Origin of the sequence: Alcaligenes faecalis (assembly GCF_002443155.1) — a bacterium.
GTDB lineage: Bacteria > Pseudomonadota > Gammaproteobacteria > Burkholderiales > Burkholderiaceae_B > Alcaligenes > Alcaligenes faecalis.
In genome coordinates this window covers 2,288,922-2,515,973 of the sequence record NZ_CP023667.1, presented here as the reverse complement: position 1 = coordinate 2,515,973, position 227,052 = coordinate 2,288,922, and the positions used below count along the sequence as shown (strand labels likewise).

Here is a 227,052-nt window from a genome sequence, read left to right as displayed (position 1 = left end):
TGCGCTGGGTGCTGGGCGAGAGCAAAGCCTCCGAGCTGCGTGGCGAGTCCATGCAGGACGTGATTTTCAATGGCTCCTCGCAACGCAAACCGGCGGGGCGGGCATCGGTTGAGCTGGTTTTCGATAATTCTGAGGGGCGGGCCTCGGGCCAGTGGAGCACCTATGCCGAGATCTCGGTACGGCGTGTCCTGAGCCGGGACGGAACCAGCAGCTATTTTCTGAACAATCAGGCCGTTCGTCGGCGTGACATTCACGACATCTTTCTGGGGACGGGCCTGGGGGCGCGTGGCTACGCCATCATCGGGCAGGGCATGATCAACCGCCTGATCGAAGCCAAGCCCGAAGAGTTGCGCGTGTTTCTGGAAGAAGCTGCGGGTGTATCGCGCTACAAGGAGCGTCGCCGCGAAACAGAAAGCCGCTTGCGTGATACCCGCGAAAACCTGCTGCGTGTGGAAGATATCCAAAGGGAACTGGATGCGCAGCTGGAGAAATTGCAGGCGCAGGCCGAAGTGGCGCGCCAGTATCGTGACTTGCAGCAAGATGGCGAACTCAAGCAAAACCTGCTGTGGTTATTGAAAGAGTCCAATGCGCAGGGCGATCAGAAAGCCCGTTTCCTGGCGATTGAGCAAGCTCAGACCAAACTGGAAGAATCAATTGCCGGCTTGCGGCATACCGAGTCTGCGTTGGAGTCACAGCGACAGGCTCATTTGCAGGCCGGTGACGCCTTGCATCTGGCGCAAAGCCAGTTGTATGAGGCGGGCTCTCAAGTATCCAGCCTGGAAGCGGAAATCCGTCATGTGCTGGATTCGCGCAGCCGCATGGCGCAGCGCCGTGAGCAACTGGAACAACAGCAGCATGACTGGATTGAACAACAAGAACATTGCCAGCAAGAACTGGAAAACAGTGAGCAGCAGCGCGAAGAAGCCGCGGTAAAGCTGGAAGAATTACAGATTCTGCTGGAGGAGGCGCAAGGCGCCTTGCCCGATCTGGAGCTGCGCGTACGCGAACAAGCCCAGCGTCGGGACGAAATGCGCATGGCGTTGGCTCGTCTGGAGCAGAATCTGGCGTTGGCTGCGCAATCGCAGCGTGATGCCGACCGCCAGATTCAAGGCGTGGAGCAGCGTCAGGAGCGCTTGAAGCAGGAACTGCGCGAACTCAATGCCCCGGACCCGGACAATCTGGAACGGCTGCAAGGCGATCTGAACATGCTGCAAAATCAATTGCAGCAAGCTCAGGAGCATATGCAGCATCTGGAAGCCCAGCTTCCCCGACTGGAAGAAGAGCGCAAGAAAGCGCAGGAACAAGCTGTGCAAGGCGGGCAGGACATGGCCCGTCTGGAAGCGCGTCATTTGGCCTTGAGCCGTTTGCAGGAAGACGTGGCCCGCAAGGGAACGCTGGAACCCTGGCTGGCCAAGCACGGGCTGGAGAGCATGAAACGTCTTTGGCAAAGCCTGGACGTGGAAAAAGGGTGGGAAACCGCGCTGGAAGCCGTGCTGCGCGAGCGCATGACGGCTTTGGAGCTGCGTCGCCTGGATATGGCGGCTGCTTTCGCCAGTGATGCGCCACCTGCTCGTTTAAGTTTTTACCAGTTGCCCGAAGCGGGGGCGCCGGCCAAGCCTGCTCTGGATCTGCCTTTGCTGACCTCGGTACTGCGGCAGCAGGAAGGCGGCTTGCGCAGCTTGCTGGATAACTGGTTGCACCAGGTCTATGTCTGTCAGGATTTGAAGCAGGCCCTGAGCTTGCGCGAGCAGTTGACGGATCAAATGGCCATTGTGGTGCGTGACGGTCATTTGGTGGATAAGCACAGCATTCGCTTTTACGCACCAGACTCCGAACAAGCCGGGATGCTGGCACGTCAGCAGGAAATTGCGCATCTGGAGCGGGAGCTGCGTGGCGCCCAACTGATTGTGGACGAGTTGGGCCATACCAGCACCCAGGCCGAAATGGCCCTGCAGCAAGTGCGTAACGGTCTGGTTCCGGCCCGAGCCCGTGTCGGCGAGCTGACAGCCCGTATGCACGATGTGCAGCTGGAGCACTCCAAGCTGGCACAACAGGCGCAGCAATCGCAAGAGCGCGGTGGTCGTATCAACGAAGAGCTGGAAGAGCTGGCGGTACAGCGCGAAGAGTTGCAGGCGAACCGCGAGGAGTTCGAGGCCCGTTTTGAAGCGCTGGACGAAGAGCTGGCCGAGCATCAAGGCGTGTTTGCGGAAGCGCAGATGGAAGGCGAGAAGGGCGCGGAACTGGCCGAACAGGCCCGCCGTACCGTACACGAGCGCGAACGCGCTGTGCATGATGCCCAGTTTGCCGAGCGCACGTTGGTACAGCGTATGGCTGAACTGGAGCGCAACTTGGCCCTGGCGCAGGAGCAGGCACAACGCACGGCCGGTCAACTGGAAGGTTTGCAAGGCGAATTGCTGGATCTGGACGCCTCTGCTGCACAAGCTGGTTTGCAGGACGCGCTGGAATTGCGCGCGGAGCGTGAAGAAGCCGTTCGCCTGGCAAAAATTCAGCTCGATACCTTGGCTGCTCAATTGCGTGAGCATGAGCAGGCCCGTGCCGAGAATGAAAAGAATCTGGGGCCCTTGCGCGAGCAAGTTACCGAATTGCAGTTGCAGGAACAAGCCTCGCGTCTGGCGGTCGAACAGTTTGCTGAACAGCTGGACAGCAGAAAGGTGAACCGTTCCGAACTGTGGAGCTTGTTACAGGAAAAGACACCAGAATGGCAGCGTGTGGGCTGGTTGCAGTCTGAAGTGCAGCGTATCTCGCGCCAGATTGAAGGCCTGGGCCCGGTGAACCTGGCGGCCCTTGAAGAGCTGACTACAGCGCAAGAACGCAAGACCTACCTGGATGCCCAGCATAAGGATTTGAGTGATGCCATCGAGACTCTGGAAGACGCGATTCGCAAGATTGACCGCGAGACGCGCCAGTTGCTCATGGAAACATTCAACATCGTTAATCAGCACTTTGGCGAGCTTTTCCCAAGGCTATTTGGTGGTGGAGAGGCTAAACTGACAATGGTGGGCGATGAAGTGCTGGAGGCTGGGGTGCAGGTCATGGCCCAACCGCCGGGCAAGCGCAATAGCACGATTCATTTGCTCTCGGGTGGTGAAAAGGCATTGACCGCGACTGCACTGGTTTTTGCCTTCTTCAAGCTGAACCCTGCCCCGTTTTGTTTGCTGGACGAGGTGGATGCGCCGCTGGATGATGCGAATACCGAACGCTATGCCAATCTGGTGGCCAGCATGAGCGACCAAACCCAGTTTTTATTTATTTCTCACAATAAAATTGCCATGCAAATGGCCAAACAACTGATCGGGGTCACGATGCAAGAGCAGGGTGTATCCCGAATTGTGGCAGTGGACGTAGACGCTGCCATGCAAATGAGCAGCGTGTAAGCCTGTTTTTTTTAATCCGCTAGTGTTGATTCGACGGAACTGACAATGAGTGATTTGCAAATCGCACTGATTTTATTGGGCATTTTGCTCATCTTGCTCGTGGTGGTCTTTAACTGGTGGCAAGACCGCCGAGTGCGCCAGCAGATGCAAAGCCAATTCCCGGATGGGGACACCGATCCCCTGATGAGCCAGCTTACCGAGCTGGAACGCCGCGAGCCCAGCATGACGCGTGGCGGGGATGTTGCGTCTGCTGATGGTGAGCACGATGCGGCCGAGGCCGACTGCACGACCGAGGCCGTCATCGACATCAGTTTCAGCCAACCCGTAGATGCGCAGGATCTGGCCCAAGCCCTGCAGTCGGTCTCGCGTACGGGTGCCAAGCCTGTGCGTTATTTTGCTGAATGCGAAGGGGGCGGTCACCGTGCTCGTTTGCGTTCGGGCGAGTCCTACGCCAGCATGCAGATTGCCGTTTTGCTGGCCAATCGCAGCGGTCCCTTGTCGGCGATTGAGTGGTCGCAGGTCTGGATGGCTGCGCAAGCGCTGGCCCAGCAGTTTGATGGCGCGGTAGAAGGGCCCGAGCAAGATGACGTGTTGCGTCGTGCCGCTGCCCTGGATAATACCTGCGCTGACCTGGATGCTCTGGTGGGTGTGTCGGTGCGCTTGCCCGGCCCCATGCCTGCTTCGTCCGTGATTCAGATGGTCAAGGATGCGGGCTTTCTGCCCTTTGGCCAGCAGCTGGCCTGGCTGGCGGATTCGGGTCAGCCCCGTTTTACCGCCATGTTCGATGGCGCCCAGCCCAAGGATATTCAGTCGGCCAGCATCGAGCGTATCGACTTGCTGCTGGATTTGCCCAACAGCCCGGCGGACGATCATGCCTTCAGCCGCATGGCTACCGTGGCCCGCGATCTGGCCAGCCGTCTGGATGGCGTGGTGCTGGATGATCAAGGTCGTCCCTTGCCTGAGAGCACCGATCAAAACATTGATGAACAACTAAGTAATCTGTACGAACGCCTGGAGCAGGCTGGCTTTACAGCAGGCCAGGAACGTACAGGCAGGATTTTTTCGTGAGCTTGAAGCGAGTACAGCAGTTACATGAAGAACTGGCCCAGCATAACTGGGCCTATTACGTTCAGGATGCACCCAGCATTTCGGACGCGCAATACGACGCATTGATGAACGAGCTGCTGGCGCTGGAAGCCGAGCACCCGGAATGGATTACTCCGGACTCACCCACGCAGCGCGTGGGTGCAGCGCCGCTGGACGGCTTTGACACGGTTCAGCACGCTGTTCCCATGCTGTCTCTGGGTAATGCCTTTGATGACGAGGAAGTGCAGGCTTTCGACAAACGTGTCGCCGATACCTTGGTCGACGCAGGTGTGGTCGGCTTGGATCGTCGGGTAGATTATCTGGCTGAATACAAGTTTGACGGCCTGGCGATCAGCCTGCGCTATGAACAAGGTCTGTTGGTGCAGGCATCGACTCGCGGTGATGGCACCACGGGCGAGGACGTCACCAGCAATATTCGTACTATCAAATCCATTCCTCTGCGCTTGCTCGGCGATGCGGCACAATTGCCCGCCGTGCTGGAAGTGCGAGGCGAGGTTCTGATGAACCGGGCGGACTTTGAGCGCCTGAACGAGAACCAGACCAAGCGTGGCGAGAAAGTATTTGTGAATCCGCGCAATGCGGCCGCAGGTAGTTTGCGTCAACTGGACCCCAAGATTACAGCCAAACGGCCTTTGCGTTTTTTTGCCTATGGTTGGGGTGAGGTCAGCCCTATGCCTGCCGCAAATCAGCCGCAAAATGCCTTGTTTGCAGAGCCTGCGGGCGAGGCACTGCCCCGTGATACCCAATCGGGCATGATGGACTGGCTGGAAAGCCTGGGCATGCCGTTGAGCCGCGACCGTAAAGTCGTGCAGGGCGTGCAGGGTCTGCTGGATTTCTATGGTGAAACTCAGCAGCGCCGTCCCGGTTTGCCCTTTGAAATTGACGGTGTGGTCTACAAGGTCAACTCCCTGGCTGCGCAGCGTGTTCTGGGCTATGTGGCCCGTGCGCCGCGCTTTGCCGTTGCTCATAAATTCCCCGCGCAAGAAGAAATGACGCGTGTGGAGAGCATTGAGTTTCAAGTCGGCCGCACGGGTGTGGTCACGCCGGTTGCGCGCTTGAAGCCGGTTTTCGTGGGCGGTGTCACGGTTACCAATGCCACGCTGCATAACGAAGACGAAGTGCGTCGCAAAGATGTGCGTGCTGGAGATACCGTCGTGGTGCGCCGTGCCGGTGATGTGATCCCCGAAGTAGTTGCTGTGGTGCTGGAACAGCGCCCTGAAAGCAGCGTGCCTTTCGAGATGGTCAAGGAGTGCCCCGCTTGTCAGTCGGCTCTGGAGCGTCTGGAAGGAGAGTCCGCCTGGCGGTGTACCGGCGGCCTGATTTGTCCCGCCCAGCGCAAGCAAACCCTGATTCATGCAGCCAGCCGTAAAGCGCTGGACATTGAAGGCTTGGGTGAAAAGCTGGTGGACCAACTGGTGGAAACAGGTCTGGTCCATACCTTGGCTGATATTTTCAAGCTGAAAGTTGAAAAGCTGGTGCTGCTGGAGCGCATGGGCCGCAAGTCGGCCGAGAACCTGATTGAGGCGATCGACAAAGTGCGTGAGCCGGCCTTGAATCGCCTGGTTTACGCCTTGGGTATCCGCCATGTGGGCGAGACCACGGCGCGCGATCTGGCACAGCATTTTGGCTCCTTGCAGGCTTTGGAGCAGGCTGATGAAGAGGCGCTGCTGCAAGTCAACGAAGTTGGCCCGGTCGTCGCGGCTTCCGTGCGGCACTTCTTCCAGGAACCACATAATCGTGAGGCTCTGGATGATTTGCTGGCGGCTGGGGTGATACCTCAACAGGCACAAGCCCGCGCCAATAGCGCTAATCTGCCGCTGGCGGGTAAAACGGTGGTCATTACAGGTACGCTCCCCAGCATGAGCCGTGACGAAGCCACGCGCCGCGTATTGGAGGCAGGGGGCAAGGCCAGCGGCTCGGTCTCCAAAAAGACTGCTTATGTGCTGGCGGGGGCAGAGGCCGGTTCCAAGCTGACCAAGGCGCAGGAATTAGGCGTGACCATTTTGGACGAAGCCCAGTTTCTGGCTTTATTGGCGGGTGAGTAAAGCACCCCCATGAACAACATTCAGTGAACGATCTTCACCACAAACAAATATGGCGCCCTTGGGGCGCCATATTTGTTTTTCCTGCAAGCCGCTTTATCGAGAAGACAAAGCGGCCGTCAAAGTCCTTACTTGATGTTGGCTTCTTTCAGGATTTTCTGCTGGTACTCGGCCAGCTTGCGCTGACGCATCATTTCTTCCAGCTGAGGCTTGACTTCAGCCATGGCCGGGAAGGTCACAGGGCGAGCATCGTCCACCTGGATGATGTGCCAGCCAAACTGCGACTGCACAGGCGCAGCGCTCAGCTCGCCTTTTTTCATCTTCTCTACAGCCTGAGCGAACTCGGGCACGTAGGTGGAGCTAGGAGCCCAGCCCAGATCGCCGCCTTGCTGGCCGCTACCGGTGTCGATGGAGTCTTTCTTGGCCGCATCAGCAAAGCTGACTTTCTTGGACTTGATCTTTGCCAGCAGGTCTTTGGCAACTGCCTCGTCCTTGACCAGAATGTGGCGTACCTTGTATTCCTGCTGACCTTCTTCCATCGCCTTGATGGTGTTGTATTCCTTGGTCAGATCGGCGTCGGTGACGGGATTCTTTTTCAGGTAATCGGCCATCAAGGCACGGACCAGAATGCTCTGGCGGGCCAGTTCCAGCTCTTGCTGAACCTGGTTGGTCTTGTCGATACCGGCTTTTTCAGCGGCTTGCACCACGGCCAGACGGTTGACCATTTCCTGTTTGACTTGCTCACGCAACTCGGGCGAGTCCTTGGCGCCTTGCTCGACCAGAACGGCGACGAACTGATCCAGGTCTTTTTGCGTGAGGTTTTTGCCGTTTACGGTGGCAATCGTCTGTGCATAGACGGGAGCAGCCATAGCGCAGGTCAGGGCAAATGCGGCAATACGTTTCATGAGCATCCTTAAGCGGTGGTTTTGGCTTGAATAGCCAATGCGTGAATCGGGAAAGGCATTAGATCGTGGACGCGATCATACACAAGTCTGTGTCGTGCCAGTGTTGAAATTCCATCAAATTGTTTCGAGGCGATGATCACCCGAAAGTGGCTTGCACCACCTTGTGCACCGGCGTGGCCAGCGTGCAGATGGGACTCATTGATGATGTCCAGTTCCGACGGTTCCAGTGCCTGGAGCCGTTCGTGAATCAGGGAAGCAAGTGCGTCTGTCATGGCGAAATCAAGATTTGGGGGGAGTGGAGTTGTCGGAAGAGTCTTGCAGGTAGCGGCCCAGCCACAAGGATTGGGCAACGACAAACACCAGCATCAAACCGAGCAGGCCAAAGGCCTTGAAGTTGACCCATTGGGATTCGGTAAAGTGGCCCGAGAAGGCAACGTACAGATTGACCAGGCCCATGGCGACAAAAAAGCTCGCCCAGACCAGGTTTAATTTGTCCCAGACATGGCCGGGCAACACCAGGTGGGTGCCCATGAATTTTTGCATCAGGTTGCGATGCATCAGGTAACGTCCGCCCAGCAGCACCAGCGCGAAGATCCAGTACAGCACCGTGGGCTTCCAGCGGATGAAGACATCGTTGTGGAAGAACAGGGTGGCACCGCCAAAGACCACAATGACGGCCAGATTGATCCAGTGCGAGGTCTCGATCGCCTTGCTGGTGAGCTTTAGCCAGAGTATCTGCAGGACCGAGGCAGCCATGGCCACGCCGGTTGCCACGTAGATGTCGGAGAAGCGAAATGCCAGAAAGAACAGAACCAGCGGGAACAGATCAAATAAAAGCTTCTTCATGCTTCGGGTTCAAAAGTCATGGATAGAGAGTTAATGCAATATCGTAGCCCAGTGGGTGGGGGACCGTCTTCAAAGACGTGGCCCAAATGAGCATCGCAGACATTGCACAGCACTTCGGTGCGCCGCATGCCGTGGCTGGTATCCAGCTCCTCGCGCACATTGTCCGGGTTCAGGGGGGTGAAGTAGCTGGGCCAGCCGCAACCGGCATCAAACTTGGTGTCCGAAGCAAACAGGGGCGTGCCGCAGCCCACGCAGCGGTAAATGCCGGACGTGGTGGTGTCCCAGTAGCGGCCGGTAAAGGCACGTTCCGTCCCTTTCTGACGGGTGACATAGAATTCTTCGGGGCTGAGCTGGGCGCGCCACTCGGCCTCGGTTTTACGTACTTTTTCCACGTGTGCTGCCTTATGAAAAACAGATCAATGCCTACAGGAGGCGCAGTCCTACATAGTAATCGACAATTAGAGTGCGTTTGGAACAGAGGGTTCCAAAGTGCAGATCTTCCTGACTCCCAAGCGGGCTCCCCGTTAAAGAAAATGGCAGGGCAGGGCACTTAATTCGTGAGCTATCACTTTAGTTAGTGCACTATTTAAACTTTTAATATTTAAGGTAAACACCAATATCTGAAATCCGCGTGACTTGATACGTTTCTGGTATCTGCTGGTGATTATCTGTATTACGATTTTTTGACCGTTAAATCGGTCCACAACAATGAACAAAATTTGGGAGAAAAGGATGAACTGCATTACTACTGGTCGCCTGACGACATTGGCTGCAGCCCTGGCCTTGAGCCTGCCCGTGGCCGTGTCCGCGCAGATCAAGGTAGGTGTGACGGTGGCAGCGACAGGACCGGCGGCCTCGCTGGGCATTCCCGAGCGCAATACAGTCAGCCTGCTGCCTACCGAAGTGGCCGGCCAGAAAATCGAGTACATCGTTCTGGACGATGCCACCGATACCACCGTGGCCGTACGCAATATGCGCAAGCTGATTACCGACGACAAGGTCGACGTGGTGATCGGTACTTCCGTGACGCCCGGCTCCCTGGCCATGGTGGACGTTGCTGGCGAAACCAAGACTCCCATGATCAGTGTGGCCGCCAACGCCAAGATTGTTGATCCTGTGGAAGGCGCCCGTACCTGGGTGTTCAAGACTCCTCAGAATGACCAGCTGATGGCTGGCGCCCTGGCTGATGCCATGGTCAAGCAAAACGTCAAAACCCTGGGCTTTATCGGCTACAACGATGCCTACGGAGATGGCTGGCTGAACGTGATTACCGAAGCCGCTCAAGCCAAAGGCATCAAAGTGCTGGGCGCCGAGCGCTACGGTCGTAACGACACCAGCGTGACCGGCCAGGTTCTGAAGCTGCTGGGCACCAAGCCTGATGCTATTTTGATTGCCGGTTCCGGCACGCCTGTTGCCTTGCCACAGCGTGAACTGAAAGGCCGTGGCTACGCTGGCATCATTTACCAGACACACGGTGCGGCCAACAGCGACGTGCTGCGTGTGTGCGGCAAAGACTGTAACGACATGATCTTGCCAGCCGGTCCTTTGCTGGTTGCCGAACAGCTGCCTGACAGCAGCTCGGTGAAAAAGACCGCCATGGAGTACAAGGAAAAATACGAAGCCAAATACGGCGCTGGCTCCATCAACACGTTTGGTGGCCACATGTGGGATGCCGGTTTGCTGGTGACCGAAGCCATTCCGGAAGCCTTGAAGTCCGGTGCCAAGCCAGGTACCCCGGAGTTCCGCGCAGCCTTGCGTGACGCTCTGGAGCAGACCAAAGAGCTGGCCGCGTCCCAAGGTGTGTTCAATATGTCCGCCACGGACCACGCAGGCCTGGACAAACGTGCCCACGTGATCGTGAAAGTGGTCGACGGTAAATGGACATATCAGCCTGATCTGTAATATCTGACAGGCAAAAACCGGCTCTCCAGCCGGTTTTTTCCGAGGCGGGTGCTGGCTGATCCTGGCACCCGTTCCCGCTACAGGCCTGCGTTTGCCGTAAGCCCTTTGCCCTTTTTGTTGTACAGGATGTTGTCCGACATGGATACCACCATCGCTTTAATTTTGTTGCAGGATGGCATATTGAATGGCGCCATCTATGCCTTGCTCGGGCTCGCCCTGGTTCTGGTTTTCCTGGTTACCCGCGTCATCTTTATCCCGCAAGGTGAATTTGTCACCTTTGGCGCCCTGACCCTGGCCTTTGTGGTCAATGGCCGCATGCCGGGAACCGTTATTTTGTTATTGATCGCCGGTGCGCTGGTGTTCTTGCTGGAGTTGCTCTCTGCCTTGCGCAGCCGCAGCCTGGTGGGCATGCCCCGCAAGTTCCTGGTCAATATCGTGATCCCTGTCGCGGTTTACTTTGCCGCTCCCGCCATTGTCAGCTCGGAGCTGCCTTTGTGGGTGGCCGTGCTGTTTTCGCTGGCGGTCGTGATCCCTCTGGGCCCCATGGTGTATCGACTGGTGTACCAGCCTATTGCCGAAGCCAGTGTGCTGGTGCTGCTGATCACCTCGGTGGCGGTGCACTTTGCGCTGACGGGCCTGGGTCTGGTGTTCTTCGGTCCGGAAGGCTGGCGTACGCCTCCCTTCATGGAAGGGGAAGTGTCCCTGGGCGCAGTAAGCTGGTCCGCACAGACCTTCTTCGTGATGGGCGCTTGCGTGCTGCTGATTCTGGCCTTGTGGGGCTTTTTCGGTAAGACCCTGTATGGTCGCGCCTTGCGTGCAACAGCGGTGAACCGCCGTGGTGCCCGTCTGGTGGGTATCAGCACCAATATGTCCGGTTCCCTGACCTTCACCCTGGCTGCGGCCATTGGTGCCTTGTCCGGCATGCTGATCGCTCCTGTGACGACCATCTACTACGACACGGGCTTTTTGATTGGTCTCAAGGGTTTTGTGGCGGCGATTTTTGGCGGCCTGATCAGCTACCCCGTCACCCTCTTGGGTGCCTTGTTCCTGGGGGTTCTGGAAGCGTTTTCCTCTTTCTGGGCCAGTGCCTACAAAGAAGTTATTGTATTTACCATGGTGATACCGGTGTTGTTGTGGCGCTCCTTCGGTAGCAAGCACGTGGATGATGAGGAGTAAATCACATGAGACACTGGCTGACGCTACTATTTATTGCGGTTCTATTGGTTTTGCCGCAGCTGGGCGCAACGCCCGAATTCTGGATTACCCAGCTTAACTATATTGGCTTGACCAGCTTGGTCGTGCTGGGTCTGGTGCTGTTGACGGGCGTGGGCGGTCTGACTTCTTTTGGTCAGGCTGCGTTTGTGGGCCTGGGTGCGTACACCACGGCTTATCTGACCGCTCGCTTGGGCTGGTCGCCCTGGTTCAATCTGCTCATTGGCATGGCTATTACCATGATGGTGGCCTACATTCTGGGCGCGATCACACTGCGCTTGTCCGGCCACTTCCTGCCCCTGTGTACCCTGGCGTGGGGTCTGGCCTTGTACTACCTGTTCGGCAACCTGGAATTCCTGGGTCAGTACGACGGTATTTCCGGGATTGCTCCTTTGGAGTTCTTCGGTATTTCCCTGTCCTCGGGCCGGGATATTTACTACCTGATCTGGGCTTTTGCCTTGCTGGCCATGTGGGGTACACGCAACCTGCTGAACTCACGTCCTGGGCGTGCCATTCGCGCTCTGAAGCACGGCAGCGGCATGGCCGAGTCCTTTGGCGTGAACATGGCCAACTACAAGGTCATTGTGTTCGTTTACGCCGCCTTGCTGGCTTGCATATCCGGCTGGCTCTACGCGCACTACCAGCGCGCGGTGTCGCCCAGCCCCTTCGGTTTGAACTACGGTATTGAATACCTGTTCATGGCTGTATTGGGTGGTGCAGGCAGTGTTTGGGGCGCGGTTCTGGGCTCGGCCCTGGTACTGAGCCTGAAAGACCAGTTGCAGAACTGGCTGCCCAAGCTGCTCAATACCGACATCAACTTCGAGCTGATCGTTTTCGGTATCTTGATGGTGCTGATTTTGCAGTACGCTCGCGACGGTCTGTGGCCTATCCTGCACAAGGCCTGGGAACAGGTTTTCGGTGCACAGAAGCGCAAACAGGCGCCTCCTCCACAAGCCGAGGCCCTGCCTCAACGTGAGCGTCCCCAGGCGGGTTCGCTGGTTCTGGAAGTGAACAAGATCCGCAAGGAGTTCGGTGGTCTGGTCGCTGTGAACGATATCAGCTTCACCTTGAATGCGGGTCAGATCATGGGCCTGATCGGTCCTAATGGCGCAGGCAAGAGCACGACCTTTAACCTGATTACCGGCGTGCTGTCGGCTACCAGCGGTCAGGTCAGTTTCCTGGGGCAGCGGATTGATGGCAAGCCCGCACGCGAGATTTCTCGCCTGGGCGTAGGCCGTACCTTCCAGCACGTGCAATTGCTGCCTACCATGACAGTTCTGGAAAACGTGGCGTTGGGCGCTCACTTGCGTCGTAATGTCGGTGTGGTCTCCGCCGTCCTGCATACCGAACGTCGTAGCGAAGCCGAGTTGCTGCATGAAGCTGCTGTTCAACTGGAGCGCGTGGGTCTGGGGGACTACCTGTACGAAGAGGCTGGCAATCTGGCTCTGGGTCAGCAGCGTATTCTGGAAATTGCCCGTGCCCTGGCTTCTGATCCATTGCTCTTGCTGCTGGACGAGCCGGCGGCTGGCTTGCGCTACAAGGAAAAGCAGGAACTGGCCAAAGTGCTGGATCAGCTGCGTAGCGAAGGCATGAGCATTTTGCTGGTTGAGCATGACATGGACTTTGTCATGAATTTGACGGACAAGCTGGTTGTCATGGATTTTGGCACCAAGCTGGCCGAAGGTTTGCCCAAGGAGATTCAGGAAAATCCAGCGGTGCTGGAAGCCTACCTGGGTGGTATTGATGACGACCTGGATCTGGATCAGGTCAATGAGCCCGCCTCGGCAGGAGCAGCGCTATGAGTTCGGCACAATCGAAAGACATTATCCTGAAGGTAGACAATCTGGCGGCTCAGTACGGCAAAGTCAGTGCTGTGATGGGTGCCAGCCTGGACGTGCGTGCCGGCAGCATTGTGACCGTGATTGGTGCCAACGGTGCTGGTAAATCCACCTTGCTGAACTCCATGATGGGCTCTTTGCCCAGCGTGGGCCGCAGCACCGGCTCGGTGCAGTACGAAGGGCAGGAGATCAGCCATTGGGAAGTGGAGCGTCGCGTGGCGGCTGGCATTTCCCTGGTGCCGGAACGCCGCGAGCTGTTTGGCAGCATGACGGTGGAAGACAATCTTCTGCTGGGCGGCTTTCGCCTGTATCGCGCCCGCCATCCTGGCTGGCGCGACACCATGGACAAGGTTTACACCTTGTTCCCACGCTTGAAAGAGCGTCGTACTCAGCTGGCAGGGACTTTGTCAGGCGGGGAGCGGCAGATGCTGGCCGTAGGCCGTGCCTTGATGGCGCAACCCAAAGTGCTGATGCTGGATGAACCCAGCCTGGGCCTGGCGCCGCGTGTGGTGCGGGAGATCTTCATGATCATCGCCCGACTGCGCAGTACCGGCGTGGCCATCTTGCTGGTCGAGCAAAATGCTCGTGCCGCTTTGCAAGTGGCTGACTACGGTTATGTACTGGAGACGGGCGATGTGGTACTGCAAGGGCCCGCGTCTGACCTGGCTCATAATCCCCGAGTGATAGAAAGCTATCTGGGCTTGGGGCAGGGCAAACGCGAGCAGGAAGAAGCCAGCGCTTAGAAGCGGTAGCCGACCCCGATGGTGGCAACCACGGGGTCCAGCTTGGCTTTGCCAATGGACTGACCGTTCAGTTTCACGTCTGGACGGATGCTGATGTAGCGTACATCAGCGTTCAGGAACCAGTTCTTGTCCAGCTTGTAATCCACACCGACCTGGGCTGCAAAACCCCAGCTGTTTTTCAGTTTCAGGTCGGAGCCTGCCAGAGCACCGCGCGATTCGGTGTCAAAGAACATGGTGTAGTTCACGCCCACGCCGACATAGGGCTGGAAGTCGCTGTCAGGCAGGAAGTGGTATTGCAGGCTCAGGGTCGGGGGCAAGTGCTTGGTCTTGCCGATACGGCCCAGATTGCTGTCGATATTGTGCTGGAAGGGGAAAGCGCCCAGCAGCTCAATACCAATATTGCGGGTGGCCATGTAGGTCAGCGAGAAGCTGGGGCGAGCATTATTGCCTACGTCCAGCTTGACAGTGCCGTCAGCCACAGAGCCGTTATTGGATTTTGGGGATACCCAGGTCACGCCACCTTTGAGCAAGAAATCACCCGCTTCGTGTGTTTGGCCTTGAGGCGCGTACAAAACAGCGGCCAGTCCAACAGCAAGCAAGGACAGGTGCAGACCTGGAATCAAGTGGCGGGATTTCATAGGAGCTCCGTAGGTGTGTGTAAAGCCTACAGAGTGCATGAGGGCTGGGCCCGCAGATTTGATTCAAAGCAAGCCTCAGAGGTAGTTGGCCGCCTGACCTTGTTGTAGATCAAGCAAGCAGACTTCATGCCGAGTGAATTTTGGCACTATGTCTGTTTTTCGCATCACTTGGTAACAACCCGGAAATGGAAAGCCTTGGAGCTTGTCCGGTTATTCCGGGGCGGTATGGCTTAATTCGCTACGGCCGAATCGCTCGATAATTTGCCCTTGCTCGAGCACATGAAACTGATCGCTGAATTCTGCCGAGAACTGCGGGCATTGTTCGGCCAGCACAATGGTGTAGCCTTCGTTGCGCAGTGTGCAGATCAACTTGCTCAGTGTCTGGGCCTGCACCGGGGCCAGACCCTCGGATACCTTGTCCAGAAGCAGCAGATTCACACCCGTGCGCAGCAAGCGTGCAATCGCCAGTATTTTCTGCTCGCCAGTGGAAAGCTGCGTGGCCATGTGGTGACGCCGTTGCTCCAGGCTGGGCAGCAGCTCGTAGATTTGCACCAGCGACATACCGCCACCCAGGGCGGTGCCTATGGCGGGTGGCAGCAGAAGGTTTTCCTCGCAGCTCAGGCCGGTAAAGATGCTTTGTTCGTAGGGGCTGTAGCCCACGCCCAAATCTGCCAGCTGATGCTGGTTCAGATGAATGGCTTCGGTGCCTTGAATACGGATGGAGCCGCGGCGGCTATCCGTCAAACCCACGATGGCGCGTAGCATGGCACTGCGGCCGGCACGGTTGCGGCTCAGTACGGTGCAGATTTCGCCTGCAGCAACCTGCAAATTCAATCCGCGCAAGAGCGGAAACTCTCGGTGCCAGGCGTACAGATTCTCAATATCCAGGGCAGCCCGTGTCATGAGAACGCTCCTTGTCGTGAGTCGTCAATATGGGCCTGTACGTTGGCTGGTTGGCGCAGGAACCCGTTACGCGTCCTTTGCCTCTTACCGCGGTGATTCCATCGCCAGCAAACTATAGGCAGAGTCCTTCATGCGTTTCAGTATGGAAGCGCCGACGAAGCAAAACTATGCGGGTTTGTCATAGGATGGTCCGGTTTAATGCACTGTTTGGTAAACAAATGTTGTTAAACCGGGTATGTGTTACTTAAGTGTTAACAGTTTTCGGTTTGAAGTCGCACAAATCCGAGATGCCGCACTGGGGACACTTGGGCTTGCGGGCCACACAAATGTAGCGACCATGCAAAATCAGCCAGTGGTGGGCATCCAGTAAAAAGGGCTTGGGTATCACTTTTTCCAGCTTCTTTTCCACTTCAACCACGTTTTTGCCTGGGGCAATGCCGGTACGGTTTGCAACGCGGAAGATATGGGTATCCACCGCAATGGTGGGCAGACCAAAAGCGGTGTTCAAAACGACATTGGCGGTTTTGCGTCCTACGCCTGGAAGGGCCTCCAGTGCTGCGCGGTCACAGGGGACCTGGCCTTGATGCTGTTCCAGCAAAATCCGGCAAGTCTTGATGACGTTGGCCGCTTTGGTTTTATACAGACCTATGGTCTTGATGGCGTCTCGCAGACCTTCCTCACCCATGGCCAGAATCCCTTCCGGCGTGCCATGTTCCGGGAAGAAACGGGCGGTGGCCAGGTTCACGGAACGGTCTGTGGCCTGGGCCGACAGGATCACGGCAATCAGCAGTTGAAAGGTGTCGGCATATTCCAGCTCGGTGGTGGGCTTGGGGTTGGCGGCCTGAAAACGGCTGAAAATCTCGTGGCGCTTGGCAGCGTTCATGACGTGGTTTCGCTTGCAGTCTTGCCGGCGCGTCGCGCACGGGCGCGGGCCAGGGCAGAGGCAATGGATGCCTCGCGTTTATCGGCCTGATCGGCCGAGTTGGCCAGGACGGGTTTATTAGCCAGTGTGCGGGCAGCCAGGTCCGAGCTTTCCTTGTGGCGGGCCAGCAGACGGTCGCGGCGCTGTTCCGTATCCAGGCGCGCCTGCATGGCTTGCTCGCTGCTCCATTCGTCGGTAGGCACCATGCTGATGCAATCCACCGGACAGTGCGGTACACAGAGCTCGCAGCCGGTGCAGCGGTCGGCCAGTACGGTGTGCATCAGCTTGTTGGCACCAATAATGGCATCCACCGGACAGGCCTGAATACAGAGTGTGCAACCAATACAGTGTTCTTCAATGATTACTGCGCGGCTGGGGCCGGTAAATTCCCCACAGGACGGGTCCAGGGGCAGGGCCTCACGACCCAGCAGTTCGGCCAGGGCCTGTACGCCTTCCTGACCGCCGGGCGGGCAGCGGTTGATCGCCTCGCCTTCAAGCGCAATGGCTTGGGCGTAGGGCAGACAGGCATCGTAACCACAGCGGGTGCACTGGGTTTGAGGGAGCAGGGCGTCAATGCGCCGTATTAAGGTGTCGGACATGAATGCAAAAACGGGGCCATCTGGCCCCGTCAGAAACGGCATAAGCCAAATATCAGCTGTGCTGACGGATGAAGTCCCTGATTTTAGGACAGATCAGCGTGCGCCAGCGGCTTCCGGAGAAAATCCCGTAATGGCCACAGTTGGGTGCAGTGAATTGCTGCTTGAGTTCAGGCGCGATTTTCGAGCACAGCCCTTGCGCCGAATGGGTCTGACCCTGGCCGGAAATATCGTCCAGTTCGCCTTCAATGGTAAACAGAGCTACGCCATCAATATCCTGGGGGCGGACTTGTTCGCCATGCACGTGCCATTGGCCTTTGGGCAAGCGGTGTTCCTGGAACACGATGCGGATGGTGTCCAGATAGAACTCGGCAGGCATGTCCAGCACGGCATTGTATTCGTCGTAAAAACGGCGATGTGCTTGGGCGTCGTCATCATCACCCTTGATCAGGTGCTGATAAAAGTCGTAGTGCGAGCTGACGTGACGATCCGGATTCATGGCTACAAAACCAGCGTGCTGCAAAAAGCCGGGGTACACACGACGGTGAGCACCGGGGTACTTGGTTGGCACGCGATGAATCAGATTGTTCTCAAACCAGGAATAGGACTTGGTGGTGGCCAGACGGTTCACCTCGGTAGGTGACTGACGGGTGTCGATGGGGCCACCCATCATGATCATGCTGCGTGGCATCACGGCCGAGCGACGGCTTGCCATCAGCGATACGGCAGCCAATACCGGCACCGTGGGCTGACAAACCGACATCACGTGCACATTCGGGCCCAGTGTCTGGATGAACTCCTGCACATACAGGACGTAATCGTCCAGATGGAAGGGGCCGGCCGAGCGGGGCACCATGCGGGCATCAATCCAGTCAGTGACATAGACCGAGTGATCGGGCAGCAGCGCACGTACGGTTTCACGCAGCAAGGTGGCGTGGTGGCCGGACAGGGGGGCAACCAGCAAAATCGTGGGGTCCTGATCGGCTTTGGGGTGATCGCGCTCGAAGTGGATCAGCCTGCAGAAGGGCTTGCTCAGACGTTCGACCTCGCGCACGGCGACGGTTTGGCCGTCAATCTGGGTTTCATTCAGCCCCCAGGCCGGTTTTTCGTAATCCTTGCCGATTCGGTGTACCAGTTCAGAGGCGGCCGCCAGTTGGCGCGACAGGGGCGTATAGGCCAGTGGACTGTAGGGGTTGGAAAACCATTGGGAGCTGGTGCCGGTAAAGGCAGCGAGCGGGGCCAGAAAGGACCGCTGAAGTTCGTGCAGATCGTAAAGCATAGTGTGCGCCTTGGTGTTGCCTAATTTGATACAGAGGAATGTATATGCTTATTTCCTTGTGGGAAACAATACGACGTTTACCGTTCCTCTGGTCTTGGGATTTTCCCTTGCTGCGGTGCGGCAAGTTTTTTTATCAAAAGGCGAGATTGGGCGCAAGGGTGGCTGGATGCAAACGCAGCCACCGGGGCGAGCCTGTATAGAGCGAGCTAAGGGCTTAGCGCTCCAGATACTGTAGTTTGTTCTCCACACCATTCCAGTCGTCCGCATCTTCCAGCGGTTTTTTGGAGCGGTTGATGCTGCCAAAGACAGGGGTCAGTTCAGCATTCAGTTCGATGAAGTGAACTTGATCCTGCGGTACATCTTCTTCGGCAAAAATGGCATTGGCCGGGCATTCGGGAATACAGACAGCGCAGTCAATGCACTCGTCCGGGTCAATCACCAGAAAGTTCGGGCCTTCACGAAAACAGTCGACGGGGCACACATCCACACAATCGGTGAATTTGCACTTGATACAGTTTTCGGTGACGACGTGGGTCATTTCAGTAACACTCCTGCGGTATCGCTAAGGCGGTCAGTCACGGCAAAGGGCCGTGGATGGGGTGCGCGACAACGCACAGGGCCTGAACGATAAAAATGGGATTTAAATCGAATCTTTCGATTTTAACGAATATTCAGCTTCTTGCTTATTGAGATGGCGCAATAGCTCACCTGCTAGATAGCTGTACGCAAGAACTGGCGCCCGTGCTATGGTTGCGCAATCAAAATCGGTAGGTTTGTGATGATCATTACCTCTTTACTTGATACAGACCTGTACAAGTTTTCCATGATGCAGGTTGTTTTGCATCATTTCCCGGCTGCGCATGTGGAGTACCGCTATAAATGCCGTACTCCCCATATTAATTTGAGTCAGTACCTGGACGAGATCCGGGCGGAAATTCATGCGCTGTGCCAGTTGCGTTTTTCAGACGCCGAGCTGGATTATCTGCGCAGCCTGCGCTTTATCAAAAGCGACTTTGTCGATTTTCTGGGGCTGTTCCATCTGCCTGAGCGCTGCATTCAGGTGCAGGCCGGGAATGTGCCTGGCGAGATCGAAATTTCGGTTCAGGGTCCCTGGCTGCACACGATTCTGTTCGAGATCCCGGTGCTGGCCATTGTGAACGAGGTTTACTTTCGCAACGAATGTCCACAACCCCCGTGGGCAGAAGGGCGTGAGCGTCTGCAGTCCAAAATGCGTCTGGTGGTCGATGATCCGGCCCTGAGTGACTTTCGCGTGGCGGATTACGGCACGCGCCGTCGCTTTTCCAAGCAGTGGCACGAAGAAGTGGTCACCACCATGATCGAGCAGATGAAGCCGCACTTTGCGGGCACCAGCAACGTCTGGCTGGCCATGAAGTATGGGGTGACGCCCCTGGGCACCATGGGACACGAATACTTGCAGGCTTGTCAGGCCTTAGGCCCTCGTTTGCGTGATTCGCAGATTTTTGCTCTGGAAGTGTGGGCCAAAGAATATCGCGGTGATTTGGGCATTGCCTTGTCGGATGTTTATGGCATGGATGCCTTCCTGCGCGACTTTGACATGTACTTCTGCAAGCTGTTTGACGGTGCCCGTCACGACTCGGGCGATCCCTTCATCTGGGGCGAACGCTTGTTGGCGCACTATCAGGCCAACCGTACCGATCCGCGTACCAAGACCTTGGTGTTCTCTGATGGTTTGACCATTCCCAAAGCCATTGAACTGGCCTTGCGTTTTGCAGGCCGCTGCAAGGTGTCTTTCGGGATTGGCACCAACCTGACCAACGACCTGGGCCATGAACCCTTGCAGATTGTCATGAAGATGGTGCGTTGCAATGGCCAGCCCGTGGCGAAAGTCTCGGATGCGCCTGAAAAAACCATGTGTGATGATCCGGCGTATCTGGCTTACTTGCGGCAGGTTTTTCAGCTGCCTCCGGCTTAGAGATTGAGGCTTCCCTTCTTGAGGTCCTTGCTGCTTGAGGCAAATGCAGCTTGGGTAGGGGAGCTAAAGGCATCGTAGTCAGTGATGCTCGTGATTTCAGGCGGGCGGCATCGTTTTAAAGCGATAAAGCCATAGCACTAAAAGTTTGAATCAAAGCCTTTTGCACACGCAAAGGGCTTTTTCATAGACACAGCAGTGCCGCCAGATGCCCACCGGCTTCCCGAGCCTGGGCAATTTGTTCTTCACTCAAGGTCTTGGGGGCCAGAATGCTTTCTGGCGTCTGGGCGTGGAAGTTGAAGATACGGGTGGGGGCGGCCAGCTCCAGCCGCCAGCCGGTACAAATCCGCTCCAGTTGTCGTTGTGCACCTTGCCCATCGCTGCCCGCGCTGATCAGGGCGGAATAGGGACGCCCATTCAACTGATCCAGTACTTCGTAGTAGTTCCGGTCCAGGCACTCTTTCATGGCCCCGCTCAGGCTGGCCAGATTCTCGGGTGCGCAGAATAAATAGGCGTGGGAGTCGCGCAAATCCTGTGCATTCACCTGGTCACAATGCAAACGTTTGATACAGACCTGCTCTGTCTCGCCCAGTTCCTTGAGCACGTGCAGCGCTTCCTCCTCGGCCTGTTCGGCCAGTTGACGGGCCGCGCCGGTACGGGAGTGCCAAATCAACAGAAGCTGGCGGCATGTGTTCAGACTCATAAGCTCTTACTCGCGGTGATAGACTAGCGTCTACAGTATAGAGAGCCACTTCAGCGCTGAGTGGCCACATCAACGTAATTCACATGAATCACACCGCTTCTCCCCCTATGGCCGAGTCGGCCTTCAATCCTCAATGGTTCGCGCAAGCCAGCCACGGACTGGATGAAGCAGGGCGTACGCTATTGCAGGCGGCTGCCGACTGGGCGGGGCCTATTTTGCTGGATCTGGCCGGAAGTACCGGCGAACCCTTGGACAGCCATTGCGCTCAGGTAGCGCTTATCTTGGCTGGTTTGGGCGTGGACGCTCAAACCCGTGCCAGCGCCTTGCTGGCCGTCACTCCCGCTCCTGGGCCGGAGGTCAAGCAGGACCCGGTTCAGAAAGCCTTTGGTGCCGAAGTCATGACGCTGGTGCGTGGCTCGCGGGCCTTGTATCGGCTGGGCTCGCTGACCGGCCAGGCCAAGGAGCAGACGGGCGGGGGCGATCAAAAAGAAATGAAGCGCAAAATGCTGCTGGCGATGGCCGCCGACTTGCGCATTGTGTTGATGCGCCTGGCCTCGCGCTTGCAATCCTTGCGCTGGTATCGGCAGTCCAAGACCGTGTGCCCGGTAGCATTCGCGCGGGAAACGCTGGAGCTGTATACGCCCTTGGCCAACCGTCTGGGGATTTGGCAGATCAAGTGGGAAATGGAAGATCTGGCCTTTCGCTTTCTGAACCCGGACGTTTACAAGAATATTGCCAGTCAGCTGGAAGACAAGCGCGTGGAGCGCGAAACCCTGATCAGCCAGGTGCGTGACCAGTTGCTGGCGGCCTTGAAGCGCGAACATATCGTGGCCGAGGTCTCGGGTCGGCCCAAGCATATCTTCAGTATCTGGAACAAGATGCGTAACAAGCATCTGGACTTCGAGCAGCTGTTTGATCTGCGGGCTTTGCGCGTCATTGTGGATGACGAGCGCAGTTGCTATCACACGCTGGCTGTGGTGCATTCGTTGTGGACACCTGTGCCCGAGGAGTTTGACGACTATATTTCCCGCCCCAAGCCCAATGGCTACCGCTCCCTGCATACTGTCATTGCGGATGCGCAGGGGCGTTGCTTTGAAATCCAGATCCGTACGCGGGATATGCATCAGTTTGCGGAGTACGGGATGGCGGCCCACTGGCGCTACAAGGAAGCCGGTGCTCAAGGTGGACAGCAGACAGCCGATGGTGAGGACGATAGAAAGATTGCCTGGATGCGTCAGTTGCTGGCCTGGGACAGGGAGGCGTCCACCTCGAATGCGACTGACTCCGGCCCGCAAGCAGACAGCAGCAAGGATACCGCCTCGCAAGCGGTAGCGGAGGCTGTTGTCAGCAAAAAGCCGTCTGTTGCTCGCCCTTTGAAGGCTCAGGAAGACGAGCATATTTATGTGCTGACGCCGCAGGCCCGGGTTATTGAACTGCCTGTGGGGGCGACGCCCGTAGACTTTGCTTACTACCTGCATACCGATCTGGGCCACCGTTGCCGTGGTGCGCGGGTTGATGGGCAGATGGTGCCTTTGTCCACGCGCTTGTCGACCGGCCAGACGGTAGAGATTGTGGCGGCCAAATCCGGCGGCCCGTCGCGTGACTGGCTGAACGTGCAGCTGGGCTTTCTGGCCAGTCCACGCTCGCGCTCCAAAGTGCGCGCCTGGTTCAACGCGATTGAATTGCAGCAGCGCATCTCCCAGGGCCAGAGCATGGTCGAAAAAGAGCTGCAACGCTTGGGCCGCACGGCCGTGAACCTGGAGCAGATGGCGCAACAGCTGGGCTTTGCCAAGGCGGACGACTTGTACGTTGCCGTGGCCAAGGATGAGTTCAGCCTGCGCCAGGTCGATGCCCTGTTCCGCGAGGACGTTCAGGAAGAGGAACCCGTACAGCGCGTGTTTGATGCGGCCCGGGAAAGTGTTTCCAAGACCGGGAAAAGCGGCGTGCTGGTGGTGGGCGTGGATTCGCTCATGACACAGCTGGCCCGCTGCTGTCGTCCCGCACCGCCTGATCTGATTGCCGGTTTTGTGACTCGTGGCCGAGGGGTGTCCATACACCGTGCCGACTGCAAGTCTTACCAGGAATTGGCTGATCGACAACCTGAAAGGGCTATTAGCGTCGATTGGGGCGATACGGGGGATACTCAGTATCCCGTGGATCTGGCCATTGAGGCGCAGGAGCATCCCAGCCTCCTGCGTGATCTTTCGGAAGTGTTTGCCCGCCTGCGTTTGAACGTAACGGGTATCAACACCTTGAGTCGCCGCTCGCTGACGCGCATGATCTTTACCATTGAAGTGCGCGATGGCGAGCAAATTCAAAAGGCTTTAGCGGCCTTGAACGAGTTATCGGGCGTTAGCGCCCGCCGCTACTCGTCCTGAACTGCTAAAATCGGTAAACCTAAACCTCGCGGGCGCTGTGCCCGCGATTGTTCTTGTCAATCAAGAGAGCGAGCTTTGAAAACCTATACCTTGCCCGACCCGGATGGACATTTTGGTCAGTTTGGTGGTTCGTTTGTCGCTGAAACGCTGGTCCACGCCCTGGACGAGTTGAAAGCAGCCTACGAACAGTATCGGAACGATCCTGAATTTCTGCGTGAGTTTCACTACGAACTCAAGCATTTTGTCGGTCGTCCCAGCCCCGTGTACCATGCCCGTCGATGGTCGGAGCAACTAGGTGGAGCTCAGATCTGGTTCAAGCGCGAAGATCTCAATCACACTGGCGCACACAAGATCAACAACTGTATCGGTCAGATTCTGCTGGCTCGCCGCATGGGCAAGCCACGCATCATAGCTGAAACCGGCGCAGGCCAGCACGGCGTGGCAACGGCAACCGTTGCCGCCCGCTACGGTCTGGAATGTGTGGTCTACATGGGTAGCGAAGACGTGCGCCGTCAGGCTTCCAATGTGTACCGCATGAAGTTGCTGGGTGCGACGGTCGTTCCTGTGGAGTCTGGTTCGCGTACCCTGAAAGACGCGCTGAACGAAGCCATGCGTGACTGGGTCACCAATATCAGCAATACCTTCTACATTATTGGTACGGTGGCTGGCCCTCATCCTTACCCGATGATGGTGCGCGATTTCCAATGCGTGATCGGTGATGAGTGCGTGGAGCAAATGCCTCAGGACGCTGGTCGTCAGCCTGATTACGTCTTGGCGTCGGTGGGCGGTGGCTCCAATGCCATGGGTATTTTTTACCCATACATCGAGCATAAGGATGTAGAGCTGATTGGTGTGGAAGCGGCTGGACGCGGTCTGGACACGCTGGAGCACTCGGCCTCCTTGAACAAGGGCATGGTGGGTGTGCTGCACGGTAACCGTACCTATGTGCTGCAGGACGATGACGGCAACGTCATGCCTACGCATTCGGTGTCGGCTGGTCTGGATTACCCGGGCGTTGGACCCGAGCACGCCTGGCTGAAGGATTGTGGCCGCGCTCAATATGCTACCTGCACCGATGAAGACGCCCTGAAAGCGTTTCACGATTGCTGCCGTATTGAAGGCATCATGCCTGCGCTGGAGTCCTCGCACGCGCTGGCGCATGCGGCTCGCATTGCCCCGACCTTGCCCAAGGATAAAATTATCTTGGTCAGCTTGTCCGGTCGTGGCGATAAGGACATGCATACGGTCGCCGAGTACGGCGGCTTGACTCTGTAAGCAATCGGGAACTGATATGTCGAGTAATGTGCGTCTGAAAAAGACGTTTGAAGGTTTGAACGGGCGCTGCGCCCTGGTGCCTTATATTACGGCCGGAGACCCTTCGGTGCCCGCTACCGTGGCCTTGATGCATGCCTTGCGTCAGGCCGGGGCAGATGTCATTGAATTGGGTGTGCCGTTTTCTGATCCTACGGCCGATGGTCCTGTGATTCAGCAAGCGGCTGAACGTGCCATCAGCCGTGGTGTCGGCTTGCGTAAAGTGCTGGAGATTGTGCAGCAGTTTCGCCTGATCGACGAGGAAACGCCGGTTGTCCTGATGGGTTACGCCAATCCTATTGAACGTATCGGTCAGGCCGAATTTGCCGTGATGGCTGGCAAGGCGGGTGTGGACGGCGTGCTGACGGTAGATTACCCACCTGAGGAGTCCGAGGATTTCACTCGTTTGCTGACCGAGCAGGGCGTGGATACTATTTTCCTGCTCTCGCCCACGTCCACGGACGAGCGCATTGCCAAGGTCGCCGCTCTGGCCCAAGGCTATGTGTATTATGTGTCCCTGAAAGGTGTGACTGGTTCGGCCCAGATTGATGTGGTGGATGTGGAACACCACTTGCAGCGTATTCGTCAGCACGTCAAAATTCCGGTCGGTGTGGGTTTCGGGATTCGTGATGCGCAAAGCGCCAAAGCCATTTCCCGTAGTGCGGATGCAGTTGTCATCGGCTCCAAGCTGATCCAGACCATGGAACAGGCTGTGCAGGAGAACGCTGGCAAAGAGCAAAAGGATATCGATGCAGCTGCGGTTGCAGCAGCCAGCCAATGGCTCGCGCAGATACGTCAGGCGCTGGATAATTAGCCTAAATACCTATTCCGCGTATAGAATCATCTGCCTGTTCTTGATGAACAGGCGCTTTTTTTCAGAATAAAGAGCTTGGTGGGCCGGGTGCCGGCCAGGCGAAAACAGGATCTAACAATGAGCTGGATCGAGAAAATACTCCCGCCGCGAATCAACCGTAACCCCGAAAGCAGCCGTCGCGTTCCCGAAGGGCTGTGGGTGAAATGTCCGTCGTGTGAGTCTGTGCTCTACAAGGAAGATCTCCAGGCAACCTTGAATGTCTGCCCCAAGTGCAGCCATCACATGCGTATTGGTGCTCGTGCCCGGATCAAATCCTTGCTGGACCCCGAAGGCCAGACCGAGATTGGTTCCAACACCCGTCCTATGGACCCCTTGAAGTTCCGCGATTCGCGCAAGTACACCGAACGTGTTTCCGAGGCGACCAAGCAAACGGGTGAAACTGAAGCCATGGTGGTCATGAGTGGCACGATTTTGTCTGTGCCTGCTGTGGTTGCCTGCTTTGAATTCGAATACATGGGTGGTTCCATGGGTTCGGTGGTGGGCGAGCGTTTCACACGTGGCGTGCAGGCGGCTATTGCCAACCGCAGTCCTTTTATTTGTGTGGCGGCTTCGGGTGGTGCGCGTATGCAGGAGAGCTTGTTCTCTCTGATGCAGATGGCCAAGACCACGGCTATTTTGGCGGAGTTGTCCGAGGCGGGTTTGCCGTTTATCAGTATTCTGACTGATCCAACCATGGGCGGTGTGTCGGCCAGTTTCGCTTTTATGGGCGATGTGGTGATTGCCGAGCCTAATGCCTTGATCGGTTTTGCCGGTCCTCGTGTGATTGAGCAGACTGTGCGCGAGAAGCTGCCTGAAGGTTTCCAGCGTGCTGAGTTCTTGCTGGAGAAGGGGGCGATCGATATGGTGGTGGATCGTCGCGAGTTGCAGCGTGAACTGGCGGAGTTGCTGGCTTTGTTGACTCGTCAACCGGCTGAGGCTGTGTCGCGTCATCCTTGATTGCCAAGGATTCGCTAAAGAAGAACGCCACCTGGGTTTAGGTGGCGTTTTTTTATTGCCTGCTGTGTTTTTGTTTTTTGCAAAGAGGTTTTTGGTATTGAGGCGTTGGCTTTTGAGTGGAAGCTTCAGGGCGAGATTGGCTTGGTTTTCTTGGTGTGGGGAGTACGGCTCTGGGGCGGGGCCCTGGCCCGTGCTGCGCACGGGTACCCTTGGCTATTGAACAATCCAGGCGCCCAGTGAACTCGCCAGGTACTTGGTCCCCCGGACCAAGTACAAGCGCCTGGCTCAAACAGCACTGGGCTTGCACCCTGGATTGTTCAATAGCCCGCGGCCAAGTCCTTGACTCGCCCCAGGGCCGTACTCCCCACACCAAGAAAAAAGGAATATCGCAGAGGGCTCAAGGAGAAGGAGACGGAGAAGGAGCCCAGATGGCTGCTCTTTACGGATACGAGAGGCAAAAAAACGCCGCCCTTTGGGGCGGCGTTTTTAGTCTAGCTGTTTACTGCGTTTCGACCTGTTGCAGCGGTTCGCTGTTCTCGGTTTCTGCAGCACGTTGCTTGCGTGGGCGACCCAGGCGCACTGGTGCAGGCTGGTAGTCGTCCTGTGTTGCCGAGCGAGCGGTTTCTACCAGTTCGATGCCTGCGGCGTTCAGCACGGCTTCCAGAGGAGCAGCAGCAGGCTTCTGTGCTTGTTCAGTAGCAGGAGCTTGTGCAGCAGCGGCTTGAGTCTCTACGCGAGTCTCTACGGCTGCGGTTTCCACTGGAGTGGCTTCAATGGCTGGGGCTTCAGCTGCGGGCTGAGCTTCTGCAGGAGTAGCAACGGTTTCTACGGCTTCGGCTTGCGCTTCTACGGCTTCGGCTTTGACTGGTTCGGCAGCGGCTTCTGCTTGTGCAGGAGCAACGGCTTCTTCGGCTGCAGGAGCTTCTGGAGCAACTTCGGCGGCTGGAGCTGTTTCTTCCTGGGCAGCCGCGGTTTCGACAGCTGCAGTTTTCACTGGAGCAGTTTCAACGGCTGGGGCTTCAGCTTGAGCTTCAACGACTTCTGCTTTTGCAGGTTCGGCAGCGGCTTCTGTTTGTACAGGAGCAACGGTTTCTTCTGCGGCAGGAGCTTCTGGAGCAGCTTCGGCCTGAACGGCTGGAGCGGCTACTTCTTCCTGGGCTGGAGCGGTTTCAACGGCAACTGCTTGGGTCGTGGCGACTTCTTCAGCTTGTTGGGCAGCTTCGGTAGCGGCTGGAGCTTCCTGAGCGACCTCTACGGCGACAGGAGTGGCCTCTTGGGCTGCTGGTGCCTCTACGGCTGCTTTGGGCTGTTCAGGCTCGGCTGCTGCGGTTTGGGCAGCGGCTTGTTCCTGGGCATCCAAGGCCGCGGGGTTGAAGCTAGGCGTTTCGTGAGCAACGTAGGCGTTGGTATTGCCTTCTTCGTTGTTCTCTTCGTTCTCGGCTACGGCGTTGGCGTCCGTGTTGCGACGACCACGACGGCTACGACGACGGCGACGTTTGCGTTCTGGATCCAGAGCGCCGTTCTCGCTGTTTTCGTCGGTTTCGGCATCCGAGTTGTCGCTGGTATCAGTGCTGTCGGCCTCAGCCAGCTGTTCGGCGCGATTTTGCGCTTCTTGCTTGGTGGCGGCTACGGCAGCGGCTGCGGCGACGCCGGCAACAGCGGCAGCAGCCTGTTCTGGCTGAGCTTCTGTGCTATTGACGTCTTTGTTCAGCTCGACATTTTCTGCGCTGCCTTCTTCACGGCGTTGACGGCCACGGCCACGACGGTTGCGTGGATTGCGGCTGTTGCTGCTGCCTTCGTCGGCCGTGGCGGGCGTTGCATTGGCGCTGGGGCTTTGTGCGGTTTCCAGAGCGGATTCGTTACCGGCCGAGGCGTTGCGGCGGCGACCGCGCGTATTACCGCCGGTGCTTTCCGGGCTGGCTTTCTCTTCCTGGGCGGCTTCCGGGCGGTTGGACTGGCGACGGCCCCGTCCACCTTGACCACGGCCACCGTTGGATTGGCCTGGGCGGCCCTGGCGGCGACCGGAGGAGGATTTGCTGCCTTCGGTTTTGGTGGTTTCGGCAACGGGCTCGGCCGGTGCGCCGGACAACCAGTTCAGCAAACGCTTGAGCAGGCCGGGCTTGTTGTCGCTGGCAGCGGCGCTGGCGGCGGCCGCAGCGGCAGGCTTGCTCATGGGGGCAGGCTGGGCCGGTGTGGTGCTCTTGACCAGGGCTTCTGGACGAGGCTTGATTTCGTGGCTGCGGTGCGGCACCAGGCTGTCTTGCTGTTCAGGTTGCTGAACCAGCTCGTAGCTGCTGCGCAGTTCGTCCAGACGAGGATCGTCGTGGCGCAGGCGCTCGATGATGTGGTGCGGAGTTTCCAGATTCTTGTTGGGAATCAGGATCAGGGCAATGTTCAGGCGCGATTCGATCTTGGTGATGTCGGCGCGTTTTTCGTTCAGCAGGAAGGTAGCCACATCCACCGGCACTTGAGCGTGCAGGGCGGCAGTGCCTTCTTTCATGGCTTCTTCTTGCAGCAGACGCAGTACGTGCAGGGCGCTGGATTCGGCATCGCGAATCACGCCAGTGCCGGTGCATCGTGGGCAAGTGATGTGGGAGCCTTCGTTCAGGGCAGGGCGCAGGCGTTGACGGGACAGTTCCATCAGACCAAAGCGCGAGATCTTGCCCATCTGGACGCGGGCGCGGTCCAGGTGCAGGGCATCACGCAGGCGTTGTTCGACAGCACGCTGGTTCTTGCTGTCTTCCATATCGATGAAGTCGATAACAATCAGGCCACCCAAGTCACGCAGACGCAACTGGCGGGCCACTTCGTCGGCGGCTTCCTGGTTGGTGCGCAGGGCGGTTTCTTCAATGTCGGCACCACGCGTGGAGCGGGCCGAGTTCACGTCGATAGCAACCAGAGCTTCGGTGTGGTCGATAACGACAGCACCGCCCGAAGGCAATTGCACGGTACGCGAGTAGGCGGTTTCGATCTGGTGTTCGATCTGAAAGCGCGAGAACAGGGGGATGTCATCGCGGTACATCTTCACGCGATGCAGATTGTCGGGCATGACCACGCTCATGAAAGCGGCGGCCTGCTCGTGAATTTCGTCCGTGTCGATCAGGATCTCGCCAATATCGGGCGAGAAGTAATCGCGGATGGCCCGGATAACCAGGCTGGATTCCAGATAAATCAGGATAGGGGCAGCATTGTCGCGGGCCGCGCCATCAATGGCGGTCCACAGCTGCATCAGGTAGTTCAGGTCCCACTGCAGTTCTTCGACGCTGCGGCCGATGCCTGCGGTGCGGGCGATGATGCTCATGCCCTGCGGAATGTCCAGCTGGTCCATGGCTTCGCGCAGTTCCTGGCGGTCTTCGCCTTCAACGCGGCGCGATACGCCACCCCCACGGGGGTTGTTGGGCATCAGGACCAGATAGCGGCCTGCCAGGGAAATGAAGGTGGTCAGGGCGGCGCCCTTGTTGCCACGCTCTTCTTTTTCAACCTGGATAATCAGTTCCTGGCCTTCAACCAGGGCATCCTGAATGCGGGCGCTGCGTACATCAACCCCTTCCTTGAAGTAGCTGCGAGCCACTTCCTTGAAAGGCAGAAAGCCGTGACGCTCTTCACCGTAGCTGACGAAGCAGGCTTCCAGGCCGGGTTCGATGCGGGTGATGACCCCTTTGTAGATATTGCCTTTGCGCTGTTCGCGCCCGGCTGTTTCGATGTCGAGGTCAATCAGTTTTTGACCGTCGACAATGGCGACGCGTAGTTCTTCTTGATGCGTCGCATTGAACAACATGCGTTTCATGAGTGTGGATCTCCGTTGTCATGGAGCACCGAAATATCGGCGCACGACCGCGGGTCACAGGTGTGTAGCGCTATAGCTGCATCAGTTTGGAGCAGGCAGGCAATATCGGCCTACCGGCTTATAGTCTGGGAGGCACGAATCGCGCCAAAGCGCGAAGTTCAATCAGCAGGGGGGTCAGAGTCACGATGTGTGTTTGACGAATATAAAATTGCTGGGGAACGGCAGTCGCATAAATCATGCGGCTGGTGCAAAAGAGCGGGACAATCTGTGCAGGAATTCAGCGCCGCACGCGGGAGGAAAACATCTCTTGGAAAGCGGGCCTTCTTGCCACACGACTTTCGCTATTTCGGACTCACCCCGGCGACCTTATGACCCGGAAGCTGGAACTCAAGGATACAATTATCAGTCCTTGGTCATCCAACGGAGACGCACCCTTTGCATCTCTACGCTGGACCCAGTCTCAGCTTCCATAGGCTGAAGCGATTATATGCCCCTTTTTGTTATGTGCAAACCTCATGAATCACAAAGATCAGCCCCTCAAGTGCGAATACTGCGCATTGATGAAACGCGGGCGGGTCAGCGTATAGATAATTTTTTGTTACGCGAATGTAAAGGGGTGCCAAAAAGCCACATTTACAAAGCGATCCGCGGCGGTCAGGTGCGCGTGAACAAAGGCCGTATCAGCAGCGACTATCGTTTGCAAGATGGCGATATGGTGCGAATTCCTCCTCTGCGTCTGCCTGAGCCCGAGCAAGCCCGTCCCGTCCCCGCTGCCGTTTTCCCGGTAGTGTTCGAGGACGAACACATGATGGTGATCGACAAGCCCGCAGGTGTTGCTGTGCACGGCGGCAGTGGCGTGTCCTTTGGTGTCATCGAACAGTTGCGCGCCGCGCGGCCTCAGGAATCCTTTCTGGAACTGGCCCACCGTCTGGATCGTGATACCTCCGGTTTGCTGATTATTGCCAAACGTCGTGCGGCTTTGGTCGGCTTGCACGATATGTTCCGTGAAATCCGTGCCCGCAAGTTTTACTGGGCGCTGGTGCAGGGCGATTGGGTAAACGACCGTCAGCACATCCGTTTTCCCTTGCTGCGCTGGCTGACCGAAAGCGGCGAGCGACGTGTCAAGGTTGACCCGGCTGGCAAGCCTGCGCATACCATCATCACCATGCAGCGTCGCTTTGGTCGCTTTACCTTGGTGCAGGCAGAGCTGAAAACCGGCCGCACCCACCAGATTCGGGTTCATTTGGCCCATTCGGGCTTTCCGATTGTGGGCGACGACAAGTATGGCGATGATGCCATTCGTGATCAGTTCGCCCGCCAGGGCTTCAAGCGCATGTTCCTGCATTCGGGGCGCCTGGAGTTCAATCACCCTGTCACCGGACAGCCTCTGGTTCTGGAGGCCGCCTTGCCGGCTGCCTGTCAGATCCTTCTTGAGCGTTTGGAGAAGTAGTTATGACGCGTTATGCCGCCGTTCTGTTTGATTGGGACGGCACAGTGATGGATTCGACGTACTCAATTGCCAGTTCTATTCAGTTGGCCAGTGCGGATCTGGAATTGCCTGTGCCTTCGATTCAGCAAGCCAGCTGGGTGATCGGTTTGTCGCTGGAAAGCGCCTTATATCGCGCGGTGCCGGATCTGACCGCCGAGCAGATGCCGCTGTTTCTGGAGCGTTATCGTTATCACTTTATGCAGCGTGACCCGCATATCAAGCTGTTTGATGGAATTTTGCCTTTCATGGGTGAACTTCGTGGCCGCCAGATTGCCTTAGGAGTGGCAACGGGAAAAAGTCGTCAAGGTTTGGATAGGGTGCTGCAGCAAGTCAATCTCAGCACTTTTTTTGATGCCACCCGTTGCGCGGATGAAACCCGCAGCAAGCCGGACCCGGAAATGCTGCATCAATTGCTGGCTGAGTTGATGCTGGAGCCCGAGCAGGTCTTGATGGTGGGCGATACCGTGCACGATATTCATATGGCGGCCAACGCGGGCATGGATAGTGTCGCTGTCACGTACGGCGCGCATGATCCTCAAACCCTGGCCAAGGCAGAGCCCACGGTCATGGTTGATAATGTGGCGCAAATGCGCGATTGGGTATTGGCACGTATTTAATAAGCGGCAAGCGGGTTTGACGGCCATCTTGCCAGACAGGTTCAGGAGATGGAGATGTTCAAATCACGCTCGCAGCCCATACGTCCCTCTGAAATTACCGATGAGTCGGTCTGGCGGGCTCGCCGTCGTCTGCTGTTACAGGCTCCGGGGGCTTTGGCTTTGGCGGCCAGCTTGCCTGGCCCGGCGCAAGCGGTCCCGGTGGGGCAGGCCTTGCCATTCACGCCTTCCCAGCGCTGGAAGCTGGACGATACGCCCACCAGCGAGTCCGACATCACTTCCTACAATAATTTCTACGAATTTGGCACGGGCAAGGAAGATCCTGCCCGTCATTCGGGGCAATTCAAGACTGAACCCTGGACCTTGCAGATCGACGGTCTGGTGCACAAGCCCTTGACCCTGGATATGGACCAGATATTGAAGCTGGCCCCCTTGGAAGAGCGGATTTACCGTCTGCGTTGTGTGGAAGCCTGGTCCATGGTGGTGCCTTGGGTGGGGTATTCCTTGTCTGCCTTGTTGAAACAGGCCGAGCCTCAGGGCTCGGCGCGCTTTGTCCGATTTGAAACGGCGGCAGACCCGGAAACCATGCCGGGCCTGCGCTCTCGTATTCTGAACTGGCCTTATGTCGAGGCGCTGCGACTGGATGAGGCCATGCACCCTTTGACCTTGCTGGCTACCGGCCTGTACGGGAAAAGGCTGCCTGTTCAGAATGGCGCGCCCGTGCGGCTGATCGTGCCGTGGAAGTATGGTTTCAAGTCGGCCAAGTCCTTGGTGCGCATTACCTTGACGGATACCATGCCCGAGTCCAGCTGGATGAAGGTAGCCCCCCATGAATATGGTTTTTACGCCAATGTGAACCCTGAAGTGCCTCATCCCCGATGGAGTCAGGCGACTGAACGTGTCATCGGGTCGGGGTTTTTCGCCACCAAAAAGCCGACCTTGCCTTTTAACGGCTATGCGGAAGATGTGGCTGGCTTGTATGCCGATATGGATTTAAGGCGTAATTACTAATGAGTACCTGGAAGGCTGCGCAAGTAGACAGGCTCAAGCCCCTGGTGTTTTTGCTGGGCTTGTTTCCTTTGGGGCGCTGGGTGTGGCTGGGTTTCAACAATGGTCTGAGCGCGAATCCCGCCGAGTTCCTGACGCGCTCCAGCGGGGTTTGGGCCTTGGTACTGTTATTGCTGACGCTTGCCTTGAGTCCTGTGCGGCGTCTGCTGGCTCAGCCCGCGTTGGTGCGCTGGCGGCGTATGTTGGGTTTGTTCAGTTTCTTTTATGCCGCCTTGCACACGCTGGCCTGGGCCTGGTGGGATCGCTCGGGTGATTGGCTGTCCATGTGGCAGGACGTGGTGCAGCGTCCCCTGATTACGATCGGGGTGGTGGCCGTGCTGATTTTATTGGTGCTGACCTTGACCTCTACGAATGGCTGGCAGAAACGTTTGGGGCGTGGCTGGAGTCGCTTGCACCAAACCATCTATCTGGCGGCAGTGCTATCCATCTTGCATTTTTACCTGATTCGTATTGGTAAAAATGATGTGGTGGAGGTCTATGTGTATGGTTTGGTGCTGGCAGGCTTGTTGGCCTTGCGCCGCTGGCCTGCGTTGAACAAGACAGCGCACTAGGAAAAACAGGTAATGAGCATTCGCCCATTACCTGTTTTTTTATCAATCCAGACTTTGCAGGATGGCGGCTGTTTCGGCATCCAGAATGCCGTCATAGCGGGCGGGGCGGTAGTGCATCTGGAAGGCGGCGATCACATTTTGTGTCGCCTTGTCGAAAGTCCCGCTGTCCGGAGTCTCGTAGCCTGCTTTTCGCAACAGAGCCTGGGTTTGAGCGGCAGAGGGCAGGGGACGGGTGGCGTATTGCGCTTGCAGCGCGCGAGCCTGTGATTCCTTGTACCAGCGGCCTATGCCCGCTTGAGCCAGTTCCTTCCAGGGGAAATGGGGGCCGGGGTCCAGCTTGCGCTGTGGGGCAACGTCGCTGTGGCCAATAATATTGCGTGGAGACACGCCATGGCGTTGAGCCAGGTCTTTCAGCAACGCTTTGATTGCTTCAATCTGCCCGGATGTGTACGGGGCCCAGCGGCCATCTGCCAAGCGACCCATGTTTACGATTTCGATGCCAATGGAGCCGGTGTTCAGGTCTGTGAAACCGTACCAGGAACCCAGGCCGGCGTGCCAGGCGCGGCGCTCTTCTGGAACCAGGCGGTAGACCGTGGGGCGACGCTCGTCGCTGACCAGGTAATGGGCGCTGACATCACGCTGCGTTAGCACCTTCAAAGAGGTGGCGTGGTCGCCTGCGGTGTAGTGCATGACCAAATAGCGGACTCGGCTGTTTTGGCCCTGCGCGTTATAGCTGTCATCAAGTTTGAAGGGGCCGCTACTGCCACAGGCCGCCAATAAGGCCGTCAGGCTGAGCACGCCAATCTGAAAGCCGCGTTTCAAGGCGGGGGTAAAGCAGGACAGGAGTTTCATCTTAACGGCCAGCCAGAAACAGGAAAATGCAGGGGGTTTTGTCCAGGGCAGGTGCTTGGCGTTCGCGCCATTGTTCTACCGTGGCGGTCTGGATCAGCTCACGCGAGCCGGTCAGGTCACGAGCCAGGCACAAGCGCGTTGTGGGCTTCAGGGACTGCAGCAGGGCGCTGTACATGGCCTGGTTGCGATACGGCGTTTCGATCAGGATCTGAGTTTGTTTCAGGGCCTGGGACTGGCTTTCCCATTGCTTGAGCTGCTTGGCGCGTGCGCCGCCATCGACGGGCGCATAACCGTGAAATACAAATTGCTGTCCGTCCAGGCCGCTGGCCATCAGGCTGAGCAAAATGGAAGAGGGGCCAACGTGCGGGCGCACGGGGATTTTCATCTCGTGGGCCATGGCGACCACCAAGGCGCCGGGGTCGGCCACGGCGGGGCAGCCTGCTTCCGACACCAGGCCAATCCCCTGGCCTTGCAGGGCGGCTTTCAACCACTCACGCATTTCACCAGGTTTGTTGCCGCGCTTGTCCAAGGTATGAATGGTGATTTCTTGCAGAGGCACCACCGGCTCAACCTGTTTCAGGAAAGCCCGGGCGGTTTTGGCGTTCTCGGCAATAAAGATGGTCAGTTCACGCGTCAACGCTTTGACGTCGGCGGGCAGCCAGCCGCTGATCGGGCTCTCGCTTAAGCCTACAGGGATCAGATGCAAGGGGGCGGCTTGGGGCATGGCGTATCGGTCCTAAACGGAAGGGGTAAGAAGGTTGGGGCGCAAGGGGTTCAAGCCAAAGTGCCGCAGCATGGTGCACAACTCGATCAGGGGCAGGCCGATAATGGCGGTGGGATCGTCCGAGCGCATGGACTCCATCAAGGCAATGCCCAGGCTTTCGGCCTTGGCGCTGCCGGCGGTGTCATAAGGCTTTTCCTGCAGCAAATAGTGCTCGATTTCCTCATCGCTCAATGCACGAAAACGACAATTGGTAACAATATCGCTGCTCAGAAATTTCTGGCCATTTGTCACGCATAAAGCGCTGTGAAAGTCGATGCTTTGACCGCTCAGGCGACGCAGTTGTTTCTGTGCGCCGGCATGGTCGCCAGGCTTGCCAATGGCGTCTTTGCCAGACGTGGCGACCTGATCGGAGCCAATCACGAGTGCGCCTGGGTTCAACTGGCTGATACGGGCGGCTTTTTCACGCGCCAGACGCAGGCTGAGCTCGGCCGGAGCCTCTCCGGGACGTGGGGTTTCGTCAATGTCAGGCGACTGACAGGTGAAAGGCAAGCCCAAACGCGCTAACATAGCGCGGCGATAGACTGAGCTTGATGCAAGGATGAGACGCATGGTGTGTTTTAGCTGTGCTTTGGTTTGACTGCCTTGTGCTTAGCACGGTATTATCTAATGTTTTCTTCGTTATTGAAATGGTTGTGGGCTAGCTTGGCGGTTTGCCGGCTGTGTTTTACATGCTTCAATACCGAGGGGCAGGAAAAAAGCGGTACAAGAAAAAATGGTAGAGCAACCCAAGCGATACCAAGGCAGTGAAACAAGTAAACAGCAAGCAAGCAGCAAACAAGCGACAAATAAAGCAAAACAAACAAGCGGTACCCAGATCCCTGGCAAGACCGTGGTTTGATGCCCTAAGCATACTTATGACGACACAGTATATCGACACCTTGAATCTAGCCCGTGCCCCTCAGGAAATGTCGGGTCAGGTGCTGGTGGAAGATCTGTCTCGTCTGGTATCCGATTTGCCCGATCAAGGCGATTTGCGCATTGACTGGAGTGTTTCGGGTCGGGAAGATTCTGCCCGGCGTCGTTTTGTGCATGTGCAGGCCAAAGGTAGCGTCATTTTGGAATGCCAGCGCTGTGTGAAGCCTTTTGAGTGGCCCATCGATATTTCCAACGAAGTACAGATTGTGGCAACCGAGGAAGAACTGGAGCTGGATGATGACGATACGGAAGGTCCTGATCGCATCTTGTGTGAAGGCCAGCTGGATGTCCTGGGACTGGTCGAGGATGAACTGATTCTCAGCGTGCCTTATGTGCCGCGCCATGAGGTTTGCCCCGACGCTCAGTCGCTGTCCATGGAAGCCAAGTCAGACGACCTGGATGAATCCGCCTTTGAGCGGCCGTCCCCGTTTGCTGTGCTGGGTTCGCTCAAGAAGTCTTGATTGTTTGTTACTAATTCGTTAATTTTTTCGGGCTGCACCCATTTATTCGGGGTTGTCCATCTACAGGAGTCATCATGGCTGTTCAGCAGAATAAAAAGAGCCCGTCCCGGCGTAACATGCGTCGTTCGCACGACGCGCTTACTGGTCCTTCGACGGCTATCGAGCCTACGACTGGCGAGCTGCACCTGCGTCACCACATCAGCCCTAACGGCATCTACCGTGGCCGTAAAGTGCTGAAAACAAAGAACGACGAGTAATAGTCTCTTTGTCGTTGCAAGCAACATAGGTTGCATGCTTGATGTCTAACAAAAAAATACGTATTGCCATCGATTGCATGGGCGGCGATATCGGTTTATCCGTCACTGTCCCTGCAGCGCTGCTTTTTGCCAAGCGCTATCCGGATGTGCACTGCTTATTGGTTGGCGAGCCTCAGGCCATCGAGCAAACATTGCGTGCGCAAGGTAATGTCGATACCTCCTGGTACGACATTCTTCCCGCATCCGAAGTTGTCACCATGGCCGATTCGGTCGAGGTGGCCCTGCGCCGCAAAAAAGACTCCTCCATGCGAGTGGCTGCCCAGTCCGTCAAGGACGGGATAGCTGATGCCTGCATTTCTGCGGGCAATACCGGCGCATGGATGGCAATTTCGCGCTACATACTCAAAACTCTGGATGGGATTGATCGCCCAGCCATTGCCACGTCCATCCCGAACCAAAAGGGCGGGGCCACAATCATGCTGGACCTGGGTGCCAATGTGGATTGTTCCGCAGAACACCTGTTGCAGTTCGCCATTATGGGATCTGCCCTGGCCAGTATCGTGGATCGCCATGAGCGTCCCACCGTGGGCTTGCTCAATATTGGGGAAGAGGTCATCAAAGGCAACGAGGTCGTCAAAAAGGCGGCTGAACTGTTGCGCTCCAGCGGACTGAATTTTTACGGCAACGTAGAAGGCGACGATATCTGCAAAGGTACTGTCAACGTGGTCGTGTGTGACGGTTTCGTGGGCAATGTGGTCCTCAAGTCCATTGAGGGCCTGGCCAAGATGGTCGGCAGTATGCTGCGCGACGAATTTACCCGTGACCCTTTAAGCAAAGTCTCCGCTTTGCTGGCTCGTCCTGTCTTGAATCGTTTCCGCGACAGGGTGGATAATCGCCGTCATAACGGTGCGGCCCTTTTGGGTTTACGCGGTATTGTTATCAAGAGTCATGGTTCTGCCGATGCCTACGCTTTCGGTTATGCTTTGCAACGGGCCCGCGGTGCGGTGCTCAATGGTCTGCTCAGCGGTACCAGCCAGGCAGTCGAACGCATCATGCAAAGTGTGAACTTGCATGAAGAGCAAAGCGGCGAACCAGATACACGCCATACTTCAGAGCCCTCGTCCTCATAAGAACGGGCTTGATCGGGAACATAAAATGACGATATTTGCCAAGATTATCGGTACAGGCGGCTACCTGCCTCCTCGGATTGTGTCTAACGATGATCTAGCGCTTGAGCTGGCTCAAAAGGGTATCGAAACCTCCGATCAGTGGATTGTCGAGCGTACCGGTATTCATCAGCGCCATCTTGCCGATCCCGGTGTTCGTACCAGTCATTTGGCAACACAAGCCGCGCGTCAGGCGCTGGAAGATGCGGGCGTTGCTGCCCAGGATCTGGACCTGATTGTGGTGGCTACTTCCACTCCCGATTACGTTTTCCCCAGCACGGCGTGCCTGGTGCAAGCCGAATTGGGCAACAAGGGCGCGGCCGCGTACGACGTACAAGCGGTGTGCAGCGGCTTTGTCTATGCACTGACAACCGCCGACGCCATGATCAAGGCAGGCCGTGCGCGCAATGCGCTGGTTATCGGCGCCGAAGTGTTCTCCAGCATCCTGGACTGGAACGACCGCTCTACCTGCGTCCTGTTTGGCGATGGTGCGGGCGCTGTGGTTCTGCAAGCCAGTGATGAGCCCGGTATTTTGGCCGCCCAGCTCAATGCGGATGGCAGCCAAATGGGTATTTTGTGTGCGGCAGGCAATGTCTCGCACGGCCAGGTCGTGGGCGATCCCTTCCTGCGCATGGACGGTCAGGCTGTGTTCAAGCTGGCTGTTACCTCTCTGGCCGCTTCGGCCAATCAAGTCTGCGAACAGGCTGGCGTTTCCCTGTCGGATATCAATTGGCTGGTCCCGCACCAGGCCAACGTTCGCATCATCAATTTTCTAGGTCGTAAGCTGGGTATCCCCTCCGAGAAGGTGGTTATCACGGTTGATCAACATGCCAACACCTCGGCAGCCAGTGTGCCCTTGGCCCTGAATGCCGCTCGCCGGGATGGTCGTATCCGTGCCGGTGATCTGGCGCTGTTGCAAGGCGTGGGTGGCGGCTTTACCTGGGGCTCGGTGCTGGTCCGCTGCTAAGTAGCGCGATCCGGATTACCGCCTCATCTCTTTGGGTTTTTCTACCATGAAAATTGCGTTTGTCTTTCCAGGACAAGGCTCGCAGTCCGTGGGCATGCTCGATGCCTGGGGCGAGTCTGCTGTCGTACAGCAAGCCATTGCACAAGCCAGCCAGTCGCTGGGCCAGGACCTGGCTCAGTTGATGGCGCACGGGCCTGCCGAGGCTCTGAACCTGACTACCAATACTCAACCTGTCATGCTGGCTAGCGCCGTGGCCATGTACCAGGCCTGGATTCAGGCTGGTGGCCCTGCTCCTGCCGTGATGGCCGGTCACAGCCTGGGTGAGTACTCGGCCCTGACTGCTGCCGGTGCTCTGAGCCTGGAACAAGCGGTTCCGCTGGTTCGCATCCGTGCCGACGCCATGCAAGCTGCCGTCCCTGTGGGTGTGGGTACCATGGCCGCTGTGCTGGGTCTGGATGACGATCAGGTACGTGATGTATGTGCCCGTGCCTCCGAGGGGCAGCAGATTGTTCAGGCTGTTAACTACAATGCGCCTGCCCAGGTGGTGATTGCCGGGAATGTGGAAGCGGTAGATCGTGCATGTGCTCTGGCCAAAGAGGCCGGTGCCAAGCGTGCTTTGGTGTTGCCTGTATCGGCTCCTTTCCACTCCAGCCTGCTGGAACCGGCAGCTGCTGTGCTGGCCCAGGCTCTGGCTTCGGTGCAAGTGCAAACGCCTGCTATTTCCGTGATCAATAACGTGGACGTAGCCGCGCCTACCGACCCCGAACAGATTAAAGATGCGCTGGTCCGTCAGGCCTGGCATCCCGTACGCTGGGTGGAGACCATCCAGGCCATGAAGGCCCAGGGTGTCACCCACGTGGTCGAGTGTGGACCAGGCAAAGTGCTGACAGGTCTGATCAAGCGTATTGATCGCGATCTGGTCGCCTTGTCGATCAGTGACCCTGCATCCTTGCAGGCCACCTTGGAAGCCCTGGAGGGAGCATAAATGCAAGAATTGGATTTAAGCGGCAAGACCGCCCTGGTAACCGGCGCATCGCGCGGTATCGGTCAGGCGATTGCCAAAGAATTGATGGCACGCGGTGCCAAGGTGATTGGTACCGCCACTTCCGAGTCCGGTGCACAGGCGATTTCCGCTGTGCTGGATCAGAACGGCAGTTACGGCCATGTATTGAACGTGGACGACCCGGCTGCTTGCGAAGCACTGATCTCTGCCTTGAGCAAAGAAGACGGTGGCCCGCACATTCTGGTCAATAATGCCGGTATTACGCGTGACAACCTGGCCATGCGCTTGAAAGATGAGGACTGGGATGCGGTTATCCAGACCAATCTGAGCGCCGTGTTCCGCCTGTCACGTGCCGTCATCCGCCCCATGATGAAAGCCCGCTGGGGCCGCATCATCAGCATCACCTCGGTGGTGGGCGAGAGCGGCAACCCCGGTCAAGCCAACTACGCGGCTGCCAAAGCAGGCGTGGCTGGCATGAGCCGCGCCTTGGCGCGCGAGCTCGGTAGCCGTAACATTACAGTTAATTGTGTCGCTCCGGGCTTTATTGATACGGACATGACACGCTCTTTGACTCCTGAGCAGTCGGCGGCAATTTTGTCGCAAATCCCCCTGGGACGACTGGGTGCTGCTGAAGATATCGCCAACGCGGTAGCCTTCCTGGCCGGGTCGCAAGCGCAATATATTACGGGCAGCACCATCCATGTGAATGGTGGTATGCACATGTAAGGCTTGGCATCGCGCCCGGCTGAGGTAAAATTGCGGGATTATTTGGGGCCTATTGCTTGAGCCGGCGTTGTACGAATAACGTTGGGCCTCATACAAGAACGCCGTTTTTTGTCATAGCTTATCCCTCTTAGCAGTATGGATTGGCTATAATTTGCGGGAATTTTTCCCAACTTGGAGAATCTGCATGGAAAGCATCGAACAGCGCGTCAAGAAGATCGTCGCTGAACAACTTGGCGTTAACGAAGCCGAGATCAAAAACGAATCTTCTTTTCTCGACGACCTCGGTGCCGACTCGCTCGACATGGTCGAGCTCGTGATGGCGCTCGAAGACGAATTCGAAACCGAAATACCAGACGAAGAAGCTGAGAAAATCACGACGGTCCAGCAAGCTGTGGACTACATCAATTCTCACAGCAAGCAGTAAGTTCAATTAAGAGGGTGGGCGGCATTGTGCACGCCCTCGCTCCAGAGCGGTTTCCAGAGAGTAGCCTGTGCCCGGCGGCTTTAGCTTGCAAGACGCAGTTATTCCCTTTAAACCGCTTTTTTTGTGTTTAGGAGTCATCCGTGAAACGACGTGTCGTGATTACCGGGCTGGGTATTGTTTCCCCGGTCGGCAACGATATTCCTACCGCGTGGGATAACATCGTCAATGGGCGTTCGGGCATCGGGCGTATTACCCGTTTCGATCCTTCGGCCCTAACAGCCCAGATAGCGGGTGAGGTCAAGGATTTTGATTTAACACCATACATTTCGTCCAAAGAAGCCAAGCAGATGGATACCTTTATCCATTACGGCGTGGTGGCAGGTATGCAAGCCTGGAAGGACTGCGGCCTGGACATCAACAGCATCAATGCTGAGCGTGTGGGCGTTATCGTAGGTTCGGGGATTGGTGGTTTGCCCCGCATTGAAGAAACCCAAAAAGATTATCTGGAACGGGGTCCACGTCGGATTTCCCCGTTCTTTGTACCCGGCTCCTTGGTCAACCTGGTGTCCGGCCAGTTGTCCATCGGCCTGGGCCTGAAAGGCCCTAGCTACGCAGTCGTGTCGGCATGTACAACCGGCCTGCACTCGATTGGTGACGCTGCTCGCTTGATCGAGTATGGCGACGCCGATGTGATGATTGCCGGCGGTGCCGAGTCCACCGTGTCCCCGCTGGGCATTGGCGGTTTTGCTGCCATGCGTGCTCTGTCCACCCGTAACGACGATCCTGAAACGGCATCGCGTCCCTGGGATATGGACCGCGACGGCTTTGTGCTGGGTGAGGGCGCTGGTGTGCTGGTGCTGGAAGAGTACGAACACGCCAAAAAACGTGGCGCTCGCATTTACGGCGAATTCTCCGGCTACGGCATGAGCTCGGATGCTCACCACATCACATCGCCAGACCGTGACGGTCCGCGTCGTGGCGTGATGAACGCCTTGCGCAATGGTGGCATCAACGCTGATGAAGTTCAGTACGTCAACGCACACGGTACTTCCACGCCATTGGGTGATGTGAACGAGTCCGAAGCATTGAAACTGGCTTTTGGCGATCACGCTTACAAGCTGGTGGTCAACTCCACCAAATCCATGACGGGTCACCTGCTGGGTGCTGCCGGTGGTATTGAAGCGGTGTTCACCACCTTGGCGGTGTACAACCAGATCTCGCCTCCAACCATCAATATCTTCAACCAGGATCCTGCTTGCGACCTGGATTACTGCGCCAATCAGGCGCGTGACATGAAGATTGATGTGGCTCTGTCCAACTCCTTCGGGTTTGGTGGCACCAACGGTTCGATGGTGGTGCGCCGTCTTCGCTAAGCTGGACTGCCCCACTCGTAACGCCCAGTCCTGGTCGATCGGAGCTCCGGCTCCGGTGCGCCGACTGGGCGTTTTTGTCTATGTTTTACTCGCCTCAAGCCTGGCCTGGACGATATATAGCTGGCAATGGCCCTGGGCCCCGGCTTTGTTAGCAGGTGCTTTGTGGGCTTATTTTTTGTATGCTCGCAGTCGTCGAGTATGGAATGAGCGCGCTACACTAGCTCATCGTGCAGGGCTATACTCCTTGCAGTGCGAGGGGACAGCAAAGGAGTCCGTGCAAATAGAGCAAATCTGGCGTTGCGCCTGGTTCATGACCTTGCGTTTGCGTTTTGATTCTGCTGGCAAGGCTTGTCGTACCATCACTGTATGGCGCCATACTCAGCCGCCGCAGGGCTGGTGGGCCTTGTGTCTATGTGCCAACCGACTGTCCCATCAGGTCCGTGCTCAGAATAAGGATTCTTAATGAGTGAACGCGATACCGATGCCGAACTAGTTGCACGTGTTCAGCGTGGGGATAAGCGAGCCTTTGACCTGCTGGTACTGAAGTACCAGCGCAAGATCATGCGTCTGCTCAGCCGCATGGTGCGTGACCCGTCCGAAGTCGAGGACGTGGCTCAGGAAACCTTCATCAAAGCGTACCGAGCTCTTCCCCAGTTCCGGGGCGAGAGTGCTTTTTACACCTGGCTGTACCGCATTGCGATCAATACAGCCCGTAATTGGCAAGCCTCGGCCGCGCGACGTCCCAACACATTACAGAACGTCGAAACCGAAGAAGGTGAAACTTTTGACCGAATCGACAACCTAAGCGATATAAGCACGCCGGAATCCATGATGGTCAGCCGCCAGATTGCAGAAACTGTAAATACAGCAATACAGGCGCTGCCAGAAGAGTTGCGGACGGCTATTGTGTTACGTGAAATTGAAGGTATGAGCTACGAAGATATTGCTCAGACCATGGACTGCCCTATAGGAACTGTGCGCTCACGCATCTTTCGGGCCCGGGACGCCATTGCAGCGCAATTGCGTCCCATCCTGGATGGTGAAGATAGTGAACGACGGTGGTAAGGATTGATGATGCAAGCCCTGAAATCCCATTCCGATGAAGATCAACTGAATGCCTGGGAGGCCGCCGTGTCCTCTTGGGTGGATGGCGAGGCTGAAATACGCCCCGAAGAACTGGACTCCCCCTACGGGCGTCAAGTCTGGGATACCTACCATTTGATTGGTGACGTCATGCGTACCGACGCATTGGCGATCCGCACCTCGGATCGCTTTTACGCGCGTCTGTCCAAAGCGATTGACGAAGAGCCGACGGTGCTCGCCCCCAATGCCATGAAGCGGCCCTTGGTGCAGCGCTACGGCGTCAGCGGACTGGCCGTGGTGGCCGCCGTGGCGGCCGCCTTGTGGGTGGGTTTGCCGTACATGGGCGTGACTTCGGTTCCTGGCACGCTGGTGGCCAGCGCCCAGGACGATCAGCTCTGGAATGATTACGCGGATTTGCACCGCGACTTTGTTGGTACCGGTCCGGTACGCCATGTTTCCTTTGAAAGTGGAGCCCTGGGTCAATGAGGTCTGTACGTATGCCGTCGCAGGTGGGCTTGGCGCGTCTCTATAAGGGTTTGTTTGCCTTTTCGCTGGCGATGCTGTGTACACCTGTACTGGCTCAGGATGCCAGCGGGCTGGAGCCGCTGGATCTTCCCTGGCTGCAGAAAGTCCATAAAGCGGCGCGTGACCTGGATTACTCCGGGGTCATTATTTACACCCAGGATCAGGCCAGCCAGTCCATGAAGCTGGTCCATATTATTGACGGCACTGGCGAGCGCGAGCGTCTGGAGATTCTGGACGGCGAGCCACGAGAATTCTTGCGTCAGAATGAAGTGACGCAATGCCTGATTCCCGAAAAGAAAATGGTGGTGATCGAGCGTCGTGAAAACGAGCGCTTTCCCAGTTTTCTGGTTGGTGATGTCAGTCAATTACCCAATTTTTACGATATGCGCCGTTTGCCATCGCGTGAGCGAGTGGCAGGCCGCCCATGCGATCTGATCGAACTGGTACCCAAGGACGATCAGCGCTACGGCTACCGTGTATGTGCCGATACCGATCACCATCTGCTGTTGAAAATGCAGACTCTGGACCCACAACAAGCGGTAGTGGACCAGATTGCCTTTGCCTCGGTCGCCTTTGGTGAGCAGGTGGATCTGCAAGAGTTGCGCACCAGCTGGAACCCCAGCAAGTGGGAAGTGGTCGAGCCCGAAGTGCAGAAAATTGATTTGAGCGAGCAGGGCTGGCACCTGGCCCTGCCTGCCGGTTTTACCTTGCGTTCCGAAATGCTTAGACCCATGCGTGCGGGTCGTCAGGTCACGCATTTGATGGTGTCTGACGGTCTGGCGGCCATTTCCGTGTTTCTGGAAAAGGTAGGGACCCCTGAAGCTGAAGAAAACAGTTTGGGAGCCTTTCACCGTGGCTCCATGAATATGTACCGCAGTCGCATCAACGATTATGTTTTGACCAGCACCGGCGCCGTTCCTGTACAGACCTTGCGCGCGTTGCTGGAAGGCACACAGTTCACCCCTCTATCCCGGACACATTGACTATCGTCCACCAGGAGTATTTGAATGGAAAAATCGAGTCAAAAAATGCGTATTCCTGTTCTCTCGGCTTTGACGGCTGCCGTGATGCTGGCAGCGGCTGCGCCCATGGCCCAGGCTCAGGCTCAGCCCGTCGCGCCTGCCGAGCAAGTCCAGAGCACGACGCTGGGGCTGCCCGACTTTACTGGCGTTGTTGCCAAGACCGAGGATGGGGTGGTCAATATCCGTACTACCGAGGCTGTGCGGGTACGTTCGCCCGCCATGGGCCCCGGTTCGGACCCTTACGATATGTTCCGCTGGTTTTTTGGGCCAGATTTCATGCCACCAGGCATGGCTCCTCAGCGTCCTCGTGGTGGCAATGAAGGCCAGCAACCCCAGGAACGCACCGTTCCTCGTGGAGTAGGCTCGGGCTTCATTATTTCTGCTGACGGCTACATCCTGACCAATAATCATGTGGTGGCGGATTCCAACGGTATTTTCGTCACCTTGAGCAATGGCAAGGAATATCCTGCCAAGATCATCGGTACAGACGAGCGCACCGACGTGGCCCTGATCAAGATCGAGGCCAAAGACCTGAAGCCCATGGTCATCGGTGACTCCAAGCAGCTCAAGAAAGGGCAGTGGGTCCTGGCCATTGGTTCGCCGTTTGGTCTGGAGTCCACCGTGACCTCCGGGATCGTCAGCGCCATCAACCGTGAAACCGGCGACTACCTGCCTTTCATTCAGACCGACGTGGCTGTGAACCCCGGTAACTCCGGTGGTCCGCTGATCAACCTGAATGGTGAAGTGGTGGGTGTGAACTCCCAGATCATTTCGCGCAGTGGTGGCTTCATGGGTATTTCCCTGGCCATTCCTATTGACGAAGCCATGAATGTGGTCGAGCAACTCAAGTCCGACGGCAAGGTGACTCGTGGCCGTATTGGTGTGCAAATCACGCCGGTGGCCGATGACGTGGCGACCGCCCTGGGCCTGAAGGACAGCAAGGGTGCCTTGGTCAGCAGCGTGGAAGAGGGCGGCCCTGCCGCCAAGGCCGGTATCCAGTCTGGTGACGTGATCCTGAAGTTCAACGGTCGCACCATTGAGCAAATGACAGACCTGCCCCGTATTGTGGGTGGCACCAAGCCAGGCCAAAGCTCCACGCTGGAAATCTGGCGCAAGGGCAAGTTGCAGACCATCAAGATTGATGTCGAAGAAATGCCTTCCAGCAGCCCTGCCGCGGCCGCCAAGAACGAGAAAGACAGTCCTGCCGCCAGCACGGCTGATGCCTTCGGCTTGAAAGTGACGGCTGTTCCTGCCGCGGATCTGAAGCGTTTGGGTGTGGAAAGTGCGGTTCAGGTGACAGAGGCTACGGCCCCTGCCAGCGAAGCTGGCCTGCAACCAGGCGATCTTATTTTGCGCGTCAACGATAAAGACGTAGGGACGCCGGATCAATACGCTAAAATGGTCGCTTCCTTGGATAAATCCAAAGCAGCCGCCTTGCTGGTTTTGCGTCAAGGCCAGTCGCAGTGGGTATTGATTACGCCATCGAAATAAAAATTCTGTAAAACGGCTAAAATGGTAGCTATTGATGAACTCCGGCCTGGGGCCGGAGTTTTTCCGCCGCTATTCGCAGGGGCAGTTTGCCCTGAATGGATACTGGTTCCACGTGCGCCCGTCTGACAGGACGGGTCTTGCGTTTTCGGCGCGTGGACTGAAAAGGGGCGTCATGGGCGCCCCTTTCTTGTGCCGTCTCTCTGGCATTGCGCCTCAACATTTTCTTTGTTTTTTAACGGGTTTATGGATCACATCCGCAATTTCTCTATTATTGCCCACATCGATCATGGCAAATCGACCTTGGCTGACCGCCTGATCCAACGCTGTGGTGGCCTGGCCGACCGCGAGATGTCGACCCAGGTTCTGGATTCGATGGACATCGAGAAAGAGCGTGGCATTACGATTAAGGCCCAGACCGCTGCTTTGCACTACAAGGCTCAGGATGGCAAGGTATACAACCTGAACCTGATCGACACCCCCGGCCACGTCGACTTCTCCTACGAGGTCAGCCGCTCCTTGTCGGCCTGTGAAGGTGCCTTGCTGGTCGTGGATGCTTCCCAAGGTGTGGAAGCGCAAACCGTGGCCAACTGCTACACCGCTTTGGATCAGGGCGTGGAAGTGATTCCAGTGCTCAATAAAATGGACTTGCCTTCGGCTGACCCGGATGCGGCCCGCCAGGAAGTGGAAGACGTTATCGGTATTGATGCCAGCGAGGCGATTGCCGCCAGTGCAAAAACCGGCCTGGGTATCGACGAAATCCTGGAAACCATTGTGGCCCGTGTGCCCGCGCCGGTGGGCGATCCAACGGCTCCCTTGCAAGCCTTGATCATTGACTCCTGGTTTGATAACTACGTGGGCGTGGTCATGCTGGTGCGCATCGTCAACGGTGTGCTCAAGCCCAAGGAAAAGATCCTGTTGATGGCCACCCGCGCCACGCATCTGGTCGAGCACATTGGTGTGTTCACCCCCAAATCGGAAAACCGTCCTCACCTGTCTGCAGGCGAGGTGGGTTTCATCATTGCCGGCATTAAAGAGCTGGAACACGCCAAGGTGGGTGACACCATCACTCTGGCTGGCAAACCGGCTGAAAAAGCCTTGCCTGGCTTCAAGGAAGTGAAGCCCCAGGTGTTTGCCGGTTTGTACCCGGTGGAAAGCAGCGAGTACGATCAACTGCGCGATTCCCTGGAAAAGCTCAAGCTGAACGATTCCTCCCTGATGTTCGAGCCCGAAGTGTCTCAGGCGCTGGGCTTCGGTTTCCGTTGCGGCTTCCTGGGCCTGCTGCACATGGAAATCGTCCAGGAGCGTCTGGAACGTGAATTTGACATGGACATCATCACCACCGCGCCGTCGGTGGTGTACGAGGTCGAACGTCGTGACGGCGAAGTCCTGATGATTGAAAGCCCCTCCCGCATGCCGGAGGTGTCCCATATCGAAGACGTGCGCGAGCCTATTGTTGTGGTTTCGCTGCTAATGCCGCAGGAATACGTGGGCCCGGTCATGACACTGTGTACAGCCAAGCGCGGTTTGCAGTTAAATATGACCTATCATGGCCGTCAGGTGAATCTGGTCTATGAAATGCCCCTGGCCGAGATCGTGCTGGACTTCTTTGATCGACTCAAGTCCGTATCGCGCGGCTATGCATCCATGGACTACGAGTTCAAGGAATACCGTTCGGCCGACGTGGTCAAGGTAGATATTCTGATCAACGGTGATCGGGTTGATGCCCTGTCCATGATTGTGCACCGTAGCAACGCCCGTTACCGTGGACGCGAAGTGGTCGCCAAGATGCGCTCCTTGATCCCGCGTCAGATGTTTGATATTGCGATTCAGGCCGCCATTGGCGCCGAAGTGATCTCGCGCGAAAACGTCAAGGCACTGCGCAAGAACGTGTTGGCCAAGTGTTATGGCGGTGACATCTCTCGCAAGAAGAAACTGCTTGAGAAGCAAAAAGCCGGTAAGAAGCGGATGAAACAAGTTGGAAACGTGGAAATTCCGCAGGAAGCCTTTTTGGCAATTTTGCAGGTCGAGGATAAGTAATGTTGTGGTCGGCGACCCGAGCCGACCACAACCAGGACTGCTTTAATTTCTTTAAAGGAAACCGATGAGCTGGGATTTTGCTCTGATTTTGTTTGTACTGCTGATACTGACCGGCGCAATCTGGTTTTTGGATCGTTTCTCCCTGCGTTCCCGCCGACTGGCGCGTGCGCAGGCCGCGATGCAGGCGGTACCGGAAACGGCAGCTCAAGACCCCGAGCACTTGCAGCAATTGCGCCAGGAAGCGTATGACCAGGCCAACCGCATGCCGTGGTGGATTGAGTATGGCGTCAGTTTCTTCCCAGTCATTTTGTTTGTGTTCGTCTTGCGCTCGTTCATCATCGAACCATTTCGCATTCCGTCGGGCTCCATGCTGCCCACACTGAAAAATGGCGACCTGATTCTGGTGAACAAATACGAATACGGCATTCGCCTGCCCGTTAGTGGTACCAAGGTTGTGCCCTTGGGGCATCCTGAGCGTGGCGATGTGATTGTGTTCCGTTACCCCGTCGATACCAGCGTGGACTACATCAAGCGTGTGGTTGGCGTGCCGGGCGACCGCGTGGAATACCGTGACAAGGTGCTGTCGGTCAATGGCCAGGTCATTACTCAAGTGCGCAGTGGCGATTACTACGAACCGGATCGCTCCGCTTACATTGGGCGTTATCTGGAAGAGCTGGGCAAGGTGCAGCACAACATCTTGCTGAACAAAACTGCGCCTCAGGGCTTGATGCCCATCGTGGCCTTCCCCAATCGTGACTCCTGTGAGTATTTCTCCAATGGCATCTCGTGTGTGGTGCCGGAAGGCAATTACTTCGTCATGGGAGACAATCGCGACAATAGTCTGGACAGTCGTTATTGGGGCTTTGTGCCCGATGAGAATATTGTGGGACGCGCCTTCTTTATCTGGATGAATTTCCGCGAACTTAGCCGTATAGGTCGCTTCCATTAATGAAACGTCTTGCTCTGCTTGAAGCCGCTATCGGCTACTCCTTTAAAGACACAGGCCTGCTTGAGCAGGCCTTGACCCATCGTAGCCACAGCGCGCGTCATAACGAGCGGCTGGAGTTCCTGGGGGATTCGGTCTTGAACTTCACGGTTGCGGCCTTGTTGTTCGACCGCTTTCAACGCATTGATGAAGGTGACTTGTCGCGCCTGCGGGCGAATCTGGTCAAACAGGCTGCTCTGGCTGAAATCGCAACCCGTCTGGGTTTGTCGGATTATTTGCGTCTGGGGGAAGGGGAGCTGAAAAGCGGTGGTTTCCGCCGTCCTTCCATTCTGGCGGATGCGCTGGAAGCGATTTTTGGCGCTGTCTTTCTGGACGCGGGCTTTACGCAAGCCCAAACCGTCATCACCCAGCTGTATGAACCCATGCTGGTGGATGTGGACCCCAAGACATTGGGGAAAGATCCCAAAACCTTGCTGCAGGAGCTGCTGCAAGGTCGCAAGCTGGATTTGCCGGTGTACACCGTGGTGGCCACACATGGCGCAGCCCACGATCAGCTCTTCGATATCGAATGCACGATCGCCAAGCTCAATATCCATGTCCGTGCCAGTGGCAGCAGCCGTCGTGCTGCTGAGCAAGCCGCCGCAACGCAGGCCATTGCTATTTTAGAAGCTGAATTTCCAGCCAAGACGACGCGCGCCAGTCGCCATCGTCGCCCCTCACAATTGACATTGCCCGTGGCCGTGTCGCAGGAAACAGAATGACAGAGACCCCTTTTCGTTGCGGCTTCGTGGCTATTGTCGGACGACCGAACGTCGGCAAGTCCACGCTGGCCAATGCCCTGATCGGCAGCAAGATTTCGATCGTATCGCGCAAGGCGCAGACCACGCGCCACCGCATCAACAGCGTGCTGACGCGTGACCACGATCAAATGGTATTTGTGGACACTCCTGGCTTTCAGACCAAGCACGGTGGGGCCATGAACCGCATGATGAACCGTGTCGTGACTCAGGCCCTGGCCGACGTGGACGTGGTGGTGCACGTGGTCGAAGCCGGCAAGTGGTCCGCTTCGGACGCCGAGCTGCTGCCCATGCTGCCTAAAGGTGGCAAGACCATTCTGGTCATCAACAAGGTTGATGCCTTAAAGAGCAAGAACGACTTGCTGCCCTATATCGCCCGCCTGTCGCAGGAATTCGACTATGGTGCCGTGATTCCGGTCAGTGCAGCCAAGCGCCTGCAGCTGGATCCTTTGCTGAACGAGATTGCCTCCCGCCTGCCTGAAGGTGAGGCCATGTTCGACGCAGACACCATTACCGACCGCTCGGTGCGCTTCATTACCTCGGAGCTGCTGCGCGAGAAGATCTTCCGCCTGGTCGGTGACGAACTGCCTTACGGTTGTACCGTGGTCATCGAGCAGTGGGACGAGAACGAGCAGGGCGCCCGTATTTCGGCCTGCGTGGTCGTAGAACGTGAAAGCCACCGTCCGATTCTGTTGGGAGCGGGTGGCATGCACATGAAGCGCATTGCTACGGAAGCTCGCCAAGATATTGCCAAGCTGATCGACAAGCCCGTGTTCCTGGATGTGTACATCAAGGTGCGCAAGGGCTGGTCCGATCGTGAAGCGGTCCTGCGCGACCTGGGGTATGAGTAATCCCCGTCATCGCTTTCAGGACGAAGCGGGCTATATCCTGCACACCAGTGCCTGGCGTGAAACGTCCCTGATCTGTCATGCCTTTACGCGTAACCACGGGCTGGTGCCCCTGGTCGCGAAAGGCGCCAAAAGGCCGCATTCCATTTTGCGGCCTGCTTTGTCTGTGTTTCAACCTTTGTTATTGGCCTGGTCGGGCAAGAATGAAGTCAAGACGCTGACGCGGGCGGACTGCGCCGGGATTCGCCCCTTGAAAGGTCGTGCCCTGATGTCGGCCTGGTACATGAACGAATTATTGATTCGTTTGTTGCCGCGTGAAGACCCGCACCCTGTTCTGTTCGATGCCTACGAAGAAGCTCTGGTGCACTTGGCACAGATTCCTCGTCCACCCGTGGCGGGGGCCTTGCGGCGCTTTGAGTGGGTGCTGCTGACCGAAACCGGCTATGGCTTTGATGAAGCCACGCCGGACTTTGACGATCCTGTCGGCGAGCCGGAGTTGCGCATACGCTTGCGCGAACGCCTGAACAGCTTGCTGGGTCGCCCCTTGCATACCCGCTCTGTTCTCATCCAGCTGCAACGCTATTGATATGGCCGTCCCTCTTCCTTCCGTGCTGGTATTGGATACCTGCGTACTGATTTCCAACGTACTGCGCCGCTTGCTCCTGGCCCTGGCTGACGAGCAGGTGTTCAAACCTGTCTGGAGTCCGGTGATTGGGGACGAGTGGCGTCGCAATGCGGGCAGGTTGTGGAAGGTCATGCCCACCTCTATCGAGGAGCAGTGGGAGGCGCTGCAACAGCGTTACCCCGACGCCGATTTAGGCGATAGCAGCGAGTTCAAGAAGAATTTGCGCTACTCCGATGCCAAGGACTGGCATGTGATCGCCACCGCCCGATTGGCACAGCAGCGTTATCCTGATCAGCCAGTCGGCATCCTGACCCGCAATCTGAAAGACTTCAATCGTTCCGAGCTGCGTCGCCTGGGGATCAGCCTGTGGGAGCCGGATCAGCTTTTGGGTTCGTACATGGCCGCGCACCCGGACTTGATGCAGCGTTTGCTGGATGGTTTGCCCGCTTTGATGCTGACGCCCGAAGCGCAGGCACTGGATACACATACCTTGTTAAAGCGTGATCGTCTGTTCAGTGTGGGGCAGGCTTATTTGCGGCGTCAGAAAATGGACGAGGCGCACTCATGAAGCAAGGTGTTTTGCTGTCGGTTCTGGCCTCAGCGTTATTCGCTTGCCTGTACTACTACGCCACCGTCTTGCACCCGCTCAGTGGTGAGCAGATTTTTGCCTGGCGCATTGTGCTGGGCTTGCCTGCCTTGGCTTTGGTGATCACTCGCGCACGACGCTGGCGGGAGGTACGTTGGGTTCTACGCCACTGGCCCGGTAATTGGCGCTATTTTGCCTTGCTCCTGCTGGCTGCGGCGCTGGTGGGGGTGCAGCTCTGGATTTTTGTCTGGGCACCTTTGCACCAGATGGCGCTGGACGTGTCCTTGGGCTACTTCCTGTTGCCGTTGATGATGGTGCTGGTCGGTCGGGTGATCTACAAAGACAGATTGAGCACCATTCAGTGGATCGCTGTGGCATTGGCCGGCTTGGGTGTGTTGCACGAGCTATTCCGCGTGGGCAGCGTGTCCTGGGCGACAGCGGTGGTGGTTGTGGGCTATCCGCCTTATTTCATGCTGCGCCGTTACCTGCGTCTGGGTTCGCTGGCCTCACTCTGGTTTGATCTGAGCTTCTTGTTCCTGCCTGCTTGCTGGCTGCTCTTTGTTCAAGATACGCAGATGTGGGGCCTGTTCGCGGATCAGCCTCGCTTGATTTGGCAGGTCCCGGTCTTGGGCCTGATCAGCTCGGTTGCGCTGGTCAGCTATCTGTCTGCCAGCCGTCAGCTGCCTTTGGCCTTGTTTGGTATCTTGGGCTATGTGGAGCCGGTGCTCCTGTTCTGGGTGGCGTATTTGCTGCTGGACGAGCCCATGAGTGCGAGTCAGTGGTGGACCTATATTCCGATCTGGATTGCCATTGCCTTGATGGCTTTGGAAGGTTTTATCAAGATGTGGCGGCCGGGACCGCCTGTGCCGCCTCCCAAGGCGTAAATTCTGCTTGTCAGTACCTGTCAGTGCCAAAGCGCAGCTTGCATCTGCAAAGACATTCTGGGAGCGTCTTGAGAGAAGCAGAGCTCCAATGGAAAACGACTCCTGTCATGCCCCCAAGAGCTTGGATGGTTATCCAATTTTCGAGAGGGTATATCAGGAGTCGTTGTTTTTACTACGGAGAACCGCTGGAGGAGAGAGTCCGGGCGTTACCGGACTTGGTCCCGCGTGATACAAGCAGACTGCTTAGCGCAGTTTTTCCGGGCAGTCGGGTTGATTGCGCAACAAATTTGCCTGGGTCACCGAACAACCTGCTGGTACGTCTTCCGTAATCCAGACATTCCCGCCAATCGTGGAGCCGGCACCCAGCGTGACGCGGCCCAGAATTGTGGCGCCAGCGTAAATGACCACATCGTCTTCCACAATCGGGTGACGGGCCTGGCCCTTGAGCAGCAAGCCTTTCTCGTCCTTGCTGAAGCGCTTGGCGCCCAGGGTGACAGCCTGATAAATACGAACCCGCTTGCCGATGATGGCGGTCTCGCCAATCACAACGCCGGTGCCGTGGTCGATGAAACAGGAATGATCAATCTGCGCGCCGGGGTGAATATCAATACCGGTCTGGCTATGGGCCAGTTCCGCAATGATGCGCGCTGTCAGTGGCAGGCCCAGATTGGTCAGGGCGTGGGCGATGCGGTGGTGAATCATGGCCAGCAGGCCTGGATAGCACAAGAGCACTTCGTCGACGTTGCGGGCTGCCGGATCGCCTTGATAGGCAGCAACCACGTCCAGATCCAGGGTGCGGCGCAAGTCAGGCAGCTTGTTGGCAAAGGCCTGAATGGCTTTGTGGGCCTGCTCTTCAATGGTTTCACGGTCGTGCTTGTCGCCACGCAGCAAAGCGGCGCGTTGCAGCTCGATACGGGCTTGTTGCAGCAGAGTGTTCAGCGCCTGGCCCAGGTGGTGGCCGACAAAGTGATCTTCGTACTCGCGACGCAGTTCCGGGCTGCCCAGGCGCATCGGAAACAAGATGCCTTTGAGCTGCTCGGTGACTTGAATCAAGGCTTGTACTGACGGAAATTCCTGACCTTCAAGCTCGTTCAAGCGTTGATGCGCCTGTCGCCATTCTTCGCGGGCCCCGCGCAGATTATCGACAATATGTTGAGTTTCAAAGACTGCCACCAGTGTTCTCCAGAGGGGAAATTTTTCTATAAGGTTTACTATACCCGCGCGTCTGATCCTGGACACGAAAAACAGGGCGCTTCGTCAGGGTGATTCATCCAACCTTTAGCCAGGTCTGACAGGGTCGCTTCAAAGCTCCCTAAGCGTAAGGGCAAGATCAAGCAGATGAGGGGCATGAGCGGGTTTTCAAGCCAATGTGCTTGAACGTGTGGGCAATAAAAAAAGCCCCCTTCGAAAAGGGGGCTTGGGGAGTGCGGGGTCGCGATCTTATTCGCGGTTACCGCCCAGCACGCCCAAAAGCATCAGCAGGTTGCTGAAAATGTTGTAGACGTCCAGGTAGATTGCCAGGGTGGCCGACACGTAGTTGGTTTCACCGCCGTTGATGACGCGCTGCAGGTCAACCAGCAAGAAGGCCGAGAAGATACCGATAGCCATCACGGAGATGGTCAGCATCAGCGCAGGCAGCTGCAGGAAGATGTTGGCCAGGGCCGCAACCAGCAAGATGACGGCGCCGACAAACAGGAATTTCTGCATGCCGGAGAAATCACGTTTGGTGGTGCTGGCAATGGTTGCCATCGCGCCAAAGACCGCGGCGGTACCGCCAAAGGCCAGCATGATCAGTTGTGCGCCATTACCCATGCCCAGGACAAAGCCCAGCAGGCGGGACAACATGATGCCCATGAAGAAGGTGAAAGCCATCAGCAGGGCGACACCCAGCGAGCTGTTCTTGTTCTTTTCGACCAGGAACATCAGGCCAAAGGCACCGACCAGGAAAACAATGGCGCTCAGGCCTGGGCTGGCGCCCATAACCCGGTTAATGCCGGAGGACAGGCCCAGCAAGGCTCCCAACACGGTGGGAATCATGGACAGGGCCAGCAGCCAGTAGGTGTTGCGCAGGACGCGATTGCGAGCAATCAGCGACTGGGCGCCCAGGGTGCCGTTATGCTCAGGCAAGCTTGATTGACGAAATTCGCTCATGATGAGTCCTTAGAATACAGAGAGATCAGTGGTCAAGAATAACTGACAACTACCTGAATAATCAAGAATCTTCTTTATTATTCAAGCACCCAGTTTATGGGCATGCACCTGACAGCCCTGTGTCTGGTACACACGCCAGCGTTCGCGAGCCTGGGTACGGTCGGCTTCCCGTTCGGACACAATTTCCAAGATACGCGGGAATTGTTCAAAACCGGGCGGGCATTGGGCATCCAGATTCAATAGCCAGCTTTGCTCACCAGAGGGCACGGGGGCGGCACTGGTCAACAAGACGGGGGTGGTGGCCGCCAGGGGGTCTTCCACACCCACATGCGGCACAAACGCCGTGGATTCAAACCCCCAGAGCAGACGGTCGAAACGAGCCAGCTGGCGGGCATCGGAAAGATACACCACCACCTGACGGCCCGCCTCGTAGTGCTTGCGCACGACCTCGCAGGCCATGCGCAAGCGATCTGGCGCGCCGAAAGCGAAATCGACGCGTGTCATGCTTAGCGACACTGATTGAGCAGGTACTGAACCAGCAAAGGCACGGGACGGCCTGTGGCGCCTTTGTCCTTGCCACTGCGCCAGGCGGTGCCAGCGATGTCCAGGTGAGCCCAGCGGTACGCTTTGGTAAAGCGGGACAGGAAGCAAGCGGCGGTTACCGAACCGGCTGGTGGGCCACCAATATTGGCCATGTCAGCAAAGTTCGAGCGCAGTTGCTCCTGGTAGGCGTCGTCCATGGGCATGCGCCAGGCAGTGTCACCTGTCTGCTTGCCAGCTTGCATCAGCTCGTCGGCCAGGTCGTCGTCAGTCGAGAACAGACCGGTGTTGACGTGGCCCAGAGCGACCACGCAAGCGCCGGTCAGGGTGGCCATATCGATGACGGCAGCGGGTTTGAAGCGTTCGACGTAGGTCAGAGCATCGCACAGAACCAGACGGCCTTCGGCATCCGTGTTCAGGATTTCGATAGTCTGGCCGGACATGCTGGTTACGACGTCGCCCGGTTTGTTGGCGCGCCCGCTAGGCATGTTTTCGCAAGAAGCCACCACAGCGATCACTTCGCGATCGATGTTCAGTTCGGCAATGGCGCGCATGGTGCCCAGAACGCTGGCAGCACCGCCCATGTCGTACTTCATCTCGTCCATATTGCCGGCTGGCTTGATGGAGATACCGCCCGAGTCAAACGTCAGGCCTTTACCCACCAGGACGATAGGGCCGTCCTCGTGCTTGGTCTTGGTGCTGGGAGTGTGGCGCAGCACGATGAACGCTGGGGGTTCATCCGAGCCTTTGGCCACCGACAGGAACGAGCCCATCTTCAAGGCTTCAATCTGCTTGCGCTCCAGCACTTCGGCTTTCAGCGTCTTGAATTCCTTGGCCAACTGTTTTGCCGTCTTGCCCAAATAGGTGGGGGTGCAGATATTGCCGGGCAGGTCAGCCAGCAAGCGGGTCAGGTTCACACCGTTACCAATGGCCTGACCTTGCTCCAGACCGGCCTTGGCTTCGCTGGCCTGAGTGCGGGCCGTCCACAGCAGGAACTGGCTCAGCTGGGGAGCAGGTTCGGGCTTGCTGAACGTGGCGGTGTAGCGGTAGCTGGCGCGGCAAACAGCCACGGCAGCATCCTGAGCGCGGCTGCGCAAGGTGGTGCCTTTGCAATCGATGCTGGACAGCGCCGAAACGGCTTCTTTCAGGTCTGCTTTCAGGCAGTAAGAAGCAAGGCAGGCCTGGGCTTGCGTATGAGTTGCTGCTTTGTATTCCTCTTGAGCGCCTAAGCCGACTAAAATAACGCGTTCGGCCTTGACGCCAGGCAGATTGCGCAGCACCAGGTGGGTATTGGGCTTGCCTTTAAACTCGGCTTTGACAGCAGCGCTCACAGCTCCGTTGCTGGCGCGGTCGATAAGTTCCGCTGCGGGGCTTAGAATGCCCTCGGCAAAGACGCCTACGCCTAGCGCGGCTGTCTTAATTTGGTGCAAAGAAGCGGATGTCTGTGTGCTAAATTCCATTCAACTATCCTCAGTGTGTCGCAAATCGTACCTGCGATTATCTCGCAAATTCTCATATGTCTCTATTTAAACGCTCTGCGGTATCCGAAATCTTAAGTCACAGTGGCGTGGTACTGTCCACTTTGCTGATTGTGTGGCTTAGTGTACTTCTGGTGCGTTTGTTAGGCGAAGCGGCCAATGGCACGATTGGTCCTGACGTGGTGCTGGGTCTGGCCGCCTTTTCCAGTATTACCGCCTTGCCAATTATTCTGGCCGTGTCCCTGTTCATCGCCGTGCTCACCACGGTGACGCGCAGCTTTCGGGAATCCGAAATGGTGGTCTGGTTTGCCAGCGGCCTGTCCTTGAAAAACTGGATAACCCCAGTGTTGCAGTGTGCGGTGCCGACTGCCCTCCTGATTGCCGTGCTGACCTTGCAGGCCTCGCCTTGGGCCTATCGCCAGATTGCCGAGTACCGCCAGCGTTTCGAGCAGCGCTCGGACCTGAGCAAGGTCACCGCCGGGCAGTTTATTGAGTCCGACGATGGTGCCCGCGTGTTTTACGCAGATTCCCCGGAAAAAGAAGGGGACGAGCTGGGTAATGTGATTGCTCGCGTGATCGACCCGCAGTGGCTCAGCATTGTGACTGCACAGAGCGCTCGCATGGAAGAGCAGCCCAATGGCGACCGCTTTCTGGTTTTGAGCGAAGGCCATCGCTACGACCTGAAGCCGGGTCAGGCCGAGTTCCGCATGGTGGACTTTGAAAGTTATGGCATGCGCCTGGAAAGCCGTGATGCGGGCAATACTGCTGAAACTATCCGCGCTCGGGCCGAGCAGCAAATCAAGGCTCGCCAAACCACCTTGTTATTCAGTGATGACAATGCCGAGTCGCGCTCGCAGATCATGTGGCGTTTGGCCTTGCCCTTGGCTGCCTTGAATCTGGCCTTGCTGGCGATCCCCTTGGGGGCGGTGAATCCCCGTATGGGGCGCTCCGGCAATATTCTGGTGGCGGGCTTGGTGGGTCTGCTCTACATGAACCTGATCAATCTGTCGCGTGGCTGGATACGCAATGAGCAACTGGGCTTTGAGGTTGGTCTGTGGCTGGTCCACGCAATCTTCCTGCTGGTCATGGTCTTCATGATGTGGCGTAAATTGCGTATCAAGGCACCTAAACCGCCAGCAACAAGCTGATCGGCAAAAGGGGGCGTCCAGCCCCTTTTTTGTGCCTGTCGAATGACTTGTTGATCGGTTTGGCGGCTCAAGCCCCATCCAGCAAGTCCTGCCGCTCTTCCACTGACTGCTTCAGAAAGTGCCACAGCCGGGTCAGGCTGGGGTTCTGGCGTTGCTCTTCATGGCAGAACATCCAGAAGCGACGACGCAACTCCACCTGATCGGGCAAGACACAGCGCAGGCGTGGATCGGTTTTCGCCAGAAAGCAGGGCAGGACGGCAATTCCTTGTCCCTGCAAGGTGGCCTGATACTGCGCAATTACGCTGGTACTGCGAAAGCGCACGGCAGCGGATCTGACGATTTCTTCCAGATAGCGCAGGCTGTCGCTGAACACCAGATCATCCACATAGGCAATAAAGCGATGCTGGGACAGATCTTGCACGCTTTCTATAGGTGGGTGGCTGTTCAAATAATCCTGATGGGCATAGAGCCGCAAGCTGTAGTCAGCCAGGCGAGTACACCAGTAAGGACCACGTTGGGGGCGTTCCAGTGCAATCGCCAGGTCGGCATCCCGGCGCGACAGGCTGATAGGGCGGGGGACGGGCAGCAGCTCCAGAGTCAACTCCGGATACTGGGTCTGGAAAATGCTGAGCAAGGGCGTCAGCACATAGCTGCCAAAGGCTTCGGTGCAGCCCAGCCGCAGTTTGCCCGTCAAGGGCCGGGCCTTGCCAGTGATTGCCTCCCGAGCCGCCAGCAAGCGGCTTTCTACCGGCTCCATGCGTTGCTGCAAATTTTGCCCTTCGCTCGTCAAACTGTAGCCGCTGACGGTGGACTTGTGGAACAGACGCAAGCCCAGTTCCTGCTCCAGCGCCTGGATACGGCGGGCCACGGTGCTGTGTTGTACCCCCAGCCGTTGGGCGGCAACGCTGATACGTTGGCAGCGGGCCACTTCCAGAAAATAACGCAGATTATCCCAGTCCATCGTGACGAGCCCGCCTTGAAAAAGACTTGTGCATAAATGCCCAGCTCCTGTGCATTTTTCAACATGGTAAACGGGTCTTGAGGCTTCTACACTCAATGAGAACCCTCATACAAGTGGGATAACAAATAAGGCTTAGCCGCCTGAGCAATTCATTGGAGACATGCTATGACGGAAGTGGTTCGTGTACCTTTGCTGATCGATGGACAACATGTTCAATCCAAGAGCACCCGTTGGGACGACGTGCTCAATCCAGCCACCCAGGAGGTCGTGGCCCAAGTGCCTTACGCCACGATGGAAGAGCTGGAAACCATTATTGCCAGCTCGGCCAAAGCCTATGAAAGCTGGCGTCATTCCAGCCAGGGCGCTCGCATGCGTGTGATGCTGAATCTGCAGCGTCTGGTGCGTGAAAACAGTGCCAAGCTGGCTGAAGCGATTTCGCGCGAACACGGCAAGACCATGCCTGATGCTGAAGGCGAAGTAGGTCGCGGCCTGGAAGTGATCGAATACGCGTGTTCCATTGCTTCGATGCAATTGGGTGAGTACGCGGAAAATGCGGCGGGCGGGATTGACGTCTACACCCTGATCCAGCCCTTGGGCGTGTGTGCAGGCGTGACGGCATTCAACTTCCCTGTGATGCTGCCTTGCTTCATGTTCCCGCTGGCCGTGGCTTGCGGTAATACCTTCGTGCTCAAGCCTTCCGAGCAGGATCCCAGCGCCAGCCTGATGCTGGCCGAGCTGGCTCTGGAAGCGGGTCTGCCTCCAGGCGTGCTGAACGTGGTTCATGGTGGTGCCGATATTGCCAATGCGCTGGTGACTCATCCTGAGGTCAAGGCTGTGTCCTTCATTGGCTCGACAGCCGTTGGTACCGAAATTCACCGCCGTGCCACCGAAGCGGGCAAGCGCTCGCAAGCCATGATGGGTGCCAAGAATCACTGCATCGTGATGCCTGATGCGGATCGTGACGTGGCGATCAACCAGTTGCTGGGTGCTGCCTTTGGCGCGGCCGGTCAGCGTTGCATGGCGATCTCGGTGGCCGTGATGGTGGGTGAAAGCGGCGAGTGGGTCGATGAGCTGGTCAAGCGTGCGGTCACCATGAAGGTCAATGTCGGTACAGACCGTCAGGCCGACCTGGGGCCACTGGTTTCGCCACGTGCTCGTCAGCGTGTGGAATCCCTGATTGAAGCCGGTGTGCAGGAAGGCGCCAGCCTCTTGCTGGATGGGCGTGGCGTGAAGGTGCCTGGTTATGAAAGCGGCAACTTTGTGGGCCCAACCATTTTCAATGACGTGAAAGCCGACATGCGCATTTACGAAGAAGAAATCTTCGGTCCTGTGCTGTGCATTGTGCGCGTCAACACCCTGGAAGAGGCGGTGCAGTTCATCAACCGCAACCCCAACGGCAATGGCGTGTCCATCTTCACTCAGGATGGTGGACATGCGCGCTACTTCCAGAACCGTATCGACGTAGGCCAGATCGGTATCAATATCCCTATCCCTGTGCCTGTAGCCTGGTTCAGCTTTACTGGTTCGCGTGCGTCCAAACTGGGCGACCTGGGCCCGAACGGCAAACAAGCCGTTCAGTTCTGGACACAGACCAAAACTGTCACGGCTCGTTGGCAGGCTCATGCCAATACGATGAATACAACAATCAGCATGACGTAATTGTTGAATCTATATATATAACTTAATGCAATAAGCGAGCTGTTCCTTATTACATATAATAGCCCTGTACCTGGGGCTATTAACATATGAATATTCAACAATTCCGCTTTGTCCGAGAGACCATTCGACGTAACTTCAATCTGACTGAAGCCGCTCGCTCGCTCTATACCTCCCAGCCGGGGGTGTCCAAGGCGATCATCGAGTTCGAAGATGAACTGGGCATCAAGATTTTTGAACGTCATGGGAAACGCATTAAGGGTCTGACCCGACCGGGCGAAGCCGTCGCCGAGGTGATTGATCGCATCATGCGCGAAATCGACAACCTCAAGCGTGTGAGCGACGACTTCGCCCGCCGCGATGAAGGCACCTTGGTGATCGCTTGTACCCACGCCCAGGCACGATATTTGCTGCCCAAGGTGATCCCTGAATTCCGTCGTCGCTTCCCCAAGGTGCATATGTCCTTGGCCGAAGGCAGCCCGCCTGTGCTGGCCCAGATGGTGATCCATGAGCAGGCTGACGTGGCCATCGCTACTGAAACTCTGGCGCTGACGCCGGGCCTGGTGGCCTTGCCGGTCTATACCTGGGAACACACGGTGGTGGTAACGCCGGATCACCCCCTGGCTGATCTGCCTGCCAACAAGCAACTGTCCATCGAAACCCTGGCGCAATACCCCATCGTGACTTATGACCATGCCTTCTCGGGTCGAGGGTCGATTGACGAGGCCTTTGCCAAACATGGCATCACTCCGGACATTGTGCTGGAGGCCATTGATGCTGACGTGATCAAGACCTATGTGGATGTGGGTCTGGGTATCGGGATCATCGCAGGCATCGCTTTCGATCCACGCCGTGACAAGGGCCTGGTTGGCCTGCCAGCAGGGCATTTGTTTGGTGCCCACCATACCAAGGTGGCGGTGAAGGCCGGGGCCTTCCTGCGTGACTATATTTTTGAATTGCTGGAGATGCTAGCACCGGAGTTGACCCGCGATGTGGTGCTGAGCGCTCTGGATGAAAAACAGGCTGGTGGCCAGGTGTAAGCTCGTACAAGCAGCATCTGTTTGATTAATAACAAGGGCCACCGTGCAATCACGGTGGCCCTTGTTATTTGGTACCTTGCTGTGGGTTTACCCGGCCAGTGAAGACTTATGGTCAAAGGCTATAAGTAAAAATTGAAACAAGCTATCGACTCAATTGACTATGATAATAAGAATGATTATCATTATCCAACTTTCTTAGCCAATGGAGCTTCCTGTGTCTCAATACGTCAGTGCAGTCGTGGTTGGAGCAGACCGTCTGGGGAACATTCCCGACCTGCTCAAGATCCACAATATCTCGATCAAACATCATATTAGCGGGCGTGATCCTGCGCACCAGAAAAAAACCCTGCAGTTGCCTTCCGGCACCGATTTGCTGATTTTGCTGACCGATTTCCTGGGTCACAACGTCATGAAAACCTTCCGGGCCGCTGCCCTGAAATCCGGTATTCGAGTGGTCGCCTGCCGACGCTCGGTTTGTAGCATGAAGCAAGCCTTAACCCAATGCGGCTATTGTGAATCTTGTCCGCTCGGTAAGTCCAAGAGCCACTAGATTGGCGGCATGACTTACTGGGGCAAAGAAGGAATCTTTACAGATTAAAAAAAAGCCACTGTTTCATAACAGTGGCTTTTTTATGGCTTGCCGGATTGGCAGCAGGGTGGTCTTTATTTGACGCTACGCAGACGGGCTTCGGCTTGCTGTGTATCGGCAGCGGCCAGACGACGTGCGCCGTTATAGCGTTTTTTCCAGTAACCCACTTCCATGCTCTCGACGCGGACAACCGCGCCAGTGCGAGGAGCGTGAACAAACTTGTCATCACCCAGGTAAATGCCTACGTGAGAGAAACGAGCGCCACGAGTATTGAAGAAGACCAGGTCGCCTTTGCGCAGCTCGCTGCGGTTAACCGAGGTGCCTTCTTTGGCAATGTCTTTGGATTGGCGGGGCAGCTTCAGGCCCAGGGATTTTTCAGCCACGTAGGACACCAGGCCGCTGCAATCAAAGCCAGTGCTGGGGGCATCGCCACCAAAACTGTACTTCACGCCCAGAAAGTTCAGGGCGGCGTTGGCAAGGCCATGGGTAGAGGAAGAATTTTGCTTGCTGCGGCTTTCGGTACGACCTTGGCGACGATCACTGCTGTAAGCAATATTGATGTCGTTACGAGCGCGGTTGGCCAGATAAGTACCCAGCGGGTCGGACTCGGTCTGGAATTCGTAGTCGGCGTAATAGCCGTGATCCAGTTCTGCACGATCTTTGTCTTGGCTGGACTGTTGAGTTCCAGTGGTGGCACAACCTGTCAGGGCCAGCGCGCCGGCTAACAAAAGATACTTGGCGCTGCGATAGGTAATGTGCAAAAGTGCGGGTGGATTCAGGTAATGTGGCGGCATGACCAGGGCTTGTCTAAGGACTTGGTGGGCAGCAGCACAACCTTGATGCCTATTTTTGCTGAAATTAGCAGCAATTGATGGGTATCAGGGCTGTAAGTATGACTAAAAGCACCATACTTTGCCGGACGTTGCTGTGCGTTGAATGTTTGGCAGTGTACCGGATGATAATTGCACCGTAAAGCATTGTAGGAGCGTATTTTGCGATTGAATCATACTGTTGCAAAGTGCGGCTGACAGCGGTTTTCAGGCCCTGTGCATGGGTCCAGTGCTCTTGTTGCTGAATTATTGAAAATTAGCCGAAATAGAGCGAAGTTTCACTGTTTATAGGGATTGAATGATGCGATTTATGGGACAAGCCCTAGGGAAAGCCCTAAACGAAGGAGTACGGCTGCGCGAGTTGTGGGCTTGGGCTATGTATGATTTCGCAAATTCTGGCTACACCACCGTCATTTTGACCAGTGTCTACAGCGCGTATTTTGTAGGCGTTATCGCTGAAGGCCGCAGCTGGGCTACCTTGGCGTGGACACTGGCATTGTCTGCCTCGTATTTAAGCATCATGTTGACCATGCCTGGGCTCGGTGCAAAAGCCGATGCACGTCAAGGCAAAAGACGGCTTTTGTTCAGCAGCACCATAGGTTGTGTGCTGGCAACCGTGATGCTGTATTGGGCTGGTCCCAATGACATTGTCTGGGCCCTGGTTTTCATCGCTTTATCCAATTATTGCTACTGCATAGGCGAGTCCATCATCGGCGCTTTCTTGCCGGAAATTGCCCGGCCAGACGCCTTGGGACGTGTCTCCGGTTGGGGCTGGGGTTTTGGTTATTTTGGTGGCATGCTGGCCCTCGGTCTTTCTTTGGCTTTTCTGACCTGGGCGACTTCGCAGGGGTGGACGGCGCAGGAATATGTGCCGGGTATTGCCCTGATTACGGCTACCTTGTTTGCCTTGTCAGCCTTGCCTTCTTTTCTGTTTCTGCGTGAACGCAGTGCGCCCAGCGGGGCAGAGCAGCAGGGCATGTTGTCGCGTCTGACTGCCTCGGCGCGCGACGTGCATCAGCATTTCCCCGATTTTCGCACCTTGTTGCTATGTGGTGCCGCTTATCAGGCCGGCATTGCCGTCATTATTACCTTGTCGGCGGTGTATGCGACCGAGGCCATGGGTTTCACGATGGCGCAAACCATGACGCTGATCTTTACCGTCAATATTGCCGCAGCGGTGGGGGCTTTGCTGTTTGGTCATGTGCAGGACCGAATTGGCCACCGACGTGCGTTGGCACTGACCTTGTGCGCCTGGCTGGTCATGGTGGGGATTGCCGTCAGTACGCGTTCCCTGGCCGGTTTCTGGGCCGCAGCAGCCGTCGCGGGCTTATGTATAGGCAGCAGCCAAAGTGCCGGGCGGGCCATGGTTGGCTTGCTGGCGCCCAAGAGCCGTCTGGCCGAATTTTTCGCCTTGTGGACCTTTGCCATTCAACTGGCCGCTGTATGCGGTCCCTTGTCCTACGGTCTGGTGACTTGGCTCAGTGGCGGGAACCACCGTTTGGCTCTGGCCTGCACGGGATTATTCTTTTTGGCGGGCCTGCTGATCCTGTCGCGTTTGAATTTTCAGCGTGGCATTTTGGCCAAGAATCAAGCCGATCTCAATTGTCAGGATTGAGTAAGTAAGGCGCGTTACGTTTATATAAAATTAAGCTGGGCTGCCCATGCGCGGCCCATAAAAAACACCAAATCTGGAAAATAAAGGAGCCAACACCATGAGCGGTCCAACGTCTATTGAATCCGTCCTGTCGGAAAGCCGCGTCTTTCCCGTGTTCCCCACGCTGGAGCGCGAAGCACGCATTGCTGGCATGGCGGCCTACCAGGAGCTTTGCCAGAAAGCCGAGCAGGACAATCCCGGCTTCTGGGCGGAGTTGGCCCGCGATCGTCTGGTCTGGACCAAGCCTTTCACTCAGGTTCTGGACGACAGCAAGCCCCCGTTTTACAAGTGGTTCCATGATGGCGAGCTGAACGTTTCAGCCAACTGTCTGGACAAGCACCTGGGCACCCCCACAGAAAACAAAACTGCGCTGATCTTTGAAGCCGACGGTGGCGAAGTCACCAAAGTCACTTTCCGCGAACTGTATGAACAGGTTTGCCACTTTGCCAATGGTTTGAAAGCGCTGGGCTACAAGACGGGCGAACGCGCCCTGATCTACATGCCCATGTCGGTGCAAGCCATTGTGGCCATGCAGGCATGTGCCCGTTTGGGTATTACTCACTCTGTAGTATTTGGCGGTTTCTCGGCCAAGAGCTTGCACGAGCGCGCCGTGGACGTGGGTGCCTCCCTGGTCATTACAGCTGATGAACAACGTCGCGGTGGCCGTGCCATCCCTCTGAAAAATGCAGTGGACGAAGCCTTGAGCGGCGGCGACTGCGAAGCTGTGCGTCACGTCATTGTGTACAAGCGCACAGGCGGTCCCGTTGCCTGGCACGAAGGTCGTGATCTGTGGTGGGAAGATGTCGTCAAAGGTCAAGGCAACGATTGTCCCGCCGTGTCCGTGAATGCAGAACATCCTCTGTTTGTTCTGTACACCTCCGGTTCCACGGGCAAGCCTAAAGGTGTGCAGCACTCCTCGGCAGGCTATCTGCTGGGTGCCATGCTGAGCGTGCAGTGGACCTTCGACGCCAAAGACAGCGATGTATTCTGGTGTACTGCCGACATCGGTTGGGTAACTGGCCATACCTTCATCACCTACGGCCCTCTGGCTGCGGGTGTGACTCAAGTCGTGTTTGAAGGTGTGCCTACTTACCCCGATGCTGGCCGTTTCTGGAACATGATTGAACGTCATGGCGTGACGGTGTTCTATACCGCTCCTACCGCTATTCGCTCCCTGACCAAGGCAGCCGAAGCGGACGAGGCCATTCACCCCAAACAATACAATCTGGACAGCCTGCGCATTATTGGTTCGGTGGGTGAGCCCATCAACCCCGAAGCCTGGATGTGGTATTTCAAGAATGTGGGCCGCGAGCGTTGCCCTATTGTGGATACCTGGTGGCAGACGGAAACGGGCGGTCACGTCATTACTCCCTTGCCAGGCGCTACTCCACTGAAACCGGGTTCTTGCGGCCTGCCATTCCCCGGCATGGATGTGGCAATTGTGGACGAAGTGGGTGACGAGGCCGAGCGCGGCAATGGCGGTTTCCTGGTCATTCGCAAGCCTTGGCCCAATATGATCCGCACCATCTGGGGCGATCCAGACCGTTTCGTGAAAAGCTACTTCCCGCCCGAGCTGAAAGGCTATTACCTGGCCGGCGATGGCGCGCAGCGTGATGCCGACGGCTACTTCTGGGTCATGGGTCGTATCGACGACGTGCTGAACGTCTCGGGTCACCGCCTGGGCACAATGGAAGTGGAATCGGCTTTGGTGGCGCACTCGCTGGTAGCTGAGGCTGCAGTGGTAGGCAAGCCTGACCCAACCACGGGCGAAGCGATTGTGGCCTTTGTGGTGCTCAATGGCGATTTGCCTTCCGGCGAAGAAGCCGACAAGATTGCTGCTGAATTGCGCAACTGGGTGGGCAAGGAAATTGGTCCTATCGCCAAGCCACGTGAAATCCGCTTTGGTGAGAATCTGCCCAAGACTCGCTCGGGCAAGATCATGCGTCGTTTGCTGCGCTTTGTCGCCAATAACGAGCCGATCACGCAGGACGTGTCCACGCTGGAAAATCCGGCCATTCTGGAGCAACTGTCCGAAGCACATTAAGTTTTTTTGGTAGTTCCTGTTTGACCCTGGTTTCTTTGTAGAGCCAGGGTTTTTTTATTTCCTCTGATTATTTTGTTACTGAAAACCTGCTCGATGTGGAATTAGCCTAGCATTGAGACCGTGGCCAAAACATCGGTCCATGAATTCAATAAAAAGGGGAAAGGTTTGAGCGGGGAACAGCAGGCAGACAGGGGCGCTTTGGCGCTGATGGGCTTGGTAGTGCTGACCTGGGGTATGAGCTGGGTCGTGATGAAGGCGATGACCGTCTATATCGGGCCAGTGGATCTGATTGCGGCGCGCTATGCGGTGGCATTTGTTTTCTTATGGCTGGTGCTGCGTCTTAAAGGTGGGCATTTACGGCCTACACCCTGGAAGCTGAGTCTGGGCGTCGCCATTTTCCAGACCACCGGCTTCCAATTGCTTAGCCAGTTTTCCTTGCAGGCCGGTGGCGCGGGCAAGATGGTCGCCCTGGCCTACACCATGCCAATCTGGATTTTGCTGCTGTCCTGGCCCATGTTGGGGCAACGGCCCCAAAAGCGTCACGTCATGGGCATGGTGCCCGCGATTTTGGGCTTGATGCTTCTGATCGCGCCCTGGGAGGGAATGGGCGGCATATTCGGTTCTGTTCTGGCAACCTTGAGTGGTGTGAGCTGGGCTTTGGGGGCAGTGTTCTCCAAGCAACTATTTGAGCGCCACCGAGTGGAGCTGTTGAATGCCACCGTCTGGCAGTGCCTTCTGGGTATTGTGATTGTTCTGCCCTTGAGCTTTCTGATTCCTCAGCGTCCTGTTGTGATGGAGTGGCAGATGTTCAGCGGCGTACTGTATCTGGGCGTTATCGCGACAGGTGTAGGTTGGCTACTGTGGATGGCGGTCGTCAGTCGCGTCAGCGCAACCCTGGCCGGGATGTCCAGCCTGGGTGTACCAGCGCTGACGGTGCTGCTGGCCTGGTTGCTGCTGGACGAATGGCCTACTCAACTGGAGTTGATGGGGACTGGCCTGATTCTATTGGGGCTGTTTGTAGTGAACTGGCCCAGCCGGACCCGCAGGTCATAACGCACATCAAAAAAGCCACCCGCTGGGGTGGCTCTTCTTGGCATCTACTCTTCTGGCCTTGGTGATAGCACCAAGGCCAGAGTTGTTTTTTACATGCCGTTGTACACCGGACCTTCGCCACCTTGCGGGGGAACCCAGACAATATTCTGGGTAGGGTCTTTAATGTCACAGGTTTTGCAGTGCACACAGTTCTGTGCGTTGATCTGCAGTTTGTCGTCGCCGGTTTCGGTTTTGATGAACTCGTACACGCCTGCTGGACAGAAGCGGGCTTCGGGGCCACCGTAACGAGCCAGGTTCACCGCCACAGGAACGGACGGATCTTTCAACGTCAGGTGGACAGGTTCATCTTCTTCGTGGTTGGTGTTTGAAATAAACACGGAACTGAGACGATCGAAAGTGATCTTGCCATCTGGTTTGGGATAGTCGATACGGGCGCATTCGGCCGCAGGCTGCAAACAGGCATGGTCAGGCTTGTTGTTGCGCAGTGTCCAGGGCATTTTGCCCTTGAACAGACCTTGCTCTACAAAGGTCATGACGGACGCAATCGAGCGGCCTTTCTTGAACCATTGCTTAAAGTTGCGGGCCTTGTCCAGTTCCTCATGCAGCCAGGACTGCTTGAATTTCTCGGCGTACTGCGACAGTTCATCTTGCTTGCGTCCAGCTTGCAAGGCTTCAAAAGCGGCTTCAGCGGCCAGAGAGCCGGATTTGATCGCGGCATGGCTACCCTTGATGCGCGAGGCATTCAGGAAACCGGCATCACAACCGACCAAAGCACCACCGGGGAAGCTGAGCTTGGGCAGCGCCAGCAGACCACCGGCGGTCAGGGAGCGAGCCCCGTAAGCAATGCGCTTGCCGCCTTCAAACGTGGCGCGCAGGGCAGGGTGGGTCTTGTAGCGCTGAAACTCTTCAAAGGGAGACAGCCAGGGGTTGGCGTAATCCAGACCCACCACCATCCCGACCATGACCAGATTGTTATCCAGGTGGTACAGGAAGGAGCCGCCGTAGGTGTCCGAATCCAGCGGCCAGCCAGCAGTGTGAATCACCAGACCGGGCTGGGATTGGGACGGGTCCACTTCCCACAGTTCTTTAATGCCAATGCCGTAGCTCTGTGCATTGCGGGATTCGTCCAGTTTGAAGCGCTCGGTCAGTTCACGGCCCAGGTGACCACGCGAACCTTCGGCAAAAATCGTGTAGGACGCCAGCAATTCCATGCCGGGCTGGTAGTGGGCGGTGTGAGTGCCGTCACGGGCCACGCCCATATCGCCAGTCAGCACGCCGCGAACAGCACCATTGTCGTCGTACAGAATGTGGGCAGCGGCAAAGCCGGGGAAAATATCCACACCCAGAGCCTCGGCCTGCTCACCCATCCATTGCACGACATTGCCAAGGCGAACGATGTAATTGCCATGGTTCTTGAAGCAGTCGGGCAGCAGCCACATGGGGGTGCTGCGGGCGCCTTTTTCGGTCAGGAAAAGGAATTTGTCTTCAGTCACTTCTACCGAAATAGGAGCGCCTTGCGCTTTCCAGTCTGGCAGCAGCTCGTCCAGAGCACGCGTATCCATGACGGCGCCGGACAGGATATGGGCCCCCACCTCAGCGCCTTTTTCCAGGATACAGACGCTGATTTCTTGTTCTTTTTCTTGGGCGAGCTGTTTCAGACGTATCGCGGTGGCCAGGCCTGCAGGGCCAGCGCCGACGATAATAACGTCATATTCCATCGATTCACGTTCAGACATTGCTGCTGATCTCCTATTACGGCTTAGCGCTTTGTTCTTGATTGTTGGCGGGTGAAATTCGTGTACTGTGCGTACGGTCGATTGTATTGTAGTCTGAGCAATCCCGTTTTGAGTTCAGAGGCCAGGGGCGGTGCCCGACGGCTTCCGTGTTCATCAGTAAATATCAGCAAGGAGAGCATGTAATGACACAAGTAGTAGATTCTGGTTTTGATATTGCCGTGCGCTGGGGCGATCTGGATGCCATGAATCATGTTAACAATACGGTCTACTTTCGCTACATCGAGGAAGCCCGTGTCCAGTTAATGATGAAGCTGGGCATGGTGCCACCTTCTCCACGTACCGGGGTGCTGGCGCACGCCAGCCTGGATTTCCTGCGTTCGGTCCTGTATCCGGCCACTGTGCGAATTGTGCATAAATTACTGAAGGTCGGTGGCAGCAGCATTGAACTGGAAGTCCTTGTAGGTGACGCAAATCAAGCGGATGTCATTTATGCACGTGGCCGCTGTGTGCTAGTGTCCATTAACCCCCAAGGCGGTTCGCAACCTTGGACCGAAGATGAGCGTAAACAGATACACTCGGTTTTTCAGGGTTAAGCTTTACGTATACGGAAAGCATAGTCAAGTCGTAGAATGCCTGATAGCACCTTATGGTGCATAGCGGCATTATTGGACAAAGTTTGCTGTTTAGGCCAATTAAAGAGTTATTGGAGAGTCAATTGAATAAAGTCTATCCAAGCGCCAAGGAGGCGTTGCAGGGGGTCGTTGCCGACGGACAGACAGTCGCGGTAGGTGGATTCGGCCTGTGCGGAATTCCCGAAGCGCTGATTGCTGCGCTGCGCGATAGCGGAGTCAAAAACCTGACCTGCATTAGCAATAATGCCGGGGTGGATGGCTTTGGTCTGGGGCAGTTGCTGGAAACGCGTCAGATTCGCAAGATGATTTCCTCCTATGTGGGCGAAAACAAGGAGTTCGAGCGTCAGTATCTGGCGGGCGAGCTGGAGCTGGAGTTCACTCCTCAGGGTACCCTGGCTGAAAAGCTGCGTGCCGGCGGCGCAGGCATTCCTGCTTTCTTTACCGCAACGGGTGTGGGAACCATCGTGGCTGACGGCAAGGAAATTCGTGAGTTCAACGGTCAGCAATACGTGATGGAAGAGGCCCTGGTGCCCGATGTGTCGCTGGTCAAGGCTTACAAGGCTGATCGCAGCGGCAACCTGGTGTTCCGCAAGACCGCACGCAACTTCAACCCGAACGTGGCCATGGCTGGGAAAATTACCATTGTCGAGGTCGAGGAAATTGTCGAGACCGGCAGCCTAGACCCGGATGATGTGCATTTGCCCGGTATTTATGTGCACCGTATCGTGCTCAATGCCCAGCCCGAAAAGCGCATTGAGCAGCGTACCGTTCGTTCTTCCTGATTAGCGAGGCAAGAAAATAATGGCTTGGAATAGAGATCAAATGGCGGCGCGCGCCGCGCTGGAACTTCAGGACGGCTTTTACGTCAACCTGGGGATTGGTTTGCCTACGCTGGTTGCCAACCACGTGCCTGAAGGCATTGAGGTCTGGCTGCAGTCGGAAAACGGTTTGCTGGGCATTGGCCCCTTTCCGACCGAAGACAAGATTGACGCTGATCTGATCAACGCTGGCAAGCAAACCATCACCACCTTGCCTGGCTCGTCCATCTTTTCTTCGGCAGACTCGTTTGCCATGATTCGTGGCGGCAAGATCAATATTGCGATTCTGGGCGCCATGCAGGTGTCGGAAAAGGGTGATCTGGCCAACTGGATGATCCCCGGCAAGATGATCAAGGGCATGGGCGGTGCCATGGATCTGGTTGCTGGCGTTGGCCGTGTCGTAGTCCTGATGGAACACGTGGCTACCAAGAAAGACGGCACGGAAGACCTGAAAATTCTGCCTGCTTGCACCTTGCCTCTGACGGGCGTGGGTGTGGTTGACCTCATCATTACCGATCTGGGGGTGATGGAAGTGACGGAAAATGGTTTAAAGTTGCTTGAGTTGGCACCAGAAGTCAGCCTTGAGTACATTCAGTCCAAGACAGGCGTCCCGCTGGACGTCAGCGCTGTGGCCTGATCGGTTTCTCTGGCTAAAAAAGCTTCGGCGCGAGTCGGAGCTTTTTTTATGCTTGATCGGTGCGTGAACGCTGTTTATGTAAAGGAAGTTGGCATGGCCCATCCCCCCGTTGCCGCACGCTTGCAGGCGCTGCGCGAACAAATGCAATTTCAGTCCGTGCAGGCCAGCATTTGGCCTACATCTGACCCTCATCTGTCTGAGTACCTGCCTGATCGCTGGAAAAGCCGTCAGTGGCTCAGCGGATTTGTAGGATCGGCCGGACTTCTGGTGGTGACGGCCGATTGGGCTGGTTTGTGGACCGATAGCCGTTATTGGGAACAGGCGGCCAAGGAGCTGGAAGGCAGCGGCATTCAATTGCAACGTGCGGGCGAGGCCGGCGTGCCTGAGCCGGCCAACTGGCTGGCGGAACATTTGCCTGCCCAGTCGCGGGTAGCACTGGATAGCCAGTCGGTGTCGGCACAAAGTCTGCTGGCCTGGCAAAAGGCCACGCCGGAGCTGGAGTGGGTGCTGGAAGCCGACTTGTTGAGCCCGATCTGGACAGACCGGCCTGCTGCGCCTGTTGGCCAGGTGGTGGAGCATCGGCCTCCTTTTGCCTGCCGTACTCGTCAGGAAAATTTAAGCAGCACCCGAGCTGCCATGCAGGAGCAGGGCGCGCATTGGCATTTGCTGAGCGCACTGGATGATATTGCCTGGACCCTGAACCTGCGCGGCAGTGATGTGTCCTATAACCCGGTGTTCCTGTCGTACTTGCTGATTGGCCCGGATCAGGCGTTTCTGTTTGTGGATGGCAACAAGCTGTCGGCAGGCATACAGGAAGCGCTGGCTGCGGACGGTGTGCAAGTTCAAAGCTATACCGAGTTGTCCTCCTTCATGCGTGCTTTACCCGCGTCCATGCCTATCCTGCTGGATATGGCGCGGACCACGGCTTGGGCGGCGCAACTGGCTGCACATTTGAATGTAGTCGAATACATTAATCCCGCTCAATTGCTCAAGTCCTGCAAGACCGATGCCGAGCTGGATCATGTGCGTGAAACCATGGAAAAAGACGGCGCTGCCTTGTGCGAGTTCTTTGCCTGGTTTGAGCAGCAAAGCGACGTGAATGAGCTGGATGTGGATGAACATATCTGCGCTGCCCGTGCTCGTCAGGAAGGTTTTGTCAGCCCCAGCTTCGGCACGATTGCCGCCTATAACGCCAATGGTGCCATGCCGCACTATCAGGCGACCCAGCAGTCCCATGCCCGTATTGATGGCAATGGCCTGTTGTTGATCGACTCAGGTGGGCAGTATCAGGGCGGGACCACGGACATTACCCGTGTCGTGCCGGTAGGTCAGGTATCTGCCGAGCAGATTCGTGACTTCACGCTGGTGCTCAAAGGCATGGTGTCCTTGTCCATGCTGGTGTTCCCGGAAGGCATTGCCGGTCAGCAAATTGATGTGCTGGCGCGTCAGCCTTTGTGGGAGCAGGGCCTGGACTTCGGTCACGGCACTGGCCATGGCGTGGGCTACTTCATGAATGTGCATGAAGGCCCGCAGTCCATTTCCTGGCGCGGTCGCATCGGACCGCATTCTGCCATGCGTGCCGGCATGATTACCTCCAACGAGCCTGGCTTGTACCGTCCCGGTCAGTGGGGCGTTCGAATCGAGAATCTGGTGGCGGCGGTACCGGCCATGCGCAGCGAGTACGGGCAGTTTCTGCGTTTTGAAACCCTGACCCTTTGCCCCATTGATACGCGTTGTATAGATGCCGCACTACTGACCGCTGCCGAGCGTAACTGGCTCAATGAATATCATCAGCAAGTGCGTGAACGTCTCATGCCGCGTGTTCAGGGTGATGCGCGCAAATGGCTTGAGCAAAGGACGCAGGCGATCTGATCGCCACCGTCTGCTGTTGTCAATAGTTGCAAGGATAAGTGGTATTTCCGCTGTGAAATGCCACTTGTCAGGTCGCCAAGCATGGGCGCTTGCCGTTATAATCCAAATTTCCCGCTATCGCCTGATTTGACCTCAGGCGCCTTTTATAATGACCACCAAATATGTATTCGTAACGGGAGGCGTTGTGTCCTCCCTGGGCAAAGGTATTGCGGCTGCATCCCTGGCTGCCATCCTGGAGTCCCGCGGTCTGCGCGTGACCATGCTCAAGCTGGACCCCTACATCAACGTAGATCCGGGCACCATGAGCCCCTTCCAGCACGGTGAAGTGTTTGTTACTGAGGATGGTGCGGAAACCGACCTGGACCTGGGCCACTACGAGCGCTTTATTTCCGCTCGCATGCGCAAGGTCAACAACTTCACCACGGGCCAGATTTACGAATCCGTGCTGCGCAAAGAGCGTCGCGGGGACTATCTGGGCAAGACCGTGCAGGTTATCCCGCACATCACCAACGAAATCCAGGACTTCATCATTCGTGGCGCCAAGGCTGCCTACAATGGTGAGGCCGATGTTGCCATCGTCGAGATCGGCGGCACAGTGGGTGACATCGAATCCCAACCTTTCCTGGAAGCTGCCCGCCAGATGAATCTGCGCCTGGGCCGCAACAACACCGCTTTTGTTCACCTGACACTGGTGCCGTTCATTGCATCGGCAGGCGAGCTGAAAACCAAACCTACCCAGCACTCGGTGCAAAAGCTGCGTGAAATCGGTATTCACCCTCACGCTTTGCTGTGCCGTGCTGATCGCGTCATTCCTGATGACGAGCTGGCCAAGATTTCGCTGTTCTCCAACGTGCCCATGGACGCCGTGATCTCGGTGTGGGACGCGGACTCCATCTACAAGATCCCAGCCATGCTGCACAAGCAAGGTCTGGACAGTCTGGTGTGTGATGCACTGGCGCTGTCGCCTCCACCGGCTGATCTGTCCATGTGGGATCGTTTGGTCCAGGCTCTGGAAAATCCGGAGCACGAAGTGCGTATCGGTATGGTCGGCAAGTACGTAGACCTGACGGAATCCTACAAGTCGCTGAGCGAAGCCCTGGTTCACGCCGGTATCCACACCCGTACCCGTATCAATATCGAGTACCTGGATTCCGAGGTTATCGAGAACGAAGGTACGGATTGCCTGAAAGGTCTGGACGCCATTCTGGTGCCAGGCGGTTTTGGCAAACGTGGTACCGAAGGCAAGATTCGCGCGATTCAATATGCTCGTGAAAACGGCGTGCCATTCCTGGGTATCTGCCTGGGCATGCAATTGGCCGTGGTTGAATTCGCTCGCAATGTAGGCAATCTGGTGGGCGCGAACTCCACCGAATTCGATCCATCGGCCGTGCACCCGGTTGTGGCCCTGATTACTGAATGGGCAGACCGCGAAGGCAAGATTGAGCACCGTGATGGTTCCTCTGATTTGGGCGGCACCATGCGCAAGGGCGCACAGCGTTGCCCGGTGAAACCAGGTTCGCGTGCTGAAGCCATTTACGGTCCGGAAGTGAATGAACGTCACCGCCACCGTTTCGAAGTCAACACCTTGTACGTGCCACGTCTGGAAGAAGTGGGCATGGTGATTTCTGCTCGTACTCCTACCGAGAACCTGCCAGAAATCATGGAACTGCCTGATCATCCTTGGTTTATGGGCGTGCAATTCCACCCGGAATTCACTTCCACGCCGCGTGATGGCCATCCGCTGTTTACCAGCTATATCAAAGCTGCTCTGGAACGCCAGAAAAAAACAGCTTGATAATTTGGTATGACTGAAAAGGCCCGCGCGACGCGGGCTTTTTCATTCGGGGCGACAGAGTCTGTTACCCGCTTTCCTGGGAGTAAGCATGATCGAACAATTGGATCATTTGGTGCTGACCTGTACTGACCCGCAAGCCACCACCCATTTCTACACACAAGTTCTGGGCATGAAGCAGGAAGTCTTTGGGCAGGGGCGAATTGCTTTCTGCTTTGGCTCGCAAAAGATCAATTTGCATGTGCGCGGACAGGAGTTCGAGCCCAAGGCGCATTTGCCAGTGCCGGGGGCGCTGGACCTGTGTTTTATCGCCAATATTCCGCTGGAGCAGGTAATCGAGCATTTGCAGTCACAAGGCGGGCCCATTATTGAGGGGCCTGTACAGCGTACGGGTGCCATCGGCCCGATTCGCTCCGTCTATGTGCGCGACCCGGACTTGAACCTGATCGAAATCTCCGAACGATTGGGCTGACAGGCATGCTGCACTGCGGTGCAGCACCGCCTTCAGGAATGTGGGAGAATGCAGCAATACTGAAACGAGGTCTATTATGGATTTATGCGGTTACGACGTTGGCCTGGATCGGCCCTTTTTTCTGATCGCTGGCCCTTGTGTGATTGAATCGCGTCAAATGGCGTTTGATACAGCGGGTCAGCTTGCCGAAATTACCTCGGCTCTGGGCATCCCCTTTATCTACAAAAGCTCGTTTGACAAGGCCAACCGGAGTTCGGACAAGTCTTACCGTGGCCCCGGCATGGCGGAAGGTCTGCAGATTCTGGCGGATGTGCGCTCGCACTACAAAGTGCCGGTTCTGACCGATGTGCACGATAAAGACCAGGTTGATGATGTGGCTGCCGTCGTGGATGTGCTGCAAACACCGGCTTTCCTGTGCCGTCAGACCGACTTTATTCAGGCTTGCGCCGCTACCCTGAAACCCGTGAATATCAAGAAGGGCCAGTTCCTGGCCCCTCAGGATATGGTGCAGGTGGTGGCAAAAGCACGTGCAGCGGCAATGGAAATGGGCGGTGATGGCTCCACCATCATGGTCTGTGAGCGTGGCGCTTCGTTTGGCTACAACAATCTGGTGTCCGACATGCGCTCCTTGGCGATTATGCGTGCCACGGATTGCCCGGTCGTGTTTGATGCTACGCACTCGGTCCAGTTGCCGGGTGGCCAGGGCACGACCTCGGGCGGCCAGCGTGAGTTTGTGCCTGTCCTGGCGCGTGCTGCCGTTGCAGCAGGTGTGGCGGGCGTGTTCATGGAAACCCACCCTGATCCGGATAAGGCCTTGTCGGATGGCCCGAATGCTGTCCCCCTGTCGCAGATGGCAGATTTGCTACGGACACTGCAACAGATCGATTCGATTGTTAAAAACAGCGGTGCCTTGCAGCACGGCTATTAAAAGTAGTTTGGAGACACTATGTCCGCATTTTTGATTGCTAATGTCGAAGTAACGAACCCCGAGCAGTACAAGCAGTACCAAGAGTTTTCCAGCATCGCCATGAAAACCCACAACGTGAAAGTGTTGGTGCGGGGCGGTGAAACGGTCACTCTGGAAGGCAATGCGCCTTTGCGTACCGTGGTCATGGAGTTCGACACGCTGGAGCAAGCTCAGGCTTTCCACGATTCCGAGGAATACCGTCGTGCCCGTCAAGCCCGTGAAGGTGCTGCCAAAATGACCATGTACGTGGTGCAAGGTCTGTAAACAGCGGATTACGTCATGTAGTCAGGTAGGAAAAAGGGAGTGTGAAAACACTCCTTTTTTTATGGGCCTAGGTATAGGGCCCGATCTTTTCGTTCAATATTCCAGAAAGGATATCCGCTTGTTTTGCTGTTTAAAACCGAGGGTCGCGCAGGGCAGGCAGGGTCAGTTCGCGTATAAAGCTGGCGGGAGACAGTTGCAGCAGGCTGCGCACAATCGTGAGTACATCATGCACCGGAATGGTCTCGCCCTGGTCCCGTTCAGCAGCGGTGTGCAGCGGTACATCCAGGCCATCTTCCATATTCAGATAGCCCAGTTGCAAGCAGGTGACGGCCAGGCCTTGATCCCTGTAGCCTTCGCGCAGACTGTCAGCCAAACCGTTCAGGGCAAATTTTGTCGCGCCGAAAGCAACTTCCGGACGGCCGCTTTGACGTAGACCCGAGGTGGAGCCCGTCAGAATCAGGCGGGGTTGTTTGCTGCGTAACAAATGGGGCAGCAGATGTCGTATAGCTAGCAAGGCCCCAGTCAGATTCACATCGACCAGACGACGGATGGCCAGATCGCTTTGCGATAGAAAATCGTATTCCTCACTGAATGCCGTGTCTTCCCAAATCCCGAGGTTGTAGATCAGCACATCCAGCGATTCCGGGCAGGCGGCTGCCAGTTGGCTGGCGGCGTCAGGCTGGGACAGGTCAGCGCTGATCCAATATTGACGGGCACTGGCGTCCGGGTGCAGGGAACTGGTCAAGGCGCTGGGAGGCCGTCTGGCCACGCCATACAGCGTGTTGCCATCTTGGGCCAAGCCATCCATCAAGGCGCGTCCCAGACCCATGCTGGCACCAACAATCATGATATTCATACGGTTTTCCTGTGGGGCAGATTTGTTTGGAAAGCCTGGCTCTCCGAATGATTGCCATTGTGTACCGGGATAGTGGGATGGGGTTTGATTCAGGCATGGCTTGTCAGGTTTTTCACTCGCTCGTAAAATAGTTGACTAGGCAATAATTGCATGGTCAATAGAAATGGTAAACGCATCGGAAGCAGCACAAAAAACGCCAGGGCGTGTCTTGTCAGTCACGGAATCCATACTGGCGATGATGGGTCTGTGCTTTGTGGTGATGTTGGTGGCCATCGATCAGACCGTGGTCGGGACAGCCTTGCCCACCATCGTGTCCGAACTACATGGTTTTGAGCTGTATGCCTGGGTGGCAACAGCGTATTTGCTGACTTCGGTGATTACCGTTCCTATTTTTGGTCGCCTGGGGGATTTTTACGGACGCCGCCGTTTTGTGCTGGTGTCCATTGTCTTGTTTACCCTGGCGTCCGTGCTTTGTGGCATGGCGCAAAGCATGTTGCAACTGGTATTGGCTCGTGCCTTGCAGGGGATAGCCGGGGGCATGCTGGTCGGGACGGCGTTTGCCTGTGTACCAGATCTGTTTCCCGATCCTCGTGTGCGTTTGCGCTGGCAAGTGATGCTGAGCGCGTCCTTCGGGATTGCGAACGGGATAGGGCCTTTTCTGGGTGGAATTCTGACTGAGCACTACGGCTGGCGCTCCGTGTTTTATGTGAATTTGCCTGTCGGCTTGCTCAGCCTTTATTTTGTCTATCGTTACTTGCCGCAGATCCGTCACTTTCGTCAAACCCAGGTCCGCATGGACTATTTGGGTGCTTTTTTGTTGATGGTCGGTTTGGCCTGTATTCAGCTGCTGGTAGAGCTGCTGCCTCAATATGGCGGCAGTTATCTGATGGTCTTGCTGGGGTTGTGCAGTGTGGCGGCTTTTGTCCTGCTGGTGACTTGGGAGCGACGGGTTGCGGAACCCTTGCTGCCTTTGATTCTGTTCAGTAGCCCCGCTCAATTCTCTTTGCTGGTTCTGTCTGCGGGTTTGGGCTTTATCCTGTTCGGACTCTTGTTCTACGCGCCTTTATTGCTGCAGGGGGGCTACGGTCTGCGACCTCAAACAGCCGGTTTATTGATCACCCCCTTGGTCGTGTTCATTACCGTGGGCAGTATCATTAATGGCCGTACGATTACGCGTCTGCGTCGTCCTACCCTGATGCTGTATTTGGGGCTGGTGCTATTGACGATTGCTTGTCTGGGTATGGTGTTTATCAAGAAAACCGACCCTCATTGGCATTTTGTGTTGTATGCCACCATTGCCGGCACCGGGGTTGGCTGCATCATGCCGAATCTGACCGTGTTTGCGCAGGAAATTGTAGAGCGCTCCATGCTGGGGATTGCCACGGCCATGCTACAGTCCATGCGCATGGTGGGGGGCATGTTGGGAACCGCTGTCGTGGGAACTCTGATCAACTACCAGTATGGTGAAGCCATCCGCACGCAATTGACGACTTTGCCTGCCAGTCTGGTGAATTCGCTGCAAGACCCGCAGGTCTTGATGAGTGTGAGCCAGCAGACACAATTTCTGGAGCAGGCGGGGCAGGACGGCCAGATGTATCTGGGCTTGGCCCGCGATGCCCTGGCACATGCCGTCAATATGGGGATGGCCGTGACCTTGCTGCTGATAGTCTGGTGCTTTTATTGGGTGCGTAAAGTGCCGCCGATACGATTTAATCGTCAAGAACAGTCTTGAACATGATGAATGAATTTCCGCAACTTCAAGCGGCTCAGCAACTGGGGCGCACGTATCGCAGTCTGATGGCGGCGTTTGATCAGCAGTTGGGCATGCCCTTGCCACGCTGGCGTGTCCTGATTTGCCTGTACCAAGAGGACGGTTGCCTGTCTCAAAAGCAATTGGTGCGCTTGCTGCGCATTGATCCGGCTGCGGTGACACGGCAGTTGAAGAACATTGAGTCTTTGGGACTGGTCGAGCGTTTCACGGACGAGCAGGACAATCGGCTGACCAATGTGCGCCTCAGTCCAGCTGGTCGTGAGCTGGTCGAGGCCACCTTGCCGCGTCGCCGTCGCCTGGTGGAGGCCATGCTGCAAGACTTCTCCGATCAGGACCTGAACCAGTTGATTACCTTGCTGGGCAACTGGGAAAGCGCCTTGTTGAAAGCAGCCGACAAAGATTTACTTTGAGACGTATCGGTACTTTTTGTATTTACAGAGACGCCGCCTAGTCTCGGAATTTCTGGTGATAATAAACACGTGCCGGTTTCGATCAGGATGAAGGCAGGGTCTTGAATCCAGGCTTTTTTCCAGCTTTCGGGACCAGACATGGCACGGCTGTGTCATGGGCAGGTACAATCCTGTTTTAGCAGGAGGGCAGGGGGCGCTGATTGCACTATAGCTGTCGCGCTTGCTGATCTTTTCAACTTCCAGGCTAGGCGCCTTTTCAAGCTGATCTTCACATCGGTTTACGGCGATACGCCCGGCAGCAGGATTGTTTAACTTATCTAGCTTAATGCTACTTCAGGCAGGACTGTCAAAATCATGAGTGCAATCGTAGATATTATTGGCCGCGAGATTCTGGACTCCCGTGGTAATCCAACGGTGGAGTGTGATGTATTGCTCGAATCGGGCGCTATGGGGCGTGCCTCCGTTCCTTCTGGTGCATCCACTGGCGCTCGCGAAGCGTTGGAGCTGCGTGATGGTGACAAGAGCCGTTACCTGGGTAAAGGTGTTTTGCGCGCTGTTGAAAACCTGAACACAGAGATCTCCGAAGCCTTGATGGGCTTGGATGCTCAAGAACAAACCTTTATCGATCGCACCCTGATCGAGCTGGACGGTACCGAAGACAAGAGCCGCCTGGGCGCCAACGCCATGCTGGCTGCCAGTATGGCTGTGGCCCGTGCCGCTGCTGATGATTCGGGTCTGTCCCTGTACCGCTACTTCGGTGGCAGCGGTGCCATGGCCATGCCCGTACCGATGATGAACGTCATCAACGGTGGCGCACACGCCAACAACACCCTGGACTTGCAAGAGTTCATGATCATGCCCGTGGGCGCCAAGAGCTTCCGCGAATCGCTGCGCATGGGTGCAGAAGTGTTCCACACCCTGAAAGGCCTGATTCACGATCAGGGCATGTCCACCGCTGTGGGCGACGAGGGTGGTTTTGCTCCTAACGTGGCCAACCACGAAGCCGCTATCGAACTGATCCTGCGCGCTATCGAACAAGCTGGCTACGAGCCCGGCACCCAGATCGCTCTGGCCCTGGACTGCGCCGCTTCCGAGTTCTACCGCGACGGCAAATACCACCTGGCTGGCGAAGGCGGCGTGTCCCTGAGCTCGCAAGACTTTGCCAACCTGTTGGCCAACTGGTGCGACAAGTACCCCATCATCTCCATCGAAGACGGCATGGCCGAAGACGATTGGGACGGCTGGCGCATTCTGAGCCAGCAACTGGGCGACAAGATCCAGTTGGTTGGTGACGATTTGTTTGTGACCAACACCAAGATCCTGAAGAAAGGGATTGAGCTGGGTATCGGTAACTCCATCCTGATCAAGATCAACCAGATCGGCACCCTGACCGAAACCTTTGCTGCCATCGAAATGGCCAAGCGCGCTGGTTACACCGCTGTAATTTCGCACCGCTCGGGTGAAACCGAAGACTCCACGATTGCGGATATCGCTGTGGCTACGAATGCCATGCAGATCAAAACAGGCTCCCTGTCCCGTTCCGATCGCATGTCCAAGTACAACCAGTTGTTGCGTATTGAAGAAGAATTGGCAGAAGTTGCTACCTTCCCAGGTCGCGAAGCGTTCTATAATCTGCGCTAATTCTGTTTGATGAACCGGGTCGCAAGACCCGGTTCTTATATCACCATGCGCCTGATCGTTCTGCTCCTGCTGTGTTTGACCCTGGTAACCCATTACGCTTTATGGTGGGGCAAAGGCGGTTGGCTGGACGTACGGCAAATGCAGACCAGGCTGGTCGCGCAAAAAGAGACCAACGAGGCCCTGACAGCGCGTAATAACGCCTTGCTGGCCGAGGTTCAGGATTTGCGTTCGGGTACCCACGCAGTTGAAGAGCGCGCCCGTAGCGAGTTTGGCATGATGCGTGAAGGCGAGATCTTTGTGCAGATCGTGCCTCCCGGTGGTTCGGCTACCACGACAAGCAGCCCACGTTAAGAAGTAGCGTGCAAGGCGCTGCTGGAACGGCTGAGCAGCCAGTTCCTTTCTGATCATTCTTCTTTGTTCCCTTATTGCTGTCCCGACTACGGCCACAACTGCTTATTGCGGCGACTGTAAGTCTGTTTCCCGCTTGGGTCAGGAATGCGTTGATCGCGTCCTATGCTGCCGCCACCCGCCACCCGCCACCGCCCTCTGGCTGGCTCGGCGATTAGTAGCAAGCAGGGTTTGGAGGTGAGTAGTCAGCTCCTCCTGAGTCTGGTGTGGGGGCGGCAGGCCCTGGAGAAGGGGAAGCATCACCTGATCCTTGAGCAGGGCCATCCCTTGATGGCAGACGGCCATCCCCGTCCGGTGATGGCGGTTCTGCTGGCTCCAGATCTGTGGACCAGCCTGTTTGGGAAACTGGCAAGGCAAGCTCGTTTTCAGTCTGCTGGGCATAGACGACCCGACCATCAGCCAAGTCATCCCACTGCACGGCATCAGACTGCATGGGGTGCCTGATTTCCAGGCGGAGCCAGACCGCTGCCGAACCCGAAGGGCCAGGCATGCTGGCAGCAAGCTTGGGTAGCAGGCGAAGCAAGGAAAGAGGGCCCGGCTTATGGGCATAGAGCAGGTACAAGTGCAATGTGTTGGCCTGGTAGATGCTGGGGCCGCCGTGGCTGGCTTGATCCGCTTGTTGCGCCTGCCAGCCCTGGGTAATGCTTGTGCGCCCCTCATGAAGCCGGGAAGGCCTGCCATGCAGCATAAAAGCCTGTGGTGAGGGCGACAGGATCTGGATCTGCCATTGATCGTGCAGTGGCACTTTGGCAGCAGTCAGTGTTTGGCTGAATGCCAGGGCAATGGTTTCAGGCTGGGCATGATGCATGCTGGCCTGACGAGCTGCCTGCAACAGGCTGTGCTGTAGGCGTACGCGCAAGGAGTACAGCGTCAGCACGTCCAGCACTAGCCAGCTCAGCAGGATGATCGCAAGCAGGGCGCCCATGATGTGAGCGCCTGCCAAACCGGATTGATGCTGGGGTGAAGAAAAAGAATCAGCCATGATGTTGCCATCATGGCTGACTGTCTTTTGGTTCGGTAGAAGGACTTGTGCGGGCGTAGTCCCTCGTAGTGGTTTTTGCTTAGTGCAGGGTATCGTCACCCGGTTGGGTATCGCCCTTGTCGACAAACAGGGACGCGCAATCAATTGCGTCGTACTGATAGGGCTTGCCGCAGAAGTTGCAGGACACATTGATGGTGTCTTGCTCGGCCAGCATTTGCTCGATTTCTTCCCGTCCCAGCATGCGCAGCATATTGCTGACGCGTTGACGGGAACAGGGGCAATGCCAGCGCACGGACTGAGGTTCAAAGACTTGCAGGTCTTCTTCCCAGAACAGGCGGTGAATCAAGGTGTCGCTATCCAGTTGCAGCAATTCTTGCGTCTGGACGGTGGAGCCCAACGCCAGGGCCCGCTCCCAGGTGTCCAGGTTCTGAGCCAGACTGTGGCCGCCTTGGGGCGGGATGCGTTGCAGCAACAGACCTGCACAACGGTTCTCGTCGGCAGCCAGCCACAGGTGGGTATCCAGCTGCTCGGAGGTGCGCATATAGGTTTGCAGAACTTCGGCAACGGTCTCGCCTTCCAGAGGCACCACGCCTTGGTAAGGACGGAAATCCTTGCTGCTTTGACGCGGAGCCAGCACCACAGTGAAGCGGCCTTGACCTTGCGGGTTCAGCAGGGTTTGCAAGGTGCCGGTTTGAGGCACGGGATGGTTCTCGCGCAGCGAGACCGTTGCACGTATATCCATGTCCGAGGTGCACTCCACCACCAGCAAGGCAATTGGGCCATCCCCCTGGATTTGCAAAATCAGGGAGCCGTCAAACTTGAGGTTGCCCGCCAGGAGCACCGAGGCGGCCACCAGCTCGCCCAGCAAGTCGCGGATGCAGGCAGGGTAGTGCTGATGTTCCAGACCCATTTGCCAGGCTTGCTCAAGGTGAACAATCTGGGCTCGTGTGCTTTGGTCGGCGAACAGGTATTTTTTTAAAATGTCGGTCATGACTTTGCTGTACTACTAAAAAATGAAGAGGCAGCCTGCCTGCTCAGGTGGCTGCCGAAGTAACACGGGTAGGGCGCGCATCGATCAGACGAGTCTTGCTAAGACGGTCGTGCAGGAACTGCTGGTCCTTGTCGAACCAGGTCCAGATAAAGTTCAGGAAAGGCGTAAACACGATCAGAAGGTCCGTGGACGCATAGCCTGTGTAGACAGACAGAAGCTGAACCAGCAAAGCCCCCAGCAAAGGCAGGGGCCATAACAGAATATAACGCAGCAGCAAGGTAGGCAGGGCAGGAATCTGGCCTTGCTCGTTCACCAGGCGCATGTGCCAGGTTTTCATGGGCAGGGTCTGGCCTACTTTGCGCCAGCACAGCACGAAATAAATCCCCAGCGCGATAAACAGAACGACCTGACGCACATGACGCAGATCCAGGCCGCTACGGCTTTGGGTCAAGGTATCAAACAGATAGCCGGTGGTGAAAATAACGCCAAACAGCAGGATGGATTCATACATCATGCAGGCAAAGCGTCGCCAGCGGCCAGGAGTGGTGAATGTGGGTGTCATGGTGCGTCTTGAGGCAGGGAAGACTGCCATTATCGCGTATATCGCCGCCTAACGGAATGCTGCCGGTTCAGGGCTGGAACAGAAGGCCTGGAGTCGGGCGGGCCCCAAAAGGGTGGAAAAGTACTCAAGATAGATGGGGGGCTTATCCCAATAAACAAGGGCCAAGCCATTTTCATGGACTTGGCCCTTGTCGCCTTGTACAAGACTGCTTGAGGCTTATTCGGCGCTGGCCGAGTCTTCGCTGGCGTCCGAGGCTGCCTCGTTATTGCGATAACTGGCCGGAACCATGTCAAAGCAGAACAGGCGGCAATCCAGAGCACCGTTGTACAGCGGGTAACGACGCTTGGGCTTGAGGCGCATATGACGCGGCAACTCCAGGTCGCTGCTGATCATGTTCACGCTCCAGTTGGCGAAGTTTTGCTTGAGGTTGCTGGCCCAGTTTGGCCAGAAGTCCTCGTCCTGATGTTCCAGACGCTCGCCGTAAGGAGGATTGGTGACAATCCAGCCGGCTTCTGTTTCTGGACGAATCTTCAGGGCATCGCCTTGCTCGAAGCGAATCGTCTCCAGCGTCAGGTGCGAGCGTTCCAGGTTGGAACGGGCGGCATCCAGAACGATGGGGTTGATGTCGTAGCCAATCAGCGGCGTATCCAGACGAGGGGCGATCATGGAACGCGCTTCGTCCTTGATGTCACGCCACAAACGCTGATCGTGGCAGCGCAGACGCTCGAAGTGGAAGGGGCGCCAGATTCCGGGAGGCGCTCCCAAAGCCATCCAGGCGGCTTCGATCAGAATCGTGCCACTACCGCAGAAAGGGTCGATCAAAGGCTTGCTGGGGTCCCAGCCAGACAGGGCCAGCAGGCCGGCTGCCAGGTTTTCACGCAAAGGCGCATCGCCCTTGTCATGACGCCAGCCGCGCTTGAACAGGGACTCGCCACTGGTGTCCAGATAGAAGGTGGCACTGGTCTCGTCCAGGAACAAATGCACCTTGGCATCCGGGCGTACGGTATCGATGGAAGGACGTGCACCTTCCAGATCACGCAGGCGGTCACAAATCCCGTCTTTGGCGCGCAGATTGCAGTACTGCAGGCTTTGCATGGGGCTGCGTACCGCCGAGGTATCGACACGCAGTGTCTGCTCGGGGCCGAACCAGCGTTCCCAGGGAGTCACGCGGGCCAGGGCCAGAATGTCTTCCTCGTTGGTGACAGGAGCGTGCGAGACTTCCAGCAAAATGCGTGTCGCCAGTCGCGAGGACAGGTTGGCACGCATGACGCCGATCCAGTCCGCGTCAAAATGGCAACCCGCACGGCCGGTTTGGACGTTCTCGTAGCCCAGTGCTTGCAGTTCCAGCGACAGCGCCTCTTCCAGCCCTTGTGGGCAGGGAGCAAACAGACGGTAGCGTTCGCCTTGCAGGGCCTTGACCTGGACGCGCTCGTTTTGCTCGATATTGCTATCGGGCAGGCGCTGACCGGGCTTGGGGGCCTGGGGGCTGTCTACACGCTGGATAGGCGAGACATACTGAGGAAAGGCATCGGAGTCACCTGCCGGGCTAAAAAGCTTGCTGGGCATCTTGCCGGCAGGGGTACGCTCCGAGGATTCATTGTCGCTCTTGAAGGCCGGACGTTCGCGGCGTTCACCCGAGAAATTGCGGCGTTCACCCGTTTGAGGGCGGCTGTCGCGGTCACGGTTGAATGCGGGGCGCTCGCGGCGCTCACCGGAGAACTCACGACGTTCGCCCGATTGCGGACGGCCTTCGCGGTTGCGGTCGAATGCGGGACGCTCACGGCGTTCACCGGAGAACTCACGACGTTCGCCCGATTGCGGACGGCCTTCGCGGTTGCGATCGAATGCGGGACGCTCACGGCGTTCACCGGAGAACTCACGACGCTCGCCCGATTGCGGACGGCCTTCGCGGTTGCGATCGAATGCGGGGCGCTCGCGGCGCTCACCGGAGAACTCACGACGCTCGCCCGATTGCGGACGGCCTTCGCGGTTGCGGTCGAATGCGGGACGCTCACGGCGTTCGCCAGAGAACTCACGACGTTCGCCCGATTGTGGGCGGCTGTCGCGGTCACGGTTGAATGCGGGACGCTCACGGCGCTCACCGGAGAATTCGCGACGTTCGCCCGATTGTGGTCGGCTGTCACGGTCCCGGTTGAATGCGGGACGTTCGCGGCGTTCGCCGGAGAACTCACGACGTTCGCCCGATTGTGGACGGCTGTCACGGTCACGGTTGAATGCTGGACGTTCGCGGCGCTCACCGGAGAACTCACGACGTTCACCGGATTGTGGACGGCTGTCACGGTCGCGGTTGAATGCGGGGCGTTCACGGCGTTCGCCAGAGAACTCACGATGTTCGCCCGATTGTGGACGGCTGTCACGGTCGCGGTTGAATGCTGGGCGCTCACGACGTTCACCAGAGAACTCGCGACGTTCGCCAGATTGAGGGCGGCTGTCACGGTCACGGTTGAATGCTGGACGCTCACGGCGTTCGCCAGAGAACTCACGACGTTCGCCCGATTGTGGACGGCTGTCACGGTCACGGTTGAATGCTGGACGTTCGCGGCGTTCACCGGAGAACTCACGACGTTCGCCCGATTGAGGACGGCCTTCGCGGTTGCGGTCGAATGCGGGACGCTCACGGCGTTCACCGGAGAATTCGCGACGTTCACCCGTTTGAGGGCGGCTGTCACGGTCCCGGTTGAATGCGGGACGCTCGCGGCGCTCACCGGAGAACTCACGACGCTCACCGGAAAACTCGCGACGCTCGCCCGATTGGGGGCGATCTGTGCGGTCGCGGTTGAAAGCAGGGCGCTCACGGCGTTCCTGGTCACGTTTCTCTACGTAGGGGCGGGACTCGCGCTTGGGGCCGCCCTGGCGGTCTTGCTGCAGGCTGGCCGCACGTGCGCGCGCACCCGAGCGCACGCGGGGTTCCGCATTGCTGGCTTTCTTTTTAGTGCCTGGGCTCAGGCTTAGTGTCTTGCGTTCAGATTGGTCTGACATGAATTAGGTATTAGAAGGGTTTTATAACCACCAGGATGAGGACCAGCAGCAGAACGATGACCGGAATTTCATTGAACCAGCGGAAGAATACGTGTGAGCGGCTTTGCTGCCCTTGCTGGAACTGCCGCAGATAGCGTCCGCACACACCGTGAAAGGCAAACAGGATCAAGACCAGGGTCAGTTTGGCGTGCATCCAGCCCTGTCCTTTGCCTATGCCGTAATACAAAAATAATCCCAGGCCTGTCAGCAGGGTCAGAATGGCCAAAGGGGCCATAAAGCGATACAGGCGCCGGGCCATGCCCAAGAGCGTTTCATAGGTCCTGACATCTTGCTCCTGGGCCAGATTGACATAGATGCGGGGCAGGTAGAACAGCCCCGCAAACCAGGAGGTCACAAACAAGATGTGAAATGTTTTTAGCCAAAGCATGATTTAACCACGCATTTGGCCATTGCCATGCAAGACCCATTTGTAGGTCGTCAGGCCTTCCAGGCCGACCGGGCCACGGGCATGAAGACGGTTGGTGGAAATGCCGATTTCGGCACCCAGGCCATACTCGAAGCCGTCAGCAAAACAGGTAGGCAGGTTCACCATGACGGAGCTGGAGTCCACTTCGCGCTGGAAGCGCTCGGCCAGGCTCAGGTTTTCCGTCACGATGGATTCTGTGTGCTCGGAGCTGTACTGGGCAATATGATCCATGGCCTGATCCATGGAGTCCACAATGCGGATTGCCAGAATGGCTGCGGCAAATTCGGTTTCCCAGTCTTCTTCGGTAGCGGGGGCTACGTTGGCGACCAGAGCGCGGGTCTGTTCACAGCCACGCAGTTCCACTCCTTTTTCCTGCAGTTGGCGGGCCATTTCTGGCAGGAAAGCCGGGGCAATACTGCGGTGAACCAGCAAGGTTTCCATGGTGCCGCAAATACCGTAACGGTAGGTCTTGGCGTTGAACACGATGCGGGTCGCTTTTTCCAGATCGGCAAATTCATCTACATAGACGTGGCAGTTGCCGTCCAGGTGCTTGATCAGAGGGACCGTTGCTTCGGCGCTCAGTCGCTGGATCAGGCTCTTGCCACCACGCGGGACAATGACGTCCACGTAGTCGTTCATGGTTACGAGCAAGCCAACAGCATCGCGATCCGTGGTGGGAACCACTTGCACGGCTTCTTTGGGCAAACCAGCACGTTCCAGGCTGCTGGAGATAATCTGTGCCAAAGCCTGGTTGGAGTGAAAGGCTTCGCTACCGCCGCGCAAAATCGTGGCGTTGCCGGATTTCAGGCACAGGGCGGCGGCGTCAATGGTCACATTGGGGCGCGATTCGTAAATGATGCCGATGACACCCAAAGGCACACGCATTTGAGCCACACGCATGCCGTTAGGGCGGGTGCGTGAGGCGCTGATCTGACCGACCGGATCGTCCATGTCGGCAATCTGACGCAGGCCTGTGGTCATGATCTCCAGGGCACGGTCCGACAGGACCAGACGCTCGATCATGGCCGGGGGAATCTGACGTTCACGTGCAGCCTGCAAGTCCAGTTCGTTGGCTGCTTGCAACTGGGCTTTTTGCTCAATCAGGGCATCAGCCATATAGCGCAGGGCATCGGCCTTGGCTTTGCCAGTGGCGGCGCGCATGCGACGGGCAGCAAGCTGGGCGCGCTTGCCCAAATCTTGCATCATGGAAGACAGATCGCCGACCTGGGTGGCGGCAGAGGACTGGGTGATATCGTTCATAGCCGTGTAACTCTCCGGTTCAAGAGAGCATTATCGCAACAATTAAGAGATTAAGGGGTATCGGACGCTTAGCGACGGGGGGCTTGTGTCGCGACTGCGATACGCATGGTCAGGCGGCGCATTTCTTCCCACGGGTCTTGCTGACGTCCGCTGGGGTGCAGGCCTTTGATCAAACGGTCTATATCGTGTGCATGCAGAACCGAGGCAGGCCAGCTTTGAGGCGGGATGCGGTCCAAGGCCTGACGGACGAGTTTTTCGCGCGGGCCAAAAATGCGGTATTGGCGAAACAGGTTGGACAGATCCTGCCCTTGCTGACGCGCTTGTGACAAACGGGCCAAGGTACGTACTTCTTCGCCTACCGCCCACAGGACCAGGGGCAAGGCTTCGCCTTCTGCCTGCAAGCCACCGAGCACCGTCAGGGCGCGTTGGCTATGGCCGGCCAGCATGGAGTCGCGCAGATCAAACACACTGTAGCGAGCCACATTCAGGACGGCGTTTTCCAGCTCTTCCTGGCTTAACTGGCCGGGAGGGTAAATCAGGGCCAGTTTCTGAATTTCCTGATGGGCCGCCAGTAGGTTGCCTTCAACCTTGTCGGCCATCCATTCCAGACTATGGCGCTCCAGGCTTTGATCCTGGGTTTTCAGACGCTGGGCAATCCAGCCTGCCAGGGAGTTGCGGTTGATGGGCTGAATGTCAACCCAACAGGCCACTTGTTCCAGAGCCTGGCACCATTTGCTGTTGCGCGTGGCCTTGTCCAGGCGGGGAAGTTGAATCAGGAAGCTGGTGCCATCCATTTGCCCGCCGCTGATCAGCTGACACAGCTTTTGCAGGGCATCACCGCCCGGCTTGCCGGGCTTGCCACTGGGAATGCTCACGTCCACCAGTTTCTGATCGCCAAACAGAGAGATGTTCTGGGCAACAGCAAACAGCTGCGACCAGTCTGCCCGCGCATCCAGCGTAAAGCTGCTGCGTTCGGTAAAGCCGTCCTGGCGGGCGCGGGCGCGCACGGCATCGGCGGCTTCAACCAGCAAAAGGGGTTCATCACCAGACACCACATAAAGCGGTTGAAAGGCTGCGGATGGCGTGGCCAGTTCGCGCAGCAAGGTGTCGTGGTCGGCCCTGCGTCCCATCGTTACAGCGGCGCCTGTGGTCGGGTGGGCAGCAGTTCCATTTCTTCCATGGAGCTGGCTTCAGGCTGGCTGCTCATGAAGTGGTAGGCACTGGTGACGTCGGGCGAACTCAAGCGGCGCACGATGCGGTTGATCAGCGACTGTTCCATGTCGCGGAAAATCATCTCGATTTCGCTGTCTTTGGCCTGGACGGCTTCGGCGTCGTAAGGTACTTCACGCATCACAGTCAGTGTGGTGGGAGGCAGTACGTAGCGGCCTTTGGCATCGAGCAGCTCAAAGACAAAGGTCAGCTGCAGTTCGTACTCTTCCACCTGGCCTTTGGCGTTGATGGAGATTTCACGCTGATAACGGCTCAGCGAGACTTGCTGCAGGACCGCTTCCGCTTCTTGAGGACCCTCGACAAAGCGGCTTTGAGGCGAGCTGGCCAACAAGGCTCGACGCAGGTTCGCGCCAAAAGCGCTGTTGTCCGTAATATTGGTGTAAATCGTGTTGAACGGCAGCGGGGCCACCCCTTTCAGGTGGAAGCCGCACGCTGTCAAAACAACACTGAGCAGGATGATCATGCCCGCCAGTCCCCAGAACCTGGGTGCAGGAGCAGACAAGGAGCCGGAAGGAAGCAGGCGGGCTACGTTCATGATTAACCTACGACGTTAACAAGTTTGCCAGGCACCACAATGATGCGCTTGGCGGGGCGGCCTTCCAGATACTTGAGCACAGCCGCATGGTCGGCTGCAGCTTGTTCAATGGCGGCTTTTTCCGCTCCTTGAGGCACGATCAGGGAGCCGCGCAGCTTGCCGTTGACCTGCAGCATCAGTTCCACTTCATCGGCAATCAGGGCTTGCTCGTCCACGACAGGCCATTGGGCATCCAGCATATCGCCTTGGCTCTCTGCCCAGCCCAGCTCGCGCCACAACTGCCATGTGATGTGAGGGACCACAGGGTACAGAACACGCAACAGGATGGACGTGGTTTCAGCCAGTGCACGTTGTGCGGCAGGCGTGTCTTCCCATTGAGTCTGCTCCAGGGTGTTGAGCATCTTCATGCAAGCCGACACGACCGTGTTGTACTGAATACGCTCGTAGTCGTAATTGGCCTGCTTGAGCAAGGAGTGAATTTCCAGACGAGTACGCTTGGCAGCGGCGTCCAGATCGCTCCAGTCGGTAGCCTGGGCGTTACCGGCACGCAGGGCATCGGCGTGGTTGTAGCAGAAGGCCCACAGGCGGCGCAGGAAGCGGTTGGCTCCGTCCACGCCCGAGTCCGACCACTCCAGTGTTTGCTCTGGCGGGCTGGCGAACATGATGAACAGGCGGGCGGTATCCGCGCCCATTGTGTCGATCAGGGACTGAGGGTCCACGCCGTTGTTCTTGGACTTGGACATGGTGCCAATGCCGTTGTACTGCACGGGCTGGCCATCGCTCTTTAAGCGGGCACCGATAATCGCGCCTTTTTCGTCGTAAACGTTTTCGACGGTTTCAGGCCAGAAGTATTCGATACCCCCTTGTGGGGTGCGGCGGGTGTAGCTGTGGTTCAGCACCATGCCCTGGCACAGCAGGCGGGTGAAGGGCTCGTCAATCTTGACCAGGCCCATGTCGCGCATGACTTTGGTCCAGAAGCGGGCGTACAGCAAGTGCAGCACAGCGTGTTCGATACCACCGATGTACTGATCCATGGGCATCCAGTAATCGGTGCGTGGATCGGTCATGGAATCGTTCAGATTGGGCGTGGTGTAGCGCAGGAAGTACCAGGACGAGTCCACAAAGGTGTCCATGGTATCCGTTTCGCGACGTGCCGGTTTGCCACAAGAAGGGCAAGCGCACTTCAGGAAGGCTTCGTGCTTGTTCAGCGGGTTGCCGCTGCCATCGGGAATCAGTTCTTCGGGCAGAACCACGGGCAGGTCTTTTTCTGGAACAGGAACCGGGCCGCAATCTTCGCAGTGGATGATCGGGATCGGGGTGCCCCAGTAACGCTGACGGGAAATGCCCCAGTCGCGCAGACGATAGGTAGTTTGTTTCTCGCCCAGTTCCTTGGCGTTCAGGTCTGCGGCAATGGCATCCACGGCCGCGACGTGCGTCAGGCCGTCGTACTTGCCGGAATTGATGGTTTGACCTTGCTGCTTGTCGCCGTACCAGTCTTGCCATTGGGTGGCGTCGTATTCCTTGCCTTCTACACCAATGACCTGATTGATAGGCAATTGGTATTTCAGGGCAAAGGCGAAGTCGCGCTCGTCGTGAGCAGGCACGCCCATCACGGCGCCGTCACCGTAGCTCATCAAGACATAGTTACCGACCCAGACAGGAACGTCCGCGCCCGTCAGGGGGTGCTTGACGGTCAGGCCAGTAGGCAGACCTTCTTTTTCACGGGTGGCCATATCGGCTTCCGTGGTGCCGCCTTTCTTGCATTCTTCAATAAAGGCAGTCAGCTCGGGATTGTTGCGGGCAGCCAGGGCAGCCAGCGGGTGTTCAGGAGCAACCGCACAGAAGGTGACGCCCATGATGGTGTCCACGCGGGTGGTGAACACGTACAGACGACCGTCCTGAATCAGTTGGCCTTGCTCGTCACGAATATCGTGAGGGAAGGCAAAGCGTACGCCCTGGCTCTTGCCGATCCAGTTTTCCTGCATCAGGCGCACACGCTCGGGCCAGCCGGGCAAGCCGGTTTTCACGGTATCCAGCAGTTCTTCGGCGTAATCGGTGATGCGCAGGTAGTAGCCGGGGATTTCACGCTTTTCAACCAGCGCACCGGAGCGCCAGCCACGGCCTTCAATAACCTGTTCGTTGGCCAGAACGGTTTGGTCTACCGGGTCCCAGTTCACGGTCTGGGTCTTGCGGTAGGCAATGCCTTTTTCCAGCATTTTCAGGAACAGCCACTGGTTCCATTTGTAGTATTCGGGGTCGCAGGCGCACATTTCGCGCGACCAGTCGATAGCCAGACCCATCGCCTGCATCTGCTTTTTCATGTAGGCGATATTGTCGTAAGTCCACTTGGCGGGTGGAACCTGCGATTTGATGGCGGCGTTTTCGGCGGGCATGCCAAAAGCATCCCAGCCCATGGGCATGAGAACGTTAAAACCGCGCATGCGTAGCTGGCGCGCCATCATGTCGTTGATGGTGTAGTTGCGCACGTGGCCCATGTGTAGCTTGCCACTGGGGTAGGGCAGCATGGAGCATGCGTAAAACTTGGGTTTGAGCGAGCCATCCGGAGCGGTGGCGTTCTCGACGGCACGATAGGCGTCCCGATCGGTCCAGTTTTGCTGAGCGAGTTGTTCGACCTCGCTGGGGTTGTAACGTTCCTGCATGAGTGGCAATACCGTTTTAGACAGAAGTAAAGGAGTATCCGCCATTATACGGGGCAAATCTCGCTGTGGACGGCTGCAAGGTGGGCAGTGTGCATGAGCGTAATGGCAGACAGGAGGCAGGCCTGTCACAGCAGCCTGCAAAGGGCAAAAAAAACCCCTGCAGGGCAGGGGCTTCTTTGAAAACCAATCCGCTGCAGGAGCGGGCGCGTATTAACGCAGCTTGGTTTCTTTGTACTCGACGTGCTTGCGAACGACGGGGTCAAATTTCTTGATCACCATCTTTTCAGGCATGTTGCGCTTGTTTTTGGTGGTGGTGTAGAAGTGACCCGTACCGGCGGACGATTCGAGTTTGATTTTTTCGCGTATACCTTTTGCCATGATGAGCTCCTGGTTAAATGTTTAAGAAGCGCAGCTTAGTACTTTTCGCCGCGGGAGCGCATTTCGGCCAGAACGGAGTCGATACCGTTCTTGTCGATGGTGCGGATAGCGTTAGCGGAAACGCGCAGGCGAACCCAGCGGTTTTCACTTTCAACCCAGAAACGACGGGACTGCAGGTTTGGCAGGAAGCGACGCTTGGTCTTATTGTTGGCGTGCGAAACATTGTTGCCCGACATTGGGCCTTTTCCGGTCACTTGGCATACGCGTGCCATGGTCATACCCCTTGAGATCTAAATCAGCCTCCGCTAAACGAAAAAAGCCGCGGGCGATTGTAAAATTAGGATCGTGTTAACCCCAGTGCTGGGGTGCAAAGAAGATTATTCTAATATGGAAAAATCACTTAGATCAAGTTTTACCGTGCTTTCCTCGCTGCATTGCGGCCAAACAGCCACGATAAGACGGCACAAGCGGCCAATACGGCGGTCAATGGCAAAGCATTGGACGAAGCCCAGCTGCTGACAGCAAAACCGGCCAAGGCACCGCAAAGCATTTGCAAGGCTCCCATCAGTGCGGAGGCCGTTCCCAGGCGATGGCCTTGTTCAGACAGGGCCAGCGCGGCGGAATTGGGATTTACAAAGCCCTGGCATGCCATGAAGCCCATGAGGGTCACCATCAGCCAGGTCAGGTCCAGTACGCCCAGCAGGGTCAAAATGGCACCCAGCAAGGTAAAGATCACTTGCAGGCCCTGTGCCACGCGCAGCAAAGTGGGTGGGCTGTAGGTATTGAGCAAGCGGGCGCTGACTTGAGAGAAAACAATCAGACAGGCGGCATTGGCGCCAAAATAAAAACCGAAATGACGCGGCTCGACAGAAAACAAATCAATAAAGACGCGTGGCGATCCGGCGATATAGGCAAACATGCCCGCAGAACTGAAACCGGCAGCCAGGGAATAAAACATGAAGGGCCGGTCGCGCAGCAAGGCGCTGTAATTATGCGCAATCAGCTTGGGTTGTAGTGGCAGCACCCGTTCCGGGGCCAGAGACTCTCGCATGGTGAAAAAGGTCAGCAGCCACAGAAGCACACCACAGCCTGCCATGAAGTAGAAAATGCCGCGCCAGTCGCTAAACAGCAGGATCTGGCCGCCAATCAGTGGGGCCAGAATCGGCATGACACCCATGATCAGCATCAGCATGGACAGGGCTCGGGCGGCTTCACGGGTCTCGAAACGATCCCGGATCACGGCGCGGGGGATGGCCATGCCGGCGGCGCCACCAAAGGCTTGCACAATGCGCCAGACCGTCAGCTCATCAATGTCGCTGGCACGGGCACAGAAAAAAGAAGCGGTGGTGAAAATCAGCACGCCCAGCAGCAAGGGCAGCTTGCGCCCGAAGCGGTCGGCCATCGGGCCGTAGACTAGCTGAGCCACTCCCACGCCCAGCAGGAAACCGGCCAGAGTGCGCTCTACCATACCTGCCGAGGTGTTCAGGCTCTGGGCCATCGCCGGGAAGGCGGGCAGGTACATGTCAATGGCCAGAGGCCCCAGGGCGGTGAGCAGCCCCATCAAGATGAGCCAGGGGGGAAATGCAGGGGAGTGGTTGCGTGTCATCGGGCCAAGTATTAAGGTGGGGCAGATCCTGGCCAAGAGCCTGAAGCCGCAACCCCGCGCCGAGCATCAATGCAAACCGATGCAATGGGCCAAAGGCAGGCAGTTTAGCATGGGGCAAGGTCAAATCCGGCATAAGTGCTTTAGGTATGAAGCACATGATTCGTGACTTTGACGCAACGGATTCAAGGGCTGATTGTATTAGGCTACAGGATTGACGGCTTATGGGCGGTGTGTCGATTCAGGCGACACATTGTCATCTTTGTTTGTTTACATACAAGGAGGCGAAGTTGAGTTCCATTTCATCCATGGTCCAGGCCAAATTAGATCAACTCAGCGTCCCGGTTCGACTGACCTTGCCCAATGGGGAGCAAGTCGGTGCAGCCAACGCATCGGTTCATCTGACAATCAAAGACAATGCCACTTTGGCGCAACTGGCTGCCGGACAGTCCGGACAGTTGGGCGAGGCCTACGTGGAAGGGCGTATGGATTTTGAGGGGTCCATGCGGGATTTGATGCAACTGGCCGCCGATATCTTGCCAGGATCGCCGGTCGATGCGGCCCAGGCAGGCTGGCTGACCTCCATCATCAAGCACTTGACCTCCGTCTGGCGTCATTCCCAGGAAAAGGACGCCAAGCAGATCCAGTTTCACTACGACTTGTCGGACGACTTCTACGCCCTGTGGCTGGACCCGCGTCGGGTCTATTCTTGCGCCTATTATCGCGAGCCGGACATGACGCTGGCCCAGGCCCAGGAAGCCAAGCTGGATCACATTTGCCGCAAGCTGCGTCTGCAATCGGGCGAGCGCTTTCTGGATGTTGGGGCCGGGTGGGGCGGCCTGTTGATGTGGGCGGCCGAAAATTACGATGTGGATGTGACCGGCATTACCTTGTCCCGTAACCAGCATGCGTATGTGAATGGATTGATTGAGCAAAAGGGGCTGACGGGCCGGGCCCGCATGATGTTGCTCGATTACCGGGATCTGGATGAGCTCAAACCCTATGACAAGCTGGCCTCGGTGGGCATGTTCGAGCATGTGGGCCGCGCCCAGCTCAGTGCTTACTTTGACAAGCTGCGCCGTCTGGTCAAACCGGGTGGCCTGATCCTGAACCATGGCATTACCGCAGGTGGCGTGGACAATAGCCAGCTGGGCGCGGGTATGGGTGACTTTATCGAGAAATACATTTTCCCCGGCGGAGAGCTGACCCATATCAGCCATGTGTTGCGTCATCTGGCCGAAGGCGGTCTGGAGGGGCTGGATATCGAGAACCTGAGGCCACACTATGCGCGTACCTTGTGGGCCTGGAGTGATGCTTTGGAAAGCCAGCTGGACAAGGCCAAGGCCACGCTGGATTCCGAGCAGGGTCAAAAATCCCTGCGGGCGTACCGGGTTTATCTGGCCGGTTGCGCAATGGGCTTTGAGCATGGATGGATTGCCTTGCATCAGGTTCTGGCACAGGCGCAAAGTGCAGGACGCGCGCAAGAACTGGAGTATGCGCCCGACCTGGTATATCCATGGCGACGGGACTATATGTACCAGCGTTAAGCCACTGATTGGCAGGACAAATGACAAGGTTTCAGGCCTTGTCATTTGTCTTTTTGGGTTTGGTTGTTAACTTCCCTGATTAGCCTTGAATTATTAAGTAACAAAAAAAAGTTTGGAAAATTGCTAAAACCACGCCAAACAAGGCTTTTGTTGTGTTTTCGCCATTGACATATTCAGGATTTTCACTGGTTTTGTGCGGTAATAATTTGTTTTTGATTGCAAAGGCCCGTAGAATGGCCTCCTTGTCTGATTCATCAATTCGATCCAGAACCGCTCAAGCAGCGTGTTCTATTCGCACCAAATCATCGTCCCGCGCGGTGTAACCCTGGCCCAGCCGTTTTGTTTCGGTCAAGGCAGGGAACGGTAAAAGAAAGGGGCTCAGCCCCCAACGCCGTTCCGGGTTTTTCGTGAGTGCCTGGCACTCGCTCTATACGTAGGTATGTATTGGCGATAAGAGCATCGTCTTCCGCACACCCCTTTAGCCTTGGCGCCGACTGATCATGCAGGACGCGTCCACAGTAACTCAAGGAGGAGCATCATGTCTTCATACTTCCCTCACGCCGGTGCCAAGTCGCGCTTGCACCGTTTTCCCCTGATTCAAGCCTCTGTGCTGGCCAGCGTTTTGCTGGGTTTGTCGTCCGCCGCACAAGCCGCTGCCCCGGCAGCCTGCGAACTGGACCGCACTGTCCGCTTTGGCGGCATGAATTGGGAATCGAACCTGGTCCTGACTGAAGTCGAGCGTTTTATCGCCGACAAGGGTTATGGCTGCAAGACTGAGGTCATCTCGGTCGAGACGCTTCCGGCGTTGGCCGCGTTGGAGCGAGGCGACCTGGATGTCAACACTGAAATCTGGCTCAACAGTGTGGCTGATCCCTGGAAACAGGCTGAAGCCAAGGGAAATGTAAAACGTATTGGCGATATTTATATGGGTGGCGAAGCCTGGTTCATTCCACGCTACACCGCCGAGCGCCTGCCTGAACTGAAGTCCGCTGCGGACCTGCCCAAGTTCAAAGATGAATTCAAGGACCCGGAAGAGCCCGGCAAAGGCCGTTTCTATGGCTGCCCGGCAGGTTGGGGTTGTGAAGTGGTCAGTGGCAATCTGTTCAATGCCCTGAAGCTGGGCGATACCTATACCCTGTTCTCGCCCGGTACCGGCGCCACGCAGAAAGCAGCACTGACTTCTGCTTACCAGCGCAAGGAAAACGTAGTGTTCTACTACTGGTACCCCACACCGCTGGTAGGTTCCATGGATCTGGTCAAGCTGGAACTGCCGGCTTATGACGAGAAAAAGCACGGGTGTCTGACTGACCCCAATTGTGCCAATCCAGAGCCTAGCGATTACCCTGAAAACCCGGTGTTCACTGCCGTGAATACGGAATTCTCCAAGCAGGCTCCCGAACTGACGGCTTTCCTGGCCAATGTCAGCATGCCTCTGGAACTGATGAACGACACCATGGCCCACATGGAAAAAACCGAGGGCGAGCCCGAGGATGTGGCGAACTGGTTCCTGAAAGAGCATGAGGACACCTGGACCAAATGGGTGCCCATGGAAGTGGCTCAGCGCGTAAAAGCCGCTCTTTAGTATTCGTGTTGTTGTAGGGCGAGGCCGGCCTCGGTTGCTGCACCCCCTGTGGGTGCGTGCACTGAGCCGTACCTCGCTTTTCTGCCTGGCCACCCTGTGGTCGGCAGGCTCATGGCCGGGCGGCACGCCCGCGCCGCATGCACGAGTTTTACGGAGTGTTTTTTATGTTTCCTGAGTTGATTGATCCGCGCGCCTTACGTTTGCCCATCGATCAGTTCGTGGGTGATCTGGTGGCCAATTATTCCAGCACCTTGCGCGCCATGACCCAGCCTTTGCTGGACATGCTGGTCTTTATGGAATCCATCCTGCGCAGCAGCCCCTGGTGGGCCGTCGTGCTGGTGGTGGTCGTGTTGGGCTGGGTTGCCAGCCGCCGCGTCCTGTTTTCCGTGGCCATGGGAGCCATGTTGTTTGTCATCGGCTTGATCGGCTTGTGGGATGCAGCCATGCAGACCCTAGCGCTGATGATCGTGGCCGTTTTCCTGTCTGTGCTGATAGGCATACCGCTGGGTCTGTTGATGGCCAGCTTCAACTGGCTGCGTCGCATCATGATGCCGGTGCTGGACGTGATGCAAACCATGCCCAGCTTTGTGTATCTGATCCCGGTGGTGATGCTGTTTAACCTGGGCAAGATCGCCGCCCTGATTGCCACCATTATTTATGCCATTGCGCCGGTGATTCGCCTGACCGATCTGGGTATACGCCTGGTCGACAGCGAAGTGCTGGAAGCCTCGCGCTCCTTCGGGTCCAACCGTTGGCAGCAGCTCTACGGCGTGCAATTGCCTCTGGCCATGCCCAACATCATGGCCGGTATCAACCAGACAACCATGATGGCCCTGGCCATGGTGGTGATCGCCTCCATGATTGGTGTGCGGGGGCTGGGCTACGAAGTGCTGCAAGGTATTAACCGACTGCAAGTGGGCCGTGGTCTGATGGCCGGTTTGGGTATTGTGCTGCTGGCGATCCTGTTTGACCGTATCACGCAAGAGTTCGGCCGTCGCTTTCAGACACGGGAGGCCTCATGAGCAAGATTGAAGTCCGTAATATTTACAAGATCTTTGGCTCCCAACCCGAGCGCTGGCTGGAAGAAGCTCGTAACGGCGTTCGCAAGGATGAGCTGCTGGCCAAGAGTGGCCATACATTGGGTCTGCGCGATATCAGCCTGTCCATTGAGCACGGCAGCATTTACGTCATCATGGGTCTGTCCGGTTCGGGCAAGTCCACCTTGATCCGCCACTTCAACCGTTTGATTGAACCGACTGCCGGGCAAATTCTGGTGGACGATGTGGATGTGATGAGTCTGGACGGCAAGGCGCTGATGCAGTTCCGTCAGCAAAAGATCAGCATGGTCTTTCAGCGCTTTGGCCTGTTTCCGCATCGCACGGTGCTGGAAAATGCGGCTTATGGCCTGCAGGTGCAGGGCATGGGTCGTGCCGCCCGCGAGGAGAAGGCCACTTACTGGCTGGAGCAGGTAGGTCTGCAGGGGTTTGAGAAACAGTACCCTCATCAGTTGTCTGGCGGTATGCAGCAGCGTGTGGGCCTGGCTCGAGCCTTGGCCACCGATGCGGACATCCTCTTGATGGACGAGGCTTTTTCGGCTTTGGACCCGCTGATTCGACGCGAAATGCAGGATCAGTTGCTGGAGCTGCAAGCCCGTTTGAACAAGACCATTGTGTTTATTACGCATGATCTGGACGAAGCGCTACGCCTGGGTAACCGGATTGCCATTCTGAAAGATGGCGAGTTGATCCAGGAAGGTTCGCCCGAAGATATTCTGCTGTCACCCGCCAGCGATTATGTGCAGGCTTTCTTGCAGGATGTGAACCGCAGCAAGGTGCTGAATGCCGCCCATGCGGTGCGCGATTCCAGCAAGACATTGACCTTCACCATGCGTACCCGTGCTGTTCACGCGCTGGAGCGCTTGAGCGAACGGGGTGTGCGTTATGCGCCTGTACTCGATGGCAAGCGTCTGGCCGGTGTCTTGATGCGTTCCAGTGCTCAGGAAGCGGTGCAGCAAGGCGCACGAGACATCTCCGGCTTTGTGGATGAAATGAGTTCGGTTCCCGCCACCATGGGGCTGGATGAAATCCTGGGGCAATTGCTGCGCAGCAGCGAACCTTTGGCTGTGACTGGCGAGAACGACGAGTTCCTTGGCCTGCTCTCACGCAGCAAGGTTGTGGATCTGGTCAGCCCGCTGATTGATGCGGTGGAGGAGTCGCCGGATGCGGCTGCAGAGTCGACTCCGGATGATACGGCCAAGATCGTGGAAGCCATTGAAGGCAGTAAACCTGCTGCCTGAGTTTCCTTGTCTTGGTAAGGCGATAAAGAAAGTGGGACCAGTTGAATAACTGGTCCCGTTTTTTTATATGTTTGCGCTTTGAGGATTTGCCATATTTTGGCCTTGGGGTTTTGAGGCTGAGCAAAGAGCGAAAGGGGACAGGGTAGCCAGTACCGAGGCGTCTGAGTTTGCCGTGGACTGAGCGAGTGCCAGTGCCCCAGGTCTGGCTTATTGGGACGCCTGCGTCTTGCGCCTTGCCGGATTGTAAATACGCAAAATATGTACGTACCAGAACAGCAGCAGCAATGCCGAGGCTCCCAGACCCAGGCTGGACATGGTCCACAAGCTGGCTGCTCCTACAGGCGCTCCCGGTGCCAGCCACTGAATGACTCCTTCCAGCGATCCGGCGGCAGGCCCGAAGCCCAGCCACCAGCCACCGCCCAGCCCGAGCACGCTCAAGGCAAAAAATTGCAGCAGCATGGGGACAAAAGCCACTTTATATGCACGCAGCAAATAGGAAATCAGGCACTGGAACGCATCGAAAAAGTGAAAGAAAGGCAGCAGTTGCAGCAACAGCAAAGCCCGCAGCGCTACGTCGGCATCATCGGTGTAGGCGTTGGCCAAAGTCGGGCGCAGCAGCACCAGCAGGGTAATGGTTAAGGTCGCCCCCGCCAGCACGATCCCCAGGCTTAACATCCCCACCTGGCGGGCGCGGTGATATTGCCCGGCCCCAATCGCTTGTGCACTGACAGAAGCGGCGGCAACGCCCACGGCCATAGGCACCATGAAGCAGACGGCAGCCAGATTGGCCATGATCTGGTGCGCACCCGATGCAAAGACCCCCTCACGGGCAACCAGCAAGGCCATGAAACTGAAGGCGCAGATCTCGATCAGATAGGAGCCGCCCATGGGCAGACCCAGACGCAGCAGTTCTTTTTGAGCCGCCCAGTTGGGCAGCCCCAGTCGCAGCGTGAAGGGTTTGTAGTAGCGGTCGGTGCGCAGCAGCCACAAGCCGGCTGCCAGCATCAGCCAGGACACCACGGTCGTGGCCAGGCCGGAACCGACAGCCCCCATGGCTGGCAAACCGAATTTGCCGAAAATCAGCACCCAGTTGAACAGGGCCTTGAAGGCCACGCTGAACAGGTTGATCAGCATGACGGCCTTGGGGCGGGAAGTTGCCGTGCCCAGGCAGTAAATCGTTCGGAATACCAGGGCGGCAGGCAGGGCCAGAATCAGGCTGCGCAAATACCAGGTCACCCGGTCGTGAACCTCAGGGCTCAAATCGCCCGACCAGCGCAGCCAGATATTGGGAAAGGCCAGCGCCAGGGTGCCGATCAAAGTCAGCAAAAGGGCCAGCCACACGCCTTGCCCCCACCAGCGGCCCACTTCTGTCAGGCGGCGCGCGCCAAATTGCTGCGCAATGATAGGGATCAGGGCGTGGATGACACCCATCAAGCCAATAAAAACGGTGATGTAAATGGATACGCCCAGGCCCATGGCCTGCAGGTCGATCGGGCTGCTGTGGCCGACCATAACGGTATCCAGAACACCAAAGGCGATACCCGCCCAGGAACCGACCAGCACCGGCCAGGCCTGACGCAGGATCTGACCTGCCTGGCCTTTCCAGTTGTGATGAAACACGGAGGACATGATTGAAACTTACTGAGCTTGCACTCGCAGCAGACGGAAAGCCTCGTGACGATCTGGCCCGCGTTTGCCTTGCCAGAGCTGGACCGCATTATCGGGAATGGGGGCCTTGCCATCTTGCAGGTCGCGCAGGGAGAACTGTTCCAGCACCAAAGAGCAGCGGTTGTCGAAATTGATATTGATGTTGTTGAACACCAGGAAGGAGGCACGTTGCCCCGAACCCAGGCCCCAGGAGCGCAGGCACTCGCCGGGCTGTTTGTGTACGCGCAGGGCGGCGGACAGTTCGCCGGAGACATCACGGTAACTGCGTACGTAGTCCAGCGAGGGCATCCACAAGGTCACCAGCAAGAGCCAGGTGGTAATCAGACCGCCTGCAGACAGGACGGTGCCACGCAGCAGCCCGGGAGGGTTGGTGGACAAGCGCCAGCGTACCAGGGCAATCCAGGCGACAGTACCCAGCACGGCAATAATCATGACCGGCCAGGAGATGAAGGTGTCATAGCCTTGTGTCTGGCGGGCAATATTGTGCGAAATCTGGCGTGGCCATCCGGTTTGCTGAGCAAACCAGCCCAGCCAGACGGTTGCCGCCGTCAGCGAGAAACACATGATGGCAAACCAGTCCAGCGTATTGATGACGCCACGGCGCAGGGTGGGCAGCGAGAAAGCAGCCAGGATGGCGCAAGGCACGACCAGCAAGGCGTATTCGGGCTCGAAGGCATCGCGCATGAACAGCAGGCTGAACAGTGGCACCAGAAAACTGATGGCGGGCACATAAATATGTGGCGCCTTGAACCAGCTGCGCCATTGCCACAGGGCCAGCAGTGCCAAGGGCCAGATGGGCCAGAGGAACCACAGCAGGTCACGCAGATTATTCAGTTGTTCCTTGAAACCAGCCCAGCCCCAGGCAGCCAGATGCCACAGACGCCATTGTTCGGTCCAGTACACGCTGACACGCTTGGCCGGAATCCACCAGGCCATGATGATGGCCAGGGTCAGCACAGCGCTCAGGGCCAGCCATTGGCTGTGCTGGCGCAAGGGGCCGCGCGGAATGAAACACAGCGTGGTGGCCAGCATGATGGGGCCCGCACCCAGCCAGCCGCGGGTCAGAAAGCAGGCACCCAAAGACAGGCCCAGCATGATCGCGCCCGAGGCAGGGCGGTCGAACATGCGCACCAGACTGTACAAGGCCAGCGCCTGAAAAGCGATGATGGCCGGCACTTCCGAGGTTTCATGCATGCGCCAGATGATGCCAACCGTGGCTACTGTCAGCAGCAAGGTGGCATCGGCAATCATGCGTCCATAGGCGGTGGGAGAGGGCTCGCCCCCAAAGGGCAGGCGTAGCGGCTGGGCTTCAGGACGACGGGCCAGCCAGTAGGCACTGTGCCAGACTGAGGCCGCCAGCATGCCGAACCACAGTAAATTGGGCAGGCGGGACGCCACAATATTGGCGTTCAGTTCGGAGGTGAACAGCTTGAGCAGCGGCGCAAACAGCGTAATGAACAGCGCACCCAGCCAGGTCGTCAGCGGCCCATCCTGGGCGTGCGCCAGGTCGCCTACCTGCGGCAACAGCAAGGCCTGACCGCTGGGATCAGACAAAGCGGTAAGCATGGTCGCAAGCCCGATGACATCGTCTGCCTTCCAGGGATCACGGAAAAACAGACCCGCAAGAATGTAAATTGTCCCCACAACAAGCAGGACCAGTCGGGGAAGTTTGACGGCAGCGGTAGCAGTCAGGCGGGCAGGGGTGGAGGTGGGTATGAGGCTGGATGACACGTCTAGGGTAAAACAGTCTGTTGATTCGCCCTATCTTAATGCAAAGGGGGCGCCTTGGCCGGGAAATGTACGGTAAAAAAAAGGCAGCCGAAGCTGCCTTTTTTGCGCTGAACGCGGTATGTCGCGAAAGAGAGCTTATTCGCCTTTCTTGACGGTACCAGCCGTACGGGCAAAACGGGCGCGGAATTTTTCAACGCGGCCAGTTTCCACGATACGGGTTTGAGCGCCCGTGTAGAAGGGGTGCGACTCGGACGTCACGTCACACTTGAACAGCGGGTAAGTCTTACCGTCTTTTTCGGTGGTTTCGCGAGTCTGGACAGTGGAACGGGTGATAAAGGAGTTGCCCGTTTGCAGGTCCAGAAACACCACGTCACGGTATTCTGGGTGAATGCCTTCTTTCATGATGATTCCTGTTTTGACAAATAAGGACCGCCAGCAAGGCACGTATTTACAAAAATAAAGCTGCACAGGGCAGATTTTCAGTCTTGTAAGTACCGGCACTAAAAAGCTAGAGGGCTGTTTTTTTAACCGGGTTTGGATTTTTTTAATCCCGCCCGATTGAATAATGCCTAAAGACTTTTTGCCACGTATCCGATGAAGCCTGAAATTTTAGCATCGAGCCGCCGCTTTTCAAAGAAAACTCCGTACGAGCGCGGCACAAGTGCAACAGGATCTGGTTCGCTGGCGGGTAGGCAGGCCCCGAAAACGGCCAGTTTGCCGGCTTTTTCGGGGCCCTGGTCCATGATTGGCAAGGCGTTCAGGTGGCTTGCCTGCGCTTGCGGAAAGACAGAATCCAGATACCAACGGCCAGTTCCAGCGCCGCAATAATCCATAAACCGCTTTGGAAATTGCCGCTGGCGTCTTTCAGAGCGCCCAACATGAAGGGAGCGCCGAAGCCGGCCAGATTAGCGACGGAGTTGATGAAGGCCACGCCAATAGCGGCTGCCGAGCCCGCCAGTACGGCATTAGGTAACTGCCAGTACACCGGAATGCAACCCATGGTGCCGGACACGGCCACAATCAGGCTGATAAAAGCCAGGGTCGTATTGTTGCCCAGGAGCAGCCCCACACCAGCCAGACCGATCGCGCCGATGATGACGGGAATACCTGTGTGCAGACGGGCTTCGCGGCGACGGTCGGCACTAAAGCCCAGTGCCAGCTGGAAGATGGCCCCAAATACATAGACCAGACCAACCAGCAAGCCCACCTGTAGCGGATCGGTCGGGCCCAGCGAGCGCACCAGGGTGGGCGCAAAAAAGGCCAGTGTGGAGTTCGCGGCCACGATGCCAAAGAACATCAGGGTCAGGGTCCACAGATCGGCATTGCCCAAGGCTTTCTTGAAGCTGTGCTCGCGCGGGCCTGCGGCCTTGGCGTCCAGCACCAGCTCCTGTTTGATCAGGTCCTTCTCACGCTGGCTTAACCAGCTGGCTTTTTCCGGGCTGTCCACAATGAACATTACCGCCAGAATGCCTGCGAAAATTGTCGGCAGGCCTTCCAGCAAGAATAGCCATTGCCAACCGGACCAGTCATTGACGCCATCCAGACGCGTCATGATGAAACCGGCCAGCGGTGCGCCCACAACCGAGGCCACCGCCGAGGCGGAAATAAACACCGCAAAAGCTTTGGCGCGACGATGGGCTGGGAACCAGAAGGTCAGGAACAGCAATACGCCGGGCTGGAAACCTGCCTCAAAAGCGCCCAGCAAAAAACGCATCACATAAAAGTAGGCGGCTGTTTTGGTAAACATCATCAGCACGCAGATCAGGCCCCAGCCAAAGGCAATACGGGCCAGGGTCTTGCGTGCACCAATACGCAGCAGCAACCAGTTGCTGGGCACTTCAAAAAAGAAGTAGCCCAAAAAGAAAATACCGGCACCGATGCCGTAAACCGTTTCGGAAAACCCCAGCTCGGGCTGCATTTGCAGCTTGGCAAAACCAATGTTGAGCCTGTCTATCCAGGCCAGCATCCAAAGCAAGAAAATGAAGGGCAAAATGCGCCACATCACTTTCTTGTAAATCTGATCCAGTTCCTGCTTGCTGGCGGACGGGGCCTGGGCTCCGTCCCCAAGGGTGCTGCTTGTCATGGGGTGTCTCCTTGTGTGGTACCGCGTGTTATGGCTGATCTGGGGGCAGGCGCTCGGCCATGAGCTCGCAGGCAGCAATGATGGGATTGATCACCGGCACAGCCAGCCGGCTTTGCAGCGCTTGTGCGCTTTGAGCCAGTGGGCCACCGCCGATGATGACGGCGCGAGCACCGTCTTGTTCGATACATGCCACGACACTGTCGGCCAGTTCCTGATCCTGACGTTCAGGGGCCTGGGCCAGATCCAGGGGGGCGGTAGGGGTCAGGCGCAGGCCGGAGAACTGGTCGCTCCAGCCGTAGCGCTGTACCTGGTCCAGAATGGATTGCTCCAGGCCGGGTGTCGTGGTGGCAATGCCAAAAGGGCTGCCTGCTCGGGCGGCCTGCATCATGGAAGCCTGGCCTATACCGATGACGGGCACCGTTACGTGCTCAGCCAGGACTTGCAGGCCGGGATCACCAAAAGCACCGACGATGACGCCATCAGCGTCCTGTGCCTGTGCCAGCACCAGCGGGTGCCTGGCCATGGTGGCGGCCTGCTCCAGCTCCTTCATTTCGGTCAACATGCCCGGCCCTTCGGGGGCAGTCAGCCCGCGGACCTGGATATCGCTGCGCTGCAGGCTCTGGAAGCAAGCCTGGGCAAGGGCAACCATCATGTCAGTGGTGGGACGGGAAGTATTGGGGTTGATGAGCAGTACGGTATGAGACATAAATACAGGGGCCGCCGTAACGCGGCTTATCAAGTGAATCAGGTATCCAGGGGGCGGCCAAAGGTTTCGGGCGCCAACTGCAGGACGGCGGCAAAGGTGACATACATGCCAGCCATCAAGGTGAACATGCCGGCGACACCATAGCCTTCCAGCACCCAGCCGCTAAGCGTAGGGATAAATGCACCCGCCAAGGTACCCAATGCCAGAATGAAGGCGGTGCCAAAGGCGCGGACGCGCGTGGGATATAGCTCAGGGGAGAAAATCCAGATCGTGGTGTTCAGCAGCAGTACGCAGAACTGGAAGGCCGCACCGAACAGCAGCACCAGATAAATATTGAAGCTCAGAAAGCCAAAGGCCAGACCACTGGCGCAGGCCAGCAAGGCCCCCAAGGTGAAGACGCGTTTGCGAGGCACGCGAGAGCCCAGGTACGAGGCAGTCAGGGCACCCAGCAAGCTGCCTGACTGCATCAGGATGGTGAAGGTATAGCTTTTCACCAGGGAGTAGCCTTGTTCTACCAGCAGAGTCGGCATCAGGGTCAGCACCGTCAGTTGTGCGCCGTAGGTCATGCACACGGCAATGCCGGTAACCAGCGTGCGCATGGCCAGCGGGCCCTGGAAAATCTCGCTCAAGCGTACGCGCTCTGCTTTTTGCGCTTGCGGGCCGCTGTGCAGATAAGGGTAGGGGTTGGCAACGTGGCGGCCCAGCTTGCCCGAGGCCAGAATATTCAAAACCTGATTGGCCTCGTCGATACGCCCTTGCGATACCAGAAAGCGAGGTGTTTCAGGAATGTAGCGACGGTAGAACAGCACCATGAAGGCGGGCATGACCAGCAGGCCAAACACCCAGCGCCAGCTCTCGGGGCCGGGAAAGAGGGTAAAGACCAGCAAGCCAAAGGCCGGAGCCAGCATATTGCCCAGACCACCACCCGCGACGTTGATCGTGCCGACGGCGGTGCCGCGAAAGCGCGAGGAGCAGAACTCGGCCAGCATGGTGACGGCAATCGAGATCTCGCCACCCAGACCAAAGCCGACAATCATGCGACCCAGGCCCAGTACCCAGTAGCTGGGGGCCAGGGCGCAGATCAGCGCGCCCAACGTGAACAGGGCCAGATTGATGGTCAACATGACGCGGCGACCATAGTGGTCGGCGATATAGCCGGACAGCAAGCGCCCCAGGGCCGCAGCGGCAAAGGTCAGGGTGTTCAGAAACCCGACATCGCGAGGCGTCAGCCCCCAATGTTCCTGAAGAAGCGGACCGACCAGGCCCACGGCATTTTGCTCCAGCACGTCAAACAGCACGCCCAGCAAAATCAGGGCCAGCACTTTGCGGTGCGAGTTGGTGACGCCTATGGTCTCCAGCGAGTTTTCCAGTTGCTGCTGAACCGTGTGGTTGTTGGCCGTAGAACTGGCCTGTGCCTGCCCGGTGTTGGCCGGCAAGGTTTGCTGCTTGCTAGACATGGTTTCTCCTCGTTTCAGGACATGCAGGGCACGTCCGCCCATAACATTATTTTTTCAGCCATTATTGGTATGAAAAAATATTTTCAAAACTAGGGTTAACGAGAAAGATTTTGCAGGACTTTAAGTTGGATTGATTAATCGATTGATATAAAAGGAGTTTTAATAAAAAAAGGATCATCGCATTTTGCATATGATCCTTATTCGATTCCTGGGATAGCCGCTGGCAGCCTGACTTGGGCGGAGCTGATTTGCCTTGGCTGCAGGAGGAGCGGGCGGGTTTGTGGTGCCAGTCTCAGCGACCTACAGCTCCAGAAAACTGTCGTGGAAAGCTTCCACCATGCCTAGATGGCGACGTCCGGCCGGACCGGCCTGATCCATTACCTGGCTCAGAATCAAATGGCATAAGCCGATCACTGCCACGTGGTTGTCCAGCACACCGGGTGACTGGACATCACATCGCAACGTCCAGCGACAGGCGCTTTTCTCGGCGCTGAGTTGATCGGTAATATGCAGCACATTCGGGTTCAGCTGAGCCATTTGACCAATAAGCTGATCCATATTGCGCACCCGGCGACGCAGGGCAAAGATCACCACCACATCCTCGGCGTGTATGCCGGCCAGATGCTCTCCCATGGTTTCACCAGGACCGGGAATCAGTTGAGCTTCTGGGACGATTTGCAGCAACTGCCAGCGAAAGTAGTTGGCCAGGGCGTGGCTGGAGCGAAACCCCAGCACCCACACTTTCCGCGCAGCCAGAATGGCCTGGGCGATCTCTTGCAGCAGCGAGTCGGGAATGCGTCTGTAGGTAGAGGCCAGATTGTTCTGGCTCTGTTGCAGCTGCGTGGCCAGTGAGCGTTCGGCTTCTGTCTCGGTCGCGGCCAGCAGCAGGGGGGAGCCGGCTTTCTTTTCAGAGCGCACTTGCTTGCGGGCCGCTTCGTAATTGCTATAGCCCAGGCGCCGAATAAAGCGGGTAACCGTAGCGTTGGATACATGGGCCAGAGACGCCAGCTCAGACGCGCTGTAGCCGGCCAGATCGCCTGGGAAATCCAGGGCAAATTCCGCCAGACGTCGCTCTGATGGGGATAGATCGTGAAGAATGTCACGTACGCGTCCAACAAAGGACTTCACGGCGGGATCAGACATGGCGCTCCGTACTCTTGTAGTGTGTTCTGGATTTTACGGGGAAGCTCATGGAACTGTATCAAAAATCCGGCAGTTTCCGCCGGGCCGAATGGTTTACAGATCCCCGCGCTCGGCCATGGAGACAGTCTGGCTGGGCGTGACGATAATGTGGTCCAGCAAGCGTATGTCTACCAGAGCCAAGGCCTGCCGTATGTGCCGGGTCAGCCGTATATCGGCAGCGCTGGGATAGGCCGCGCCGGAAGGATGGTTGTGCGCCAGAATGATGGCGCAACTGTGGTGACGCAGGGCGGCGCGCAGAATCTCCCGGGGGTAGACCGAGGCCTGGTTCACCGTTCCCCGGCTGATTTCCTCGGCGCAGATCAGTCGCAGCTGATTGTCCAGAAACAGGGCCAGGCAGTGCTCCACGGGTAAGTGTCCGATATGGGCCAGACAATATTCGCGTACCTTGTCTGCCTGGTTCAGGACTGGCAAGTCAGTGAGCGACTCCAGGGCACAGCGGCGTTGCAGTTCCCGGATAACCAACAGTTCCGCGCATTTGGCCGGGCCGATTCCGTCCAGTTGGCGCAGGGCAGACGCATCGGCCGATAATAATCCTTTGAGTCCGTTAAAATGGTCCAGCAACATCTGGCCCAGCTCGACAGCATTGCGCTCGCGTGTACCGGTGCGCAGGACAATACCCAGCAGTTCCGGGGTGCTCAGACAGGCAGGGCCGTGCGCCAACATGCGCTCACGGGGCCCTTGGCGGCGTAAAGTGGATGTGGCCATAAGAAACGCTAAAATGCGGTAATTGAATGATTTTCTATAGTGAGCGATCGTGAGTAACTCTGCTAGTTCCGAGCTTGGAATTGTCCGTCAGGATTCCTACCTGACTTTGCACTATCGTATAGAGCTGGCCAGTGGCCCGGCGGCAGGCTCTGTGTTTGCGGATACCTTTACGGGCCGCCCGGCGACCTTGCAACTGGGCAATGGTCAGTGGGCTCCTGGCATGGAAGAGAAATTGCTGGGGCATCGTGAAGACGAGCGCTTTCAGCTCGACATCACCCCTGAAGATGCTTACGGCGCCCGTAACCCGGACCTCTTGCAGCGCATCACTCGCGAAATGCTGGCCAGCAATGCCGCCGAAGGCGTGGAGTTCGTACCCGGTGATATGGTGGAGTTTGCCGCCCCTAATGGCAGCCGCTATTCGGGTGTACTCAAGGAAATCGACGACAAGACGGCCTTGTTCGATTTCAACCATCCTTTGGCCGGCGTGGCCTTGCGCCTGGATGTACATATTTTGGGGATTCTGTAATGAGTCAAGCTACTCCCGTTCAGAACGCTGAGGTTGTTCTGGCCCAGCCCCGTGGATTCTGTGCTGGGGTCGACCGCGCGATTGATATTGTCGAACGCGCCTTGGAATTGCACGGCGCACCGATTTACGTGCGTCATGAAATCGTCCATAACCGTTACGTGGTCGAAGACCTGCGCAACAAAGGGGCGATCTTTATTAAAGAGCTGGACGAGGCCCCTTCGGGTGCGATCGTGATTTTCTCGGCTCACGGCGTCTCGCGTCAGGTGCGTGACGATGCCGAAAAGCGTGGCCTGAAAGTGTTTGATGCCACATGTCCGCTGGTGACCAAAGTGCATATCGAGGTCTCTCGCATGCGGGCCGAAGGCCGGGAGATCATCATGATTGGTCATGTCGGTCACCCTGAAGTCGAGGGCACCTTGGGGCAGGCCGATGGCGGCATGTACCTGGTGGAAACGCCCGAGGACGTCGCCGATCTGAAAGTGGCTGATCCCGACAAGCTTGCCTTTGTGACGCAAACCACCTTGTCCGTGGACGATGCGGCGGTGGTGGCCCAGGCCTTGCGTGAACGCTTCCCCAATATCGTGGAACCCAAGAAAAGCGATATCTGTTACGCCACACAGAACCGTCAGGATGCGGTCAAGATCATGGCTCCACAGTGCGATCTGGTCCTGGTGGTGGGCAGTACCAACAGCTCGAACTCCAATCGTTTGCGCGAAGTGGCCGAACGCAAGGGCGCGGAAGCTTATCTGCTGGATAAACCGGAAATGATTGATCCGGCCTGGCTGGTCGGTAAAAAGCGCGTGGGTGTGACGGCCGGTGCGTCGGCACCGGAAGTTCTAGTGAATCAGGTGATTCAGCGCTTGCAGGAACTGGGCGTAGGCAAAGTGCGGGCCCTGGATGGTGTGGAAGAAAACATTGCCTTCCCGCTGCCTCGAGAGCTGTCGCGCAAGATTGAAAGCCTGAACAAATAAAAAAACGAATTTTGTAGGGTGGACAGGAGACAAGATGATTTTGTATAGCTACTTTCGCAGTTCCGCCGCTTACCGGGTACGGATTGGTCTGAACCTCAAGGGTCTGGATTACCAGATCAAGCCTGTTCATCTGCTTAAAGATGGCGGTCAGCAGCATCAGCCGGATTATGTGCAGATCAATCCAGTGCAGTTGCTGCCTGCATTGGACGATGATGGCCTGATCATTACGCAATCCCTGGCCATTCTGGAATATCTGGACGAACGCTATCCCGAGCTGCCTTTGCTGCCCAAGGCCTCCGCAGAGCGGGCATGGGCACGCTCCATGGCTCAAACGGTGGCTTGCGATATTCACCCGCTGAATAATCTGCGCGTGTTGCAGTATTTGAAAAACGAACTGCACGCCGAAGAGGATGCTCGCAATCAGTGGTACCGCCATTGGGTCCAGGTAGGGCTGGAGGGTCTGGAGGCCCTGGTGCAGCGTCATGGCAAAAAGGATCATCCCTTTATCTTCGGTGATACCCCCGGTGTTGCTGAAATTTGCCTGATTCCCCAGATGTTCAATGCGCGTCGCTTTGAAATCGATCTGAGCGCGTTTCCCCGCCTGTTGGCCGTCGAAGAGAAGTGCCTTGAGCTGTCCGCTTTCCAGGAAGCCGCTCCCGACCGTCAGCCCGACGCCGCTTGAGCATCAGCATGAAGGCGGCCCGGACTTGGGCCGACCAGAACCCACCCGCCGGACAGGCGGGTTTTTCTTGCCCCGTTTCAGCCTGTTCAATTGCGGTGGGGGCGTAAAGGATGAGACATGAATATTGGTTTTTGTGGTTTGGGCCGTATGGGACAACCGATGGTGCGCCGTTTGCTGAATGCCGGCCATCAGGTTCGTATCTGGAATCGCTCTAAGGACAAGGCGCAGGCCTTGATTGAAGCGGGTGCCCGCTGGTGCGATACCCCGGCACAGATGGCCGAGCAATGCGAGGCCGTGTTCTTGTGTGTATTCGATGCGCAAGCGGTGCACGATACTGTTCTGGGCGAGCAGGGCCTGTCCACTGTGCAGGGAGCCTTGCAGATTGTGGTGGACCATTCCTCGATTCCACCTCAGGCCACACGCGAGATGGCTGTCCAACTGCAGCAGCGTTGCGGGGCGGATTGGCTGGATGCTCCTGTCTCGGGGGGAGTCGGCGGAGCTGAGCAAGGCACCTTGGCCATCATGGTGGGTGGAGCGGCGGCGCAGCTGGAACGGGTACGCCCCGTGCTGGCGGCGTATTCGCAGCGCGTCACCTTGATGGGGGCAGTAGGGGCTGGCCAAGTAACAAAGTTATGCAATCAGACCATTGTGGCCACCACCTTGACTGCAATTGCCGAGGCATTGAGCCTGGCCAATGACAATGGGGTGGATGCCTCCAAAATCAGTGAAGCCCTGGGGGGCGGCTGGGCGGATTCGATTTTGCTGCAATTGTTCGTGCCGCGCATGACCCGGCAGGACAATCAGGTAAAGGCGTCGGTAGATACCATGTTGAAGGACTTGAATACGGTGGCGGGGCTGGCCAGTGTCAGTCATACCAGCATGCCGGTGGCTCATGCGGCCCAGCAAACCTATCGTGCAGCCCATCGCTTGGGTTTGGGTGAAGAAGATGTCGCCCGCATTACGCAAGTGAATAGTTACAATTACGGGGAATAAACTACCATCAGTCAAACTTAGTTTCGGTATTATGTCGGCTATTTGAAGTTGGGACTGTAGGTCTACAAAAGGGAAGTCATGAAGAAAAGTACAGGGCTGGTCACACTGGTTGTCGTGTTAGCGGCCGCATATGGCGGTTCGACTTGGTACACCGGTAAGAAAACTGAAGCGCTGGTGGGTGAGAAAGTGACCCAGTTCAATACCCTGGCTGCCGAGCAGATGCAGCAAATGGGCATGAGCGAGTCGGTCGTCATGAACGTGGTGGACTACCAGCGTGGCGTGTTTTCCTCGACCGCTCGCTACACCATCACCATCAAGCCTTCCGACGCTGAAGAGAAGCCTCTGGAGCTGACTTTTGATGACAAGATCAGCCACGGTCCTTTGCCTGTGTCGGCAATGGCTCTGGGTAACTTCACCCCTGTTGCCGCCTTGTCGCACAGCACCCTGGTCAAGACCAAGGACACAGAAGGCTGGTACAAGCTGACTGGCGACAAGACTCCTTTGTGGGCAGACAGCCTGGTTGGTTTTGACGGTGCCGTGGACTCCAACGTGCACTTTGAAGCCATCAAGCACCAAGGCGACGAAATCAAAGTGGATTTCAGCGGTGGTCAGCTGCGCACCAAGGCCGGTGGCAAGAGCAAAGATATTGTCGTGACCGGCAGCTTCCCCAAGCTGTTCGTTGATGACATCAGCGACGATCCATTGAAGCTGGAAGCCTCCAACTTCGTGGTGGACTTCAAGCAAGATGGCGACATCAACGTGAACGGCACCCAGGTCGGCAAGCTGAGCGTCGATGGCGTGAAGATGCAAACGGCCGAGACTGATGGCATCACCTTCAAGCAGATCGCCATCAACTCCGATGCGGTGACCAAAGACTCCATCAGCGATACCAAGGTTGTCTACGCGCTGACCGATCTGGTGTTTGAAGACAAGGTCAAGCTGGGTTCGGTTGAACTGTCGATGAATTTTGATCGTGTGTACGCACCCGCTATCTCCGCGCTGTCCAAGCTGATCTCCGATTCCAATCTGCAAAACGATATGGATTCGGTTGATGGCCCAACGGCTCAGAAGATGATGGAACTGGTTTTGCAAGCACTGGAGCACAAGCCTGTGCTGCGTGTTGAGCCTCTGCGTTGGTACACGGCTGCTGGCGAGTCCAAAGCCACGTTGCGTGTGGACTTCCAAAAGCCTGATGCGACGTTGCAAGAGCTGCAAACCAGCCCCGAGATGTGGATCGAAGCCATTCCTGCTGCTCAGCTGGATCTCCTGATCTCCAAACCCATGCTGCGTGGTCTGGCTGCCGATATGGACAAGGCTGAAGGCCTGTCGCCTGAAGAAGGCAATGCTGCCATGCTGGACATGATTCTGGACGCTGCTGTGGCTCCTTACGCCGAGTCCAATATGGTCAAGAATGACGAGAACGGCATCTCGACCGCTATCAAGTACGATGGCAAGGATCGCGTGTTCGACATCAACGGCCAGCGCTTCACTTCCGAGCAATTGCTTGGTCTGGTCCTGATGGGCATGATGTAATTCGTCTGGGCCTGGTCCAGCGTAAAGCCCACCGAAATTCGGTGGGCTTTTTTTTACCGCCGGGCCGCCCCAAGGCTCGGCGCCCCCGGTAAAAAGCCCCCTTGGGGATGAGCCCGGACACACAGCAGTCCATTGCGGACTGCTGTGTGCCTGGCGAATCCGAGCGTCATGCAAGCCGCGAGGTGGAGCGCAAGCCAAAGGCGAAGCGTGGGGGTTTGTTTTACCGCCGGGCCGCCCCAAGGTAAAAACGCCCCCTTGGGGGGCAGCAAGCCAAAGGCGCAGCGTGGGGGCTTTTAATATTTAATCAGGAAAGGGAGCCGGATTTTATGGCCAGCTTATCGGATCAGCTGTCTCGGCTGGTGTACAGCACGGAGCAAGGACGCATGTGTCCGGATTGCGGGCAGCCGCAAAACCAGTGCCGTTGCGAAGAAAACAGGCGCGAACACGCTTTGTCTCAGGCTCAGGGGCCGGTGCGCTTGAGTCTGGAAACCAAGGGACGAAAAGGGAAGGGCGTGACCGTGGTATCGGGCCTGGTGATGCCGCAAGAGCAGCTCAAGGCGCTGGTCAAGGAATTGAAGAACGCCTGTGGAGCGGGCGGGACGCTGAAAGAGGGAACGCTGGAGATTCAGGGTGATCATCGAGCCGTTGTGCAGGCGCGCCTGGAACACAACGGCTTGACGGTCAAGCGGGTCGGCAGACCCTGACGGGACTTAGAAGCTGTAGCCCAAGCCTATGCCACCAAAGACGCTGCTTTTCTTCTCGACCAGCGGGCTGTCTTTGGCTTCTTCACCCAAGGTGTTCACGCCCAGCAAGCCTTGCAGGGACCAGCTTTCGCTGATCTTGTGGGTGTACTGGCCGTACAAGGCATAAGAGCGCAAACCAGCATCAGGGCGGTACGTGCGCAGCTGGCCATTGCTGCCAGCGGCTTCATGAGATTTCACGCCAAAGTAGGTGCGCATGGCTTTTTCGTTGGACCATTTCAATTCCGCACCCAGCGAGAAGCTGCTGTCCTGGTCGTTCCAGAGGCGGTAGCTCAGATCCAGAACGGCTGTCGCGCCGTAACCGCTTTTCAGTGCCTGGTAGTAGCTGCCTTCGATCTTGGCATTGCCCAGTTGGTAGGCGGTAAAAACGCCCAGATTGCCGTGACGATCAATATCGTCAGTACCGTACAGGCGGTCAGCATCACCCGATTTACGTGCGCGGGCCAGGGCGGCGTACGTGCCGATAGTCCAGTTGTCGGTCAGGTTGGTTTGCAGACCAATGGCAGGCATGCCTGCCTTGGGGGCCAAAAAGAAGTGGCCATTGCGGTGCGACAGCAGGGGGTAAAAGCGGCCATCGTAACTGTCAGCCCCTTCGTATTTGGGGGCGAAACCCACACCCACGCCAACCGTGGTTTGCTGCGCCAGTGCCTGACTGGTTCCTAAAGCACATAAAGCGAGTAGCAGGCAGGGACGCAGAGCAGAGCGGGCGAGGGTGGGCATGACAGATTTCCTTGTGATACGGGATAAAAACAGGCCCGCTTGCCGCGGGCCTAGCTATCGTATCAAGGTTTGAACGGGCTTAGGCAAAATCATGACCGGCCTGTATGGTCTGTTGTGCCAAGCCTACATCTGCTCAGGCCCGAATATAAATCCAGTTCTCTGCCTGCAGTTTCACCAGCGCCGTGATCGCTCCTTGCTCCAGGGTTTGGAAGCGCTCTGGTGCGCTGAGCGCTTGGTTGCGCAGTGTGTTGGGGCACAGATAGGTATAGGCGTCGCACTCGTGTTCTGTGCCTTCTACGCAGGCTTTAACCGCCTGCGCATTGGCGATGATGCGAATCTGCGCATCCGGTATGTCCTTGAGCAAGTTGCGCGCATTGCTGCGAGCGCGCTCCAGGGCATCGGCGGTGGGGGCATGCAAGAGAACACGAGTGCTCATGAATAAACGTCCTGCTTGAAATTAACGTGGGCCAAAAACGCGTTCGGTGATGTCGGGTGAAGCGCCGGTCTGCATTTGGATGCGACCCTGCTCATCCTGCCAGACCATGGCGGGGGTAGCACGCAAATCCCAGCCCATCATCAGGTCTTCATTGCGGGTCAGGTCGGCCTCGATGTCGCTGGGCACGCTGTCCAGACCTTTCACACCGGCGCTGCGGTCTTTCAGCATGGCCAGAGAGTGCTCGTTCAAGGCCTTGGTAGGATCCTTGGCGGCCAGGATGGCGGCGGATTTCAGGCTGCTGCTGGGGGCCAGGATGCCAACCATGATGTGACGCAGCTGTACCTTGCCGGACTCCACCCACGGGCGGGCCATTTGCCAGAATTGCATGCAGTACGGGCAGTTTGGATCGGTAAAGACGTAGACCACGCGAGGGGCCTTGTCGTCGCCATCCTTGATCCAGCGGGATTTTTCCAGCTTGCCCAGCATGTCTTTGGCGATAGCCGGTTGAACCAGCTCGTCCAGGCCGGCAGGTCGCACCTCTTCGCCATTGGCATCGATCATGGTGCCCACCATCATGTGTTGCCCATCGGGCAAGTTGTAGATGGCCAGTGCCCGATTCCCGCTATATGCGCCCCAGGCTTTCAGGCCACCGGGAGCATCAAACTCGCCCACAATGGACAGCCCTTGTTCTTCCAGAGCCTTCAGGGCAGCGGGGCGGTCGGCGGCGTGAGCAAGGGTGCTGGTACATAGCAAACCGGCCAAGGCAAGACGAATCGAAAAAGAAGAAAGCGACATGGTGATTAAATCCTGCAAAACAGTCGGTGAATGTATATATCCATAAAATATATACTAAGAGCCAAATGGAATAAAAGAATGGGACTAGGCCTTGTGCGGAGAGTTCCCCATTCCTGTTCTGATCAGGCTGTTTCTCCGGTTTAGCCGGGTGTGCGAATCTTCAGATTGGCCAGTTCCAGCAAGCGGTAGGTTTCGTGCACGGGCAAGCCCATTACGCCGGTATAGCTGCCACTCAAGTGGCTGATGAACGCGCCGCCCAGACCCTGAATACCATAGGCCCCCGCTTTGCCCATAGGCTCGCCACTGGCACAGTACTCTGCAATTTCCTGCTCGTTCAGCGTTTTGAAGCTGACTTCGCTGATGCTGATGCTTTCAAATTCCACCCCGCCCACGCCCAATGACAGGGCGGTCATCACTTTGTGACGGCGGCCCGAGAGCTCGCGCAAGATACGTGCGGCATCGGCCATATCAGCAGGTTTACCAAAAATGTCTTCGCCCATGCAGACCGTGGTGTCGGCACTCAAAATAGCGCGTTCTTGATCCAGGCTACTATTCTGTGCTCGCCATTCCAGGGCGCGCAGCAGCTTGTCGCGGGCCGTGCGACGGACATAGTCCAGCACGGCTTCCTGTTCCAGGCGCGGCTCATCCTCGCCCGGAGGGCTGGGCACGTTCAGGACTTCATGCGTGATCTGGATACTGTTGAGCAAGTCGTGGCGACGTGGGCTGGCAGAGGCCAGGTAGATGGGCTGAAAAGGCATAAGAAAAACCAGGACTAAAAGAAGGTTCAGGCGCGATGATAGGGATGCCCGGTCATGACGGACCAGGCGCGATACAGCTGTTCGGCCAGAAAAATACGTACCAGAGGGTGGGGCAGCGTCAGGGAAGACAGGCGCAGCATGCCGTGGCAGCTTTGCTTCAAGGCCGCATCCAGCCCGTCCGGGCCTCCGACCAGAATCGCAATATCCTGACCGCTGCTGCGCCAACGCTCCAGTTCCTGGGCCAGCTTGACAGTGGTCAGGTCCTTGCCGCGTTCGTCCAGAGCGATGCGCATTGCTTGAGCGGGAATGGCTGCTTCAATGCGCTTGGCCTCGGCCTGCATCATTTGGGCGGGCGTCTTGCCGCTGGTACGGGGTTCGGCCTTGATTTCGCGCAGTTCTATGGCGCAGTCCTGAGGCATGCGACGTGCATATTCCTGCCAGCCTTGTTCCACCCAGTCGGGCATGCGCTGACCTACCGCGATGACAATGAGTTTCATGGAATGTCGTAAAAGAAAAAAGGCCGCATCGTAAGCTGCGGCCCGGGTATTGCCGACAGGGCAGAGGAAGGGTTTAGTCTTCGTCTTCGTCGGCGCTGGCAAAAAAGCCAGCCGGTGGAACCTGGCGCGATTGCGGCAGCAGTTCCACTTCGACAGGGCGCTCGCCCCAAAGTTCTTCCAGGTTGTAGTACTGGCGGATGGCAGGCTGCATGCAATGCACCACAATGTCACCCAGGTCCAGCAACACCCATTCGCCGGTGTCCTCGCCTTCATGGGCCAGGACTTCGACTTTGTTTTGGCGTGCCTTGTCAAACACGTTCTGGGCCAGAGCGCGGGTTTGCCGGTTGGACGTACCACTGGCGATGACCACACGATCGAACAGGCCGGTCATGTGGGTAGTGCTAAAGACCTTGATGTCTTGAGCTTTGACGTCCTCGAGGGCATCGATGACGAGTCGTTGAAGTGTTTCTATATTCATAAAAAGAACTATACAGGGCGCGCCTGTGGGTGGGAAAGATAGAGCCGTTTTTTGTCAATGTATTGAGCGACTTCTTCCGGGACCAGGGCGGTGATGTTGTCACCGCGCTGCACTCGCTCCCGAATTTGGGTGGCCGAGATGTCCATGGGCAGAAAGTCGATCTGATGTAAACGGCGCTGAAGTCGACTCAGTTCCTGTTGCAAGGCCTCGGGCGTTTCCACAGGACTGCCGGGGCGCTGGGCAACAGCCAGTTCGACGTATTCAAGAATTTCCTGCCAGTCGTTCCAGCTGCAAAAGTTATGCAGTTGGTCGCTGCCTAAAATCCAGTAGTACCGCGACCCGGCAGGCAAGCTGCGCACCGTGTCGATGGTGTAGGTGGGGCCGCCGCGCTCGATCTCCACGGGGTTGACCTGCAGGCCGGGGTGGCGTTGTGCAGCCAGTTCGGCCATGGCCAGACGATCCTGGGTGCTGGCACCCAGAGCGTCGCGTTGCCAGGGTTGGGCGGCGGGCAACAGCTGAACCTGGTCCAGCTGCAGTTGCTCGAACGCGGCAACAGCCAGTGCTACGTGGGCTTTATGGATGGGGTCGAAACTGCCACCCAAGAGCCCGACTCGCTTCAAATCCATTCGCGCGGCACCAGGTATTGCGCCAACGCCGCTTCCGGAGTGCCAGGTTCGGGCGACCAGTTGTAGCGCCAGTTCGCCTGGGGGGGCATGGACAGCAGGATGGATTCTGTACGTCCACCCGATTGCAGGCCAAACAGGGTGCCGCGGTCAAAGACCAGATTGAATTCCACATAACGGCCACGACGTATGGCCTGGAAGTCCCGATGCGCCTGGGTGTATTCCTGATCCATGCGGGCACGCACGATGGGTGCATAGGCATCGGTAAAGGAATTGCCCACGGAGCGGGTCAGGGCAAAGCTGGCCTCAAAGCCGGGCTCGTTCAGATCGTCGTAGAAAATGCCGCCAATGCCACGGGTTTCGTTGCGGTGCTTCAGGTAAAAATACTCGTCGCACCAGCGCTTGTAGCGTGGGTAGTAATCCGCACCGTGTGGTGCCAGGGCATCGTGGCACACCTGATGGAAGTGGCGCGCATCGTCTTCGTGCAGGTAGTAGGGCGTCAAGTCCAGACCGCCGCCAAACCAGAACACATCGTCTTGATCCGCTGTCTGGGCCTGGGCCACAAACATGCGCACGTTCATGTGCGTGGTGGGCACAAAGGGATTGCGCGGGTGTATCACCAGCGAAACACCCATGGCCTCCCAGGGGCGCCCGGCCAGTTCGGGACGGTGGGCGCTGGCCGACGGAGGCAGAGTGTGGCCTTTGACATGGCTGAACAGAACGGCCGCCCGCTCGAACACGGGGCCGTTCTCCAGCAGGCGGGACAGACCGCCACCGCCTTCCGGACGATCCCACTGGTCCGACTCGAAAGGCGTGCCATCCAGCTGCTCAAGAGTGTCCACGATGTGGCTTTGCAACTGACGGAAATAAGCCTGGACGGTATCAATGGGTAAAGACATGAAAAGACCTTGCTGCGACAATCAGGATTCACTGCTGGGCAGAGCGCGCCAGCCGATATCGGTACGGAATTGCTTGCCGTCGAAATGCGTTTGGGAAATGGCCTCGTAGGCGGCTTCCTGAGCGCGACGGATGGAGTCGGCCATGGCGGTGACACACAGTACACGACCACCCGTGGTGACCACGGTGCCCTCTTTCATCTGCGTGCCTGCATGGAAGGTGATGCACTCGTCGGTGTCTTTCGCAAATTGCGTGATGGCATCACCCGTGCGTGGCTCTTCGGGGTAGTTGGCCGCTGCCAGTACCACGCCAATGGCGGTACGACGATCCCATTCGATGGTGGCCTCGTCCAGCTTGCCGGCCAGAGCCAGTTCGAAGGTCTCGGTCAGATCACTCTTGATGCGCATCATGATGGGCTGGGTTTCAGGGTCGCCCATGCGGCAGTTGAATTCCAGCACCTTGATGGGGCGGGTAGCGTCCGGGCCATCGTCAATCATCACGCCAGCATACAGAAAGCCGGAGTAGGGCAAGCCCTCCTTGGCCATGCCTTGCATGGTGGGGTGAATGACTTCGCGCATGATGCGGTTGTGCAGCGTGGGGCTGACGATAGGAGCGGGGGAGTAGGCACCCATGCCGCCGGTGTTCGGGCCCTGATCGCCGTCTTTCAGGCGTTTGTGGTCCTGGCTGGTGGCCATGGGCAGCACATTCTTGCCGTCACACATAACGATGAAGCTGGCTTCTTCGCCGGTCAGGCATTCTTCCACGACCACACGGGCACCGGCAGCGCCAAAGCGGCCATCGCCCAGAATGTCGTCAATGGCACCCAGTGCTTCTTCCAGCGTGGTGGCCACAATCACGCCCTTGCCAGCAGCCAGGCCATCGGCCTTGACCACAATGGGAGCGCCTTGCTGACGGATGTAATCCTTGGCGGCCTCCGGATCGGTAAAGGTCGCGTAGGCGGCCGTCGGGATGTTGTGACGCACCATGAAGGCCTTGGCGTAGTCCTTGGAGCTTTCCAGCTGCGCGGCAGCCTGGGTGGGACCAAAGATTTTCAGGCCGGCCGCACGGAAGGCGTCCACAATGCCGGCGGCCAGAGGGGCTTCCGGGCCGACGACGGTGAAGGCAATTTTTTCTTGCTTCACAAAGGCAATCAGTTCCTGGATATCGGTGATCGCCAGGTTTTCAATACGTTCGGCACGCGCGGTACCGCCATTGCCAGGGGCAACGTAGACAGTCTGCACGCGTGCAGATTGGGCCAGGCGCCATGCCAAGGCGTGTTCACGGCCGCCGCTGCCGACAACAAGTAGCTTCATAGTGATGAGTCGGGCAGGGCCCGCAAAGAGGAGTTTTCAGGAACCAGGTTATTCGGCTTCGTCCATGACGGCGGTGGTGTAGACCTCTTGGACATCGTCCAGGCCTTCCAGTGCGTCCAGAAGTTTTTGCATTTTGACGGCATCGTCGCCGCTCAGTTCGGTCTCGTTCAGGGCTTTCATGACCACGCCTTCCACTTCGGGCGTCAGGCCTGCTGCCTGGAACGCGGCTTGCACAGCCGGGTAATCCGTGGGAGCGCACAGCACTTCGATCAGACCTTCTTCGTCCGTCACGATATCGTCGGCACCGGCTTCCAGACCGATTTCCATAATCGTGTCTTCCGAAGTGCCGGGAGCGAACAGAAACTGACCGCAGTGGCGAAATTGAAACACGACCGAGCCGTCCAGGCCCAGATTACCGCCATTTTTTGTAAAGGCGTGACGCACATCCGAGACAGTGCGCTGACGGTTGTCGGTCATGCAGTCCACAATCACGGCAGCGCCGTTGATGCCATAGCCTTCGTAGCGGATTTCTTCGTAGTTGGCGTCGTCTGCCCCACCTGCGCCGCGCTGGATGGCGCGCAGAATATTGTCTTTGGGCATATTGGCCGCGGTTGCCTTGTCCCAGGCCATGCGCAAACGTGGGTTGGACTCGGGATCAGGCCCTCCGGCACGTGCGGCCACGGTGACCTCACGAATGATCTTGGTCCAAAGTTTGCCCCGTTTTGCGTCCTGACGACCTTTACGGTGCTGAATATTCGCCCATTTACTATGTCCGGCCATAAAGTATTACCAATTCAGTAGACTACGTTCAAAGAAAAACAGATCTATTTTAACCTGTCTGCGCGACAAGGCCCGAGCTTGGGTGAAAGTCGCTAGAATCTAGGCACTTGGCATTCTATCCGGAAGAGAACAAACAATCATGGCCGATCCAATTTTGCTTGCTCAGAACAGCAATACTCCCATTTACCTGTTGCCAGCGCTGGCCAACCGGCATGGTTGTATTACGGGTGCCACAGGAACGGGTAAAACCGTCACCTTGCAGGTGCTGGCCGAAGCGTTTTCCCGCCAGGGAACCCCGGTGTTTCTGGCTGATGCCAAGGGAGACCTGAGCGGAATTTCCCAGGCTGCCCAGCCCAATCCCAAACTGCAGGAGCGTCTGCAAAAACTGGGTCTGCCTGAACCGGCCTGGGGCGCAAACCCGGTCACCTTCTGGGATATTTTCGGCGAGCAGGGCCACCCGGTCCGCGCCACCATCTCCGACATGGGGCCCTTGTTGCTGGCCCAGATTCTGGAGCTGAATGACACCCAGGAAGGGATTCTGAACATTCTTTTCCGTGTGGCAGACGATGAAGGCCAGCTGATTCTGGATCTGAAGGATTTGCGTGCCTTGCTGCAGGACATATCGGATCGTGCGGCCGAACTGCGTGGCCAGTACGGCAATATTGCCGCCGCCAGTGTGGGAGCCATTCAGCGAGCCTTGCTGCGCCTGGAAACGCAAGGGGCGGATCGCTTCTTTGGTGAGCCGGCCCTGGATGTGATGGACTGGATTCGCACCGATTCGGCCGGGCGGGGCATGATCAATGTGCTGGCCGCCGACAAGCTGATGCAATCGCCCCGTTTGTACGCCGTGTTCCTGTTGTGGATGCTGGCTGATCTGTACGAGCGTTTGCCGGAGGTGGGCGATCTGGACAAGCCGCGTCTGGTTTTCTTCTTTGACGAAGCCCACTTATTGTTTACAGGTGCACCCAAGGCACTGCTGGAAAAAGTGGAGCAGGTTGTACGCCTGATTCGCTCCAAAGGGGTGGGTATTTATTTCGTGACACAAAACCCGCTGGATATCCCTGACACCGTTCTGGGCCAGTTGGGTAACCGGGTTCAGCACGCCTTGCGCGCCTTTACGCCGCGCGATCAAAAAGCTGTCAAGACGGCGGCGCAAACCATGCGTCCCAATCCAGGTCTGGATATTGAAGCGGCCATTACGGAATTGGGTGTGGGTGAAGCCCTGGTGTCCATGCTGGATGCCAAGGGGATTCCCACGCCTACCGAGCGTGCCTGGCTGGTGGCGCCGGGTAGCCGGATTGGTCCCGCTACCGATGCGGAACGACAAACGGTACGACAAGCCTCCTTGTTTGGCTTGAAGTACGACCAAGCTATTGATCGTGAGTCCGCTTACGAAGTGCTGGCCAAAAAAGCGACGGATGCGGCCGCCAATGGCGCCGCGGGTGCCACTCAGGCGGGTGGCTCGGCGGCTGCCAAGGATGACGGCCTGATGGGCGTGGTGAATGACTTTCTATTTGGATCAACAGGGCCGCGGGGTGGCAAGAAAGACGGCTTGGTGCAAAGCATGATCAAAACCGAGACCAAACGGGCTGCCACCAAAGTGCTGCGTGGGGTGTTGGGTTCTTTATTTGGAGGGAAACGTTAATGCCCACGCAACTGCCACATCTTGTTGTTGCTACCGCACGGCCATCTGAAACCACACGGTGGGCGGACGAATTCCGCAAAGCTTATCCTCACTGGAAAGTCGACGAGTTCGTACCGGGCCAGCCCAGCACCGGGGCGACCTATGCCGTGGTCTGGCAGCCGGACACGGTCTTGTTCAAGCAGGAGCCCAATCTGCGCGCCACCTTTAACCTGGGGGCGGGCGTGGATGCGGTGGCAGGGACAATCCCGGCCGAAATGCCTTTGTACCGCCTGGAAGACGCGGGCATGGCCGAGCAAATGGCCGAATATGCCTTGTATGGTGTGCTGCGTGCCGTGGGCCGTTTTCAGCCATACGAAGAACAGGCGCGTGAAGGCAAATGGAAAGCGCATCGCCCGATTGACCGCCGTCAGTGGCCGGTAGCTGTGCTGGGTCTGGGTGCGATTGGCAGCAAGATTGCCAAGGTCATTGCCAGTCTGGGTTATCCCGTGCATGGCTGGTCGCGTCGGTTGCACGAGGCTGACTTCCCTTGTTATGCCGGTGAGCAGGGCCTGAAAGAGTGCGTATCTGCCAGTCGTATCCTGGTTAATGCTTTGCCATTGACTCCGCAAACCGAGGGCTTGATCAATCGCGATGTATTGTCGAATTTGCAGCCTGGCGGTTATCTGATCAACGTGGCTCGTGGTGGTCACCTGGTTGATGCCGATGTGCTGGAGGCTCTCAAGAGCGGCCATCTGTCAGGTGCTTTGCTGGATGCTTTCACCCAGGAGCCGCTGCCAGCAGACCATCCGTATTGGGGCATTCCTTCCGTGATGATTACGCCGCACATTTCGGGCATCACTGTGCGAGAGCTGGCGCTGGAGCAAATCGGTTCGCGTATCGAGCTTTTGCAAGAAGGCAAACCGGCGTCCGGGCGAGTCAATCACAGCCAGGGCTATTAATCATTGTTGGATCAGGACCCGCCTGCCAGCACCGTGGGGAGCTGGCAGGCTACTTGCTGTTTTGTGAACAGAGCAGCGTCTTGTCAGAATAAGGCCGTTGAGGCCATGTAAAACCACAAGGAAAGAGGAATGAGTAAAGTTCATCGTATTGCCGTGATCGCGGGAGATGGGATCGGCAAGGAAGTCATGCCCGAAGGGCTGCGTATTCTGGAAGTGGCCGCTCGCCGTCACGCCATCAATTTTGATTGGAAAGTGCTGGACTGGAGCTCGGACTACTATCAGAAGCACGGCACCATGATGCCCTCGGACTGGAAAGCCCAACTGATGGATACCGAGGCCATTTTCTTTGGGGCCATGGGCTGGCCCGATCTGGTGCCTGACCACGTTTCGCTGTGGGAGTCCCTGTTCAAGTTCCGTCGTGAGTTCGATCAGTACATCAACTTGCGTCCCGTGCGTTTGATGCCCGGCGTGCGTTCGCCACTGGCAGGTCGTGAGCCCGGTGATATTGATTTCTTCATCGTGCGCGAGAATACCGAAGGCGAGTACTCCAATAGCGGCGGCATCATGTTTGAAGGCACGCAGCGCGAAGTGGTGATTCAGGAAAGCGTCTTTACCCGCACCGGTACAGACCGTGTCTTGAAGTTCGCTTTTGAGCTGGCTAAAAAGCGTGGCAAGCACGTTACCGCGGCGACCAAATCCAACGGTATCTCGATTTCCATGCCCTGGTGGGATTCCCGCGTGGCAGCCATGGGCGAGCAATACCCGGATGTGAAGTGGGACAAGTATCACATCGACATTCTGTGCGCGCACTTTGTGCAGCACCCGGACTGGTTCGACGTAGTCGTGGCTTCCAACCTGTTTGGCGATATCTTGTCCGATCTGGGTCCGGCATGTACTGGCACCATCGGTATTGCACCGTCGGCCAACCTGAACCCCGAACGTGTGTTCCCATCCCTGTTTGAGCCCGTGCACGGCTCGGCCCCGGATATCTACGGCAAGGGCATTGCCAACCCGGTCGGTCAGATCTGGAGCGGTGCCTTGATGCTGGATTTCCTGGGCTACCCGCAGGCCGCCGCCGAAGTGGTGCAAGCCATTGAACAGGTTTTGGCCAACGGCCCACGTACCCCTGATCTGGGCGGCCAGGCCAGCACCGCAGAAGTCGGTGCCGCCGTTGCCCAGGTTCTGGAAGCGATGGCCTAAGCCATCAGCTGGACTTGGGTGGGCGCAAGCCTGCCCAGGTGATGGCGCCAATCATGATGGCTCCACCCAGCAGCGCACGGCTGCTGGGGTATTGAGCGAAGAGCAGAGCCGCAAAGGCGATGGCGTAGACAGGCTCCAGGGCGATCACAATTCCGGCGCTACGAGCATTCAGAACGGTTAGCGCAGAGACCAGCAGGTAGTGCGACAAGGCCGTACAAAACACTCCCAGCAGTGCAATCCATACCCAGTCCACCAGCGTGCTGTCGCCCAGCAGCGGTATGGCAAAAGGCCAGCACATCAAGGCGACAAACAGGTTTTCCCACCAGGCCACTTGCTGTGCCGACAAATGCTTGGCGGCGCGGCGGTTGATCAGGGTGAACATGGCGAAGGTAAAGCCGGAGGCAATCGCCCAGGCCAGGCCAATGGTAGATTGATCCTGGAAATCGAAAGAGGGGGTCACCAGCAACAAGCCAAAGGTGACCAGGGCCAGAATGATCCATTCCGACACGGTGACGCGCTCGCGCAGCACGGCCCATTCACACAAGGTAATGAAGGCCGGGAAGCTGGCAAAACCCAGGGTGGCAATGGCTACACCGCCCACTTTGACGGCCACGAAAAAAGTGGCCCAGTGAATGGCCAGCATGATGGAGGCCATAAGCAGGGTGCGAAAGTCCGCGGCTTTCATGCCCTGACCCAGGCCACGTCCTTGAGAGCGGATACTGATGAACAAGGCCAGCACTGCAAAACTGGCCCGGCCAGCCGTGATCAGCATGGCGCCGACCTGGATGAGTTCACCAAAAATACCGGTCAGTCCGAACAGAACGGCGGCCACATGAATGGCAGCCAGAGCACGTCCATGCGTCATGGAAAGCGATCCGAGAAAAAAGAGTCAAATTTAGGCTATTCTGGTGCTTTATATCAGCCAGCGATAGGGCAGCGGGGTCGGGCAGGCAATACGCGTAAGGCATTATTCTAAGACATTGCCACGGGCCCCTCATCAAAGGAGTAAACAATGACGCAGACGGTTAAGGCGATACGGATTGAACGTAATGGAGGCCCGGAGGTATTGCAATGGGCTTCGGTAGAGTTACCCGCTCCGCAGGAGAAGGAAGTCACCATCCGACAGAAAGCGGTGGGTTTGAACTTTATTGATATCTATTTCCGTAATGGCCTCTACAGCAACCCCTTGCCACATGGTTTGGGTTTTGAAGCGTCCGGCATTGTGGAGGCAGTCGGTTCGGGCGTCACGCACCTGAAAGTGGGTGATCGCGTCGCTTACGGTCAAAGTCCCCTGGGAGCGTATGCCGAAGCACGGAATGTACCTGCCGATCGCGTCGTCCGTATTCCTGATGGAATCACTTTTGAGCAGGCGGCGGCCATGATGCTTAAAGGTCTGACGTGCTGGTATTTGCTGCGCCAGACCTATCGCGTGCACGAAGGCCAGACGATTCTGTTCCATGCGGCTGCCGGTGGCGTGGGCTTGTACGCCTGCCAATGGGCGCGTGCCTTGGGCGTGAAGTTGATTGGTACGGTTTCCAGCCCCGAGAAAGCGGCGTTGGCTAAAGAAAATGGCGCTTGGGAAGTCATTGATTATTCGCACGAAGACGTAGTGCAGCGCGTGCTGGAACTGACCAATGGCCAGAAAGTACCTGTTGTGTATGACGGCGTGGGCAAGGACACCTGGGAGCGCTCGCTGGATTGCTTGCAGCCGCGTGGCTTGATGGTCAGCTTTGGCAATGCTTCCGGCCCGGTAACGGGTGTGAATCTGGCGACGCTGGCATCCAAGGGCTCCTTGTATGTGACTCGCCCTGTGCTGGGTGCGTATGTGCCTACGCAGGAAACCATGCAGGCTGCTGCCGACGAGATGTTCGAGCTGGTGCTGCAAGGCAAGATCAAGCCGCTGATCGGTCAGCGTTTTCCTTTGGATCAGGTTGCCAAGGCGCATGAAGAGCTGGCCGGCCGTCGTACGACGGGCTCTACGGTTTTGACGCTGGATTAAGGCGGGTTATCGGGCGGTGACGAGCAGTTAGCCGCAATCGTATTGCTTTAAAAAAATGGCCTCCGAGAAGGAGGCCATTTTCATTTGGCAGTGCTGTATCCGCCGAGGTTCGGCGGACAGCAATCAGCCTGGCTCGTGGTACTGACGCACGCGCTCGACTTCATTGCGCGAACCCAGAATCACGCCAATGCGCTGATGCAGTTCGGTAGGCTGCACGTCCAGAATGCGCTGTGTGCCGTCAATCGACATGCCACCGGCCTGCTCGACCAGGAAGCTCATGGGATTGGCTTCGTACATCAAACGCAGCTTGCCCTTGCGACCGGAGGCGCGGGCATCACGGGGGTACATGAAGATACCGCCACGGGTCAGGATACGGTGTACATCGGCCACCATGGAGGCGATCCAGCGCATATTGTAGTTTTTGCCCAATGGGCCTTCGGGACCCGCCAGGCAGTCGTCGATATAGCGTTTTACCGGGGCTTCCCAGTGACGCATATTGGACATATTGATGGCAAATTCAGAGGTGTCCTCGGGGATGGTGATGCGCTCGGTGGTCAGCACCCAGGAGCCCATTTCCTTGTCCAACGTGAAGGCGGCCACGCCATCACCTACCGTCAGCACCAGCATGGTTTGCGGGCCGTAAATGGCATAACCGGCGGCCACTTGACGCACGCCAGGTTGCAGGAAGTCCTGCTCTTCGATCACGCGGTCACGTGCTTCGGGCGGTACGCTCAGCACCGAGAAAATGGTGCCAATGGAGACGTTCACGTCGATGTTGGACGAGCCATCCAGAGGATCGAACAAGAGCAGGTTTTCGCCCTTGGGGTAGTAGTCGGGAATGCGGTGCAGGGTGTCCATTTCCTCGGAGGTCATGGCAGCCAGGTTACCGCCCCATTCATTGGCTTCCAGCAGGATTTCGTTGGACAGTACGTCCAGCTTCTTCTGCACTTCGCCCTGGACGTTTTCGGAGTCCAGAGAACCCAGAACGCCGCCCAGCGCCCCTTTGCTGACGGCATGGCCAATGGCCTTGCAGGCGCGTGCGACGGTTTCCAGCAGCAGGCGCACGTCGGCGGTGACCGTTTTCTTCTGGCGCTGTTGCTCCACCAGATACTGAGTAAGGTTTTTCTTCAAGACAGACTCCGAGGTCAAAGAGTTAATGCTTTATGTACGATTTCGGCCACATTGCCCGACAGGCCGGGTTCGGCCTGAATACGCTCCAGCGCTGCTTTGAGCTGGTCGCGGGCTTCCGGTTCAAAGCGGGCCCAATTATCAAATACACGGGCCAGACGGGCAGAGATTTCCGGGTTGAGCTTGTCCAGGGCAATGACTTGCTCGGCCCAGAAAGCATAGCCTTCGGGCGTGTGTACAGCCTGCATATTATTCATGCAGAACTGGAAAATCAGAGAGCGGGCGCGGTTGGGATTGCGCATCGAGAAAGCAGGATGCAGCATCAAGGCGCGCACCTGGGCAACTTGTGTGCTGGGGGCGGTGGCCTGCAAGCTGAACCAGCGATCCAGCACCAGGGGATTGTCCTGCCAGCGCTGGAAAAAGTCATCCAGACCGTCCTGACGATCTTCTTCGTCACCGTAGTTCACCAGCGCACTAAGAGCACCCATGCGATCAGTCATATTGGTGGCCTGATCATATTGATTGCGTGCCAACTGCGGGCCGGTATTCACACCGGCCACCAGCAGGTAATTCAGGGCCAGATTGCGCAAGGAGCGCTGGCCAGCCTGCAAGGCGTCGGGGCTGTAGGGAGCTTGTTCCAGGCTCAGGTACTGATACAGCTCCTGCCAGTAGGGCGTCAGGGCTAGGCCCAGTTCACGTTGCAGCTGGCGACGAGCCTGAACCACGGTACGCGGGGTCATGGGCTTGGTTTGTTCCAGCAATTCGCGTTCGCTGGGCAGGGACAGGATGCGGGCCTTGTAAGCAGGGCTCAAGGCAGGGTCTTGTACCAGCGCATGCCAGGTTTGCACCACCGTCGCCAATTGTGCGGCCGAAGGTGTGCGTCCTGATGCCGAGGACAAAATCAGACGGGTAGCCAGCAACTGAGCTGCTTCCCAACGGGCAAATGGATCTGTGTCGTGGCGGGCCAGCAAAGCCAGTTCGGAATCCGGACGGTAGTAGTCCACCCGCACTGGTGCAGAGAAGTTGCGCAGCAAGGACAGAACTGGCGCTTCAGGAATCTGCGTGAAGGTCCAGCTTTGTTCGGTTTCGGTGAAATCCAGTACCAGCGTATCGCCTTGCTGACCATCCAGATGCAGAGTCAGTGGTGTGCCTTGCTGATCCAGCATGCCCACGGCAAAGGGGATATGCAAAGGTGGCTTGGGTGTGGATTTGTTCTCGATGCCGGCAGGCGCATTGCTTTGACGCAGGGTCAGCGTGGCGGTCTGGGCGGCTGGGTCATGTTGCAGGCTGACCTGAACACGCGGGGTTCCCGCTTGCTGATACCAGCGGCGGAACTGCTCCAGGCTTTGGCCGGGTTTGACCTGGCGATACACGCTGTCCATGCTGTCCACGAAATCATCGCAGGTGACTGCCTGGCCGTCGTGGCGCTTGAAGTATTCACGAATACCGGCCTGGAAGTTTTCTTCGCCCAGCAAGGTGTGCTGCATGCGAATAACTTCAGCGCCTTTTTCGTAAATGGTGGCGGTGTAAAAGTTGCTGATTTCCTGATAGCTCTCGGGGCGAATGGGGTGAGCCATTGGGCCGGCATCTTCAGGGAACTGAGCTGCGCGCAGGACGCTGACATCATCAATGCGTTTGACGGCACGGGCACTGGCAGCTTGAACACCGTCCAGCCCTTGAGCCAGCATGTCGGCCGAGAATTCCTGATCGCGGAAAACCGTCAGGCCTTCTTTCAGGGAGAGCTGGAACCAGTCACGGCAGGTGACGCGGTTGCCCGTCCAGTTATGGAAATACTCGTGACCTATGACCGCTTCAACAGCGTGGAAGGAGGCATCGGTAGTGCTTTGTGCATCGGCCAGCACATAGGCGGCATTAAAGATGTTCAGGCCCTTGTTTTCCATCGCGCCCATATTGAAGTCGCGAGCGGCCACAATCATGAAGCGGTCCAGATCCAGTTCCAGGCCAAAGCGTTGTTCATCCCAGCGTACCGAATGTTCCAGGCATTCCATGGCCCATTCTGTTTTATCGCCATCACCACGATCGCAATAAACTTGTAATAGGGCAGGCTGACCGTTGGCCTTTTTGATTTCGCGTTCGCGCACATCAAAATCGCCCGCAACCAATGCAAATAAATAAGAAGGTTTTGGAAAAGGATCTTCCCAGATTGCCTGGGTACGGCCATCGTCCAGCGTGGTGCTTTCCAGCAAATTGCCGTTGGAAAGCAGATACGGGTAAAGCTTGGCATCGCCGCGCAGCACCACTTCATAACGGGACATGACATCTGGGCGGTCCGGAAAGAAGGTAATGCGGCGAAAGCCCTGGGCTTCACACTGGGTAAACAGATTCTGACCCGAGACATACAAGCCCATCAGCATGGTGTTGTCTTGCGGGCGGCAACGGCTCACCAGCACCAGATCAAATTCTGCCGTCGGGGGCGAGAGTGTCAGCCCCTGTTCATCAAGCTGGTAATCCTGGGCGGTCAGGGCGACGCCGTTGATACTGACTTCGAGCAGTTCAATATCTTCGCCATCCAGTACCAGGGGGCGGATCTGGCCGTCCCGGCTGCTGGCTCGAAAAGCCAGACGAACCAAGGTTTGCTCGGCCGCCAAATCAAATTCCAGCCGTACCTTTTCTATTTGATAGGGGTAGGGCTGGTAATCGTGGCGGGAGATCGTAGGTAAGGTGTCTGTGCGCATGTGATCCTGGTCCGACAATCGAAAAATATGGTCTATTGTAATGTTGTTTGAACGCCCACACTGGACGCCAGAAACAGGCAGTAAACTAATTGTTCGTCGGCGCTACGGTGCTGTCATTAATCGGGCTTGAACGTGCAAACGAAAAACAAGCAAGGGTGAAACTATGACGTTATTTTCTGAAGGGTTTTCCTGGCGCGCCCTACGCCTGATGAGCCTGGCACTTGCGGTATTGACCACGGCTTGCGCTGCGCCTAGCTGGTCTGCCAAATTGACGCGTTATCAGCAATGGCCCACAGCCACCAGCGGTGATACGTATTACATCAAGTCCTCGCCAGACAAAAGTAATAGTCTGCAATATCAGTCTTTTGCTGATTCTGTGCGGGCCTCTATCGGGGTGACGGGGCTGGTGCAAGCGCCGGATCTGAAAGCGGCACGTTTTGTGGTGCAAATGGATTATGGCAATCCGCAGGAACAAAGCTGGGTGCCGCAATTTGCCGATAGTTTTTATGGTCCATCTGCTTGGGGAATTGGCCGCGGCTATTATGCGCCAAATGATGGTTGGGGCGGCGGTTTCTTTTATTCTCCGAATGTAGTGAATGTTCCTGTCACTGTGTATAAAAATTATCTAAATGTAATCATTACAGATAATCAAAACTCGGGCGCAGAAGTGTATCGTGCTACAGCCGTGTCTTATAGCCATTCCGACAACCTGGACCAGCAGATGCCATTTTTGTCCCAGGCCATATTTGATGGCTTCCCCGGTAATAATGGACAAGTGATTGATATCCGATATCCATTAGCTCGGGATTGAGTCGCTAGAACCCCGGCATTATGTAGGGGTTTTATATCAATAAGAAAGGGACCGCTTTTTCAAGCGGTCCCTTTCTTTTGTTCGGTGTCCGTACTTATTTGATAAGGAACTCTTCACGGCTGCGGCCATTGGCTTCTGCATCAATGATCCAACGTGGTGGGCGGCCACGGCCAGTCCAGGTGTCCTGGGTGCCGGGGTGGCGGTATTTGGGAGGCAGGCTGGTTTTAGGGCCGTTGGAACCAGCACCAGCACCGCGGCGGGCGGAATTTTCCAGAGCTTCAGCGACTTCTTCAATCGTGATCTCGTTATCTTGCATGGACTTGACGATAGATGCGATGACAGGACGACGCTGTTTGACTCGAAGAGATTTCATCTGCTTTTGCAGACGGAGAATCTCTTTTTCTATCTTCTGCTTTGCGGAGCTGTAAGTTTCGACTGACATATAGGATTCCTGTTTCATGTTTGTAGTTATCTGATAAACCCTGCCTGCACAAGCTCATGTTTATCATGTGAAAGCAGTGTACTTTGATTTTCTTGAAAAGATAAGTGGTTTGGATAAAAAATAAACGCTTAATCAAAAAGCTGTTTGGTTTTTGTAATTATTTAAGGGTATTAGGCAATTCTATAGCTCTTGATTAATTAATCTAATCAGGGGTTATCATGAAACCGAATGGGTTTATATCAAAACCATATAGGTGCCTTTCTAATTAGAAAGATTTTAAAATAGTTTTAATTCCGTATCAGAAAATGTCGGAATTGGAATTTTTGAACCTATTAGTTCAATAGGCTGATTTTGGGCACAGAGGGCCCCTTATTGGCCCGATCCGTACGTCGGCATCGCATACGGTGGCACATTCTGTTTTAATGCTCAGATGGACGGAAGCCAAGTTGATGTCAGCACGTCTGCTGGTACCCATTTTCGTCCCTTGCAGCCATGGGCTTGCCGGGGATCTGTCAGTAGGAATAAACGATGAAGTTAGTTGATCCGGCTATCAATGCCCTGGAATGCGCCCGTGGACTGTTGCTTGAGCCCTGGGGCTTGAATGAAAGCCATTTGTCCGGTGCGCTGGGTGAGATCTTCACCCATCAGGCTGACTATGCCGATTTGTATTTTCAGTACACCCGCAGCGAAGGCTGGGCGCTGGACGAAGGAATCGTCAAGAGCGGCAGCTTTTCCATTGAGCAGGGTGTGGGTGTGCGCGCATTAAGCGGCGAGAAAACCGCCTTTGCCTACTCGGATTCCCTGAGTCCCGAAGCTTTGCTGTCGTCGGCTCGCGTGGTGCGCTCGATTGCTCGCCAGGGCGGTTCGGGTAAAAGCGGCATTCTGGTGCCAGCCGATACGCAGCGCCCCACTTTGTATACCGGCACAGATCCTATCGCCAGCTTGCCTGCCCCTGAAAAAGTGGCTTTGTTAGGGCGGCTGGATGCCTTGGCGCGCGCAGCAGATTCACGCGTTGTGCAGGTCATGGCCAGCCTGGGGGCGGAATACGATGTCGTGCTGGTGGCCGGCAGCGATGGTCGTCTGGCCGCCGATGTCCGGCCCCTGGTTCATTTGTCCTTGTCGGTGATTGTTGAACAGAATGGCCGTCGTGAACGTGGTTCGGCAGCAGGGGGCGGGCGGGTCGATCTGTCCTATTTCTCCGATGATATGCTGCGCAGCTACGTGGACAAGGCCGTGCGTTCTGCCATGACAAACCTGGAAGCCAAACCCGCGCCTGCTGGTCAGATGACGGTGGTTCTGGGCCCAGGCTGGCCTGGTGTCATGCTGCACGAAGCCGTGGGCCACGGTCTGGAAGGCGACTTCAACCGTCGCGGCAGCAGCCTGTTCTCGGGCCGTATTGGCCAGCGTGTGGCATCCAAAGGCGTTACTGTCATTGACGATGGCACCCTGGAAAACCGTCGTGGCTCCTTGAATATGGATGACGAGGGCAATGCCACACAACGTACGGTCTTGATTGAAGACGGTATTTTGAAAGGCTATTTGCAAGACACCCATAATGCACGCTTGATGGGCGCGGCGATTACGGGGAATGGCCGTCGGGAATCCTACGCCAGTCTGCCCATGCCGCGCATGACCAACACTTTTATGTTGGGAGGCGATAAGGATCCACAGGAAATTATTGCTTCGGTTAAAAAAGGTTTATATGCCGTAGACTTCGGTGGAGGTCAGGTTGATATTACTAGCGGTAAGTTTGTTTTCTCCGCCTCGGAAGCCTGGGTGATTGAAAACGGCAAACTGATGTATCCCGTTAAAGGTGCCACCCTGATTGGTAGCGGACCCGATGCCATGAATCAAATCAGCATGATCGGTAATGACATGCAGCTGGATTCTGGAGTGGGCACTTGCGGTAAAGAAGGCCAAAGCGTTCCGGTTGGAGTCGGTATTCCTACCGTGCGGATGGAAAACCTGACCGTAGGTGGAACCGCCTGATTTAATTTGCTGGCTAAGCAAAACCCATAAAAAGACCGCCCGAAGTTGAATTAACTGGGGCGGTCTTTTTTTATGCGGCTTTTATTGCAGCGCAGCAAACGGCTTTTTATTTTGATTTTTGCGCAGCAGGCACAATGGCGTCGGAATTAATGAATATGGTTTTTTCAGGCAGTGCTTTTTAGCGAGCGGGGTTTGCGAACCCGGATGGCCAGCCAGCATAGCAGGGCACCCGAACACACCATGGCCGAGCCTTGCCAGAAGGTCAGCGTCAACGAAGCTTGCAGCAAAACGGTGGACAGGGCGGCTGAAAATACCGGAATAAAGTAGGAAGCGCCGGCCAGGATGGTGACATTGCCATGCAAAATACCGACATTCCAGGCGGCATAGCCAAAGCCCATCGCAATGGCAGCCAGCAGCAAATACACCAAGGCGGGAACCGTAAACGTCATGGCTGGAGCACCTTGGACCAGGTACTTCACCCACAAGGCCGCTGCCGTCAGCATGAAAAACAGGGTGATGCCATTTTTGCCCTGGGCGATGCGGGCGGTCATGGTGCTGTAGCCGGCCCAGATCAGCGCGCCGCTAAAGGCCAGGCCGTAGCTCAAGGGATTGTCCTGCACATTCAGCCAGATGTTGTGCAGGCTCAAGCCTTGCTCGCCGCCTAGAATCCAGCTGATCCCCATCATGGACAAGAGCAGGCCGGGTGCAAGCAGCCAATTGGCTTTTTGCTTATTGAACAAGATGGCGGCCACAATGGTAAAAGTCGGCCACAGATAGTTGACCATCCCCACTTCAATTGCCTGCTGGCTGTTGTGGGCATAGCCGATGGACAGGGCCAGACAGAGTTCATAGCAGACAAACAGCACACTGCCCCAGACCAGGTAGCGACGCGGAAAGTCGCGCAAGCGTACCCAGCCCACTGATAAAAGAAGAAAGACCGAGGCCAGGGTGTAAATCAGGGCAGCGCCGCCGGTTACGCCCAGAGAGTCGCTGACGCTGCGTATCAGGCCGACAATCGTGCTCCAAAGGACAATGGCGATCAGCCCGATCAGGGTTGCCTTATCAGATTGCTTCATGCTGGTTTCTATGTCTGGCGGGCGCACCGTGAACCGGGAGCGGCTTTACGTGGCCAACAGACTTATGGGTTAATGGACCGGGTTTGTATCAGGCTGTGGCGGTTTGCAAGCAGGATTCTGATGCAGCACGCCATGTCTTGGGCAAGACCAGGAGTGACAGCCCCGGCAGGGACTCCTGGCAGTGTACTGTAAGCTTCACGCTGCCTTGTTCTGTTCCTCGACAAGAAGGCAAGGAGCAGGGCATTGCGCCCGCTTGCTTGCCCGCTGCGAAAGGGGCAGGCGCTTACATTTTTTTCAGTTTTGAGTCAGATCCACGGGTTTACGCTCCGTATGATTTTGAGTGTAAATCGGTTTGACTTAGATCTTTTCTAGGCATATCATTTCAACACGAATTAATCGTGCTGAATTATTTTGTTTGGCTAATTAAATGACCACAGATCAACACTACGATTTACGAATTTTGCGGGCCTTGCGCCAGATCACGCGCTCGATTGCCCTGCATTCCAGGCAACTGTCGGCGTACAGCAATATCACCGCGCCCCAGTTGATCTGCCTGCGCACCATTATTGAAAAAGGCCCGCTGACGGCTACGGCCATCAGCCGCGAAATGCATGTCAGCCCCAGCACCGTGGTCGGTATTCTGGATCGCCTGGAAGACAAGAAACTGGTGCTGCGCGAGCGCGGCCGTGAAGATCGACGGATTGTTTTTGTTAGTGCGACACCTGAAGGGAAGACCTTGGCACATGACACGCCGTCCCCCTTGCAAAAGAAGTTGTCGGACGCCTTGAAAGAGCTACCCGAGCTGGAACAGGCCACCATGACCCTGTCGCTGGAGCGCATTGTGCGTTTGCTCGACGCTGACCCCGATGTTGTGCTGGAGGCCGATGAGACGGCCTCGCCTATTCTTGAGGTCCCGGAAGGGGATGTACCCCCCGAATCCGGGTTGGTGGTTTGACGGACCGACCTGGTCCGGGCAGCTCGGCCGGCAGCGTGACTGCCGCCGATCCTGCCCCCAGTGACCCGGCGCTGATACTGCGTGCGCCCCTGTTGCGTGATGCCGCCGCCATCCATCAGCTGATTGCCGACAGCCCGCCACTGGATCTGAATTCTGAATATCTCTATTTGCTGCTCAGCGAGCACTTTTCCCAGACCTGCGTTATCGCGCAGCGTGGGGAACAAATAGACGGTTTCATCTCTGCCTACTTTCTCCCCGACCGTCCTGATGTGCTTTTTGTGTGGCAAGTGGCCGTGCATGAGCGCGCTCGTGGGCGTCGTTTGGGGCAGGCCATGCTGGACCACCTGAAGCAGCGTCTGCGTGGCCGTTCCCTGCGCTATCTGGAAACGACGGTCAGCCCTGGCAACCGGGCCTCGCGTGGCCTGTTTGCAGCCATGGCGCGGCGTTGGGGTGTGCCCATGCAGGAGCAGGAATTCTTTGATACCGCCTTGTTTGCCGATGAGGCTCACGAGGCAGAACCTCTATTACGAATCGGCCCCTTGGACTCTGGATAAGGGGACTTTACGCAAAAGAACGGTAGAGCCGGTCTGGTTCGCTGATTGTTGTTTGTCGGCTCAAGACACGCCGTTCTATAACCAGGAGAGGAAATATGACTGACTTAAAAATATTCGACCGGATGGAGTCTGAAGTAAGGGGCTACGTCCGGTCCTTTCCGGTCATTTTCAACAAAGCCCGAGGCTCGGTCTTGGAGGACGAGTCAGGCAGACAATACATCGATTTTTTCAGTGGGGCCGGTACGCTCAATTATGGGCACAACAACCCTCATCTGAAAGAAAAGCTGATTGAATACCTGAACACCGACGGCTTGGTACACGGTTTGGACATGGCCACCAGCGCCAAGAAATACTTTCTTGAAACGGTGGACAAAGTGCTGCTCAAACCGCGCGGGTGGGACTACCGCTTGCAGTTTACGGGGCCTACCGGCACCAATGCCGTAGAGGCGGCGTTAAAACTGGCACGCCAGGTCAAAGGCCGCCAGAATGTGATTTCCTTTACGCACGGTTTCCACGGCGTCAGCACGGGTTCCCTGGCAGTGACGGCGAACTCCAAGTTCCGTAGTGCAGCGGGTGTGGCCCTGGGCAATACCTCGTTCATGCCTTATGACGGGTATTTGGGCCCGGACGTCAATACGATGGCTTATCTGGAGCGCTTGCTGGAAGATCCCAGCAGTGGCCTGGACCATCCTGCCGCGGTCATCGTGGAAACCGTGCAAGGTGAAGGGGGCGTGAACGTTGCCACACAGCGCTGGCTGCGTGAGTTGCAGCGTCTGTGCCGCGAGCACGACATGCTGCTGATTGTCGATGACATTCAAGTCGGTTGCGGCCGGACTGGCCGTTTCTTCAGCTTTGAGCAGGCCGGTATCAGTCCTGACATCATCACCTTGTCCAAATCCCTGTCCGGCTTTGGTTTGCCCATGTCCCTGGTTCTGCTGCGGCCTGAACTGGATGTGTGGAAACCCAGCGCGCATAACGGCACCTTCCGTGGCAATAACCTGGCTTTCGTGACAGCGGCTCAAGCCCTGGAAAGCTACTGGGCCAACGAGGACTTTGAAGCCGAGATCCAGGGCAAAGAGCGTCAAGTACGCGACTGGCTGGAAAACCTGGTGCACAGCTACCCCGATCGTGGCTTGAGTGTGCGTGGTCGTGGCCTCATTCAAGGTCTGGTGACGCCACCGGGTGTTGGCCTGGCCAATGAAATTGCCGCACAGGCGTTCAAGCAGGGTCTGGTCATTGAAACCTCGGGCGCTCACGACGAAGTTCTGAAGCTCCTGCCGGCGCTGACGATCAGCAATGAAGAGCTGACTCAAGGTCTGGACATTATTGAACGCAGCGTGGCCCAGTGCCTGTCCAAGCGCGGCAGCCAGGCCAAGATTCTGAAGATTGGAGGAGCACGCTAATGTTGGTGAAGAACGTACAAGATGTGATTGGAACCCGTGACGAGGTGCGCACAGATACCTGGGTCAGCCGCCGTGTCTTGCTCAAGAAAGACGGCATGGGTTTTTCCTTTCATGAAACCGTTATTTTTCCTGGCACCGAAACGCACATCCACTACCAGAATCACCTGGAAGCGGTGTGGTGCATCGAGGGCGATGGTGAAATCGAAACCGTTGCCGACGGCAAGAAATACGATTTGGGCCCAGGCGTGGTCTATGCCCTGGACCAGCACGACGAACACTATCTGCGCGGTGGCAAAGAGCCGCTGCGAGTGATCTGCGTATTCAATCCGCCCTTGACCGGTCAGGAAGTTCACGATGAGAAAGGGGTTTACCCAGCCATCGTGGAAGACTGAAGACTTAAGGAGAGCATGATGACAGTGACCATGAGCGATCTGTACACATCCCGTACAGAACGAACGGCGGCCATCGTCAGCCGCCAGGAGCCGGTGGTGTATCCGGATCCGGTAGGTAGCCAGCCTTTGAACAAGTCCCAGTTGCGGGAGTATGAGGACAACGGCTTTTTGCTGCTGCCCGATTTGTTCAATGCGCAGGAAGTGCAAGCCTTGCTGGGCAATGTGGAAGCCATGAGCACGGACCCCGGCATCTTGTCGCGTGAAGAGGCTGTGGTGGAAAAAGGCAGTCAGGCCGTGCGCTCGATCTTTCGTGTGCATGAATTAAGCGAACTGATTGCCCGCCTGGTACGTGATCCGCGCGTGCTGGATGTGGCCCGTCAGATTCTGGGCTCGGATGTGTATGTGCATCAGTCCCGTGCCAACCTGAAACCGGGCTTTACCGGCAAGGAGTTTTACTGGCATTCGGACTTCGAGACCTGGCATATCGAAGATGGCATGCCGCAAATGCGCGCCTTAAGCTGCTCGGTGCTGTTGACTGACAATAATGTGTGCAATGGCCCCTTGATGCTGGTGCCGGGTTCGCACCGCCAGTTCATCTCTTGCACGGGGCAAACGCCGGACAACCATTACAAGGAGTCCTTGCGCAAGCAGGAGTATGGCGTGCCCGATCCAATCAGCCTGCGATTGCTGGTGGATCAAGGCGGCATTGAAGCCATTACTGCCAAGGCCGGTTCGGTGATCTTTTTTGACTGCAATACCTTGCATGGCTCGGCCAGCAATATCTCGCCTTGGCCACGAGCCAATGTGTTTACGGTCTATAACAGCGTGGAAAACTGCGTGGGTGATCCCAAGCAGGGGCTGACGCCTCGTCCTGCGCATGTGGCTACTCGCGGGCAGTTCCCTGTCCTGACGCCATTGAATGGACCGCTGCTGGAGTTCTGAGCAAGAAGAAGGTCTGCGCCTTGGGTGCAGGCTTGGCCGGATAAGACGCTCCCTGGATTTATTTCAGGGGGCGTTTTTTGTGTGTCCAGGATTCTGCTAAACGTTTGAGGTGGCAAGCCTTTGGGAGCGAGCTGTGGGCACATGACGGATTTGATCGCACTGACCGGCCTGGGCCCAGGAACGTACCTATAATTTCATGACCGCATTGGGTGGCGATTTGCCCGGTTTTGAAGAAGCCATGCGAGCCTTGTTTGCCGATGAGCTGGAGCGCTTCAAAAGTTTGCTGGCTGCCTGGCCGGACGATGTGCGGGAGCATGCCATCGAGCTGGCTCAAAATGCAGATGCCTCTGCGGTCAATGAAGCTTGAAAAAAACATCCTCTCCTTCTGTAAAGCCCACTTGAAGCCGGGTTTGCAAAGGGAGAGGATCCAGGCAGCCTGCAAGCTCTACCCGTATGGCTTATCTGGTCGAGGACTCGCTGCTGTGATAACCCAGTAGTTGGGACAGTTCTGTTGCAGCGCTGCGCACAGTATTGACTAAGGATGAGGTGTCCAGCTTGCCGGAGCGCAAGTAGCTGACCGGGATCGTCACACCCAGTGCGGCCACGATATGTCCTTGCTTATTGCGTATCGGGACAGCTGCACTGCCTACTTCAGGCTCAAAATACCCTTCGTCGTATCCATAGCCACGCTCGGCATCTTGGCGGATGAGTTCGTACAGCATATCCGTGGTCGTAGGCGTCCGCTCAGAAAATCTGGGCAGTGTGTTTTCTGGGTACAGCTGCAGCAAATCCGCCGGTTTCATATCACTTAACAGCACCCGTCCCAGCAGGGTGGCATGCAGCGGCAAACGGGTGCCCACATGTACGGTGCTGACAAATGGGGTGGGGGCGGCCACTTTGCTAATGATGACGGCGCTATGTTCATCTTGAATCGCCAAGTTGCACGAGAGCCCGGTTTCATCACGTACGCGCTCCAGGATCGGTGTTCCTAATTGGGTTAGCTCCAGAGAAGCCAAATACTCAAACCCCAGTCGCAAAATGGCCATGCCCAATTTATATGTATGGCCACCTTCCACACGCTGTACAAAGCCCAGATTTTCCAGTGTCGCCAATAATCTGAAAGTGGTGGTGCGGGGAAGCTCCAGTCTTTTGGCCAGCTCGGGCGCCGTCAAAGTCTGCTCGTTCCGGTTGAATTCGAACAACAAGCGCAGGCCACGCTCCAGTCCTGGCACGGTGTAGTTTTGTTGTGCCGGCAAAGTCGTACTCATAAGCTCTCTTGGGTGTTGGTCACAGCGGTTTGGTTGATGTGGCTAAGTATAAGAGTGGGCGCCGCTATTGTGATAGACGGCGGCGTGCCCGTCTGAAGTGATTCATGCTTAAAGGGTTTCTACTCATTTCTCTCGAAGTTTAAATGATTTTATACTTTCTGTTCCTAATATAAAACAGCATTTCACTAGTGAAACGAAAAGGGTAAGGGATGAGTAAAGGACGAATGGGGGCAGTAGCGGGTGTATTGGTCATGGCGTGTGCCGGGCACGGCGCTGCGTTGGCCCAGCAAAGCAGCGTGCAGCTCTACGGCTTGCTGGACAGCGGCCTGTTGCTGGAAAAACAGTTGGATGACAGCAGAAGGTTTGGAATGGCCAGCGGGATTGCCGGTCAATCGCGCTTTGGTATCCGCGGCAGTGAAGACCTGGGTAATGGTTATTCCGTGACCTTCCAAATGGAAGGCGGCTTGTTGACGACGACCGGCACCTCCACCCAAGGCCGCCTCTTTGGACGGCAAGCAACCTTAGGAATCAAGGGCGGTTTTGGTGAACTGAAGTTTGGTCGGCAAACTGTTTTTGGCTATTCGTGGACGCCCTTTATTGCCAGCCCGTTTGGCGTGGCATGGTCCGGTAACGGCATCGGTTCTACCTTCGGGTATAAAAGCGGCGACTACGGTGCAGATGGTCGCTTGAGCAATGCGGTGACGTATCAGACGCCTATTGTCGGTGGGCTGGAAGCCGGTATTGGCTATAGCTTTTCCACTGCTGATGAGCAGTCTTTTGGCTCATCCAACAACAATCGTGTTGTGACCGCTGGCTTGCGCTATAGCAATGGCCCCCTGAAGGCGGCGCTGACCTACGAGCGCTTGAATCCTATTAAAGATAGTAATAATCGCAAGGCGCAAAACCTGCAGTTTGGTTTGTCTTATGACTTTGGCGTCGTGCGTTTGTTCAGCGGCTATAACGAGCAGCGCAACATTAACCTGAGCCCTGCGCCTGGCTATGTGAAAACAGGGGGCGACAAAGATCGCGCCTTTACGGTCGGTGCGTCCATTCCTGCTGGAAAAAGAGGGACGGCCATGCTGAGTTATCAGCGCGCCATGCTCTCGAACAATGGCGGTTTTGCAGCAGGTTACCGCTATCAACTCTCCAAGCGCACCAACGTGTATGCGATGGGCAACGTGTACAGCGTGCGCAACCACTTTATTGACGAAAAACAGCGCAAACACCAGCTCGGTGTTGGGCTGCAGCATTCATTTTGATTGATTTGATGTTTTGGGAGTAGAAAGGAAAGTCATGAGTGATACGACAACAGAACAAATTGTGCCGGTTCCCGATCAGGAATCTCCTCTGTTTGCGAGCTGGAAGCGTCCACAGGACAAGAGTTTGCAAGAGTGGATTGAATCACGCATCGCTCGCCGCAAAAGCCGTCAGTACGATTGGAATGCACTGGGTTGGCAAGCAGAGGTGAACCCGACGTACCGTCGAGCGCAAACTCGCTACATCGGCACAGGAGCAGCAGGCGTAACCCATGACGACAACGTCATTCCGGCAGAGCATTTCACGTTTTCCACCATGATCTTGCCTGCTGGTTGTGAAGGCCCCTTGCATGTGCACCACGACGTTGAGGAAGCATTTTTCATTTTGCGCGGCGACAGTATCCGTCTGTTCCTGGAATACAAGGGAGAGCGTTGCGAAGTTGTCTTGAACGAACGTGACGTTATTTCGGTGCCACCGGGTGTGTACCGCGGTTTGCGCAATGAGGGTCAAGAAGAGTCCTTGATGTGCGTGATGCTGGGGGCGAACCGGCCTGATTTGCCTGACTATCCCGAAGACCATCCGCTGACTGCCGCCAAGAAGCTGCGTATGCAGGCAAAGGCCGCTGCGCAAAACAAGCAGCCCACCTAAATCCTATCAAGGAGCGATTCCATATGAACCGCAGGAAATTTCTGGTTTATAGCGCCGGCGCCTTGGGGGCAATGAGTTTGCCCCTGAGCGCCAGCGTGGCCTTTGCCAAGGCAAAGGGGACCTACACGTACCTGACCCCTTTCACGCTGTCCCTGGCCTTCGCGCCCGTCTTGTATGCCAGCGCGTCGGGTGGTTTCGACAAACTGGATGTGAACGTCAAAGTAGAAGTGGGCAGGGGGGCCGGTCAGGCCATACAGCTGGTTGCCGCCAAGCAGGTAGAAGCTGGCCGCACCGGTGGCGCCAATTATCTGTCTGCGCGCGCCCAAGACAACTCCGATGTTCTGGCCTTTGGCACGGTGTCACAGATTTCACCGTTTGTGGTGATTTCTTCCCAGAGCCACCCAGTTCGGGACGTGAAAGAACTGGCAGGGAAAGTGGTTGGCGTGGCGTCATTCGGTGGTTCTATGGAGGCCACCTTGAACTTGATGCTGGCCAAAGCAGGTGTGGACCCCAAGTCGGTGCGTCGTGAGCGTGTTGCTGACGGTCCGGCGTCGTTCGCGATGGTGGAGGCGGGCCGTATTGCCGCATTTTTTGGCAATGCCAGCACGGTATCGCGCCTGCGTGCTGCCGAACTGCCTTTGGTGGCGCTGCCTGTAGACGACGGTGTGCCTGGTCAAGTCTATGTGGCCAGTGAAGAGGATCTGGAATCCAACCGCGAGCAGCACGTCGCATTTTTGCAAGGCACCCGCTCGGCGATCTTGGCGATGGCGGATATGGACGATGCGCAACTGCTGGAAGTCATTCGCACGATTGCGCGTCGTTTTGATGTGCCAGGTATTGAAAAAGAAGATATTGCGCTGGGTGACCTGAAAGGCAACCGTGAGTTGTGGTTGGCGCACGGTAAAGAAAATGTCTTGCGTAATGTGCCCGAACAGTGGGATGAAGCGACTCGCTTGTTGCAGGGTGCCGGTCTGATGAAGGAAACCTCCAGACAGCTCTATACCAATGCCATCTGGGAGTCTACCGTTGTCTGAGCTAGCAAAAAAACCGTCCACTGACGCACCGCCCATCGTTCGTTTTGACCGTGTCTCCAAGCATTTCAAGACCTCTACCGGTACGACCATTGCTTTGCAAGACATCAATCAGCACATCATGGCCGGTGAGTTTGTGGCAGTAATTGGTCCATCAGGCTGCGGCAAGTCCACCTTGCTGCGCTTGTTATGTGGTTTGGAACAGCCCACCTCCGGTCAGGTGAACTGGCCCGCTACGGCCGACAAGAAAACGCCCGATATCGGTGTGGCATTTCAAGAGCACCGACTTTTGCCGTGGATGAATATCCAGAAAAATATCCTGCTGCCCAAGTTGATGCAAGCGGGCAGTTACAGCGCTGAGGATGAACAGCGGGCGCTGTTGCTATGCGACATGGTGGGGTTGAAAGGCTTTGAAACCAAGAGCCCGGCCGAGCTGTCCGGTGGGATGCGCCAACGGGCGTCTTTTGCGCGCGCCCTGTTTTCCCAGCCCGATTTATTGCTGCTGGATGAACCGTTTGGGGCATTGGATGCCTTGACCCGGGAAAAAATCATCGCTGATGCAGAGCGTATCTGGATGGATCAGAAATTTGGTGCTTTCCTGATTACGCACTCTATCAGTGAAGCGGTGCACTTGGCGGATCGGGTCATTGTGATGTCGGCGCGCCCGGGACGTGTGGTAGCCGAAATTCCTATTACGTTGGAGCGTCCGCGCACAAACTTTTTGGGTGATCCCGAGTTTGCCCGTCTATGTGATGAACTGCGTCAGCATCTGGAGTTGTAAGTGAATCGTCTACTTATTCAAATCATTTCCGTGCTGGTGTTTTTCCTGCTCTGGAAAGCCTATGTCAGTGGTTTTGACGTGTCCCCCCTGGTCTTGCCCCCACCGGAAGATGTGGTGCACGCCCTGGTGCGGCTGATGCAGCGCGATGATACCTACTATCACATCTACACCACCTTGGCCGAGTGCCTGGGAGGCTTTTGTATCGCAGTCATTGTGGGAACCTTGCTGGGGCAGTTGCTGGGACGGATCGCCATCCTGGACACGATCTTCAAACCCTTTGTGATCGCCTTGCAGCTGACGCCTAAAGTGGCGCTGATTCCCCTGTTCATTTTGTGGTTTGGTTTTGGAATCGAATCCAAGATCATCATCTCGGCGCTATTGGCTTTCTTTCCGGTTTTCTCCAATAGTTATCTGGGGGCCAAGTCTGTCGATACGGGTTTGATTGAAGTGTTTCAGGTGGGCAAGGCAAGCACCTGGCAGCGCTTCAAACTGCTGGTGATCCCTGCCTCCTTGCCTTACATCCTGACGGGTATGGAGATGGCAATTGTGCTGGCCATTATTGGTGCCGTGGTGTCTGAGTTTGTGGCCGGTTCGCGTGGTCTGGGCTACTTGGCCACCATCAAGCTGCAGGATCTGGAAGTGGATACCTTGTTTGCCGTTGTAATCCTTTTGGCGATGATTGGTTTCGTGCTGTATTTCACCGTTGGTTCACTGCGTAAAGTCGTGATCCCTTGGCATGAGTCGGCAAAAGCGGCCAAGAAATAAGCCATCGCACGAAAGTAGGAGGCAAAACATGCCATTGAGCACACAGGGTGCGATGCGTAAGACGGCTTCTGGCCTGTCTTATTGGGATAACGGGGAGCAGCAAGGCGATGTGTACGTCTTGCTGCACGGCATCAGTTCGGCTGCGGGTTTGTGGGCCAAGCAGTTTGCAAGCCAAGCGGGGAAAAACCGGCTGATAGCCTGGGATGCGCCGGGCTATGGCGACAGTGTCGCTTTGGCCTCAGCCACCCCTAGCGCTGCTGATTACGCTCAGGCACTGAGAACCTTGGTGCAGGAGGTGGGCTTGCCCGCCTTCACGCTGGTGGGGCATTCCTTGGGCGCATTGATGGCCACTGCCTATGCCTCGCTGTATCCGGAGGATGTGTCACGTTTGGTGTTGGCCAGTGTGGCACAGGGCTATGGCAAAACCTCGGCAGAGCAGCAAAGGCAGGTATACGAGAAACGTCCACGACTGCTCGAAGCGCTGGGCCCGGAAGCCATGGCGCAAGAGCGTGGGCCGTTTCTGTTGGGGCAAGTGACACCCGAAAACATGCAGATGGTGACGCAGGCAATGAAACGACTGCGTCTGGAGGGATTCCAAGCGTCTTCCTATCTCTTGGCGTACGACAGCATTGATGATTACCTGCCGAGTATTCAAGGTGACATAGAGGTTTTGTACGGCACAGAGGATGGCATTACTCCACCTGCCGGGATGCAGGCCTTACAGCACAGTTACCCACGGCTGAAATTGCAGGCAGTGCCGCAAGCTGGCCATTTGCTGTACGTGGATCAACCTGCGCTATTTGATCGCCTGGTCTTTGGCCATGCCGAGCAGGACAAGAAGGAGAGCAGCATATGAGTTTTCAAGTTAGCGGCAAAGTGGCCGTCGTGACGGGAGGCTCTTCAGGCATAGGTCTGGAAACCGTACGACTATTGCTTGAGCAAGGCGCATACGTCGCCTGGTGCGGACGGGATTCCGGGCGCCTGCAGGATTCCTGGGAAACAATGGCGGCCTGTTTTGAGTCGGATCGTCTGTATATACAGTGTTGCGACGTGTTGAATGCGGATGCCATCAAACAATTTATTGAGCAGGTAGCGCAGCGTTTCGGCGGTGTGGACATGCTGATCAACAATGCGGGCCAGGGAAAAGTTGCCAGCTTTGAAGACACCTCGGATGAAGAGTGGATACGGGAAGTGCAGCTGAAGTACTTCAGTGTGTTAAATCCCGTGCGGGCCGCCTTGCCGTATCTGCGCCAGTCAAGCATTGCGTCCATCGCCAATGTGAACTCCTTGCTGGCTTACAAACCTGAACCGCACATGATGGCAACTTCAGCCGCCAGAGCGGGTTTGTTGAATTTGAGCAAAGGTTTATCCAAAGAGTTTGTGGCTGCAGGCATTCGAGTGAACTCCATTTTGATTGGCATGGTGGAGTCCGGGCAGTGGCAACGTCGCTACCTGGATAGATCAGATCCTGATCAAAGCTGGGAGGATTGGCTGGCGGGCATTGCCCGCAAGCGTGGCATACCGATGGGACGTCTGGGCAAGCCTGTGGAAGCGGCTCGGGCTTTGGTGTTTTTAGCGTCGCCGTTGTCTTCCTATACAACGGGATCAGTCATTGACGTGTCTGGCGGGTTTAGTCAGGAAATTTAGGGCAGAACGATGAAAAAAGTAGCATTTATTGGCTATGGGGCCATGGCAAAAACGGTGCATGCCCTGTTGCCTGAATCCATTGAACTGGCATGGGTGATTGTCACTGAAGCGGGTGTGGCCGCCATGCAGCAAGAGCTGGGGCCTGCTGTGCAAGTGATCAGCCATGTGGATGACATGGTGGGAACGCCAGATCTGGTGTTGGAGATGGCCGGGCAAGCTGGTTTGAAAGCCCATGCCAAAGCAGTATTGCAGCGCCAATTGCCTTTGGCTGTGATTTCGGTGGGGGCGTTTGCCGACAGTGTGTTTGAGCAGGAGATACGTGAGTTTGCGGTTGCACAGGGCGCACAGCTACAGATTTTGCCAGGCGCTATTGCGGGCGTTGATGGTATTGCCGCTGCACGCACAATGGGTTTGGATAGTGTGGTGTATCAAGGGCGTAAAAAACCAGCCAGTTGGAAAGGCAGCTATGCCGAGCAATTGGTCGATTTGGATGCGCTAACCGAAGCGACCGTATTTTTCCGAGGTTCGGCTCGTGAGGCGGCACAGAAGTTTCCGGCCAATGCAAACGTGGCAGCGACCATCGCCCTGGCAGGGGTGGGCATGGACGCAACTCAGGTTGAGCTGATTGCTGATCCTGCCATGACACGAAACCAGCATCGTATCCGTGTCGAAGGAACGTTTGGTGAGATGCAAATAGAAATGCAGGGCGTCGCTTTAGCCAGTAATCCTAAGACGTCCACCTTGGCAGCACTGAGTGTGGTGCGCGCTTGCTATCAACTGGGTGACGCCCTGGTCATCTAGGCGGAGAAAAACATGAAAGCATTATTTTTGGCCGGCCATTGGCGGCAAGGCCGGGGGGCGGTTGCGCGCAGCATTTTTCCAGCAGACGGTAGCGTGAATGCCGAGTTTTCTACCGCCAGCCTGGAAGATGTGCAAGAGGCCGTTCAAGCCGCGCACCGGGCCTGGCAAGAGCCCTCCTGGCGCGATAGCTTGCCCGTGGAGCGGGCTCGGGTGCTCTATAAAGTGGCCGATCTGATCGAGCAAAATGTGGCCGAGCTGGCAGCTTTGCAAACAAGAGACAACGGCAAACCGCTGGCAGAAACGCGTGGTTTGGTGATGAGTGCTGCCGCCACGGCCCGTTATACCGCCGCGTGTCTGGAAACCCTGGATACAGAGCTGACCAATGCCCGGTCCAGAGAGTGGTTGACCATGAGTGTGCATGAGCCCTTGGGGGTGGTGGCCGCCATCACACCCTGGAACTCGCCCATTGCCTCTGAAGTGCAAAAACTGGCACCCGCTTTGGCAGCGGGTAATGCCGTGATCTTGAAACCAGCCGAAGCGACATCCTTGATCGCCTTGGAACTGGCGCGCCTGTTTGAGCAAGCGGGGCTGCCTCCCGGCTTGCTAAGCGTGTTACCGGGTAAAGGTTCAGTCGTGGGCAATGCCATTGTGCAGCATCCACTGGTGAAGAAAATTTCCTTCACAGGCGGGACGAGCACAGGACGTCAGCTGGCTCATATTGCAGCAGAGCGCTTGATTGGTACCTCCCTGGAGCTGGGAGGCAAGTCGCCGACGGTGGTGTTGGAGGATGCCGATCTGGATCTGGCCGTAAATGGGGTGATCTACGGCATTTTCAGTTCCTCGGGGCAGGCTTGCATCGCCGGTGCGCGCTTGTTTGTACACGCAAACGTGTATGAGGCCTTTATGCAGCGTTTGGTCGCTAAAACACAAGCGCTGCGTGTGGGGCATCCCGAGCACGCCGCGACTCAAGTTGGCCCACTGATAGACGAGAAACACTTGAATTCGGTTGACGCCTACGTGCGACGCGCCGAACAGGAGGGCGGGCAGATTGTAGTTGGTGGGTACCGTCTGACCGAGGGTGATCTGGCGCAAGGCAATTACTACGCCCCCACCATTATTGCCGGGCTCGGTAACCGGGCCAGCGTGTGCCAGGAAGAGATCTTTGGCCCCGTGCTGGTGGTATTGCCGTTTGAGGACGAGCACGACTTGTTGCAGCAAGCCAATGACAGTGTCTACGGCTTGGCCGCCGGCCTTTGGACTGAAAACTACCGCAAGGCTTGGCAACTGGCCCGAGCACTGGATGTAGGCACGGTCTGGATTAATACCTACAAGAAATTCTCTATCTCCACACCCTTTGGCGGTTTTAAAGAAAGCGGCGTGGGCAGGGAGAAAGGCAGGCTGAGTATTTTGTCGTACATGCAGCAAAAAAGTATTTATATGGGGCTGAGTACACAGCCTGATCCATGGTGTGAAGGATGAGAGACACAAACATGACAGAAACCATTTCCGTGGGTGAGGCCATTGCCCGTGTGTTGGAGAGCCACCAGGTACGCAATGTGTATGGCGTGATTTCCATTCACAATTTGCCCATTGCCGATGCGCTGGGCCGCCGCAAGCAGGTGCAGTTTGTATGCGCCAGGGGCGAGGCGGGTAGCGTCACCATGGCCGACGCAGAATCGCGTTTCACTGGTTTGGGCGTGGCCTTGACCAGCACGGGGGCGGGGGCCGGCAATGCCGTGGGCTCGCTTATCGAAGCCTGCAATGCTGCCAGCCCTGTGCTGCATTTGACGGGCCAAGTTGAACGTGAGTATCTGGATAGAGATGCCAGTTTCATTCATGAAGCCAAAGATCAGTTGGGTTTCTTGCGCGCGTCCAGTAAAGCCGCGTATCGCATCACCAGCCCGGAGAACGCGGTGGGCATGATTCAAGAGGCCATACGCGTTGCGACTACCGTTCCCATGGGGCCGGTAAGTGTCGAGATTCCTATCGATGTGCAGGCTGCACACATAGCCTGGCCTGTCTCCCTGGAGCCGGCCGCCCCCTTGCAATTGCCTGCTTTGCAAGAGCGCGACAGAGCCCGACTGGCCGCAGCCGTTAAAGCCGCAAAACGTCCCATGCTCTGGATAGGGGGGGGAACCCTGAAAGCGGGTAAAGCCGTCCGTCAGTTGGCGGATATGGGGATTCCAGTGGTGTCGTCTACACATGCACGTGGCGTCCTGGCAGATAGTCACCCTCGTAGTTTGGGTGCATTTCACAATACCGCCGAAGTGGAAACGCTGTTGGCCGACGCGGATTTGGTCTTGGTGGTCGGTTCGCGTTTGCGCAGCAATGAAACCAAAACCTATTCCATACAGTTTCCTGCCAACACCCTGCAAATTGATGCGAACCCGGCTGCACAACAGCGAAACTACGCCATCAGCCAGTTCGTCTGCGCAGAGGCCAATGAAGCCCTGACAGCCTTGGTGCAAGATCTGCAGGGCTGCAGCTTTATCGATGCGGACTATGATGCCGCGATTACCCAGGCCCGTGAAGCCGCCATACTCCAATTGACTGAACAGTTGGGGCCATATGCCGAGCTATGCTTTGCCCTGCGTGCTGCCATGCCTGAAGATGCGATCCTGGTGCGCGATATCACCATGTCCGGAAGTACCTGGGGCAGTCGGCTGTTCCCTGTACAAGCCCCCTTGCAAAACATCCACTCCTTGGCAGGGGCGATCGGCTTGGGGCTGGCACACGCGATCGGTACGGCCAAAGCGAACCTGGACAAGAAGGTGGTGGCCTTGGTGGGTGATGGGGGCTTGATGCTGGGTATTGGTGAAATGGCCACGATGGTGCAAGAGCAAAGCAACCTGGTCTTGCTGGTGATGAATGACGGCGGCTATGGCGTGATGCGCGGCATACAGAAGCGCTACTTTGAAGATCGGCAGTATTACAACCAGCTGCACACACCTAGCTATCGTGATGTGGGTCGGGCGATGGGGTGCCAGGCGTATCTGGTGTCGTCCTTGGACGAATTCAAAACAGTGGTGAAGCAGGCCATTGAGCATCAAGGCCCCTCGGTGGTCGAAGTGGATATGGCTAGCATCGGACCACTACGTTTTTCAGGCCCACCTCAGAAAAAGCTGTATTGATTCATTTCATGTGGCAGAGCAGGGTGGCATGCCGCGTAAGGTAGTGCCACCCCGGCTGGATTGTGTGAAACCGCAGCTTGTGGAAATCCGCTTTCGGCGGTTGCAGACCTTGCCTTCGCATCATCCTGTTCAGCTTGGTGTTGTCTGCTAAATCTGGATGCTTTTTTATCAGCCACTCTTTCTTGTTGCCGCGTTTTTTGGGTTATGGAGGCAGCGAACAGACGTGTCGCTGGTCTATACGCTCCCTCTGATCTGCCCTGTAAACAAAAAGAATCAGGCCGCTTGAATAAAGTTGCTCAAGAACGCCTGCGTTCGTGCTTCCTGCGGGTTGCAGAATACTTGTTCGGGCGGGCCGGATTCCACGATCACGCCTTTATCAAAGAAGCAGACGCGGTCTGAGACTTCCTTGGCAAATTGCATTTCGTGGGTCACCAGCAGAATCGTCAGGTCCTGTTCTTGACTCAGCTTTTGAATGACGCCCAGCACTTCACCGACCAGCTCCGGGTCCAGGGCCGAGGTAGGCTCGTCAAATAGCAGAATATTCGGTTCCATGGCCAGGGCCCGAGCAATCCCCACACGTTGTTGCTGCCCGCCGGAGAGCTGGCTGGGGAATTTGTCGGCATGGTCGATCAGGCCCACCAGATCCAGATATTTGGTAGCCCGTTCGCGTGCCTGTTCTTTGGACAGGCCCAGCACATGGGTAGGCGCTTCGGTGACATTGCGCATCACCGTCATGTGCGGAAACAGGTTGAACTGCTGGAACACCATGCCCATTTCCTTGCGCATTTCGCGCAGGTGATTCTGGCTGGCGGGTACCAGTTTGTCATCGACCCGCTCATGCCAGAGGGGCTTGCCGGCCACGGTAATGACGCCTTCGTCGATGGTTTCCAGTGTCATCAGGATGCGCAGCACGGTGGATTTACCAGAACCGGAAGGGCCGATGATAGTGACTTTCTCACCCGGCTCCACCTGAAAGTTCAAGGCGTCCAGGACGGTGACATCACCAAACTTCTTGGTGACATTGTCAAATTGAATGATGGGGCTTGTTGTGTCAGTCATCGCAGGGGAATTCCTTGCTTGGGCAAACGCTGATCCAGCGCTCGTACCCCAGCGGAAGCCAGGAGGGTCAGCAGCAGATACAGGCCGCCCACCATGGACAGGGGAATGATGTAGTTAAAGGTGCGGTCACCAATAATCTTGGCCACGTTCAGGACTTCCAGCACCGATACGACAGAGAGTACGGGCACGTCCTTCATGATGGACACCAGGTAGTTACCCATGGCCGGGATGATGCGTGGGATAGCCTGGGGCAGGGTGATGACCATAAAGGTACGCAGCGGAGAAATATCCAGCGCGCGGGCCGCTTCAGTCTGGCCGTGGGTGACGGATTCCAGACCTGCGCGGTAGACCTCGGACAGATAGGCGCTGTACTGCACCCCCAGCGCCAGTGCGCCGGTCAGGAAGGCGGGCAGCACAATGCCGTAGTCCGGCAGCACGTAGTACAGGAAAAACAATTGCACCAGCAAAGGCGTGTCGCGCAGGAATTCGGTCAGCACATAGGCGGGCCAGGAAATCAGGCGCAGGCGCACGCTTTTCAGGCCGGCCAGGATAAGTCCCAGGATAGCGGCCACCCCAAAGCCCAGTACGGCGGCTTGTATGGTGACCCACAAGCCTTTAAGCAGAATAGGCAGGATAGACAGCGCAAATGCTCCGTTGCTGCTGGTGTCCCATTCAATACCAAACAGCATGTTCAGCTCCTTTGCGCGCGCCAGCGGCCGGTTGCGCGTTCCAGCAATTTCATCAGAACTGTCAGCACCAGTGCCATGCCAAAGTACATCAGCAAGAGCAGGGTGTAGATAGTGGTGCTGTCCTGGGTGAAGTTGCGTATTTGTTCAGCTCTAAAGCTCAAGTCCCCCAGGCTGATCAAAGAGACCAGGGCCGTATCTTTCAGATTTTGTACGGCCAGATTCCCGAAGCTGGGCATCATCTCGGGGATGGCCTGGGGCAGGCTGATGCGCCACAAGGTCTGGCGCTCGGTAAAGTCCAGGGCCTTGGCGGCTTCCAGTTGAGAGTGCGGTACAGCCTGAATGGCTCCGCGTACTACTTCCGCACCATAGGCGCCAATGTTCAGGCCCAGGGCCAGGGTGCCGGCCACGACCGGGTCCAGGCGCCAGTCCAGACCCATGGACTCGCCCAGAATAGGCAGGGCAAAGTACAGCCAGAACAGCTGTACCAATAAAGAGGTGCCGCGAAAAACTTCAATAATCGTGATGGACAGTGAGCGCAGGGCCACCGAGTGGGACAGCCTGCCTATGCCCAAGGCAAAGGAGGCGATCGCTCCCACTACGGTTGAATACAGCGTGAGCTGTATGGTGACCCAGGCCCCTTCCATCAGGGCCGAGCTGTAACTTAACCAATCCATATCAGGTTCCAGACAAGGGCAGGCGGTGCACCTTGTGTGCGCTGTCGGCCCTTGCAAGGAGCCGCGCAGGCCCGTGCGGCCGCCTTACCCGCAGGTGAAGGATCAGGCTTTACACAGCTGTTCCGTGGATTTCTCAAACGAGTGCTTGGCGTCTTCTTCGGTAAAGCCATGTTTGCTCAGGATGGCTTTCCATTCATCGGTTTTCTTGAATTCGGCCAGTTCCTTGTTGACCGCGTCGCGCAGGTCTTCGGATTCCTTGGCAAAGGCAAAACCGCCCCAGCTACGAACCGGGTTGCCGTCAATGATGGGGTCCTTGAATTCGGCGGCCAGTTCCACCTTGCCGCCCCCTTTGGAGGCCAGGTCACTGGCTGTCTGGCCGGTTGCGGCATAGGCATCGGCACGGCCTGTTGCCACGGTGGAGATGGCATCGGCATTGTTGGAAATGGTGATCATGCGATCATCGGGCACCCCCAGGGCCTGCATCATTTCCAGCTGATCAGCCCCAGCCATGATGGCAATCTTGTGATCGGTCTTGGCGAAGTCTTCGTAAGAGTGAATGTTCTTGGGATTGCCCTTGGCCACCAGCAGGCCTTCGCCATAGGAGCTGTTGGGCTCGGAGAACAGCACGGTATTGCAGCGTTGTGGCAGGATGGCCATTTCAGCGGCCACCATATCAAAGCGCTTGGCTTGCAGACCGGGAATCAGGGAGCCGAAATTGGCGGTTTCCCATTTGATCTTTTTGACACCCAGGCGCTCCAGGATGGCCTTGGCCACTTCCGGGCCGGCGCCTTGAGCTTTGCCGGACATGTCCATGTATCCGTACGGAATTTCATTAGCAACGGCGACGCGAATCACGCCGCGCTCTTTGACTTGTTCCAGCGTGACAGCTTGGGCGCTGGAAGCGGCAGCCAGGGTGCCCAGCAGGGCAAAGGCCAGCGCGCAGAGGGGCTTGGATTGTAGTTTCATCATGAGTCCTTTTCTCGCCTATACCATTTCGTTATGAATGATTTGTTTTACGAAAGATTTGCAGGGAAATCATAGCGCATAAAATCATTCGTACTCAAATTAAATGGATAGAAACTATCGACCAAAAGAACTGATTAGAATTTATATATAAGTAAAGAGTTTGGTCTTAGGGAAAATGCGTGGTGTTTTGAGTACGTGTTTTTACTATGCTCCCAAGGATTAAAGAGCGCTTGTCCTCTCAAAAGCGCCTGGCTTGTGCCTACCCCAGATTGATTCATGAATGAGTTCGGCGCGCCTTCGGGCGCGCCGACACCTTTTTTGGAAAGTGCGCTTTACGGCGCTTTCAAACCCTGCTGGTGCGGGAAATGCACGGTATCAAGAACACTGTGCGGTCCCAGCAAGAATGCTCGCCCCTACGCGGTGCAGCGCCTCTTGTACCGGCAGCTGGCGACTTCTTCAGATCAGAAGTGCAGCCGGAAAAAAAGTTGGTGGCAGACTTACTTAATGCAAAATCGTGGAGGCTCTATGAGCAGAGAAGAGGGCGGTTTTATGAAACAGCATCTGATTTGGGTGCTGGTTGCGGTGCTGGGGGCCTTTGCCCTGGGAACGGTGGCGCTAAGCCGGGGGGAGAGCATCAATGCTCTATGGATCGTAGTCGCCGCAGTCTGCGTCTATTTGATTGCCTATCGTTACTACAGCCGTTTCATTGCTCGTAAGGTCTTTGAGCTGGACGCCACCCGCATGACGCCTGCCTGGCGTCATAACGATGGTCTGGACTATGTACCGACCAATAAGCATGTGCTCTTTGGGCACCACTTCGCGGCGATTGCAGGCGCGGGCCCCTTGGTCGGGCCGGTGCTGGCTGCGCAAATGGGTTATCTGCCCGGTATGCTCTGGATTCTGGCCGGTGTGGTGTTTGCGGGGGCGGTGCAGGACTTTACCGTTTTGTTCATCTCCATGCGCCGCGACGGGCGCTCGCTGGGGGATCTGATCAAGTCCGAACTGGGCACGGTGCCCGGTGTGATTGCGTTGTTTGGCGCCTTCATGATCATGGTTATCATCCTGGCTGTGCTGGCGCTGATTGTGGTCAAGGCCCTGATCAACTCACCGTGGGGCACCTTTACGGTGGCAGCGACGATTCCGCTGGCCATTTTCATGGGGATTTATCTGCGCTTCCTGAGGCCGGGCCGTATTGGCGAGGTCTCGGTGATCGGGCTGATCTTTCTGCTGGCCGCCATTGTCTATGGTCAGGATGTGGCTGCGCACCCAAGCTGGGGGCCGTTCTTCACTTTGAATGGCGAAGAGCTGACCTGGGCGCTGATCATTTACGGCTTTATTGCCGCCGTGCTGCCTGTGTGGTTGTTGCTGGCTCCGCGTGACTATCTGTCCACTTTTCTGAAAATCGGCACCATTGTGGGTCTGGCCATCGGGATTGTGATCGTGGCACCCGAGCTGAAAATGCCAGCGACCACCAAATTCATTGATGGCACAGGGCCGGTCTGGTCCGGCAGCTTGTTCCCCTTCCTGTTCATCACCATTGCTTGCGGTGCCGTGTCCGGTTTCCACGCCTTGATTTCCTCGGGCACCACACCCAAGATGATCGAGAACGAAACCCAGGCACGTTATATCGGTTATGGCGGCATGCTGATGGAATCCTTCGTCGCCATCATGGCGTTGGTCGCCGCCTGCGTGATCGAGCCCGGCATTTACTACGCCATGAACAGCCCGGCCGCCTTGATTGGCACCACGCCTGAACAGGCCGCACAAGTGGTGTCCAGTTGGGGCTTTCTGATTACACCCGCCGATCTGACCCAAATGGCCAGCGACGTGGGCGAAAACAGCATTATTTCCCGTGCCGGTGGCGCACCTACCTTGGCCGTGGGTATGGCCTTCATCTTGCACAACGTCATCGGCGGGCCTGCGATGATGAGCTTCTGGTACCACTTTGCCATTTTGTTTGAAGCGCTGTTCATTCTGACGGCAGTAGATGCCGGTACTCGTGCGGGTCGCTTCATGCTGCAAGACTTGATGGGCACCTTTGTACCAGGCTTGCGGCGTACGGAGTCCCTGGTTGCCAACTTGATTGCCACTTCCTTGTGCGTGGCGGCGTGGGGCTACTTCCTGTATCAGGGCGTGGTCGATCCGCTGGGCGGCATCAATACCTTGTGGCCTTTGTTTGGTATCGCCAACCAGATGCTGGCAGCGGTGGCGTTGGTCCTGGGTACGGTGGTGCTCTTCAAGATGAAGAAAGACCGCTACGCCTGGGTGACCGTGGTTCCCACTATCTGGCTGCTGATTTGCACGCTGGTGGCGGGCTTTCAGAAAATGTTCCACCCCGATCCCAAGATCGGCTTTTTGGCCCATGCCAAGGTGTACCAGCAGGGTCTGGCGGAACAAACCGTCATGGCACCGGCCAAATCACTGGAGCAGATGCAGCAGGTTATTTTTAACGATTACGTGAACTCCACCTTGTGCGGTCTGTTCATTTTCGTGGTCTTGAGCATGGTGTTCTTTGGCATCCGTTGCGTGTTGAAAGCGCGCTGCAGCACAGAGCCGCATTCTGCCGAGACTCCCTACGAGTCATTGCCGGCTCAAGCGGCAGCAGGAGCTTGATATGAAAGGCTTATTGACAGGAGCCATCTCGCGCAGTGCCCAGGCAGGGCGGGGTACCGGGCGTTATCTGGCCACAACCTTGCGCCTGATGGTGGGCGTGCCTGATTATGAAACCTATCTGAATCATATGCGGGTAAATCACCCCGATCAGAAACCGATGGAGTACGCCGAGTTTTTCCGCGAGCGACAGCAAGCTCGTTATGGCGGAAAAGGGCGGATAGCGTGCTGCTAAATTAGGCAGCTAAGGGCCAGAACCCTGTGTTCTGGCCCTTTTCCCTCTGCGCAGGACAGATAGTGATCAGGTTTGTATGTAGATGTAAAAATAAGACAAACAAGCCATCTAAACGATTTATCGTGGTTTTTCGCGATAACACGAAACAAAAGGGCCAATAAAAAACGCTAAACGAAATGATTGTTTCGTTTGGTGGTATTTTTTAGGGTCTTGTTAGTATAAATATTTTGTTGTTCTGCGTTTTTGTGGATGAATCTTGCTGGTTTTGTTGGCGGCGCGTCCGGAACTGTGTTAGGATTTTTCCCATGACTTTCGCAACCCCCGTTTTCTTCTTTTATTTTTATGCTTTTCCGATGCCGCTGGTGGAGGAAAGGACGGGTTGCACCAAACACAAGTAAGACCCAAATCCTGAAATAAGCCGCCAGCATTGTCCGGGCGGCTTTTTTTTCGTTTGCCCCCGGACCTGGCAAACCAACTGGAGTTCAATCGTGTCGCACAATACTGATGATTTACGGATTCGTGAAATTAAGGAGCTGTCTCCCCCATCCCATGTGATGCGCGAGTTCCCGTGTACCTCTGCTGTCTCGACTACGGTTCACAAGGCACGCCGCAGCATTCACAAAATCCTTCACGAACGGGATGATCGTCTGGTGGTCGTGGTGGGCCCTTGTTCCATTCACGATACTGAAGCCGCAATGGACTACGCCCGCCGTTTGACGGTGGAGCGCAAGCGCTTTGCGCCCGAGCTGGAAATCGTGATGCGTGTGTACTTCGAAAAGCCACGTACCACCGTGGGCTGGAAAGGGCTGATCAACGACCCCTTCATGGATGGCAGCTTCAACATCAATCAGGGCTTGCGTACCGCGCGTGAATTGCTGCTGGCCGTGAACCAGCTGGATTTGCCCGCTGGTTGCGAATTCCTGGACATGATTACTCCCCAGTACATTGCCGATCTGGTTTCCTGGGGCGCCATTGGTGCTCGCACGACAGAGAGCCAGGTTCACCGCGAACTGTCCTCCGGGTTGTCCTGCCCCGTCGGCTTCAAAAATGGCACGGATGGCAATATCCGTATTGCTCTGGACGCGATCAAGGCCGCTTCCCAGCCACACCATTTCCTGTCGGTCACCAAGGGTGGTCACTCCGCCATTGTGTCCACCGTGGGTAATAACGATTGCCACGTGATTCTGCGCGGCGGCAAGACACCGAACTACGATGCTGAAAACGTTGAGGCAACCAGCCAGGCCATGATCAAGGCTGGCATGGTGCCGCGTGTGATGGTCGATGCCAGCCACGCCAACAGCAATAAAGACTACCGCCGTCAGCCCGAAGTGCTGGCCGATGTGGCCGGTCAGATCTCGGGCGGCGATATGCGTATCTGCGGCGTGATGATCGAAAGCCATCTGGTAGGCGGTCGTCAGGACGTGGTGGAAGGCAAGCCTTTGACCTACGGCCAAAGCATTACCGATGGTTGCATCGATTGGGATGACACCGTGGTGGTTCTGGAAAAACTGGCTGAAGCGGTGCGTCAGCGTCGCCAGGCACGAGTCGCTCTTGAAGAGGGGGCACTTAGCCACTCATAATAGGGTTTTGCCTTTTTGGAATGCTCATGAATGCTCCCGGTCATGCCGATCTAGCGCGGCGCCCTTTACCTGAAGGTTTTGTAGAAGCCTTGCAGGCTCAGTTCCAAGAGCGGTGCTCGCTTTCTCACGCTGTGCGTGAACACCATGGACGGGATGAGTCGCCGTATCCACCCATGCTGCCTGATGTGGTTGTTTTTGCTCGCAGCACAGAAGAAGTAGCCTGGGTGGCACGTCATTGTCATGAGCATCATGTTCCCCTGATCCCTTACGGGGCCGGCTCCTCCCTGGAAGGGCATTTCCTGGCAATTCAAGGTGGCGTCAGCCTGGACTTGTCCGGCATGGATGAGATCGTGGCGATTAATGCCGAAGACTTCACCGCCACAGTGCAAGCTGGCGTGACACGCATGGCCTTGAACGAGCATATCCGTGATACGGGCTTGTTCTTCCCCATCGATCCCGGTGCGGATGCCAGCCTGGGCGGGATGGCTGCAACCCGTGCCTCCGGTACCAATGCCGTGCGTTACGGCACCATGCGTGAAAACGTCCTGACCCTGAAGGTCGTCACGGCAGACGGCCGCATTATCGATACGGCTAACCGAGCCAAGAAATCCTCCGCCGGGTACGACCTGACCCGCTTGTTCATCGGTAGCGAAGGCACGCTGGGCATCATCACCGAAGTGACGGTGCGTCTGTACCCGCAACCCGAAGCCATTTCTGCCGCCATCTGTAATTTCCCCGATCTGCGCTCTGCCGTGCAAAGCGTGATCGAGGTCATTCAAATGGGTATTCCGATTGCGCGCGTTGAGTTCATGGATACGGCCGCCGTACGTGCCACCAATGCCTACAGCAAGCTGACGCTGAAAGAATCGCCCCTGTTGCTGTTTGAATTCCACGGCAGCCCCAGCGGTGTGCAGGAACAGGCTCAGGTGGTTCAGGAAATTACCCGTGAAAACGGTGGCATGGACTTTGAATGGGCTGACAAGGCCGAGGATCGTTCCCGCTTGTGGACGGCCCGACACAACGCCTATTTTGCCGGTTTGCAACTGCGTCCCGGCTGTCGTTCCAGCACCACGGACGTTTGTGTGCCTATCTCCGCGTTGGCAGAGTGTGTGGCGCAAACCGCGGCCGATATGGATCAGGCTCCGTTCCCGTACACCATCGTGGGTCACGTGGGTGATGGCAACTTCCACGTTCTGATGCTGCTGGATGCCGATAGCCAGGAAGAGTGGGACGAGTCCGAGCGCTTGAACCATCGTCTGGTAGAGCGTGCCATTGCCATGCAAGGTACATGTACCGGCGAGCACGGTGTGGGCTTGCACAAGATGGAGTTCATGTTGGCCGAGCACGGTCAGGATGCACTGGATGTGATGAGCAGCATCAAGCAGGCGCTGGACCCTCACAACATCATGAACCCTGGCAAGATGTTGCCCCCGCGTCCTCTGGACTGATCGCGCTTGAGCCACACTTGAGCCGCCCTGAAAGCCCGGACCGCGTGTTCGGGCTTTTTATTTGTGTCCTGGGCAGCACAGTTTTCCATAAACCCCAGCCGTGGGCAGTGTCTGCCTGTACATGCGTCAGCGCAGGCGTACAATGCCTTTTTTAGTTAGTCAGGTGCGTGCCAGACCATGGGTCTGCCTGCTGCGACACCTCTCACCATCACTGCAATGACTATTTCCACCAAAAAAGGTCGCGTCGTTATCGGAATGTCCGGCGGCGTGGACTCCTCTGTCTCGGCCTGGCTGCTTAAAGAGCAAGGCTATGAAGTCGTGGGCCTGTTCATGAAGAACTGGGAAGACGACGATGACTCCGAATTTTGCTCCTCGCGCCAGGATTGGCTGGATGCGGCCAGCGTGGCCGATCTGGTCGGGGTCGAGATCGAGGCAGTCAACTTCGCTGCGGAATATAAAGACCGCGTGTTTGCGGAGTTCTTGCGGGAATACTCGGCAGGTCGCACCCCGAATCCCGATGTTCTGTGCAATGCGGAAATCAAGTTCAAGGCTTTTCTGGACCACGCCATGACCTTGGGTGCGGACTGGATTGCCACTGGCCATTACGCCCGTGTGCGTGGCGTGCCCATGGCTGGGGGCGGTACAGACTATCAGCTGTTGAAAGGTCTGGATGCGTCCAAAGACCAAAGCTATTTTCTGCATCGCCTGAACCAGGCGCAGCTGTCGCGCACCTTGTTCCCGTTGGGCGAGATTAACAAGCAGGAAGTGCGCCGTATTGCTGAGGAATTGAAGCTGCCCAACGCGGCTAAAAAAGACTCGACTGGCATTTGCTTTATCGGCGAGCGTCCTTTCCGCGAGTTCCTGAATCGCTATCTGCCTACTCAACCCGGTCCGATCAAGACACCAGAAGGGCAGGTGCTGGGTCAGCACGTGGGCCTGGCTTTCCACACCTATGGTCAGCGCAAGGGTTTGGGCATTGGTGGCGTCAAGGGCAAGCAGCGCGAAGACGGTACTGCCGACGCCTGGTATGCCGCCCGCAAGGATCTGGCCACGAACACGCTGTATGTGGTGCAAGGGCACGATCACCCGTGGCTGCTGCAGTCCGAATTGAAGGCTGAACAGACCAGTTGGGTAGCGGGCCATCCGCCAGCGCTGGGCCCGATTCATGCCAAGACCCGTTATCGCCAGGCCGATGCAGCCTGCACGATCCTGGCTGCCGATGGCGACAGCCTGTCCCTGCATTTTGATCAGCCCCAATGGGCCGTGACTCCAGGCCAGTCCGTGGTCCTGTATGACGGTGACCGCTGCCTGGGCGGCGGCATTATTCAATAAGAGGCGGGCATGGATCCCATTCTTGTCATCAGTTTGCTGGTGCTGGGTGCCGGTATCGGGTTGGCCGCGGGTCTGCTGGGGATTGGCGGGGGCATGATTCTGGTGCCGTTCCTGACCTTCCTGCTGCCGCTGTTTGGTGTGCCGCAAGAGCTGGCCGTGCATGCGTCCATTGCCACGGCCATGGCCACGATTCTGTTCACTTCCTTGTCCAGTGTGCGGGCGCACCATAAACATGGCGCCATCCGTTGGGACGTGGTCAAGGTGATGGTGCCCGGTTTGATCGTGGGCGGGCTGCTGTCGGGCGGCGCGATTTTTGCCATGATCAACAGCACGGCGCTGGCGATTGTGTTCGGTGTGTTCGTCTTGTATTCGGCCTCTAAAATGGCGCGCAAGTCGGCCCCAGTGCAAGGCCGCTCCCTGCCTGCTCCATTCTGGATTGCTGCCATGGGAGCCTTGATCGGCTTTGTCTCAGGTCTGTTAGGCGCAGGCGGGGCCTTCTTGTCCGTGCCCTTCATGTTGCGCGGTAATGTGCCCGTTCGGCAGGCCGTCGCTACTTCGGCTGCCTTGGGCTTTTTCATCGCCCTGGCCAATAGCGTGGGCTATATCTGGTCCGGACAGGCCACCTTCGGCAGCCATCCCGGGATGATTGGCTTTATCTACTGGCCTGCCTTGTTGATTGTTTCGGCCACCAGTATTTGTACGGCTCCCTTGGGCGCCAGCCTGGCCCACAAAATTGACCAGGTGACGCTCAAGCGTATCTTTGCCGGCATGTTGACCGTGCTGGCAATCTACATGATTACGCAGGCCACCACACAGGCTTGAGTCAGGCAATAAAAAAAGGCAGACCCAGGGGTCTGCCTTTTTGCTTTCAGAGCCTCTCAATACGCTTCCCATACTGAGTTGCCGCAGGTTTGTTCAAGCATCAAGCATAATTCCGGGCCCTTCTTCAGACATAAAAAAACCCATTCAAAAGAATGGGCCCTGGCTTGCTAGTGCAACGCTCACTGCGTAGGCGGTAAGGTGCTGGCAAACGAGGGGCGCGCTTGGAGTTTTTCATCCAGGCGTTGCAGATTGCCGTACTGCGAGCGCCAGTCCAGTTCAGGAAAGCGCAGATCCAGATAACCCAGTGCGCAGCCTACGGCAATATCGGCCAGGCTAAAGCTGGTGCCCATGCAAAAGGACTGGTCACCCAAGGTGTTGTTCATGGATTGCAGGGCGGCGGTGATCTTGCTGTTTTGGCGGTCAATCCAGGCGGGCAGGCGCATTTCTTCGGGACGGCGTTTTTCCACCACGATGGCAACGCAGGCATCAAGCAAGCCATCGGCAATGGCTTCCCAGCATTTAACCGCAGCGCGATCACGTCCGGCTTGGGGAATCAGACGGCCGACGGGCGAGAGGGTATCCAGATACTCGACGATCACGCGGGAGTCAAACAAGCTTGCCTGATCATCCATAATCAGACAGGGGACTTTGCCCAGTGGATTGTGTTTCAGAATATCGCTGTCATCGGCCCACACATCCTCCAGAATCAGCTCGTAGTCGAGCTTTTTTTCCGCCATGACAACACGCACTTTGCGCGCGTATGGGCTGGTGAGGGAAGCTAGAAGTTTCATAAAAAGCTATCAAAAGTTGCAGGCTCAAAAAGTATAGCAGGAACCTATGGGCGAACGCCCCGCAGGCCGGGCCTGAACCTGCCGCTGGAAACAATGTCGAAAAACTGTGGTTTATTCGTCAAAGCCTCGAACAGTCGTCGCATTCTGACCCCATGCTGAACACGCGGCATACGGGTGTCAGCCCGCAATGTTAGAATGCGGGCTGACTTTATTCCCCCTTCTTTTCTGTAGAACGATGCACATAGCCGATACCCTGAGCACTCTGAATGCCTTGTCGCCATTGGACGGGCGTTATGGCAGCCGTACCGCCCCCTTGCGTGGCCTGTTGTCCGAAGCCGCATTTATGTGGCATCGCGTGGAGGTCGAAGTGGCCTGGTTGATCGGCCTGTCCGACGCGGGTCTACCTGAACTGCCTGCTTTCTCCGCCCAAGCCCGCGAGGTGCTCAAGAGCCTGGTGCAGAACTTCTCGGAAGACGATGCCGCCCGTATCAAGGCCATCGAGCGCACCACCAACCACGACGTGAAAGCCGTGGAATACTGGCTGAAAGAAAAAGTGGCCGACCACGCCGAGCTGTCCGCAGCGGCTGAATTCATCCACTTCTCCTGCACCTCTGAAGACATCAACAACACTTCGCACGCCCTGATGCTGACGCGTGCTCGCGAGCAGGTCATCCTGCCCCAGCTGCAAGAAGTGTGCGATGCCATCAAGGCCCAGGCCCGTCTGCATGCCGAGCAGCCTTTGCTCTCGCGCACCCACGGTCAGCCTGCCAGCCCCAGCACCATGGGCAAAGAGTTCGCCAACGTGGCAGCCCGTTTGCAAAACGCCATTAGCGCCATCGCCGCTGTTCAGCCTCTGGCTAAACTGAACGGTGCAACCGGTAACTACAATGCGCACTTCTCGGCTTACCCCGAAATTGACTGGCCAGCCTTCAGCAAGAAGGTGTTAAATGGTCTGGGTCTGACGCAAAACGTCTACACCATTCAGATCGAACCGCATGACTGGATGGCTGCCCTGTTTGACGCGATTGCCCGCGCCAACACCATTCTGCTGGACTTCAACCGTGACGTTTGGGGCTACATCTCCCTGGGTTACTTCAAGCAGCGCCTGAAAGAAGGCGAGATCGGTTCGTCCACCATGCCGCACAAGGTCAACCCGATTGACTTTGAAAACTCGGAAGGCAATCTGGGTCTGGCCAACGCCATGCTGCGTCACCTGTCCGAGAAGCTGCCTATCTCCCGCTGGCAGCGTGACCTGACTGACTCGACCGTGCTGCGTAACCTGGGCGTGGCCCTGGGCTACAGCGTGGTGGCCTATGACGCCTGCCTGCGTGGCATCGGCAAGCTGGAATTGAACGCGGCCGCCGTGGATGCGGATATTGATGCTTGCTGGGAAATCCTGGCCGAGCCCGTGCAAACCGTGATGCGCCGCTATGGTTTGCCCCAGCCTTACGAACAACTCAAAGCCCTGACCCGTGGTCGTGGCATTACCGAAGAAGCGTTGCGCGAGTTTATTGGTGGCCTGGAGCTGCCTGCAGACGCTAAAAACTATTTGCTTGAGCTAACTCCACGCAGCTATCTGGGCGTCGCGGTACAGTTGGCCCAGGCAATCTGAATCCATAGAGCAGGGTCACTGTGCAGTGACTCTGCCTGATTGGGTTTCTTGAGCCAGTGCTTTATGAAGTGTTTTATGTTTCATCACACAGGAGTTCCCATGAAAAAACTTGCGTTTTTGACTGCCGCTGCCGCCTTGTGCGCCGCGTTTGTCACGCCAGCTACAGCCCAATTCGCCAAGCCCGAGCAAGCCGTGAACTATCGTCAAGCCAGCATGTCGCTGATTGGTTCTCACTTCGGTCGTATGGCTCCCGTCGCTAAAAAGGAAGCGCCTTACGACGCGGCTGCTATCGCCAAGAACGTGGAAGTGCTGACTGTTTTGGCAGCTCTGCCTTGGGGCGCATTTGGTGCCGGTACTGAAGGCGGCGAGACCAAAGCTGAAGCCTGGAGCGATGCCCAAGGTTTCAAGCAAGCTACCGATGATTTCACCGCTGCGATCGACAAGCTGAAAGTGGCGTCCGACTCGGGCGACTTTGATGCCTTCCGCGTGGCTTTCGGTAATGTGGGCAAGTCCTGTAAGACTTGTCATGATGCTTACCGCAAAGAAAAATAAGCAGCCGTTCTGCTTATAAAAAAAGCCCTCGAAAGAGGGCTTTTTCTTTTAGGTTTGTACCTGTGTTTAAAGGGGGCTGTTTGCCGGTGGGCAAGATAATCAAGAATCATGATGGGATCTCAATGTTGATAACCCGTTTCACCGTGGGTACGGATATCCAGACCTTCACGCTCATGGTCAGCATCGACACGTAAACCACCGCAGACGACTTTGGCAATTTTGAAGGCAATCCAGGCAGCCACACCGGACCAGACCAGAGTCAGCAAGACACCTTCGAGCTGAATCCACAACTGCATCCAGATACTGTTGCCAGCAGCGGTACCGGGACCACCCAGAACAGGGGCGTTGAACAGACCCGTGAGCAACGCGCCCACAATCCCGCCCAAACCGTGAATGCCAAAAACGTCCAGCGTATCGTCAGCACGTAGCCAGCGCTTCAGAACATTAACGCCCCACAAGCAAGCCAGGGAAGTAATCAGGCCAATGGCCAGTGCACCGGAAGGAGCCACAAAACCAGCTGCTGGGGTAATGCCAACCAAACCTGCAATCGCACCCGAGCAGGCACCCAGCAAGGAAGGGTGGCCTTTGCTGATCCATTCGCCCAAGGCCCAAGCCACAACGCCAATGGCAGCAGCCAACATGGTGTTGAAGAACGCCAGCGTGGCATTTTCATTGGCAGACAAAGCCGAGCCTGCGTTGAAACCGAACCAGCCTACCCACAGCAGAGCCGCGCCGATAAAGGTCAAGGGCAGGTTATGAGGGGGCATGGCTTCACGACGGTAGTTCAGTCGAGGGCCAATCATCCAGGCACCGACCAGACCGGCAATACCGGCATTGATATGCACGACAGTCCCACCGGCAAAGTCCAGCGCGCCACGGGAGTTGAGCAAGCCGCCGTGCTGTTCATCGGCAAACCAGACCATATGGCAAATGGGCAGATAGGCCAGGGTGAACCAGATCACGGTAAAGACCAGGATGGCGGACAAGCGGGTACGTTCTGCCAGACTACCGACAACCAGAGCGCAAGTCAGACCGGCAAAGGTGGCCTGAAAAGACGCAAACAGCAGTTCAGGCAATGTGCCCGACATGGAGAACTGTTGGTCAGCAGCGGTGAACATGCCGTTGAACAAGACCTTGTCGAAACTGCCAATCAAGGGATTGCCAGCGGTAAAGGCCAGTGAGTAGCCATAGATAAACCACAGCACCACCCCCAGACTGAACACCAGCAAGGTCTGGGACAGCATGGACAAGGCATTTTTTTGACGCACCATCCCCGAGTAAAACAGGGCCAGGCCCGGCGCGGCCATCATTAGTACCAGAAGCGTGGAGACCAGCATCCACGATAGATCAGCGTTGTTCATGATGGAGTCTCCGATTACAGGGCTTGTTCATCGCATTCGCCGGTGCGGATGCGGATGACGTGGTCCAGCGGCTGGACAAAGATCTTGCCGTCACCAATACGACCGGTGCGGGCGCTGCTTTGAATGGCTTCCAGAACGCTTGGCAACTGCTCGTCGGGAATAGCCAGTTCAATGCGGATCTTGGGCAGGAAGTCGACCGCATATTCCGCACCGCGGTAAAGCTCGGTGTGGCCTTTCTGGCGACCAAAACCCTTGACCTCGGTAAGCGTCATCCCCTGTATGCCCAGATCGGAAAGGGCCTCGCGTATCTCGTCAACCTTGAAGGGTTTGACGATGGCGGTAATCAATTTCATAGGTGTTCCTGAAGTAAACACAGGCAAGCTGGCCTTGCGGATGCAAAGGAACACCGAGAGGGGTAGGAGACGGTTGAGAGGGGGCCGACCGGGATGGGTAATCCTGGTGGATGGCTTGAGTGCAACCGGGCAGTGCCGGTGTGAGCGACTCTCCGGCTGTCGGCAGGGTGTGCGACAGCGCGAACGCAAGTGGTAGGCAAGCGGACCTGTGTTGTAGGTTGAAGAGCAACACAATTCCGGCAAGGCGAGTAAGCTAGCTAGGCACGTGACCCCGGTCTTGCCTAGTCGGTGGGCAGCGAGATAACAGCAGCGCTCTGTGACGCCTGTCTCCGCTCATCTCACCACCGCAGGAACAACGACTATGGAAAAATAATATATGCTGCAGCGCAACAAGTGAGCATTGTGTGCAGTTTTTTTTTTGAATAGTCTTAACTTTGCAACATTCGATTTGGAAAAATGACTGGTTTGGAAGCAGGCAGAACAGGCCTGTTCAGGCAGCACTGGTCTGGACTGATGCGGTCTGAATGGTTGGCCCCGAAGGGGGGATGGTCATGGTGCACGCTACAAGCAGGTGCAGCATTTCAAGCGGGGCAGGTGAATGGTGAATGACCGGGCAGCCGGCAGGAAAGAGCTGCCCATACATCGATCCAGCGTGTTCTGCGACTAGCAGGGTTCAAGAGAGCAGCTCAGGACCCTGGTGCATCTTGTTTTTTTTGCTGGCTGTACTCTGAGTGGGGACGACAAGCGGTACATGCCGCCGGTTAAATGCCTGCAGGCCCCCTTGCCATAACTTGAATCCCAGGCAGACGTCCCATTTGTTGCGTTGATATAGCCAATGGGTTTGACAAACAGTGCAGTGGTAAAGACTTTCCGTGCTTTGTTCGTCAGCGTCATCGACTCGTCTGATGGGTTTGAGGTAGGGATGCCGTTGGGCGTTAGGTTGCGAGAGTGGAAGGGTTTGGCACATGATGCACATGGTGCCTCGATCGAGCTGGGCCATACAATGCTCCTCAAATAATTTTTGCGGTTGATGTAATAGCGTTTGCAAACTGGCTTGCTAATCAGCCTATGGTGATGGTTTGTAATAAATGTCACCACGATTCACTGTACTGCAGAAAATGTAGCAGCCATTTCAGGCCGCATCTCAATGTAATGACATGCGACCTGTGTTTGACCAGACAGGCCTTAAACTCTCGCGGATGCGGGCTTGCGAAGCCACAGACTGAGGCTATTTTTTGGATGGCGGCTCATTGCCAGGGATCTTTTTTGGATCAGGCTCGGGATTGGGAGTTTTGCCGGGAGGGGTGGTGTCGGGGGCTTTGGTGGGATCAATCGCATTTAGCATGAACATCTCCTGACTAAAATGATCTTCCAGCGTATCGGATTTATGGCGCAGGCATCGTAAACAACTATGACTGTAGGAAAAGCGGCGCTTGTCGTTTCTTGTTGCATCGAAAAATAAGGGGACAGGCAACTGGATAAGCTCTCGTCTGGCGATGCTATGATCAAACTCCTTATAGAAAGCGGACTAGCGCCTTGGGAAGCGAGTTGGAAAAAACCACCCTGGACCTGGAGAATTTTCTCCCGTATCAAGTCACGATACTGGCCTCGCATATTGCGGTGACCTTTGCGCGCCAGCATGCGCAGCAATTTGGGTTATCCATTCCGGAGTGGCGCATTATTGCGACCTTGGGTCGCTATGGCACCTTGACCTCGGGCAGTTTGACTGAGCGCACCAGCATGGACAAGGCCAAGGTCAGCCGTGCGGTTTCCCGTCTGACAGCCGCCCAGTTGATTGCTCGTCGCGATAATGAAAACGATATGCGCAGCAATCTGCTGTGCCTGACCGAGCAGGGCCAGCAAGTGCATGATCGCATCGTGCCTATCGCCCTGGATCTGGAACAAGAACTGACGTCCGTGCTTAGCCAGGAAGAGCTCAGCTCCTTTAAAGAAATGATGACGCGCCTGGAAAACCGCATGGTTCAGCGCTTTGGCAGCGATTTCAGCGGCGACGCACATATTTGAAGTTTCAAGGGTAATTACCGGGTTGTGCTGAATTCTTCTCACGCTAATATTGTTTCGTTTGAAACGAAACAATATTCAGGAGATGAAAAATGGTGCAGGCCGTAGACAGTCCAATCGCAGCCAGTCGCTTGGAAACCAGAATTATGTCGCCCGCTATCGGCGTAGAGGTAGCGGGAGTCGATTTAACTCAGCCCTTGGAGGACACGCAGGTGCAGGAACTGCGTGCCTTGTTGTTGAAGCATCAATTGCTGGTGTTTCGTGATCAGCCTTTGAACGCAGCACAGCACGTTGCGTTCGCCCGTCGTTTTGGGGAGCTGGAAGTGCATCCGGTTTTCCCTCACGATCCGGACTATCCTGAGCTGGTGCTGTTAGGCGGCAATAACACGCAACCGGGACGTGAGAATATCTATCACAGCGATGTCAGCTGGCGGGCCGAACCTTCCATGGGCTCCATCCTGCGCTGCATTGAATGTCCACCCGCCGGGGGCGACACCATCTGGTGCAATATGGCACTGGCCTATGAAAACCTGCCGCCCCATATCAAAGACATTTTGCACGAGCTGGAAGCGGTGCATGATTTGTTGCCCGGCTTCATAGACCGTATCCCCGAGCAGGACAGGGCGGCTTTGCGAGATCGCTTCCCGGCTCAGACACACCCTGTGGTGCGTACTCATCCGGAAACCGGTCAGCGGATTTTGTATGTCAGCAGCTGGACTACTCATCTGGCCAATTACATCGAAACCGGCTTTTTCCGTGGCATGTCCGAGCTGCAAAGTGGCGCGCATTTCCTGCTGCAGTATTTGGTGGATCAGGCTCGTCATCCTGAATACCAGGTGCGCTTGAAATGGCAGCCTCACACCATCGCATTTTGGGATAACCGGGCCACCCAGCATTATGCCGTTCAGGACTACTTTCCTTTGCCCCGCAAAATGGCCCGAGCCACCATTATTGGTGACCGTCCTTATTGATCGTATCGCTGCACTTTTGACAAGTTGGGGGGAGACATGGAAAACCAGAAAAAGTATTTCCCAGGACAGCGCTACGTCGTGGTGTTCTTGTTGTTTTTGTTCATGGTGATCAACTTTGCCGATAAGGCGATATTTGGTCTGGTCGCCGTACCGTTGATGGAGGAGCTGGCCATCGGGCCACAGCAGTTTGGCACCATTGCAGGCAGCTTTTTCTTCTTGTTTGCGATCTCGGGCATTGTGGTGGGCTTTGTGTCCAATACGGTGTCCTCACGTTTGCTGTTGGTGGGGCTGGTCATTATCTGGTCTGTGGCTCAGGTTCCGATCGCTATGGGAGCCAGCACCATTATGGCCTTGATGGCTTGTCGCATTTTGCTGGGAGTAGGGGAAGGGCCTGCCTATCCCCTGGCCTTGCATGCTTGCTACAAGTGGTTCCCTGATCAGGAGCGTACCTGGCCTACGGCCATCGTGATGCAGGGTGGGCAGGTGGGCATGCTGTTGGCCGGCCCCTTGGTGGGGTATTTGACCATCAGCCACGGCTGGCGCTCGGTGTTTTGGGTGACAGCGGCAGCGGGGCTGATGTGGCTGGTGATATGGGCCTTGCTGGGCAAGGATGGTCCCATCAGTGCGAATTCGGCGCCCGCCGTTGGCAAGAGCAAGCCGCAGTCTCGCTGTTCGTACCGTGATGTGCTTCTGAATCGTAGTTTCATCGGTAACCTGCTGATGTACTGGGTAGCTTACTGGTGCGCTGCACTGGTCTTTACCTGGTTGCCCGCCTACTTGCAGCGTGGTTTGAACTTCTCGTCGGACACGGCAGGATGGCTGTTTTCCTTGTGCATTTTCGTGGCGATCCCGATTGTGTCGGGCGGCTCTTACCTGTCCAACCGCTTCTTGCGTCAGGGGTATTCGTCCCGAGTGGCACGCAGTCTGGTCACGGTAGGTTTCTTGTTGGCGGGCGCCTTGTGCCTGCTGGCGGCCGCTTATTTGAAGCCGGGTCCAACAGCTGGGATTGTGCTGATCGCCTTGGGCTTGAGTTTTCCTCAGGTCGGTTTTGTGCTCTGCTCGGCAATCTCAGCGCAAATCAGCCCAATCGAAAAGCGGGGTTCTACCCTGGCCATTACCAATTCCTTGTCCACCACAGCCGGTCTGGTCGCGCCGATTGTGATGGGGCGCTTGATTCAGGCCGAACCCGGAATTGCAGGCTTTCATCAAGGCTTTGCATTAACGGCGCTGCTCTTGCTGGCGGGGGCTGTGTTGGGGTTCATTCTGGTCGACCCGGCCCGAACCTTGTCGCAAATTCAGGCCAAGACGGGCAGTGCCTTGGGCGGTCCGGCTTCTGTCTGAGTGTGTTGCGGGCTGGCGCTTAGGTAGGGGGAAGCGTCAGCCTGCCGGGCCTGTGAAAAAGCAGGGCAGTGATGTGATTTATTACTGCGTCCAAACGCAAAAAAGCCCGCTGCAGTAGCGGGCTAATTTACGGTGTTACGGCATGGTATACCGTAAGCAGCAGGATATTTGGTGGGTCGTGACAGACTCGAACTGTCGACCAATGGATTAAGAGTCCAGTGCTCTACCAACTGAGCTAACGACCCCCGTTTCCTGCGAAGAAAAAGATTATAGAGCGGAAATTATCTGACGCAAGGCGTGGTTACATAATTTTACGTTTATCAGGAAGCGGGGTCGGGACGCGTGAAGGTATCGCACATTTTCAATTGTCCGGTTTTATAACCTTCCATGAACCAGGCCATGCGTTGTTGCGAGCTGCCATGGGTAAAGGAGTCGGGGACCACATAGCCTTGGGATTGTTTCTGCAAGGTGTCATCGCCCACGGCTTGAGCCGCATCCAACGCAGAGCGGATATCGCCCGGCTCCAGGATCTGGCGTTGTGCATCGGCGTGATTGGCCCAGATACCGGCGTAGCAGTCTGCCTGCAGTTCCAGACGCACAGACGCCTGACGGGCTTGCGAGGCCGAGCCGCTGCGACGGGCTTCATCCACACGGCGCATCATGCCCAATTGGTTCTGAACGTGGTGGCCCACTTCATGCGCAATCACGTAGGCAGGGGCAAAGTTTCCCTTGACGCCCATCTTTTGCTCCATCTCGGTGAAAAAGCCCAGGTCTATATAGAGCTTTTGATCTGCCGGGCAGTAAAACGGGCCCATGGCTGATTGGCCTGCGCCACAAGCCGTGGGAGTCGCGCCGCGATACAAAACCAGCACAGGATCGCGGTAGCTGCCATTGGTTTGCTTGGCAAAAACATCACGCCAGACATCCTCGGTTTCACCCAGGATCTTGGCAATGGTTTGGCCCTGAGCATCCGAGGCCGGAACGGGTTGAGACTGCGGGGCGCTGGTGGGGCCATCGGCCAGGTTCAGCACCACACTGGGATCAACCCCAAAGTACATGGCCACTAGGGCCAGCACAATTGTCCCCAAGCCGATCTTGCCGCCGCTCAGGCGTGGCCCATTGGCACGGCGGTCCTCGACATTACGGCTGGAGCGAGACTTATCCAGACGCATCACGCTCTCCTTGAATATGAAAACGTCAATGTACTCTGATTTGCGGGCCAAAGCAGGGGCATTTTCGATTCTTGTCATCTTGAAAAGGAGAGGGGGCTTTAATTACCCCCTCATGACAAGTCATTGAATTTCTTGGCTTAATGTGACTTGTCCAAAGGCTATCCCCGAGCTTGCCCACTGAAAATGTGGATAAGTGGATAAGTAAGTCACTCGGGCACTGCGGTATGCTACTTTTCTCAGGGCGTACCCTACTGGAGAGCGAGTATGTTGGGAGGAACCTTGTTGGCCTTGCGCGACCATGCGCGTGTGCGTGCCATCGGAGCGGTTATTGCTCGATACGGGATTGGGGATGTGATGCATCGCCTGGGCTTGTCGGATCTGCTGCCCGGCGGCAAGACCGCGGTGGCGACAGAAATGCCCGAACGTTCTGCGCCTGAGCGTTTGCGGCGGGCCTTGGAGGAGTTGGGGCCGACCTTTATCAAGCTGGGCCAGATTCTGGCAACTCGCAATGACCTGCTGCCGCTGGAATGGACGCAAGAATTGGAAAAGCTGCAAGGTCACGCTGCGCCGGTGCCTTGGGAAACCATTCGGCCTGAGCTGGAGCTGGCCTTGGGGCAAACCGTGGAGCAGGCCTTCGCGCGTTTTGATACTCAGGTGCTGGCCTCGGCGTCCATGGCACAGGTGTATCGCGCCTGTTTGCGTGATGGCACTGAAGTGGTGGTGAAGGTGCAGCGCCCTGGTCTGGAGCCTCTGATTCAGGCTGACCTGCGTTTGCTGAAACAGATTGCCCGTCTGGTCCAGCAGCAAGGCTTGCTGCCCGAATACCGTCCCTACGATATTGTGCGGGCCCTGGCCGAAGCTATTGCTGATGAGCTGGACTTTACGCGCGAAGCGGCCAACACCCTGGCGGTGCGCGAGAACATGCAGCCCTTCAAGGACATTGTGGTTCCGCGTGTCTATATGGAGTGGACCAGTGCGACGGTCATGGTGCAGGAGTTTGTGCCCGGGGTTTCGCCGATTCAAGAGGCCCAGTTGCACGCCATTGAGGCGGATCGCCCTTTGCTGGCTCGTCGTGGCGCCTTGGCGTTTTTGCATATGGTCCTGGAGGATGGGCTGTTTCATGCCGACCCGCACCCTGGCAACATGATGGCGCTGCCCGGCAATAAGGTCGCCTTTATTGATTTCGGCTTGGTGGGCCATTTGACGGAGCGTCGGCGGCAGCAATTGCTGGTCTTGTTGCGGGCGATTGTGGATGGGCAGGCCGATGGAGTGGCCACAACCTTGCTGGATTGGTCCGGTGCGGAGGATTTTGATTGGAGCCGGCTGGAAGAAAGCGCTCAGCGCTATGTGGCCCGACAAAGCAGTGGGCTCTTGTCCATCTCGGCCGCCTTGCTGGACTTCATGGCTCTGGCCCGCGAGAACCATTTGATTCTGCCGCCCGATCTGGCTTTGCTGTTCAAGGCTTTTATCACTGCGGATGGGGTGTTAAAGCGTCTGGACCCGCAGTTTGATGTGGTGGAGGTCGCACAGCCGGTCATCATGGCCTTGATGCGCAAGCAGTATTCCCCGCGTCGTGTCTATGCAGACCTGCAACGCAGCTTGCTGGAGTCCCGCCAGTTGGCGATGGATGCACCCCAGTTGTTGCGTTTGTTGATGCATCGAGTCCGGCAGGGCAAGATTTCTGCTCGCATTCAAATCGAGGGTATGCCACGTTTGGCCTCATCGCTGGAAAAGGCGGCCACCCGTTTGGCTATTGCGATTGTGACGGCGGCTTTTGTCCTGATTCTGGGGCCGGTGCTGGTGACACGCGGCCCCGCTTGGCTGGGCCTGACTATTTTCAGCTGGGCTGGTTTATTGGCCGCCGTGCTGGGTCTGGTTCTGGTTCTGTGGGGATTTTGGCGACGGCGCTGAAAAGTATCTTGAGGCCATCGCCTTTTGTGCAGAGAGTGCTCAAGCGGCTAGTCACCGTCCAGTTTAAAAGACGGCTAGTAAAAATGCGGCTCAGCCCAAACAGTCCCCGCGTTATCCCCAGGTTTATTCACAACTTCTGGGGATAAGTCGGACTTACATAAAGTCGTCCATGCCACCGCCTGCCGGTGCAAGGCCAGTGATCCAATACACGCCCCAGGCAATCAAGGCCACAACGATCAGAGCGAGAAAACGGGTTTTCCACGTGTCTGTGCTGGCAGGCAGGGCTTGCTCGCTGGGTACGGGCATGCTGCCCTTGACCATGACGCTGGTTAATTTCTGACCACCCAGCACGCGATACAGGAAAATAGCCAGGATATGCAAGCCGATAATCGCCAGCATGATCCATTCGTTGGCCTTGTGCAGACCGGTCAGGGTTTTGGACCAGTCACTGCTGAGGTAAGCCAGGGGACCAGAGGTAAAGATATCGTCGTTGGCAAACAGGCCCGAGACAGCCTGAAAACCAAACACAATCAGCATGATCCAGACAGACCAGGCACCGACCGGGTTGTGGCCCGGATAGACCGCGGGCTTGTCGCGCAGATAGCGCAGGCTGCGTATCGGATTGGGAAGGAAATGGCTAAAGCGCGAGTAGTAGCCGCCGATCAAGCCCCAGACCAGTCGGAAAGCCAGCAGTCCCAGCGCCAGCAGACCAAAGCGTACGTGCCAATCCATCCACAGCCCGCCAACTTTGATCGTCACAAAACAGCCCACAATGCTGATTACCAGCAGCCAGTGGAACAAACGGGTGGGTAAATCCCAGATGAGTAAAGGGCGAGTCGAGGAGGCTTGCATAGGGAAAATCCGGAGAGACGTAGACATCTGATTATAGTCAGTGTTCGGTTTGAGTCCGCTTTCCGTTGCAGGTTCCCTTTATTGCACGCTTTGACGACGCTTGCGCAAACTGATCTTGCGGCCGTCGTAGCGGTACTCGTCGATCAAGGCCGGATTATCCAGGCTGGGCGTTTCCATGATCAGGGTGCGGCCGTGATGGCGTACCCGAATTTGAGCGCTGCACGAGCCAAAGGCGGGCGAGACGGTGTAGCCCTTGGAGGACACGGTGACCCAGTGATAATTGATCGAGCAACCGCCCAGACCATTGTCGACGGAAATCAGGGCCGTCTGATTATTGGACTGCTTGAAAGCATAGGGAATATTGATCAGGCCCTTGAGTTCCGGGGCGATGATTTTCGCGTCCAGTTGCAATTGTGCTTCATAGACATAATCGCTTTGGCTTACCTGCAGCGTGCCATAGGGGCTATCCAGGCTTAGCTGTGAGGGAGGCTGAGGCCAGGTCTGACTTGCCGCACTATGGGCGACAAACGGTTGCAGGGCCAAGGATAGCCCAATCACAACATGGCGAATAAAGACCTTAGGGGCGCGCATGATCTATCAAGTTTGAGGATGATCAGGGCTCAGTGAAAAACACAAAGCGCCATGGATCATCTGTATTTGTAAGTTTCATAACATTTTATGTATTTTCTTGTTGCGTAGAATACCGGATCGCAGAACTTTTCGCTATAAGGATAGGCACATAAGGTGATTGTTTCACTCTTGTGCCACGGATAAACAGGCGAAATTAGTCCTTAAAAGCATCTTGTCCCAGGCTTAAAGAAACGGACTGAATTGGGCTATCATTGCTGAGTTGCCCCGGTTGGGGCCAAGCCGCATTTCTTCGCCGCAGCAGAGACTCATTATGCAATCCATCCCAGATGCCGCATTGGCGTCAGAATCGGGCTCCGCGCCTGCTGCCCAGCAGGTCAAACCCGGTGCCTTATTGGACTATGTCAGTTCCAGCCGTTTGCCGACTCCCTGGGCTGTCTTTCAAATCCATGTATTTGTAGAGCGCAGCAATCAAAAAGAACACGTCTTGTTAACGCTGGGGGACGTGGCCGATGGTGAGCCTGTCCTGGCCCGTGTGCACTCCGAATGCCTGACAGGGGACGCCTTGTTCAGCCTGCGCTGCGATTGCGGCCCCCAACTGCAGCTGGCACTGGAGCGTATTGCCACAGCGGGCCGGGGCGCCCTGATGTATTTGCGCCAGGAAGGGCGGGGCATCGGTCTGGTGAACAAGATTCGTGCGTACAACTTGCAAGATCAGGGCGCCGATACGGTAGAGGCCAACGAGAAGCTGGGTTTCCCGGCGGACATGCGTCGCTACGATATTTGCAAGGATATGCTGGAGCACGTTGGCATCCAGAAACTGCGCTTGATGACCAATAATCCGCGCAAGGTAAAAACCTTGCAGGATATTGGTATTGATGTGGTGGAGCGCGTGCCGCACCAAATCGAAGGCAATCCCTTTAACGAGGCTTACCTCAATACCAAGCGTCTGCGTTTGGGCCATTGGCTGGAAACGGACGAATAAAAAAGAGGGGCGGTCAGGGGGGGGATCCTGTCCTGGCTTGATCCTCTCTTGATCGCTACCAGAACAAAGGGCCATGCATTGGCCCTTTGTGTTTTGCGTTGGTGAAAATTCAGTGTTTCGTAATTGGCCTGCTGGTCGTGGATGGCATGCCAGTGCACAAGGTTTGCCTGTCCAACCGTGGAATCGCTTGGCAAAGCACGGTCAATATCAATTGTCCCGTGTGCATAGGGTCCAAGCTCTTGTGCCTGGGCAGGCAATGGTCGCGCAAGCTCAAAAAATAAAGCCCAATCCGAGTCCTCGTATGGATGTCGGATTGGGCTTTAGGCGTGCCGGCTCAGGCTTGGCCGTTGAAGCGGTTGATGCCCGGTCTGGCAGAACTAAACAGTCAGGGCTTGGTCGAACCAGGCCTTCTCTGCTTTAGGCAACGCTCTTTTCCAGCAAGGCGCTGACACTGGCTTTGGCGTTTTCTACAATCTGATCACGCAGCTCTGGGGTCTTGCCCAGACCTTCGGCGTACACAATACGCAGGTCGGTCACACCCATGAAGCCGAACATCACGCGCAGATAGCTTTCCTGGTGTTCCATGGCCTGGCCCTGCTCCGACTCGGAGTAGATGCCGCCACGGCTCAGAACCAGATAAACCGTTTTGTCGCCAGCCAGACCTTCAGGGCCATTGCTGGTGTAGCGGAAAGTGCGGCCAGCCTGGGCCAGACGGTCCATCCAGGCTTTCAGCTGGCTGGGGATGGTGAAGTTGTAGAAGGGGGCGCCAATTACCACAACGTCCGAGGCCAGGAACTGGTTCAGGTATTGTTCGGTGATGGCGTTCTCGGCGCGCTGACGCTCGCTCAGTGTGGCGGGGTCCAGACCCAGGCGCATGCCCAGGGAGTCAGCCGAGAAGTGAGGTGGCGGGTTCAGGGCCAGATCTACATGCTCCACTTGGACTTGATCGTTTTGCTGGCGCAGCTGATCAACCACAAATTGCGAAAGTTCGCGGGAAACGGAGTTGGCGCCGGTGATACTGGAGTCTACGTGTAGCAGTTTCATGATGTTTGGTGTCCAAAGCGATGAAGGAATGGTGTCATTATGTTTGATGCCCATACCTTTGATAAGCCGGTTTTTCTGAGAAAGATTATTCTAATTTTGTCTGTAATCCTGGAAAACATCCCTGTATGTATGACTTAAATGACATGGTGCTGTTTACCGAAGTGGTGCAACGCGGCGGGTTCAGTGCTGCCGCCCGACACCTGGGTATGCCGCCATCGCGGGTATCGCGACGTCTTAGCCGCCTGGAGGCAGAAGTCGGTGTGCGCTTGTTGCAACGCACGACGCGTAGCTTGTCTCTGACTCCTGCCGGAGAGGTATTCCTGCGCCATTGCCAGGCCATGCGTGACGAGGCCGAAGCGGCTTATGCCGCCGTTGCACAAGTGCAGCAAGAGCCACGTGGCCTTTTGCGCATCAGTTGCCCGGTTACCTTGGCCCATACGGTCTTGTCGACCGTATTCGCTCAATTCTTGATCCGTTATCCTCAGGTCGAGCTGGAGGTGGAAGTCAGCAACCGGGTCGTTGATCCGGTGGCCGACGGGATTGATGTGGCGTTGCGCGTCCGCACTACCTTAAGTGATAGTGCCAGCTATATTGTGAAACGCCTGGGGGAGACAGGGGCGATTCTGGTTGCCCAGCCTGAGCTGCTGGCGCGCTTTGATCCGGTACGCGGCCCGGCAGATTTGATTAAGCTGCCTACGGTGGCCATGTCGGCTCGGCAAGGTCAAAACGAATGGGAATTGTACGGTCCCGAGGGAGCCAGCCTGACGGTGACGCACCGGCCACGCTATATGGCCTCGGATTTGCTGACTTTGCGTGAAGGGGTAGAGCAAGGCATAGGCGTGGGTATTTTGCCCGACTATATGTGCTGCGATGCCTTGAAAGCCGGACGTTTGGTGCAAGTCCTGCCGCAGTGGGCACCCTTGCCGGGGATTATTCACGCCGTGTTTGCCTCCCGCCGAGGCATGGCCCCGGCGGTACGGCATTTTCTGGATTATCTGGGTGAGCAACTGCCTGTGCATCACCCCAAGATTTAAGCGGTTTAGCGGGCAGCCGCTGCAAAGGGGCAGCTGCTTTGTGCGGGCAGAATTGCCCAGTTCAGATCAATCATGGGGCTGCGCTCGGAGGACCAGCGCTGCTCGGCCTGTCCCTTGATAGGGGCTTGTTCGTACAGCTCGAGCAAGGATGCCGGAGGTTTCCCACGGGTCTGAATGCTGTACACAATCAGGGCCCCGCATTCCATGTCCTGGGGCAGTTTTAACCAAGGGGATGCGGCAGGGTCGGCATCAATAAAGACCATTACATCCTGGCCTGCATGAACAGCAATATTGCCTCCCAGCCAGGTATCCGCCACCACGACCTTCAGGGGAATGCCCGGCATATGCTTTTTCCAGATGGCTTGCATCTGGGCAGACACCTCCGGGCCAGGGAAAGTGGAGCGAGAGTCCCGGCCTTTATGCCAGGCCAGTGGTCCGCGAGCCAGGGCGTAACCCGATGCCAGCAAAATCTGCAGCACGATCACAATAATGGCTACGCGACGCAGCTGGATCTTGTCCTGGCCATGCATGATCCACAAGGCAAAAAAACCATATAAAACAAAGAAGGTTGTCGCCCAGGAAGCGACCAGGCGGGTACCCATAATGGCTGAAATCAGGACCGTGCTGACGATGGGAGTCAGGCCCACCCACAGCAGGAATTGCTTGTCGCTGCGGGAAATATCGTCGGCATAGCGCTGCTTGTTTTGCAGGGCTGTATCCGAAGGTGCCTGCTTGTTCTTGTCGCGACGGTTCCAGACACCCAGCGCAATCATGGCTACAACCATGGGGCTGAGCCGGCCCAACTGGTCCAGGCTAAAAGCCAGCAATTCCTTGTAGGCCTCCCAGCGGGTATGCGTTTCTAGGGAACCATCCATATAACGGAAGGGGGCGAAATCGTGTTTTACCAGCCAGTACAGGTGGGGAGAGAGCACCAGCACATAAGCCAGCAGGGCCAGGCCCAGCCCTATCCATGTTTGCCGTTGACGCCACATCCCGCTGCGCAGGAAATACAAAAAGAAGGCGGTGAACAGAATGACGGCGCTGTATTTTGTGACGGTAGACAGCGCAGCGACTGCGCCCAGCCACAACCAGTCTGCCGGTTTCTGATCCCGGCTGGCGCGGTAGAAAAACCAGGTTGCGGCGGTGACTGACCACAGTTGTGCGGTGTTGTGATTAAAAATGGTGCCGCGCAAGGAAAAGTAAATACTGACAGAACTAATCAGCAAGACCATGAAGGCGCGTTCGGGGTTCAGGAACTCGCAGGCCAGTTTCCAGATAAACCACAGCCCCAGCACCGAGGCTGTCATGCCCGCCGCAAAGGTCAACCACGCTTGGCGCCCGACTACGCTAGTCAGGGCGGCCATCACCCATGAAGGGAAGGGGGGGTGTTTCAAATAGCCCAGCTCGAAACTGGCCGACCAGACCAGCTCTTCCATGCCGTCCAGGTCGGGCGCTTTGTGGCTAATGGCCATCAAAACGGACCACAACAAAATCATGAATAACAGATACAGCAGCACATAGCGCTGGTAGGTGTCGGGCTTGCCTGATGCTGGGGTTTGGGCAGTCATGCGTAAGGTGAAAGCGTGGAAATAAGCAAGTGTACTTCCTGTGCGTTGAAAACGTCCCGATTGGACAGGCGCTTTAATATGGGCTACGATGCGCTTCGTCATTAGGGAGTAGCCGCTTCGGATTACCGAAGATCAGCGTCAACATACTTGGCCTACACAGGGTCATGGCGCTGATAGCAACTAGCCTGGCAAGACTTTTGACCATGGACCTTCGCGTTTGGCCGGGAGGGTTTGTGGTCATTTGTCTCTTATCCGGCCAGGAGTTGTTATGGAAGCGCTGTTTATCTCCACGGGTGTGGTTGCCTTGGCGGAAATTGGGGACAAAACCCAGTTGCTGGCCTTTATTCTCGCAGCCCGCTACAAACGCCCTTGGCCCATCATTCTCGCTATTTTCATAGCAACCTTAGTCAATCATGGTCTGGCCGGTGCCATTGGTGCCTGGGTTCCTGCTTTGCTGGACCCTGAAGTACTGCGCTGGGTGCTGGGTATTTCTTTCCTGGCCATGGCTATCTGGATTCTGATTCCCGACAAGATCGACGATGCCGAAGCCACCCGTACCCGCTTTGGCGTTTTCGGCACGACGCTGGTGACCTTTTTTCTGGCCGAGATGGGCGACAAGACCCAGATCGCCACCGTTGCCTTGGCTGCTAAATATCAGGAATTCGGTCTGGTGGTACTGGGCACGACCTTGGGCATGATGCTGGCCAATGCCCCCGCTGTCTTGTTCGGCGAGCGTATCGCCCGCCGTTTGCCTACTCAGCTGGTACATCGGATTGCTGCCTGTATCTTTGCCGTGCTGGGTGTGCTGGCTCTGCTGGGAGGCGCTGAAAGCTTGAGCTTCTAGCGAATCTAGGTGCTGGATGCCAATTGTCGCAGTCGGCCCGGATGGACGGGTCGGCGACGAGCGGCATCCATATTCACAACCGGGGCCAGAACCAGGGGGGTAGAGGAGCGAGTGGGCTTGTGGCTGTGCGCACTGTCTCCATGATTCAGCACGCTGATAGCCTCTTGCAGCTCGGCTCCGTTCTGATTCAGTTCCTGAGCGGTTTCACTCAAGTCATGGACCAGGGCGGCATTGTCACTGGTAATTTGGTCCACCTGTTTCAAGGCCTGGGTCAATTGGCCCAAGCCAATGCTTTGCTCGCTGGTGGCAGCAGAAATTTCACCCATCAAACCAGCCACTTCAGAGACCGAAGTCAGAATCTCCTGCATGGTTTGACCGGCATGGGCAGCATGGTCCGCTCCCTCAGCACTGAGCGTCTGGGTTTCCGTGACCAACTGCTTGATTTCATCCGCCGCTTCGGCCGCTTGCTGGGCCAGCGAACGAACGGCAGAGGCGACTACGGCAAACCCTTTACCGGCTTCCCCGGCCCGCGCAGACTCAATCGAGGCGTTGATTGACAAAATATTGGTTTGAAAGGCGATGTTATTGATCATCGACACAATATTGCCAATATGCTGCGAGCTTTCCAGAATCTGTTGCATGGACGAGCTGACTTTTTGCACCGCCTCATTGCCACGACTGGCAATATCCGCACTGCGGCTGGCCAGTTCATGGCTGGCCTTGGCATTGTCTGCGGTTTGCAAAACGGCCTGCCCGAACGAGCTCATGCTGGCGGTTGTCTCTTGCATGGATGCGGCTTGCTCTTGAGTGCGTGCTTCCAGCAAAGCACTGTTGTCCGAAAGTTTGCGCGATACCAGCTGATTGTTTCCGCAGCTCTGGTCCACGTCCGTGCTGATGCTCATCAGGCTTTTGCGCATCAGATCCAGATTCTGTCCCAGCGTTTCCAGCTGTTTTACGGCGGGCCCACGCGTGTTGACCGTCAGGTTGCCTGCCGCAATCTGTTGGGCAATGTGCGTGGCCGTTTTAAACGATCCCAACACGCGTCGCATCAGCACGGCCTGATAGCCCAAAATCATCAGCGTGCCCACGCCCAGGGAGCTGGCCAGCAGAATCATGCTTTGTTGCGGCATTTCCGTATTCAGGATCATGGTAATAATCCCGCCGGTAATGCCCAGATTCAACAGGCCTTTTCGTAAAAAGGCAGCCAGCAAACTGGGGCCGGCTAAAAAACGAAGGCCGGCAAAAGGGCGGCGCCAGCTGCGGGCTGTAATTTGGCCAGCGCGTATGGTTCGCGAACGATTTCGACCCGCGCGCAATTCCTGATAAAACTGTTCAGCCGCTTGAATATCTTGGGTTTTTGCGCGCACACGTACCGACGCAAAACCGGTTAATTCGCCTTGTTCAATAATCGGGCTGGCATGGGCCAGGACCCAATAAAAACCACCATCTTTACGGCGATTCTTTACCACGCCCACCCATGAGCGCCCCTGTTTCAGGGTATGCCACAAATCTGCAAACACTTCAGGTGGCATATCGGGGTGACGCACGATATTGTGCGGTGCGCCAATCAGCTCTTCCCGACTGAACCCGCTGACCTCGACAAAGGCCGGGTTCGCATAAATGATGCGACCGGCCAGATCAGTTTTGGAAATCAGATACTGCTCGTCCAGCAGCTCGGTTTCGATGCCGGTAATTGGTAGGTTCTTGCGCATAGCCTTTCCCTTTGTATTTTTGTATCAGCAAAAGACTCGAGATAAACGGATCAATTTCTTGTTGTGAATTTTCGTGAATAGTATCATTTGATACGTTTTTTATGTCTAAAAATAAAAAAATGATAATCAAATGAAAGTTTTTGTCACAAAGAGATCGAAATTGAAAAAAATGATCCGTGCTGATAAAGGGAAGAGGGAGCGCTCAGGAGGGCAGGTACTGGGCGTGGAAGGCTTCGCTGAGCAGTTGCAGGAGCAGGGCAATGGGAATGGGTTTGGCCAGGGCTGTCGCGTTGCCGGGCAAACCGCCACGCGCGTGAATATCAGCGGCGCTCAATGCAGAAATCACGTAAATCTGGGTATGTTCAGTTTCAGGGGCATCGGCCAGCGCCTTGAGCATGGCAAACCCATCCAGTTTGGGCAGGTTCAGGTCCACGATCAGCACATCGGGGTAGAAGTTGCCGGCGGCAATCAGACCTTTCAACCCATCTTGCTCGCAGCGCAACTCGACCGGGAAGGGTAGATGTTCCATGGCCATACGGTAAATCGCCAGCAAATCCAGGTCGTCTTCAACGACCAGGACGCGCAGGCAGGGTTCACCGCTGCAAACGGGCAGGCTGGGAGTAATCGGGGCGTCGGGTGTCTGGGAACTGGTTTGCCCCTGGCGCTCTTGCAAGATGGCTTGTACGGAGTCACGGTCGATACGTCGGTGCCCGCCTTGGGTTTTCCAGGCTTTCAGGGTCCCGGCTTCTACCCAGAGTTGTACGGTGCGTACAGACACACCTAGCAAATCAGCAGCCTGCCGAGTGGAGTAAACGGCGTCGTTCATGGAATCAACAAAATGAAAGCAGGCCAGACCGGGGAAAAGAAGGCTGTGTGCCCCGATGTAGCAGTGCAAAGTGTAGAGACGGTATTAGTAAGTACAGAACTACTAATAATGGCAATGGAAAGTGGCCTGTTCACGCCAAGTGATAGGCAGAGTAGTCGACACACATGCTTCTAATATCTCCGATTTTCAGATGTTCATGCTTCGTCAGGGAGTCACTTCAATCGGGCGGGCCCGTGAACCTGGACTCGCCTTGCTGATTTTACGCGTATCCCTTGCACTGTCGTGTTACCGGACGGGCCCAGTGTGGGTAGCTGTACACACTTATAAGTGTTGGTGATATGGGCGGGTCCGAGCGATGTTTGGCTTGTCGGGCCAAGAAAAAGGGTGTTAGCACCCTAGCATTTGTTTTTATCGTTAGTTTTGATCCTGGTCAGTCTTTATGAAGTAAACGGGAATCTATTTTGTACAAGTTTCCGTATTTTCTCAAAGAAAATTTATGGACCTTATGATACGGCGGTTTCTGCCGTTAAGCAGTATGGATAGGGGTTTTGGGGTAAAGCTTTTAAAACGTACCAATACCTTTCCTGTTGTGTCGCTTAATTGTTATGAAATTTATTTATTAGGCGGTTAACCGTTTTTTTTACCCAGACTAATGCAAGGGCATTGGCATATCAGTAATCCCATCGAGAAAAATGCTTGGTTTATCCGCTGGATTGGCGTTTTGTTGCATGGAGATTGAAACCACACTGAGGCAGGCGCAGTGCTTGTTTTGGGAAGAAAATAGGGGATTGGCTTGTCGCTCACACTATTTACCAGTTTTTTAATCGGGCAACGTTTGTTTCAACGAACGAGCGTCCCTAAATGGCCGGGGCAGGCTGATGACAAAGCGCATCGCTTTGAGCAAATGCTGGATGCCTTACCCGATGCCATTGTCATGTTTGATTCCTGTGGGCGAGTGGAAGGCTGTAATCAGGCCATGCGCCGTTTACTGGATATACCCGATTTAGCCAAGGGTATCGATGATTTAATCGGTTTTTTCCAGAGTCTGGAAAAAGGAATACAGGCAGATTTGGCGTATTTACTGCCTGAAATTAGTCAGGTCATTCAGCGCGTGAAAACTCCCTTTTACTGCATGCACCGGGATGGTGAAGGGGAACAGGCTCGCGCACTGGAGTTTCATGCCTATGCCGCCTCGGACTCAGACACCACAACCCTGTTGATGATTCGCGATGTCAGCGAAAAAATGCAGCAGGAGCGCGACCGTGCTGACTGCTTTGCCGTAGCGGCCCATGAAATACGCTCGCCGTTGGCCGCTATCAGTGGGTATATCCAATTGCTGCAACTGGAGACGACCCCTTCAGCCTGGGCGAGCAAGATTTATACCCAATTACATGAGAAAGTCCGTAGCGTAGATGTGCTGCTGGACGACTTGACGCGCCTGAATCGCATGGAGCACGAAGGGGCGGGCATGCAAGAATGGCGCGAGTCCGATTTGCGTGCTGTGCTGCGCCTGAGTCTGCGTCCCTTTCATGAGCAGCGCCACCGCATTTCTCTGGATTTGCCCACGTATGGCTTGTGGGTCAAAGCGGATATTGTTCCTTTACTGGTGGCTCTGCGCAATGCGCTGGAAAATGCCCTGAAGTATTCCGCGCCGGACACCATGGTGACCTTGCGCTTGCAGCCCGGCGAAACTGGCTGGGCGCGTATAGAGGTCCTGGATCAAGGGCCGGGAATTGATCCGCTCTATAAAGAGAAGGTGTTTGACAAGTTCTATCGTCTGCCCGGCCAGCAGGAGCAAGGAAGCGGTCTGGGCTTGTCCATTTTGCGCTCGATTGTGCATCACCATGGGGGCAAGGTCTATTTCAAGGACCGTCCGGGGCCGGGCGCCCATTTGGTCATGGAATTGGTTCTGCTGCCTTCCGCCTCGTATATACCTTAATCTTCTCTAAAATAGGGTTATTTTCATATATTTAAGTTTGATATAAGGTACAATTTCCGCTCTTTTCGATGAAGCGAGGTGATCGCCATTTCAGGTGCACCTCGCTTTGAAGTTTTTATGTTGCGGTCATCTCGTTGGTAGGGGACGCAAAATCCGTTAAAGGAGCACACGATTATGCAAGGCTTGCACTTGACCGCAGACCTTTGCCAATGTGCATGCAGCCCGGAGCTGCTGATCGATGCCCAGAAACTGGCTGATTTTTGCCGCCAGCAAACGATTGATGCAGGGCTGACGATTGTTGGTGAAGAGTGGCAGGCATTTCCCGAGTTTGAAGGGCAGCCCGGTGGCGTAACCGGTGTACTGTTGCTGGCCGAATCTCACTTGGCCATCCATACCTGGCCAGAGCGTGGTGGCGTGACGCTGGATGTGTATGTCTGCAACTTCATGCAGGACAACTCCGGTAAAGCGACCCGCCTGATCAACGGAATTGAACAGGCTTTCAAGCCCGGCCAGGCCCAGCGTAATCGCTTGTGGCGCGGCGAGGCCGACGGCCCGGCTCATGCCGGCGAATTGCTGACTGAAAACCTGAACCAGGATGCCTTGTACGGTTTCCGCTTTACCGAGCGTTTGCTGGAGCGCCAGACCGCTTTCCAACGTCTGGAATTGCTGCGTTCCGAAACCCTGGGTACGACCTTGCGCCTGGACGGTTGCATGATGACCTCCGAGGCTGAAGAGTTCTTCTATCATGAGGGTCTGATTCACCCGGCCGCCATGGCTCACCCCAATCCACGTCGCGCCCTGATTGTGGGCGGTGGTGATGGCGGAGCCCTGGAAGAACTGTTGAAGTACCCCAGCCTGGAGCGAGTCTCCCTGGTTGAACTGGATGGTGAGGTGATTGAGGTAGCTCGCGAGCACCTGCAGTCCATTCACAAGGGTGCGTTTGATAACCCGCGTGTGCAGATTCAGATTGAAGACGGCGCGAAATTCCTGGCCAATACGCAAGAGCAGTTTGATCTGATTTATCTGGATCTGACGGACCCTGAAACGCCAGCCGGTCCCTTGTACACGACTGCGTTTTTTGAATCCTGCAAACGTGCGCTGGCAAGCGGCGGTGCTTTGGTATTGCACCTGGGTTCGCCTTTCCACGAAAGCCAGCAGGTCAAGAATCTGAGTGCCTCCCTGGCCAGCGTGTTCGCGCAAGTGCATGGCTACGGTCTGCATATTCCGTTGTACGGCTCTTACTGGGGGCTGGCAATTGCCTCCGACGAGCTGAATCCGCGTGCATTCTCCACCGAGCAGATCCAGGAACGCCTGGAGCAGCGTATGAGCAGCGAGAACCAGGATTCCCTGCAGTTCTACAACGCTGACCTTCATGGCGCCTTGTTTGCTCTGCCTACTTTCTACCGCCGCCTGATGCCTGTGAACGAGGTCAATCTGGAAGAGGTCTGTTAAGCAGGTTCTGTCATTAAAAAAGCCCCTGATCTTGCTGAGATCAGGGGCTTTTTCATTCTGCGAACAAACTGGATAGCGCCTTACTCCTTATCCGCCCCACGGTAGCGCTGGTAGGGCAGAACGTTCCAGGTGCGTGTGGTCAACTGCCTGGCAGAAATCACCGCTGGAATATCGTCCAGCAAGCTGCGGGCCGAATGCAGCTCCCGCACGACCTCTTGCTTGTCCTGGTACATGAACTCGTCCGAGGCCTCTTCCGGTGCTTGCTGGTGCTTTTCTTCCAGATCGCTGATCAGACGTTCCTGCTGGAAACGCAGGGCGGCACGCGCATCCTCAATCCAGGCGGCTTGCATGCTGCGGTTGTGGTCCACGACGGCGCTGTACTCCGCGTACACCCCGTTATAAATATCCCCCGCATGATGTCGGACGTCGTGGCTGGCAATTTCCAGATCGCGGACGGTCAGTTGAGAGGGATCCAGCGGCTCACTCCGCTTGGCCCCGCCCAGACGAGTGTATTGGGTGTAGTAGGGGAACATGCTCTGGATAACCTTGCTGACGGGTTGGATGGCTTCGCCTTCCTCGCACAGTCCCTTGGGTTGTACGCCTTGCATGGCAGGCAGGATGGATTCGGGGCGGCAAATCTCCTTGGGTGGCATGATGCCGTGACGCAGCATCTCGCGAATGCCGGTGCCGGAGATGGTCAGCCTGAAGCGATCATCGTGCGGGCAGGTCTCGGAAGTGGCATGGCAGGCGCAGCGCGTGCAGTAAAACACCTCATGGAACAGGCGCACATCAATACCCATTTCCTTGGGGCTGAACTGGTCGAAAATACTGTGGCTGGCGTATTTGTCGTAGTAGCTGCCAATCCCGGCGTGATCCCGACCAATCAGGGCGTGAGTACACCCGTAGTTCTTCATGATCAGGGCATGCAAAATGGTTTCGCGCGGGCCCGCAAAAATATAGGTAACGCGCAGCGGTGACAGGATGGCGCGGTCCTTGGGGTAGTAGGTATCCAGCACATTCCGGTAGGCCATCATGCGGAACTCATGGCGCACGTATTCGCGTTTGGCCATCTCTACCAGCGGCTGCAGGAACAGGCCATCAATCCCCTCCAGCGCATTGCGGTGAATGTACTCGTGGCCCCGGTGCAGCGGGTTCGCGCCGGTGATAAAGCCTGCCACGGAATTGAATTTCTTTTCTTCATAGAACAGGCGCCAGGTGTCTTTGGGTTCGCGACGCAGCTTCTCGAACGGGCCCCAGTCCACACGTTGCAGCAGGTGCAAGGTGCCGCCCAGAGACACATCGCCCATGCGGCGGTAAATGGAGTCCACGCCGGGGTGGTTTCTGTCCGTGGTGCCAAACAGTTGCTGGGCGCGCTGCTCCTTGTCGTAGGAGAAGATGTCCTCGATGCTGAGGATGGCCACTGGCTCGTTGTCGCTATTGGTCAGTGCCACTTCAGAGCCGACCGAAAGGCCTTTGATAATGTCGCGGTTGCGATCGCCAATCGGGGCGAAGCTCAAAGGCACAGGCCACACCACACCATTACTCAAGCGACCCTCTTTGAGCACGGAGTTGTAGTCGGCCTCGTTCATGAAGCCTTTGTTGGGGGAGAGCACGCCGGTGGCGATCATCTCGATGGTGATGACCGCCTCCAGATCCACGCGGATGCTGGGCAGGGAGCGCGCACGCTCGATCTCGTCCTTGACGCGATCTTCCGGGACGACCTGGTTGACCAGCGTTCCACCGTGCGGCTGTTGTGGATAGCGGTCAAAGTTCAATGTTGAGTGCTGCATATTGCCTCCTTTAATTTGCCCCGCATGACGATGGAAGATAGTTTTTTTGTCGGGGCGTTTTTCTGCTTGTGGGTGATAGATGTGTTCTGGGCCGGAGCAGGTGCTCCTTGCTTTCAAACGCTCTATTTCTTTTTGTGATGTCAGATGAAAAAACTTCGTCTGAACAGGTGACACAGCGCTGGCTTGACTATCGCCTGCGCATCGCTTTGTTGCAGTCCTTGAGGCCGGGGCTGACGGTAGGCATACAGGCATCGTTCAGGGCGGGTTGGCGGGTGATGTGACCCTCCCCGTGGCCTACGATGCTGCGGGTGCTGCTTGCGCCAGGAACTCCGTCCTGAAATTCAAATTGGGTATAGGTGATAAGCCCTAGCTTTCCCAGGCCATATACCGCTGGAACTGCCTTAGTATTACCCACAATCGCGAGAAAAATCATCGCGTTATACCAAAGTAGGAGACAGTGCAGATGACGCCAGCTTGGGTGGTGTTGGCTTCCTTGATTTATGCGGCAATCTTGTTTGCCATTGCCTGGTTCGGGGACAGGAATCCCTTGTATACCCAGCGGCCCTGGTTGCGACCCACGGTCTACAGCCTGGCCCTGGCTGTGTACTGTTCTTCGTGGACGTTTTATGGTGCAGTCGGCTCGGCCGTGCGCTATGGCATCGGCTTTTTGCCTATTTATTTAGGTCCCATGCTGATGCTGCTGTTTGGCTGGCGGATTATCGAACGCCTGGCGTTGGTAGCCCAGTCCCAGAATACGGTTTCCATTGCGGACTTCATGGCCAGTCGTTATGGGCGCTCGCAGCGCTTGGCGGCCATGGTGGCGGGGATTGCCGTGGTGGCGGCCGTTCCGTATCTGGCTCTGCAGTACAAGGCCGTGGCCTTGAGTTTGAGTGTGCTGGCCGGGACGGAATTTCATGCCGGCTTGTTCGGCGATCCGGCCTTGTATGTGGCCATTTTGATGGCCTTGTTCTCCATTCTGTTTGGAACGCGACAGGTTGATGCCACCGAGCACAGACCGGGTTTGATGCTGGCTGTGGCGTTTGAATCGGTGGTGAAACTGGTGGCGCTGGTCGCCGTTGGTTTGTTCGCCTTTCGCTGGTTTGGCGAGGCTGAACTCAATATGGTGGGAGCTGTCACCACCTTGTTCGAGAACAGTCCACCCGTGGGCTTTGTAGGGCAGACCTTGCTGGCTTTTGCCGCCATTATTTGTTTGCCCCGTCAGTTCCATGTGGCCATTGTGGAGTGTGGTGACGTGGTGGATATACGGCGGGCGCGCTGGTTGTTCGGTGCGTATCTGCTGGTGGTCAGCGTCATGGTTTTGCCTATTGCCGCGGCGGGTGTCAGCTTGTTTGGCGCCGGGGGCGAGGGCGTGGCACCGGACAGTTTTGTGCTGGCCTTGCCCTTGTCGCAAAACCAGGTTGGCCTGGCCTTGATGGTTTATATAGGCGGTTTTTCTGCGGCAACCGGCATGGTGATTGTGACCAGCGTGGCACTCTCGACCATGGTCAGTAATGACTTGGTGATGCCCTTGTTGCTGCGCCGTGGTTGGGCGCAATATCAGCAAAGCACGGTGGCTTCTACGGTGCTATGGATACGTCGTGTTGCCATCATGGCGCTGGCGGGCGTGGCTTATGGCTATTACATGCTGAGCGGCAGCGACACGACCTTGGCGGCCTATGGGTTGATGGCTTTTGTGGCGGTCGCACAGTTTGGGCCGGGCTTGATTGGTGGCTTGTATTGGCGCGGTGCCAGTCGACAGGGCGTAGAGGCCGGACTGCTATTGGGCTTTGCCATCTGGGTCTATACCTTGCTCTTGCCGACTCTGACCGAGGTCGGCTGGTTGGCGGATGACTGGTTGCATCAAGGACCTTTTGGACTGTCCTGGCTGCGCCCTTATCAGTTGTTTGGCGTAGAAGGTTGGGACCCGCTGACGCATGGCACTTTCTGGTCCTTGCTGTGCAATATCAGTGCTTTCTTGTGGGTGTCGTGGCGTCGACGTCCAGGCCTGGGAGAACGCTTGCGTGCCGAGCCTTTTCTGGATCCTTATGCAGAGCGACAAACACTGGCGGCCCGGCATTCTTATGGGGATCTGTCGGTGCACGATCTGCTGGCATTGGCGGAGCGTATTGTTGGCAAGAAAATGGCGCGCCGTGCTTTTGAGACTCAGGCCAGACAGGTCAAGCAAGCGCTGGAGCCCGGCTTGCGGGCTGATAGTGCCTGGGTGCATTTCACCGAGTTGCTATTGGCGGCGGCGGTGGGGGCGGCGTCTGCCCGTCTGGTGCTGACCAGTGCCTTGCGTGGTTCGGGCATGGAGGTGGCCGCCATCATGGCCGTGCTGGATGAGGCGGGCCAGGAGCTGCGTTTCAATCGGGATATTTTGCTGGCGACGCTGGAAAATATTGATCAGGGCGTCAGCGTGGTGGATGCGGACATGCGTCTGGTTGCATGGAACCAGCGCTATCAGCAGTTATTCGATTATCCGCCCAGCATGTTGTATGTAGGCCGTTCGGTGGCGGATCTGATTCGCTTTAATGCCGAGCGGGGCAAGGTCGATGGCGTGGAAAGCATCGGGGTGGAACAAGCCATAGAACGTCGTATTCAGTTCATGCGCGAAGGCTCGTCTTATGTGACTCAACGCATGTTGAATGACAAGCAGGTGGTGGAGCTGCGTGGGCGGCCTTTGCCAGGCGGCGGTTACGTCACCAGCTATAGCGACATCACGCATTACAAGCGCGTGGAGCGCGAGTTGCGGGAGATGAACGACAGCCTGGAGCAGCGCGTTGCAGTGCGTACGCAAGAGGCGGAAAAAGCCCAGGAGTCTCGTACCCGCTTCCTGACGGCGGTCAGCCACGACGTACTGCAACCGATTAACGCAGCGCGTCTGTTTGCCTCGGCCTTGCGGGATACCCATGATCTTGCGGAGATGCCCAATCTGGCCGAGCGGGTCGACACTTCTTTGCGTACCGCAGAGGAGTTGCTGGAAGGTCTGCTGGATATTTCCCGTCTGGATGCCGGAGCCTTGAAGCCGGATCTGGGTGTGATCAATGTGCAGCATCTGCTGCAGCATTTGGCGGACCAATACGCTCCTATGGCTGCACGCCGTGGTATCCAGTTGCGGGTTCATGCTCGACCTTTGCAGGTGTATAGCGACCATCGTCTGCTGCGTCGTGTGCTGCAGAACTTCCTGGCTAATGCCTTGCGGTATACGCAGGAGGGGCGGGTGGTGTTTGGCGTTCGAGTTCGGGGCAAGGAACTGGAGTTTCAGGTCTGGGATTCAGGACAGGGCATCCCGCCGCATCATATTCAGCAGATTTATGCGGAGTTCCATCGCTATGAGCAAGCCTTCGATTGGGATGGCCGCGGCCTGGGATTGGGCCTGTCCATTTGCCAACGTATTGCGGTCTTGCTGGGGCATACGCTGGATGTGCGGTCCGAAGTGGGGCGCGGCAGCATGTTCTCCATTCGCGTCCCTTTGAGCCACGCTAGCGAGGCCAGTAGTCACCCCAGCAAGGAGTCCAGCAAGCCTGCCGATGGCTTGCCTTTGACGGGCTTGCGCGTGCTGTGTCTGGATAATGATCTGGATATTATTGCGGGTATGGAAGTCTTGCTGGGCCGTTGGGGAGCGGAAATCATCACCGCCAATACGGTAGACAGTGCGTTGGAGAAAATAGCCCTGAACCCCGATGTCTTGCTGGTGGATTATCACTTGCATGATCGGCTGGATGGCTTGCAGGCGTTGCAATTATTGCGCCTGCATTTGCCTCATGCGCAGGGGGCTTTGTTGACGGCGGATGGTAGTGACGAGCTGAAAGCAGCGGCTAGACAATATGGCTATCTGGTGCTGACCAAGCCGGTAAAGCCCGCTTCGCTACGAGCTTTTTTGACCGCGCAAATTAAAACGTATTAGCGTCCTGGGATTCATCCTGGTTCAGGCCAAGATGACTGGCCATCAGGACGGCCTGGGTGCGGTTGGAGGCACCCAGCTTGCGCAAAATGGCTGTCATGTGCGCCTTGATAGTGGCCTCCGAGACATTCAGCTCGTAGGCGATCTGCTTGTTCAGTTGGCCGGTGCTGAGCATTTGCAGCACGCGAAATTGTTGTGGTGTCAGTTCGCGCAGTTTGGCTGCCACTTCGCGTTCGTCCAGGCTGATGCCGGGGGCGGACGAGCCGATTTCCGGCAGCCAGGTGCCACCATCCAGCACCACTTGCAAGGCCACACCCAGCGTTTGTGCATCGATGGATTTGGGGATGAAGCCCATGGCGCCGTGATCCATGGCGCGGCGCATGAAGCGGGCCTCTTCATGGGCGGTGACCAGAATGATGGGCAGGGAGGGATAGGTTGCGCGCAAATGAACCAGCGCACTGAACCCGATTGCCCCTGGAATGTCCAGATCCAGCAGGAGCAGATCGGCGTCAGGATGGTCGTCGACCAGTGGATATAAATTGGAGATGCGATCCGCTTCGTAGATGGCCGTGCCGGGAAACAGGCTGGCTACGACGCCTCGTAATGCTTCACGAAACAGCGGGTGATCGTCAGCAATGAGCAGTTCATTCATGTGAGGATTATGCCATGTTCAAGTTTCTGTAATGGTGCCTGCCAGGATGAGCTGCACATCAGTAAAAACAGGGCACCGAAATGCCCTGTTTTCTGTTCCAGCGTGCTGATTGAATCAGCGTAAAAGCCTTAGTGAGCGCTGGCGCTGGCAGCACCAATGCCGGTTTGACTGCGTACGGTCAGAGCTTCGAAGGCTTCGCGTTCCTTGGCAGCGCGTGCGCTGTTATCCAGGGTCGAGAACAGCCAGATCGAGAAGAAAGCCAGCGGGATGGAGAGGATGCCGGGGTTAGGGAAAGGCGTGATGGGCTCGGCAAAACCGAATACATCGACCCACACCGTGCTGCTCAAGACCACCCACACTGTGGCGGTGACCAGGCCCAGGAAGCCGCCAATGGTGGCGCCCCGTGTGGTGCAACCACGCCAGGCGATCGACAGCACCAGAACCGGGAAGTTGGCACTGGCGGCAATGGCAAAGGCCAGGCCCACCATGAAGGCAACGTTCTGGTTTTCAAAGATAATGCCCAGCAAAATTGCCAGCACACCCAGCACCACCGTGGAGATACGCGAAATGCGCATCTGGTCTTTTTCGGTCGCGCGTCCTTTGGCAATGACGTTGGCGTACAAGTCATGCGAAATAGCCGCGGCACCGGCCAAGGCCAATCCTGCAACCACGGCTACGATTGTTGCAAAGGTCACGGCGGCCAGGAAGCCCAGCAAGAGGTTGCCACCTACCGCATTGGCCAGGTGCACCGCCACCATATTGGTGCCACCAATCAGGTTGGTCAGCATGTTGAAGGAACCATCCGGGCCGGTCTGGAAGTACTCGGGATGCTTGACCAGCAAGGCGATGGCACCGAAACCGATGATGAAGGTCAGCAGGTAGAAGTAGCCAATAAAGCTGCTGGCGTAGATCACGGATTTACGGGCTTCCTTGGCATCGGCCACGGTAAAGAAACGCATCAGGATATGCGGCAGACCTGCGGTACCGAAGGCCAGGGCAATACCCAGGGACAGCACGTTCAGCGGGTTGCTGCTGACAGCTGCGCCGGGTTCAAGAATGGCGTGTCCGGTAGGGTGCGTTTCCACGGCAGCGGCCAGCATGGCATCGACATCCCAGTAGAACGCAGCCAGAACCAGAATCGTCATCAGTGTGGCACCGAACAGCATCAGTACGGCCTTGATGATTTGCACCCAGGTGGTGGCTGTCATGCCGCCAAAGGTGACGTAAATCATCATCAGTGAACCTACGATGACGACGGCCACGTTGTAGTCCAGACCAAACAGCAGCACGATCAGCTTGCCCGCGCCCACCATTTGCGCGATCAGGTACAGGGCGATGATCAGCAGGGACGCACTGGCCGCCAGAATCCGCATGGGGTTCTGGGACAGGCGAAACGAGGTGACGTCGGCAAAGTTGTAGCGGCCCAGATTGCGCAGGCGTTCTGCAATCAGGAACATCACGACCGGCCAGCCGAACATGAAGCCAATGGCGTAAATCATGCCGTCAAAACCGCTGACGTACACCATGCCCGCAATCCCCAGGAAGGAGGCGGCGGACAGATAGTCCCCGGCAATCGCCAGGCCGTTTTGAAAGCCGGTCAAACCGCCACCGGCGGTGTAAAAGTCGGACGTGGTGCGTGTGCGGCGTGCTGCCCACCAGGTAATGCCCATGGTCCCGGCAATAAAGATCAGGAACATGACAATGGCGGAGGTATTGGCCTGGCCGGGGGAGGCCGCCATGGCATTGCCGCTGGCCAGACTGAACAGGCCCAGGCTCAGAAGTAGTTTCTTCATGTCACATCCTTCATGATTTGAGCCAGCAAGGGGTCATACACCTTGTTGGAAATGTAGACGAAGGCGGACACCAGCACGACGGCGCTAAGCAGCACAATGGCGGCGCTAAGCACACCAATCGTCATGGTCATGGAACCGACAGAGCGGCTGAACAGTTCGGGATCAAAGGCCAGGGTCAGGATAAAACCGGCGTACACAATCACGGTCAAGCCGAAAAAGATCAGGCTCATGCGGTTGCGTCTTCTAAGCAACTCTTGATAGGCGGGGTGCTGGGTGACTGCCGTCACGACAGTATTGGCTGAGCTCATTTTGATGTCTCCTTATTGGGATTGATGATTCTTGGCATCGAGGCTCTCTAAACACGGCGTGTACAGAGAGTTGGCGCTTGAGGGCGCTCTGTGTACAGCATGTATAGAACGAATCAACTTTTCCCAACAGGCGACTTTGGTCGTAGATGAGAGGGGAGAGGGCTCTGAGTTTGGAGCCTGGGTTTAGCTGGACGGGGCAAATGATGCAGGAGACGCACAGGCACAAGAGCTTGTCTTTCTTGCCCTGAGTCGGTCGCGGAAGCTCAAAAAAGATGTTCTTTGTTTGATTAAAACAGCGCGTCAGCTGTGGTCAGTTCTTGTTCCGATTCATCACTGCGATTAGCGCCACGCACTTTCAATATCTCGGACAGCAGCAGATGAGACAGGCTGGCAACGGCCACTGAATTATCAGGCAACTGTTCTGAGCCAGACTGACAAGGCAGGGACCAGCGGGTTTTGGGGCGCTCTTTGTAATCCTGGTCGGTGATCAACACGATATCTGTGCAGTGTGTTTCCAGGCGCTGGATCAGTTCTGGCATGTGGCTGAGGCGTGGATGCAAATCAAAAACAATCACGACATCCTGTTGCCGGATGTCGGCCAGGTATTCGGAGACGGTCTGACCCGCTCCGGGGATAAGCCGTACGCCCGGCATGAGTTTGGACAAATGCCAGTGAAAATGCCCGGCCAGAAAGTAGTTTGCCTGCAGACCCACCAGCCACACCTGCCGCGCACGACTGATAGCTTGGCTGGCCTCCAGCAGAACCGAGTGGGAGAGATGCCGGTAGGTATTGCCCAGCTTGCTATAGCTGTCTTGCAAGTGCGCATGCAAGGTGGCCTCACCCGCAGACAGCGGTTGGCTGAGCGAGGTGAAGGCGTCATCCGTTTTTTCTGCGCGAATCTGCTTGCGTGCCGCTTCGTAGTTCGCGTATTCCAGACGCCGGATCAGGCGTGTGACGGTGGCATTGGAGACTTGGGCCAAGCTGGCCAGCTCCGAGGCGTTGTAGCTGGACAGATCGCCCGAGAAGTCCAACGTGAATTGGGCCAGACGTCGCTCGGAAGTGGGAAGGTCACTCAGGATGGCGCGTACACGGTCAAGAAAAGAGATGTTGCTGGTGTCTGGCATGGTGCTGGGCGTAGCCCTGTTTTTTTGATTCAAGAAAAGCGGGTGTTGCGGGGAACCCGTTGTTTGGTTCGTGTGGGCGGGTTAAAGGTTTCAGGGCCACATCATACCTGAGAGTCCGTGGCGTTTAATTCTACAAAAATCCGTTTAATTTCAAGCCTGTTTGAATGTTTGTCCTTGATTGCCAAGCAGAATTTTTTCTGCGAATGAATCAGCTGATGGCTTTGAAATAATCCTGCGCGGCAATCAGGGCATCGGTAAAGGTGCCATGTACGAACTCCGTGCTGATTGCCACCATCAGGTTCGAGGGCAGGCCAAAATCTTCAATCAAGGCGCCATTGCGGTCGCGCCAGATTTGGCTGGCCGGATCCAGTACGACCGGGCTGTAATGCTCTCTGACGGTATCCAGAACCGTATCAGCCGTGGAACGGTAGGTAAAAACAGGCAAGCCCTGAGCCACGGCATAGCCAATTTCAAAAGCGGTGCCGGTATCAATTTCTGCCCCCCTGAAGGGAGTGATATTCGCCAGTACCGCATCGGCCTGATCCAGCAGGCGGATATTGTGGTGGTAGATGGACGAGGCTTCGATTTCTTCCTGGTCAACGGGATGCAAAGGCTTGAAGCCAAAGTCTCGCACCAATTGCTTGTGCAGCTTGGCACGCTCGGTGGCATCACTAAAAAAAACGTCAGGACCCGCTAAATAGATACGCTTCATCTTGGCTCCTTGTTGATACGGGGTGAAGGGGAAATCGTGGCGGTCCAGGCTGGGCTGACAGCGCTGAGAAACCGGAGTTGCTAAGGGACTGGCCACGGTGCAAGCCTGGCAGGCCAAACAGGGCGGTCATCTGAATGATGATATACGATCCCATCCGCCGGAACATGGTGCTGGGTGTATGTATCTAGTCGGGTTTTGCGCTGTGTCGTTTTGCTTGTTGCTCCGGCGTCACGAATGGTGATGGACCGATTTGGAGCAGCCTGGGCCGGGTCGAAGCGCACAAGAAAAAGGGACCGTTTCGGGTCCCTTGTTTCCTTCAACCAAGTTGTGCATCCTACCTAGTTGGAGTTGCTGCGTCGGTACAGGCTCAAGGCAATACCCAGTCCCGCCAGCATGCCCGCACAACCCCGGTTCAACCAGCGCATGGCCTGGCCGGAAAGCAGGCGCATGGCGTGATGGCCACCTACGGCATAAACGGTCATCAGGGCAATATCAATCAGGGCAGTGATCAGGGCCAGCGTGATGTACTGGACTGCAATTGCCTCTTCCGGCCGGATGAACTGCGGCAAAAAGGCAGAGAAAAACAACAGCGCTTTTGGATTGGACAAGGCGACCAGCAAGGATCGCAGGAAAGCGGCTCGACCCGTCCGTACTTTCTCTGTGGGGGTGTCGGTCTGGACAGGGCGGACCGGCGCGTTCCAGAGCCCATAGGCCAAATACAACAGATAGGCCGCGCCTATCCATTTCACCACGGTAAAAAGCTGCTCGGAGGCAAGCAGCAAGGCGCCCAGCCCACAGCCTACGGCTGCGATCAGAATCAGGTCCGAGAGCGCCGCTCCCGCAATACCACATGCCGCAATCCGTTTGCCTCCATGCGCTCCATTATTCAAGGCCAGCAGCATGGTCGGCCCCGGAATGACGGTGACGGCAGCGACGGCAACGATATACAGAGAAAGGCTGGCTAAATCCACAAAGATTCCTTGATAAGAGCCTGACTGCGGAGGCGTCTGATAAAAATCGGACATCCAAGCATGGCGGCTGGTGTCCCGCCTGATGCGATCGAGTTGGGATTACCTACAAAAAAGGCCAGCCTGAATGGCTGGCCCCTTGTGCGTCAAGGTATCAAATCAGGCACGACCTGGTTCGAGTGTTGCCGCAGCGGTAAACAGCACGTCGGTCGAGGAGTTCAAGGCCGTTTCTACCGAGTCTTGCACCACCCCAATTACGAAGCCTACACCAACGACTTGCATGGCGACATCGTTGGAAATTCCGAACATATTGCACGCTAGTGGAATCAGCAGCAAAGAGCCACCGGCCACGCCAGACGCACCGCAAGCCGCAATGGTAGCTACCAGGCTCAGCAGCAGGGCAGTAGGCACGTCAGCCGGGATTTCCAGGGTATGGACGGCAGCCAGTGTCAGCACGGTAATCGTGACGGCAGCACCGGCCATATTGATGGTCGCGCCCAGCGGGATCGATACCGAGTAGGTGTCTTTATGAAGGCCCAGACGCTCGCACAAAGCCATGTTCACCGGAATGTTGGCCGCAGAGCTGCGGGTGAAGAAAGCTGTGATGCCGCTTTCACGCAGGCAGGTGAACACCAGTGGGTATGGATTGCGACGCAGCTTGGCAAACACGATCAAAGGGTTGACGACCAGGGCCACCATCAGCATGCAGCCCACCAGAACGATCAGCAGCAGACCGTACTGGCGCAGTGCGTCAAAGCCCGACTCGGCAATGGTCACCGCCACCAGACCAAAAATCCCCAACGGTGCAAAGCGAATCACCAGACGCACCAGGGAGGAAACAGCATTGGCCATATCGGTCAACAGATCACGCGACCCTTGCGAGCCGTGCTTCAGTGCCAGGCCCAAAGTAATGGCCCAGGCCAAAATGCCCATGTAATTGGCGTTGAGCAAGGCATCCACCGGGTTCACCACAATGCTGGTCAGCAGGTCCAGCAACACTTCGACGATATTGCCGGGCGGGTTCAGTGTGGAGTTGGCCAGATCCAGTTTGAGTTTCACGGGGAAGGCAAAACTGGCGATCACGGCAATCAGCGCGGCCAGGAAGGTGCCCAGAACATACAAGAGCAAAATCGGGCCCATGCGGCTGGATGACTGGGCCTTTTGATTGGCAATGGAAGACATTACCAGTACAAAAACCAGAATTGGCGCTACCGACTTCAAGGCAGAGACAAACAATTGGCCAAGCAGGGCGATCGAGTGCGCGACATCAGGAGCAAAGCGCCCCAACAAAATACCGGCGATCAAACCGATCACAATTTGAGTAACAAGACTGCCATGCAGGATAAAGCCTAATGGGCCTCTGGCTTGGTTGGCGGGATGGGCCATGGAAAGCGACTCCAGACAAAAGGGTAGGTGTGAAGTACGTGAAAAAACGCTCTGGCGAGGACTCAGCCAGAGCGCGGAAGAGGCTTATTCTAGCACCAGGAGCTATACATTTTGTAGCCGATGTGCTATGGTTGCTAATCCACATGGGGTCGACATGGCTTCGACGTGGGTCAAGAAGCAGCACAGGGCGTGTCGAGCACCAGTACGCTCGTAAATCCACTGGAAAACTATAAACGCCAACGACGAGCGTTTCGCTCTAGCCGCTTAAGGCTGGGCCACTGCACTAATTTGTCTTTGGGTTAGGTAGGGCAACCTACAGCAGTGTTATTTACAAAGAATCGAATCGGTCTGCGCCACGAAGTCCGGTTCTAAAACTTAGTGGATCGCCAAGGAAAGGCCTGTCAATTGGCATAGTCCAAGGTTAAAACTTAAAATTAATTGACTACACATGTAGAACTGTCTGTGGACGGCTTGCGGACGGGGGTTCAATTCCCCCCGACTCCACCAAGATATCCCAAGAAACCCAACCGCTTAACGGCTGTTGGGTTTTTTGTTTTTTGCTTGCCCAACAACACTTCAGCGTCATAATGATCCCTTCGTTTTATGGACAAAAGGAGATCGACATGTCTCGTTGGGTGTTCTATTCCGCGCCAGGGACCTGCGCGCTTGCCACTCATATCGCACTGCATGAAGCAGGGGCTGACTTTGATGTGGTCAAGCTGGATTTTGGTGCGAATCAACAGCAAAGCCCGGAGTTTCTGCGCGTCAATCCCAAGGGGCGTGTTCCGGCACTGGTGACAGAGCAGGGCGCGTTGACGGAAACCCCGGCTTTGCTGGCTTTTGTGGCACAGAGCTTTCCGGCTGCCAAGCTGGCTCCTTTGAATGATCCATTTGCGTTCGCCCGTATGCAGGAGCTGCACAGCTATTTGGCATCCACCGTGCATGTGGCCCACGCGCACAAGCGTCGTGGTTCCCGTTGGGCGGATGATCCTGCTGCGGAAGAAGCCATGCGTGCCAAGGTGCCGCAAAACATGACAGCTTGTGCGGCTTATCTGGAATCCCTGATTGCAGGTCCCTGGGTGCTGGGCGAACAGTTCAGTGTGGCCGATGCGTATCTGTACACCGTAGGTGGCTGGCTGGAAGGTGACTCGGTTGATATGAGCCAATTCCCCAAACTCAGTGCCTATCTGGAGCGAGTAGGGGCGCGCGAGGCCGTGCGCAAGGCGGTAGCCGAGGCCGCTGCCTGAACGACATTCTTTATATGCGTTGCGCTGTGTTCGGCACGGCGTAACGCCTTTCTTTCTGTTCCCGAATCAAAATCGTAACAAACATAGTTTCATGAGTTGACCTGTGTTTCTCTGATACGTAACATGAAAAGCTACGTTAAAGAGAAGGTGAATTTATGGACTTCGACATCATCATCGTCGGTGGCAGTTTTGCAGGTCAGGCTGCGGCGATTCAATTGGGTCGGGCGCGGCGGCGCGTACTTTTATTGGACGCGGGGCAACCGCGGAATCGCTTTGCCCGGGCCTCTCATGGTTTTCTGGGGCAGGATGGGTACGCTCCGGCCGCCATCATGGCGACGGCAAAACTTCAGCTTGCGAAGTACGGGACGGTCGAGCAGCGAGCGGGGCGAGCCGTGGAGGTTCATGCCATTGAGGGTGGGTTTCAGCTATTGACCGAGGACGCTCAGACCATCCGTGCGCGTCGCCTGATTCTGGCCACTGGCGTCAAGGACAGCTTGCCTGATATTTCCGGTATGCAAGAGCGTTGGGGCAGCAGCGTGCTGCATTGTCCTTATTGCCATGGCTTTGAACTGAACCAGAAGCCTTTGGGTGTATTGGCCAGCAGCGAACTGGCTATGCATCAAGCCATGCTGGTGCCAGATTGGGGGCCGACCACTTTGTTTACTCAAGCTGCCTTTACACCGAATGCAGAGCAGGAGGCCCAACTGATAGCGCGTGGTGTGCAGATTGAAAAGACACCGATTGCAGAGTTGTTGGGAAGCAAGTCCGGGCTGGAGGCAGTGCGTTTGCAGGATGGCAGAATTGTGGCTATTTCAGGTCTGTTTGTAGCGCCCAAAACAGAGCTGGCCAGCGACCTGGCCATACAGCTGGGTTGCAAGCTGACAGCGGGTCCTACGGGGGCTTTTATTGCTGTGGACCCCATGCAGCACACGTCTGTACCGGGTGTGTTTGCGGCGGGTGATGCTGCCAGTCCCATGGCTAATGCCACCATTGCTGCCGCTGCGGGGGTAATGGCGGCGGGTGGGGCACATCATTCCTTGATTTATGGCTTGGCGAAGCAGGGTGGAGCCAGCTCGGAAAAGGCTGCATGAGGCCAGAGCAATGTCCAGCGCCAAACTCCACGCAGACCGAGTAATGGCATAGGGTGCACCCATGCCATTGCTTACCACCCGCTCAGGATTTCAATGAAAACACCCACTTCCGTCCAGCCCTTTAGCGATCCTGCCTTGGTCGCCCGGTATGCCGATACAACACCACAGCGCATTCCTGGCTTCCATGATCTTCATCGCATGGCCTTGATCCTGCTTTCCGAACGAGCAAAGAGCAATGCCAGGATTCTGGTCCTGGCAGCAGGTGGCGGGCTGGAGTTGAAGTCTTTTGCGCAAGCCCGTCCAGATTGGTCGTTTGCAGGAGTCGATCCCTCGCAAGCCATGCTGGATCTGGCGGCCCAGGTGCTAGGGCCTTTGGGTTCGCAAGTGGGTTTGATACCAGGCTATGTGGACGATGCACCGCTGGAGCTGTTTGATGGTGCTACTTGTCTGCTGACTCTGCATTTCTTGTCAAAAGCAGAGCGCTTTTCGCTGTTGAAGTCCTTGCTCGCACGCTTGAAACCGGGGGCGGCGCTTGTGGTGGCCCATCATTGTCGGCCAGAGGAGGGGGCAACTGAGGACTGGCTAGCCCGATCCATCGCCTTTGCTACAGGGACGGAAACTACGGCGGAAGCGATAGGTTCTGCATCAAATATGGCCCGGCATTTGACGCTGTTAAGCCCGCAGGAGGAAGAGGGTTTGTTGCGGGAGGCGGGGTTCACCGCACCAGCCTTGTTCTATGCAGGGCTCTCGTTCCGGGGTTGGGTAGCCTATGCGGATGATCAGGCCTAATTGCTCAGCCTTTGCTCTTGTATTGATTCTGCCCTGAACCAAGCAGAGCCTGCAGATTATTGCTCCGCCATTTTCCTGTCCAGCTCTGCCATTTCTGCCTTATAGAGTTGCTCAAACTCAGCCAATAGCTCTGCCAGGGGGATGGCTTCCAGCCTTTGCATGACCAGGGTTTCCGCTTCCTTGAGCACATCGCCCAAGGCGGCGTTAATTACTTTGGCGACACCGCAGCTTGGGTTCTCGTTCTCGTGGCCGATAAAGAAGATACGCGGTCCCCCAACCGCTTTGTGTATGTCCAGCAGCGTGACTTCTTGCAGATCACAGCTTAGTGTCCAGCCGCCCCCGTGGCCTTTTTCGGAGCGCACGTAGCCCGCCTTGCGCAAGCCCGCCATGGTGCGTCGGACGACCACGGGATTGGTGCTGAGCATGGTGGCGATTTGCTCGGAGGTAAATGGCTGATCGTGCCTGGCCATGTGCAGCAAAACGTGCAGCATGCGGGATAGCCGACTATCACTTCTCATATTCTTGACCTTGTGATGCACCGAGGAAGGGGGACGGTGTCCCGGTGCACGAGCTCACATTATAAGTAGCAAGAAGGGGATAGTCAGATCGGGGTGGTTTGTACCGTGCAGCGGGCCGTCACCTTGTTTATTTCTGGGTTTCTTGTGCTCGTTTGTCTGCTGCCACCGCCTGCATTGCACTGCCAATGAAATGGTCCCCTTGGCTGATTAAGGCAGCTGATGCCGCCTCCACATCCCGAGCCTCTTTATTCTGACTGAGCTTGGTCTTGCCGATCAGGCGAGTGATTTCAATTTCAATCCCGACAATGGCTTTCAGCATGGCGTCGATATAGTCCTTGGGGCCATCCGTCATCTTCCAGGGCACGGGCTGGCTGGCTTCGTGAATGCGGGTCAAACGCGCCACGGCACCACGAACATAACGTTCATCATCGCGTATTGTTACCCGCCCATAAGCATGGGCTACGATGTAGTTCCAGGACGGGACTTGCTTGTGTGTTTCCAGCTTGCTGGGAAACCATTGCGGGGAGATATAGGCGTCCCCTGCACGAAATATCACCATCACTTCGTCGCCGTTGTCCAGGTCTTGCCATACGGGATTGTTTCTGGCGACGTGGCAGTGCAACACCCCTCGCGCGCCTTCCTGGGGATGCAGCATGAAGGGCAGGTGGTTCGCGCTTAAACCACTTTTGCCATTGGCGACCAGAATGCCTAGTGGATGCTGGGCGATCAGCTCGTGCAGTGTTTCAGGCCGGGATTCATTGAAGTGTGCGGGGATATACATCGTTGTCTTTCTGGGCTTGGGATTCAGGATCAATGTGTCTATTATTGATCTGTTCTGGATCATTACTCTGTACCAGTTTGGCGCTATTTTTATGGACCACAAGCCATGTCACGCACTGCCCACAATCCAAAGGTTCCATCTCTTGGTGAGCTGGACCGAAGCGCCGGAGCCTTGGGGCGTCAGTTGGCGCAGAAGCTGCGCGATGCGGTAAAAAATGGTGCGCTTAAACCGGGTGAGTCCTTACCCTCTACACGAGCCTTGGCTGCCTCCTTGGGTGTTGCCCGTGGCACGGTTGTAGAGGCTTTTGAGCAATTGATTGCCGAAGGCTTTCTGGAGTCCTCGCCGGGCGTGGGCACTTATATTGCTCACTCGCTGGCCAGCCCCAAAATAAGAGCGAAAAAGCGCAGGACAGCATCGCTGCCTGCACAGCCTGCGCCACCTGCTGCCCAGCCATTCAATACGGTTGCAGCTCAATTCCAGCCTTTACCGTCAGCCCCGTTTGCTGTGTCGATTCCATTGGGTGCCGCTGCGCCAGGACCGATCTGGCGACGCTTGGGGAATCGTTTACGGGCGCATGGTCAGGGCGCGCCGGGCGGCTATGGTGATCCTCAAGGTGCCTTGCTTTTGCGGGCAGCCATTGCGGAATATGTGCGTCGGTCGCGCTCGGTGCGTTGTGAGGCAGAGCAGGTGATTGTGACCACGGGCACTCAGCAGGGCTTGTTTCTGGCTTGTCTGGTCTTGATGAGCCAGCAGGATTTTGCCTGGGTGGAGAACCCGGCCTACCCCGGCATTACCGCGATTTTGAACACGGTCGGTGCGCCGGAGCGTATGGTTCGTGTGCCTGTAGATGAAGAGGGGCTGGATGTGGCTGCGGGCATACGCTTGCAAGCCGATGCGCGGGTTGCCTTTGTGACTCCTTCACACCAATACCCTTTGGGTATGCCTATGAGCATGGCACGGCGCAATGCCTTGCTGGCCTGGGCACGGGATAAATCCGCCTGGATTGTCGAGGATGATTACGACAGCGAGTTCCGTTATTCCGGCCATCCCTTTCCTTCCATGCAGGGCCTGGACCCGGAGCGGGCGATCTATCTGGGAACCTTCAGCAAGGTGCTGTTTCCCTCGCTGCGCCTGGGTTATGCGATTGTGCCGCCGCAGCTGGTACAGGCTTTTTGCGGAGCGAGGGTCCTGCTGGATCGGCATCCGCCCAGCGCAGACCAGCATGTTCTGGCCAGCTTTATTTCAGAGGGGCATCTGGAACGTCATATTCGCCGTATGCGCGGGGTTTATACCCAGTGTCGCAAGCATCTTTTTGAGATTGTGCGCGAGGTTCTGCCTGGCGATTTGGCCAGCTTGCAGCCTGGAGATCAAGGTATGCACTCGGTCTTGTGGCTAGCTTCGCAGATTGACGATGTGGCAGTGGCACAGCGCGCCATGCAGGAGGGTGTGGCTGTGCGTCCGGTCTCCACCATGTATCACGCCGGTGAAGGGCCACCTGGGCTGATTCTGGGTTTAAGCGCATTCAGTCCGGAGCAAATGAAGGAAGCAGCGCAGAAGCTGGCGGGCATCATCTCCGAGCTTGCTCGCCCTCCCAAAGCCAAAAGGAAACCCTGAGCTCTGCTGTCTGGGCAAGCCTGTTGCAAAAGCTCAGGCGAGCATGAGTTTTTACCATTTACTTCGAGTGGCAAACTCGCCTTCTGTCTGCCAGTCCGGGGTCTCCACAGAGTCCATTAAGTTGAAACTGGCAGCAATGAGGTTTTGGCTGCACGTTGAAGTGCCGTACCCATATTGCGCAAGGTGTCGGAGCGGATAGCAGCATGTTGCCAATACAAGGGCACATCCAGCCAAAGGCCGGGGGCGACTAAAGCTAGCTCTTCGGCGGCCAGGGCATCGCTGACCATGGAGTCGGGCGCCAGACACCAGCCTAGGCCCAAAGCCGCTGCTTTCACAAAGCCGGTAGAGGTAGGCAGGTAGTGGATGGGAGGTGTGACAGATTCAGTAGTGATCTGCCGTATAAAGCGCCACTGCAATTCGTCCTTGCGGTTGAAGACAATCATGGGGGCTTGAGCCAGGGATTCTGTGTCTACTCCCAATCCGAAATGCCGGGCCACAAACTCTGGAGAAGCAATGGCCTGATAGCGCATGATACCCAGAGCCTGAACCTCGCAGCCTTGTAGAGGTGTTGGTTCGGCGGTGACAGCGCCCAGCACGGAGCCATTGCGTATCAGCTCCAGCGTGTGGTCCTGATCATCCACACGCACATCAAACAAGTAGCCATGTTTCTGACTGAGCTGGGACAAGGCTTCCAGAAACCAGGTGTCTAGCGAGTCACTATTGACGGCAATCGCGATAGGCCGGCATGGGCCATTTTTTTCTGGCAAGAAGTCCGCGACAGCCTCGGCTTCCAGAACCTGCATGGGGCGTACACGACGCAGCAGCAATTCTCCCGCTGGGGTCGGACGGCAAGGCGGTTGGCGCAGGACCAGCACCTGTCCCAGTCTGTCTTCCAGCGCCTTGATACGTTGTGAGATGGCCGAGGTGGTGATGTACAGCTTGCGTCCGGCCGCTTCAAAACTGCCTTCTTCCAGGACTGCCATAAAGGCTCTGAGTTGTGGGTGCAGCAGATCCATGATTGGCCTATCTGATTAGTTATTCTTAATTAAGTAAAGAATAATTAGCTTTTCTTAAATAATAAATGGCAGCACCATAACGCAGTTTTTCAATTCTGTGGATGGCTGGCATGTTCTTCTCTGTTGTAGCGACTGGCTTTCTGACAGGTGCGGGCCTGATCATGGCTATTGGCACCCAAAATGCCTTCGTGTTGCGGCAGGGTCTGGAGCGTAGTCATGTGGGTTTGGTGGTGGCGATCTGCGCGCTGGCCGATATTGTCTTGATCCTGGGAGGCGTGGCTGGCATCGGTACTTTGGTACAGGAATGGCCGGGCTTGTTGCAAGTTCTGCGCTTTGGCGGCGCCGCTTTTCTGGCCTGGTATGGGCTGCTGGCGGCACAGCGAGCCTGGACTGGTGAGGGAAGCCTGATGGCCGGGAAAAGTAGCGAGCGTAATCGTCGCCGCATCTTGCTGACTTGTTTGGCGTTCACCTTTTTGAACCCCCACGTCTATCTGGATACGATGGTGCTGTTGGGCAGCCTGTCTACGCCTTATCCCGGCAACTTGCAGTGGGCATTCGCCTTGGGAGCCTGTGCAGCCAGCGCCAGCTGGTTTCTGGCCTTGGGCTATGGAGCACGATTGCTGCAACCCGTGTTTCGCCAGCCGCTGGCCTGGCGTGTGCTGGACGGTAGCATCGCTGTTTTCATGTTGGCCTTGTGTGCTTTATTGCTGCTGCGGCCTTTGCATTAAGCCTTGGACTCCTTAGATATTTTCTGTGGATGCGATTGCTGCCTGAATAACCGCCCGCTGCACAGACTACAGAAAGTCAGCTTTTTTGAATCAAAAGATAACTGTTTGAACTTCAGAGTGGCTTTATGAAATTAAATAGGCTTTAGGGAAGAGCTCGTACCTAATGAAGTCTTGGTTTTTGAACCTTCAATCAGGAGAAAACTATGAATGTCGTGAAGATGCTTGCCTCTGCTGCCTTGATCAGTAGCTTGGCTGCGCCGGCGTTGGCGCAGGATGTGAAGCGCCATCCTATTCCCAATTCGGATTTCCCGATTCTGACGGCAGTGGAAGTGCCTGCAGGTAAAACCACGGTCTACTTGAGCGGCACCGTCCCGGCTGTGCGCGACAAGTCGGCAGATGCAGCCAGCACGGCAGCCTATGGCAATATGCAGCAGCAAACCGAGTCCATCATGGAGCAGATCAAGGCTCAGCTGGAAGGCATGGGCATGTCGGTTGGGGACATCATCAAGATGCAGGCCTTCCTGGTTGCCCCCGATGGCGGCAAGCTGGATTTTGACGGCTTCATGGCAGGCTACTCCAAGTACTTTGGAACCAAGGAACAGCCCAATCTGCCAGTGCGATCAGCTATGGCGGTCCAGGCTCTGGTGAACCCAGGCTGGCTGGTCGAGTTGGAGGTGACGGCCGTGCGGCCTTGATCGCCACCAGACTCTCTTTGAAAAGGATGTGGTGTGATCTCTATTCGTCCGGTTCAGGCGCAGGAATGGCGAACCTATCAGGCATTGCGTCTCAGCGCCTTGCGTGATTCTCCCGATGCCTTTGGGAGTACCTATGCCGTGGAGTCCGCACATCCTGAGCATTTCTGGCAGGAGCGAATTCAAGCTGCTTGGGCGTCCAAGACGGACCATGTCTTGTTGGCTGAAAAAGAGGAGATGGCTTGTGGTCTGGTCTGGTGCAAGCTGTCTGCTTCGGAACCCGCTGTGGTCGATATTTATCAGATGTGGGTAGCTCCATCTGCACGAGGTTTGCGGGCAGGTTTTGGCCTGCTGGATGCCGCGGTGAAATGGGCAAAAAGCAGGCAAGCAGCGTGTGTTCGTCTAGGTGTGACCTTGACGAATGAGGCAGCCGTCCGGCTGTATGAACATTACGGCTTTGTGCCCAGCGGCGAGCCCGAGCCTTTGCGTGAGGGTTCCCCTTTGATGTCACAAACTCTGGTGCTGAAGTTAGCGGATTAAAGCCAGACAGATAAAGGCAGCCCCTTGTTGAAATTGACAACAAGGGGTTGTTTTTTATGCCTTGCCGATCTCTGGAGGATGTGTGGCATCTAAAGTGCATTTTTTCAAACTCCATGCCAGTTTGCTCTTCAGTGCTAAGAAGCCGAATTATCACCATTTTTAAAATAGAATATGTTCGTAATCTATTGTTGATTTCCAGAGAAAGCTGTGCAAGGATAGCTGCTATCCGTAATCTATTTATGCGGGCAGCCACACGCACTCACACACTTTCTGGAGAGTATTCGGATGAGCCTTACAGTACCTGTCTATCTTGAAGATCTGGCCCTGGGAATGGAGTTTCGTAGCGCCGAGCATGCTCTGGATGAAGCGCAAATTGTCAGCTTTGCCCGCCAGTTTGATCCGCAGCCTTTCCATCTGGATGCAGAAGCGGCCAAGGACACGTTCTTTCAGGGGCTGGCTGCCAGTGGTTGGCATACCGCGGCCATCACCATGAAGCTGTTGGTGGACAGCCTGGTGTTTAGCCAGGGGATTATTGGTGCAGGCGGGCAGATAGATTGGCCACGGCCTACGCGCCCTGGTGATGTCTTGCATGTTCTCAGCAAGATCATCGATATTCAGCCCTCTCGCTCCAAGGCAGACAGGGGCATGGTGACGGTGGAGTCTCACACCATGAATCAAAACAATGAGGTGTGTCAGCGCTTGATTGCCAAGCTGATTGCTTTTCGTCGTCCGGAGGTTTGAATGGGACGTGTCTCGCGCGAGCAGGCCGAACGCAACCGCGAACGGGTGCTGGAAACAGCGTGTCGATTGTTTCGCAAACATGGGGTGGAAGGGGTCTCGATCGGGGACATCATGACAGAGGCAGGCCTGACGGCCGGCGCCTTCTACAAGCAGTTTGCTTCCAAAGAGGCCTTGATTGACGAGGCTTCCCGCTTTGCTTTCACCCAGTCCTCGGAATCCTGGGAGCGTATTAACCAGCGCTATGAAGAAGATGCCGTGCAAGGTTTTCAGGCCTTGATGCGGCGTTATTTCAAGCACAGCCCTCAAACCCAAAGCTGCCCGATTCTGGCCTTTTCTTCATTGGCCAGCAGCCTGCCTGCGGATGCGCAGACCACGGCGATTTACAGTGAAGGAGTAGAGCGCTTGTTTGAGCAGTTCCGTAGTGTCGCCGTGCAAGCCTGTGCCGAGCAGTCCGAAGAGCAAATCATGCTTTTGTTTGCCGCCATGCTGGGGACAGGGATGATCAGCAGGGCCGTGGGCGATACTGCGTTTACGCAAGGTATGCAAGCTGCCGTGTTGGCGGCATTACCGGGCAGTGAGTCCGATCAGCACGATTAGCCTGTCGATAAAGACGATAAGAGCTTGCGTATCAGGCTTGTTCAGGAAGTTGTGCCACCACCTTGATTTCAAACTGAAAACCCGACAGCCAAGGCACCCCTACGCCTGTCAGTGCCGGGTAGGGCGCATCCCCCCAGTAGTCCGGCAGAACCTTCCACAATGTTTCCAGATTGGCTTCCGGGTTCACCAAAAACAGCGTCACATCCAGCACATGAGCAAAGCTGCAACCTGCTGCGGCCAGCACGGTATTGAGGTTCTCAAAGGCCAGGCGTATTTGCTGTTCCAGATCCGGCTCGGGTGAGCCGTCTTCGCGGCTGCCGACTTGGCCAGAAACAAACAAGAAGCCATTGGAACGAATCGCCGGCGAGTAATGTCCGCGCTCATACAAGGCTTGGCGTTCGGTGGGAAATACGGCTTGGCGTGAGGTAGTCATCATGCTTTCCAGTGCCTGCTGGGCAGGTGAAGTTCATTGAGCTATGCACTGTAGGTCTTGTGCGTGGATAGATAAACGCTAGATGGCAAACAACACTATTTCTATAATCCAAATAATCACTGCTACTAACTGGAGATAATACGTGGACCGTTTCGAAGCGATGCGTACTTTTGCCAAGGTAGTGGAAACGGGCAGCTTTACCAAGGCGGCCCAAACTTTGCATATCAGCCGAACCAGGGCCACACATTTAGTGCAGCAATTGGAGGCACGCTTGCAGGTGAGCTTGCTGAATCGCACGACGCGCAAGGTGAGCGTCACTAGTGCCGGAGCACTCTACTTTGAGCGTGTAGTGCAATTGCTGGCCGATCTGGAGGACAGTGAGCGGGACCTGGCCCAAGCCTTGGCTTCGCCCAGTGGCCGTTTGCGGGTAGATGTGCCCAGCCCTTTAGCCAGCCGCGTGCTGGTGCCCGCCTTGCCTTCGTTCTACGCACGCTACCCGGATATTCAGCTGGATATGGGGGTGGGCGACAAGACAGTAGATTTGCTGGATGAAAGCATGGACTGTGTGGTTCGGGGTGGTCAGATTCAAGATCAGTCCTTGATCGCCAAGCGGGTCGGGGAGCTGCATCTGTCCATCTATGCTGCACCCTCGTATCTGGAGCAGTTTGGTCCCCTTGTACATCCCAAAGAGCTGGAAGGGCTTGCACATCGAATGGTGGGATACCTGTGGGAACATCAGAACAAACCGTTTCCTTATGCCTTGCGTCGCCATAAAGAGCGGGTTTCTTTGCCAGGCCGTTATGGCTTGGCCGTGAATGATGGCAACGCCTATCTGGCAGCGGGCGAAGCGGGTTTGGGGCTGGTTTGCTTGCCGGAGTATTTGGCCAAGGAAGCGGTACACGCAGGGCGCTTGATCGCGTTATTCCCTGATTGGACGATGGACCCTATGCCCTTGTATGTGGCTTTTCACCGTAGCAAACATACGAATGTTCGGCTGCGTGTTTTTATTGATTGGGTTGCGGAGCAATTGTCTCAAGTATCTTGAGTGCCATAAAAAAGCCAAGGAGAGTGAATCCTTGGCTTATTTATTGAGACCGGTTTTTTTATTCAGCTTCGGCGCTATCTACGGCAGAAGTGCTTGCTTGGGCAAACTCAGGCCGTTCCGTACCGTGTTTGATGCGATAGTCTTTCAGGAACTTGGCCATACGGCTAATGGCTTCGCGCAGGTCTGGCTCGTGTGGCAGGAACACCATGCGGAAGTGATCCGGATGAGGCCAGTTAAAGCCCGTGCCTTGTACCAGCATCACGCGGGTGGCTTCCAGCAGTTGCAGGAAGAACTGGCGGTCATCCTTGATGGGATAAACCTCGGGGTCCAGACGCGGGAACATGTACAGGGCGGCGTGGGGCATCACGCAGCTGACCCCTGGAATGGCGGTGATCAGTTCGTAAGCCAGATCGCGCTGACGACGCAGGCGCCCACCCTCGCAAACCAGATCGTTGATGCTTTGATAGCCACCCAAGGCGGTCTGAATGGCCCATTGGCCGGGCACGTTCGCGCACAGCTTCATATTGGCCAACATGCTCAGCCCTTCGATGTAGTCGGCACCTGCTTTCTTGTCACCGGAAATCACCAGCCAGCCAGCACGGTAACCACATGCGCGGTAGCTCTTGGACAGGGAGTTGAAGGTCAAGGTCAGCACGTCGGTAGACAGGCTGCCCAGCGCTGTGTGTTTCATGTCGTCAAACAAGACCTTGTCGTAGACTTCGTCGGCCAACAAGACCAGATTGAATTCGCGGGCAATATCGACCAGGGCTTGCAACACCGAGTCCGGATAGAGCACGCCGGTAGGGTTGTTCGGGTTGATGACCACCAGGCCCTTGGTGCGGGGAGTGATCTTGGAACGGATATCGTCCAGGTCAGGAATCCAGCCGTTGGACTCGTCGCACAAATAATGGACGGGCGTACCGCCGGACAGGCTGGTAACCGCTGTCCACAGCGGGTAGTCGGGCATGGGCAGGAGCAGTTCGTCGCCATCATCCAGCAGAGCATTGGTGGCCATGGCAATCAGTTCAGAGGCGCCATTGCCCAGGTAAATATCTTCCAGCGTCACACCCTTGATGCCTTGCTCCTGGGTGTAGTGCATGACGGCTTTACGCGCGGCAAAAATACCTTTGCTGTCCGAGTAGCCCGAGGAGTTGGGCAGGTTGCGGATCATGTCGAGCTGGATCTCTTCCGGGGCATCAAAACCGAATACCGCCAAGTTGCCGATGTTCAGCTTGATCAGTTGCTGACCTTCGTCTTCCATTTGCTTGGCCCGGTCCATGATGGGGCCGCGAATATCGTACAAAACATTCGCCAATTTGCTCGATTTCTTGATGCTATTCATGATGCTGGTAATCGGATTCCATGTGTGCTGCTGATGATAGTTGGCAGGGCTGATACCTGACCAGCCTTATACCTTACCGCATGCGTGAGCCTCTCTCGTAAGCATCAAGCTTAAAATGTGGCATTGTCGAATTTTGGCGACACTCTTTTAGCGAAAAATCGGCTGTCTTTGTAGATAGGCTCCTTACTATCGGGGCATATTCCACTTTATGGATACGATTGGCATGATGTGGAATCAGCCCGTCTTTATTTCGGACCAGCAGGCTTCTTTTATTTTTCTTGTTTTTGAGCAGATCCGCTATTAAGATTCGATATCAAATTATTTGATATCGAATTATGAAACTGGAAGCGAAATATCAGGCCTTGCTCTCGCACGCAGAGCAGCAGAAGGGCGTCAATGTTCAGGGTATGTCCCTGTGTTTTCAGCTCCTGTCCTTGTCCGCTCGTATTGATCGAGACTGCGCCGCCTTGCTGGCGCCCCATGGCTTGAGCGAAGCCCGTTTTGTGCTTTTGTTTCTGCTGGAAGAGGCGCCCGACGGCATGCCCTCCCACATTCTGGCTGAGCGGGCAGGCGTTACGCGGGCAACCGTTACAACCCTGGTGGATGGGCTGCTCAAGGCGGGCCTGGTGCAACGCTTTGCGGCCGAGGCAGATCGGCGTTCTGTCATGGTGAAACTGAGCCCTCAGGGGGCGGAACTGGCCAGGATGCTGGTAGCAACCCACGCACAGTGGATAGGCAATTTGTTCAAGCACTTGTCCGAGGCAGAGTGCACACAGCTTGGTGCCTTGTTGAGCAAAGCGGCTGCTGGGGAGCAAGCACCATGAGTACTGAAACCCGCAAGGGGTATGCCAAGATCGCGGACATACCCGCCGACGTTTTATTGGCTCTGTCCAAGGGAGAAATCCAGGCCGCTACGCTGACCGAGTCCTTGGCTATTGATCAGCGCGTGCTGGTGGCGACTGTGTTTCCGGATCTGGATAAGCAGGGCGCGCAGAAAATTGACGCCCTGGCTGAACTGGGCATCCTCAAGCGCATGAAAGCCATAGGGGAATATTTATTGGAAACCTATGGTGAGGGGGCTTGGGCGCGTTGTCTGGAACATCCTTCTGATTTGGTGCGCGGCTGGGCCTGCTTTATGGTGGGAGCCCGCGCATCTTTAAGCGTCCCTAAGCGTCTGGAAACATTGCGTCCCTTGGCGGATGATCCGCATTTCGGTGTGCGCGAATGGGCCTGGATGGCGGTACGCCCTCAACTGGTGGCAGAGCTGGATGTATCGATTCAGACCCTGCTGCAATGGGCGCGTTCAGACTCGGAATATTTGCGGCGATTTGCGTGCGAAGCGCTGCGCCCCCGGGGCGTGTGGTGCGCACATATCGCCATTCTGAAAAAGGAACCAGAACGCATGTTGCCGATTCTGGAGGTCTTGTACCAGGATGGCAGCGTTTATGTGCAGGATTCGGTCGCCAATTACTTGAATGATGCGGCCAAGGATCAGCCACAGTGGGTGCGCGATCTATGTGCTCAATGGCAGTCGCAATCTCCCGATAATGCCGCTGTGCAGCGCCTGTGTCGACGGGCGCTGCGCAGCGTGTCGTGAAGCTCTGGTTCTGGTTTCCGGCTCAGGAAGCGCGCAAGGTAATCAAGGTGATTTCCGAGGCGCGTCCCAGACGCAGCGGGAAGCCTGCCCACAGCCCGGCGCCGTAGCTGACATACAGCTGCATATCACCGACTTGATACAGGCCACCCACATAGCCATCATTGGCCATCTGCACAATTTTGTGCATGCCCACAATATGGCCGCCATGCGTATGTCCTGACAGTTGCAACGCCGCCCCGGCTGCCGCACTGTCCTTGGCGGTATCGGGGCGGTGAGCCAGCATGATGATGGGCATGCCGGCCGGGATACCCGCGACCGCTGCGGTCACATCGGGCATGGGCTGTCCATGCACCGCTGCCGACTTGTCCGTGATGCCAGCCAAGGCGAAAGCTGCATCGCCTTGCTCAATAATGCTGTGCTCATTAAGGAGCAAACGTAGCCCCAGGCTGTTGAAGTGCTCTATCCAGGGCTGATACTGGGTGTAGTACTCGTGGTTGCCGGCAATTACCCATACTCCTTTGGGAGCGGACAGGGCCTGCAGGGGAGCGACATCGTCACGGCGAGCCGTCACGGTGCCATCGACCAGATCGCCCGTAATCGCAATCAAATCCGGTTGCAAAGCCTGTGTTTTATCGACAATGGCTTGTATCCACGGCCCTTGCAGGAGTCGACTGGCATGCAGATCGGTCAGTTGCACCAGCTTGAAGCCATCCAGACTGGGGGACAGACCTTTGACTTTGACTTCGATGGATTTTACGTCCGGGACTTGCACCGCTTGCCACACACCCAAGGCGGACAGGCTGACAGCGGCGATGCCCAGCACGCCGCGCAAGGCAGGGGAGCGTAGCAGCGTCAGTCCGACAGGTTTGTACAGGACACGCATCAGCAAGCCTGTCAGATCGGTGATCAGGGTAAAGCAGGCGGCCAGCAAGACCGCCCCAAAAGCCCAACCCAAGACCATGATGACGTGAGCGGGAATTTCCGGTGAAGCGCGGGTGCCCCAGAACAAAGCGACGGTGTAATGATGCAAGGTAGCAGCAAGGGCCAGGGCGCTTAACAGCCACTTGATCCAGGGTTTGATCGATAAAGGTTTGATCAGTCGCCAGGCGACATACAGGGCGAAAACGAGGGCAGTGACTTGAAACACAAAATCATTCCAAAAAGAAACGGGGGCATGCGCTTGAGCAGCCGCTAAAGCGTGCTCAGTATAGAGCGAGGACGCGGGCATGATGCCAGCGCTGGTCGGACAGTTACCGGCCTGTCACGAAAAAAATGTGGACATGCTTGTTTACGTTTCGAGAGATTGGTTCGCACATCAAGTCATTAAAACTCCTAGGCTTTTTCCAAGGGCACCCTAGCAGGACGGGGTGCCTGTCCCTTGTTTCAAGCTGCAATATTCGCAGGATGAACATGGTGCATCCCGAAGGAGTTGGCGAGCTTGAGGCATGGCACGTCCGGGTTTGACGTGCCAGCTACGTCGTTTATTTGGAGCGCGCGGTGATGGCAGGCTCATGCTCATCGTTCAGACAAACCCTGCTGCTGAGGTCTTGATGCCCAGTGCTGGGATACTCTGGCAGCCTGGTTTGTTTTTTTTCGCCTGAACACCACATCGTTGCGTATCACTGCTGAAGTCAAACCTGCGGAGCGGGGTTTGTTATGTGACTCGACTGGAGGACATATGGTGACGAAAAAATCCGCAGCCAGGACCAATCAGGATGCCGTGGGTCAAGGCGGGGAGTTGCATCAGTTTGGCCATACTGGCCTGACGACCAACCATGGCACGCCCATATCGGACAATCAGAACTCCTTGCGATTTGGGGCGCGTGGCCCGACTCTGCTGGAAGATTTTGTCCTGCGCGAGAAAATATTTCATTTCGACCATGAACGTATCCCGGAGCGAATCGTTCATGCTCGCGGCACGGGGGCGCATGGTTATTTTGAATGTACGCAAGCCATTCCGGAATTGACTCAGGCCTGTGTATTTCAAAAGGAAGGCCATCGGGTGCCGGTGTTCTGCCGCTTTTCAACGGTAGCCGGATCCAAAGGCTCCAAAGACACGCCGCGTGACGTGCGTGGCTTTGCCGTCAAGTTCTATACCGAGCAAGGGAACTGGGATCTGGTGGGCAATAATATGCCCGTTTTTTTTATCCAGGACGCCATCAAGTTTCCGGACCTGATTCATGCCGTCAAGCCCGAGGCGGACCGGGGCTTTCCTCAGGCAGCGTCAGCCCATGACACTTTCTGGGATTTTGTCTCCCTGATGCCCGAGTCCTTGCATACCGTCATGTGGTTGATGTCGGACCGAGCCTTGCCGCGCTCGTTTCGCATGATGCAGGGCTTTGGCGTGCATACCTTCCGTTTTGTGAATGCCAAGGGCAAGTCGCATTTTGTGAAGTTTCACTGGAAGCCCAAACAGGGTCTGCAGTCGACCTTATGGGATGAGGCGGTCAAGATTTCCGGCGCGGATTCGGATTACCTGCGCCGCGATTTGTACGAGGCCATTCAAAGCGGAGCCTTTCCGGAGTGGGAGCTTGGCGTGCAGGTTTTCGATCAGGAATGGGCCGACAAGCAGGACTACGACGTGCTGGATGCGACCAAGCTTATTCCCGAAGAAAGTGTGCCGGTCAAAATTGTGGGTCGCATGGTGCTGGATCGTTATCCCGACAACTTTTTTGCAGAGACCGAGCAAGTCGCCTTCTTGCCGTCCAACATTATTCCGGGCATCGACTTTACGGACGATCCTTTGTTGCAAGGCCGTTTGTTCTCCTACCTCGATACACAGAAATCTCGTCTGGGAACGGTCAATTTTCATCAGATTCCCATTAATGCGCCCCGTTGTCCGTTCAGTAACATGCAGCGCGACGGCATGATGCAAACCCAGGTTCCCAAAGGACGTGCGACCTATGAGCCTAACAGCCTGGATGAGGCGGGCGAGTCTGCTGGGCCCCGTGCTCAGGCCCATGGATTTCGCAGCTTCCCCAGCACGGTAGACGATGGGGTGAAACTGCGGGTAAGGGCGGAGTCTTTTGCTGACCATTACAGTCAGGCCCGTTTGTTTTATCGTTCGCAGACGGAAGTCGAGCAGGAGCATCTGATTGCCGGCTTGGTCTTTGAGCTATCCAAGGTTCAACTTAACCATGTTCGTGTGCGAGTGCTCTCGCATATGCGTGTGATTGATGAGGATCTGGCCAAACGAGCGGCCCAGGGCTTGGGCCTGGATTTGCCGCCGCCTGCCAAACCGGCTCGCAAACCCGTGGATATGACGCCTTCTAAAGCCTTGTCCATATTGGCTCAGAAAACACCTGTTGCAGGCCGGATGCTGGGCATTCTGGTGACGGATGGGGCGGACAAGGGTTTGCTGGAGATGTTGCTGACTGGCGCTCAAGAGGCTGGTGTGGCCGTCAAGCTGATTGCTCCGCAGGTCGGAGGGGTGACCTTGTCGGATGGTACCCTGTTGGCTGCCGATGAAAAGATCGCAGGCGCCCCTTCGGTCCTGTTTGATGCGGTCGCCTTGCTGCTGACACAGGAGCAGGCTTCAAAGCTGTGTAATAACAAGGCCGCGGTTGATTTCGTGGCGGATGCCTATGGGCACTTGAAGGCCATTGGTCACAACGGTGCCGCTCAGCCTTTGCTGGATCGGGCTGGCGTATCCGTGGACAAGGGGGTGTTTGTGATCAAGACAGGGGATGACCTGCTTGGCAAGGTGGCCTCGCGTTTCTGGGAGCGTCGTCATCAGGTAGATGGTATGGCTTGATCTGAGGTGTAAAGGGGCGGTCCTGGCCGCCCCTTGACGTGCAATCAGTACCGCCAGCTCAGCCCCAGTACGGGACCGGACATGCGAGTATCGAAGACATGGCCGGAGCGACGATAGTTCACATCCAGCAGTTTGTATCCGGCCGCAAAGGAGAAATGCTCCGACAGGTCGTAGTTCAGCGTCAGCGTGGCCTGGTAGCTCAGACGTGAGCCCACATCAAAGCCGCCCAGATGTACTTGTGCATGAGTGGACAGCTCGGGGGTGAAGCGGTAGAACGCACGCAGTCCGATCATGGGGTCCACCCAGTTGAAGCTTTCTTCGTGGTGTCTGGTCCGGCCCGCTGTGCTCAGATGGGCGCGGGTGCGAATATCCCAATACGAAAAACCGGCCAATGCATCGATGCTGGCCTGTTCGGTTTCATAGACTCGATACCCGCCTTGCAAGGTCGCCATGAACAGGCGCGTGTCTACTGTTCCCTGGGCGGCGCCTACCAAGGGCAAGCCTCCCACCACCTCGCTTTCACGTGTGTTGACGTAGAGCAGGTCGCTATTGAGTACATAGCGGTCGCGCCGCGCCCAGGTGTTCAGAAAGGCGGCGGCACGCAGATCGTGCAGTACATCGGAAAAGGACTTTTCGATATCCAGCGAGGGGGCGCGTTTGAACGGCGAAGACTTCCCGGACAAGCCGGTAATCCAGGCGTAGGGGGTGATTTGAAATGCGTAACGTGGAGAGCCCCCAGCCTTGGTTTCGGGCAGCGGAGCCGGATTGGGACCCGTCGCTTGAGCGTGGGCCAGGGCCGCTAATGGCAATAATCCCAGCAGAAACCAGCGGGAGTGAGTGAGTTTACGCATTATTGTCATGGGCCCCCTTTTTAATTCTGTAAATGATGGCGTACTAGCGCCAGTCTTGTTTCTTTCGGTATGCTGGACCAGCCGATCACCAATCCGTGGAGAACGTGTCATGCATGTGTTTTACCTTAGCAAGCAAGATATTGATAAGTTGTTGCCCCTAGTGCAAGCGGCGTTACATGCTGGTCAGAGCGGGCAAGTTGGTTTCACTGACCAAGAGCTGGCCTTGCGCGCTGCCCTGGAGGGCTTGCTAGACCCCAAGTTGTCCGAGCTTCTGGCTGGTGCCCGAGTGGATCCCGGCCGCAGTGCGGTTGGTTTGGCCGACGAGGATTACCGGGAAAACCTGCTGGCTCTGGAAACCCGAGACAGAGCGTATCTGATTGATCAGCTCATGGACAGCTATGCAAGATTGCCGGGGTTTTTTGACTGCCTGGAGTTTTGAATGGCTGGGTTGAGCTGATATGTAAAAACGGCCCGTGAAGGGCCGTTTTTTGATTTTGCATGAAGCGGTGTTTTTAGAAACCGACGGTGAGCTGAGCCCAGTAACGGCGGCCGTCATACACAGCATCAAAGGTTTCATCCGTGACGCGCTTGTCAAAGATGTTGTAGACCCCAAAGCCAACCGTGGTGGTCTTGTTGACTTTGTAGTTCAGGCCGGCATCCAGGAAAGTGAAGGATGGGGTGCCTTGAGCCATGCTGGTGCGGCTTAGGTAGTCCGAAGTCTTGCCACGGTAGTTGACGCGAGTCCACAAGCCCAGCTGTTCATTGGCATCCCAATCCAGGGTGGCGTTAAACATATGCTTGGGCATCTTGTTCAAAGGCTGACCGGAGAAGTCCCCGCTCTTTTGCTTGGAGTAGGTATAGGTGTAGTTGGCGGCCAGGCGCAGGTCATCAGTAATTGACCAGGTTGTGGATGCTTCCACACCGCGCATGATGGCCTTGTCTACGTTGACGCGGTCACTGATGAATTTGTAGCCTTGATCACCTGGGAAAACGTGGCAGTTAGGCAGGCCATCCGGATCTGTACAGCGGCGAGTTTCAGAGATCTTGTCTTTGAAATTGGTATTGAAGAACGTCAGGCTGTTGACCATACCGTTCTGGTTGTCCCAAACAATGCCCAGTTCCTGGCTGAGGCTCTTTTCCGGCTTCAGATTCGGGTTGCCAACGATCACAGCAGGTACGCCACCGCCGCCACCTGTGATCTGCCCCCAGTCCGCCACGGCAGAACGCAGGGAAGGGGCCTTGAAGCCGGAGGAGACGCCGCCTTTCAACGTCAGCTGCTCGGTGGCATGCCAGACACCATAAAGACGGGGTGTCCAGTGATTGCCATAGTTCTCGTCGTGAGTCATGCGCACGCCGCCGGTCAGGGCAAAGTTGTCGGTCATGCTCCATTCGTCTTCAGCAAAGACAGACCATTGCTCGCGGCTCAGGCGGCTGACATCTGGTTTGTATTGATTGTTGGTGTCACGCAGTTGCTCATGTAGATATTGAAAGCCCGAGGTCAGCATATGGTTGCCCAAAGGCAGGCTCCATTGCGTATTGAACTCGGTGTTTTTCAGGAACATGCTACGGCCGGGGTTATCAATCTCTTCACGTTGTACGTAGGTGTTGGAGACTGCTTGTCCCCAGCGGCCGTTGTGGCCCAAAGAGAACACGTTGCGCGAATACTTGCTGGTGGAGATTTCGTTGGGTGTGCATTTACCGTTCTTGCCGCAGGTTTCAGCTGCCATGCTCTTGCCAGGCGTAGACGTACGCTCTTGCAGAGTACGGGAGAACTCGGCGGTAAAGTCGTGGTTGGCCGAAGGGGTCAAGGTCAGCTTGACGGTACCCGAGGAGGTGTTCTGCTTATTGAAGCCGTTAAGAATTTCGTCTTCGTTGCGACGGGATTCCTGACCATAAATCTGCAGGCCCAACATGTCTTTCTTGATGGGGCCTGCCAGATAGAAATTGCCTTGATAAATATTGCCGGACTTGGAGTCCTCCTGGACGGTCCCTTCCGTACGTAAGGATCCGGTCCATTCCTGGTGGACTTTGCGGGTAATGATGTTGATCACACCGCCCATGGCTTCCGAGCCATACAAGGACGACATGGGGCCACGGATCACTTCAATGCGTTCGATTGCCTGCATGGGGGGTAACCACCCCTGCTCGATACCGGCACCATCGCTGTTGGGACGTGTCTCACGCGAGTTTTGTCGCTTGCCGTCAACCAGGATCAGGGTATAGGCCGACGCCATGCCTCGAATGCTGATATCACTACCACTTGCACCACCTGTGATTACCACGCCAGGTACATCCCGTAATGCGTCTGTGACGTCACGGTAGGCTCTCTTTTCCAGTTCGGCACGTGGTACGACGCTGATGGAGGCGGGGGCATCTTGAACCGCTTGCTCAAAGCCGGAAGCAGTCACCACGATATTGTCGAGCTGGTTGACGCTTTGTTGAGCCAAGGTACAGGAGAAAGGAGCGATGGAGCCAGCAAGAATGGCTACGGCACGGGCAGCCGGAGAGAGAGGGAACAGGGGAGACATAAAACTCAGAAGAAGGAACAATAATGAGAACAGTTATTATTATCTAAACGCTGTGTTTCTCAAATCAAGAGAGCTCTTTTTCATGTATCTGTAGGTCTTCTGCCACAACTTGTCACTTGGCTTGACGCGCTGTCCTAATCCTGTTTTTGTTACACCCGTGTCCAATGTATCGGCTGTGCACACAGTCGGTTTTTTGTTTCATTGATTGGGCGGCTAGCCGTCTCTGGAGAGAAAGATGTTGCTAAAAAAATGTCGTCGTACTTTGCTGGCTTGCGCAGTTGGGCTGGCTTTGGTGCCTGCGGCCTCTCAGGCGTGTACTCGAGCTGTTTTTTTGGGTGATAACGGTCAGGTGATTACCGGTCGTTCCATGGACTGGAAGCTGGACGTTGGAACCAACCTCTGGATTTTTCCTCGTGGCGCCAAGCGCAGCGGTGAAGCAGGTCCCTCGTCGATTGAATGGACATCCAAATATGGCAGCGTGATTGCTTCGGGTTACGACCTGGCCTCGACAGACGGTGCAAATGAAAAGGGACTGAACGTCAACTTGCTGTGGTTGGTGGAGTCGGAGTACCCCACCCCTCAAAAAGGTGACAAAACCTTGAGCATGTCCTTGTGGGGGCAATATGTTCTGGATAACTTCGCAACGGTGGCTGAAGCGGTGGCTGCCTTGGAAAAGAACCCCTTCGTGGTGATCAGCGACAAGGTTCCCAATGAAGAGCGTTTGGCGACCTTGCATTTGTCCATGTCGGACTCCTCGGGTGATAGCGCCATTATTGAGTACATCGATGGCAAGCAGCATATCCACCACAGCCGCAAGTATCAGGTGATGACGAACTCGCCGACTTTTGACCAGCAATTGGCTATTCGTGATTACTGGCAGTCGGTAGGAGGCATGAATATGTTGCCGGGCACCAGCCGTGCTGCCGACCGCTTTGCTCGCGCTTCTTTCTACATTGATGCTGTGCCACGCAATCTGAGCGATGACAAGGCCGTGGCCAGCGTGCTGAGCGTGATGCGTAATGCGTCCACCCCTTACGGCATGACGGTGCCCGATCAGCCCAATAACTCGTCGACACGCTGGCGCACGGTGTTCGACCACCAGCGCAGCCTGTACTACTTTGATTCGGTGCTGTCCCCCGGTGCGTTCTGGGTGGATATGAAAAAGGTCGACTTTTCGGCCGAGACGGGCAAGGTCATGAAGCTGGATCTGGGGCCTGAGCAAAGCACGGTCTATATGGGTGAAGCGCTGGAGCACTTCAAGCCAGCCAAACCCTTCCAGTTCTTGCCAGCGAAGGGGCCTGCTGTTTAAGGCCATGAGCGGTGCGGGCCGTGTCAGGACGGTTTGCATTCAGGCCGAATAGACGGGGCATGGCCGACAGCGAAAACATGACGTTCATGTTCAGCTGTTATGCTATGCCCCGTCTTTATTTGTTGAAGTAGCCGTGTCATGACCTATGTAGTGACGGAAGCCTGTATCCAGTGCAAGTACACCGATTGCGTGACGGTGTGTCCTATGGATTGCTTTTTTGAAGGCCCGAATTTCCTGGTCATTCATCCTGACGAATGTATTGACTGCTCTATCTGTGTGGCGGAGTGTCCGGTGGGGGCGATTGTCAGTGATCAGGATGTGACACCCGATCAGCAGATCTACGTGGAGCTGAATCGGACCTTGAGCGAGAACCCGGCCTGGAAGCGCATCACTCAACAAAAAGCGCCCTTGCCGGATCATGAGCACTGGGCTGCTCAGACCGACAAGTTGGCGCTGTTGCAAAAAGATTAGTGGGAATAACTGGTTTGGCTGGGCTTGTTACGCTGGAAGTACCAGACAGCCAAGGCTGCCAGCAGCAGCAAGACCGTACAACTGGCCAATACGGCGACATAGCCTTTGTCAAAAGAATCGCGGGCCAATTCACTCAAGGTCAGGGCCAGATCCTGCGGCATGGTCTCTGCCATCAACAAGGCTTGATCCAGACTGTCGTAGGCCTGGACTCGGCCACTCAAGTTCTGCGGCAGAATCAGGCTGGCGCTGTACACGAAGGACAGCAGGCTCCCCATAATGGTCACGCCCAGTGCTCCA

At 56.5% G+C, this 227,052-nt stretch carries 209 protein-coding genes, 1 tRNA gene, 1 other RNA gene, 1 pseudogene and 1 riboswitch (2 of these 213 running past the window's edge); of the genes and pseudogenes, 121 read left to right on the top strand and 91 right to left on the bottom strand.

What is annotated here, in order from left to right:
• The 3 genes in view from smc to ligA are tightly spaced (at most 45 nt apart) and all read left to right on the top strand, a layout consistent with a single transcriptional unit that may run on beyond the window.
• A protein-coding gene (smc, locus tag CPY64_RS11840) for a chromosome segregation protein SMC (protein WP_042482494.1) crosses the window boundary here: on the top strand, positions 1-3,395 show its 3' portion. 130 nt of this gene lie to the left of the window's left edge; 3,395 of the gene's 3,525 nt are visible here — the last part of the coding sequence; its start codon lies beyond the left edge, outside the window; the stop codon is at positions 3,393-3,395.
• Positions 3,396-3,440: 45 nt separating this feature from the next.
• The gene (locus CPY64_RS11835) at positions 3,441-4,463 is read left to right on the top strand and encodes a cell division protein ZipA C-terminal FtsZ-binding domain-containing protein (protein WP_042482492.1); all 1,023 of its coding nucleotides are present in this window, start codon (positions 3,441-3,443) and stop codon (positions 4,461-4,463) included.
• A complete protein-coding gene (gene ligA / locus CPY64_RS11830; RefSeq protein WP_042482488.1) occupies positions 4,460-6,547 on the top strand; it encodes an NAD-dependent DNA ligase LigA in 2,088 nt (695 codons plus the stop codon). The genes CPY64_RS11835 and ligA overlap by 4 nt, the downstream gene beginning before the upstream one ends.
• Before the next feature lie 125 nt (positions 6,548-6,672).
• Here the strand turns inward: ligA and CPY64_RS11825 are convergent, their stop codons facing one another.
• Genes CPY64_RS11825 through msrB form a run of 4 tightly spaced genes read right to left on the bottom strand, consistent with a single transcriptional unit; the run spans position 6,673 to position 8,687 of the window.
• Positions 6,673-7,449 carry a peptidylprolyl isomerase gene (locus tag CPY64_RS11825; RefSeq protein ID WP_042482486.1) on the bottom strand — a complete coding sequence of 259 codons (777 nt, stop codon included), beginning with the start codon at positions 7,447-7,449 and terminating at the stop codon, positions 6,673-6,675.
• Positions 7,450-7,457: 8 nt separating this feature from the next.
• The gene (locus CPY64_RS11820; RefSeq protein WP_009456641.1) at positions 7,458-7,721 is read right to left on the bottom strand and encodes a BolA family protein; all 264 of its coding nucleotides are present in this window, start codon (positions 7,719-7,721) and stop codon (positions 7,458-7,460) included.
• 7 nt (positions 7,722-7,728) lie between these two features.
• The gene (locus CPY64_RS11815) at positions 7,729-8,295 is read right to left on the bottom strand and encodes a septation protein A (protein ID WP_009456639.1); all 567 of its coding nucleotides are present in this window, start codon (positions 8,293-8,295) and stop codon (positions 7,729-7,731) included.
• The gene (gene msrB, locus CPY64_RS11810) at positions 8,292-8,687 is read right to left on the bottom strand and encodes a peptide-methionine (R)-S-oxide reductase MsrB (RefSeq protein ID WP_042482482.1); all 396 of its coding nucleotides are present in this window, start codon (positions 8,685-8,687) and stop codon (positions 8,292-8,294) included. Before msrB ends, CPY64_RS11815 begins: the two co-directional genes overlap by 4 nt.
• Before the next feature lie 340 nt (positions 8,688-9,027).
• Between msrB and CPY64_RS11805 the strand changes: the two genes are divergently transcribed.
• The 4 genes from CPY64_RS11805 to CPY64_RS11790 all read left to right on the top strand — a co-directional run bounded on the left by CPY64_RS11805 (position 9,028) and on the right by CPY64_RS11790 (position 13,990).
• Positions 9,028-10,197 carry an ABC transporter substrate-binding protein gene (locus tag CPY64_RS11805; protein ID WP_042482479.1) on the top strand — a complete coding sequence of 390 codons (1,170 nt, stop codon included), beginning with the start codon at positions 9,028-9,030 and terminating at the stop codon, positions 10,195-10,197.
• Between the two features lie 138 nt (positions 10,198-10,335).
• Positions 10,336-11,373 (top strand): branched-chain amino acid ABC transporter permease, encoded by a 1,038-nt coding sequence (locus CPY64_RS11800; protein ID WP_042482474.1) that lies wholly within the window; start codon positions 10,336-10,338, stop codon positions 11,371-11,373.
• A 5-nt stretch (positions 11,374-11,378) separates the two neighbouring features.
• A complete protein-coding gene (locus tag CPY64_RS11795) occupies positions 11,379-13,211 on the top strand; it encodes a branched-chain amino acid ABC transporter ATP-binding protein/permease (protein ID WP_052362908.1) in 1,833 nt (610 codons plus the stop codon).
• Positions 13,208-13,990, top strand: coding sequence for an ABC transporter ATP-binding protein (locus CPY64_RS11790; RefSeq protein ID WP_042482471.1), 783 nt, complete (start codon positions 13,208-13,210; stop codon positions 13,988-13,990). Before CPY64_RS11795 ends, CPY64_RS11790 begins: the two co-directional genes overlap by 4 nt.
• Here CPY64_RS11790 and CPY64_RS11785 read toward each other — a convergent pair.
• From CPY64_RS11785 to fdxA (CPY64_RS11760), 6 genes are all read right to left on the bottom strand, one after another.
• Positions 13,987-14,628, bottom strand: a complete 642-nt coding sequence (locus tag CPY64_RS11785) for an OmpW/AlkL family protein (protein ID WP_009456629.1) — start codon at positions 14,626-14,628, stop codon at positions 13,987-13,989. The genes CPY64_RS11790 and CPY64_RS11785 overlap by 4 nt on opposite strands.
• Positions 14,629-14,838: 210 nt before the next feature.
• Complete coding sequence (locus CPY64_RS11780; RefSeq protein ID WP_042482468.1) at positions 14,839-15,531, bottom strand: ATP-binding cassette domain-containing protein; 693 nt, start codon at positions 15,529-15,531, stop codon at positions 14,839-14,841.
• A 244-nt stretch (positions 15,532-15,775) separates the two neighbouring features.
• Positions 15,776-16,414, bottom strand: a complete 639-nt coding sequence (gene nth, locus CPY64_RS11775; protein WP_042482466.1) for an endonuclease III — start codon at positions 16,412-16,414, stop codon at positions 15,776-15,778.
• The gene (locus tag CPY64_RS11770; protein ID WP_042482567.1) at positions 16,411-17,052 is read right to left on the bottom strand and encodes an RnfABCDGE type electron transport complex subunit B; all 642 of its coding nucleotides are present in this window, start codon (positions 17,050-17,052) and stop codon (positions 16,411-16,413) included. Before CPY64_RS11770 ends, nth begins: the two co-directional genes overlap by 4 nt.
• Positions 17,053-17,104: 52 nt before the next feature.
• Positions 17,105-18,328, bottom strand: coding sequence for a polyhydroxyalkanoate depolymerase (locus CPY64_RS11765; RefSeq protein WP_042482464.1), 1,224 nt, complete (start codon positions 18,326-18,328; stop codon positions 17,105-17,107).
• A gap of 214 nt (positions 18,329-18,542) precedes the next feature.
• Positions 18,543-18,866 (bottom strand): ferredoxin FdxA, encoded by a 324-nt coding sequence (gene fdxA / locus CPY64_RS11760; protein ID WP_026483116.1) that lies wholly within the window; start codon positions 18,864-18,866, stop codon positions 18,543-18,545.
• A 240-nt stretch (positions 18,867-19,106) separates the two neighbouring features.
• On the opposite strand from fdxA (CPY64_RS11760), the gene pncB reads away from it, so the two are divergent.
• A complete protein-coding gene (gene pncB, locus CPY64_RS11755) occupies positions 19,107-20,282 on the top strand; it encodes a nicotinate phosphoribosyltransferase (RefSeq protein ID WP_042482459.1) in 1,176 nt (391 codons plus the stop codon).
• 181 nt (positions 20,283-20,463) lie between these two features.
• Here pncB and CPY64_RS11750 read toward each other — a convergent pair whose 3' ends face one another.
• The gene (locus CPY64_RS11750; protein WP_042482456.1) at positions 20,464-20,982 is read right to left on the bottom strand and encodes a flavodoxin family protein; all 519 of its coding nucleotides are present in this window, start codon (positions 20,980-20,982) and stop codon (positions 20,464-20,466) included.
• A gap of 83 nt (positions 20,983-21,065) precedes the next feature.
• Between CPY64_RS11750 and CPY64_RS11745 the strand changes: the two genes are divergently transcribed.
• The 4 genes from CPY64_RS11745 (at position 21,066) to accD (ending at position 26,481) form a co-directional block, all read left to right on the top strand.
• On the top strand, positions 21,066-23,360 hold the full coding sequence (locus tag CPY64_RS11745) for a RelA/SpoT family protein (protein ID WP_042482453.1): 2,295 nt from the start codon (positions 21,066-21,068) through the stop codon (positions 23,358-23,360).
• 75 nt (positions 23,361-23,435) lie between these two features.
• Positions 23,436-24,635 (top strand): tryptophan synthase subunit beta, encoded by a 1,200-nt coding sequence (gene trpB, locus CPY64_RS11740; protein WP_009456612.1) that lies wholly within the window; start codon positions 23,436-23,438, stop codon positions 24,633-24,635.
• A 16-nt stretch (positions 24,636-24,651) separates the two neighbouring features.
• The gene (gene trpA, locus CPY64_RS11735; RefSeq protein ID WP_042482450.1) at positions 24,652-25,485 is read left to right on the top strand and encodes a tryptophan synthase subunit alpha; all 834 of its coding nucleotides are present in this window, start codon (positions 24,652-24,654) and stop codon (positions 25,483-25,485) included.
• Positions 25,486-25,602: 117 nt separating this feature from the next.
• Positions 25,603-26,481: an acetyl-CoA carboxylase, carboxyltransferase subunit beta gene (gene accD, locus CPY64_RS11730; protein ID WP_039943198.1), complete on the top strand. Its 879-nt coding sequence runs from the start codon at positions 25,603-25,605 to the stop codon at positions 26,479-26,481.
• Positions 26,482-26,980: 499 nt separating this feature from the next.
• On the opposite strand, the gene CPY64_RS11725 is transcribed toward accD, so the two are convergent.
• Positions 26,981-30,268, bottom strand: coding sequence for an Rne/Rng family ribonuclease (locus tag CPY64_RS11725; protein ID WP_042482442.1), 3,288 nt, complete (start codon positions 30,266-30,268; stop codon positions 26,981-26,983).
• 487 nt (positions 30,269-30,755) lie between these two features.
• Between CPY64_RS11725 and CPY64_RS11720 the strand changes: the two genes are divergently transcribed.
• Genes CPY64_RS11720 through CPY64_RS11705 form a run of 4 tightly spaced genes read left to right on the top strand, consistent with a single transcriptional unit; the run spans position 30,756 to position 33,990 of the window.
• Entirely contained in the window at positions 30,756-31,718 is a 963-nt protein-coding gene (locus CPY64_RS11720; protein ID WP_226791369.1) for an RluA family pseudouridine synthase, read from the top strand.
• 2 nt (positions 31,719-31,720) lie between these two features.
• On the top strand, positions 31,721-32,374 hold the full coding sequence (locus tag CPY64_RS11715; RefSeq protein WP_042482439.1) for an HAD family hydrolase: 654 nt from the start codon (positions 31,721-31,723) through the stop codon (positions 32,372-32,374).
• 54 nt (positions 32,375-32,428) lie between these two features.
• Positions 32,429-33,382, top strand: coding sequence for a protein-methionine-sulfoxide reductase catalytic subunit MsrP (msrP, locus tag CPY64_RS11710; RefSeq protein ID WP_042482437.1), 954 nt, complete (start codon positions 32,429-32,431; stop codon positions 33,380-33,382).
• Entirely contained in the window at positions 33,382-33,990 is a 609-nt protein-coding gene (locus CPY64_RS11705; RefSeq protein ID WP_042482434.1) for a protein-methionine-sulfoxide reductase heme-binding subunit MsrQ, read from the top strand. The genes msrP and CPY64_RS11705 overlap by 1 nt, the downstream gene beginning before the upstream one ends.
• A 42-nt stretch (positions 33,991-34,032) precedes the next feature.
• On the opposite strand, the gene CPY64_RS11700 is transcribed toward CPY64_RS11705, so the two are convergent.
• The 3 genes from CPY64_RS11700 to CPY64_RS11690 are packed head-to-tail and all read right to left on the bottom strand — an operon-like array spanning position 34,033 to position 36,133.
• The gene (locus CPY64_RS11700) at positions 34,033-34,842 is read right to left on the bottom strand and encodes an N-acetylmuramoyl-L-alanine amidase (RefSeq protein WP_080723714.1); all 810 of its coding nucleotides are present in this window, start codon (positions 34,840-34,842) and stop codon (positions 34,033-34,035) included.
• Position 34,843: 1 nt separating this feature from the next.
• A complete protein-coding gene (locus CPY64_RS11695; RefSeq protein WP_042482431.1) occupies positions 34,844-35,566 on the bottom strand; it encodes an SAM-dependent methyltransferase in 723 nt (240 codons plus the stop codon).
• Between the two features lie 12 nt (positions 35,567-35,578).
• The gene (locus CPY64_RS11690; RefSeq protein ID WP_232623227.1) at positions 35,579-36,133 is read right to left on the bottom strand and encodes a Maf family protein; all 555 of its coding nucleotides are present in this window, start codon (positions 36,131-36,133) and stop codon (positions 35,579-35,581) included.
• A gap of 347 nt (positions 36,134-36,480) precedes the next feature.
• On the opposite strand from CPY64_RS11690, the gene CPY64_RS11685 reads away from it, so the two are divergent.
• From CPY64_RS11685 to rarD, 19 genes are all read left to right on the top strand, one after another.
• Complete coding sequence (locus tag CPY64_RS11685) at positions 36,481-37,002, top strand: YceD family protein (protein WP_026483102.1); 522 nt, start codon at positions 36,481-36,483, stop codon at positions 37,000-37,002.
• Between the two features lie 74 nt (positions 37,003-37,076).
• Complete coding sequence (gene rpmF / locus CPY64_RS11680; RefSeq protein ID WP_003800968.1) at positions 37,077-37,259, top strand: 50S ribosomal protein L32; 183 nt, start codon at positions 37,077-37,079, stop codon at positions 37,257-37,259.
• Positions 37,260-37,300: 41 nt separating this feature from the next.
• Positions 37,301-38,389 carry a phosphate acyltransferase PlsX gene (plsX, locus tag CPY64_RS11675; RefSeq protein WP_042482426.1) on the top strand — a complete coding sequence of 363 codons (1,089 nt, stop codon included), beginning with the start codon at positions 37,301-37,303 and terminating at the stop codon, positions 38,387-38,389.
• A 25-nt stretch (positions 38,390-38,414) separates the two neighbouring features.
• Entirely contained in the window at positions 38,415-39,392 is a 978-nt protein-coding gene (locus CPY64_RS11670; protein WP_042482423.1) for a beta-ketoacyl-ACP synthase III, read from the top strand.
• Between the two features lie 46 nt (positions 39,393-39,438).
• Complete coding sequence (gene fabD, locus CPY64_RS11665; protein WP_042482418.1) at positions 39,439-40,377, top strand: ACP S-malonyltransferase; 939 nt, start codon at positions 39,439-39,441, stop codon at positions 40,375-40,377.
• Positions 40,378-41,121: a 3-oxoacyl-ACP reductase FabG gene (gene fabG, locus CPY64_RS11660; protein ID WP_042482415.1), complete on the top strand. Its 744-nt coding sequence runs from the start codon at positions 40,378-40,380 to the stop codon at positions 41,119-41,121.
• 184 nt (positions 41,122-41,305) lie between these two features.
• Positions 41,306-41,545 carry an acyl carrier protein gene (gene acpP / locus CPY64_RS11655; protein WP_003800961.1) on the top strand — a complete coding sequence of 80 codons (240 nt, stop codon included), beginning with the start codon at positions 41,306-41,308 and terminating at the stop codon, positions 41,543-41,545.
• A gap of 140 nt (positions 41,546-41,685) precedes the next feature.
• Complete coding sequence (gene fabF, locus CPY64_RS11650) at positions 41,686-42,918, top strand: beta-ketoacyl-ACP synthase II (protein WP_021446869.1); 1,233 nt, start codon at positions 41,686-41,688, stop codon at positions 42,916-42,918.
• Positions 42,919-43,380: 462 nt separating this feature from the next.
• Entirely contained in the window at positions 43,381-43,983 is a 603-nt protein-coding gene (gene rpoE, locus CPY64_RS11640) for an RNA polymerase sigma factor RpoE (RefSeq protein ID WP_009456579.1), read from the top strand.
• Between the two features lie 6 nt (positions 43,984-43,989).
• A complete protein-coding gene (locus CPY64_RS11635) occupies positions 43,990-44,487 on the top strand; it encodes a sigma-E factor negative regulatory protein (RefSeq protein WP_042482409.1) in 498 nt (165 codons plus the stop codon).
• Complete coding sequence (locus tag CPY64_RS11630; RefSeq protein WP_223254065.1) at positions 44,484-45,509, top strand: MucB/RseB C-terminal domain-containing protein; 1,026 nt, start codon at positions 44,484-44,486, stop codon at positions 45,507-45,509. Before CPY64_RS11635 ends, CPY64_RS11630 begins: the two co-directional genes overlap by 4 nt.
• 24 nt (positions 45,510-45,533) lie before the next feature.
• A complete protein-coding gene (locus CPY64_RS11625; protein ID WP_042482402.1) occupies positions 45,534-47,039 on the top strand; it encodes a DegQ family serine endoprotease in 1,506 nt (501 codons plus the stop codon).
• A gap of 243 nt (positions 47,040-47,282) precedes the next feature.
• A complete protein-coding gene (gene lepA / locus CPY64_RS11620; RefSeq protein WP_042482399.1) occupies positions 47,283-49,076 on the top strand; it encodes a translation elongation factor 4 in 1,794 nt (597 codons plus the stop codon).
• Positions 49,077-49,140: 64 nt separating this feature from the next.
• The gene (lepB, locus tag CPY64_RS11615; protein WP_042482395.1) at positions 49,141-50,025 is read left to right on the top strand and encodes a signal peptidase I; all 885 of its coding nucleotides are present in this window, start codon (positions 49,141-49,143) and stop codon (positions 50,023-50,025) included.
• Positions 50,025-50,783 (top strand): ribonuclease III, encoded by a 759-nt coding sequence (gene rnc, locus CPY64_RS11610; protein ID WP_009456563.1) that lies wholly within the window; start codon positions 50,025-50,027, stop codon positions 50,781-50,783. The genes lepB and rnc overlap by 1 nt, the downstream gene beginning before the upstream one ends.
• The gene (gene era, locus CPY64_RS11605; protein ID WP_009456562.1) at positions 50,780-51,670 is read left to right on the top strand and encodes a GTPase Era; all 891 of its coding nucleotides are present in this window, start codon (positions 50,780-50,782) and stop codon (positions 51,668-51,670) included. The genes rnc and era overlap by 4 nt, the downstream gene beginning before the upstream one ends.
• On the top strand, positions 51,663-52,253 hold the full coding sequence (gene recO, locus CPY64_RS11600) for a DNA repair protein RecO (protein WP_042482393.1): 591 nt from the start codon (positions 51,663-51,665) through the stop codon (positions 52,251-52,253). Before era ends, recO begins: the two co-directional genes overlap by 8 nt.
• 1 nt (position 52,254) lies before the next feature.
• Positions 52,255-52,860, top strand: a complete 606-nt coding sequence (locus tag CPY64_RS11595) for a PIN domain-containing protein (protein ID WP_042482390.1) — start codon at positions 52,255-52,257, stop codon at positions 52,858-52,860.
• On the top strand, positions 52,857-53,762 hold the full coding sequence (gene rarD, locus CPY64_RS11590) for an EamA family transporter RarD (protein WP_042482389.1): 906 nt from the start codon (positions 52,857-52,859) through the stop codon (positions 53,760-53,762). Before CPY64_RS11595 ends, rarD begins: the two co-directional genes overlap by 4 nt.
• Positions 53,763-54,005: 243 nt before the next feature.
• Here rarD and epsC read toward each other — a convergent pair whose 3' ends face one another.
• The 4 genes from epsC to CPY64_RS11570 form a co-directional block, all read right to left on the bottom strand.
• The gene (epsC, locus tag CPY64_RS11585; RefSeq protein ID WP_042482386.1) at positions 54,006-54,935 is read right to left on the bottom strand and encodes a serine O-acetyltransferase EpsC; all 930 of its coding nucleotides are present in this window, start codon (positions 54,933-54,935) and stop codon (positions 54,006-54,008) included.
• 267 nt (positions 54,936-55,202) lie between these two features.
• On the bottom strand, positions 55,203-55,913 hold the full coding sequence (locus tag CPY64_RS11580; protein WP_042482383.1) for a Bax inhibitor-1/YccA family protein: 711 nt from the start codon (positions 55,911-55,913) through the stop codon (positions 55,203-55,205).
• Between the two features lie 81 nt (positions 55,914-55,994).
• Positions 55,995-56,417, bottom strand: a complete 423-nt coding sequence (locus CPY64_RS11575; protein ID WP_042482379.1) for a DNA polymerase III subunit chi — start codon at positions 56,415-56,417, stop codon at positions 55,995-55,997.
• A gap of 2 nt (positions 56,418-56,419) precedes the next feature.
• Entirely contained in the window at positions 56,420-57,913 is a 1,494-nt protein-coding gene (locus CPY64_RS11570; RefSeq protein ID WP_042482376.1) for a leucyl aminopeptidase, read from the bottom strand.
• A gap of 56 nt (positions 57,914-57,969) precedes the next feature.
• Here CPY64_RS11570 and lptF point away from each other — a divergent pair, with 56 nt between their 5' ends.
• On the top strand, positions 57,970-59,079 hold the full coding sequence (lptF, locus tag CPY64_RS11565) for an LPS export ABC transporter permease LptF (protein ID WP_042482373.1): 1,110 nt from the start codon (positions 57,970-57,972) through the stop codon (positions 59,077-59,079).
• Positions 59,080-59,146: 67 nt separating this feature from the next.
• On the opposite strand, the gene CPY64_RS11560 is transcribed toward lptF, so the two are convergent.
• Positions 59,147-60,040, bottom strand: coding sequence for a LysR family transcriptional regulator (locus tag CPY64_RS11560; protein WP_042482370.1), 894 nt, complete (start codon positions 60,038-60,040; stop codon positions 59,147-59,149).
• A gap of 165 nt (positions 60,041-60,205) precedes the next feature.
• Here CPY64_RS11560 and CPY64_RS11555 point away from each other — a divergent pair, with 165 nt between their 5' ends.
• The 3 genes from CPY64_RS11555 (at position 60,206) to CPY64_RS11545 (ending at position 63,286) form a co-directional block, all read left to right on the top strand.
• Positions 60,206-61,699 carry a CoA-acylating methylmalonate-semialdehyde dehydrogenase gene (locus CPY64_RS11555; protein ID WP_042482367.1) on the top strand — a complete coding sequence of 498 codons (1,494 nt, stop codon included), beginning with the start codon at positions 60,206-60,208 and terminating at the stop codon, positions 61,697-61,699.
• A gap of 86 nt (positions 61,700-61,785) precedes the next feature.
• Entirely contained in the window at positions 61,786-62,736 is a 951-nt protein-coding gene (locus CPY64_RS11550; protein ID WP_042482365.1) for a CysB family HTH-type transcriptional regulator, read from the top strand.
• Positions 62,737-62,950: 214 nt separating this feature from the next.
• Positions 62,951-63,286, top strand: a complete 336-nt coding sequence (locus CPY64_RS11545; protein ID WP_009456553.1) for a DUF2325 domain-containing protein — start codon at positions 62,951-62,953, stop codon at positions 63,284-63,286.
• A 113-nt stretch (positions 63,287-63,399) separates the two neighbouring features.
• Here the strand turns inward: CPY64_RS11545 and CPY64_RS11540 are convergent, their stop codons facing one another.
• Positions 63,400-64,119 carry a C40 family peptidase gene (locus CPY64_RS11540; protein ID WP_223254064.1) on the bottom strand — a complete coding sequence of 240 codons (720 nt, stop codon included), beginning with the start codon at positions 64,117-64,119 and terminating at the stop codon, positions 63,400-63,402.
• A gap of 346 nt (positions 64,120-64,465) precedes the next feature.
• Here CPY64_RS11540 and CPY64_RS11535 point away from each other — a divergent pair, with 346 nt between their 5' ends.
• From CPY64_RS11535 to CPY64_RS11525, 3 genes are all read left to right on the top strand, one after another.
• Positions 64,466-65,770 (top strand): MFS transporter, encoded by a 1,305-nt coding sequence (locus tag CPY64_RS11535; RefSeq protein ID WP_080723713.1) that lies wholly within the window; start codon positions 64,466-64,468, stop codon positions 65,768-65,770.
• A gap of 97 nt (positions 65,771-65,867) precedes the next feature.
• A complete protein-coding gene (gene acs, locus CPY64_RS11530; protein WP_042482358.1) occupies positions 65,868-67,853 on the top strand; it encodes an acetate--CoA ligase in 1,986 nt (661 codons plus the stop codon).
• Positions 67,854-68,018: 165 nt separating this feature from the next.
• A complete protein-coding gene (locus CPY64_RS11525) occupies positions 68,019-68,906 on the top strand; it encodes a DMT family transporter (protein ID WP_226791368.1) in 888 nt (295 codons plus the stop codon).
• Between the two features lie 89 nt (positions 68,907-68,995).
• Here the strand turns inward: CPY64_RS11525 and CPY64_RS11520 are convergent, their stop codons facing one another.
• The gene (locus CPY64_RS11520; RefSeq protein ID WP_042482355.1) at positions 68,996-70,642 is read right to left on the bottom strand and encodes an electron transfer flavoprotein-ubiquinone oxidoreductase; all 1,647 of its coding nucleotides are present in this window, start codon (positions 70,640-70,642) and stop codon (positions 68,996-68,998) included.
• A gap of 182 nt (positions 70,643-70,824) precedes the next feature.
• Between CPY64_RS11520 and CPY64_RS11515 the strand changes: the two genes are divergently transcribed.
• From CPY64_RS11515 to CPY64_RS11480, 8 genes are all read left to right on the top strand, one after another.
• Entirely contained in the window at positions 70,825-71,235 is a 411-nt protein-coding gene (locus tag CPY64_RS11515; RefSeq protein WP_042482352.1) for an acyl-CoA thioesterase, read from the top strand.
• Between the two features lie 122 nt (positions 71,236-71,357).
• The gene (locus tag CPY64_RS11510) at positions 71,358-72,056 is read left to right on the top strand and encodes a CoA transferase subunit A (RefSeq protein WP_009456533.1); all 699 of its coding nucleotides are present in this window, start codon (positions 71,358-71,360) and stop codon (positions 72,054-72,056) included.
• A gap of 19 nt (positions 72,057-72,075) precedes the next feature.
• A complete protein-coding gene (locus CPY64_RS11505) occupies positions 72,076-72,729 on the top strand; it encodes a CoA transferase subunit B (RefSeq protein ID WP_042482349.1) in 654 nt (217 codons plus the stop codon).
• Between the two features lie 93 nt (positions 72,730-72,822).
• The gene (locus CPY64_RS11500) at positions 72,823-74,601 is read left to right on the top strand and encodes an aminopeptidase P family protein (RefSeq protein ID WP_042482346.1); all 1,779 of its coding nucleotides are present in this window, start codon (positions 72,823-72,825) and stop codon (positions 74,599-74,601) included.
• 148 nt (positions 74,602-74,749) lie between these two features.
• Positions 74,750-76,396, top strand: a complete 1,647-nt coding sequence (locus tag CPY64_RS11495; RefSeq protein WP_042482342.1) for a CTP synthase — start codon at positions 74,750-74,752, stop codon at positions 76,394-76,396.
• An 88-nt stretch (positions 76,397-76,484) separates the two neighbouring features.
• Positions 76,485-76,865 carry a VOC family protein gene (locus CPY64_RS11490; RefSeq protein WP_042482337.1) on the top strand — a complete coding sequence of 127 codons (381 nt, stop codon included), beginning with the start codon at positions 76,485-76,487 and terminating at the stop codon, positions 76,863-76,865.
• Positions 76,866-76,941: 76 nt separating this feature from the next.
• Complete coding sequence (gene kdsA, locus CPY64_RS11485; RefSeq protein WP_042482334.1) at positions 76,942-77,793, top strand: 3-deoxy-8-phosphooctulonate synthase; 852 nt, start codon at positions 76,942-76,944, stop codon at positions 77,791-77,793.
• 18 nt (positions 77,794-77,811) lie between these two features.
• The gene (locus tag CPY64_RS11480; protein WP_042482331.1) at positions 77,812-78,096 is read left to right on the top strand and encodes a DUF1330 domain-containing protein; all 285 of its coding nucleotides are present in this window, start codon (positions 77,812-77,814) and stop codon (positions 78,094-78,096) included.
• A gap of 130 nt (positions 78,097-78,226) precedes the next feature.
• Here the strand turns inward: CPY64_RS11480 and CPY64_RS11475 are convergent, their stop codons facing one another.
• Positions 78,227-78,952: an SDR family NAD(P)-dependent oxidoreductase gene (locus CPY64_RS11475; protein WP_042482328.1), complete on the bottom strand. Its 726-nt coding sequence runs from the start codon at positions 78,950-78,952 to the stop codon at positions 78,227-78,229.
• A 163-nt stretch (positions 78,953-79,115) separates the two neighbouring features.
• On the opposite strand from CPY64_RS11475, the gene CPY64_RS11470 reads away from it, so the two are divergent.
• The 4 genes from CPY64_RS11470 to ftsB all read left to right on the top strand — a co-directional run bounded on the left by CPY64_RS11470 (position 79,116) and on the right by ftsB (position 83,125).
• On the top strand, positions 79,116-80,684 hold the full coding sequence (locus CPY64_RS11470; RefSeq protein WP_042482324.1) for an MFS transporter: 1,569 nt from the start codon (positions 79,116-79,118) through the stop codon (positions 80,682-80,684).
• A 2-nt stretch (positions 80,685-80,686) separates the two neighbouring features.
• Complete coding sequence (locus CPY64_RS11465) at positions 80,687-81,133, top strand: MarR family winged helix-turn-helix transcriptional regulator (protein ID WP_052362907.1); 447 nt, start codon at positions 80,687-80,689, stop codon at positions 81,131-81,133.
• Positions 81,134-81,487: 354 nt separating this feature from the next.
• Positions 81,488-82,774: a phosphopyruvate hydratase gene (gene eno, locus CPY64_RS11460; RefSeq protein WP_009456510.1), complete on the top strand. Its 1,287-nt coding sequence runs from the start codon at positions 81,488-81,490 to the stop codon at positions 82,772-82,774.
• Positions 82,775-82,819: 45 nt separating this feature from the next.
• Positions 82,820-83,125, top strand: a complete 306-nt coding sequence (gene ftsB, locus CPY64_RS11455; protein WP_042482320.1) for a cell division protein FtsB — start codon at positions 82,820-82,822, stop codon at positions 83,123-83,125.
• Positions 83,126-83,336: 211 nt separating this feature from the next.
• On the opposite strand, the gene CPY64_RS11450 is transcribed toward ftsB, so the two are convergent.
• The 12 genes from CPY64_RS11450 to CPY64_RS11395 form a co-directional block, all read right to left on the bottom strand.
• Positions 83,337-84,164, bottom strand: a complete 828-nt coding sequence (locus CPY64_RS11450; RefSeq protein WP_226791366.1) for a hypothetical protein — start codon at positions 84,162-84,164, stop codon at positions 83,337-83,339.
• Between the two features lie 79 nt (positions 84,165-84,243).
• Complete coding sequence (gene hslO, locus CPY64_RS11445; protein WP_026483073.1) at positions 84,244-85,155, bottom strand: Hsp33 family molecular chaperone HslO; 912 nt, start codon at positions 85,153-85,155, stop codon at positions 84,244-84,246.
• A gap of 43 nt (positions 85,156-85,198) precedes the next feature.
• Positions 85,199-85,717, bottom strand: a complete 519-nt coding sequence (locus tag CPY64_RS11440) for an RDD family protein (protein WP_086046113.1) — start codon at positions 85,715-85,717, stop codon at positions 85,199-85,201.
• Positions 85,718-85,933: 216 nt separating this feature from the next.
• Positions 85,934-87,283 carry a THUMP domain-containing class I SAM-dependent RNA methyltransferase gene (locus CPY64_RS19110; protein ID WP_226791505.1) on the bottom strand — a complete coding sequence of 450 codons (1,350 nt, stop codon included), beginning with the start codon at positions 87,281-87,283 and terminating at the stop codon, positions 85,934-85,936.
• A gap of 1,444 nt (positions 87,284-88,727) precedes the next feature.
• Positions 88,728-89,144, bottom strand: a complete 417-nt coding sequence (locus CPY64_RS11430) for a CopD family protein (protein ID WP_042482023.1) — start codon at positions 89,142-89,144, stop codon at positions 88,728-88,730.
• Between the two features lie 3 nt (positions 89,145-89,147).
• Entirely contained in the window at positions 89,148-90,443 is a 1,296-nt protein-coding gene (locus tag CPY64_RS11425; protein ID WP_086060327.1) for a glutamate-5-semialdehyde dehydrogenase, read from the bottom strand.
• 68 nt (positions 90,444-90,511) lie between these two features.
• Positions 90,512-91,573 carry a DNA polymerase III subunit delta gene (holA, locus tag CPY64_RS11420; protein WP_042482021.1) on the bottom strand — a complete coding sequence of 354 codons (1,062 nt, stop codon included), beginning with the start codon at positions 91,571-91,573 and terminating at the stop codon, positions 90,512-90,514.
• Positions 91,574-91,575: 2 nt separating this feature from the next.
• Positions 91,576-92,208, bottom strand: coding sequence for an LPS-assembly lipoprotein LptE (locus tag CPY64_RS11415; RefSeq protein ID WP_042482019.1), 633 nt, complete (start codon positions 92,206-92,208; stop codon positions 91,576-91,578).
• A 2-nt stretch (positions 92,209-92,210) separates the two neighbouring features.
• On the bottom strand, positions 92,211-94,868 hold the full coding sequence (gene leuS / locus CPY64_RS11410; protein ID WP_042482016.1) for a leucine--tRNA ligase: 2,658 nt from the start codon (positions 94,866-94,868) through the stop codon (positions 92,211-92,213).
• Positions 94,869-95,078: 210 nt separating this feature from the next.
• Complete coding sequence (gene rpmG / locus CPY64_RS11405) at positions 95,079-95,246, bottom strand: 50S ribosomal protein L33 (protein WP_003802781.1); 168 nt, start codon at positions 95,244-95,246, stop codon at positions 95,079-95,081.
• 35 nt (positions 95,247-95,281) lie between these two features.
• The gene (gene rpmB / locus CPY64_RS11400; RefSeq protein ID WP_003802782.1) at positions 95,282-95,518 is read right to left on the bottom strand and encodes a 50S ribosomal protein L28; all 237 of its coding nucleotides are present in this window, start codon (positions 95,516-95,518) and stop codon (positions 95,282-95,284) included.
• A 140-nt stretch (positions 95,519-95,658) separates the two neighbouring features.
• Positions 95,659-96,807, bottom strand: a complete 1,149-nt coding sequence (locus tag CPY64_RS11395; RefSeq protein WP_042482226.1) for a Bcr/CflA family multidrug efflux MFS transporter — start codon at positions 96,805-96,807, stop codon at positions 95,659-95,661.
• 350 nt (positions 96,808-97,157) lie between these two features.
• Here CPY64_RS11395 and CPY64_RS11385 point away from each other — a divergent pair, with 350 nt between their 5' ends.
• From CPY64_RS11385 to CPY64_RS11370, 4 genes are all read left to right on the top strand, one after another.
• On the top strand, positions 97,158-98,396 hold the full coding sequence (locus tag CPY64_RS11385) for a class I SAM-dependent methyltransferase (RefSeq protein WP_042482015.1): 1,239 nt from the start codon (positions 97,158-97,160) through the stop codon (positions 98,394-98,396).
• 538 nt (positions 98,397-98,934) lie between these two features.
• A complete protein-coding gene (locus CPY64_RS11380) occupies positions 98,935-99,978 on the top strand; it encodes an ABC transporter substrate-binding protein (RefSeq protein ID WP_042482013.1) in 1,044 nt (347 codons plus the stop codon).
• Between the two features lie 164 nt (positions 99,979-100,142).
• A complete protein-coding gene (locus CPY64_RS11375; RefSeq protein WP_042482011.1) occupies positions 100,143-101,000 on the top strand; it encodes an ABC transporter permease in 858 nt (285 codons plus the stop codon).
• Positions 100,997-102,274 (top strand): quaternary amine ABC transporter ATP-binding protein, encoded by a 1,278-nt coding sequence (locus tag CPY64_RS11370; RefSeq protein ID WP_042482009.1) that lies wholly within the window; start codon positions 100,997-100,999, stop codon positions 102,272-102,274. Before CPY64_RS11375 ends, CPY64_RS11370 begins: the two co-directional genes overlap by 4 nt.
• Positions 102,275-102,481: 207 nt before the next feature.
• On the opposite strand, the gene CPY64_RS11365 is transcribed toward CPY64_RS11370, so the two are convergent.
• From CPY64_RS11365 to radC, 8 genes are all read right to left on the bottom strand, one after another.
• Positions 102,482-103,903, bottom strand: coding sequence for an MATE family efflux transporter (locus CPY64_RS11365; protein ID WP_042482004.1), 1,422 nt, complete (start codon positions 103,901-103,903; stop codon positions 102,482-102,484).
• A 9-nt stretch (positions 103,904-103,912) separates the two neighbouring features.
• Positions 103,913-105,673, bottom strand: coding sequence for an ArnT family glycosyltransferase (locus tag CPY64_RS11360; RefSeq protein WP_042482002.1), 1,761 nt, complete (start codon positions 105,671-105,673; stop codon positions 103,913-103,915).
• 135 nt (positions 105,674-105,808) lie between these two features.
• Positions 105,809-106,075, bottom strand: coding sequence for a type B 50S ribosomal protein L31 (locus CPY64_RS11355; RefSeq protein WP_003802796.1), 267 nt, complete (start codon positions 106,073-106,075; stop codon positions 105,809-105,811).
• A gap of 355 nt (positions 106,076-106,430) precedes the next feature.
• Entirely contained in the window at positions 106,431-107,756 is a 1,326-nt protein-coding gene (locus CPY64_RS11350; RefSeq protein WP_042481997.1) for an MFS transporter, read from the bottom strand.
• Positions 107,757-107,784: 28 nt separating this feature from the next.
• Entirely contained in the window at positions 107,785-108,462 is a 678-nt protein-coding gene (locus CPY64_RS11345) for an aspartate/glutamate racemase family protein (protein ID WP_042481995.1), read from the bottom strand.
• Positions 108,463-108,500: 38 nt separating this feature from the next.
• Positions 108,501-109,919, bottom strand: a complete 1,419-nt coding sequence (locus CPY64_RS11340) for an MFS transporter (RefSeq protein WP_042482224.1) — start codon at positions 109,917-109,919, stop codon at positions 108,501-108,503.
• Between the two features lie 300 nt (positions 109,920-110,219).
• Positions 110,220-111,062 (bottom strand): MurR/RpiR family transcriptional regulator, encoded by an 843-nt coding sequence (locus CPY64_RS11335; RefSeq protein WP_042481993.1) that lies wholly within the window; start codon positions 111,060-111,062, stop codon positions 110,220-110,222.
• Positions 111,063-111,155: 93 nt separating this feature from the next.
• Complete coding sequence (gene radC / locus CPY64_RS11330) at positions 111,156-111,827, bottom strand: RadC family protein (protein ID WP_042481991.1); 672 nt, start codon at positions 111,825-111,827, stop codon at positions 111,156-111,158.
• Positions 111,828-111,876: 49 nt separating this feature from the next.
• On the opposite strand from radC, the gene CPY64_RS11325 reads away from it, so the two are divergent.
• From CPY64_RS11325 to CPY64_RS11300, 6 genes are all read left to right on the top strand, one after another.
• Positions 111,877-112,353 carry an FKBP-type peptidyl-prolyl cis-trans isomerase gene (locus tag CPY64_RS11325; protein WP_223254057.1) on the top strand — a complete coding sequence of 159 codons (477 nt, stop codon included), beginning with the start codon at positions 111,877-111,879 and terminating at the stop codon, positions 112,351-112,353.
• The gene (ispH, locus tag CPY64_RS11320) at positions 112,353-113,324 is read left to right on the top strand and encodes a 4-hydroxy-3-methylbut-2-enyl diphosphate reductase (protein WP_042481988.1); all 972 of its coding nucleotides are present in this window, start codon (positions 112,353-112,355) and stop codon (positions 113,322-113,324) included. Before CPY64_RS11325 ends, ispH begins: the two co-directional genes overlap by 1 nt.
• 34 nt (positions 113,325-113,358) lie before the next feature.
• Positions 113,359-114,006: a maleylacetoacetate isomerase gene (maiA, locus tag CPY64_RS11315; RefSeq protein ID WP_042481985.1), complete on the top strand. Its 648-nt coding sequence runs from the start codon at positions 113,359-113,361 to the stop codon at positions 114,004-114,006.
• A gap of 117 nt (positions 114,007-114,123) precedes the next feature.
• Positions 114,124-114,999, top strand: coding sequence for an NAD(P)-dependent oxidoreductase (locus CPY64_RS11310; RefSeq protein WP_042481983.1), 876 nt, complete (start codon positions 114,124-114,126; stop codon positions 114,997-114,999).
• 78 nt (positions 115,000-115,077) lie between these two features.
• The gene (locus CPY64_RS11305) at positions 115,078-116,532 is read left to right on the top strand and encodes a YdgA family protein (protein ID WP_042481981.1); all 1,455 of its coding nucleotides are present in this window, start codon (positions 115,078-115,080) and stop codon (positions 116,530-116,532) included.
• A gap of 326 nt (positions 116,533-116,858) precedes the next feature.
• The gene (locus CPY64_RS11300; protein WP_042481979.1) at positions 116,859-117,236 is read left to right on the top strand and encodes an SUI1 family translation initiation factor; all 378 of its coding nucleotides are present in this window, start codon (positions 116,859-116,861) and stop codon (positions 117,234-117,236) included.
• Positions 117,237-117,242: 6 nt separating this feature from the next.
• Here CPY64_RS11300 and CPY64_RS11295 read toward each other — a convergent pair whose 3' ends face one another.
• The 10 genes from CPY64_RS11295 to CPY64_RS11250 form a co-directional block, all read right to left on the bottom strand.
• Positions 117,243-118,013, bottom strand: coding sequence for a MipA/OmpV family protein (locus CPY64_RS11295; RefSeq protein ID WP_042481977.1), 771 nt, complete (start codon positions 118,011-118,013; stop codon positions 117,243-117,245).
• Between the two features lie 133 nt (positions 118,014-118,146).
• Positions 118,147-118,449, bottom strand: a complete 303-nt coding sequence (locus CPY64_RS11290) for a DsrE family protein (RefSeq protein ID WP_042481975.1) — start codon at positions 118,447-118,449, stop codon at positions 118,147-118,149.
• A gap of 21 nt (positions 118,450-118,470) precedes the next feature.
• The gene (dsbG, locus tag CPY64_RS11285; RefSeq protein ID WP_042481972.1) at positions 118,471-119,244 is read right to left on the bottom strand and encodes a thiol:disulfide interchange protein DsbG; all 774 of its coding nucleotides are present in this window, start codon (positions 119,242-119,244) and stop codon (positions 118,471-118,473) included.
• A gap of 140 nt (positions 119,245-119,384) precedes the next feature.
• The gene (locus CPY64_RS11280) at positions 119,385-120,002 is read right to left on the bottom strand and encodes a Maf family protein (protein WP_042481970.1); all 618 of its coding nucleotides are present in this window, start codon (positions 120,000-120,002) and stop codon (positions 119,385-119,387) included.
• A 26-nt stretch (positions 120,003-120,028) separates the two neighbouring features.
• Positions 120,029-120,499, bottom strand: a complete 471-nt coding sequence (gene rlmH / locus CPY64_RS11275) for a 23S rRNA (pseudouridine(1915)-N(3))-methyltransferase RlmH (protein ID WP_009456141.1) — start codon at positions 120,497-120,499, stop codon at positions 120,029-120,031.
• Positions 120,500-120,572: 73 nt separating this feature from the next.
• Entirely contained in the window at positions 120,573-120,977 is a 405-nt protein-coding gene (gene rsfS, locus CPY64_RS11270) for a ribosome silencing factor (RefSeq protein WP_042481969.1), read from the bottom strand.
• 8 nt (positions 120,978-120,985) lie between these two features.
• Positions 120,986-121,603, bottom strand: a complete 618-nt coding sequence (gene nadD / locus CPY64_RS11265; RefSeq protein ID WP_042481967.1) for a nicotinate (nicotinamide) nucleotide adenylyltransferase — start codon at positions 121,601-121,603, stop codon at positions 120,986-120,988.
• Positions 121,594-122,499: an oxygen-dependent coproporphyrinogen oxidase gene (gene hemF, locus CPY64_RS11260; protein ID WP_042482223.1), complete on the bottom strand. Its 906-nt coding sequence runs from the start codon at positions 122,497-122,499 to the stop codon at positions 121,594-121,596. The genes nadD and hemF overlap by 10 nt, the downstream gene beginning before the upstream one ends.
• Before the next feature lie 21 nt (positions 122,500-122,520).
• Entirely contained in the window at positions 122,521-123,810 is a 1,290-nt protein-coding gene (gene purD / locus CPY64_RS11255; RefSeq protein ID WP_042481965.1) for a phosphoribosylamine--glycine ligase, read from the bottom strand.
• 48 nt (positions 123,811-123,858) lie between these two features.
• Positions 123,859-124,590, bottom strand: a complete 732-nt coding sequence (locus tag CPY64_RS11250) for a YebC/PmpR family DNA-binding transcriptional regulator (RefSeq protein WP_026483044.1) — start codon at positions 124,588-124,590, stop codon at positions 123,859-123,861.
• Between the two features lie 139 nt (positions 124,591-124,729).
• Here CPY64_RS11250 and CPY64_RS11245 point away from each other — a divergent pair, with 139 nt between their 5' ends.
• From CPY64_RS11245 to CPY64_RS11235, 3 genes are all read left to right on the top strand, one after another.
• Complete coding sequence (locus CPY64_RS11245; RefSeq protein ID WP_042481963.1) at positions 124,730-126,235, top strand: helicase HerA-like domain-containing protein; 1,506 nt, start codon at positions 124,730-124,732, stop codon at positions 126,233-126,235.
• Entirely contained in the window at positions 126,235-127,173 is a 939-nt protein-coding gene (locus tag CPY64_RS11240; RefSeq protein WP_042481961.1) for a 2-hydroxyacid dehydrogenase, read from the top strand. The genes CPY64_RS11245 and CPY64_RS11240 overlap by 1 nt, the downstream gene beginning before the upstream one ends.
• 129 nt (positions 127,174-127,302) lie before the next feature.
• Complete coding sequence (locus CPY64_RS11235) at positions 127,303-128,373, top strand: tartrate dehydrogenase (protein WP_042481959.1); 1,071 nt, start codon at positions 127,303-127,305, stop codon at positions 128,371-128,373.
• Positions 128,374-128,377: 4 nt separating this feature from the next.
• On the opposite strand, the gene CPY64_RS11230 is transcribed toward CPY64_RS11235, so the two are convergent.
• Positions 128,378-129,238, bottom strand: a complete 861-nt coding sequence (locus CPY64_RS11230) for a DMT family transporter (protein ID WP_042481957.1) — start codon at positions 129,236-129,238, stop codon at positions 128,378-128,380.
• A 147-nt stretch (positions 129,239-129,385) separates the two neighbouring features.
• Here CPY64_RS11230 and CPY64_RS11225 point away from each other — a divergent pair, with 147 nt between their 5' ends.
• Positions 129,386-130,372 (top strand): quinone oxidoreductase family protein, encoded by a 987-nt coding sequence (locus CPY64_RS11225; protein ID WP_042481955.1) that lies wholly within the window; start codon positions 129,386-129,388, stop codon positions 130,370-130,372.
• A gap of 123 nt (positions 130,373-130,495) precedes the next feature.
• Here CPY64_RS11225 and CPY64_RS11220 read toward each other — a convergent pair whose 3' ends face one another.
• Complete coding sequence (locus tag CPY64_RS11220; RefSeq protein WP_096917387.1) at positions 130,496-131,521, bottom strand: class 1 fructose-bisphosphatase; 1,026 nt, start codon at positions 131,519-131,521, stop codon at positions 130,496-130,498.
• Positions 131,518-134,196, bottom strand: coding sequence for an aminopeptidase N (gene pepN / locus CPY64_RS11215; RefSeq protein ID WP_042481951.1), 2,679 nt, complete (start codon positions 134,194-134,196; stop codon positions 131,518-131,520). The genes CPY64_RS11220 and pepN overlap by 4 nt, the downstream gene beginning before the upstream one ends.
• Before the next feature lie 163 nt (positions 134,197-134,359).
• On the opposite strand from pepN, the gene CPY64_RS11210 reads away from it, so the two are divergent.
• A complete protein-coding gene (locus tag CPY64_RS11210) occupies positions 134,360-135,007 on the top strand; it encodes a DUF4136 domain-containing protein (RefSeq protein WP_052362890.1) in 648 nt (215 codons plus the stop codon).
• 94 nt (positions 135,008-135,101) lie between these two features.
• Here CPY64_RS11210 and CPY64_RS11205 read toward each other — a convergent pair whose 3' ends face one another.
• Positions 135,102-135,449, bottom strand: a complete 348-nt coding sequence (locus CPY64_RS11205) for an H-NS histone family protein (RefSeq protein ID WP_009456182.1) — start codon at positions 135,447-135,449, stop codon at positions 135,102-135,104.
• A gap of 528 nt (positions 135,450-135,977) precedes the next feature.
• On the opposite strand from CPY64_RS11205, the gene tldD reads away from it, so the two are divergent.
• Entirely contained in the window at positions 135,978-137,438 is a 1,461-nt protein-coding gene (gene tldD, locus CPY64_RS11200; RefSeq protein WP_042481948.1) for a metalloprotease TldD, read from the top strand.
• A 164-nt stretch (positions 137,439-137,602) separates the two neighbouring features.
• Here the strand turns inward: tldD and yddG are convergent, their stop codons facing one another.
• Positions 137,603-138,514 (bottom strand): aromatic amino acid DMT transporter YddG, encoded by a 912-nt coding sequence (gene yddG / locus CPY64_RS11195; RefSeq protein WP_042481946.1) that lies wholly within the window; start codon positions 138,512-138,514, stop codon positions 137,603-137,605.
• A 427-nt stretch (positions 138,515-138,941) separates the two neighbouring features.
• Here yddG and CPY64_RS11190 point away from each other — a divergent pair, with 427 nt between their 5' ends.
• From CPY64_RS11190 to CPY64_RS11165, 6 genes and pseudogenes are all read left to right on the top strand, one after another.
• Entirely contained in the window at positions 138,942-139,469 is a 528-nt protein-coding gene (locus CPY64_RS11190) for a MarR family winged helix-turn-helix transcriptional regulator (protein ID WP_042481944.1), read from the top strand.
• Complete coding sequence (gene ectA, locus CPY64_RS11185) at positions 139,466-140,023, top strand: diaminobutyrate acetyltransferase (protein WP_052362889.1); 558 nt, start codon at positions 139,466-139,468, stop codon at positions 140,021-140,023. Before CPY64_RS11190 ends, ectA begins: the two co-directional genes overlap by 4 nt.
• A 95-nt stretch (positions 140,024-140,118) precedes the next feature.
• A complete protein-coding gene (gene ectB / locus CPY64_RS11180; protein ID WP_042481942.1) occupies positions 140,119-141,426 on the top strand; it encodes a diaminobutyrate--2-oxoglutarate transaminase in 1,308 nt (435 codons plus the stop codon).
• Complete coding sequence (locus CPY64_RS11175) at positions 141,426-141,818, top strand: ectoine synthase (protein ID WP_009456191.1); 393 nt, start codon at positions 141,426-141,428, stop codon at positions 141,816-141,818. The genes ectB and CPY64_RS11175 overlap by 1 nt, the downstream gene beginning before the upstream one ends.
• Positions 141,819-141,836: 18 nt before the next feature.
• Positions 141,837-142,760, top strand: coding sequence for an ectoine hydroxylase (gene thpD, locus CPY64_RS11170; RefSeq protein WP_042481940.1), 924 nt, complete (start codon positions 141,837-141,839; stop codon positions 142,758-142,760).
• Between the two features lie 184 nt (positions 142,761-142,944).
• Positions 142,945-143,127 (top strand): annotated as a pseudogene (locus CPY64_RS11165) (DUF2239 family protein); the annotation flags it as partial.
• A 91-nt stretch (positions 143,128-143,218) separates the two neighbouring features.
• On the opposite strand, the gene CPY64_RS11160 reads toward CPY64_RS11165, so the two are convergent.
• Positions 143,219-144,028 carry an IclR family transcriptional regulator gene (locus CPY64_RS11160; protein ID WP_042481939.1) on the bottom strand — a complete coding sequence of 270 codons (810 nt, stop codon included), beginning with the start codon at positions 144,026-144,028 and terminating at the stop codon, positions 143,219-143,221.
• A 209-nt stretch (positions 144,029-144,237) separates the two neighbouring features.
• Between CPY64_RS11160 and CPY64_RS11155 the strand changes: the two genes are divergently transcribed.
• The 10 genes from CPY64_RS11155 to CPY64_RS11110 are packed head-to-tail and all read left to right on the top strand — an operon-like array spanning position 144,238 to position 154,089.
• Positions 144,238-145,287 carry a porin gene (locus CPY64_RS11155; RefSeq protein WP_080723700.1) on the top strand — a complete coding sequence of 350 codons (1,050 nt, stop codon included), beginning with the start codon at positions 144,238-144,240 and terminating at the stop codon, positions 145,285-145,287.
• A gap of 34 nt (positions 145,288-145,321) precedes the next feature.
• Positions 145,322-145,933, top strand: coding sequence for a cupin domain-containing protein (locus tag CPY64_RS11150; protein WP_042481935.1), 612 nt, complete (start codon positions 145,322-145,324; stop codon positions 145,931-145,933).
• Between the two features lie 23 nt (positions 145,934-145,956).
• Entirely contained in the window at positions 145,957-146,967 is a 1,011-nt protein-coding gene (locus CPY64_RS11145; protein WP_052362888.1) for an ABC transporter substrate-binding protein, read from the top strand.
• Positions 146,960-147,745 carry an ABC transporter ATP-binding protein gene (locus CPY64_RS11140; protein WP_042481933.1) on the top strand — a complete coding sequence of 262 codons (786 nt, stop codon included), beginning with the start codon at positions 146,960-146,962 and terminating at the stop codon, positions 147,743-147,745. Before CPY64_RS11145 ends, CPY64_RS11140 begins: the two co-directional genes overlap by 8 nt.
• Entirely contained in the window at positions 147,746-148,510 is a 765-nt protein-coding gene (locus CPY64_RS11135) for an ABC transporter permease (protein WP_035272595.1), read from the top strand.
• A gap of 28 nt (positions 148,511-148,538) precedes the next feature.
• A complete protein-coding gene (locus tag CPY64_RS11130) occupies positions 148,539-149,366 on the top strand; it encodes an alpha/beta fold hydrolase (RefSeq protein ID WP_052362887.1) in 828 nt (275 codons plus the stop codon).
• Positions 149,363-150,157 (top strand): SDR family oxidoreductase, encoded by a 795-nt coding sequence (locus CPY64_RS11125; RefSeq protein ID WP_042481930.1) that lies wholly within the window; start codon positions 149,363-149,365, stop codon positions 150,155-150,157. Before CPY64_RS11130 ends, CPY64_RS11125 begins: the two co-directional genes overlap by 4 nt.
• A gap of 9 nt (positions 150,158-150,166) precedes the next feature.
• Positions 150,167-150,958, top strand: coding sequence for an aspartate dehydrogenase (locus CPY64_RS11120; protein ID WP_042481928.1), 792 nt, complete (start codon positions 150,167-150,169; stop codon positions 150,956-150,958).
• Positions 150,959-150,970: 12 nt separating this feature from the next.
• Positions 150,971-152,437: an aldehyde dehydrogenase gene (locus tag CPY64_RS11115; RefSeq protein WP_042481926.1), complete on the top strand. Its 1,467-nt coding sequence runs from the start codon at positions 150,971-150,973 to the stop codon at positions 152,435-152,437.
• Positions 152,438-152,448: 11 nt separating this feature from the next.
• Positions 152,449-154,089 (top strand): thiamine pyrophosphate-binding protein, encoded by a 1,641-nt coding sequence (locus CPY64_RS11110; RefSeq protein ID WP_042481924.1) that lies wholly within the window; start codon positions 152,449-152,451, stop codon positions 154,087-154,089.
• A 273-nt stretch (positions 154,090-154,362) separates the two neighbouring features.
• On the opposite strand, the gene ehuA is transcribed toward CPY64_RS11110, so the two are convergent.
• The 4 genes from ehuA to ehuB all read right to left on the bottom strand — a co-directional run bounded on the left by ehuA (position 154,363) and on the right by ehuB (position 157,480).
• A complete protein-coding gene (ehuA, locus tag CPY64_RS11105) occupies positions 154,363-155,148 on the bottom strand; it encodes an ectoine/hydroxyectoine ABC transporter ATP-binding protein EhuA (protein ID WP_042481922.1) in 786 nt (261 codons plus the stop codon).
• Positions 155,145-155,837: an ectoine/hydroxyectoine ABC transporter permease subunit EhuD gene (gene ehuD / locus CPY64_RS11100; RefSeq protein WP_009456197.1), complete on the bottom strand. Its 693-nt coding sequence runs from the start codon at positions 155,835-155,837 to the stop codon at positions 155,145-155,147. The genes ehuA and ehuD overlap by 4 nt, the downstream gene beginning before the upstream one ends.
• Before the next feature lie 2 nt (positions 155,838-155,839).
• Positions 155,840-156,511: an ectoine/hydroxyectoine ABC transporter permease subunit EhuC gene (gene ehuC / locus CPY64_RS11095; RefSeq protein ID WP_026483031.1), complete on the bottom strand. Its 672-nt coding sequence runs from the start codon at positions 156,509-156,511 to the stop codon at positions 155,840-155,842.
• Positions 156,512-156,613: 102 nt separating this feature from the next.
• The gene (gene ehuB, locus CPY64_RS11090) at positions 156,614-157,480 is read right to left on the bottom strand and encodes an ectoine/hydroxyectoine ABC transporter substrate-binding protein EhuB (protein WP_042481919.1); all 867 of its coding nucleotides are present in this window, start codon (positions 157,478-157,480) and stop codon (positions 156,614-156,616) included.
• A 546-nt stretch (positions 157,481-158,026) separates the two neighbouring features.
• Between ehuB and CPY64_RS11085 the strand changes: the two genes are divergently transcribed.
• From CPY64_RS11085 to CPY64_RS11060, 6 genes are all read left to right on the top strand, one after another.
• Positions 158,027-160,090, top strand: a complete 2,064-nt coding sequence (locus tag CPY64_RS11085; protein WP_373862639.1) for a carbon starvation CstA family protein — start codon at positions 158,027-158,029, stop codon at positions 160,088-160,090.
• Between the two features lies 1 nt (position 160,091).
• Positions 160,092-160,322 carry a YbdD/YjiX family protein gene (locus tag CPY64_RS11080; RefSeq protein WP_009456207.1) on the top strand — a complete coding sequence of 77 codons (231 nt, stop codon included), beginning with the start codon at positions 160,092-160,094 and terminating at the stop codon, positions 160,320-160,322.
• Between the two features lie 485 nt (positions 160,323-160,807).
• Positions 160,808-161,902, top strand: coding sequence for a 3-deoxy-7-phosphoheptulonate synthase AroG (gene aroG, locus CPY64_RS11075; RefSeq protein ID WP_269465265.1), 1,095 nt, complete (start codon positions 160,808-160,810; stop codon positions 161,900-161,902).
• A 26-nt stretch (positions 161,903-161,928) separates the two neighbouring features.
• Positions 161,929-163,350 (top strand): FAD-binding oxidoreductase, encoded by a 1,422-nt coding sequence (locus CPY64_RS11070; RefSeq protein ID WP_042481912.1) that lies wholly within the window; start codon positions 161,929-161,931, stop codon positions 163,348-163,350.
• Between the two features lie 216 nt (positions 163,351-163,566).
• Positions 163,567-164,682: a tRNA 2-thiouridine(34) synthase MnmA gene (mnmA, locus tag CPY64_RS11065; protein WP_026483025.1), complete on the top strand. Its 1,116-nt coding sequence runs from the start codon at positions 163,567-163,569 to the stop codon at positions 164,680-164,682.
• A 9-nt stretch (positions 164,683-164,691) separates the two neighbouring features.
• Positions 164,692-165,504, top strand: a complete 813-nt coding sequence (locus CPY64_RS11060) for a sulfite exporter TauE/SafE family protein (RefSeq protein WP_042481909.1) — start codon at positions 164,692-164,694, stop codon at positions 165,502-165,504.
• A gap of 179 nt (positions 165,505-165,683) precedes the next feature.
• On the opposite strand, the gene CPY64_RS11055 is transcribed toward CPY64_RS11060, so the two are convergent.
• Positions 165,684-166,295, bottom strand: coding sequence for a glutathione S-transferase family protein (locus CPY64_RS11055; RefSeq protein WP_042481906.1), 612 nt, complete (start codon positions 166,293-166,295; stop codon positions 165,684-165,686).
• 235 nt (positions 166,296-166,530) lie between these two features.
• On the opposite strand from CPY64_RS11055, the gene purB reads away from it, so the two are divergent.
• Positions 166,531-167,907 (top strand): adenylosuccinate lyase, encoded by a 1,377-nt coding sequence (gene purB / locus CPY64_RS11050; RefSeq protein WP_042481902.1) that lies wholly within the window; start codon positions 166,531-166,533, stop codon positions 167,905-167,907.
• 99 nt (positions 167,908-168,006) lie between these two features.
• The gene (locus CPY64_RS11045; protein WP_042481899.1) at positions 168,007-168,459 is read left to right on the top strand and encodes a c-type cytochrome; all 453 of its coding nucleotides are present in this window, start codon (positions 168,007-168,009) and stop codon (positions 168,457-168,459) included.
• Between the two features lie 119 nt (positions 168,460-168,578).
• On the opposite strand, the gene CPY64_RS11040 is transcribed toward CPY64_RS11045, so the two are convergent.
• Both CPY64_RS11040 and CPY64_RS11035 read right to left on the bottom strand, forming a co-directional pair.
• A complete protein-coding gene (locus CPY64_RS11040) occupies positions 168,579-169,820 on the bottom strand; it encodes an ammonium transporter (protein WP_042481897.1) in 1,242 nt (413 codons plus the stop codon).
• A gap of 14 nt (positions 169,821-169,834) precedes the next feature.
• Positions 169,835-170,173, bottom strand: a complete 339-nt coding sequence (locus CPY64_RS11035) for a P-II family nitrogen regulator (RefSeq protein WP_003802910.1) — start codon at positions 170,171-170,173, stop codon at positions 169,835-169,837.
• Between the two features lie 1,548 nt (positions 170,174-171,721).
• On the opposite strand from CPY64_RS11035, the gene CPY64_RS11025 reads away from it, so the two are divergent.
• The 3 genes from CPY64_RS11025 to CPY64_RS11015 all read left to right on the top strand — a co-directional run bounded on the left by CPY64_RS11025 (position 171,722) and on the right by CPY64_RS11015 (position 174,507).
• Complete coding sequence (locus CPY64_RS11025) at positions 171,722-172,198, top strand: MarR family winged helix-turn-helix transcriptional regulator (RefSeq protein WP_052362886.1); 477 nt, start codon at positions 171,722-171,724, stop codon at positions 172,196-172,198.
• Between the two features lie 143 nt (positions 172,199-172,341).
• Positions 172,342-173,166, top strand: a complete 825-nt coding sequence (locus CPY64_RS11020) for a TauD/TfdA dioxygenase family protein (protein ID WP_226791364.1) — start codon at positions 172,342-172,344, stop codon at positions 173,164-173,166.
• A gap of 36 nt (positions 173,167-173,202) precedes the next feature.
• A complete protein-coding gene (locus CPY64_RS11015) occupies positions 173,203-174,507 on the top strand; it encodes an MFS transporter (protein WP_042481881.1) in 1,305 nt (434 codons plus the stop codon).
• 169 nt (positions 174,508-174,676) lie between these two features.
• On the opposite strand, the gene CPY64_RS11010 is transcribed toward CPY64_RS11015, so the two are convergent.
• Together CPY64_RS11010 and ypfJ are read right to left on the bottom strand one after the other, a co-directional pair.
• A tRNA-Lys gene (locus tag CPY64_RS11010) sits at positions 174,677-174,752 on the bottom strand.
• A gap of 75 nt (positions 174,753-174,827) precedes the next feature.
• Positions 174,828-175,679, bottom strand: coding sequence for a KPN_02809 family neutral zinc metallopeptidase (ypfJ, locus tag CPY64_RS11005; RefSeq protein ID WP_042481879.1), 852 nt, complete (start codon positions 175,677-175,679; stop codon positions 174,828-174,830).
• A gap of 264 nt (positions 175,680-175,943) precedes the next feature.
• Between ypfJ and CPY64_RS11000 the strand changes: the two genes are divergently transcribed.
• On the top strand, positions 175,944-177,590 hold the full coding sequence (locus CPY64_RS11000; protein ID WP_042481877.1) for an ABC1 kinase family protein: 1,647 nt from the start codon (positions 175,944-175,946) through the stop codon (positions 177,588-177,590).
• Positions 177,591-177,743: 153 nt separating this feature from the next.
• Here CPY64_RS11000 and CPY64_RS10995 read toward each other — a convergent pair whose 3' ends face one another.
• The gene (locus tag CPY64_RS10995; RefSeq protein ID WP_042481874.1) at positions 177,744-178,442 is read right to left on the bottom strand and encodes a cytochrome b/b6 domain-containing protein; all 699 of its coding nucleotides are present in this window, start codon (positions 178,440-178,442) and stop codon (positions 177,744-177,746) included.
• A 78-nt stretch (positions 178,443-178,520) separates the two neighbouring features.
• Entirely contained in the window at positions 178,521-179,033 is a 513-nt protein-coding gene (locus tag CPY64_RS10990; protein ID WP_042481871.1) for a hypothetical protein, read from the bottom strand.
• Positions 179,034-179,343: 310 nt separating this feature from the next.
• Between CPY64_RS10990 and ribA the strand changes: the two genes are divergently transcribed.
• On the top strand, positions 179,344-180,015 hold the full coding sequence (gene ribA / locus CPY64_RS10985) for a GTP cyclohydrolase II (RefSeq protein ID WP_042481866.1): 672 nt from the start codon (positions 179,344-179,346) through the stop codon (positions 180,013-180,015).
• Between the two features lie 417 nt (positions 180,016-180,432).
• Here the strand turns inward: ribA and CPY64_RS10980 are convergent, their stop codons facing one another.
• Complete coding sequence (locus tag CPY64_RS10980) at positions 180,433-181,059, bottom strand: FMN-dependent NADH-azoreductase (RefSeq protein WP_042481863.1); 627 nt, start codon at positions 181,057-181,059, stop codon at positions 180,433-180,435.
• A gap of 125 nt (positions 181,060-181,184) precedes the next feature.
• Between CPY64_RS10980 and CPY64_RS10975 the strand changes: the two genes are divergently transcribed.
• On the top strand, positions 181,185-182,093 hold the full coding sequence (locus CPY64_RS10975) for a LysR family transcriptional regulator (protein ID WP_042481860.1): 909 nt from the start codon (positions 181,185-181,187) through the stop codon (positions 182,091-182,093).
• Positions 182,094-182,098: 5 nt separating this feature from the next.
• On the opposite strand, the gene CPY64_RS10970 is transcribed toward CPY64_RS10975, so the two are convergent.
• Positions 182,099-183,661, bottom strand: coding sequence for a glycosyltransferase family 39 protein (locus CPY64_RS10970; RefSeq protein WP_042481857.1), 1,563 nt, complete (start codon positions 183,659-183,661; stop codon positions 182,099-182,101).
• 91 nt (positions 183,662-183,752) lie between these two features.
• Positions 183,753-183,929, top strand: a riboswitch (yybP-ykoY riboswitch).
• On the opposite strand from CPY64_RS10970, the gene CPY64_RS10965 reads away from it, so the two are divergent.
• Positions 183,930-184,505, top strand: coding sequence for a TMEM165/GDT1 family protein (locus CPY64_RS10965; protein ID WP_042481855.1), 576 nt, complete (start codon positions 183,930-183,932; stop codon positions 184,503-184,505).
• 5 nt (positions 184,506-184,510) lie between these two features.
• Here the strand turns inward: CPY64_RS10965 and CPY64_RS10960 are convergent, their stop codons facing one another.
• A complete protein-coding gene (locus tag CPY64_RS10960) occupies positions 184,511-186,217 on the bottom strand; it encodes a methyl-accepting chemotaxis protein (protein ID WP_042481853.1) in 1,707 nt (568 codons plus the stop codon).
• Positions 186,218-186,419: 202 nt separating this feature from the next.
• On the bottom strand, positions 186,420-187,043 hold the full coding sequence (locus tag CPY64_RS10955) for a helix-turn-helix domain-containing protein (protein ID WP_042481849.1): 624 nt from the start codon (positions 187,041-187,043) through the stop codon (positions 186,420-186,422).
• 835 nt (positions 187,044-187,878) lie between these two features.
• On the opposite strand from CPY64_RS10955, the gene CPY64_RS10950 reads away from it, so the two are divergent.
• Both CPY64_RS10950 and speE read left to right on the top strand, forming a co-directional pair.
• Positions 187,879-188,982, top strand: coding sequence for a sensor histidine kinase (locus CPY64_RS10950; RefSeq protein ID WP_226791363.1), 1,104 nt, complete (start codon positions 187,879-187,881; stop codon positions 188,980-188,982).
• Positions 188,983-189,156: 174 nt separating this feature from the next.
• Positions 189,157-190,434, top strand: coding sequence for a polyamine aminopropyltransferase (gene speE, locus CPY64_RS10945; RefSeq protein ID WP_042481843.1), 1,278 nt, complete (start codon positions 189,157-189,159; stop codon positions 190,432-190,434).
• An 80-nt stretch (positions 190,435-190,514) separates the two neighbouring features.
• On the opposite strand, the gene CPY64_RS10940 is transcribed toward speE, so the two are convergent.
• Entirely contained in the window at positions 190,515-192,224 is a 1,710-nt protein-coding gene (locus CPY64_RS10940; RefSeq protein ID WP_042481840.1) for a sulfate adenylyltransferase, read from the bottom strand.
• A 463-nt stretch (positions 192,225-192,687) separates the two neighbouring features.
• On the opposite strand from CPY64_RS10940, the gene CPY64_RS10930 reads away from it, so the two are divergent.
• On the top strand, positions 192,688-196,131 hold the full coding sequence (locus CPY64_RS10930; RefSeq protein ID WP_042481833.1) for a hybrid sensor histidine kinase/response regulator: 3,444 nt from the start codon (positions 192,688-192,690) through the stop codon (positions 196,129-196,131).
• Here the strand turns inward: CPY64_RS10930 and CPY64_RS10925 are convergent.
• From CPY64_RS10925 to sstT, 7 genes are all read right to left on the bottom strand, one after another.
• Entirely contained in the window at positions 196,118-196,780 is a 663-nt protein-coding gene (locus tag CPY64_RS10925; protein ID WP_042481829.1) for a response regulator transcription factor, read from the bottom strand. The two genes, CPY64_RS10930 and CPY64_RS10925, sit on opposite strands and share 14 nt — an antisense overlap.
• Positions 196,781-196,908: 128 nt before the next feature.
• Positions 196,909-198,573: a cation/acetate symporter ActP gene (actP, locus tag CPY64_RS10920; RefSeq protein ID WP_042481826.1), complete on the bottom strand. Its 1,665-nt coding sequence runs from the start codon at positions 198,571-198,573 to the stop codon at positions 196,909-196,911.
• A complete protein-coding gene (locus tag CPY64_RS10915) occupies positions 198,570-198,881 on the bottom strand; it encodes a DUF485 domain-containing protein (RefSeq protein WP_042481823.1) in 312 nt (103 codons plus the stop codon). Before CPY64_RS10915 ends, actP begins: the two co-directional genes overlap by 4 nt.
• 287 nt (positions 198,882-199,168) lie before the next feature.
• Complete coding sequence (locus CPY64_RS10910) at positions 199,169-200,005, bottom strand: MurR/RpiR family transcriptional regulator (protein WP_042481821.1); 837 nt, start codon at positions 200,003-200,005, stop codon at positions 199,169-199,171.
• Positions 200,006-200,213: 208 nt separating this feature from the next.
• On the bottom strand, positions 200,214-200,717 hold the full coding sequence (locus tag CPY64_RS10905; RefSeq protein ID WP_042481817.1) for a nucleoside 2-deoxyribosyltransferase: 504 nt from the start codon (positions 200,715-200,717) through the stop codon (positions 200,214-200,216).
• Positions 200,718-201,055: 338 nt separating this feature from the next.
• Positions 201,056-201,688, bottom strand: a complete 633-nt coding sequence (locus CPY64_RS10900) for a LysE family translocator (protein ID WP_042482218.1) — start codon at positions 201,686-201,688, stop codon at positions 201,056-201,058.
• A gap of 156 nt (positions 201,689-201,844) precedes the next feature.
• Complete coding sequence (gene sstT, locus CPY64_RS10895) at positions 201,845-203,071, bottom strand: serine/threonine transporter SstT (RefSeq protein ID WP_042481814.1); 1,227 nt, start codon at positions 203,069-203,071, stop codon at positions 201,845-201,847.
• A gap of 145 nt (positions 203,072-203,216) precedes the next feature.
• Between sstT and ssrA the strand changes: the two genes are divergently transcribed.
• From ssrA to CPY64_RS10875, 4 genes are all read left to right on the top strand, one after another.
• Positions 203,217-203,578, top strand: a transfer-messenger RNA (tmRNA) gene (gene ssrA, locus CPY64_RS10890).
• A 116-nt stretch (positions 203,579-203,694) separates the two neighbouring features.
• Entirely contained in the window at positions 203,695-204,318 is a 624-nt protein-coding gene (locus CPY64_RS10885) for a glutathione S-transferase family protein (RefSeq protein ID WP_042481811.1), read from the top strand.
• 155 nt (positions 204,319-204,473) lie between these two features.
• Positions 204,474-205,409 (top strand): NAD(P)/FAD-dependent oxidoreductase, encoded by a 936-nt coding sequence (locus tag CPY64_RS10880; RefSeq protein WP_042481808.1) that lies wholly within the window; start codon positions 204,474-204,476, stop codon positions 205,407-205,409.
• A gap of 93 nt (positions 205,410-205,502) precedes the next feature.
• A complete protein-coding gene (locus CPY64_RS10875) occupies positions 205,503-206,198 on the top strand; it encodes a class I SAM-dependent methyltransferase (protein WP_042481805.1) in 696 nt (231 codons plus the stop codon).
• A 56-nt stretch (positions 206,199-206,254) separates the two neighbouring features.
• Here the strand turns inward: CPY64_RS10875 and CPY64_RS10870 are convergent, their stop codons facing one another.
• On the bottom strand, positions 206,255-206,716 hold the full coding sequence (locus CPY64_RS10870) for an Rrf2 family transcriptional regulator (protein ID WP_042481802.1): 462 nt from the start codon (positions 206,714-206,716) through the stop codon (positions 206,255-206,257).
• A gap of 127 nt (positions 206,717-206,843) precedes the next feature.
• Positions 206,844-207,497 carry an FMN-binding negative transcriptional regulator gene (locus CPY64_RS10865; protein ID WP_042481799.1) on the bottom strand — a complete coding sequence of 218 codons (654 nt, stop codon included), beginning with the start codon at positions 207,495-207,497 and terminating at the stop codon, positions 206,844-206,846.
• 105 nt (positions 207,498-207,602) lie between these two features.
• On the opposite strand from CPY64_RS10865, the gene pdxR reads away from it, so the two are divergent.
• The gene (pdxR, locus tag CPY64_RS10860; protein WP_042481796.1) at positions 207,603-209,111 is read left to right on the top strand and encodes a MocR-like pyridoxine biosynthesis transcription factor PdxR; all 1,509 of its coding nucleotides are present in this window, start codon (positions 207,603-207,605) and stop codon (positions 209,109-209,111) included.
• Between the two features lie 116 nt (positions 209,112-209,227).
• On the opposite strand, the gene CPY64_RS10855 is transcribed toward pdxR, so the two are convergent.
• Positions 209,228-210,127: a LysR family transcriptional regulator ArgP gene (locus CPY64_RS10855; RefSeq protein ID WP_042481794.1), complete on the bottom strand. Its 900-nt coding sequence runs from the start codon at positions 210,125-210,127 to the stop codon at positions 209,228-209,230.
• Between the two features lie 110 nt (positions 210,128-210,237).
• On the opposite strand from CPY64_RS10855, the gene CPY64_RS10850 reads away from it, so the two are divergent.
• From CPY64_RS10850 to CPY64_RS10830, 5 genes are all read left to right on the top strand, one after another.
• The gene (locus tag CPY64_RS10850; RefSeq protein WP_042482217.1) at positions 210,238-210,855 is read left to right on the top strand and encodes a LysE/ArgO family amino acid transporter; all 618 of its coding nucleotides are present in this window, start codon (positions 210,238-210,240) and stop codon (positions 210,853-210,855) included.
• 203 nt (positions 210,856-211,058) lie between these two features.
• Complete coding sequence (locus CPY64_RS10845) at positions 211,059-211,550, top strand: RidA family protein (RefSeq protein WP_042481791.1); 492 nt, start codon at positions 211,059-211,061, stop codon at positions 211,548-211,550.
• A gap of 33 nt (positions 211,551-211,583) precedes the next feature.
• Positions 211,584-212,087 carry a GNAT family N-acetyltransferase gene (locus tag CPY64_RS10840; RefSeq protein ID WP_042481788.1) on the top strand — a complete coding sequence of 168 codons (504 nt, stop codon included), beginning with the start codon at positions 211,584-211,586 and terminating at the stop codon, positions 212,085-212,087.
• Between the two features lie 285 nt (positions 212,088-212,372).
• A complete protein-coding gene (locus CPY64_RS10835) occupies positions 212,373-212,828 on the top strand; it encodes a MaoC family dehydratase (protein ID WP_042481785.1) in 456 nt (151 codons plus the stop codon).
• Complete coding sequence (locus tag CPY64_RS10830; RefSeq protein ID WP_042481782.1) at positions 212,829-213,425, top strand: TetR/AcrR family transcriptional regulator; 597 nt, start codon at positions 212,829-212,831, stop codon at positions 213,423-213,425.
• Positions 213,426-213,456: 31 nt separating this feature from the next.
• On the opposite strand, the gene CPY64_RS10825 is transcribed toward CPY64_RS10830, so the two are convergent.
• The gene (locus CPY64_RS10825; RefSeq protein ID WP_042481779.1) at positions 213,457-213,858 is read right to left on the bottom strand and encodes a RidA family protein; all 402 of its coding nucleotides are present in this window, start codon (positions 213,856-213,858) and stop codon (positions 213,457-213,459) included.
• A gap of 142 nt (positions 213,859-214,000) precedes the next feature.
• Between CPY64_RS10825 and CPY64_RS10820 the strand changes: the two genes are divergently transcribed.
• Complete coding sequence (locus CPY64_RS10820) at positions 214,001-214,903, top strand: LysR family transcriptional regulator (RefSeq protein ID WP_042481775.1); 903 nt, start codon at positions 214,001-214,003, stop codon at positions 214,901-214,903.
• 58 nt (positions 214,904-214,961) lie between these two features.
• Here CPY64_RS10820 and CPY64_RS10815 read toward each other — a convergent pair whose 3' ends face one another.
• Positions 214,962-216,245, bottom strand: coding sequence for a pyridoxal phosphate-dependent aminotransferase (locus tag CPY64_RS10815; protein ID WP_042481772.1), 1,284 nt, complete (start codon positions 216,243-216,245; stop codon positions 214,962-214,964).
• 335 nt (positions 216,246-216,580) lie between these two features.
• Between CPY64_RS10815 and CPY64_RS10810 the strand changes: the two genes are divergently transcribed.
• Positions 216,581-217,069, top strand: a complete 489-nt coding sequence (locus CPY64_RS10810; protein WP_042481770.1) for a MarR family winged helix-turn-helix transcriptional regulator — start codon at positions 216,581-216,583, stop codon at positions 217,067-217,069.
• Complete coding sequence (locus CPY64_RS10805; protein WP_042481767.1) at positions 217,066-217,842, top strand: HEAT repeat domain-containing protein; 777 nt, start codon at positions 217,066-217,068, stop codon at positions 217,840-217,842. Before CPY64_RS10810 ends, CPY64_RS10805 begins: the two co-directional genes overlap by 4 nt.
• A gap of 22 nt (positions 217,843-217,864) precedes the next feature.
• On the opposite strand, the gene CPY64_RS10800 is transcribed toward CPY64_RS10805, so the two are convergent.
• A complete protein-coding gene (locus CPY64_RS10800; protein ID WP_042482216.1) occupies positions 217,865-218,989 on the bottom strand; it encodes a metallophosphoesterase in 1,125 nt (374 codons plus the stop codon).
• Between the two features lie 531 nt (positions 218,990-219,520).
• On the opposite strand from CPY64_RS10800, the gene CPY64_RS10795 reads away from it, so the two are divergent.
• On the top strand, positions 219,521-221,596 hold the full coding sequence (locus tag CPY64_RS10795; protein WP_042481764.1) for a catalase: 2,076 nt from the start codon (positions 219,521-219,523) through the stop codon (positions 221,594-221,596).
• 44 nt (positions 221,597-221,640) lie between these two features.
• On the opposite strand, the gene CPY64_RS10790 is transcribed toward CPY64_RS10795, so the two are convergent.
• Positions 221,641-222,447, bottom strand: a complete 807-nt coding sequence (locus CPY64_RS10790) for a hypothetical protein (protein WP_226791362.1) — start codon at positions 222,445-222,447, stop codon at positions 221,641-221,643.
• Positions 222,448-222,556: 109 nt separating this feature from the next.
• On the opposite strand from CPY64_RS10790, the gene CPY64_RS10785 reads away from it, so the two are divergent.
• On the top strand, positions 222,557-222,886 hold the full coding sequence (locus CPY64_RS10785; protein WP_042481761.1) for a hypothetical protein: 330 nt from the start codon (positions 222,557-222,559) through the stop codon (positions 222,884-222,886).
• A gap of 73 nt (positions 222,887-222,959) precedes the next feature.
• Here CPY64_RS10785 and CPY64_RS10780 read toward each other — a convergent pair whose 3' ends face one another.
• Complete coding sequence (locus tag CPY64_RS10780; RefSeq protein WP_052362885.1) at positions 222,960-224,975, bottom strand: ligand-gated channel protein; 2,016 nt, start codon at positions 224,973-224,975, stop codon at positions 222,960-222,962.
• A gap of 235 nt (positions 224,976-225,210) precedes the next feature.
• On the opposite strand from CPY64_RS10780, the gene CPY64_RS10775 reads away from it, so the two are divergent.
• Entirely contained in the window at positions 225,211-226,284 is a 1,074-nt protein-coding gene (locus CPY64_RS10775) for a linear amide C-N hydrolase (RefSeq protein ID WP_042481758.1), read from the top strand.
• Between the two features lie 138 nt (positions 226,285-226,422).
• The gene (gene fdxA / locus CPY64_RS10770; protein ID WP_042481756.1) at positions 226,423-226,755 is read left to right on the top strand and encodes a ferredoxin FdxA; all 333 of its coding nucleotides are present in this window, start codon (positions 226,423-226,425) and stop codon (positions 226,753-226,755) included.
• Here fdxA (CPY64_RS10770) and CPY64_RS10765 read toward each other — a convergent pair.
• Positions 226,752-227,052: the 3' portion of an MFS transporter gene (locus tag CPY64_RS10765; protein WP_042481753.1), read on the bottom strand. It continues 1,241 nt past the right edge of the window; only the last 301 of its 1,542 coding nucleotides appear in the window; its start codon lies beyond the right edge, outside the window; its stop codon occupies positions 226,752-226,754. The two genes, fdxA (CPY64_RS10770) and CPY64_RS10765, sit on opposite strands and share 4 nt — an antisense overlap.

Excerpts from the sequence above, each read along its gene's own strand:
- CPY64_RS11815 (WP_009456639.1), bottom strand. The coding sequence starts at position 8,295 with ATGAAGAAGCTTTTATTTGATCTGTTCCCGCTGGTTCTGTTCTTTCTG.
- CPY64_RS11335 (WP_042481993.1), bottom strand. The coding sequence starts at position 111,062 with ATGTCTGATCCCGCCGTGAAGTCCTTTGTTGGACGCGTACGTGACATT.
- CPY64_RS11395 (WP_042482226.1), bottom strand. The coding sequence starts at position 96,807 with ATGGGGCTGCTCACCGCCCTGGGGCCTCTGGCCATTGACATGTACCTG.
- CPY64_RS10930 (WP_042481833.1), top strand. The coding sequence starts at position 192,688 with ATGACGCCAGCTTGGGTGGTGTTGGCTTCCTTGATTTATGCGGCAATC.
- fdxA (WP_042481756.1), top strand. The coding sequence starts at position 226,423 with ATGACCTATGTAGTGACGGAAGCCTGTATCCAGTGCAAGTACACCGAT.
- CPY64_RS10835 (WP_042481785.1), top strand. The coding sequence starts at position 212,373 with ATGAGCCTTACAGTACCTGTCTATCTTGAAGATCTGGCCCTGGGAATG.
- CPY64_RS11305 (WP_042481981.1), top strand. The coding sequence starts at position 115,078 with ATGAAGAAAAGTACAGGGCTGGTCACACTGGTTGTCGTGTTAGCGGCC.
- CPY64_RS11440 (WP_086046113.1), bottom strand. The coding sequence starts at position 85,717 with ATGACACCCACATTCACCACTCCTGGCCGCTGGCGACGCTTTGCCTGC.
- fabD (WP_042482418.1), top strand. The coding sequence starts at position 39,439 with ATGAAAATTGCGTTTGTCTTTCCAGGACAAGGCTCGCAGTCCGTGGGC.
- CPY64_RS10980 (WP_042481863.1), bottom strand. The coding sequence starts at position 181,059 with ATGAAACTGCTACACGTAGACTCCAGTATCACCGGCGCCAACTCCGTT.
- CPY64_RS11375 (WP_042482011.1), top strand. The coding sequence starts at position 100,143 with ATGTTTCCTGAGTTGATTGATCCGCGCGCCTTACGTTTGCCCATCGAT.
- CPY64_RS11365 (WP_042482004.1), bottom strand. The coding sequence starts at position 103,903 with ATGTCCTCCGTGTTTCATCACAACTGGAAAGGCCAGGCAGGTCAGATC.
- nadD (WP_042481967.1), bottom strand. The coding sequence starts at position 121,603 with ATGGATTTGAAGCGAGTCGGGCTCTTGGGTGGCAGTTTCGACCCCATC.
- CPY64_RS10995 (WP_042481874.1), bottom strand. The coding sequence starts at position 178,442 with ATGCAAGCCTCCTCGACTCGCCCTTTACTCATCTGGGATTTACCCACC.
- CPY64_RS11240 (WP_042481961.1), top strand. The coding sequence starts at position 126,235 with ATGCCCACGCAACTGCCACATCTTGTTGTTGCTACCGCACGGCCATCT.
- CPY64_RS19110 (WP_226791505.1), bottom strand. The coding sequence starts at position 87,283 with ATGCCCAGCAAGCTTTTTAGCCCGGCAGGTGACTCCGATGCCTTTCCT.
- acs (WP_042482358.1), top strand. The coding sequence starts at position 65,868 with ATGAGCGGTCCAACGTCTATTGAATCCGTCCTGTCGGAAAGCCGCGTC.
- CPY64_RS11125 (WP_042481930.1), top strand. The coding sequence starts at position 149,363 with ATGAGTTTTCAAGTTAGCGGCAAAGTGGCCGTCGTGACGGGAGGCTCT.
- CPY64_RS11770 (WP_042482567.1), bottom strand. The coding sequence starts at position 17,052 with ATGTCCGACACCTTAATACGGCGCATTGACGCCCTGCTCCCTCAAACC.
- CPY64_RS10795 (WP_042481764.1), top strand. The coding sequence starts at position 219,521 with ATGGTGACGAAAAAATCCGCAGCCAGGACCAATCAGGATGCCGTGGGT.
- CPY64_RS10915 (WP_042481823.1), bottom strand. The coding sequence starts at position 198,881 with ATGAGCTCAGCCAATACTGTCGTGACGGCAGTCACCCAGCACCCCGCC.
- CPY64_RS11800 (WP_042482474.1), top strand. The coding sequence starts at position 10,336 with ATGGATACCACCATCGCTTTAATTTTGTTGCAGGATGGCATATTGAAT.
- CPY64_RS11045 (WP_042481899.1), top strand. The coding sequence starts at position 168,007 with ATGAAAAAACTTGCGTTTTTGACTGCCGCTGCCGCCTTGTGCGCCGCG.
- CPY64_RS11520 (WP_042482355.1), bottom strand. The coding sequence starts at position 70,642 with ATGTCTGAACGTGAATCGATGGAATATGACGTTATTATCGTCGGCGCT.
- CPY64_RS11450 (WP_226791366.1), bottom strand. The coding sequence starts at position 84,164 with ATGGCTGATTCTTTTTCTTCACCCCAGCATCAATCCGGTTTGGCAGGC.
- fdxA (WP_026483116.1), bottom strand. The coding sequence starts at position 18,866 with ATGACCCACGTCGTCACCGAAAACTGTATCAAGTGCAAATTCACCGAT.
- CPY64_RS11145 (WP_052362888.1), top strand. The coding sequence starts at position 145,957 with ATGAACCGCAGGAAATTTCTGGTTTATAGCGCCGGCGCCTTGGGGGCA.
- ectB (WP_042481942.1), top strand. The coding sequence starts at position 140,119 with ATGACTGACTTAAAAATATTCGACCGGATGGAGTCTGAAGTAAGGGGC.
- CPY64_RS11085 (WP_373862639.1), top strand. The coding sequence starts at position 158,027 with ATGAAACAGCATCTGATTTGGGTGCTGGTTGCGGTGCTGGGGGCCTTT.
- CPY64_RS11295 (WP_042481977.1), bottom strand. The coding sequence starts at position 118,013 with ATGCCCACCCTCGCCCGCTCTGCTCTGCGTCCCTGCCTGCTACTCGCT.
- ehuD (WP_009456197.1), bottom strand. The coding sequence starts at position 155,837 with ATGCTGTTTGGTATTGAATGGGACACCAGCAGCAACGGAGCATTTGCG.
- CPY64_RS10845 (WP_042481791.1), top strand. The coding sequence starts at position 211,059 with ATGAATGTCGTGAAGATGCTTGCCTCTGCTGCCTTGATCAGTAGCTTG.
- CPY64_RS11635 (WP_042482409.1), top strand. The coding sequence starts at position 43,990 with ATGATGCAAGCCCTGAAATCCCATTCCGATGAAGATCAACTGAATGCC.
- rarD (WP_042482389.1), top strand. The coding sequence starts at position 52,857 with ATGAAGCAAGGTGTTTTGCTGTCGGTTCTGGCCTCAGCGTTATTCGCT.
- CPY64_RS10885 (WP_042481811.1), top strand. The coding sequence starts at position 203,695 with ATGTCTCGTTGGGTGTTCTATTCCGCGCCAGGGACCTGCGCGCTTGCC.
- rpoE (WP_009456579.1), top strand. The coding sequence starts at position 43,381 with ATGAGTGAACGCGATACCGATGCCGAACTAGTTGCACGTGTTCAGCGT.
- mnmA (WP_026483025.1), top strand. The coding sequence starts at position 163,567 with ATGACTATTTCCACCAAAAAAGGTCGCGTCGTTATCGGAATGTCCGGC.
- CPY64_RS11340 (WP_042482224.1), bottom strand. The coding sequence starts at position 109,919 with ATGTCTAGCAAGCAGCAAACCTTGCCGGCCAACACCGGGCAGGCACAG.
- eno (WP_009456510.1), top strand. The coding sequence starts at position 81,488 with ATGAGTGCAATCGTAGATATTATTGGCCGCGAGATTCTGGACTCCCGT.
- CPY64_RS11570 (WP_042482376.1), bottom strand. The coding sequence starts at position 57,913 with ATGGAATTTAGCACACAGACATCCGCTTCTTTGCACCAAATTAAGACA.
- CPY64_RS11060 (WP_042481909.1), top strand. The coding sequence starts at position 164,692 with ATGGATCCCATTCTTGTCATCAGTTTGCTGGTGCTGGGTGCCGGTATC.
- CPY64_RS11000 (WP_042481877.1), top strand. The coding sequence starts at position 175,944 with ATGTTGGGAGGAACCTTGTTGGCCTTGCGCGACCATGCGCGTGTGCGT.
- CPY64_RS11580 (WP_042482383.1), bottom strand. The coding sequence starts at position 55,913 with ATGAGCGAATTTCGTCAATCAAGCTTGCCTGAGCATAACGGCACCCTG.
- CPY64_RS11070 (WP_042481912.1), top strand. The coding sequence starts at position 161,929 with ATGAATGCTCCCGGTCATGCCGATCTAGCGCGGCGCCCTTTACCTGAA.
- pepN (WP_042481951.1), bottom strand. The coding sequence starts at position 134,196 with ATGCGCACAGACACCTTACCTACGATCTCCCGCCACGATTACCAGCCC.
- CPY64_RS11175 (WP_009456191.1), top strand. The coding sequence starts at position 141,426 with ATGTTGGTGAAGAACGTACAAGATGTGATTGGAACCCGTGACGAGGTG.
- CPY64_RS11820 (WP_009456641.1), bottom strand. The coding sequence starts at position 7,721 with ATGACAGACGCACTTGCTTCCCTGATTCACGAACGGCTCCAGGCACTG.
- CPY64_RS11190 (WP_042481944.1), top strand. The coding sequence starts at position 138,942 with ATGACCACAGATCAACACTACGATTTACGAATTTTGCGGGCCTTGCGC.
- CPY64_RS11515 (WP_042482352.1), top strand. The coding sequence starts at position 70,825 with ATGACACAAGTAGTAGATTCTGGTTTTGATATTGCCGTGCGCTGGGGC.
- tldD (WP_042481948.1), top strand. The coding sequence starts at position 135,978 with ATGAAGTTAGTTGATCCGGCTATCAATGCCCTGGAATGCGCCCGTGGA.
- hemF (WP_042482223.1), bottom strand. The coding sequence starts at position 122,499 with ATGTCTTTACCCATTGATACCGTCCAGGCTTATTTCCGTCAGTTGCAA.
- CPY64_RS11805 (WP_042482479.1), top strand. The coding sequence starts at position 9,028 with ATGAACTGCATTACTACTGGTCGCCTGACGACATTGGCTGCAGCCCTG.
- CPY64_RS10875 (WP_042481805.1), top strand. The coding sequence starts at position 205,503 with ATGAAAACACCCACTTCCGTCCAGCCCTTTAGCGATCCTGCCTTGGTC.
- yddG (WP_042481946.1), bottom strand. The coding sequence starts at position 138,514 with ATGAAGCAATCTGATAAGGCAACCCTGATCGGGCTGATCGCCATTGTC.
- pncB (WP_042482459.1), top strand. The coding sequence starts at position 19,107 with ATGATCATTACCTCTTTACTTGATACAGACCTGTACAAGTTTTCCATG.
- CPY64_RS11120 (WP_042481928.1), top strand. The coding sequence starts at position 150,167 with ATGAAAAAAGTAGCATTTATTGGCTATGGGGCCATGGCAAAAACGGTG.
- ypfJ (WP_042481879.1), bottom strand. The coding sequence starts at position 175,679 with ATGCGTCTGGATAAGTCTCGCTCCAGCCGTAATGTCGAGGACCGCCGT.
- rpmF (WP_003800968.1), top strand. The coding sequence starts at position 37,077 with ATGGCTGTTCAGCAGAATAAAAAGAGCCCGTCCCGGCGTAACATGCGT.
- CPY64_RS11705 (WP_042482434.1), top strand. The coding sequence starts at position 33,382 with ATGAGTACCTGGAAGGCTGCGCAAGTAGACAGGCTCAAGCCCCTGGTG.
- CPY64_RS10970 (WP_042481857.1), bottom strand. The coding sequence starts at position 183,661 with ATGACTGCCCAAACCCCAGCATCAGGCAAGCCCGACACCTACCAGCGC.
- CPY64_RS11790 (WP_042482471.1), top strand. The coding sequence starts at position 13,208 with ATGAGTTCGGCACAATCGAAAGACATTATCCTGAAGGTAGACAATCTG.
- CPY64_RS11280 (WP_042481970.1), bottom strand. The coding sequence starts at position 120,002 with ATGCCTTTTCAGCCCATCTACCTGGCCTCTGCCAGCCCACGTCGCCAC.
- CPY64_RS11560 (WP_042482370.1), bottom strand. The coding sequence starts at position 60,040 with ATGGACTGGGATAATCTGCGTTATTTTCTGGAAGTGGCCCGCTGCCAA.
- CPY64_RS11825 (WP_042482486.1), bottom strand. The coding sequence starts at position 7,449 with ATGAAACGTATTGCCGCATTTGCCCTGACCTGCGCTATGGCTGCTCCC.
- ispH (WP_042481988.1), top strand. The coding sequence starts at position 112,353 with ATGAGTCAAGCTACTCCCGTTCAGAACGCTGAGGTTGTTCTGGCCCAG.
- CPY64_RS10910 (WP_042481821.1), bottom strand. The coding sequence starts at position 200,005 with ATGCCAGACACCAGCAACATCTCTTTTCTTGACCGTGTACGCGCCATC.
- CPY64_RS11780 (WP_042482468.1), bottom strand. The coding sequence starts at position 15,531 with ATGACACGGGCTGCCCTGGATATTGAGAATCTGTACGCCTGGCACCGA.
- purB (WP_042481902.1), top strand. The coding sequence starts at position 166,531 with ATGCACATAGCCGATACCCTGAGCACTCTGAATGCCTTGTCGCCATTG.
- actP (WP_042481826.1), bottom strand. The coding sequence starts at position 198,573 with ATGAAGAAACTACTTCTGAGCCTGGGCCTGTTCAGTCTGGCCAGCGGC.
- CPY64_RS11355 (WP_003802796.1), bottom strand. The coding sequence starts at position 106,075 with ATGAAAGAAGGCATTCACCCAGAATACCGTGACGTGGTGTTTCTGGAC.
- CPY64_RS11495 (WP_042482342.1), top strand. The coding sequence starts at position 74,750 with ATGACCACCAAATATGTATTCGTAACGGGAGGCGTTGTGTCCTCCCTG.
- CPY64_RS11370 (WP_042482009.1), top strand. The coding sequence starts at position 100,997 with ATGAGCAAGATTGAAGTCCGTAATATTTACAAGATCTTTGGCTCCCAA.
- pdxR (WP_042481796.1), top strand. The coding sequence starts at position 207,603 with ATGTCACGCACTGCCCACAATCCAAAGGTTCCATCTCTTGGTGAGCTG.
- CPY64_RS11540 (WP_223254064.1), bottom strand. The coding sequence starts at position 64,119 with ATGCCGCCACATTACCTGAATCCACCCGCACTTTTGCACATTACCTAT.
- CPY64_RS11130 (WP_052362887.1), top strand. The coding sequence starts at position 148,539 with ATGCCATTGAGCACACAGGGTGCGATGCGTAAGACGGCTTCTGGCCTG.
- CPY64_RS11345 (WP_042481995.1), bottom strand. The coding sequence starts at position 108,462 with ATGTCTCATACCGTACTGCTCATCAACCCCAATACTTCCCGTCCCACC.
- CPY64_RS11685 (WP_026483102.1), top strand. The coding sequence starts at position 36,481 with ATGACGACACAGTATATCGACACCTTGAATCTAGCCCGTGCCCCTCAG.
- CPY64_RS11040 (WP_042481897.1), bottom strand. The coding sequence starts at position 169,820 with ATGAACAACGCTGATCTATCGTGGATGCTGGTCTCCACGCTTCTGGTA.
- CPY64_RS11625 (WP_042482402.1), top strand. The coding sequence starts at position 45,534 with ATGGAAAAATCGAGTCAAAAAATGCGTATTCCTGTTCTCTCGGCTTTG.
- CPY64_RS11235 (WP_042481959.1), top strand. The coding sequence starts at position 127,303 with ATGAGTAAAGTTCATCGTATTGCCGTGATCGCGGGAGATGGGATCGGC.
- CPY64_RS10965 (WP_042481855.1), top strand. The coding sequence starts at position 183,930 with ATGGAAGCGCTGTTTATCTCCACGGGTGTGGTTGCCTTGGCGGAAATT.
- CPY64_RS11720 (WP_226791369.1), top strand. The coding sequence starts at position 30,756 with ATGCCCCTTTTTGTTATGTGCAAACCTCATGAATCACAAAGATCAGCC.
- CPY64_RS11670 (WP_042482423.1), top strand. The coding sequence starts at position 38,415 with ATGACGATATTTGCCAAGATTATCGGTACAGGCGGCTACCTGCCTCCT.
- CPY64_RS10805 (WP_042481767.1), top strand. The coding sequence starts at position 217,066 with ATGAGTACTGAAACCCGCAAGGGGTATGCCAAGATCGCGGACATACCC.
- CPY64_RS10810 (WP_042481770.1), top strand. The coding sequence starts at position 216,581 with ATGAAACTGGAAGCGAAATATCAGGCCTTGCTCTCGCACGCAGAGCAG.
- CPY64_RS10960 (WP_042481853.1), bottom strand. The coding sequence starts at position 186,217 with ATGCGCAAGAACCTACCAATTACCGGCATCGAAACCGAGCTGCTGGAC.
- radC (WP_042481991.1), bottom strand. The coding sequence starts at position 111,827 with ATGGCCACATCCACTTTACGCCGCCAAGGGCCCCGTGAGCGCATGTTG.
- CPY64_RS11765 (WP_042482464.1), bottom strand. The coding sequence starts at position 18,328 with ATGCTTTACGATCTGCACGAACTTCAGCGGTCCTTTCTGGCCCCGCTC.
- CPY64_RS11350 (WP_042481997.1), bottom strand. The coding sequence starts at position 107,756 with ATGACAAGCAGCACCCTTGGGGACGGAGCCCAGGCCCCGTCCGCCAGC.
- dsbG (WP_042481972.1), bottom strand. The coding sequence starts at position 119,244 with ATGTCGCTTTCTTCTTTTTCGATTCGTCTTGCCTTGGCCGGTTTGCTA.
- CPY64_RS11110 (WP_042481924.1), top strand. The coding sequence starts at position 152,449 with ATGACAGAAACCATTTCCGTGGGTGAGGCCATTGCCCGTGTGTTGGAG.
- CPY64_RS11555 (WP_042482367.1), top strand. The coding sequence starts at position 60,206 with ATGACGGAAGTGGTTCGTGTACCTTTGCTGATCGATGGACAACATGTT.
- ehuB (WP_042481919.1), bottom strand. The coding sequence starts at position 157,480 with ATGATGAAACTACAATCCAAGCCCCTCTGCGCGCTGGCCTTTGCCCTG.
- CPY64_RS11250 (WP_026483044.1), bottom strand. The coding sequence starts at position 124,590 with ATGGCCGGACATAGTAAATGGGCGAATATTCAGCACCGTAAAGGTCGT.
- ribA (WP_042481866.1), top strand. The coding sequence starts at position 179,344 with ATGCAATCCATCCCAGATGCCGCATTGGCGTCAGAATCGGGCTCCGCG.
- CPY64_RS11290 (WP_042481975.1), bottom strand. The coding sequence starts at position 118,449 with ATGAGCACTCGTGTTCTCTTGCATGCCCCCACCGCCGATGCCCTGGAG.
- CPY64_RS10790 (WP_226791362.1), bottom strand. The coding sequence starts at position 222,447 with ATGCGTAAACTCACTCACTCCCGCTGGTTTCTGCTGGGATTATTGCCA.
- CPY64_RS11160 (WP_042481939.1), bottom strand. The coding sequence starts at position 144,028 with ATGAGTACGACTTTGCCGGCACAACAAAACTACACCGTGCCAGGACTG.
- CPY64_RS10940 (WP_042481840.1), bottom strand. The coding sequence starts at position 192,224 with ATGCAGCACTCAACATTGAACTTTGACCGCTATCCACAACAGCCGCAC.
- speE (WP_042481843.1), top strand. The coding sequence starts at position 189,157 with ATGCAAGGCTTGCACTTGACCGCAGACCTTTGCCAATGTGCATGCAGC.
- CPY64_RS11035 (WP_003802910.1), bottom strand. The coding sequence starts at position 170,173 with ATGAAATTGATTACCGCCATCGTCAAACCCTTCAAGGTTGACGAGATA.
- fabG (WP_042482415.1), top strand. The coding sequence starts at position 40,378 with ATGCAAGAATTGGATTTAAGCGGCAAGACCGCCCTGGTAACCGGCGCA.
- rnc (WP_009456563.1), top strand. The coding sequence starts at position 50,025 with ATGAAACGTCTTGCTCTGCTTGAAGCCGCTATCGGCTACTCCTTTAAA.
- CPY64_RS11225 (WP_042481955.1), top strand. The coding sequence starts at position 129,386 with ATGACGCAGACGGTTAAGGCGATACGGATTGAACGTAATGGAGGCCCG.
- rpmG (WP_003802781.1), bottom strand. The coding sequence starts at position 95,246 with ATGGCAAAAGGTATACGCGAAAAAATCAAACTCGAATCGTCCGCCGGT.
- CPY64_RS11695 (WP_042482431.1), bottom strand. The coding sequence starts at position 35,566 with ATGCCCCAAGCCGCCCCCTTGCATCTGATCCCTGTAGGCTTAAGCGAG.
- CPY64_RS11505 (WP_042482349.1), top strand. The coding sequence starts at position 72,076 with ATGGCTTGGAATAGAGATCAAATGGCGGCGCGCGCCGCGCTGGAACTT.
- CPY64_RS11020 (WP_226791364.1), top strand. The coding sequence starts at position 172,342 with ATGTCGCCCGCTATCGGCGTAGAGGTAGCGGGAGTCGATTTAACTCAG.
- trpA (WP_042482450.1), top strand. The coding sequence starts at position 24,652 with ATGTCGAGTAATGTGCGTCTGAAAAAGACGTTTGAAGGTTTGAACGGG.
- CPY64_RS11630 (WP_223254065.1), top strand. The coding sequence starts at position 44,484 with ATGAGGTCTGTACGTATGCCGTCGCAGGTGGGCTTGGCGCGTCTCTAT.
- CPY64_RS10955 (WP_042481849.1), bottom strand. The coding sequence starts at position 187,043 with ATGAACGACGCCGTTTACTCCACTCGGCAGGCTGCTGATTTGCTAGGT.
- CPY64_RS10850 (WP_042482217.1), top strand. The coding sequence starts at position 210,238 with ATGTTCTTCTCTGTTGTAGCGACTGGCTTTCTGACAGGTGCGGGCCTG.
- sstT (WP_042481814.1), bottom strand. The coding sequence starts at position 203,071 with ATGGCCCATCCCGCCAACCAAGCCAGAGGCCCATTAGGCTTTATCCTG.
- CPY64_RS11715 (WP_042482439.1), top strand. The coding sequence starts at position 31,721 with ATGACGCGTTATGCCGCCGTTCTGTTTGATTGGGACGGCACAGTGATG.
- CPY64_RS10855 (WP_042481794.1), bottom strand. The coding sequence starts at position 210,127 with ATGGATCTGCTGCACCCACAACTCAGAGCCTTTATGGCAGTCCTGGAA.
- CPY64_RS10785 (WP_042481761.1), top strand. The coding sequence starts at position 222,557 with ATGCATGTGTTTTACCTTAGCAAGCAAGATATTGATAAGTTGTTGCCC.
- CPY64_RS11535 (WP_080723713.1), top strand. The coding sequence starts at position 64,466 with ATGGGACAAGCCCTAGGGAAAGCCCTAAACGAAGGAGTACGGCTGCGC.
- CPY64_RS11595 (WP_042482390.1), top strand. The coding sequence starts at position 52,255 with ATGGCCGTCCCTCTTCCTTCCGTGCTGGTATTGGATACCTGCGTACTG.
- CPY64_RS10905 (WP_042481817.1), bottom strand. The coding sequence starts at position 200,717 with ATGAAGCGTATCTATTTAGCGGGTCCTGACGTTTTTTTTAGTGATGCC.
- rlmH (WP_009456141.1), bottom strand. The coding sequence starts at position 120,499 with ATGAAACTCATTGTCATCGCGGTAGGTCAGCGCATGCCCGACTGGGTG.
- plsX (WP_042482426.1), top strand. The coding sequence starts at position 37,301 with ATGTCTAACAAAAAAATACGTATTGCCATCGATTGCATGGGCGGCGAT.
- CPY64_RS11575 (WP_042482379.1), bottom strand. The coding sequence starts at position 56,417 with ATGACACGCGTCGATTTCGCTTTCGGCGCGCCAGATCGCTTGCGCATG.
- CPY64_RS10975 (WP_042481860.1), top strand. The coding sequence starts at position 181,185 with ATGTATGACTTAAATGACATGGTGCTGTTTACCGAAGTGGTGCAACGC.
- nth (WP_042482466.1), bottom strand. The coding sequence starts at position 16,414 with ATGAACGCTGCCAAGCGCCACGAGATTTTCAGCCGTTTTCAGGCCGCC.
- hslO (WP_026483073.1), bottom strand. The coding sequence starts at position 85,155 with ATGACCGACATTTTAAAAAAATACCTGTTCGCCGACCAAAGCACACGA.
- lepB (WP_042482395.1), top strand. The coding sequence starts at position 49,141 with ATGAGCTGGGATTTTGCTCTGATTTTGTTTGTACTGCTGATACTGACC.
- ehuA (WP_042481922.1), bottom strand. The coding sequence starts at position 155,148 with ATGACTGACACAACAAGCCCCATCATTCAATTTGACAATGTCACCAAG.
- CPY64_RS11470 (WP_042482324.1), top strand. The coding sequence starts at position 79,116 with ATGGTAAACGCATCGGAAGCAGCACAAAAAACGCCAGGGCGTGTCTTG.
- CPY64_RS11500 (WP_042482346.1), top strand. The coding sequence starts at position 72,823 with ATGGCCCATCCCCCCGTTGCCGCACGCTTGCAGGCGCTGCGCGAACAA.
- CPY64_RS11490 (WP_042482337.1), top strand. The coding sequence starts at position 76,485 with ATGATCGAACAATTGGATCATTTGGTGCTGACCTGTACTGACCCGCAA.
- CPY64_RS11415 (WP_042482019.1), bottom strand. The coding sequence starts at position 92,208 with ATGAACGTAGCCCGCCTGCTTCCTTCCGGCTCCTTGTCTGCTCCTGCA.
- CPY64_RS10830 (WP_042481782.1), top strand. The coding sequence starts at position 212,829 with ATGGGACGTGTCTCGCGCGAGCAGGCCGAACGCAACCGCGAACGGGTG.
- CPY64_RS11205 (WP_009456182.1), bottom strand. The coding sequence starts at position 135,449 with ATGTCAGTCGAAACTTACAGCTCCGCAAAGCAGAAGATAGAAAAAGAG.
- CPY64_RS10925 (WP_042481829.1), bottom strand. The coding sequence starts at position 196,780 with ATGAATGAACTGCTCATTGCTGACGATCACCCGCTGTTTCGTGAAGCA.
- CPY64_RS11210 (WP_052362890.1), top strand. The coding sequence starts at position 134,360 with ATGACGTTATTTTCTGAAGGGTTTTCCTGGCGCGCCCTACGCCTGATG.
- CPY64_RS11115 (WP_042481926.1), top strand. The coding sequence starts at position 150,971 with ATGAAAGCATTATTTTTGGCCGGCCATTGGCGGCAAGGCCGGGGGGCG.
- acpP (WP_003800961.1), top strand. The coding sequence starts at position 41,306 with ATGGAAAGCATCGAACAGCGCGTCAAGAAGATCGTCGCTGAACAACTT.
- rsfS (WP_042481969.1), bottom strand. The coding sequence starts at position 120,977 with ATGAATATAGAAACACTTCAACGACTCGTCATCGATGCCCTCGAGGAC.
- rpmB (WP_003802782.1), bottom strand. The coding sequence starts at position 95,518 with ATGGCACGCGTATGCCAAGTGACCGGAAAAGGCCCAATGTCGGGCAAC.
- thpD (WP_042481940.1), top strand. The coding sequence starts at position 141,837 with ATGACAGTGACCATGAGCGATCTGTACACATCCCGTACAGAACGAACG.
- CPY64_RS11550 (WP_042482365.1), top strand. The coding sequence starts at position 61,786 with ATGAATATTCAACAATTCCGCTTTGTCCGAGAGACCATTCGACGTAAC.
- CPY64_RS11430 (WP_042482023.1), bottom strand. The coding sequence starts at position 89,144 with ATGCTTTGGCTAAAAACATTTCACATCTTGTTTGTGACCTCCTGGTTT.
- CPY64_RS11380 (WP_042482013.1), top strand. The coding sequence starts at position 98,935 with ATGTCTTCATACTTCCCTCACGCCGGTGCCAAGTCGCGCTTGCACCGT.
- lptF (WP_042482373.1), top strand. The coding sequence starts at position 57,970 with ATGTCTCTATTTAAACGCTCTGCGGTATCCGAAATCTTAAGTCACAGT.
- CPY64_RS11015 (WP_042481881.1), top strand. The coding sequence starts at position 173,203 with ATGGAAAACCAGAAAAAGTATTTCCCAGGACAGCGCTACGTCGTGGTG.
- ehuC (WP_026483031.1), bottom strand. The coding sequence starts at position 156,511 with ATGGATTGGTTAAGTTACAGCTCGGCCCTGATGGAAGGGGCCTGGGTC.
- CPY64_RS10990 (WP_042481871.1), bottom strand. The coding sequence starts at position 179,033 with ATGCGCGCCCCTAAGGTCTTTATTCGCCATGTTGTGATTGGGCTATCC.
- recO (WP_042482393.1), top strand. The coding sequence starts at position 51,663 with ATGAGTAATCCCCGTCATCGCTTTCAGGACGAAGCGGGCTATATCCTG.
- CPY64_RS11300 (WP_042481979.1), top strand. The coding sequence starts at position 116,859 with ATGGCCAGCTTATCGGATCAGCTGTCTCGGCTGGTGTACAGCACGGAG.
- kdsA (WP_042482334.1), top strand. The coding sequence starts at position 76,942 with ATGGATTTATGCGGTTACGACGTTGGCCTGGATCGGCCCTTTTTTCTG.
- lepA (WP_042482399.1), top strand. The coding sequence starts at position 47,283 with ATGGATCACATCCGCAATTTCTCTATTATTGCCCACATCGATCATGGC.
- CPY64_RS11055 (WP_042481906.1), bottom strand. The coding sequence starts at position 166,295 with ATGAAACTTCTAGCTTCCCTCACCAGCCCATACGCGCGCAAAGTGCGT.
- CPY64_RS11155 (WP_080723700.1), top strand. The coding sequence starts at position 144,238 with ATGAGTAAAGGACGAATGGGGGCAGTAGCGGGTGTATTGGTCATGGCG.
- msrP (WP_042482437.1), top strand. The coding sequence starts at position 32,429 with ATGTTCAAATCACGCTCGCAGCCCATACGTCCCTCTGAAATTACCGAT.
- holA (WP_042482021.1), bottom strand. The coding sequence starts at position 91,573 with ATGGGACGCAGGGCCGACCACGACACCTTGCTGCGCGAACTGGCCACG.
- CPY64_RS10865 (WP_042481799.1), bottom strand. The coding sequence starts at position 207,497 with ATGTATATCCCCGCACACTTCAATGAATCCCGGCCTGAAACACTGCAC.
- CPY64_RS11080 (WP_009456207.1), top strand. The coding sequence starts at position 160,092 with ATGAAAGGCTTATTGACAGGAGCCATCTCGCGCAGTGCCCAGGCAGGG.
- maiA (WP_042481985.1), top strand. The coding sequence starts at position 113,359 with ATGATTTTGTATAGCTACTTTCGCAGTTCCGCCGCTTACCGGGTACGG.
- CPY64_RS11245 (WP_042481963.1), top strand. The coding sequence starts at position 124,730 with ATGGCCGATCCAATTTTGCTTGCTCAGAACAGCAATACTCCCATTTAC.
- CPY64_RS11385 (WP_042482015.1), top strand. The coding sequence starts at position 97,158 with ATGGTCCAGGCCAAATTAGATCAACTCAGCGTCCCGGTTCGACTGACC.
- leuS (WP_042482016.1), bottom strand. The coding sequence starts at position 94,868 with ATGCAGGAACGTTACAACCCCAGCGAGGTCGAACAACTCGCTCAGCAA.
- CPY64_RS11690 (WP_232623227.1), bottom strand. The coding sequence starts at position 36,133 with ATGTTAGCGCGTTTGGGCTTGCCTTTCACCTGTCAGTCGCCTGACATT.
- CPY64_RS10825 (WP_042481779.1), bottom strand. The coding sequence starts at position 213,858 with ATGACTACCTCACGCCAAGCCGTATTTCCCACCGAACGCCAAGCCTTG.
- CPY64_RS11700 (WP_080723714.1), bottom strand. The coding sequence starts at position 34,842 with ATGAAACTCCTGTCCTGCTTTACCCCCGCCTTGAAACGCGGCTTTCAG.
- ftsB (WP_042482320.1), top strand. The coding sequence starts at position 82,820 with ATGCGCCTGATCGTTCTGCTCCTGCTGTGTTTGACCCTGGTAACCCAT.
- CPY64_RS11835 (WP_042482492.1), top strand. The coding sequence starts at position 3,441 with ATGAGTGATTTGCAAATCGCACTGATTTTATTGGGCATTTTGCTCATC.
- CPY64_RS11150 (WP_042481935.1), top strand. The coding sequence starts at position 145,322 with ATGAGTGATACGACAACAGAACAAATTGTGCCGGTTCCCGATCAGGAA.
- era (WP_009456562.1), top strand. The coding sequence starts at position 50,780 with ATGACAGAGACCCCTTTTCGTTGCGGCTTCGTGGCTATTGTCGGACGA.
- CPY64_RS10815 (WP_042481772.1), bottom strand. The coding sequence starts at position 216,245 with ATGAATAGCATCAAGAAATCGAGCAAATTGGCGAATGTTTTGTACGAT.
- CPY64_RS11725 (WP_042482442.1), bottom strand. The coding sequence starts at position 30,268 with ATGAAACGCATGTTGTTCAATGCGACGCATCAAGAAGAACTACGCGTC.
- CPY64_RS11795 (WP_052362908.1), top strand. The coding sequence starts at position 11,379 with ATGAGACACTGGCTGACGCTACTATTTATTGCGGTTCTATTGGTTTTG.
- CPY64_RS11745 (WP_042482453.1), top strand. The coding sequence starts at position 21,066 with ATGAATCACACCGCTTCTCCCCCTATGGCCGAGTCGGCCTTCAATCCT.
- CPY64_RS11310 (WP_042481983.1), top strand. The coding sequence starts at position 114,124 with ATGAATATTGGTTTTTGTGGTTTGGGCCGTATGGGACAACCGATGGTG.
- CPY64_RS11465 (WP_052362907.1), top strand. The coding sequence starts at position 80,687 with ATGATGAATGAATTTCCGCAACTTCAAGCGGCTCAGCAACTGGGGCGC.
- purD (WP_042481965.1), bottom strand. The coding sequence starts at position 123,810 with ATGAAGCTACTTGTTGTCGGCAGCGGCGGCCGTGAACACGCCTTGGCA.
- accD (WP_039943198.1), top strand. The coding sequence starts at position 25,603 with ATGAGCTGGATCGAGAAAATACTCCCGCCGCGAATCAACCGTAACCCC.
- CPY64_RS11475 (WP_042482328.1), bottom strand. The coding sequence starts at position 78,952 with ATGAATATCATGATTGTTGGTGCCAGCATGGGTCTGGGACGCGCCTTG.
- CPY64_RS11425 (WP_086060327.1), bottom strand. The coding sequence starts at position 90,443 with ATGAACGATATCACCCAGTCCTCTGCCGCCACCCAGGTCGGCGATCTG.
- CPY64_RS10870 (WP_042481802.1), bottom strand. The coding sequence starts at position 206,716 with ATGAGAAGTGATAGTCGGCTATCCCGCATGCTGCACGTTTTGCTGCAC.
- CPY64_RS11480 (WP_042482331.1), top strand. The coding sequence starts at position 77,812 with ATGTCCGCATTTTTGATTGCTAATGTCGAAGTAACGAACCCCGAGCAG.
- CPY64_RS10775 (WP_042481758.1), top strand. The coding sequence starts at position 225,211 with ATGTTGCTAAAAAAATGTCGTCGTACTTTGCTGGCTTGCGCAGTTGGG.
- CPY64_RS11230 (WP_042481957.1), bottom strand. The coding sequence starts at position 129,238 with ATGACGCATGGACGTGCTCTGGCTGCCATTCATGTGGCCGCCGTTCTG.
- CPY64_RS11785 (WP_009456629.1), bottom strand. The coding sequence starts at position 14,628 with ATGAAATCCCGCCACTTGATTCCAGGTCTGCACCTGTCCTTGCTTGCT.
- CPY64_RS10880 (WP_042481808.1), top strand. The coding sequence starts at position 204,474 with ATGGACTTCGACATCATCATCGTCGGTGGCAGTTTTGCAGGTCAGGCT.
- CPY64_RS10780 (WP_052362885.1), bottom strand. The coding sequence starts at position 224,975 with ATGTCTCCCCTGTTCCCTCTCTCTCCGGCTGCCCGTGCCGTAGCCATT.
- CPY64_RS11750 (WP_042482456.1), bottom strand. The coding sequence starts at position 20,982 with ATGAGTCTGAACACATGCCGCCAGCTTCTGTTGATTTGGCACTCCCGT.